Annotated in this window: 196 protein-coding genes, 1 other RNA gene and 3 pseudogenes (1 of these 200 cut by a window edge); 92 read left to right on the top strand and 108 right to left on the bottom strand. The window is 58.5% G+C overall.

Features of this window, described 5'->3' with window-relative positions:
* The 14 genes from AC07O1_RS09980 to AC07O1_RS09915 all read right to left on the bottom strand — a co-directional run.
* The coding region annotated (locus AC07O1_RS09980) for a DUF4915 domain-containing protein (protein WP_495088662.1) crosses the window boundary (this coding region is incomplete at its 3' end): on the bottom strand, positions 1–760 show 760 of its 1,723 nt. Its footprint begins 963 nt before the window's first position.
* Positions 761–887: 127 nt separating this feature from the next.
* Positions 888–1,499 (bottom strand): adenylyl-sulfate kinase, encoded by a 612-nt coding sequence (cysC, locus tag AC07O1_RS09975; RefSeq protein ID WP_495088661.1) that lies wholly within the window; start codon positions 1,497–1,499, stop codon positions 888–890.
* 69 nt (positions 1,500–1,568) lie between these two features.
* Positions 1,569–2,723, bottom strand: coding sequence for a glycosyltransferase family protein (locus tag AC07O1_RS09970; protein WP_495088660.1), 1,155 nt, complete (start codon positions 2,721–2,723; stop codon positions 1,569–1,571).
* Positions 2,723–3,823, bottom strand: a complete 1,101-nt coding sequence (wecB, locus tag AC07O1_RS09965) for a non-hydrolyzing UDP-N-acetylglucosamine 2-epimerase (RefSeq protein ID WP_495088659.1) — start codon at positions 3,821–3,823, stop codon at positions 2,723–2,725. The genes AC07O1_RS09970 and wecB overlap by 1 nt, the downstream gene beginning before the upstream one ends.
* Before the next feature lie 13 nt (positions 3,824–3,836).
* Positions 3,837–5,444 (bottom strand): FAD-dependent oxidoreductase, encoded by a 1,608-nt coding sequence (locus tag AC07O1_RS09960; RefSeq protein ID WP_495088658.1) that lies wholly within the window; start codon positions 5,442–5,444, stop codon positions 3,837–3,839.
* Positions 5,398–6,681, bottom strand: coding sequence for an NAD-dependent epimerase/dehydratase family protein (locus tag AC07O1_RS09955; RefSeq protein WP_495088657.1), 1,284 nt, complete (start codon positions 6,679–6,681; stop codon positions 5,398–5,400). The genes AC07O1_RS09960 and AC07O1_RS09955 overlap by 47 nt, the downstream gene beginning before the upstream one ends.
* A gap of 2 nt (positions 6,682–6,683) precedes the next feature.
* The gene (locus AC07O1_RS09950; RefSeq protein WP_495088656.1) at positions 6,684–7,091 is read right to left on the bottom strand and encodes a GtrA family protein; all 408 of its coding nucleotides are present in this window, start codon (positions 7,089–7,091) and stop codon (positions 6,684–6,686) included.
* Positions 7,088–7,879 (bottom strand): class I SAM-dependent methyltransferase, encoded by a 792-nt coding sequence (locus AC07O1_RS09945; RefSeq protein WP_495088655.1) that lies wholly within the window; start codon positions 7,877–7,879, stop codon positions 7,088–7,090. Before AC07O1_RS09945 ends, AC07O1_RS09950 begins: the two co-directional genes overlap by 4 nt.
* Positions 7,876–8,889: a glycosyltransferase family 2 protein gene (locus AC07O1_RS09940; protein ID WP_494993642.1), complete on the bottom strand. Its 1,014-nt coding sequence runs from the start codon at positions 8,887–8,889 to the stop codon at positions 7,876–7,878. Before AC07O1_RS09940 ends, AC07O1_RS09945 begins: the two co-directional genes overlap by 4 nt.
* A gap of 12 nt (positions 8,890–8,901) precedes the next feature.
* Positions 8,902–11,319, bottom strand: coding sequence for a phospholipid carrier-dependent glycosyltransferase (locus tag AC07O1_RS09935; protein ID WP_495088654.1), 2,418 nt, complete (start codon positions 11,317–11,319; stop codon positions 8,902–8,904).
* Positions 11,320–11,374: 55 nt separating this feature from the next.
* A complete protein-coding gene (locus AC07O1_RS09930) occupies positions 11,375–13,846 on the bottom strand; it encodes a glycosyltransferase (RefSeq protein ID WP_495088653.1) in 2,472 nt (823 codons plus the stop codon).
* Between the two features lie 101 nt (positions 13,847–13,947).
* Positions 13,948–14,796 (bottom strand): sulfotransferase family protein, encoded by an 849-nt coding sequence (locus AC07O1_RS09925; protein WP_495088652.1) that lies wholly within the window; start codon positions 14,794–14,796, stop codon positions 13,948–13,950.
* On the bottom strand, positions 14,787–16,079 hold the full coding sequence (locus AC07O1_RS09920; RefSeq protein ID WP_494993646.1) for an ABC transporter ATP-binding protein: 1,293 nt from the start codon (positions 16,077–16,079) through the stop codon (positions 14,787–14,789). The genes AC07O1_RS09925 and AC07O1_RS09920 overlap by 10 nt, the downstream gene beginning before the upstream one ends.
* Complete coding sequence (locus AC07O1_RS09915) at positions 16,069–16,638, bottom strand: ABC transporter permease (RefSeq protein WP_495088651.1); 570 nt, start codon at positions 16,636–16,638, stop codon at positions 16,069–16,071. Before AC07O1_RS09915 ends, AC07O1_RS09920 begins: the two co-directional genes overlap by 11 nt.
* A gap of 543 nt (positions 16,639–17,181) precedes the next feature.
* On the opposite strand from AC07O1_RS09915, the gene AC07O1_RS09910 reads away from it, so the two are divergent.
* The 4 genes from AC07O1_RS09910 to AC07O1_RS09895 all read left to right on the top strand — a co-directional run bounded on the left by AC07O1_RS09910 (position 17,182) and on the right by AC07O1_RS09895 (position 22,456).
* The gene (locus AC07O1_RS09910; protein ID WP_495088650.1) at positions 17,182–18,786 is read left to right on the top strand and encodes a response regulator; all 1,605 of its coding nucleotides are present in this window, start codon (positions 17,182–17,184) and stop codon (positions 18,784–18,786) included.
* Positions 18,783–19,475 carry a sensor histidine kinase gene (locus AC07O1_RS09905; RefSeq protein ID WP_495088649.1) on the top strand — a complete coding sequence of 231 codons (693 nt, stop codon included), beginning with the start codon at positions 18,783–18,785 and terminating at the stop codon, positions 19,473–19,475. Before AC07O1_RS09910 ends, AC07O1_RS09905 begins: the two co-directional genes overlap by 4 nt.
* Positions 19,476–19,784: 309 nt before the next feature.
* Positions 19,785–21,026: a glutamine synthetase family protein gene (locus tag AC07O1_RS09900; RefSeq protein ID WP_495088671.1), complete on the top strand. Its 1,242-nt coding sequence runs from the start codon at positions 19,785–19,787 to the stop codon at positions 21,024–21,026.
* Positions 21,027–21,097: 71 nt separating this feature from the next.
* Positions 21,098–22,456, top strand: a complete 1,359-nt coding sequence (locus AC07O1_RS09895; protein WP_494993650.1) for an MFS transporter — start codon at positions 21,098–21,100, stop codon at positions 22,454–22,456.
* A gap of 55 nt (positions 22,457–22,511) precedes the next feature.
* On the opposite strand, the gene AC07O1_RS09890 is transcribed toward AC07O1_RS09895, so the two are convergent.
* From AC07O1_RS09890 to flgA, 4 genes are all read right to left on the bottom strand, one after another.
* Positions 22,512–23,258 (bottom strand): flagellar brake protein, encoded by a 747-nt coding sequence (locus tag AC07O1_RS09890; protein ID WP_494993651.1) that lies wholly within the window; start codon positions 23,256–23,258, stop codon positions 22,512–22,514.
* A gap of 91 nt (positions 23,259–23,349) precedes the next feature.
* Complete coding sequence (locus tag AC07O1_RS09885) at positions 23,350–23,817, bottom strand: flagella synthesis protein FlgN (RefSeq protein WP_495088648.1); 468 nt, start codon at positions 23,815–23,817, stop codon at positions 23,350–23,352.
* A gap of 48 nt (positions 23,818–23,865) precedes the next feature.
* Positions 23,866–24,192, bottom strand: a complete 327-nt coding sequence (flgM, locus tag AC07O1_RS09880; protein WP_495088647.1) for a flagellar biosynthesis anti-sigma factor FlgM — start codon at positions 24,190–24,192, stop codon at positions 23,866–23,868.
* Positions 24,193–24,342: 150 nt separating this feature from the next.
* Positions 24,343–25,104 (bottom strand): flagellar basal body P-ring formation chaperone FlgA, encoded by a 762-nt coding sequence (gene flgA / locus AC07O1_RS09875; protein ID WP_495088646.1) that lies wholly within the window; start codon positions 25,102–25,104, stop codon positions 24,343–24,345.
* A gap of 78 nt (positions 25,105–25,182) precedes the next feature.
* Here flgA and AC07O1_RS09870 point away from each other — a divergent pair, with 78 nt between their 5' ends.
* From AC07O1_RS09870 to flgE, 6 genes are all read left to right on the top strand, one after another.
* Positions 25,183–26,115 (top strand): chemotaxis protein CheV, encoded by a 933-nt coding sequence (locus AC07O1_RS09870; protein WP_495012966.1) that lies wholly within the window; start codon positions 25,183–25,185, stop codon positions 26,113–26,115.
* 44 nt (positions 26,116–26,159) lie between these two features.
* Positions 26,160–26,987 carry a protein-glutamate O-methyltransferase CheR gene (cheR, locus tag AC07O1_RS09865; protein WP_494993656.1) on the top strand — a complete coding sequence of 276 codons (828 nt, stop codon included), beginning with the start codon at positions 26,160–26,162 and terminating at the stop codon, positions 26,985–26,987.
* A 360-nt stretch (positions 26,988–27,347) separates the two neighbouring features.
* Complete coding sequence (flgB, locus tag AC07O1_RS09860; RefSeq protein ID WP_494993658.1) at positions 27,348–27,755, top strand: flagellar basal body rod protein FlgB; 408 nt, start codon at positions 27,348–27,350, stop codon at positions 27,753–27,755.
* A 3-nt stretch (positions 27,756–27,758) separates the two neighbouring features.
* Positions 27,759–28,202: a flagellar basal body rod protein FlgC gene (flgC, locus tag AC07O1_RS09855; protein WP_494993659.1), complete on the top strand. Its 444-nt coding sequence runs from the start codon at positions 27,759–27,761 to the stop codon at positions 28,200–28,202.
* A gap of 15 nt (positions 28,203–28,217) precedes the next feature.
* On the top strand, positions 28,218–28,946 hold the full coding sequence (gene flgD, locus AC07O1_RS09850) for a flagellar hook assembly protein FlgD (RefSeq protein WP_495088645.1): 729 nt from the start codon (positions 28,218–28,220) through the stop codon (positions 28,944–28,946).
* 30 nt (positions 28,947–28,976) lie between these two features.
* Positions 28,977–30,302 carry a flagellar hook protein FlgE gene (gene flgE, locus AC07O1_RS09845; protein WP_495088644.1) on the top strand — a complete coding sequence of 442 codons (1,326 nt, stop codon included), beginning with the start codon at positions 28,977–28,979 and terminating at the stop codon, positions 30,300–30,302.
* A 310-nt stretch (positions 30,303–30,612) separates the two neighbouring features.
* Here the strand turns inward: flgE and queF are convergent, their stop codons facing one another.
* Positions 30,613–31,443 carry an NADPH-dependent 7-cyano-7-deazaguanine reductase QueF gene (gene queF / locus AC07O1_RS09840; protein ID WP_495012607.1) on the bottom strand — a complete coding sequence of 277 codons (831 nt, stop codon included), beginning with the start codon at positions 31,441–31,443 and terminating at the stop codon, positions 30,613–30,615.
* Positions 31,444–31,512: 69 nt separating this feature from the next.
* Positions 31,513–32,094: a copper-resistant cuproprotein CopI gene (copI, locus tag AC07O1_RS09835; RefSeq protein ID WP_495088643.1), complete on the bottom strand. Its 582-nt coding sequence runs from the start codon at positions 32,092–32,094 to the stop codon at positions 31,513–31,515.
* Positions 32,095–32,248: 154 nt separating this feature from the next.
* On the opposite strand from copI, the gene AC07O1_RS09830 reads away from it, so the two are divergent.
* Both AC07O1_RS09830 and AC07O1_RS09825 read left to right on the top strand, forming a co-directional pair.
* Positions 32,249–32,929: a heavy metal response regulator transcription factor gene (locus AC07O1_RS09830; RefSeq protein WP_495088642.1), complete on the top strand. Its 681-nt coding sequence runs from the start codon at positions 32,249–32,251 to the stop codon at positions 32,927–32,929.
* A complete protein-coding gene (locus AC07O1_RS09825) occupies positions 32,929–34,287 on the top strand; it encodes a heavy metal sensor histidine kinase (RefSeq protein ID WP_495088641.1) in 1,359 nt (452 codons plus the stop codon). The genes AC07O1_RS09830 and AC07O1_RS09825 overlap by 1 nt, the downstream gene beginning before the upstream one ends.
* An 84-nt stretch (positions 34,288–34,371) precedes the next feature.
* Here AC07O1_RS09825 and AC07O1_RS09820 read toward each other — a convergent pair whose 3' ends face one another.
* From AC07O1_RS09820 to AC07O1_RS09810, 3 genes are all read right to left on the bottom strand, one after another.
* Positions 34,372–35,616: a lipoprotein-releasing ABC transporter permease subunit gene (locus AC07O1_RS09820; RefSeq protein ID WP_494992288.1), complete on the bottom strand. Its 1,245-nt coding sequence runs from the start codon at positions 35,614–35,616 to the stop codon at positions 34,372–34,374.
* Between the two features lie 66 nt (positions 35,617–35,682).
* Positions 35,683–36,366: a lipoprotein-releasing ABC transporter ATP-binding protein LolD gene (gene lolD / locus AC07O1_RS09815; RefSeq protein WP_495088640.1), complete on the bottom strand. Its 684-nt coding sequence runs from the start codon at positions 36,364–36,366 to the stop codon at positions 35,683–35,685.
* 7 nt (positions 36,367–36,373) lie between these two features.
* Positions 36,374–37,624, bottom strand: a complete 1,251-nt coding sequence (locus AC07O1_RS09810) for a lipoprotein-releasing ABC transporter permease subunit (RefSeq protein ID WP_495088639.1) — start codon at positions 37,622–37,624, stop codon at positions 36,374–36,376.
* A gap of 94 nt (positions 37,625–37,718) precedes the next feature.
* Here AC07O1_RS09810 and AC07O1_RS09805 point away from each other — a divergent pair, with 94 nt between their 5' ends.
* Together AC07O1_RS09805 and AC07O1_RS09800 are read left to right on the top strand one after the other, a co-directional pair.
* Positions 37,719–38,306 carry a PilZ domain-containing protein gene (locus tag AC07O1_RS09805; RefSeq protein WP_494992291.1) on the top strand — a complete coding sequence of 196 codons (588 nt, stop codon included), beginning with the start codon at positions 37,719–37,721 and terminating at the stop codon, positions 38,304–38,306.
* Between the two features lie 9 nt (positions 38,307–38,315).
* Positions 38,316–39,038 carry a glycerophosphodiester phosphodiesterase gene (locus tag AC07O1_RS09800; RefSeq protein WP_494992292.1) on the top strand — a complete coding sequence of 241 codons (723 nt, stop codon included), beginning with the start codon at positions 38,316–38,318 and terminating at the stop codon, positions 39,036–39,038.
* Between the two features lie 42 nt (positions 39,039–39,080).
* On the opposite strand, the gene sthA is transcribed toward AC07O1_RS09800, so the two are convergent.
* Together sthA and AC07O1_RS09790 are read right to left on the bottom strand one after the other, a co-directional pair.
* Positions 39,081–40,475, bottom strand: coding sequence for a Si-specific NAD(P)(+) transhydrogenase (gene sthA / locus AC07O1_RS09795; RefSeq protein ID WP_494992293.1), 1,395 nt, complete (start codon positions 40,473–40,475; stop codon positions 39,081–39,083).
* Positions 40,476–40,685: 210 nt separating this feature from the next.
* On the bottom strand, positions 40,686–41,693 hold the full coding sequence (locus tag AC07O1_RS09790) for an FAD:protein FMN transferase (protein ID WP_495088638.1): 1,008 nt from the start codon (positions 41,691–41,693) through the stop codon (positions 40,686–40,688).
* A 308-nt stretch (positions 41,694–42,001) separates the two neighbouring features.
* On the opposite strand from AC07O1_RS09790, the gene AC07O1_RS09785 reads away from it, so the two are divergent.
* Complete coding sequence (locus AC07O1_RS09785) at positions 42,002–43,300, top strand: MFS transporter (RefSeq protein WP_495088637.1); 1,299 nt, start codon at positions 42,002–42,004, stop codon at positions 43,298–43,300.
* Between the two features lie 160 nt (positions 43,301–43,460).
* On the opposite strand, the gene AC07O1_RS09780 is transcribed toward AC07O1_RS09785, so the two are convergent.
* On the bottom strand, positions 43,461–44,924 hold the full coding sequence (locus tag AC07O1_RS09780) for a glyceraldehyde-3-phosphate dehydrogenase (RefSeq protein ID WP_495088636.1): 1,464 nt from the start codon (positions 44,922–44,924) through the stop codon (positions 43,461–43,463).
* A gap of 169 nt (positions 44,925–45,093) precedes the next feature.
* On the opposite strand from AC07O1_RS09780, the gene mfd reads away from it, so the two are divergent.
* Genes mfd through AC07O1_RS09765 form a run of 3 tightly spaced genes read left to right on the top strand, consistent with a single transcriptional unit; the run spans position 45,094 to position 51,819 of the window.
* On the top strand, positions 45,094–48,543 hold the full coding sequence (mfd, locus tag AC07O1_RS09775; RefSeq protein ID WP_495088635.1) for a transcription-repair coupling factor: 3,450 nt from the start codon (positions 45,094–45,096) through the stop codon (positions 48,541–48,543).
* Positions 48,544–48,553: 10 nt separating this feature from the next.
* Positions 48,554–49,120: a CsiV family protein gene (locus AC07O1_RS09770; RefSeq protein ID WP_495088634.1), complete on the top strand. Its 567-nt coding sequence runs from the start codon at positions 48,554–48,556 to the stop codon at positions 49,118–49,120.
* 11 nt (positions 49,121–49,131) lie between these two features.
* Positions 49,132–51,819, top strand: coding sequence for a DEAD/DEAH box helicase (locus AC07O1_RS09765; RefSeq protein WP_495088633.1), 2,688 nt, complete (start codon positions 49,132–49,134; stop codon positions 51,817–51,819).
* 107 nt (positions 51,820–51,926) lie between these two features.
* Here AC07O1_RS09765 and AC07O1_RS09760 read toward each other — a convergent pair whose 3' ends face one another.
* The 3 genes from AC07O1_RS09760 to AC07O1_RS09750 all read right to left on the bottom strand — a co-directional run bounded on the left by AC07O1_RS09760 (position 51,927) and on the right by AC07O1_RS09750 (position 54,591).
* Positions 51,927–52,664, bottom strand: coding sequence for an S-methyl-5'-thioinosine phosphorylase (locus tag AC07O1_RS09760; RefSeq protein WP_495088632.1), 738 nt, complete (start codon positions 52,662–52,664; stop codon positions 51,927–51,929).
* 11 nt (positions 52,665–52,675) lie between these two features.
* Positions 52,676–53,674 carry a beta-N-acetylhexosaminidase gene (nagZ, locus tag AC07O1_RS09755; RefSeq protein ID WP_495088670.1) on the bottom strand — a complete coding sequence of 333 codons (999 nt, stop codon included), beginning with the start codon at positions 53,672–53,674 and terminating at the stop codon, positions 52,676–52,678.
* Positions 53,675–53,883: 209 nt separating this feature from the next.
* The gene (locus AC07O1_RS09750; protein WP_494992301.1) at positions 53,884–54,591 is read right to left on the bottom strand and encodes a TetR/AcrR family transcriptional regulator; all 708 of its coding nucleotides are present in this window, start codon (positions 54,589–54,591) and stop codon (positions 53,884–53,886) included.
* A gap of 252 nt (positions 54,592–54,843) precedes the next feature.
* Between AC07O1_RS09750 and lexA the strand changes: the two genes are divergently transcribed.
* Entirely contained in the window at positions 54,844–55,455 is a 612-nt protein-coding gene (lexA, locus tag AC07O1_RS09745; RefSeq protein ID WP_494992302.1) for a transcriptional repressor LexA, read from the top strand.
* Between the two features lie 10 nt (positions 55,456–55,465).
* The gene (gene sulA / locus AC07O1_RS09740; protein WP_495088631.1) at positions 55,466–55,939 is read left to right on the top strand and encodes an SOS-induced cell division inhibitor SulA; all 474 of its coding nucleotides are present in this window, start codon (positions 55,466–55,468) and stop codon (positions 55,937–55,939) included.
* A gap of 100 nt (positions 55,940–56,039) precedes the next feature.
* Here sulA and AC07O1_RS09735 read toward each other — a convergent pair whose 3' ends face one another.
* The 7 genes from AC07O1_RS09735 to AC07O1_RS09705 all read right to left on the bottom strand — a co-directional run bounded on the left by AC07O1_RS09735 (position 56,040) and on the right by AC07O1_RS09705 (position 64,469).
* Entirely contained in the window at positions 56,040–56,273 is a 234-nt protein-coding gene (locus AC07O1_RS09735) for a hypothetical protein (RefSeq protein WP_495012621.1), read from the bottom strand.
* Between the two features lie 103 nt (positions 56,274–56,376).
* Positions 56,377–56,898, bottom strand: coding sequence for a DUF6586 family protein (locus AC07O1_RS09730; RefSeq protein ID WP_495088630.1), 522 nt, complete (start codon positions 56,896–56,898; stop codon positions 56,377–56,379).
* A 140-nt stretch (positions 56,899–57,038) separates the two neighbouring features.
* On the bottom strand, positions 57,039–59,666 hold the full coding sequence (gene topA / locus AC07O1_RS09725; RefSeq protein ID WP_495010573.1) for a type I DNA topoisomerase: 2,628 nt from the start codon (positions 59,664–59,666) through the stop codon (positions 57,039–57,041).
* 114 nt (positions 59,667–59,780) lie between these two features.
* On the bottom strand, positions 59,781–60,017 hold the full coding sequence (locus AC07O1_RS09720) for a DUF1653 domain-containing protein (RefSeq protein WP_494992307.1): 237 nt from the start codon (positions 60,015–60,017) through the stop codon (positions 59,781–59,783).
* A gap of 85 nt (positions 60,018–60,102) precedes the next feature.
* Entirely contained in the window at positions 60,103–61,278 is a 1,176-nt protein-coding gene (gene fadA, locus AC07O1_RS09715) for an acetyl-CoA C-acyltransferase FadA (protein WP_495088629.1), read from the bottom strand.
* A 29-nt stretch (positions 61,279–61,307) separates the two neighbouring features.
* A complete protein-coding gene (fadB, locus tag AC07O1_RS09710; protein WP_494992309.1) occupies positions 61,308–63,455 on the bottom strand; it encodes a fatty acid oxidation complex subunit alpha FadB in 2,148 nt (715 codons plus the stop codon).
* A 576-nt stretch (positions 63,456–64,031) separates the two neighbouring features.
* Positions 64,032–64,469, bottom strand: a complete 438-nt coding sequence (locus tag AC07O1_RS09705) for a hypothetical protein (RefSeq protein WP_494992310.1) — start codon at positions 64,467–64,469, stop codon at positions 64,032–64,034.
* A gap of 103 nt (positions 64,470–64,572) precedes the next feature.
* On the opposite strand from AC07O1_RS09705, the gene AC07O1_RS09700 reads away from it, so the two are divergent.
* Entirely contained in the window at positions 64,573–65,010 is a 438-nt protein-coding gene (locus tag AC07O1_RS09700) for a universal stress protein (protein WP_494992311.1), read from the top strand.
* A gap of 93 nt (positions 65,011–65,103) precedes the next feature.
* Here the strand turns inward: AC07O1_RS09700 and AC07O1_RS09695 are convergent, their stop codons facing one another.
* Positions 65,104–67,020, bottom strand: coding sequence for an ATP-binding cassette domain-containing protein (locus AC07O1_RS09695; protein WP_495088628.1), 1,917 nt, complete (start codon positions 67,018–67,020; stop codon positions 65,104–65,106).
* A 212-nt stretch (positions 67,021–67,232) separates the two neighbouring features.
* Here AC07O1_RS09695 and AC07O1_RS09690 point away from each other — a divergent pair, with 212 nt between their 5' ends.
* Positions 67,233–69,161, top strand: a complete 1,929-nt coding sequence (locus AC07O1_RS09690) for a transglycosylase SLT domain-containing protein (RefSeq protein WP_494992313.1) — start codon at positions 67,233–67,235, stop codon at positions 69,159–69,161.
* Positions 69,162–69,205: 44 nt separating this feature from the next.
* Here the strand turns inward: AC07O1_RS09690 and AC07O1_RS09685 are convergent, their stop codons facing one another.
* On the bottom strand, positions 69,206–70,984 hold the full coding sequence (locus AC07O1_RS09685) for an ABC transporter transmembrane domain-containing protein (protein WP_495088627.1): 1,779 nt from the start codon (positions 70,982–70,984) through the stop codon (positions 69,206–69,208).
* A 268-nt stretch (positions 70,985–71,252) separates the two neighbouring features.
* Here AC07O1_RS09685 and AC07O1_RS09680 point away from each other — a divergent pair, with 268 nt between their 5' ends.
* The gene (locus tag AC07O1_RS09680; RefSeq protein ID WP_494992315.1) at positions 71,253–71,432 is read left to right on the top strand and encodes a PA1571 family protein; all 180 of its coding nucleotides are present in this window, start codon (positions 71,253–71,255) and stop codon (positions 71,430–71,432) included.
* A gap of 159 nt (positions 71,433–71,591) precedes the next feature.
* On the opposite strand, the gene pdxB is transcribed toward AC07O1_RS09680, so the two are convergent.
* On the bottom strand, positions 71,592–72,734 hold the full coding sequence (pdxB, locus tag AC07O1_RS09675) for a 4-phosphoerythronate dehydrogenase PdxB (protein WP_495088626.1): 1,143 nt from the start codon (positions 72,732–72,734) through the stop codon (positions 71,592–71,594).
* A gap of 214 nt (positions 72,735–72,948) precedes the next feature.
* On the opposite strand from pdxB, the gene AC07O1_RS09670 reads away from it, so the two are divergent.
* Entirely contained in the window at positions 72,949–74,358 is a 1,410-nt protein-coding gene (locus AC07O1_RS09670) for an MATE family efflux transporter (protein ID WP_495088625.1), read from the top strand.
* Here AC07O1_RS09670 and tusA read toward each other — a convergent pair.
* Positions 74,355–74,594, bottom strand: a complete 240-nt coding sequence (tusA, locus tag AC07O1_RS09665; protein ID WP_495088669.1) for a sulfurtransferase TusA — start codon at positions 74,592–74,594, stop codon at positions 74,355–74,357. The two genes, AC07O1_RS09670 and tusA, sit on opposite strands and share 4 nt — an antisense overlap.
* Positions 74,595–74,813: 219 nt before the next feature.
* Positions 74,814–75,887, bottom strand: coding sequence for a 23S rRNA (cytidine(2498)-2'-O)-methyltransferase RlmM (gene rlmM / locus AC07O1_RS09660; protein ID WP_495088624.1), 1,074 nt, complete (start codon positions 75,885–75,887; stop codon positions 74,814–74,816).
* 218 nt (positions 75,888–76,105) lie between these two features.
* Here rlmM and acnA point away from each other — a divergent pair, with 218 nt between their 5' ends.
* The 3 genes from acnA to AC07O1_RS09645 all read left to right on the top strand — a co-directional run bounded on the left by acnA (position 76,106) and on the right by AC07O1_RS09645 (position 81,609).
* The gene (acnA, locus tag AC07O1_RS09655; protein ID WP_495088623.1) at positions 76,106–78,847 is read left to right on the top strand and encodes an aconitate hydratase AcnA; all 2,742 of its coding nucleotides are present in this window, start codon (positions 76,106–76,108) and stop codon (positions 78,845–78,847) included.
* Between the two features lie 169 nt (positions 78,848–79,016).
* Positions 79,017–79,808 (top strand): CPBP family intramembrane glutamic endopeptidase, encoded by a 792-nt coding sequence (locus tag AC07O1_RS09650; RefSeq protein ID WP_495088622.1) that lies wholly within the window; start codon positions 79,017–79,019, stop codon positions 79,806–79,808.
* A gap of 235 nt (positions 79,809–80,043) precedes the next feature.
* Positions 80,044–81,609 (top strand): methyl-accepting chemotaxis protein, encoded by a 1,566-nt coding sequence (locus AC07O1_RS09645; protein ID WP_494992321.1) that lies wholly within the window; start codon positions 80,044–80,046, stop codon positions 81,607–81,609.
* Positions 81,610–81,739: 130 nt separating this feature from the next.
* Here AC07O1_RS09645 and AC07O1_RS09640 read toward each other — a convergent pair whose 3' ends face one another.
* Complete coding sequence (locus tag AC07O1_RS09640; RefSeq protein WP_495088621.1) at positions 81,740–82,429, bottom strand: alpha/beta family hydrolase; 690 nt, start codon at positions 82,427–82,429, stop codon at positions 81,740–81,742.
* A 100-nt stretch (positions 82,430–82,529) separates the two neighbouring features.
* Between AC07O1_RS09640 and ccoN (AC07O1_RS09635) the strand changes: the two genes are divergently transcribed.
* The 16 genes from ccoN (AC07O1_RS09635) to AC07O1_RS09560 all read left to right on the top strand — a co-directional run bounded on the left by ccoN (AC07O1_RS09635) (position 82,530) and on the right by AC07O1_RS09560 (position 98,407).
* Positions 82,530–83,954: a cytochrome-c oxidase, cbb3-type subunit I gene (gene ccoN, locus AC07O1_RS09635; protein ID WP_494992323.1), complete on the top strand. Its 1,425-nt coding sequence runs from the start codon at positions 82,530–82,532 to the stop codon at positions 83,952–83,954.
* A gap of 10 nt (positions 83,955–83,964) precedes the next feature.
* On the top strand, positions 83,965–84,573 hold the full coding sequence (gene ccoO / locus AC07O1_RS09630) for a cytochrome-c oxidase, cbb3-type subunit II (protein ID WP_494992324.1): 609 nt from the start codon (positions 83,965–83,967) through the stop codon (positions 84,571–84,573).
* A 3-nt stretch (positions 84,574–84,576) separates the two neighbouring features.
* A complete protein-coding gene (locus AC07O1_RS09625; protein ID WP_495088620.1) occupies positions 84,577–84,807 on the top strand; it encodes a cbb3-type cytochrome oxidase subunit 3 in 231 nt (76 codons plus the stop codon).
* The gene (ccoP, locus tag AC07O1_RS09620; RefSeq protein ID WP_495088619.1) at positions 84,804–85,754 is read left to right on the top strand and encodes a cytochrome-c oxidase, cbb3-type subunit III; all 951 of its coding nucleotides are present in this window, start codon (positions 84,804–84,806) and stop codon (positions 85,752–85,754) included. Before AC07O1_RS09625 ends, ccoP (AC07O1_RS09620) begins: the two co-directional genes overlap by 4 nt.
* Before the next feature lie 484 nt (positions 85,755–86,238).
* Positions 86,239–87,681 carry a cytochrome-c oxidase, cbb3-type subunit I gene (gene ccoN / locus AC07O1_RS09615; RefSeq protein ID WP_494992327.1) on the top strand — a complete coding sequence of 481 codons (1,443 nt, stop codon included), beginning with the start codon at positions 86,239–86,241 and terminating at the stop codon, positions 87,679–87,681.
* Entirely contained in the window at positions 87,681–88,289 is a 609-nt protein-coding gene (gene ccoO / locus AC07O1_RS09610) for a cytochrome-c oxidase, cbb3-type subunit II (protein ID WP_494992328.1), read from the top strand. The genes ccoN (AC07O1_RS09615) and ccoO (AC07O1_RS09610) overlap by 1 nt, the downstream gene beginning before the upstream one ends.
* 5 nt (positions 88,290–88,294) lie before the next feature.
* Positions 88,295–88,480: a CcoQ/FixQ family Cbb3-type cytochrome c oxidase assembly chaperone gene (locus tag AC07O1_RS09605; protein WP_003175465.1), complete on the top strand. Its 186-nt coding sequence runs from the start codon at positions 88,295–88,297 to the stop codon at positions 88,478–88,480.
* The gene (ccoP, locus tag AC07O1_RS09600) at positions 88,477–89,454 is read left to right on the top strand and encodes a cytochrome-c oxidase, cbb3-type subunit III (protein ID WP_495010580.1); all 978 of its coding nucleotides are present in this window, start codon (positions 88,477–88,479) and stop codon (positions 89,452–89,454) included. The genes AC07O1_RS09605 and ccoP (AC07O1_RS09600) overlap by 4 nt, the downstream gene beginning before the upstream one ends.
* Before the next feature lie 342 nt (positions 89,455–89,796).
* Positions 89,797–91,212 (top strand): cytochrome c oxidase accessory protein CcoG, encoded by a 1,416-nt coding sequence (gene ccoG / locus AC07O1_RS09595; RefSeq protein WP_495088618.1) that lies wholly within the window; start codon positions 89,797–89,799, stop codon positions 91,210–91,212.
* Between the two features lie 11 nt (positions 91,213–91,223).
* Positions 91,224–91,763 (top strand): FixH family protein, encoded by a 540-nt coding sequence (locus AC07O1_RS09590; protein WP_495088617.1) that lies wholly within the window; start codon positions 91,224–91,226, stop codon positions 91,761–91,763.
* 135 nt (positions 91,764–91,898) lie between these two features.
* The gene (locus tag AC07O1_RS09585; RefSeq protein WP_495088616.1) at positions 91,899–94,349 is read left to right on the top strand and encodes a heavy metal translocating P-type ATPase; all 2,451 of its coding nucleotides are present in this window, start codon (positions 91,899–91,901) and stop codon (positions 94,347–94,349) included.
* Between the two features lie 22 nt (positions 94,350–94,371).
* Entirely contained in the window at positions 94,372–94,605 is a 234-nt protein-coding gene (ccoS, locus tag AC07O1_RS09580) for a cbb3-type cytochrome oxidase assembly protein CcoS (protein WP_495088615.1), read from the top strand.
* Positions 94,598–95,281: a sulfite exporter TauE/SafE family protein gene (locus tag AC07O1_RS09575; RefSeq protein WP_495010583.1), complete on the top strand. Its 684-nt coding sequence runs from the start codon at positions 94,598–94,600 to the stop codon at positions 95,279–95,281. The genes ccoS and AC07O1_RS09575 overlap by 8 nt, the downstream gene beginning before the upstream one ends.
* Positions 95,282–95,515: 234 nt before the next feature.
* Positions 95,516–96,898, top strand: coding sequence for an oxygen-independent coproporphyrinogen III oxidase (hemN, locus tag AC07O1_RS09570; RefSeq protein WP_495088614.1), 1,383 nt, complete (start codon positions 95,516–95,518; stop codon positions 96,896–96,898).
* A 138-nt stretch (positions 96,899–97,036) separates the two neighbouring features.
* The gene (fnr, locus tag AC07O1_RS09565) at positions 97,037–97,771 is read left to right on the top strand and encodes a fumarate/nitrate reduction transcriptional regulator Fnr (RefSeq protein ID WP_495088613.1); all 735 of its coding nucleotides are present in this window, start codon (positions 97,037–97,039) and stop codon (positions 97,769–97,771) included.
* Positions 97,772–97,858: 87 nt separating this feature from the next.
* Positions 97,859–98,407 carry an adenine phosphoribosyltransferase gene (locus AC07O1_RS09560; protein WP_494992337.1) on the top strand — a complete coding sequence of 183 codons (549 nt, stop codon included), beginning with the start codon at positions 97,859–97,861 and terminating at the stop codon, positions 98,405–98,407.
* A 147-nt stretch (positions 98,408–98,554) separates the two neighbouring features.
* Here AC07O1_RS09560 and recR read toward each other — a convergent pair whose 3' ends face one another.
* The 21 genes and pseudogenes from recR to AC07O1_RS09455 form a co-directional block, all read right to left on the bottom strand.
* Positions 98,555–99,157 (bottom strand): recombination mediator RecR, encoded by a 603-nt coding sequence (recR, locus tag AC07O1_RS09555; RefSeq protein ID WP_494992338.1) that lies wholly within the window; start codon positions 99,155–99,157, stop codon positions 98,555–98,557.
* Between the two features lie 91 nt (positions 99,158–99,248).
* On the bottom strand, positions 99,249–100,682 hold the full coding sequence (locus AC07O1_RS09550; protein WP_495088612.1) for a sigma-54-dependent transcriptional regulator: 1,434 nt from the start codon (positions 100,680–100,682) through the stop codon (positions 99,249–99,251).
* Complete coding sequence (locus tag AC07O1_RS09545; RefSeq protein ID WP_495088611.1) at positions 100,657–102,108, bottom strand: ATP-binding protein; 1,452 nt, start codon at positions 102,106–102,108, stop codon at positions 100,657–100,659. The genes AC07O1_RS09550 and AC07O1_RS09545 overlap by 26 nt, the downstream gene beginning before the upstream one ends.
* A gap of 102 nt (positions 102,109–102,210) precedes the next feature.
* The gene (locus AC07O1_RS09540; protein WP_495088668.1) at positions 102,211–103,248 is read right to left on the bottom strand and encodes an SCO family protein; all 1,038 of its coding nucleotides are present in this window, start codon (positions 103,246–103,248) and stop codon (positions 102,211–102,213) included.
* Positions 103,249–103,318: 70 nt separating this feature from the next.
* A pseudogene (locus tag AC07O1_RS09535) lies at positions 103,319–103,690 on the bottom strand (multicopper oxidase domain-containing protein); the annotation flags it as partial.
* 287 nt (positions 103,691–103,977) lie between these two features.
* The gene (locus AC07O1_RS09530) at positions 103,978–105,447 is read right to left on the bottom strand and encodes a sensor histidine kinase (RefSeq protein WP_495088610.1); all 1,470 of its coding nucleotides are present in this window, start codon (positions 105,445–105,447) and stop codon (positions 103,978–103,980) included.
* 192 nt (positions 105,448–105,639) lie between these two features.
* On the bottom strand, positions 105,640–106,236 hold the full coding sequence (locus tag AC07O1_RS09525; RefSeq protein WP_495088609.1) for a type II secretion system protein: 597 nt from the start codon (positions 106,234–106,236) through the stop codon (positions 105,640–105,642).
* Complete coding sequence (locus AC07O1_RS09520; RefSeq protein WP_494992343.1) at positions 106,211–106,585, bottom strand: type II secretion system protein; 375 nt, start codon at positions 106,583–106,585, stop codon at positions 106,211–106,213. Before AC07O1_RS09520 ends, AC07O1_RS09525 begins: the two co-directional genes overlap by 26 nt.
* 4 nt (positions 106,586–106,589) lie before the next feature.
* A complete protein-coding gene (locus tag AC07O1_RS09515; RefSeq protein ID WP_494992344.1) occupies positions 106,590–107,060 on the bottom strand; it encodes a type II secretion system protein in 471 nt (156 codons plus the stop codon).
* Positions 107,061–107,063: 3 nt separating this feature from the next.
* Positions 107,064–108,881 carry a type II secretion system protein GspD gene (locus tag AC07O1_RS09510; protein ID WP_495088667.1) on the bottom strand — a complete coding sequence of 606 codons (1,818 nt, stop codon included), beginning with the start codon at positions 108,879–108,881 and terminating at the stop codon, positions 107,064–107,066.
* Positions 108,882–108,904: 23 nt separating this feature from the next.
* Positions 108,905–109,426, bottom strand: a complete 522-nt coding sequence (locus AC07O1_RS09505; RefSeq protein ID WP_495088608.1) for a hypothetical protein — start codon at positions 109,424–109,426, stop codon at positions 108,905–108,907.
* On the bottom strand, positions 109,423–109,974 hold the full coding sequence (locus AC07O1_RS09500) for a GspMb/PilO family protein (RefSeq protein ID WP_495088607.1): 552 nt from the start codon (positions 109,972–109,974) through the stop codon (positions 109,423–109,425). The genes AC07O1_RS09505 and AC07O1_RS09500 overlap by 4 nt, the downstream gene beginning before the upstream one ends.
* Positions 109,961–110,506 (bottom strand): PilN domain-containing protein, encoded by a 546-nt coding sequence (locus AC07O1_RS09495; RefSeq protein ID WP_495088606.1) that lies wholly within the window; start codon positions 110,504–110,506, stop codon positions 109,961–109,963. The genes AC07O1_RS09500 and AC07O1_RS09495 overlap by 14 nt, the downstream gene beginning before the upstream one ends.
* 1 nt (position 110,507) lies before the next feature.
* Positions 110,508–111,311: a hypothetical protein gene (locus AC07O1_RS09490; RefSeq protein WP_495088605.1), complete on the bottom strand. Its 804-nt coding sequence runs from the start codon at positions 111,309–111,311 to the stop codon at positions 110,508–110,510.
* Positions 111,292–113,004 carry a GspE/PulE family protein gene (locus tag AC07O1_RS09485; protein WP_495088604.1) on the bottom strand — a complete coding sequence of 571 codons (1,713 nt, stop codon included), beginning with the start codon at positions 113,002–113,004 and terminating at the stop codon, positions 111,292–111,294. Before AC07O1_RS09485 ends, AC07O1_RS09490 begins: the two co-directional genes overlap by 20 nt.
* Before the next feature lie 83 nt (positions 113,005–113,087).
* Positions 113,088–113,621 carry a response regulator gene (locus tag AC07O1_RS09480; protein WP_495088603.1) on the bottom strand — a complete coding sequence of 178 codons (534 nt, stop codon included), beginning with the start codon at positions 113,619–113,621 and terminating at the stop codon, positions 113,088–113,090.
* A 257-nt stretch (positions 113,622–113,878) separates the two neighbouring features.
* A complete protein-coding gene (locus AC07O1_RS09475; RefSeq protein ID WP_494992477.1) occupies positions 113,879–114,202 on the bottom strand; it encodes a peptidylprolyl isomerase in 324 nt (107 codons plus the stop codon).
* A gap of 244 nt (positions 114,203–114,446) precedes the next feature.
* Positions 114,447–115,118 (bottom strand): SCO family protein, encoded by a 672-nt coding sequence (locus AC07O1_RS09470; protein ID WP_495088602.1) that lies wholly within the window; start codon positions 115,116–115,118, stop codon positions 114,447–114,449.
* Between the two features lie 11 nt (positions 115,119–115,129).
* On the bottom strand, positions 115,130–116,926 hold the full coding sequence (locus AC07O1_RS09465; protein ID WP_495088601.1) for a YncE family protein: 1,797 nt from the start codon (positions 116,924–116,926) through the stop codon (positions 115,130–115,132).
* 285 nt (positions 116,927–117,211) lie between these two features.
* A pseudogene (locus AC07O1_RS09460) lies at positions 117,212–117,833 on the bottom strand (ISL3 family transposase); the annotation flags it as partial.
* A 137-nt stretch (positions 117,834–117,970) separates the two neighbouring features.
* The gene (locus AC07O1_RS09455; protein WP_495088600.1) at positions 117,971–118,579 is read right to left on the bottom strand and encodes a lytic transglycosylase domain-containing protein; all 609 of its coding nucleotides are present in this window, start codon (positions 118,577–118,579) and stop codon (positions 117,971–117,973) included.
* A 183-nt stretch (positions 118,580–118,762) separates the two neighbouring features.
* On the opposite strand from AC07O1_RS09455, the gene gspG reads away from it, so the two are divergent.
* Together gspG and AC07O1_RS09445 are read left to right on the top strand one after the other, a co-directional pair.
* Positions 118,763–119,197, top strand: a complete 435-nt coding sequence (gspG, locus tag AC07O1_RS09450) for a type II secretion system major pseudopilin GspG (protein ID WP_495088599.1) — start codon at positions 118,763–118,765, stop codon at positions 119,195–119,197.
* Between the two features lie 14 nt (positions 119,198–119,211).
* Positions 119,212–120,399: a type II secretion system F family protein gene (locus AC07O1_RS09445; protein WP_495088598.1), complete on the top strand. Its 1,188-nt coding sequence runs from the start codon at positions 119,212–119,214 to the stop codon at positions 120,397–120,399.
* A gap of 93 nt (positions 120,400–120,492) precedes the next feature.
* On the opposite strand, the gene AC07O1_RS09440 is transcribed toward AC07O1_RS09445, so the two are convergent.
* Together AC07O1_RS09440 and dnaX are read right to left on the bottom strand one after the other, a co-directional pair.
* Positions 120,493–120,831, bottom strand: a complete 339-nt coding sequence (locus tag AC07O1_RS09440; RefSeq protein ID WP_347905073.1) for a YbaB/EbfC family nucleoid-associated protein — start codon at positions 120,829–120,831, stop codon at positions 120,493–120,495.
* A 67-nt stretch (positions 120,832–120,898) separates the two neighbouring features.
* A complete protein-coding gene (gene dnaX / locus AC07O1_RS09435; RefSeq protein WP_495088597.1) occupies positions 120,899–123,004 on the bottom strand; it encodes a DNA polymerase III subunit gamma/tau in 2,106 nt (701 codons plus the stop codon).
* A 144-nt stretch (positions 123,005–123,148) separates the two neighbouring features.
* Between dnaX and AC07O1_RS09430 the strand changes: the two genes are divergently transcribed.
* Positions 123,149–123,970, top strand: a complete 822-nt coding sequence (locus AC07O1_RS09430) for a substrate-binding periplasmic protein (RefSeq protein WP_495088596.1) — start codon at positions 123,149–123,151, stop codon at positions 123,968–123,970.
* On the opposite strand, the gene AC07O1_RS09425 is transcribed toward AC07O1_RS09430, so the two are convergent.
* Positions 123,927–125,627, bottom strand: a complete 1,701-nt coding sequence (locus tag AC07O1_RS09425; RefSeq protein ID WP_495088595.1) for a putative bifunctional diguanylate cyclase/phosphodiesterase — start codon at positions 125,625–125,627, stop codon at positions 123,927–123,929. The two genes, AC07O1_RS09430 and AC07O1_RS09425, sit on opposite strands and share 44 nt — an antisense overlap.
* Before the next feature lie 604 nt (positions 125,628–126,231).
* Between AC07O1_RS09425 and AC07O1_RS09420 the strand changes: the two genes are divergently transcribed.
* Positions 126,232–126,546: a helix-turn-helix domain-containing protein gene (locus AC07O1_RS09420; RefSeq protein WP_494992360.1), complete on the top strand. Its 315-nt coding sequence runs from the start codon at positions 126,232–126,234 to the stop codon at positions 126,544–126,546.
* A gap of 156 nt (positions 126,547–126,702) precedes the next feature.
* A complete protein-coding gene (locus AC07O1_RS09415) occupies positions 126,703–127,074 on the top strand; it encodes a VOC family protein (RefSeq protein WP_495088594.1) in 372 nt (123 codons plus the stop codon).
* A 230-nt stretch (positions 127,075–127,304) separates the two neighbouring features.
* Here the strand turns inward: AC07O1_RS09415 and AC07O1_RS09410 are convergent, their stop codons facing one another.
* The 7 genes from AC07O1_RS09410 to AC07O1_RS09380 form a co-directional block, all read right to left on the bottom strand.
* Entirely contained in the window at positions 127,305–127,925 is a 621-nt protein-coding gene (locus AC07O1_RS09410; RefSeq protein ID WP_495088593.1) for a methyltransferase family protein, read from the bottom strand.
* 748 nt (positions 127,926–128,673) lie between these two features.
* Positions 128,674–128,770, bottom strand: an RNA gene (gene ffs / locus AC07O1_RS09405) — signal recognition particle sRNA small type.
* A 160-nt stretch (positions 128,771–128,930) separates the two neighbouring features.
* Entirely contained in the window at positions 128,931–130,094 is a 1,164-nt protein-coding gene (locus AC07O1_RS09400; protein WP_495088592.1) for a zinc-binding metallopeptidase family protein, read from the bottom strand.
* Between the two features lie 165 nt (positions 130,095–130,259).
* Positions 130,260–132,617 carry an NAD-dependent DNA ligase LigA gene (gene ligA, locus AC07O1_RS09395; RefSeq protein WP_495088591.1) on the bottom strand — a complete coding sequence of 786 codons (2,358 nt, stop codon included), beginning with the start codon at positions 132,615–132,617 and terminating at the stop codon, positions 130,260–130,262.
* A gap of 100 nt (positions 132,618–132,717) precedes the next feature.
* Positions 132,718–133,569 carry a cell division protein ZipA gene (zipA, locus tag AC07O1_RS09390; protein WP_494992365.1) on the bottom strand — a complete coding sequence of 284 codons (852 nt, stop codon included), beginning with the start codon at positions 133,567–133,569 and terminating at the stop codon, positions 132,718–132,720.
* Between the two features lie 258 nt (positions 133,570–133,827).
* Positions 133,828–137,316, bottom strand: a complete 3,489-nt coding sequence (smc, locus tag AC07O1_RS09385) for a chromosome segregation protein SMC (RefSeq protein ID WP_495088590.1) — start codon at positions 137,314–137,316, stop codon at positions 133,828–133,830.
* Between the two features lie 2 nt (positions 137,317–137,318).
* Positions 137,319–137,978, bottom strand: a complete 660-nt coding sequence (locus AC07O1_RS09380; RefSeq protein ID WP_495088589.1) for a GntR family transcriptional regulator — start codon at positions 137,976–137,978, stop codon at positions 137,319–137,321.
* Between the two features lie 282 nt (positions 137,979–138,260).
* Between AC07O1_RS09380 and xdhA the strand changes: the two genes are divergently transcribed.
* The 4 genes from xdhA (at position 138,261) to guaD (ending at position 144,388) form a co-directional block, all read left to right on the top strand.
* Complete coding sequence (gene xdhA, locus AC07O1_RS09375; protein ID WP_494992368.1) at positions 138,261–139,715, top strand: xanthine dehydrogenase small subunit; 1,455 nt, start codon at positions 138,261–138,263, stop codon at positions 139,713–139,715.
* A complete protein-coding gene (gene xdhB, locus AC07O1_RS09370; RefSeq protein ID WP_495088588.1) occupies positions 139,708–142,107 on the top strand; it encodes a xanthine dehydrogenase molybdopterin binding subunit in 2,400 nt (799 codons plus the stop codon). Before xdhA ends, xdhB begins: the two co-directional genes overlap by 8 nt.
* 125 nt (positions 142,108–142,232) lie before the next feature.
* Positions 142,233–143,075 carry a xanthine dehydrogenase accessory protein XdhC gene (gene xdhC / locus AC07O1_RS09365; RefSeq protein WP_495088587.1) on the top strand — a complete coding sequence of 281 codons (843 nt, stop codon included), beginning with the start codon at positions 142,233–142,235 and terminating at the stop codon, positions 143,073–143,075.
* Between the two features lie 8 nt (positions 143,076–143,083).
* Positions 143,084–144,388, top strand: a complete 1,305-nt coding sequence (gene guaD, locus AC07O1_RS09360) for a guanine deaminase (RefSeq protein ID WP_495088586.1) — start codon at positions 143,084–143,086, stop codon at positions 144,386–144,388.
* A gap of 126 nt (positions 144,389–144,514) precedes the next feature.
* On the opposite strand, the gene AC07O1_RS09355 is transcribed toward guaD, so the two are convergent.
* On the bottom strand, positions 144,515–145,279 hold the full coding sequence (locus tag AC07O1_RS09355) for a GntR family transcriptional regulator (protein WP_495088585.1): 765 nt from the start codon (positions 145,277–145,279) through the stop codon (positions 144,515–144,517).
* A 256-nt stretch (positions 145,280–145,535) separates the two neighbouring features.
* Between AC07O1_RS09355 and AC07O1_RS09350 the strand changes: the two genes are divergently transcribed.
* The gene (locus AC07O1_RS09350) at positions 145,536–146,726 is read left to right on the top strand and encodes a benzoate/H(+) symporter BenE family transporter (protein ID WP_495088584.1); all 1,191 of its coding nucleotides are present in this window, start codon (positions 145,536–145,538) and stop codon (positions 146,724–146,726) included.
* Positions 146,727–146,900: 174 nt separating this feature from the next.
* On the opposite strand, the gene AC07O1_RS09345 is transcribed toward AC07O1_RS09350, so the two are convergent.
* Positions 146,901–147,245: a YggL family protein gene (locus AC07O1_RS09345; protein WP_495088583.1), complete on the bottom strand. Its 345-nt coding sequence runs from the start codon at positions 147,243–147,245 to the stop codon at positions 146,901–146,903.
* A gap of 232 nt (positions 147,246–147,477) precedes the next feature.
* On the opposite strand from AC07O1_RS09345, the gene dacB reads away from it, so the two are divergent.
* Entirely contained in the window at positions 147,478–148,938 is a 1,461-nt protein-coding gene (gene dacB, locus AC07O1_RS09340) for a D-alanyl-D-alanine carboxypeptidase/D-alanyl-D-alanine endopeptidase (protein ID WP_495088582.1), read from the top strand.
* Between the two features lie 61 nt (positions 148,939–148,999).
* On the opposite strand, the gene AC07O1_RS09335 is transcribed toward dacB, so the two are convergent.
* Both AC07O1_RS09335 and rlmKL read right to left on the bottom strand, forming a co-directional pair.
* A complete protein-coding gene (locus AC07O1_RS09335) occupies positions 149,000–151,399 on the bottom strand; it encodes a sensor domain-containing diguanylate cyclase (RefSeq protein WP_495088581.1) in 2,400 nt (799 codons plus the stop codon).
* 137 nt (positions 151,400–151,536) lie between these two features.
* Complete coding sequence (gene rlmKL, locus AC07O1_RS09330; RefSeq protein ID WP_495088580.1) at positions 151,537–153,807, bottom strand: bifunctional 23S rRNA (guanine(2069)-N(7))-methyltransferase RlmK/23S rRNA (guanine(2445)-N(2))-methyltransferase RlmL; 2,271 nt, start codon at positions 153,805–153,807, stop codon at positions 151,537–151,539.
* A gap of 546 nt (positions 153,808–154,353) precedes the next feature.
* Here rlmKL and rmf point away from each other — a divergent pair.
* Positions 154,354–154,569, top strand: a complete 216-nt coding sequence (gene rmf / locus AC07O1_RS09325; RefSeq protein WP_003223300.1) for a ribosome modulation factor — start codon at positions 154,354–154,356, stop codon at positions 154,567–154,569.
* A gap of 169 nt (positions 154,570–154,738) precedes the next feature.
* Here rmf and AC07O1_RS09320 read toward each other — a convergent pair whose 3' ends face one another.
* Positions 154,739–155,758 (bottom strand): quinone-dependent dihydroorotate dehydrogenase, encoded by a 1,020-nt coding sequence (locus tag AC07O1_RS09320; protein ID WP_494992378.1) that lies wholly within the window; start codon positions 155,756–155,758, stop codon positions 154,739–154,741.
* Between the two features lie 248 nt (positions 155,759–156,006).
* On the opposite strand from AC07O1_RS09320, the gene AC07O1_RS09315 reads away from it, so the two are divergent.
* The 8 genes from AC07O1_RS09315 to cobA all read left to right on the top strand — a co-directional run bounded on the left by AC07O1_RS09315 (position 156,007) and on the right by cobA (position 167,655).
* Positions 156,007–157,218: a CmpA/NrtA family ABC transporter substrate-binding protein gene (locus AC07O1_RS09315; RefSeq protein ID WP_495088579.1), complete on the top strand. Its 1,212-nt coding sequence runs from the start codon at positions 156,007–156,009 to the stop codon at positions 157,216–157,218.
* Positions 157,219–157,233: 15 nt separating this feature from the next.
* The gene (locus AC07O1_RS09310) at positions 157,234–157,809 is read left to right on the top strand and encodes an ANTAR domain-containing response regulator (protein WP_494992380.1); all 576 of its coding nucleotides are present in this window, start codon (positions 157,234–157,236) and stop codon (positions 157,807–157,809) included.
* 342 nt (positions 157,810–158,151) lie between these two features.
* Positions 158,152–159,363, top strand: a complete 1,212-nt coding sequence (locus tag AC07O1_RS09305; protein WP_495088578.1) for a nitrate/nitrite transporter — start codon at positions 158,152–158,154, stop codon at positions 159,361–159,363.
* Between the two features lie 7 nt (positions 159,364–159,370).
* Positions 159,371–161,041, top strand: coding sequence for a bifunctional protein-serine/threonine kinase/phosphatase (locus tag AC07O1_RS09300; protein WP_495088577.1), 1,671 nt, complete (start codon positions 159,371–159,373; stop codon positions 161,039–161,041).
* Between the two features lie 360 nt (positions 161,042–161,401).
* Positions 161,402–163,855 carry a nitrite reductase large subunit NirB gene (gene nirB, locus AC07O1_RS09295; RefSeq protein ID WP_495088576.1) on the top strand — a complete coding sequence of 818 codons (2,454 nt, stop codon included), beginning with the start codon at positions 161,402–161,404 and terminating at the stop codon, positions 163,853–163,855.
* Positions 163,852–164,169 (top strand): nitrite reductase small subunit NirD, encoded by a 318-nt coding sequence (nirD, locus tag AC07O1_RS09290; RefSeq protein ID WP_494992384.1) that lies wholly within the window; start codon positions 163,852–163,854, stop codon positions 164,167–164,169. The genes nirB and nirD overlap by 4 nt, the downstream gene beginning before the upstream one ends.
* Complete coding sequence (locus AC07O1_RS09285; protein ID WP_495088575.1) at positions 164,169–166,886, top strand: nitrate reductase; 2,718 nt, start codon at positions 164,169–164,171, stop codon at positions 166,884–166,886. Before nirD ends, AC07O1_RS09285 begins: the two co-directional genes overlap by 1 nt.
* A 10-nt stretch (positions 166,887–166,896) precedes the next feature.
* Positions 166,897–167,655: a uroporphyrinogen-III C-methyltransferase gene (gene cobA / locus AC07O1_RS09280; RefSeq protein WP_495088574.1), complete on the top strand. Its 759-nt coding sequence runs from the start codon at positions 166,897–166,899 to the stop codon at positions 167,653–167,655.
* A 129-nt stretch (positions 167,656–167,784) separates the two neighbouring features.
* Here cobA and AC07O1_RS09275 read toward each other — a convergent pair whose 3' ends face one another.
* From AC07O1_RS09275 to ppsA, 9 genes are all read right to left on the bottom strand, one after another.
* Entirely contained in the window at positions 167,785–168,759 is a 975-nt protein-coding gene (locus tag AC07O1_RS09275; RefSeq protein ID WP_495088573.1) for an OmpA family protein, read from the bottom strand.
* Positions 168,760–168,866: 107 nt separating this feature from the next.
* A complete protein-coding gene (gene sigX, locus AC07O1_RS09270; RefSeq protein WP_494992388.1) occupies positions 168,867–169,457 on the bottom strand; it encodes an RNA polymerase sigma factor SigX in 591 nt (196 codons plus the stop codon).
* A gap of 90 nt (positions 169,458–169,547) precedes the next feature.
* Entirely contained in the window at positions 169,548–170,372 is an 825-nt protein-coding gene (locus AC07O1_RS09265; protein WP_494992389.1) for a mechanosensitive ion channel family protein, read from the bottom strand.
* Between the two features lie 2 nt (positions 170,373–170,374).
* Positions 170,375–170,620 carry a CrfX protein gene (locus AC07O1_RS09260; protein ID WP_494992390.1) on the bottom strand — a complete coding sequence of 82 codons (246 nt, stop codon included), beginning with the start codon at positions 170,618–170,620 and terminating at the stop codon, positions 170,375–170,377.
* 63 nt (positions 170,621–170,683) lie between these two features.
* The gene (locus tag AC07O1_RS09255) at positions 170,684–171,679 is read right to left on the bottom strand and encodes a zinc transporter ZntB (protein WP_495088572.1); all 996 of its coding nucleotides are present in this window, start codon (positions 171,677–171,679) and stop codon (positions 170,684–170,686) included.
* Positions 171,680–171,705: 26 nt separating this feature from the next.
* Positions 171,706–172,197: a ribonuclease E activity regulator RraA gene (gene rraA / locus AC07O1_RS09250; protein WP_262112211.1), complete on the bottom strand. Its 492-nt coding sequence runs from the start codon at positions 172,195–172,197 to the stop codon at positions 171,706–171,708.
* Positions 172,198–172,296: 99 nt separating this feature from the next.
* Positions 172,297–172,596 (bottom strand): Rieske (2Fe-2S) protein, encoded by a 300-nt coding sequence (locus tag AC07O1_RS09245; RefSeq protein WP_495088571.1) that lies wholly within the window; start codon positions 172,594–172,596, stop codon positions 172,297–172,299.
* A 100-nt stretch (positions 172,597–172,696) separates the two neighbouring features.
* Complete coding sequence (locus AC07O1_RS09240) at positions 172,697–173,713, bottom strand: alpha/beta fold hydrolase (RefSeq protein WP_495088570.1); 1,017 nt, start codon at positions 173,711–173,713, stop codon at positions 172,697–172,699.
* A gap of 201 nt (positions 173,714–173,914) precedes the next feature.
* On the bottom strand, positions 173,915–176,290 hold the full coding sequence (gene ppsA, locus AC07O1_RS09235) for a phosphoenolpyruvate synthase (RefSeq protein WP_495088569.1): 2,376 nt from the start codon (positions 176,288–176,290) through the stop codon (positions 173,915–173,917).
* 176 nt (positions 176,291–176,466) lie between these two features.
* On the opposite strand from ppsA, the gene ppsR reads away from it, so the two are divergent.
* Positions 176,467–177,285, top strand: coding sequence for a posphoenolpyruvate synthetase regulatory kinase/phosphorylase PpsR (gene ppsR, locus AC07O1_RS09230; protein WP_494992395.1), 819 nt, complete (start codon positions 176,467–176,469; stop codon positions 177,283–177,285).
* Between the two features lie 211 nt (positions 177,286–177,496).
* On the opposite strand, the gene prpD is transcribed toward ppsR, so the two are convergent.
* The 6 genes from prpD to AC07O1_RS09200 form a co-directional block, all read right to left on the bottom strand.
* Positions 177,497–178,981 carry a 2-methylcitrate dehydratase gene (gene prpD, locus AC07O1_RS09225; protein WP_495088568.1) on the bottom strand — a complete coding sequence of 495 codons (1,485 nt, stop codon included), beginning with the start codon at positions 178,979–178,981 and terminating at the stop codon, positions 177,497–177,499.
* Between the two features lie 218 nt (positions 178,982–179,199).
* On the bottom strand, positions 179,200–180,390 hold the full coding sequence (gene prpF / locus AC07O1_RS09220) for a 2-methylaconitate cis-trans isomerase PrpF (RefSeq protein ID WP_495088567.1): 1,191 nt from the start codon (positions 180,388–180,390) through the stop codon (positions 179,200–179,202).
* A gap of 54 nt (positions 180,391–180,444) precedes the next feature.
* Positions 180,445–183,039 carry a Fe/S-dependent 2-methylisocitrate dehydratase AcnD gene (gene acnD, locus AC07O1_RS09215; protein WP_495088566.1) on the bottom strand — a complete coding sequence of 865 codons (2,595 nt, stop codon included), beginning with the start codon at positions 183,037–183,039 and terminating at the stop codon, positions 180,445–180,447.
* Positions 183,040–183,248: 209 nt separating this feature from the next.
* Positions 183,249–184,376, bottom strand: coding sequence for a bifunctional 2-methylcitrate synthase/citrate synthase (prpC, locus tag AC07O1_RS09210; RefSeq protein ID WP_495010619.1), 1,128 nt, complete (start codon positions 184,374–184,376; stop codon positions 183,249–183,251).
* A 118-nt stretch (positions 184,377–184,494) separates the two neighbouring features.
* Positions 184,495–185,385: a methylisocitrate lyase gene (gene prpB / locus AC07O1_RS09205; protein ID WP_494992400.1), complete on the bottom strand. Its 891-nt coding sequence runs from the start codon at positions 185,383–185,385 to the stop codon at positions 184,495–184,497.
* The gene (locus AC07O1_RS09200) at positions 185,382–186,104 is read right to left on the bottom strand and encodes a GntR family transcriptional regulator (protein WP_494992401.1); all 723 of its coding nucleotides are present in this window, start codon (positions 186,102–186,104) and stop codon (positions 185,382–185,384) included. The genes prpB and AC07O1_RS09200 overlap by 4 nt, the downstream gene beginning before the upstream one ends.
* Before the next feature lie 278 nt (positions 186,105–186,382).
* Between AC07O1_RS09200 and rloA the strand changes: the two genes are divergently transcribed.
* From rloA to pabB, 4 genes are all read left to right on the top strand, one after another.
* Positions 186,383–186,919, top strand: a complete 537-nt coding sequence (gene rloA / locus AC07O1_RS09195; protein WP_494992402.1) for a retropepsin-like aspartic peptidase RloA — start codon at positions 186,383–186,385, stop codon at positions 186,917–186,919.
* 5 nt (positions 186,920–186,924) lie between these two features.
* Positions 186,925–188,457: an osmotic stress tolerance membrane protein RloB gene (rloB, locus tag AC07O1_RS09190; protein WP_494992403.1), complete on the top strand. Its 1,533-nt coding sequence runs from the start codon at positions 186,925–186,927 to the stop codon at positions 188,455–188,457.
* Positions 188,457–189,485: an alpha-L-glutamate ligase-like protein gene (locus tag AC07O1_RS09185; protein ID WP_495088565.1), complete on the top strand. Its 1,029-nt coding sequence runs from the start codon at positions 188,457–188,459 to the stop codon at positions 189,483–189,485. Before rloB ends, AC07O1_RS09185 begins: the two co-directional genes overlap by 1 nt.
* Before the next feature lie 144 nt (positions 189,486–189,629).
* Positions 189,630–190,973, top strand: a complete 1,344-nt coding sequence (gene pabB, locus AC07O1_RS09180; protein ID WP_495088666.1) for an aminodeoxychorismate synthase component I — start codon at positions 189,630–189,632, stop codon at positions 190,971–190,973.
* Between the two features lie 141 nt (positions 190,974–191,114).
* Here the strand turns inward: pabB and thrH are convergent, their stop codons facing one another.
* On the bottom strand, positions 191,115–191,732 hold the full coding sequence (thrH, locus tag AC07O1_RS09175) for a bifunctional phosphoserine phosphatase/homoserine phosphotransferase ThrH (RefSeq protein ID WP_495088564.1): 618 nt from the start codon (positions 191,730–191,732) through the stop codon (positions 191,115–191,117).
* A 175-nt stretch (positions 191,733–191,907) separates the two neighbouring features.
* On the opposite strand from thrH, the gene AC07O1_RS09170 reads away from it, so the two are divergent.
* The 3 genes from AC07O1_RS09170 to AC07O1_RS09160 all read left to right on the top strand — a co-directional run bounded on the left by AC07O1_RS09170 (position 191,908) and on the right by AC07O1_RS09160 (position 195,540).
* Entirely contained in the window at positions 191,908–192,642 is a 735-nt protein-coding gene (locus tag AC07O1_RS09170) for a phosphoadenylyl-sulfate reductase (protein WP_495088563.1), read from the top strand.
* Between the two features lie 561 nt (positions 192,643–193,203).
* Complete coding sequence (locus AC07O1_RS09165) at positions 193,204–194,754, top strand: NCS1 family nucleobase:cation symporter-1 (RefSeq protein ID WP_495088562.1); 1,551 nt, start codon at positions 193,204–193,206, stop codon at positions 194,752–194,754.
* A 57-nt stretch (positions 194,755–194,811) separates the two neighbouring features.
* Positions 194,812–195,540: an aspartate/glutamate racemase family protein gene (locus tag AC07O1_RS09160; protein ID WP_494992408.1), complete on the top strand. Its 729-nt coding sequence runs from the start codon at positions 194,812–194,814 to the stop codon at positions 195,538–195,540.
* A 147-nt stretch (positions 195,541–195,687) separates the two neighbouring features.
* Here the strand turns inward: AC07O1_RS09160 and AC07O1_RS09155 are convergent, their stop codons facing one another.
* Entirely contained in the window at positions 195,688–196,611 is a 924-nt protein-coding gene (locus AC07O1_RS09155; protein ID WP_495088561.1) for a LysR family transcriptional regulator, read from the bottom strand.
* A gap of 124 nt (positions 196,612–196,735) precedes the next feature.
* On the opposite strand from AC07O1_RS09155, the gene AC07O1_RS09150 reads away from it, so the two are divergent.
* Positions 196,736–197,482 carry a 3-oxoacyl-ACP reductase family protein gene (locus AC07O1_RS09150; RefSeq protein WP_495088560.1) on the top strand — a complete coding sequence of 249 codons (747 nt, stop codon included), beginning with the start codon at positions 196,736–196,738 and terminating at the stop codon, positions 197,480–197,482.
* Positions 197,483–197,594: 112 nt separating this feature from the next.
* Here AC07O1_RS09150 and AC07O1_RS09145 read toward each other — a convergent pair whose 3' ends face one another.
* On the bottom strand, positions 197,595–198,290 hold the full coding sequence (locus tag AC07O1_RS09145; protein WP_494992411.1) for an HAD-IA family hydrolase: 696 nt from the start codon (positions 198,288–198,290) through the stop codon (positions 197,595–197,597).
* A gap of 246 nt (positions 198,291–198,536) precedes the next feature.
* Between AC07O1_RS09145 and AC07O1_RS09140 the strand changes: the two genes are divergently transcribed.
* Positions 198,537–198,791: a type II toxin-antitoxin system RelE family toxin gene (locus AC07O1_RS09140; RefSeq protein WP_494992412.1), complete on the top strand. Its 255-nt coding sequence runs from the start codon at positions 198,537–198,539 to the stop codon at positions 198,789–198,791.
* On the top strand, positions 198,772–199,098 hold the full coding sequence (locus tag AC07O1_RS09135) for a helix-turn-helix domain-containing protein (RefSeq protein ID WP_494992413.1): 327 nt from the start codon (positions 198,772–198,774) through the stop codon (positions 199,096–199,098). Before AC07O1_RS09140 ends, AC07O1_RS09135 begins: the two co-directional genes overlap by 20 nt.
* 69 nt (positions 199,099–199,167) lie before the next feature.
* On the opposite strand, the gene AC07O1_RS09130 is transcribed toward AC07O1_RS09135, so the two are convergent.
* Both AC07O1_RS09130 and AC07O1_RS09125 read right to left on the bottom strand, forming a co-directional pair.
* Entirely contained in the window at positions 199,168–200,493 is a 1,326-nt protein-coding gene (locus AC07O1_RS09130) for an ATP-binding protein (protein ID WP_495010623.1), read from the bottom strand.
* Between the two features lie 2 nt (positions 200,494–200,495).
* Positions 200,496–201,170: a response regulator gene (locus AC07O1_RS09125; RefSeq protein ID WP_494992415.1), complete on the bottom strand. Its 675-nt coding sequence runs from the start codon at positions 201,168–201,170 to the stop codon at positions 200,496–200,498.
* A 175-nt stretch (positions 201,171–201,345) separates the two neighbouring features.
* On the opposite strand from AC07O1_RS09125, the gene dsbD reads away from it, so the two are divergent.
* The 4 genes from dsbD to AC07O1_RS09105 all read left to right on the top strand — a co-directional run bounded on the left by dsbD (position 201,346) and on the right by AC07O1_RS09105 (position 205,627).
* Complete coding sequence (gene dsbD, locus AC07O1_RS09120) at positions 201,346–203,082, top strand: protein-disulfide reductase DsbD (RefSeq protein ID WP_495023147.1); 1,737 nt, start codon at positions 201,346–201,348, stop codon at positions 203,080–203,082.
* Positions 203,082–203,954, top strand: a complete 873-nt coding sequence (locus tag AC07O1_RS09115; protein ID WP_494992417.1) for a TlpA family protein disulfide reductase — start codon at positions 203,082–203,084, stop codon at positions 203,952–203,954. Before dsbD ends, AC07O1_RS09115 begins: the two co-directional genes overlap by 1 nt.
* Positions 203,930–204,697, top strand: coding sequence for a thiol:disulfide interchange protein DsbG (dsbG, locus tag AC07O1_RS09110; protein WP_495088559.1), 768 nt, complete (start codon positions 203,930–203,932; stop codon positions 204,695–204,697). The genes AC07O1_RS09115 and dsbG overlap by 25 nt, the downstream gene beginning before the upstream one ends.
* A gap of 381 nt (positions 204,698–205,078) precedes the next feature.
* The gene (locus tag AC07O1_RS09105; protein WP_495088558.1) at positions 205,079–205,627 is read left to right on the top strand and encodes an RNA polymerase factor sigma-70; all 549 of its coding nucleotides are present in this window, start codon (positions 205,079–205,081) and stop codon (positions 205,625–205,627) included.
* Positions 205,628–205,760: 133 nt separating this feature from the next.
* Here the strand turns inward: AC07O1_RS09105 and AC07O1_RS09100 are convergent, their stop codons facing one another.
* On the bottom strand, positions 205,761–206,561 hold the full coding sequence (locus AC07O1_RS09100; RefSeq protein WP_495088557.1) for a substrate-binding periplasmic protein: 801 nt from the start codon (positions 206,559–206,561) through the stop codon (positions 205,761–205,763).
* A 96-nt stretch (positions 206,562–206,657) separates the two neighbouring features.
* Complete coding sequence (locus AC07O1_RS09095) at positions 206,658–207,290, bottom strand: TetR/AcrR family transcriptional regulator (protein WP_494992421.1); 633 nt, start codon at positions 207,288–207,290, stop codon at positions 206,658–206,660.
* Positions 207,291–207,468: 178 nt separating this feature from the next.
* Between AC07O1_RS09095 and AC07O1_RS09090 the strand changes: the two genes are divergently transcribed.
* The 8 genes from AC07O1_RS09090 (at position 207,469) to ppnP (ending at position 217,000) form a co-directional block, all read left to right on the top strand.
* A complete protein-coding gene (locus AC07O1_RS09090) occupies positions 207,469–209,259 on the top strand; it encodes an acyclic terpene utilization AtuA family protein (RefSeq protein WP_495088556.1) in 1,791 nt (596 codons plus the stop codon).
* 12 nt (positions 209,260–209,271) lie between these two features.
* Positions 209,272–210,141, top strand: coding sequence for an SDR family oxidoreductase (locus tag AC07O1_RS09085; protein WP_495088555.1), 870 nt, complete (start codon positions 209,272–209,274; stop codon positions 210,139–210,141).
* A 3-nt stretch (positions 210,142–210,144) separates the two neighbouring features.
* On the top strand, positions 210,145–211,761 hold the full coding sequence (atuC, locus tag AC07O1_RS09080) for a geranyl-CoA carboxylase subunit beta (RefSeq protein WP_495088554.1): 1,617 nt from the start codon (positions 210,145–210,147) through the stop codon (positions 211,759–211,761).
* 143 nt (positions 211,762–211,904) lie between these two features.
* On the top strand, positions 211,905–213,062 hold the full coding sequence (atuD, locus tag AC07O1_RS09075; protein WP_495088553.1) for a citronellyl-CoA dehydrogenase: 1,158 nt from the start codon (positions 211,905–211,907) through the stop codon (positions 213,060–213,062).
* Positions 213,059–213,856, top strand: a complete 798-nt coding sequence (locus tag AC07O1_RS09070; RefSeq protein WP_495088552.1) for an enoyl-CoA hydratase/isomerase family protein — start codon at positions 213,059–213,061, stop codon at positions 213,854–213,856. Before atuD ends, AC07O1_RS09070 begins: the two co-directional genes overlap by 4 nt.
* A gap of 63 nt (positions 213,857–213,919) precedes the next feature.
* On the top strand, positions 213,920–215,881 hold the full coding sequence (locus AC07O1_RS09065; RefSeq protein WP_495088551.1) for an acetyl/propionyl/methylcrotonyl-CoA carboxylase subunit alpha: 1,962 nt from the start codon (positions 213,920–213,922) through the stop codon (positions 215,879–215,881).
* Between the two features lie 223 nt (positions 215,882–216,104).
* Positions 216,105–216,647 carry a 3'-5' exonuclease gene (locus tag AC07O1_RS09060; RefSeq protein WP_495088550.1) on the top strand — a complete coding sequence of 181 codons (543 nt, stop codon included), beginning with the start codon at positions 216,105–216,107 and terminating at the stop codon, positions 216,645–216,647.
* A 68-nt stretch (positions 216,648–216,715) separates the two neighbouring features.
* Positions 216,716–217,000: a pyrimidine/purine nucleoside phosphorylase gene (ppnP, locus tag AC07O1_RS09055; RefSeq protein ID WP_258699842.1), complete on the top strand. Its 285-nt coding sequence runs from the start codon at positions 216,716–216,718 to the stop codon at positions 216,998–217,000.
* A gap of 87 nt (positions 217,001–217,087) precedes the next feature.
* On the opposite strand, the gene AC07O1_RS09050 is transcribed toward ppnP, so the two are convergent.
* Entirely contained in the window at positions 217,088–217,894 is an 807-nt protein-coding gene (locus tag AC07O1_RS09050) for an MOSC domain-containing protein (RefSeq protein WP_495088549.1), read from the bottom strand.
* Positions 217,895–218,119: 225 nt separating this feature from the next.
* A complete protein-coding gene (locus AC07O1_RS09045) occupies positions 218,120–219,055 on the bottom strand; it encodes a chemotaxis protein CheV (RefSeq protein ID WP_494992430.1) in 936 nt (311 codons plus the stop codon).
* A 546-nt stretch (positions 219,056–219,601) separates the two neighbouring features.
* Here AC07O1_RS09045 and AC07O1_RS09040 point away from each other — a divergent pair.
* A complete protein-coding gene (locus AC07O1_RS09040) occupies positions 219,602–220,072 on the top strand; it encodes a hypothetical protein (protein WP_495088548.1) in 471 nt (156 codons plus the stop codon).
* Between the two features lie 382 nt (positions 220,073–220,454).
* Here the strand turns inward: AC07O1_RS09040 and AC07O1_RS09035 are convergent, their stop codons facing one another.
* Complete coding sequence (locus AC07O1_RS09035; RefSeq protein ID WP_495088547.1) at positions 220,455–222,623, bottom strand: cytochrome-c peroxidase; 2,169 nt, start codon at positions 222,621–222,623, stop codon at positions 220,455–220,457.
* Between the two features lie 652 nt (positions 222,624–223,275).
* On the opposite strand from AC07O1_RS09035, the gene AC07O1_RS09030 reads away from it, so the two are divergent.
* From AC07O1_RS09030 to AC07O1_RS09020, 3 genes and pseudogenes are all read left to right on the top strand, one after another.
* Positions 223,276–224,952 carry a multiheme c-type cytochrome gene (locus AC07O1_RS09030; RefSeq protein WP_495088665.1) on the top strand — a complete coding sequence of 559 codons (1,677 nt, stop codon included), beginning with the start codon at positions 223,276–223,278 and terminating at the stop codon, positions 224,950–224,952.
* Positions 224,953–225,065: 113 nt separating this feature from the next.
* A pseudogene (locus AC07O1_RS09025) lies at positions 225,066–225,185 on the top strand (sensor histidine kinase); the annotation flags it as partial.
* 307 nt (positions 225,186–225,492) lie between these two features.
* A complete protein-coding gene (locus tag AC07O1_RS09020) occupies positions 225,493–225,762 on the top strand; it encodes a hypothetical protein (protein ID WP_495088546.1) in 270 nt (89 codons plus the stop codon).
* Positions 225,763–225,825: 63 nt separating this feature from the next.
* Here the strand turns inward: AC07O1_RS09020 and AC07O1_RS09015 are convergent, their stop codons facing one another.
* Both AC07O1_RS09015 and moaB read right to left on the bottom strand, forming a co-directional pair.
* On the bottom strand, positions 225,826–227,013 hold the full coding sequence (locus AC07O1_RS09015; RefSeq protein WP_495088664.1) for a molybdopterin molybdotransferase MoeA: 1,188 nt from the start codon (positions 227,011–227,013) through the stop codon (positions 225,826–225,828).
* A gap of 22 nt (positions 227,014–227,035) precedes the next feature.
* Positions 227,036–227,575, bottom strand: a complete 540-nt coding sequence (gene moaB / locus AC07O1_RS09010) for a molybdenum cofactor biosynthesis protein B (RefSeq protein WP_489071459.1) — start codon at positions 227,573–227,575, stop codon at positions 227,036–227,038.
* A gap of 79 nt (positions 227,576–227,654) precedes the next feature.
* On the opposite strand from moaB, the gene mobA reads away from it, so the two are divergent.
* Together mobA and AC07O1_RS09000 are read left to right on the top strand one after the other, a co-directional pair.
* Positions 227,655–228,257, top strand: a complete 603-nt coding sequence (gene mobA / locus AC07O1_RS09005) for a molybdenum cofactor guanylyltransferase MobA (protein ID WP_495088545.1) — start codon at positions 227,655–227,657, stop codon at positions 228,255–228,257.
* 75 nt (positions 228,258–228,332) lie between these two features.
* On the top strand, positions 228,333–228,554 hold the full coding sequence (locus AC07O1_RS09000) for a YgdI/YgdR family lipoprotein (protein ID WP_494992438.1): 222 nt from the start codon (positions 228,333–228,335) through the stop codon (positions 228,552–228,554).
* Between the two features lie 116 nt (positions 228,555–228,670).
* On the opposite strand, the gene AC07O1_RS08995 is transcribed toward AC07O1_RS09000, so the two are convergent.
* The 3 genes from AC07O1_RS08995 to AC07O1_RS08985 all read right to left on the bottom strand — a co-directional run bounded on the left by AC07O1_RS08995 (position 228,671) and on the right by AC07O1_RS08985 (position 230,352).
* Positions 228,671–229,561: a pseudouridine synthase gene (locus AC07O1_RS08995; protein ID WP_495088544.1), complete on the bottom strand. Its 891-nt coding sequence runs from the start codon at positions 229,559–229,561 to the stop codon at positions 228,671–228,673.
* 92 nt (positions 229,562–229,653) lie between these two features.
* Entirely contained in the window at positions 229,654–229,974 is a 321-nt protein-coding gene (locus AC07O1_RS08990; RefSeq protein ID WP_494992440.1) for a transcriptional regulator, read from the bottom strand.
* A gap of 141 nt (positions 229,975–230,115) precedes the next feature.
* Positions 230,116–230,352: a glutaredoxin family protein gene (locus AC07O1_RS08985; protein ID WP_494992441.1), complete on the bottom strand. Its 237-nt coding sequence runs from the start codon at positions 230,350–230,352 to the stop codon at positions 230,116–230,118.
* Positions 230,353–230,686 lie beyond the last annotated feature (334 nt).

Here is a 230,686-nt window from a genome sequence, read left to right as displayed (position 1 = left end):
ATACAGGTAATTCTATACGACCTGTTTCCTGCCAACTTTGAGCATCCAGCGCAACCAGGTTTGCGTTCACAATTGCGCTGCTATCGATATTGCGTGAGCGACTCAGGCCGATATACAGAGTGCTGCCCTGAATACAGATACCCCGGGTGTACCCGTCCAGCGTCTTGCTTCTCAATAAGCTCCCGCTGATGTCGTATTCGCGTAGCTCTCTGGTTTCGGAGTTGGCGAGCAGCAGGTTGTCACCAAAGGCGATCAAGCTATGAGGTTGTGACAATCCTTCGATCAGGCGCTCTCCAGTGTGCAAGTCCTGGACGAAGCCGGCTTGAGCCGTTTGACCTTTGTACTGACGGTGGGTTGTGAAATCACCGAAGGCACAAAACACGATGTGCTGATTCCACTGTGTCAGGCAATTGATATGCCGTGCATCGTCTTCACCAGGAAATCGCCAGCTACGAACCTCTGCCGCATTCATGTCCAGCTGCACGATTTCATTGGCTGTTGTGCCTACCGCATAAAGAGCGGGGTCCGCGATCAGTACATCATGGATGTCATGAATCGGCGTTCCCAAGTCTTGTGTGGTGCGGTTGCCCTGGTAAAAAACCAAACCCTCTGGTTGCAATCCCCTCAGAAATTTGCCGTTACTCAGGCTGATACCTGTCGTGTTGATGTCATCCAGACGAAACACCTGGCCATGGTGGATAAATAGCAGCCCACCTCCATTGGGCGAGGAAACCAGCAGATTTTCGAACGCATGGGTCATGCTTGTTTTGTTCCTGGGGAAGGGACGCTTGAGGGGGGCGTTTATGACCGAGTCAACTGAAAGTCGATTGTTGCCTCGGTCAACAGGGTCAACTGGGGCTTTATCGGCAGGTTTCAGGGCTTCTGGATCATTGATTTGAGGTATAGACCGAGTCAATAAGTTTGAGCAGTTGATCCACCGAGTCTTCCAGCGTCGAGATATCGGTGTCGATTCTCAGATCTGGATGCTCAGGGGCTTCATAAGGGGAGGAGATACCGGTGAACTCCGGTAATGTTCCCGCTCTTGCCTTGCTGTACAACCCTTTAGGGTCCCGGGACTCGCAGACGGCCAGTGAGGTACTGACATGCACTTCGCGAAAGCTCTCGGTTCCTATGACTTCGCGTGCCAGGTTGCGGTCATGGTTGAAGGGTGAGATGAACGCAGCGATGACAATTATGCCGGCCGAATTCATCAACTTCGATACTTCTGCAATCCGACGGATGTTTTCGGCACGATCCTCAGGGCTGAATCCCAGGTTGTTATTGAGTCCATGGCGGACGTTGTCGCCATCGAGCACAAAAGACAGCTGTCCCCTGTCCATCAGGCTCCGCTCAAGGGCGAAAGCAAGGGTGGACTTTCCTGAAGCACTTAGTCCCGTGAGCCAGATCGTAATCGGCTTCTGCGTCAGCAACTGCCGACGGTCCTCGGGTGTGACCTGACTGCCATGCCAAACCAGGAGGGGGGGGTGTTTGTCTGCCATGAAATAGCTAAATCCAGTGTGAGTGCTGAAGGAAACGTTTATTGGCCAAGTGATGCTGAGCGCGCGTACTCATATGGCATTCCGTTGCGTACTTGAGCCCGGTACAGTAAGCGCCGCATGTGCTTGTGTCTGTAGTCGGGTTGCCGCAAAACGGGTCGACCAAAGATTATCCTGGCGAAACTGGCGAATGCTCAAGTGATTGCTCTGGTAGTTGAGAGCTTCCAGGCTGATGTTGTGTAAATCGGACTGGTCATCGACAAGCCACACTTCAGGCTCCTTGCCTCGATGCGTCATTTCACCGAAATGGGTGGATATGACCGGAAGGCCGAGGGAGCGGTATTCATAGTATTTGATCGGGTCGACTGAAGCGGTCAGGCGGTTGAGTTTGAATGGAATCAATCCCACCGAAAAAGCGGCCATGGCCGCTATGGCATCGGTATATGAGCACTCGGGCAATAACTCGATATTGGTGGGCAGGGTGCACGGCGCTGGGGTGAATACGGGGCCGATCAACTGGACCCGGTTTTCAGGATTGGCTCGCGCCAGTGCGATGACCAGATCCCAATCGAACCAATGGCCAATGGTACCGACATAACCCAGTATTCGATGCTTGGTGCCCAGATCGAGGCTTTCGACGGGCGCAATTTCTTGCATATCACAAGCATTAAGGGCCAGTTCGACCTTGTCAGTTTTGCCCAGGAGTTTGTCGCGAATGGCGGTGGAAGACGCCAGTACTTTAGACACCCGACTAATGAGTCGATGTTGGCGTCCCTCCATGGCGCGTCGTGAAAGCCCTTGATAGAAGGCCGGAAAATCGTCCATGGCGTCATAGACGGCATAGCTGTCTGGCATGCGCGCCAACAGTTGCAGGGCGAGCTCGGATGGTTTGCCGACACAAATCATGCACGGCCGACCTGCCGAAAACGCTGCGGTCTTCTTGAAGATATCGCGCCAGAGCAGCCTCTGCATGATGCTCGAGCCCGGAATGGGCTCGATCGGCAAGGCCAGGGGTTTACATATCTGCAGCCAGTGCGGAACGGCAACGCTTTGCTGGTCGGCAACAGGTGGCTTGGACCTGAAGTCGTGCAACGACGGCAGGCGTGTCGGATAGGGGTCCACCCACAGCACCGGCTCTCCTGTCTGACTGTTCAGCCAGTTGACGAAGTGATGCGGGCGCTGGCTGTAGCTGGCCCACGGAACTGGCGAGAGGTAGATCATTCGCATTATTGGAAATGCTGCCTTAACACGCTGACTATGCGTTCTGCCGCCTTGCCATCGCCATAGGGGGAAACTCCACGAGCCATGGCCTTGTAAGCCTCGGGATCGTCGAGCAAGCGCTGCGCCTGTTCGACGATGGTGTCGCGATTGGCGCCTACAAGCTTGACCACGCCAAGGTCGACGGCTTCCGGCCGTTCGGTTTCTTCGCGCAGTACCAAAACCGGTTTGCCGAGCGCTGGTGCTTCTTCCTGCACGCCACCGGAGTCGCTGATGATCATATAAGAACGTTTCATCGCGGCTATGAACGGTGCGTAGTCAAGCGGAGTGCAAAGAATGATATTGGGTGTGCGGCCAAGTATCTGGTAGGCAACATCCTTGACGTTTGGGTTGGGGTGCACAGGGTAAAGAATCTGGATATCCGGATTTTGCTCAGCCAGCGTTTTCAGCGCCTGGCAGATATTCTGGAACGGCTCACCGAAATTTTCTCGACGATGGGACGTCACCAGAACCAGACGTTTACTCGAATCCAGCTCGATATCGAGCGGCAGTGTCCGTGCAGCAGTCATCAGCAAAGCATCGATGACGGTATTGCCCGTCATGGTGATATCCGCTGGGGCTACGCCTTCACGCAGTAGATTATCCATGGAACCCTGAGTCGGCGCGAAATGCCAACGGGCCAGTTTACCGGCGATCACGCGGTTGGCTTCTTCGGGGAATGGGTTGTGCATGTCGCCGGTGCGCAGGCCAGCTTCGATGTGACCGAAGGGAATCCGCAAATAGAAACAGGCCAATGCCGCGCTCATCACTGTTGTCGTATCACCTTGAGCCAGCACTACATCCGGTTTCTCGGACTGCAGGACGACATCCAGATCCAGTAGCAACCGTGCGGTCAGCGTCGTCAACGACTGATTGGGACGCATGATGTCCAGATCTATATCGGGAGTAATACCGAAGAACTCGAGCACCTGATCAAGCATGCCGCGATGCTGGGCCGTAGCCAGCACCCGGCAATTGATATTTCCTTCGGCCTGAAGGGCCTTGATCACGGGAGCCATCTTGATGGCTTCAGGGCGAGTACCGATGATGCAGAGTACCTTGTGGGTCATTCCTTTCTACTTCCTATACCTGTGTTGCAAGTGAGCGCCCTATCCGGTCCGCATTGGCCATGATCGTTAGTGTGTGCGACTTTTCTGTAAGGCTTGGCAGGCAAGCCCCATCGACGATGTGTACGCCGGGGAGTCCTGCCACTTCTCCAAAAATATCTGTCTGTCCAAGTCTGGGGGTCGGGTGCATGGGCAGGGTTCCTGCATAGTGGATATCTGCCCCCGGCTTGCCGACGGTGAAACTCATAGGCATCAATACCGCGCCCATTTTCCAGTAGCTTTTACGCAGCAGTACCTCGGCGCTTTTCATGGTCGCGTTCGTCTCGGGTTGCAGACCGCCATTGATTCGCAGCGAACCATCAGCGCCCAATACGGCGGTGTTATTGGACAAGTGGCCTGGAAGGAAGATATTTCCGACCAGGCAAGAACTGAGGAGGTTTTTCAGCAGTTCGACACTGTAGCGCTTGCTCATGGGAACACGGCTGACGAACTCGGACATCGGCAAGCCCGTAGTGCTGAAAGTCGAACCGAAAGCTGTAGTGCCTGAAGCAATATCAAGTGAGAACGACAACTGGCCCAGGCCAAATGTCGAAACTCTTGGGGTCCCCAACATTCTTGGCAGCCACAGCAGGAAGGCCGCTGTCGGCGACGACAGCAGCGGTAGCGGTCGCGTGTAGTCAAGGTGTTTGAGGGCTAGTCTGGTCGACGCCAGAGTGCCTGCAGCCAGTAGAAGTCGCCGGCCGGAAAAACGCCTGGATGAACGTTGATCAGTGATCGTCCATGAGCCGTCCTGCTTAAGGAGGTCGTCCACCGAAAAATCCTGGACGTGCTGGAATCCTGGGTACTGCTTGAGCTTCGGAAGTTCCAGGGAGGCGGAGTACAGCGCCTGATTCTGACAACCCCACAGACAGTTTCCGGAAAGATCACAGGCTTTTCGTTCTTCCAGATTTTGACTCAAGGCTGCCACCCGCGAGCGGCCAAGGCGAAAACCCAGGTCGGGGAACGCCTGTCTGCGCCGGGTATAGTTATCGAGCAACCGTTGGTGCAGTTTATCCAGAGGCAATGGTGGCTGTGACCACTCATCAAGACCAAAATAGCCTGAGAGGTCGTCATCGACCTGGCCACTGATGCCCATACGCCGGGAGACTGTCTCGTAGGACTTCTCCAGCTCTGCGTAATCGATGGAAAGTCCAGGAAAGTCACTGGCGCGAAGGCGTGCGACACCGCAGCCCCATGCATTCGACAAGCCGCCGGTTGCCAGTGATCCTATCCCGATGAAGTTGTTCACCTCTATGTGATTGGCTGCACTGAACCCCTGAAAGACATGGGCATGGGTCGGGGTTTTCAGTTTGGGGGACACGGCATCCAGCTGGGTCAAGGCATGGAAGTTCTCGCCTATCATCCATTTCCACTGATGCTTGTCGTTCGACCGGCTTGTGAGGTACGGAGCGGTCGGCACGGCGGATGAGCCTGACGCGGCTTGGGCATCCACCATGAGCACTTTCAATCCGGCTTTAACGAGCGGATAGGCGGCAGACGTACCAGCCGGGCCGCTACCTACAATAATTACATCGAACTCAGGCTTCACGCTTGATTTCACTTTCAAGAAATAGATGACGAGCAAAGGGTTGGCACAGCAGGGCGAATATCCGCCACGTAAGCTCTTTAGCCGCGGTCAGCCCCAGCGATATCAGGGTCGTGAAGAAGTTGCCTTGTTGCAGGGGGCCTAGAAATACGCTTGCGCCCTGAGGGCTGGCCTCGGCGATGCTGACTGCAACCTGCAGCCGCCAGGATAATTCCCGACCATAAGGCTGGTTCAGGAAGTTGTGATTATCGAGTAGGGCCAGGAGTGCCGGCCATCGCACCATCAAGCGTGAGCTGATTACCTTTTGGGTTCTGCCTGTGCGCTCAAGGGCGTTTGCATAACGACGAACCAGGCTCTGTTCCGGAGGGCTTTTGAGTAAGTAACTCAAGAGCACAATCCCCTCCTGGAGTAATTGCCTGCGATGACCACGACCTGAGCGATGCATGCCACTAGCAAGCGGTCGAAGCTCAATACCCAGTCGTCGCAAGGACATCTCGGTGTCCATGTGCGGGAGGTTGATGAGTGAAAAAATGCGGTCAAGGCCAAGTTTCGTGCACATGGACTGCCCTAATAACAAGCCGAGCAGTTTGATGGGCGCTACCGGGAAGGGCACTGGAAGACGAACTGCATTTATGCGGTTGTCAGCGATCGACATGAGAAAGCGGCCAAAGGAAACCGGTTGCACAGAGCCCAGGTTAAAAGTCTCTGCCCGAATATCTTCCCGCTCGACGATGGTCAGGATCGAGGCCGCAAGGTCATCGACATGCACGGGTTGCACCTGGGGCGCAGGTAGAAGTATCGGAATGACCGGAAAACGACGAACCAGCCCTGATAACATTCCAAAAAGCCCGCTCTCAGGACCGCCATACACTTGTCCCGGTCTGATCACGATCCCGCCAGCGGCTAGCACTTCTTGCTCGATGCGCCACTTTGTTCGGCCATAAGCGCTAGGGGCCTCGCATGCGGCAGTCTGGCTGGATATGAAGATAAACCTGGCCGCGACTTGTGTGGCGCAGCGGATCAACGCTTGTGCCGCCTGTACTTCGTCTTCCGAGGAAATCTGAGCACTTTTCGATGTGTCCGCGGCCAGGTGGACAAAGGCCTGGGTCCCCGCCGGGCATTCAGGTGCTTGTCCATGCAGGTCGTAAGGCAGCCACGTATAAGCCGGGGGGCAGGGCTTTCGTGTAGCGGAGATGATTTCGTACCCTTTATCTATCGCCAAGGATGCCAGCCGCTGACCGATATAACCTGTCGTTCCGGTAATGAGAAGTTTCATGCTCATAAGCTTTCAGGGCCATTGGACAGGGCAGGCCTGGTCGTATCGGGATGAAATACGAACAGTTTGCTTATCCAGTAGGTCAAGAGTACGCAGGCTACGTCCGAGACAAACTTGACAGGTGTGGGGCTATTGACGAAATACAGGCCTGCGGCAAACAAGGCTGATGAAAATGGTAGGTTGATGGCGAGTAAGGAGAAGTAGCGAAGTGCTTGCGCCTTGCTGCTGCCGCTGGTCGACTTGAACGTAAAGTGTCGATGTAAAAAGAACGCAAAGACTCCCGCGATGAGCTTGCTGGCAATATTGGCCAGAATCGGCTCATCCTTGAATAATAAAATCAATAAGAGAAAACATCCCATATCCAAGGCATAAGCCAAGAGCTGGATGGCACCGTACTTGATAAATGTCAAGACTTTTTCCTGATAACGACGATGTGGTGGAGTGCGAGAATACGCCTTAAAGGGTAAAGCAGTTTTTCGACGATTTTTATCAAGGGAATCAATGGGTCAGGTAGCAGTTGGCGAAAGTTTAGCCCGCCAGAGATCAGGTACCTCGGGTAGTTACCGCATATTTCCTGGTGAACGATCTCGAGGGTAGGGTGTTTGAGTTCGAACGCCTTTCTGTCTCGTACGAAGACTATATAACTGAGGGCCTGGTTGGCGCCGTTCATAGGGCCGGTCGCAGGTGTTTCCCACGACTCAAAGTTCATGTCGAACCCTTCGGATTTGAACAGGCGCTTATAGATAAAGGCTGAAAAAGGACCATAAAAAGGTTCGATCAGGATTGCTCCGCCACCCGGTTTTAATGTCCTGTCGATTTCCGCGAAAAAACGGTCGGGATGAGGGAAGTGGTGAAAACAGTTTTGCCCGTAAAATGCTTTGACCGACTGATCATCCAGGTTCATCGACTCGGCATTCAGCTCCAGGTCCAGGTGTTTGGCGAATACAATATCCGAGGCCAATACTTCAGGGTAAGAGTCGCGCATGGGGGCAATGCCGGCGCCAAGCTCTACTTCAAGGCCCTCGACCTTGAAGTAACGGTCTGCCAGACGATTAAATAAATGATGGAACTCAATGAATACTTCACGCAGCATTCGCTTACGCTGAAGAACCTTTTCATGAAGTTCAAGGCGTTCGGCGCCATCGACGTCTAGTGTCTTGAGCGAAGGGTCCGACAAAAAGTCTCTCAGCGTTTTCATTTAGTGTCTTCCCGCATCAGGTTTACGTTACGGCGTTTGGCATGCCTGGGCCTGCTTGGAACGGAGGCGATGTCATAGCCAAGGAATGCCATAATCAACTGCAATCCCATGAGTATGGGAAGCGCACCGAGCATGACCGTGCCAGCGGGGGTCGGGATGCCATTGTTAGCGGATTCAGACCAGTGAAAGCTGCCGAAGATCAGACCAAAACAGAGCATCAAAACTCCAACCGGTAACTCGATCGATGCGAGAGACATATCCCGCAGGTAGTAATTGTAGAAAATTCTCTTGGCAAAATTTCTGCTGTGTTTGAACAGAAATTCGCCGATGATTTTCGAGATTTTAAGATTACTGACTTCTTCGCCATACTTGGCTTCCATTGGTACATCAACAACAACGGCGCGCAAGGTATTCAAGCGGAATAGAATGTCAGTCTCGAAAAAATAGCGTTCACTGATTTTATCGAGAGGCAATAGTTTTGCCACGTCACGATGAATCGCGGTATAGCCATTGGTGGGGTCGAACAGATCCCAGTAGCCTGTTGATAGTTTGGCCATCAGCGACAATACGGCGTTGCCGAAGAGGCGAACGCGCGGCATTGATTGAACTTCCTCCAGATCAAAAAAGCGGTTGCCTTTGGTGTAATCAGCTTCCCCTGCCAGGATGGGCTCAATGAAGAGCGGGATCAGAGCCGGATTCATCTGGCCGTCCCCATCCACTTTGACAATGATGCTTGCGCCGTCGGCAATGGCTGCTCGGTAGCCGGTCATCACCGCTCCGCCCACGCCTTTGTTCAAGTCATGGGGTAGCACCCTGACCCTGGGGTCGGAACAAGAGGTTATTACATGTCCACCGGAGCCATCCGGGCAGGCGTCATCCACGACATAGATACGCCATACTTCGGGGCCTATCGCTTCAATCACACCCGCTATGTGTGCGGTTACTCTATAGCTTGGGATCACTACCGCGACACGCTGTTCTTCAGTGGAAAGCTCTATTTTTAAGTTCATCGATATCGCTGACTATTGTCTGAATGAGAGTGACTTGAACTCCAATGGAGTTTCAGTATGGCCTGAAGCATAAATGACAGCGGAATGAGCATTTGGCGGTGCAACTACCGTCATCTCATGAGTTGTCCATTCTGTTTTGCAGTCAAACGTCTCAATACTGGCCCTTATGAAGGAGCCTTTGGCATCCATCCAGTTGACTTGAATTCGCCCTGGTGCCGGTGCGGTAGAGCAGCGCGCGAGCACGCTGTTTTTAAAGCTTTGTCCTGGCGTCACTTCGACGGCCTGAATTGCGGGTGTACTCACACTAACCGTAAGAGTTTTCCGGGCGCCGTCATAGCTCGATGGAGAAGTCAGCGTCCAGCCATCGAGGTTGGAAAGCTCCGTATTCAACAAGCGCTCCTGGCTGTAGCGATAGGCATCATTGAATTTCCGTAGTTCGATTCCAGTCAATGTTGCGACCGGGGAGGACACTTTGAGTAGTCGGTTAAGTTGAACCTCAGGGAGTTGCGAGGAATCGATGATCAGCCAATCGACCTGGCGACTCAGCAGTAACTGAACGAGTTGGGATTCAGTGGTGGCGGCATCGAACTCGGCCTTCCATTTTACGTTGTACCAGGATGCGTAAAGGGCATCGCTGTTCAATCCCGCCGTCAATGGGGACGCAAAGACTGCAACGCGACGGTGTTCTGTATTGAGTGCGTTGACGATGTCGACTATTTTCCGTATCGGCAAGCGTTCAGACAGGTAGGCATCACGACCTGTGGCACTGAGCAAGGCGGACGGCACTAGCTGACCATAATAGGTGGCCGCTTGGAGGAACCACATATTTGATGTGATCAACAGGATCCCGGCAATAATTCCTGCTGTCTTGGGAAATATTTTGGTGTCGGAGAAGGGCAGGACAAGTACGACTGACAGTAGTGCGAAAGAAGGGAATATATAACGTAGATACGCAGTGGACTGAAACGTCATGATCAATGCTCCTGCGCCGATAAGCAGGATACGTAAAGCGTTTCTGTTGCCACTCAGGACGAGAGCGACTGCGGCGGTGGGGAGCAGTAGCCACTGGAAGCCTGCCGCGCCGATTTTGCCTTCAATGTATCGATTTGAATTGAAGACCATTCGATAGAGCGTATCCCATGAAACCCCGGTGCCAAAAGTCGCCGAGGGATCGAAGTTCTGACTTGGCCAGAATGGAGATTGGAAGATGGCATTGAAAAACGGGAAGACGGGGTTGCCAGTCAAGTACCACGCAGAGACATAAGGGATAGCACCGGCCAGTATCAAACAAACACTGCCCAGGAGGATGGTCCGGATGACTCCCGGTATGGCCCAGGCTTTGTATTGCGATAAGAGAATAACTAGAAGGACAGGAAGAACGCTCAGCGTCACGGCCTTGGCCGCCAGCGAAAAGCCCAGCATGATACCTGCCAGGAGAAGGTGCGACAGCCGCTCCCTGGCGTCAGGGGTCGAACTTGAAACTTTCAGTATTGCTAGTGTTCCTGCCATGACAAAAGCGGTCCACACACCTTCGATGTGCAGGCTGCTGTTTTCGGCAAAGGCTAGTGGTGTCGACAGGAAGATAAGCATCGCCCAGCGGGAACTGGTTGCGGTACCTCCTGCCCAGATCACCATTTCCCTGATTTGCCACGCAACGAGCAAGATGAATGCGGAGTTGATCAGGCGCGACGCAGTCTCGTCGGCCAGCATGTAAACAATGCTATAGATCCAGTCAGCGAGCATGGGCATTACGGCCCATACATAGTTTTGTGCATCGAACCCCCATTTATGCTGCTGGGCCATGTGGGAGGGGACGAATAGGTGCATGGCCAAAGCGTCATGTCCGATCTCTGGCATGAACGCGATCAATACGTACAAACACGCGAAACTGGAGATCAAAATGTCGAGCGTCGTACAGGTAACCGTTCCTGAAGAACGGGCGGTTCGTATTCGAATCAGCAGCTCATGATAAATCGATGCGGTGTGTTTGCTACCCAACAAAAGCGCAAGCAAAAGCATTGCAGAATAAAGCCAGGAGTAGTTGATCGTGTAATACGCTGCCAGGCCTGTGAATGTGCCGAACGTGCCGGCTCCGATCAGGAGGTGGGTTGGCCAACTGGCGGAGATCCTGTGGCCCAGGATACATCTGCCGAGCACTGTTGAGGAAAGACCGAACACTGCCACGACAATTATCGGCCACGCGTGTCCACAGGCAATTGAGACACAGGCGATCAACCCGGCACCGAGGACGATCGGTGAGCGGCGGGTAAAGAAAGTAAGGGCGGCCAAGCATAAAGCCGACAATACTATCGCCAGGATGTTCTTGTCCCGGTGGGGAATTTCGAAAGTCGAAAATCCGTACACACTGACCACAGTAGTTGCCAATAAAACGACAAGTATCACTGCGTATTTTATGCTGTCTCTGTGCAAAATATCGTCTCTGGTGTTCAGCCGTTAATGGTGTACAAATCGTTTGAACAGTTTTTCAAGCGTCTCGATACGTGTGCGGGGTCCAGGCCCCCCACTTGCTCTCATATATCGCTTTGTTCTTTTCGAAGAGCGCTTGTTTTTTCTCTGCTCCCAATTTATTGAACGAGGCAGACAAATGGTGGTGAACAAAAACATCCTCGGCGCAGACCGCACGCATACCGATGTGTTGCACACGGCGGCAATAATCGTCATCCTCGAAAAAGCCCAGTCCGTACTCTTCGCAAAGGCCACCGATCTTTTCGTAGGTCGAACGCGGGAACATGACGCAGAAAAATGCCAATGTATTGATTTCGAACCACTTGCCCATCCGTGCGCGTGTGATTTCGGCAGACTCGACGTGCATGTCTGTTATCTGGGTGTAGCGGGTATTGATTCGTGCTTCATTGCCGATATTGTTGGTGATCGGGCCAACGATTCCGATGTCCTGGTTGTCCAGGAGGTGGCGCATCAAACCCTTGGCCCAGCCAGCGGTGACAACGGTATCGTTGTTCAGGATAACCAGATAATCACCACTGGCCGCTGCAAGACCTAGATTGTTGCCTGCGGCGAAACCCTTGTTGTCGTGATTGAGGATGATGATTCGGTTCGAATGTCCCTCGGCCCAGGCTTTCAGGAACGCTGGGGTATCGTCGCTGGAGTTGTTATCGACGACGATAATCTCAAGGTTGGCATAGTTACTATGAGTCACCAGGCTGTCCAGACAGTTTTTGGTCAACTCCAGATTGTTGTAGGTCAACACCACGACGCTGATTTTGGGCATGGGCAGTGTATCGATCGATTGACGCAGGCTTGCGGCTCGATGCTGCCAGGTCTGACCCTCTGCAAATAATTGACGTGCCTGAAGCGCGGACTCTGGCTCCGGAAGGCTTTTCAGGACCTCATCTATTGCCGTGACAAAATCAGCAGGGTTTTCAGCTGTCTTGACCAGTTTTCCGAATTGGCTGAGCTCCGGCAGTTTCACCGAAACCACGGGTTTGCCTGCACTCAAGTACTCGTAGACCTTCACCGGGTTGGTGGCCAGTGTCAGAGGAATGACTTTGAACGGAAGCAGGCAGACGTCCATGGCATAGAGGTAGTGCGGGAGGGAGGAGTAGGGGACTTCTCCTTCCATGAGGATATTCGGGTAGGCCTTGAGGTATTTCCTGGCGTTTACCGTATCGTTGCCAATCAGCAATATCAGGTGCTGTGGGAAGGATTGGGCGATTTGCTTGAGCAGGTCCAGATCGAACCACTCGGCAATGGCTCCGTAGTAACCGATGATCTTTCTATTCTCGGGATCCTGGTAGATGTTTTCTGGTCGCTGGCTGAAGAAACTGTATTCAGCGGCATTGCGGATTACCGCTACATTGCGGTTTTCACGCTTGCCGTGCTGCTCGATCCAGTCGGACGTTGCCACCAGCAGATCCGCTCTGCGCATCAAGGCTATTTCGAGATCAAGCAGTTCCTGAGCGACGTTGCCAAAGCCTTCATGATGATCCATGCAGTCATAGATCAATGTGGAGTTGGGAATGCGCCTTGCGAGTGGGAACCAGTAGGCATGCTGGACAATACAGTGCACGGCATCGACATTCGCCCACTGCATGAGCAGCGCCAGGCTTTGGCATAGTTGTGAGATCGCTGCGGTTGAGGGTGGCGCATAATAGATAAGTGGTGCGCCGCTGACTTTCAGGCGGACCTGGAACAGTCCGCTCGCCTCATCCAGATTTTCTACTTCGAAGCCCGGGGCATCGTCATCAAGAAAGTTATTTGAGATGTAAAACGTCGTCTGACCTGCTTTCGCCAGCTCTTTGGCCAGGTTTTGCGGGCGTTGAATACGGAAGTGCCAGTCAATGACGCCGAACATCAGCACTACAGGCTGTGCAGCTGAAGACTGAACATTTACTTTTGTTTGAGGCGGTACGCTCGGCAGCGTCGTGATTTTTGACGACGAAGATGACTCGGCGGATGTTGCTGCACTGGTTTTCAACCAGCGCCGAATACTACGTGCCAGTTTGCTCTTTTGAGCGGGTGTGAACGGCAGGAGTGCGTAAATTCTGCGCGACCATTTAAAAAACTGTTTGCGTATGAAGTAACGCAGCGGCGTGCGCTCGATGGTGCTGCCCCAGTCCGAGAGCTTGACCAATTCCGCCTGTTTTGAGGCCAGCTTTGTGCGCAAGTCGACTGCCCAATCGGAAATGGCCACGGCTTCGCTGGTTTTCGCCTGGAGCAATTGTTCGGCATTTTTGAGCTGCTGCTCAGTCGTCTGCAGTTGAGCCTCGATTTGTGCGTGCTGTGCTAGCAGCAATTCGAGTTCGCGGCCTTGAATTGAAAGACGATTGCGAAGCTCTTGTTCATCTGCGCGTAGCTCGCAGAGCAGTCGATCTCTGCTCTCGATCTCTTTGACTAAATGCAGGCCTTCGGCCGATTTGTTTTCTGCTGAAAGAGCCAGTTTTTCGATGCGATCAACAAGGCGGTCGATCTGTTCCATGCGGTTTTCTGTCCCTTTGGCTGTTGCGGTCGGCTTGTAGTTGATAGGTGCTATGGTCACGGGGGCGCGCTTTGAAAATTAAGTTTTGGTGGGCAAGGGTTTTACTTTGCGGAGTCGCTGGACATTGCCGGCGCAAGTTCATAGCCAAACTCTTGCAGCGCCTCCCGGGCTCTTTCTGCCCAAGGGTGGCAGGATGCATCGCCGAGACTTTTCCAGTTGTAACAACGGCCGTTCATTGGTGGCTGGCCAAGGTTCTGATGATGTGGCAGGTGTCGCAGGTCTTTACCTAAACTCTTCCAGTCGAGCATCCGAGAGTCGAATGTCACCTGGAGGAAGTCACACATTTGCTGGAGCATTGTTGCGGGGGCTTCGATGAAGTCCTCGTAACGGAGAAAAAAGTAATTCTCAGGATTTTGTGAGGCAAAGCGTTGCAAGTTGAGGTTGGTCGTGTTCCAGATGCCGGGGAACGTCATCTCAATGTTTTGCGGTGCCCAGGATGTATTTTGCAGAGACAACACGACGTCACGCACATCACGGACGATATGAATCAGTTTGATATTCGATTTGAATAATTGGGTATTACGCAAGATTCCAAGCGAGCCCAGATCATTGGGGGATTTATCGCCAGCGATAATGGCACCGGTCTTCTTAGCGATTGACGCATACAGGCTTTCGAGTATCGCAGGCACCTTATAGTCGGCGTTGTAAATACATGCCTTGACCTCGCTTGGGCTCAGGTGGCAGCCAATGCTGGCAGCGAAGTCCTTGGTCGAAACAATCATTTCTGCAACCAGCTCGCGACCGATTTGAGCGTTAGGTATACGGTCGATCAAGAACGCGAGTGGAACAATGAAGTCGGTTTCGTGTGGAATAACGATTGCCGGATTCTGGTTGAGCGATTCTTTGAGGAATGTCGTGCCCGAGCGTGGGCTGCCAAATATTATGAACATTGCGATGCCCGCTGGACGCTGAATTGGGTATCGAAACAGGTCATTGTGCTGATTTTCTTGTGGCAACTTACGCTGAAGATAATTGAATTGATTATTCGGTCCGCCAGCGTTAGCTGAGACCCACCGTCCTGCTCATAGGAAGCGCCGACGCTTATGGAGTAGTGCCCCGGGTGCAGGAGGGGAATGTGGATGCGCGCTTCGATGGTCATGCGCTCGCCAGAAGAGGTGAATCGCTCTGCCGTCATGCACTCCAGTCGGGTGTTGGTTGCAGCTATTTCTTCGCCTCTGAAGTTTCTGACGATATAGCCGAATATCAGCGAGTTATCCGGGGTCAGGCTGGCATTGGCCACGGTGAATCGAAGGATGACATCTGAGCCGCCTTGCACTTCGTCGGTCGGCGTTCGGTCTTTATCGTAAAGGCGTGCACCGATTATCTGACAGCGTTGGTCTCCCAGACGCCTGTCAATGTTGGCGATATGTTCTTCGTCGCCGTTAGAGGACGAGAAGAGGGCAGGGGCGAGCTCTGTTTCTGGAGTAGCAACGGGCATTTGAAAGAGCCAGGCCAGGTAACTGTCGACGACCTCGTTGGACGCGCCGATGCTTCGAATCCTGCCTTGATCCAGCCATATTGCCCGGTCGCAGAATCGCTTGACCAGCATGCTGTCGTGGGTCACCAGCAGGATGGAGGTGCCACGTTCCTGGAGTTGGTGCAGGCGGTCCATGCAGCGATGAACGAAAAAAGCGTCGCCGACCGCCAAGGCTTCGTCAACAATCAGGATTTCTGGATCAATATTGGCCTGGATTGCAAACGCCAGGCGAACATACATCCCGCTGGAGTAGCTCTTGACGGGCTGGTCAATGTATTCGCCAATTTCGGCGAAAGCCTCGATAGCCGCGTAGCGCTGGTCGATTTCGGCGGAGGTAAGGCCAAGTAATGCGCCATTAAGATATATATTTTCACGGCCCGTGAACTCAGGGTTGAATCCAGACCCCAGTTCCAGCAGTGCAGCAATACGGCCATGGGTAATAATGCGGCCACTGCTTGGATTAAGCGTGCCGCAGATCATCTGGAGCAAAGTCGACTTACCACTGCCGTTACGGCCAATGATGCCAACCGTTTCGCCTTTTCTTATCTCGAAGCTGACATCGTCTAGCACGGGGAAAGCTTTGAAGTACTGCTTGCGCCGTCCCGAGAGCATTTGCAACAGACGGTGTGCGGGCTTTTCATAGACATGATAGAGCTTGCTGAGTTGTTCGACCTGGATAGCAACTTCAGATGACATCGGCAAAGCCTTTTCGTGTTTTCTGGAACCAGGCGAACCCGGCCCAAGCAACCAATAGAGCTACAGCCGTATAACCGGCCAAGCTACCCCAATGTGGAGCCGTACCCCGGAAAAGGGCATTGCGAGCCATTTCTACTGGAAGGGTTAGCGGGTTCATCTGCAGGGCGGCATGATCGTTTTTCGGGAGCGCCGAGAGAGGATAGAAAATTGGCGAGAGGACGAGCATGACCATGGTAATAATGCCGACGAACAGGCCAATGTCACGCAGGTACACGCTTAGTGACGCGAGGAGCCAGGAGACTCCAGGTGTCAGCAGTGCAAGGGGGTGAAGTACTAACGGTAAATGAAATATGGTTACGGGCGGAAACCCGAACAGCACCACGTAGAATGCCAGCCAGGCCAGCAGCATGAAAACGGAGGTGAAGAGCGACCAAAAAATGCCGGGCATCGAACCTTTGTAGCGGCCGACTGTTTCTCTGTGGATCAAGGCGTGGATCAAGTTTCGATTTACACGAAGGCTGTTGATCATTACTGCGGGAGACATGCTAAACGGCTGCATCAGTTGCTCAATCCTTGACGTCATTCAGGTACATATCCTTGAGCGAGATCCTCATGGATTGGCAGATCAAATATAAATTTCCTGACGTTTTTTAACGTCCAAAGGGAGAGTCAGCATGCTCTGCGCTCGCACCAAAATGATATCACCGTCTTGGCAGGCTGGGAATGCGAGTCTTGAATCGTGGGGTTGGTGGGGTTTAGGTAGTGCAGGTGTCGCGTAAGCGGCATTGATCCGCTCCCATTGAGTCGAGTCGCACCACTGTGCCAAGTAAATAGGCGATTACTTGCTCGGTACCTATAAGGGAACGCGGCAAGTGGCCGATAACCCGATGGGCAAGTTCTCCTCGTTAGCTGCCCCAGTGCCAGGGAAACCCGTAGATCTAGCCCAAAGCATGCGGCAGGCAAGCGTAATTGAAGGTTTGTGTAAAATTGCTTGATAGCCCATGGCTACTGGCTATCATCTGCGCGCCGAAATGGGCAGCGAAGCTGAGCTCGTCCTTGCATTTTCCTTTGGGTTCATCTTCTTATTTGCCTGGAATCTTCGATGCTGGCGTACCAACAAAAAAGTTTTTTGATCGTCGATGATTTCTCTGATTTCCGCACTTCAGTCAGGTCGATGTTGCGCGAGCTGGGTGTGAAGGACGTAGACACGGCCGACACGGGTGAGCAGGCGCTGCGCATGTGCGCGCAGAAGCGCTACGACTTCGTCCTGCAGGATTACCATCTTGGGGACGGCAGGAAGAACGGTCAGCAGGTGCTCGAAGACCTGATGGTCGACAAGCTGATCAGCCATGAAAGCGTGTTCGTCATGGTCACTGCCGAGACCAGTCAGGCCATGGTGCTCAGTGCCCTTGAGCATGAGCCGGACGCTTATCTGACCAAACCCTTCAATCGCGCAGGTTTGGCTCAGCGGCTGGAGAAGCTGGTGCAGCGCAAGACGTTGCTCAAGCCGATCCTGCAAGCCCTCGATCGGGGCAAGCCCGCCGAAGTCCTGGCTGCCTGCGCCGCCCTTTGCAAGCAGGATCCGCGGTTTGCTCCGTTGTGCCTGCGGTTCAGGGCTGATGCCCTGCGCGATCTTAATCAGCATGAGGCGTTGGAGCGCTTTCTCAACACCATTCTGGCAGACCGCCCTTTGCCCTGGGCCTATGCGGGATTGGGTCGGTCGCTGTTCAAGCGAGGACAGGTCAGCCAGGCACAGACTCTGTACGAAATGGCGCTGAAGGCTTTCCCGATGATGCCGGCGCTCTACGACGGAATGGCTGATGTGCTGGTCGCCCAAGGAGACTCCAGGCGCGCACAGAGTGTGCTGGAGGAAGCCGTTCGCTTGTCGCCACTGGCTGTGCGCCGACAATCGCTGCTCGGCAAACTGGCGTTGGCTAACGAGGATTTTGAAAGTGCGTCGAAAGCCTACCGCCAGGCTGTAGCCCAGGGACAGCAGTCGCGTTTCAAGGACCCGGAGAGCAATCTCGGTCTGGCCCAGGCGTTGATCAGTAAAGGCAGTGAAAGAGGGCTGGATACGCGGACCCGGCTGGAGATCAATCAGACCCTGAGCGAGGTTGCCAAGGAGAACGTCAACGATCCAGGGCTGCAGGTGCGCGCACGGCTGATGAAAGCCACCAGCCTGCTGCTCAACGATGCCGAAACCGCCGAGAAACTGACCGAGCAGGCGATGACCCGTCTTGAGGGCATGGAGCAATTCATGAGTGCCGACGCGGCGCTGTTGGTTGCCAAACAACTCCAGCAATTAGGTCAGGCGGATGCCGGTGCATCCATGCTGAAAAACTGTGCGGAAATCTATGGTGACGACCCGGCGGTGATGCAGGGTATTGCCAAATTGACCGACGACCCGGCGATCCTCAATTCCGGCAACGCTGCGGCCGATTTGAACCGCCAGGGTGTGCGCAGTTACAAGGCAGGTACTTTGGCCGAAGCCCGGGAGCTTTTCCGTCGCGCGCTGGTGCTGCAACCGAAAAACATCAGTATCGCCCTGAACATGGCGCAATCGCTGTTGCACGGGGCCGATGCCAGTCTCGACACGGCACTGCTGCAAGAGTGCCGGGCCTGCTTGAAAATGGTTGGCATGATGCCCGAGAGCGACGCGCGCTATCCGCGTTACCAGAAGCTGCGAAGCAAGGCCTTTGGCGAATGAATGACGGTGACAAGGGGCTCGACTTTTCCACGGTGATTGCCTCCACCGTACACGACATGAAGAACTCCCTGGCCATGCTCATGCAGGCCCACGCTCAGTGGCTCGCACGGTTGCCTGACTCCCAGCGGCAAACCGGCGAGCAAGGTGTTATCGAGTACGAGTTCGCTCACCTCAATGGCATGCTGGTGCAGTTGCTGGGCCTGTACAAACTGGGCGTCAACCAGCTGCCGTTGAAGCCTGATTACCATGAGCTCGATGACTTCATCGAAGCGCAGCTGGTATGTCACCAGGACGTACTGAGCAGCCGTGGCATTGTCGCGACCTATGAAGTCGATGACTTCAGCCCCCTCGGTTTCTTTGATCGGGAACTGATCGGCTCGGTGGTGGCCAACATTGTCAACAACGTCATCCGTTACGCCCGCCATGCCCTGTTGATCAGCGTCCGTGAGGAGGCTGGGCAGCTGATATTGTGCGTCAATGACGATGGGGCCGGTTACCCGCGGCAGATGATCGAGCGTCAGGCCGATTACGTGCAGGGCATCAATCAGAGCAGTGGCAGCACTGGTCTGGGCCTGTACTTCGCCGCGCGTATTGCCGAGCTGCATCAGCGCAACGGCATGCATGGACGTATCGAGATCAGCAATGGCGGCCCCTTGGGGGGTGCACTATTTAGTCTCTATCTTCCTTGAGCACCTGCGCTGACGACAAAGGGCTGCAATTGTGCACCTGCGTAACCTTTCTCTGAAATCCTGAATTATCGTTTCAGCCTTCACTTCATTGCTGACCTGCGCCTTATATCTCTGCTTTTCGCGTGTGCCTGCTTGAAATCCTGAACGGGTGGTGCGTATTTTGTACGGGTCGCCGTTCGCGGCTTGCACAGTAACAAGGATTGAGTCATGACTACCGATGGCCACAAATCACTCGTGCAGCGATTGACGGGCATTGATGAGATTGAATGTGTCACTCCGGATCTGAACGGTGTGCCACGGGGCAAGGTGATGACCACCGAGGGGTTCCTTGAGGGGCGGCGGTTGCAGATGGCGCGGGGCGTGCTGCTGCAATGCATCATGGGCGGTTATCCGCCGGCGCGTTTTTACGGCAGCGATGACGGCGATCTGGCGCTCAATGCTGATCCAAAACACATCCATCGCCTGCCCTGGAGCAAGCAGCCTCGGGCTTTGGCGATTTGCGATGCAGACGAGTTGACTGGAGAAAGCTCTCGTCTTTCGACTCGCGGTCAGCTTAAGGCGGTTATCGCACGTTACGCGGCTCGAGGTCTGGCGCCGGTGGTGGCGACCGAGCTGGAATTCTTCGTATTTGCACCCAATGCCGACCCGACCCAACCGTTCCTGCCGCCGGTCGGTCTGGACGGGCGTCGTGAGGAAGGTCATTCGGCTTTCAGCGTCAGTTCCAATAATGGCTTGAGGCCGTTCTTCAGTGAAGTGTATGAATGCATGGCGGCGCTGGGTTTGCCGCGCGATACGTTCATGCACGAGATGGGTATCAGCCAGTTCGAGATCAATCTGTTGCACGGCGATCCGTTGCTGCTGGCCGATCAGACATTGCTGTTCAAGCATTTACTCAAGGAAGTCGCACTCAAGCACGGCTTGACGGTGGTCTGCATGGCCAAGCCGTTGGCGCATACGCCGGGAAGCTCGATGCATATTCACCAAAGCATTGTGGAGATGGGTACCGGGCGCAACGTGTTCAACGACGATGCCGGCCAGCCGACCGCGACCTTCCGCCATTTTATCGGTGGTCAGCAAGCGGGCATGGCGGATTTCACCGCGCTTTTTGCACCGAACGTGAACTCTTATCAACGCTTGTGCCATCCTTACGCGTCCCCGAACAATGCCTGTTGGTCACACGACAATCGGGCTGCGGGTTTGCGGATTCCGGCAAGCTCGCCTGTGGCGCGACGGGTCGAGAATCGTTTGCCTGGCGCCGATGCCAACCCGTACCTGGCGATTGCCGCGAGTCTCGCTGCCGGGCTTCACGGCATAGAAAACGAGCTGGAGCCGACCCCGGCTGTCCAGGGGGAGTTTGAAGTGCCGGAAAGTTTGTCGTTACCTTGTACCTTGCATGCAGCACTTGAGCGTCTGAAGCGTAGCCAATTGGCAAAGGAACTGTTCGGCAAGGAGTTCATCGAAGGCTACATTGCTTCGAAGACCATGGAGTTGAGCAGTTTCCATGATGAAATAACGCCCTGGGAGCGGCGTGTTTTAGCGGCCCAGGCATAACCGACCCGTCGCCGTCGGGCTATCGTTTCTGGTAGCCCGATGCACAATTCAAGGAGCCGCTCGGAACGCCGATGCGCCAAATCTGGAAATCCTTTCGAGCGCTTTATTTCGCCTCGCTGATGATGCTGATCGGCTCGGGCTTACTCAGTACTTACCTGGCATTGCGCCTGGCTGCCGACCATGTCGACGGTTTGTGGGTTGGTGCGTTGATGGCCGCCAACTATTCCGGCCTGGTGCTGGGCGGGAAAATTGGTCACCGGCTGATTGCCCGGGTCGGGCATATCCGGGCTTACGCGACCTGCGCCGGCATCGTCGGCGCGGCGGTGCTGGGGCATGGTCTGGTGGATTGGTTGCCAGCCTGGCTGTTCCTGCGGATGATCGTCGGCCTGGGCATGATGTGCCAGTACATGGTCATCGAGAGCTGGCTGAATGAGCAGGCTGAAGCCAGGCAGCGTGGCCTGGTATTCAGTGGCTACATGATTGCTTCCTACCTCGGGTTGGTCCTGGGTCAGCTGATTCTGGTCATGCACCCGGCGCTGGGTCTGGAGTTGTTGATGCTGGTCGCACTGTGTTTTGCCTTGTGCCTGGTGCCCGTCGCCATGACCCGGCGCATTCACCCGGCGCCCCTGCATCCGGCACCGATGGAGCCGCGTTTCTTTATGAAACGCGTGCCGCAATCGTTGAGTACCGTGCTGGGGGCGGGGTTGATCGTTGGTTCGTTCTACGGTCTGGCGCCGCTGTATGCCTCTCAGCAGGGGCTTTCCACGGAGCAGGTCGGCCTGTTCATGGGTAGCTGCATTTTTGCGGGTTTGGTGGTGCAGTGGCCGCTGGGCTGGTTGTCGGATCGCTATGATCGGGCGTTGTTGATCCGTTGCTTTGCGTTTTCTCTGGCGCTGGCCGCGTTGCCTCTGGCGATAATGCCCGAGGTGCCACTTGAAGTGTTGTTTGTCGCCGGCTTCCTTTGCTCATTGGTGCAGTTCTGTCTTTATCCATTGGCGGTGGCGTTTTCCAATGACCATGTCGAAGGCGACCGAAGGGTTTCCCTAACGGCAATGTTGCTGGTGACGTACGGCGTCGGCGCAAGCATCGGGCCGCTGGCTGCGGGTGTGCTGATGAAGCTGTTTGGCAGTCAGATGCTCTATGCGTTCTTCAGCTTTTTCGCGCTGGTGCTGGTGTGGCGCATTCGGCCTAAAGCGGTGACAAACTTGCATCAGGTCGATGATGCGCCTCTGCATCACGTCGCCATGCCAGACAGTATGTCGAGCTCGCCTCTGGTGGCAGCGCTTGACCCGCGGGTTGATGAGCAGGTCGTGCACGAACAGATGCAAAATGCCGTAAACCTGGAGCCTGAGCCGGAGCACGAAGTGGATGTAACGCCCGAGGAGCCAGATCCGGAGCCTGCGCAAAGCTTCACTCAGGTAAGGCCTTAGAAAAAAAACGGGCAGTCACCGAAAGGGACTGCCCGTTTTTTATTGAGGTGTTGACTCAGAAATCGTCTTTATCGAAGCGGCGTGCTTCGCGCTGAAGCTGATAGACGAAACGCTCGACCTGGCGTTGAACCTGGCCGCTCATGTTGTGAAAGCGTACGCCGGCGAAGGTGGTGTCGATCCGCTCTTCGTGATGAAGATAACGCAATTCGACTGGCGCCGTCATTTTGCCGAAGGGCAGGGCGGCGATGAATCGGTCGTAGACCTCGCCCAGTTGCAGGCGGTCGGAGATGTCGCCTTCAAAGCGCAACTTGCAGCCGGTAGCCGAGATATCCAGCAGTTTACCCTTGATCGGGGCTTTAAGCTTTTCGCCGCCGAGTTCGATGTTGACCAGTTGAGCCAGTTTCAACGCTGCACGAAACGCATTGCGACGTTGGTGATAGACCACTTCATCAGGCATTGTGCCGCGATAGCAGCGACTGCCATTGGATTCGTCGATCGTCAGAGTGCCGGTGCTTTCCCAGGCAATCCGCACGCCGTCGTGGAAACCTTCGACGCGAAACGCTTCGCCATTGAGCAGAAAGCGTTCGCCATCGCGAGGAATCATCTCGTCCAGGGCGATCATGGTGCTGTCTCGATCGACTTCGACCAGATAGCTCTGAAAGCGCTGGGTGCGCTCATGAAAAGTGATGATCAGTGGATCATGGCTCTCTTGCAGCAACCGCAGATTGGCGGCAATTTCCAAAGGGGTCGTGAGCGCCTTTGGTGGCTGCGGAGCATCTTCTGCGTTTAAGGCATTGAACACGGTTCATCAATCTCCAGACAAATACGACACACGCAAGAGCCGGCATTTTGCCAGCATGTTTCGCGTCTTGATAGAGCGCTCATCTCTGATTTCAAGCCTGACTGAGTGGGCGGGGCTTCGCCAGCTTGGAGGTTGATCCGCGGGCATCATAAAGCGCAGGAGGTTCGCCACCGGTGAGGATCTTCAGCTGATTGGCGGTGGTGGCTTGCTGGATCTGGATCGAACGACCGTTGAGTTCGTTGGCTGCCTGGCAGTTGGCCAGAAGCTGATTGAGTTCGTCGCTCTGAGACAGCAGTTGATCGCCAATGGACGATTGCTCTGCAAGTCGTTCCAGGCCGCTTCGACTGGCCGGCAGGTTCAGGCTGATGAGGATCTGGCTACGTAAACGCCCATGCTGTTCAAGCAAAATGATCAGCGCCTGTTTCTGCGCGAGAATATCTTCGAGCAGTGGCATGTCGCGACCGTGCAAAGCGAGGGCCTCGGCTTGCAGCAACTCCAGCAACTGTTGAGCTGGAGCAAAATCGTCAGTGATCAGTTGCAGTAAATTTGTGTCGTGCATGGCTGGCCTTGGGTTTTAAGCGTCCAAAAGCCTGGCGCAGGCCTTTGGCTAGCGCTGGGCTTCGAAGTTGAGCAGTTTGCTGGCTACACGGTTGCTGTCGACTTTATAGCTGCCATCGGCAATCGCTTGCTTCAACTCGGCCACGCGGGCTTTGTCGACAGCAGGTTGATCGCGCAGCGTGTCAGTGACCTTCTGCAACTGTTGAGCCTCATTACTGAGGTGAACCGACTCCCCGCTTTGGCTGGTACTGGCCTGTTCGGCCGGGGTAATCACCGGCGCGGATTTGCCGGCGTCGCCGGTTTCCTTGCTGCCGCTGGTACGCGTACTGCTTGTGGGTGAGGGGGAGCTGTTTAAACGGCTGAAATCGATGACCATGATAGAAAACCTCTGGGTATTTGGACGCTTGCCATGTTTTCGGCCATACCCGGTAAAACTTTAGGCTCAATTTTCGATGAGCCGGCGCGAGTCGGCACCTGCCTTGCTTGAGGCACAGTTTAGGGAACGCCTGAGTGCAGCGCCAGTTCCCTACATGGCGACGTCCACCTGGCCCGGCGCGGTCACGCGCGCTTTGATTACCCGTTGAGAGTTCAGATTCTTGACCCTGATCTGTTCGCTCAGACCGCCGTTGGACAACGCTTCGCCGGGCATTCGCACATTGAGCGTACCGCTGCGAACGGATATCACCACTTGATCGCCTTTGCGAACGACCTCCGCCTGTTCCATGTGGACAAGGGTAATGACCTGATCGCTGACCATTGGCCGGACGAGTTTCTGACCGATGGCCTGATCGACCGACGTCAGATAACCCTGATTGATCAGGCTGATGTCGCGCTCGCGCAGGATGACGTCCTCAGGTTCGATGATGCCGGCGCGTTTAAGTGGGCGAGTGGTGGTAACGACCTCTCGAAACAGGCGCACTTGAGCGGGAACGAAGACGGTCCAGGGCGAGGCGCCATCGCAACGCACCTTTACGATTACGCGGCCCAAAGGCTGAGCCGGACTTTCCAGCGTCGCTGTCAATTCCTTGTCGCATAACGGCATGCGCAAGCGAGGGTCGAGTTGATTGACCTGAATTTCGTAGCGTCCTTCGGTGTGGCTGGTTGCCAGATAATCTTCTACGGTGAATTCAAGAAAGCCTTGAGTGACGCCGATAAGCAGATCAGGCAAGGTAACCGAGTCAGCAACGGCAGGGCTGCCAGCGGTGAAAAAGCACAACGCTGACAACGCGCAAAGCAATTTGCGGTACGTTGATGTCAGGTGTCGGAAAAATGTCGTTTTTGCGTTCATGGCAGTTAAAAAGCAAGCCCCGTGCCGTTTAGTGATGAATGTGCATCGGATCTTAAGCGTTGGTGTAGGAGTCTGGGCATGGCTGGTGTAATGGATTCGGTGAACCAGCGCACACAATTGGTAGGGCAGAATCGCCTTGAGCTGTTGTTGTTCCGTCTTGACGGCCAGCAGCTGTATGGGATCAACGTGTTCAAGGTTCGGGAGGTGCTGCAATGCCCCAAACTGACCCTGCTGCCTAAATCCAGTCCTGTCGTGTGCGGTGTCGCAAATATTCGGGGGGCGACCATTCCGATTCTTGATCTGGCAATGGCGACCGGTTCTGGCGGTTTGCAGGATCAAAGCAATCCCTTCGTAATCATTACGGAGTACAACACCAAGACCCAGGGTTTTTTGGTCAGGTCGGTCGAGCGCATCGTCAACATGAACTGGGAGGAGATCCATCCGCCACCCAAGGGCACCGGGCGCGATCATTATTTGACGGCAGTGACCCGGGTCGACAATCAGTTAGTCGAAATCATCGATGTCGAGAAGGTCCTGGCTGAAGTGGCGCCGGCATCGGAATCCATTTCGGCGGGTGTGGTGGACGTTGAAACGCAGCGCAAGGCCGTTTCCCTGCGGGTGCTGACGGTCGACGATTCGTCGGTAGCGCGCAAGCAGGTCACGCGTTGTCTGCAGACCGTCGGGGTCGATGTAGTGGCATTGAACGACGGCCGACAGGCGCTGGATTACCTGCGCAAGCTGGTCGAGGAGGGCAAGAAGCCGGAAGAAGAGTTCTTGATGATGATTTCCGACATCGAGATGCCCGAAATGGACGGCTACACGCTCACGGCCGAGATCCGCAGCGATCCACGCATGCAAAAGCTACATATCATCCTGCATACTTCGTTGTCAGGTGTATTCAATCAGGCAATGGTGAAGAAGGTCGGTGCCGATGACTTCCTTGCCAAATTCCGTCCTGATGACCTGGCATCCCGGGTAATCGACCGGATCAAAGCAGCAGATAACAGCTAGGGCGTTTGCCCTTGGCGGTCAACACGATTTAAGAGGCGGCATCATTGTCTACGGGTAATTTGGATTTCGAACAGTTCCGGGTCTTCCTGGAAAAAGCCTGTGGCATTTTGCTCGGTGAAAACAAGCAGTATCTGGTGTCGAGCCGTCTCAATAAACTCATGGAGCAGCAGGGCATCAAATCGTTGGGTGAGCTGGTTCAGCGCATTCAGACCCAGCCGCGCAGCGGGTTGCGCGAGATGGTGGTGGATGCCATGACTACCAACGAAACCCTGTGGTTTCGTGACACCTATCCGTTTGAAGTATTGAAGAATAAAGTACTGCCCGAGTCGATCAAGGCCAGTCCTGGCCAGCGCCTGCGCATTTGGTCGGCGGCGTGCTCGTCGGGGCAGGAACCGTACTCATTGTCCATGTCGATCGATGAGTTCGAGCGGACCAACATGGGTCAGCTGAAAATGGGTGTGCAGATCGTTGCCACCGATTTGTCCGGCACCATGCTGAACAACTGCAAGACCGGCGAATACGACAGTCTGGCCATTGGCCGCGGTCTCTCCGCGGAGCGGCTGCAACGGTACTTCGATCCGAAAGGGCCGGGGCGTTGGGCGATCAAGGCACCGATCAGGAGTCGGGTGGAGTTTCGTTCGTTCAACCTGCTCGATAGCTATGCAAGTCTTGGCAAGTTCGACATCGTGTTCTGCCGCAACGTGCTGATCTACTTCTCCGCTGAGGTGAAGAAGGACATCCTGCTGCGGATTCACAGTACGTTGAAGCCAGGCGGCTATCTGTTCCTCGGTGCTTCCGAAGCGCTGAATGGCTTGCCGGATCACTACCAGATGGTCCAGTGCAGTCCTGGAATCATCTACCAGGCGAAGTGATTTGCCAGCGTCATAAAAAACGGGAGTCCTCAGGGACTCCCGTGTTTTGTCCGCCGAAATGATCGTTCCCACGCTCTGCGTGGGAATGCCGCCATGGACGCTCTGCGTCCGCTTCGAGATGTGACGCAGAGCGTCACGGGATGCATTCCCACGCAGGAGCGTGGGAACGATCACGGATCTCATGCATCCCGACATCTCGAGCGGCAGAAAAGCGGCAGGCGGCGGAAATCAGTTGCCGCTTTTCTGGCATTGCCACCTTGCCGATGCCCGCAAAGCCCCGGTTTACGGCCTTTCGTGAACTGGCACGACGCTTGCTATGTTCATCGTACGAAAAATCTGGTCACCCGAAGGTTTCCCGGCATGAGCATCAGCTTCGATAAAGCGCTCGGTATCCATGAACAAGCCCTGGGCTTCCGCGCTCAGCGTGCTGAAGTTCTGGCCAACAACATCGCCAACGCTGACACCCCTAATTACAAGGCCCGGGATCTGGACTTCTCTGCCGTGCTTGCTGCGCAGAATGAAAAGACCAAGAGCGGCACTTTCGCGTTGAACATGACCAATAGCCGTCATATCGAAGCCGAAGGTCTGGGTAATGGCGACGAGACGTTGCTATATCGCACGCCAATGCAACCCTCGATTGACCAAAACACCGTGGACGCCCAGCTGGAACAGTCGAACTACGCGGAAAATGCGGTCAACTTCCAGGCCAGCTTCACGCTGCTCAACAGCAAATTCAAAGGGCTGGTGTCAGCCCTGCGCGGAGAGTAATCCATGTCTCTTGCCAGTGTTTTCAATATTGCCGGTAGCGGCATGAGTGCTCAAACCACTCGTTTGAACACCGTCGCCAGTAACATCGCCAACGCCGAGACCGTGTCTTCGAGCATCGACCAGACCTACCGGGCCCGTCACCCGGTGTTCGCCACCATGTTTCAGGGTGGTCAGAGCGGCGGCAGCAGTTCGCTGTTCCAGAGCCAGGATGCCGCCGGCCAGGGCGTACAGGTGCTGGGTGTGGTTGAAGACCAGAGCAACCTGGAGGCGCGCTACGAACCGAACCATCCGTCAGCCGACGCCAAGGGCTATGTCTACTACCCCAATGTCAATGTGGTTGAGGAAATGGCCGACATGATTTCCGCCAGTCGCTCGTTCCAGACCAATGCGGAAATGATGAACACCGCCAAAACCATGATGCAGAAAGTCCTGACCCTCGGTCAGTGATAAGGGGCGACTCAGATGACGAGTGTTACCGATACCACGAGCGGCCTGAATCTCAGCCAGATCCTTGCTAACTCCTCGGTCAAGACCAGTACCACCAGCACCTCGGGTCTTGCGGCGGCAACCAGTAGCACTACGGGCAAGAATGCCTTGGGCAAGGATGCTTTCTTGCAGCTGCTGGTCACCCAGTTGAAGAACCAGAACCCGCTGTCGCCGCAGGACAACAGTGCGTTTGTCGCTCAGCTGGCTCAGTTCAGCAGCCTGGAAGGCATCACCACGCTGAACACTTCGGTCAACTCCATCGCGAGTAACTTCCAGTCGTCGCAGGCCTTGCAGGCTTCTTCCCTGGTGGGTCGCTCGGTGGTTGCTCAAACCGGTACGGCCGTGGTCGACACAACCAAGAGCCTGACGGGCAGCGCAGTGATCCCCTCGTCGGTTGCCGACGCTACCGTGAGCATCACGGATAAAAACGGCAATGCGGTGAAAACCATCGACCTGGGTAGCCAGAGCGCCGGTAACGCCAGCTTTGTCTGGGATGGCACCAACGATGCCGGTGTCAAGGTCGATCCGGGCACTTATACCTTCAAGGCGAATGCCACGATCGATAGCAAGTCGACGGATTTGGTCACTTATCTACCGGCAACGGTCAACAGCGTGACCCTGAGTCAAACAGGTGGCGAGATGATGCTCAACCTCGCCGGTCTGGGCGCTGTTGCCCTGTCGAAAGTACAAACTATTGGTCTATAGAGCCGGCTAACGCGGCGCAAGGAGTGGAATATGTCTTTCAATGTCGGCCTTAGCGGTCTCTATGCAGCCAACAAACAACTGGACGTGACCGGCAACAACATCGCCAACGTCGCGACCACAGGCTTCAAGTCTTCCCGTGCGGAATTCGCCGACGTCTACTCGGCCACCAAATTGGGCTCGGGTAACAAAAGCGTTGGCAATGGCGTGTCTCTGGCCAACGTTTCCCAGCAGTTCACTCAAGGTGATGTGAACAACACTGGCAACGTGTTGGACATGGGCATTCAAGGGCAAGGCTTCTTCGTCTTGAGCAACAACGGCTCGCTGACCTATACCCGTGCCGGTACGTTCAAGACCGACAAGGACGGCTATGTCACCAACACCGATGGTACTGCTCGTCTGCAAGGCTATGGTGTGGATGCCAATGGCAAGATCGTCAACGGTGTGATGACCGACCTGCGGATCGACACGTCCAACCTTGCGCCCAAGGCTACGGGTGCGGTGTCTTCGACCGTCAACCTGAGTTCGACTGCGCCGGTTATCGATCAGGCCGTTCTCCCGTTCGATCCAAATAACGTCAACACCTATACCAAGTCGTTCAGTACGCCTATCTATGACAGTCAGGGCAATCAGCACACCATGGATCAGTACATGGTCAAGACCGCTGCTAACACCTGGAGTACCTACACCCTGGTTGATGGTCGTAACCTCAATGGCAGTACGCCGACGGTGGGTGGTGCGACAGACCCCGTCGCTTCGACCATTACCTTTGACTCGGCAGGCAAACTTGTTTCGGTGGCCACACCACCGAATACGCCGGCTGCACCTAACGCAACCAACAGCCTGCAATTGGCCGGCTGGGTTCCTGGCACAGTGACCAATGGAGTCTGGGCGGCCAACGGTTCGAGTGCGAATGCTGCGGGTGTGGCGATCGACCTGACCAATACCACTCAGTTCAACGCTGACACCGCTCGCTCGCTGCCGACCCAGGACGGTTACGCAACGGGCCAGATCACTAACCTGACCATCGACACTACCGGCACCTTGTTCGCCAACTTCAGCAACAGTCAGAACAAGGCTATTGGCCAAATATCCCTGGCCAGTTTTACTAACGAGCAAGGCCTGCAGGCAGTAGGCGGTACCAGCTGGAAACAGACTTACGCTTCAGGTATTCCGGGCTACGACGCACCGACAACGGGTACCTTGGGTTCGGTGGTTTCCAACTCTTTGGAAGGGTCCAACGTCAACCTGACCAGCGAGCTGGTCGACCTGATCAAGGCGCAAAGTAACTATCAGGCCAACGCCAAGACCATCTCGACGCAAAGCACCATCATGCAGACCATCATTCAGATGGCCTGATGTTGGCTGGCTGACACAGCTTCAAAAAAAGAGCCCCTCATTGCAGGGGCTTTTTTGTACCTGGGTTGATCGTTCCCACGCTCCCGCGTGGGAATGCATCCGGTGACGCTCTGCGTCACCTCTACAGCTGACGCAGAGCGTCCGGGGCGGCATTCCCACGCAGAGCGTGGGAACGATCAAGACCATGAACGTCGCGTAAGGCGAGTTCAGCGTCATCGAGCGTTAGAGTGAAACAGGTGTAAACCTATTTCAGGACTAGACAGCGGTAATGAACGCGGTCTAGCAAACACCGCCAACCCACACCAGATCTTTATTGGCGAACCAGTCTGAGGTTGGGCAGCTCCACCGCCTCAGTGCTGCGGTACGGATTGATATCCAGACCGCCACGGCGCACGTAACGCGCATAGACCGTGAGTGTCTCCGGTTTCAACAGGCGTTGCAGGTCGAGAAAGATCCGCTCCACGCACTGCTCGTGAAAGTCCGCGTGTTGACGGAAACTCACCAGATAAGCCAGCAGGCTCGCGTGATCCAGCGCTGCGCCGCGATAGTGCACGGCAACGCTGCCCCAGTCTGGCTGACCGGTCACCGGGCAATTGGATTTAAGCAGATGGCTGTGCACACTCTCCTCGATCACCTGCGAATCGTCGCAGCGCAGCAGTTCTGGCCGCGGCTGCTCGTAGTCGCGGACGCTGACATCAAGCTCATCGATGCAAACGCCCGGCAACCCGGCCACGCCTTCAGCCTGGACTTCGCTCAGACTGCGAATCCGCACGCCCACCGGCTTGCCGGCCGCAATGGACAAATCTTCCTGCAAGGTTGCTTCAAGGCTTTGGCGATCGGCAAACGGCGTCTGGTTCAGCGAGTTGAGGTACAACTTGAAGGACTTCGACTCGATGATGTTCGGCGAATCTGCCGGAATGCTGAACTCGCCGATCGCCACCACCGGCTTGCCGGACGGCAGCAACCAGGACAACTCAAAGCAATTCCAGAAGTCCACGCCCTTATACGGCAGGGTCTCGGCGCTCAAGCCCAGCTCGGCCCATTTCGCCGCGCGCGGGATCGGAAACAGCAAAGACGGGGTGTAGGTAGAAATGTATTCACTGGACTTGCCCAGCGGCGAGTGTTCGGCTGCGGGATGCATGGCGGAAACCTGACTGAATAAACCCGACAAGTCTACCAGCCTTTGCTCCCGCCTTTGAGTGTGAAGCGCTTACTGGGCGACTCTAATCTTGCCGACCATCCCCGCCTGATAGTGACCGGGGATGTTGCAGGCGAACTCCAGATTGCTCGCTTTGCTGAAGGTCCAGGTCAATTCGGCGGTTTTACCCGGCTCTACCAGTACACTGTTCGGGTCGTCGTGCCTCATGCTCGATCCATGATCCATACCAGCCATCGAACCGTGGCCCATCGCTGCGTGATCCATGGAGCCAGACGACACCGGCGCGCTGTTCATTGCGCTCGGAGTCAGCATGCCGCTCTGCTGCATCTGGAGCATTTCCTGCTGGTGCCTGGCATGCATCGCCGCGTCGCCCAGGTTGAACTCGTGCAGCAGCTGCCCCTTGTTGATCAGCACAAAGCGCACTGTCTCACCGGCCTTGATATCCAGTGACTTGGGGCTGAAAGACATATCTTCCATTACCACTTCGACAGTCCGCGTGGCTTTCGCTGCGGGCGCAGGCGCGCCGAAGGCGTAGGTCTGTGCCGGTGGTGAGGCCCAGACGGGGAAGCTCAATACCAGCAGACAACCTGCCAGCACCAGTCGATTTCGCAAAAACCGTTTTCCCAAAAACATAGTCACACTCCAACAAGATGAGGTTCAGCCTGTGGGAAACTCTAAAGCTGCATCGCTGCCAGCCAGCTGACTGCTAGATTACAACTTTGTCAGGTTACGCCGCATTGCCACCGCCCACGGTATAAAGCTCCCGTCCGTTTGCCATGAGTCGCCCATGAAACTGCTGATCGTCGAAGACCAACCGAAAACCGGGCAGTATCTGCGCCAAGGGCTGAGTGAAGCCGGCTTTAACGCCGAACTGGTGGCCGATGGCACCACCGGTCAGCACCTCGCGCTGACCGGTGATTACGCGCTGCTGATCCTGGATGTGATGCTGCCCGGTCGTGACGGTTGGCAAATTCTACAAGCCGTGCGCAGCGCGGGCCTGGACATGCCGGTGCTGTTTCTGACCGCCCGCGACACTGTGGAAGACCGCGTGCATGGCCTCGAACTCGGCGCCGACGACTACCTGGTCAAACCCTTCGCCTTCTCCGAACTCCTCGCCCGTGTACGAAGCCTGTTGCGCCGAGGCAGTACCACGCCTCAAGAAACCAGCCTGCAACTGGCCGACTTGCGCCTGGACTTGATCCGTCGCCGGGTCGAACGCAGCGGCCAGCGCATTGACCTCACCGCCAAGGAGTTCGCCCTGCTGGAGATGCTGTTGCGGCGCCAGGGCGAAGTGCTGCCCAAATCGCTGATCGCTTCGCAGGTGTGGGACATGAATTTCGACAGCGACACCAATGTGATTGAAGTGGCGATTCGCCGCTTGCGCCTGAAGATCGACGATGACTACACGAACAAATTGATTCATACCGTGCGCGGCATGGGCTACGTCCTTGAAGAGCGTCCTGTCTGATGCGCCGTCTGTCCCTGAGCAGCCGCCTGGCCTTGCTGTTTGCCGCCTGCACCGCAGTGGTTTCGTTACTGGCTGGCGTGCTCTTCAGTCGCGCCAGCGAAGGACACTTCATCGAACTCGATCAGCAATTGCTCGATGGCAAATTGATCGCATTGCGCAGTGCTTTGCAGGGTGCCGATGACCCGGCCCGTTTCGCTGATCGCCAGGCCTCGTTGCAGGATGAACTCAATCATCAACCAGACCTGGCGCTGCGCGTCAGCACTGCAAATGGCAGCGTCTGGTTCGACAGCTCAACCACCCTGCCCTCCGGCTTGCCAACCGAGCCCGGCTTGCACAGCCTGCAAAGCGCTGGCACTGCCTACCGGGCCTACAACGCGGCGCTGGAGCCGGGCAAGCCGGGCTCCCCACAACTGACGCTGATACTCGACATCACTCACCATCAACACTTCCTGCGACGCATGCAGCATTTGATCTGGCTGACCGTTGGCCTGTCGGCACTCGCCACGGCGTTATTGGGTGCCTGGGCCGCACGCAGCGGTTTGCGCCCGCTACGACGCATGAGTGAAGTCGCCGCCAGTGTTTCCGCCAGTTCGCTGACCAAGCGCCTGCCCCACGATCAGATGCCGGCCGAACTCGCCGAACTGGCCCACACGTTTAACGCCATGCTCGGGCGCCTGGACGATTCGTTCCAGCGACTTTCGGCGTTTTCCGCCGACATCGCCCATGAACTGCGCACACCGCTGTCGAATTTGCTGACCCATACTCAGGTCACCCTCACCCGACCACGGCCGCTGGAGGATTATCGCGAGGCGTTGCACAGCAACCTGGAAGAGCTGCAATGGATGGCGCAACTGGTCAACGACATGCTGTATCTGGCCAAAGCCGATCATGGCTTGCTGATCCCGAAACGCGAGCCCCTGGAACTGGGGGATGAGGCGGACCTGTTGCTGGAGTTCTTCGCGCCGCTTGCAGAAGAAACGCAAATCAGTCTGACCCGTGAAGGCAACGCACGCTTTACCGGGGACCACAGCATGCTGCGCCGCGCCCTCTCCAACCTGCTGGACAATGCGCTGCGTTTTACCCCGGCGAACGGAGAGGTGCGGGTACGAGTTGTTGATCGACCCAAGGGCTTGAGCCTGAGCATCGAGAACAGCGGAAGCGCAATTGACCAGGCATTATTGCCGCATTTGTTCGATCGCTTTTACCGGGCCGATCCGGCTCGCCGTGAGGGCAGCAGCGAACATGCGGGATTGGGATTGGCGATCACCCAGTCGATCATCCGCGCCCATGGCGGGCAGATTCATTGCGAGTCGGATAAGGGATGGACCCGGTTTGTGATTGAGTTGCCGAGAATCTGATCGCTCCTACGCTCCGCGTCCGCTTGTGACGCAGAGCGTCACGGGCTGCATGCCCACGCAGAGCGTGGGAACGATCAGATGCCCTTACGAATATCTCAACGCATCCGCCGGCTGGATCTTCGACGCGCGCCAGGCGGGATACACCGTGGCCAGAAAGCTCAGGGCAAAACCGGCTGTGCAGATCAGCGCCACATCCACGCCTTGCAGTTCGGACGGCAGATTGCTGACGAAGTACACATCGGAACTAAAGATATGCTGGCCACTGACCCGCTCCAGCCAACCCACTAGCTCGCTCACATTCAACGCCGCGATCACACCAAGAACGCCGCCGATCAAGGTGCCGACAATCCCGATCACGGTCCCCTGAACCATGAAGATCGCCATGATCTGCCGTGGCGTAGCGCCGATGGTGCGAAGGATCGCGATGTCCGCGCCCTTGTCGTTCACCACCATGATCAAGGTGGCGATGATGTTGAATGCAGCCACGGCGACGATCATCAGCAACAGCAGGCCGATCATGGTCTTTTCCATCTTCATCGCGCTGAACAGGCTACCCTGGGTGTGGGTCCAGTCATCGGCCTTGTAGCTATCGCCCAGGCCGGTGGCGATGTCCGTCGACACTTGTGGCGCGGCATACAGATCCTTCACCGCCAGACGAACGCTTTGTACCTGATTGGGCTCCCAGTGCTGCATTTGCGCGGCGTCGGCGACGTGAATCAACGCCATGGAGCCATCCAGCTCAGCGCCGACCTTGAACACGCCGACCACATTCAGCCGCTGCATGCGCGGTGTGATGCCACCCGGCGCGGTGCTGACTTCCGGCACGATCAGGGTGATCTTGTCGCCGACGTTCAAGCGGAAACGGCGCGCAGTGATTTCACCGACCACCACCCCGAACTCACCGGGCTTCAGGTCGTCCAGACGACCCTGCACGATGTGCTGGGCAACGATGGACACCTTGCCTTCCTGAGCCGGATCGACGCCGCTGATCTGGATCGGTTGCATCGAGCCCTTGTAGGACAGCATGCCTTCCATCTCGGTGAACGGCACCGCAGCCGTCACTTCGGGATTCTTCATGGCGGCAGCCGCCACCGGTTGCCAATCATTGATCGGATTGACGCCGACGATGGTCGCGTGGGGCACCATACCGAGGATGCGCGAGCTCATTTCGCGCTGAAAGCCGTTCATCACCGACAGCACCACGATCATCGCCAAGACACCCAGGGCGAGGCCGATCATCGAGGTCATCGAGATGAAGGAAACAAAGCGATTGCGGCGCTTGGCGCGGGTATAGCGCGTGCCGATAAAGATCGATAACGGTCTGAACATTCGCTGGGGCACCGTATAAAAATAAAAGACCCGACGCGCTTTTCAGGCGTGCCGGGTTTCGGCCAATCAGATGGGCGTCAGGCGACCTTCCTGCAGGTGCAGGACGCGATCCATCTGGCGGGCCAGGTTCATGTCGTGGGTCACCACCAGGAACGCGGTGCGCATCGAGGTGCTGAGTTCCAGCATCAAATCCTGAATGCCCTGGGCGGTGTGGGAGTCGAGGTTGCCGGTCGGCTCATCGAGCATCACCAGCCCCGGCTTGTTCACCAGAGCACGGGCAATGGCCACGCGCTGACGTTCGCCACCGGACAATTCGGCCGGTTTGTGCTCCAGGCGATGGCCCAAACCGACGCGATCCAGCAAGGCCTTGGCCCGCTGACGGGCTTCGGGAATCGCCGTGCGACCGATCAACAGCGGCATGCAGACGTTTTCCAGCGCGGTGAACTCGGGCAGCAAGTGGTGGAACTGGTAAACGAAACCCAGCGACCGGTTACGCAGCAGGCCGCGGGCCTTTTCGTTGAGCGCCGACAGCTCTTCACCGGCCAGCCAGACGCTGCCTTTGGTGGGCGTATCGAGGCCGCCAAGCAGGTTGAGCAAGGTACTCTTGCCGGAACCGGAGGTGCCGACAATTGCCACGCGCTCACCCGGGTGCAGCTCCAGCTGCAAACCGGACAGCACCACCACCGATTCCGGGCCTTCCTCGTAGGACTTACCCAGATCGCGGCAACTCAAGACTGCTTTAGTACTCATACCCAAATCACTCATAACGTAGCGCCTCCGCAGGCTGGGTGCGCGCAGCACGCCAGGCTGGATACAGGGTGGCGAGGAAACTCAGGAGCAACGCCGCGCCGCAGACCATCAACACGTCTTCGGCCATCAGTTGTGATGGCAGGTAGTCGATGAAGTACACGTCAGCATTAAGGAATTTGTGCCCGATCAGGCCTTCGAGGGCGGAAATCGCGGCACTGACATTCAACGCGGCGAACATGCCGACCACGGCACCGATTGCCGTACCAACGACGCCGATCACCGTGCCCTGGACCATGAAGATCGCCATGATCTGTCCCGGTGTGGAGCCGAGGGTGCGCAGAATCGCAATGTCGCCTTTCTTGTCATTCACCACCATCACCAGCGTGGAAATGATGTTGAACGCAGCAACGGCCACGATCAGCAGCAACAGCAGGCCGATCATGGCTTTTTCCATGCGGATGGCCTGATACAGGTTGCCGTGGGTGCGGGTCCAGTCACGAGCGAAGTAATGGTTCTCACCGAGCTTCTGGGCGATGTTCCACGCGGTGCGCGGTGCCTGGAACAGGTCGTCGAACTTCAAGCGCAGACCCTGTACCTGATCCGGCTTCCAGCGATGCAGGCGTGCCAGATCGTCAAGATTGGTCAAACCCAGGTAACCGTCCAGCTCACCGGCGCCGACATGGAAAATGCCGACCACCGTGAAGCGTTTCATGCGCGGGAACATCCCGGCCGGGGTCACGGTGACTTCCGGAGCGACGAAGGTCAGCTTGTCGCCAAGGCCCACGCCGAGTTTGGTCGCGGCCTTGTCGCCGATCACAATGCCGAAGCTGCCCGGCGCCAGGTCGTCGAGTTTGCCCTGCGTCATGAAGTTGTCAATGATCGAGACCTTCCGCTCCTGGGCCGGGTCGACGGCATTGAGCAGGACTTTCTGCACCTGACCGTTGTTGGTCAGCAAACCCTGCATCTGGGTGAACGGCGCAACCGCCTGCACCTGCGGGTTTTGCTTGACCTTGGCAGCCAGGCTTTGCCAGTCGCCGATGGGTTCATCGGATTCGATGGTCGCGTGAGGCACCATGCCCAATACACGGGTGCGCATCTCATGATCGAAGCCATTCATCACCGATAACACGACGATCATCACGACTACGCCGAGGGCGAGTCCGATCATCGAGGTCAGGGAAATAAATGACACAAAATGATTGCGGCGTTTTGCACGGGTATAACGCGTGCCGATAAATACGAAGAGAGGTCTGAACATGTCGGGGCTTGTTCGGAGGAAAGAGGAACGTCCTTGTGGCGGGGGTCGGTAACCAGCTTTACACTCAGACCACCGCCGCTACCATGGGTTCGCCATGTCGACATTAGATGAAGAAGATCGCCGCGAATACTACCGTATCAAGGACACGATCGCACTGGAAATTAGGCCCCTGTCTGCCCACGAAGCCGCAGGCCAGGAAGTGTTGCAGGATGAGTCACCGCTGTTCAATCTGCTCAGTGAACTGCATCTGAGCGAATTCGAGTCGCAACACCTGCTCAGACAGATCAGCGAGCGTGATCGAAACACCGCCAGCTACCTGAAAGTCATGAACAAGCGTATCGACCTGCTCGGCCAGGTTGTTGCGCAGACCGTGCTTGGTAAGTTCGAGGAGCCGCGGCATGTGGTGCTGTCCGAAGGCGGTATCGAGTTCGAGCATCACCTCGCCTACCCGACCGGCAGCCATCTGGCGATCAAGCTATTGCTGATGCCGCAAGCGCTGGGTCTGCTGTTACGGGCCAAGGTCACTCACTGTGAACCGGAAAGCTTCGGCACTTTCCAGATTGGCACCGAGTTCGAATCCCTCACCGATGCGCAACGCCAATTGCTGGCCCGCTATATCTTGCACAAACAGGCTCAAGAACGACGCCTTGCGCGCGAACAGAACGAACCAGGCAATCATTAAGGAACAACCGTGACCCTTATCTACGGCCACCGCGGCGCCAAAGGCGAAGCACCGGAAAACACCCTGACCAGCTTTCAACAATGCCTCAAGCACGGGGTACGACGCTGCGAGCTGGACCTGCATTTGTCCATGGACGGCGAGTTGATGGTGATTCACGACCCGACGCTCAAGCGCACCACCGACCGGCGCGGCAAGGTGGTCGAACATTCGGCCGCCAACCTGGTGACCTATGACGCACGCAAGGGCGGCCCGGGATGGATCAAACCATGCCCGATTCCGCGTTTGGAAGAGCTGTTCGAAAAATGCGACTTCGAGCATTGGCAACTGGAAGTCAAAAGTGCTTCGCGAACCCGCGCAGCAACCACCGTGCTGGCCATTCGAGAGATGGCTCAGCGCTTCGGGCTACTGGACAAAGTCACCATCACGTCGAGTTCAAGGGAAGTACTGAAAGCTGCACTGGATCTGACACCGGATGTGTCACGCGGACTGGTAGCCGAATACGCCTGGCTCGACCCACTGAAGGTCGCGCAGAGCTATGGCTGTGAGATTCTGGCGTTGAACTGGACGCTGTGCACGCCCGAGCGCCTGCAGAAAGCCCAGCGCCAGGGTCTGCATGTTTCTGTGTGGACAGTCAACGAACCCGCGCTGATGCGCAGGCTCGCAGACTTCGGCGTAGATAGCCTGATTACAGACTTTCCCGGTTTGGCCAGCGCCACTCTCGAGAATTGCTGAAATCGGTCTCCCCGGCCGGCTCAGGCCACCGGCCGGAGCCGCTTAAAAAAGCCGGTTGAGGCCGTCGTAAGCCGCGACCCGATAGGCTTCGGCCATGGTCGGGTAGTTGAACGTGGTGTTGACGAAGTACTTGAGGCTGTTGGCCTCACCCTTCTGGTTCATGATCGCCTGACCGATGTGGACGATCTCGGAAGCTTGATAGCCGAAGCAGTGCACCCCGAGGATCTCCAGGGTTTCGCGGTGGAAGAGGATCTTGAGCATGCCCTGGGGCTCACCGGCGATCTGCGCGCGCGCCATGCTCTTGAAGAACGCCTTGCCCACTTCGTAAGGCACTTTGGCCTGGGTCAACTCTTGCTCGTTCTTGCCGATCGAGCTGATCTCCGGAATGGTGTAGATACCGGTCGGCACATCGTTGACGAAGCGCCAGCTGCCATTATCGACAATGCTGCCGGCTGCCGAACGCCCCTGGTCATGGGCGGCACTGGCCAGGCTCGGCCAGCCGATCACGTCGCCAGCACCGTAGATGTTCGCCACACAGGTGCGATAGGTCTGGTCCACTTCGATCTGGCCACGGCTGTTGACCTTGATCCCGATATTTTCCAGGCCCAGCTGATCGGTGTTGCCAGTGCGACCGTTGCACCAGAGCAAGGCGTCGGCCTTGATCTTCTTGCCGGATTTGAGGTGCAGGATCACGCCGTTGTCCACGCCTTCGACCCGATCGTAATCTTCGTTGTGGCGCACAGTGATGTTGTTGTTGCTGAAGTGGTAACTCAGCGCCTGGGAAATCTCGGAATCCAGGAAACTGAGCAGCTGCTCGCGGTTATCCACCAGCTCTACCAGCACACCCAGGCCACTGAAGATCGAGGCGTATTCGCAACCAATTACCCCGGCGCCGTAAACGATGAGTTTGCGCGGCGTGTGACCCAGGCTCAGGATGGTGTCGCTATCGTAGATACGCGGGTGGTGGAAATCGATGTCGGCCGGACGATACGGGCGCGAGCCGGTGGCAATGATGATCTGCTTGGCCACCAGTTTTTCGACCACGCCGTTGGCGCACACCACTTCGACCGTCTGCTCGTCGGCGAAGCTGCCTGTGCCGAAGAACAGGTCAACCCGATTGCGCGCGTAATAGCCGGTACGCGAAGCAACCTGCTTGGAGATGACCTTTTCCGCACTCTTGAGTACGTCAGGGAAAGAGAACCAACGCGGCTCACCAATGGCCCGGAACATCGGGTTGGTGTTGAACTGCATGATCTGCCGTACCGAGTGACGCAAAGCCTTGGACGGGATGGTCCCCAGGTGGGTGCAGTTGCCGCCGACCTGGCGACGACTATCGACCATCGCCACCTTGCGCCCTGCTTTGGCGGCGTTCATTGCCGCACCTTCTCCAGCAGGGCCGGAACCCAGCACCACCACGTCGTAGTTGTAGACAGCCATGCGTACTCCTCAGAACAGGCCGAGACACCACTCTGGCGTCTCCGGCTAAATCATGCCGCGGCCGGCGGCATGAAGGAACAATTTGGGTCGGTTACGAATCCGGACACAGTCTATAGAAGCGTCAACGCCGCGCACATTAACCCTTGGTCGCGTCGTAGGCTACTTTTGCCTGCACTAAATCGCTATCGCGAATCACGGACACCACCGCCATTACTCGGTTTTACCGGCAACCAGACGATCAAAAGCCTGACTGGTACGCGTGACAAAACCTGTATCGGTACGAATCACAAAAAATGAACCGATATCATTTTTTTCTGCGTATTCCCAACCTCGTTGAGGGCCAAGAATCAGCAGCAGTGTCGACAAGCCATCGGCCATCAACGTCGAAGGATGAATCACCGTCACTGACGCCAGAGCGTGATCGATCGGTGCGCCGGTACGGGCGTCGAAGGTGTGGGAATAACGCCGCCCATCCTGCTCGAAGTAATTACGATAGTCGCCAGAGGTGGAAACACCGTAACCATCCACCGCGATCACCCGCTCAGCCACTTGCTGATCGTCCCGAGGCTCTTCCAGAGCGATCCGCCAGGGCGAGCCGTCGAGCTTTTTACCGACAGCCTTGAGTTCGCCTGTGGCTTCAGCCAGGTAGCTGTCGATGCCCATGGCTGTCAGCTTCGCGGCGATCCGGTCCACGGTATAACCGGCGGCAATGCTGTTGAAGTCGACCTCGACCGGCGCATCCTTGCACAGTTGATCACCCTCGATTCGCAAATGAGCATGGCCTACCCGCTGCCGGACCCGAGCCAGCGCTTCGATACTTGGGACTTTCTCCTCGCGGGCTTGCGGACCAAAGCCCCACAGGTTCATCAGCGGCTCCACCGTCAGATCATACGAACCATCGCTTGTAACCGACAGCTGCTCGCCGACACGCACCAACTGCAGGATCGACGCAGGCATTCGCTGACAACTGTTCGCCGGCAAATCGTTGAAGCGCTCGATGTCCGAGTCGCCGCGGTAGGTCGACATCTGCTGATCGACCTCGGCCAGGATCCTCTCGACCTGCGGCTGGACCTCGGCTGGCCCGGGGACGCCCTTGTGGCGCACGTATTTGATTGAATAGGTACTGCCCATGGTCGGACCGCCGAAACTTTCCAGCGAGTCGCCATTGCCACAGCCCGACAACGTGCCGAGTACCACAAAAAGACTGACGACCTGCATTCGGCTCTTGCGCAACAATCCTGCACCTCCCGAGAATTGACTCTCCCTGCAAATACACACCTCTCAGGGCCGGGCATTATGCGACAGATACCCACCTGCGCCAGACGATGCTTAGGCTAAACCCGTTTTAATCAACTCATTTAAGTGGCTTTATCGTTTAAGCAGCAAGCTAACTATTTGTTGCCTCCCTCCATGGATACACATATTGTTACAAACTGTTCGATGGGACGGCGAATGCCCGACTTCGGCAAAAGGAAGCGTCAAGACCAGGGATTCCAAATAAGACAGCCAAAAGTGAGCACCTTAAAATGTCCTCGAATACGGGCAAAGGCAAAGCGATTTTTCGCGTTGTCAGCGGCAACTTTCTCGAGATGTTCGACTTCATGGTCTACGGCTTTTACGCCACGGCCATCGCTAAAACCTTCTTCCCTGCCGATAGCGCTTTTGCGTCATTGATGCTGTCGCTGGCCACCTTCGGGGCCGGCTTCCTGATGCGCCCACTGGGTGCAATTTTCCTCGGCGCCTACATCGACCGCCATGGCCGCCGCAAAGGCTTGATTATCACCCTCGCACTGATGGCCGCGGGCACCGTGCTGATTGCCTGTGTGCCGGGTTACGCCACACTGGGCCTCGCCGCGCCACTGATCGTATTGTTCGGTCGACTGCTGCAAGGCTTCTCGGCCGGCGTGGAACTGGGCGGCGTGTCGGTGTATCTGGCAGAAATCGCTACTGTGGGCCGCAAAGGCTTTTTCGTCAGCTGGCAATCCGCGAGCCAACAAGCCGCGGTGGTATTCGCCGGTCTGCTCGGCGTGGGCCTGAACCACTGGCTGAGCCCGGATCAAATGGGCGATTGGGGCTGGCGCGTGCCGTTCCTGATCGGCTGCATGATCGTGCCGGTCATCTTCGTGATTCGTCGTTCGCTGGAAGAAACTCCGGAGTTCCAGGCACGCCAACATCGCCCGACCCTAAAGGACATTGTTCGCTCGATCAGTCAGAACTTTGGACTGGTGCTAGGTGGCATGGCGCTGGTAGTGATGACCACTGTGTCGTTCTATCTGATTACCGCCTACACCCCGACCTTCGGCAAAGCCGAGCTGAACCTGTCGGACCTGGACGCGCTGCTGGTCACGGTCTGTATCGGTCTATCGAACTTCTTCTGGCTGCCAGTCATGGGGGCGCTTTCCGACAAGATCGGCCGCAAACCGCTACTGTTGGCGGCGACCATCCTGGCTCTGCTGACGGCTTATCCGGCGCTGTCCTGGCTGGTGGCCAACCCGAGCTTCAGCCACTTGCTGATCGTCGAGTTGTGGCTGTCATTCCTTTATGGCTCGTATAACGGCGCCATGGTGGTAGCCCTGACCGAAATCATGCCGGTTGAAGTGCGCACGACCGGCTTCTCCCTGGCCTACAGCCTGGCGACTGCGACCTTCGGCGGATTCACGCCAGCGGCGTGCACCTACCTGATCCATGTTCTGGGCAACAAAGCGGCACCGGGAATCTGGCTCAGTGGTGCAGCGGTTCTTGGGTTGGTCGCAACGCTGGTGTTGTTCCGTGGCAACAAGCATGCGCTGCGCACCGCGCAAGCGTCTGTAGTCGGCGGCGCCTGACAGATCGATCGCGGGCAAGCCTCGCTCCTGCATGGGTTGCGCAAATCCTGTAGGAGCGAGGCTTGCCCGCGAGACGCCAGATCAGACGATCTCAACCCCAAGCAACCCGCACAAACAAAAACGCCCCGACAAGTCGGGGCGTTTTTGTTTGTGCAATCGCTTAGCGCGGGAACGCTGGCGGGTTTACACCGGCCATGTCTTCCATCACGCGGACTACCTGGCAGCTGTAACCGAATTCGTTGTCGTACCAAACGTACAGAACAACGCGGTTATCGTTGCAGATGGTCGCTTCAGCATCCACCACGCCGGCGTGACGCGAGCCAACGAAGTCGGTGGAAACCACTTCCTGCGAGTTGACGAAGTCGATTTGCTTATGCAGATCGGAGTGCAGCGCCATGTAGCGCAGGTACTCGTTCATCTCTTCGCGGGTGCTGGCTTTCTCAAGGTTGAGGTTGAGAATGGCCATCGACACGTTTGGCGTCGGAACGCGGATCGCGTTACCGGTCAACTTGCCAGCCAGCTCAGGCAGTGCCTTGGCAGCGGCGGTGGCAGCACCGGTCTCGGTGATTACCATGTTCAACGCGGCGCTACGACCACGGCGATCGCCTTTGTGGAAGTTGTCGATCAGGTTCTGGTCGTTGGTGTACGAGTGAACCGTTTCAACGTGACCGTTGACGATGCCGAACTTGTCGTTGACGGCCTTGAGCACCGGCACAATGGCGTTGGTGGTGCAGGAAGCGGCGGAAACGATCTTGTCGTCAGCAGTGATTTCGGCATGGTTGATACCGTGCACGATGTTCTTCAGCTTGCCTTTGCCTGGCGCGGTCAGAACAACGCGGTCGATACCCGGGCAGGACAGGTGCTGACCCAGACCCTCGGCGTCACGCCATACGCCGGTGTTGTCCACCAGCAGTGCATTGTTGATGCCGTACTGGGTGTAATCCACTTCAGTAGGGTTCTTCGCGTAGATCACCTGGATCAGGTTGCCGTTGGCGGTGATGGTGTTGTTGGCTTCATCAATAGTGATGGTGCCATCGAACGGACCATGAACCGAGTCACGACGCAGCAGGCTGGCACGCTTGACCAGATCGTTCTCGGCGCCCTTGCGGACAACGATGGCGCGCAGACGCAGGCCGTCGCCACCACCGGTTTTTTCGATCAGGATGCGCGCCAGCAGACGGCCGATACGACCGAAGCCGTACAGCACAACGTCAGTGCCTTTACGCCCGGAACCATTTTGCTTGCCAACCACATCGGCCAATTCGTCACGGACGAACTGCTCGGCAGTACGGCCATTGCCTTCGGTCTTGAACTTGACGGCCAGCTTGCCCAGGTCTACCGAAGCGGCGCCGAGCTTGAGCTCGCTCATCGCTTTGAGCAGCGGGAAAGTTTCGTGGACGGACAATTCGCTGTCGTCGGACTGGCGATGGCGAGCAAAGCGGTGAGCTTTGAGAATCGCGATGACTGAACGATTGATCAGGCTGCGGCCATAGATCGAACTCACCACGTTGTTATTGCGGTAAAGCTGACCGATAAGCGGAATCATCGCCTCAGCGAGCGCTTCACGATCGATCCATTCACCAAGACACTGGTCGGGCTTCTGAGTCACGGGAACCTTCCACATGTAGGGGCAGAAAAAAGGGGCTACATTATGCCGCCGACTCACCGCCGGATCAATGCGCGCCTGTCGTGACGTGGTTTTCGCCCTTCGTTTGGCAGTCTGCAACTGACAGCTGGCACCTTCGCCCGCTACAATTGTCGACTTTGTCGCAACGCTTGGAGCTGAACCTTCCGTGCCCGTTCTGCGTCTACCGCTACTCCCTGCCGCCGCAGGTAAACAGCACTGGGGCAACCTGCCCGGTGCCGCCCTGAGCCTGGCCATTGCCGAGGCTGCCAGCGCTGCCAAGCGCTTCACCCTGTTACTGACCGCCGACAGCCAAAGTGCCGAACGGCTGGAACAGGAGCTGAGTTTCTTCGCGCCTGATTTGCCGGTCCTGCATTTCCCGGACTGGGAAACCCTGCCATACGACCTGTTTTCGCCGCATCAGGACATCATTTCCCAGCGCATCGCCAGCCTGTATCGGTTGCCGGAGCTCAGTCATGGCGTTTTGGTAGTGCCGATCACTACGGCCCTACATCGCCTGGCGCCGACCAAATTCCTGCTCGGCAGCAGCCTGGTACTGGATATCGGCCAGAAGCTCGATGTCGAGCAGATGCGTACACGACTGGAAGCCAGTGGCTACCGCTGCGTCGATACCGTGTACGAGCACGGCGAGTTTGCGGTCCGCGGAGCACTGATCGACTTGTTCCCGATGGGCAGCAAACTGCCCTACCGCATCGACTTGTTCGATGACGAAATCGAGACCCTGCGCACCTTTGACCCGGAAAACCAGCGTTCCATCGACAAGGTCGAATCGGTGCGGCTGCTGCCGGCGCGGGAGTTTCCGCTGCAAAAGGATGCGGTCACGCGCTTCAAGGCGCGCTTCCGGGAGCGTTTCGATGTCGACTTCCGTCGCTGCCCGATCTTTCAGGACCTGAGTAGCGGCATTACTCCGGCCGGTATCGAGTACTACCTGCCGCTGTTCTTCGACGAAACCTCGACCCTGTTCGACTATTTGCCCCAGGACACCCAGGTGTTTTCCCTGCCGGGCATCGAACAGGCCGCCGAGAATTTCTGGAACGATGTGCGCAACCGCTACGAAGAGCGTCGCGTCGATCCGTCGCGCCCATTGCTGCCACCGGCCGAGCTGTTCCTGCCGGTGGAAGACTGCTTTGCGCGCCTGAAAAACTGGCCGCGCGTCGTCGCCAGCCAGCAGGACATAGAAACCGGAGTCGGCCGCGAACGCTTCCAGGCCCAGCCATTGCCCAATCTTGCTATCGAAGCCAAGGCCAATCAGCCATTGGCAGCGCTGGCCGGCTTCCTTGATGAGTTCCCCGGCCGCGTGTTGTTTACCGCCGAATCCGCCGGTCGCCGCGAAGTGTTGCTGGAGCTGCTTGAACGGCTGAAGCTGCGCCCGAAAACCGTCGACAACTGGCCGGACTTTGTCGCCAGTAAACATCGCTTGGCAATCACTATCGCACCGCTGGACGAAGGCTTGGTGCTGGATGATCCTTCACTGGCGCTGATTGCCGAAAGCCCGCTGTTCGGTCAGCGCGTGATGCAGCGTCGCCGCCGGGAAAAACGCGCCGACGGCAACAACGACGCGGTCATCAAGAACCTCACCGAGCTGCGTGACGGTGCGCCGGTCGTGCATATCGATCACGGCGTCGGCCGCTACCTGGGCCTTGCGACGCTGGAAATCGATAATCAGATCGCCGAATTCCTGACCCTCGCCTACGCCGAAGGTGCCAAGCTCTACGTGCCGGTAGCCAACCTGCATTTGATCGCCCGCTACACCGGCAGCGACGACGCCCTGGCCCCGTTGCACCGCTTGGGCTCGGAAACCTGGCAGAAAGCCAAACGCAAAGCCGCCGAGCAAGTACGTGACGTGGCTGCCGAACTGCTCGACATCTATGCCCGTCGCGCGGCGCGCGAGGGTTACGCCTTCGCCGACCCGAAAGCCGATTACGTCACCTTCAGTGCCGGTTTCCCGTTCGAAGAAACCCTGGACCAGCAAACCACCATCGACGCGGTACGCGCCGATATGCTCGCCCCCAAACCCATGGATCGCCTGGTCTGCGGTGACGTGGGCTTCGGCAAGACTGAAGTGGCGATGCGCGCGGCATTCATCGCCGTGCACGGCGGTCGTCAGGTAGCGATCCTGGTGCCGACCACCCTGCTCGCCCAACAGCACTACAACAGCTTCCGCGACCGCTTCGCCGACTGGCCGGTGAGCGTGGAAGTGATGAGCCGGTTCAAGTCGACCAAGGAAGTGAACGCCGCGGTCGCCGACCTCGCCGAAGGCAAGATCGACATCGTCATCGGCACGCACAAGCTGCTGCAAGACGACGTGAAGATCAAAAACCTCGGGCTGGTGATCATCGACGAAGAGCACCGTTTTGGTGTCCGTCAGAAGGAACAGCTCAAGGCCCTGCGCAGTGAGGTCGACATCCTGACCCTGACCGCCACGCCGATTCCGCGAACGCTGAACATGGCCGTGTCGGGCATGCGCGATCTGTCGATCATCGCCACCCCGCCGGCCCGTCGCCTGTCGGTACGTACCTTCGTCATGGAGCAGAACAAGAGCACAGTCAAGGAAGCCCTGCTCCGCGAGCTGCTGCGTGGTGGCCAGGTCTATTACCTGCACAACGACGTGAAGACTATCGAGAAATGCGCCGCCGACCTCGCCGAGCTGGTGCCGGAGGCACGGATCGGCATCGGCCACGGGCAGATGCGTGAACGCGAACTCGAACAAGTGATGAGCGACTTCTATCACAAGCGCTTCAACGTCCTGATCGCCTCGACCATCATCGAGACCGGTATCGACGTGCCAAGCGCCAACACCATCATCATCGAGCGCGCCGACAAATTCGGTCTGGCTCAATTGCATCAGCTGCGCGGCCGGGTCGGTCGCAGTCACCACCAGGCTTACGCCTACTTGCTGACACCACCACGCCAGCAAATCACTCCGGACGCGGAAAAGCGCCTGGAAGCCATCGCCAACACCCAGGATCTCGGCGCAGGCTTCGTGCTTGCCACCAATGACCTGGAAATTCGCGGTGCCGGCGAATTGCTCGGCGACGGTCAGAGCGGCCAGATTCAAGCGGTCGGCTTTACGCTGTATATGGAAATGCTCGAGCGTGCGGTCAAAGCCATTCGCAAGGGTGAACAGCCAAACCTCGATCAACCGCTAGGCGGCGGCCCGGAAATCAACCTGCGCTTGCCTGCGTTGATTCCCGAAGACTATCTGCCCGACGTCCACGCGCGGCTGATTCTCTACAAGCGCATCGCCTCAGCCACCGACGAAGAAGGCCTGAAAGATCTGCAAGTGGAAATGATCGACCGCTTCGGCCTGCTCCCGGAGCCGACCAAGAATCTGGTGCGCCTGACCCTGCTCAAACTGCAGGCCGAACAGCTCGGCATCAAAAAGGTCGACGGCGGCCCGCAAGGCGGTCGTATCGAGTTCGCGGCGCAAACTCCGGTCGACCCACTGGTGCTGATCAAGCTGATCCAGGGCCAACCCAACCGCTACAAATTCGAAGGCGCCACGCTGTTCAAATTCATGGTGCCGATGGAAACTGCGCAAGAGCGTTTCAATACATTGGAGGCGCTGTTCGAGCGCCTCATTCCGAAAACTGCTTGAAGGACGCCGAATGCGCCTGTTTCGCTCACTGACCTTGCTTCTGGCACTGGTCGCACCCATGGCGTTTGCCGACAACCTGTATCTGGTTGAAATGATCCTGATCCGCCAGAACGCAGTGCCGGCGATCGCCAGCCGAGCCGCACCGGAAGACTGGGCAGCTGGCGCCCAGCGCATCGCACCGCAAGACGAACGCTCGCCAAGTCTCAACAGCGAAGCCTCCAAGCTCGCGGCGAACAGCGATTACACGGTGCTGCTGCATAAAACCTGGCAACAAAAACTGGACGATGAGCCAAGCAAAATCGCGGTCAGCGCTGGCAAGGAGCAATACGGCCAATTCCCGATCGAGGGCACGCTTAACCTGAAACTGGGACGTTTCACTGACGTCGACGCGGAGTTCTGGATCAATCAGATCGACAGCAACGGCCTGGTGACCGCCAGCGAACAACTGAAGCAGAACAGCCACACCAAAAATGGCCAACTCAACTTTCTGGACAACGGGCATCTGGGCCTGCTGATCAAGATCACTTCGCTTTCGGCGCCGGCCAAGCCACCAATCCCTCTTGAAATTCCGGACTGATTGAAGTCCCTATGTCTCCGACCCTGACCAAACCTCTGGCACCTTCCTGGGTCAGTCGATTCAAAGAACAAAGCCTGGAGCGTGGACGCCGCTACGCCCTGGAAAAGCGCGCCAGAATCATCCAGGCCGGCGACAGTACGATCACCGCCAGTTGCGAAGGCTCAGGTGGCAACGTTTACCGTCAGACCATTCGCTTGCGCGAGTCAGCCAAAGGCACCTTGCTGATGGTCGATGCCACCTGCACCTGCCCGGTCCGCAGCAACTGCAAGCACTGCGCGGCGGTGTTGCTGCAAGTGCAGGAAACCCTCGCTTACCCGGCCGCCGCACAAGATGCCGAACTGCTGGAAAAGCTTCAGGCCGTTCTGGAAAACCGTAGCCCGGCCGCCTTGCCACAACTGTTAGTGGATAACGTGCAACCGGTTCCGCGGCTGTGGCTGGCGAGCATTGAATTCAGCGCCTTCGAGCCGCGCAACGGCAAAATGCAGCGCTACATCCAGCATCGTGCCGCCCTCTCTTTCAGCTATCTGGATGAATACGTCAGCGGCCAGAAGAATTCTGACATCCTGATTCGCCAGGAGCAGCAAACACTGCGGATCAAACGCCATCCCGAAGTCGAAAACGCCTATCGCGAACAGCTTCGAATCCTGGGTTTCAAGATCGCTACCCGACAAAGCAAGGCACTCCCGGAAAGCGCCGGCGAACTGTTTGAGATGGTCAACGACAGCGCCTGGCTGACCTTCACCCTCAATGAGCTGCCAAAGCTGCGCAGCCAAGGCTGGGAGCTGCAGATCGATGAGGACTTCGGCTTTGATCTGACGGCCGTCGATGACTGGTATGCCACAGTTGAAGAAGCACCTGAGCGGGACTGGTTCGACCTTGAGCTGGGAATTATCGTCAATGGCGAGCGGCTGAGCCTGCTGCCAATCCTGCTCAATCTGATGCGCTCGCACACCGAATTGCTCAACCCGGAACGGCTTGCCAAACGCCGCGACGACGAGCTGATTCTGGTGAACATCCCCAATCGCCCCAACTCCGAGCACGGCCCATTACAGGTAGCCCTGCCGTTCGGCCGTTTGAAGCCGGTGCTGGCGACCCTTGGCGAGTTTTATCTGCAAGAGCCCGGCACAACCACCCTGCGCTTGAGCAGCGCCGATGCAACGCGCCTGAACCCACTGGAGGAATTGCCGCTGCTCTGGGAAGGCGGCGACCACATCCGCACCTTCGCCCAGCGTCTGCGGGACATCAAAGACTACACAACGACCGCACCCGACGGACTGAACGCCACACTACGGCATTATCAGCTGGAAGGTTTGAGCTGGATGCAGTCGCTGCGGCAACTGGAAGTCGGCGGGATCCTCGCGGACGACATGGGGCTGGGCAAGACTCTGCAAACCCTGGCCCATGTGCTGAGCGAGAAGAACGCGGGACGCCTGGACCGGCCATGCATGGTGGTGATGCCCACCAGCCTGATCCCCAACTGGCTTGATGAGGCGGCGCACTTCACCCCGCAACTCAAAATTCTGGCGTTGTACGGTGCCGGGCGCAAAAAGCACTTCGACGAGTTGACGGATTACGACCTGATCCTGACCACTTATGCGCTGCTGCCCAAGGATGTTGAGCGTCTCGCCGCCCTGCCGCTGCATGTTCTGATCCTTGATGAAGCACAATACATCAAGAACCCCAACAGCAAGGCTGCCCATGCCGCGCGCGAGCTCAATGCCCGGCAACGCCTGTGCTTGAGCGGTACACCACTGGAAAATCATTTAGGCGAACTGTGGTCGCTGTTTCACTTCCTGTTGCCCGGTTGGCTCGGCGACGTGAAGACCTTCAATCGCGATTACCGCGTGCCGATCGAAAAGCGTGCCAGTGAAGTACGGCTGCAGCATCTCAATGGCCGGATCAAACCCTTTCTGTTGCGCCGGACCAAAGAACAGGTCGCCACCGAACTGCCGCCGAAAACCGAGATCATCCACTGGGTCGAGCTCAACGAAGCGCAGCGTGACGTCTATGAAACCATGCGCCTGGCCATGGATAAAAAAGTCCGCGACGAGATCACCCGCAAAGGCCTTGCCCGCAGCCAGATCATCATCCTCGAGGCGCTGCTCAAACTGCGTCAGGTCTGCTGTGATTTGCGACTGGTCAATGAGGCCCCACCAGCGCGCGGCAGCTCGTCCGGCAAACTCGACAGCTTGATGGAAATGCTCGAGGAGCTTTTCGAAGAGGGTCGACGCATTTTACTGTTTTCGCAATTCACCTCGATGCTGTCCCTGATCGAAGAGGAACTGAAACGCCGCGGCATCGCCTATGCACTGTTGACCGGACAAACCCGGGATCGACGCACGCCGGTGAAGGCATTTCAGAGTGGCAAGCTGCAAATCTTCCTGATCAGCCTGAAGGCCGGTGGTGTGGGCTTGAACCTGACCGAGGCCGACACCGTCATCCACTATGATCCGTGGTGGAACCCGGCCACCGAAAACCAGGCCACCGACCGCGCCTATCGCATCGGTCAGGAGAAGCCGGTATTCGTCTACAAGATGATTGCTCGCGGAACCGTCGAAGAGAAGATTCAGCATCTACAAAAGGAAAAATCCGACCTGGCGGCGGGAGTGCTGGATGGACGCAAGACCGGGGACTGGAAATTGCAAAGCGAGGATATTGAAGCGTTGTTTGCGCCGCTGCCGCATAAGTCAAAAGGATAGCGGCGCCGGTTATACCGCTATCCTGTAGGAGCACGGCTTGCCGGCGATGGCGTCCTTGAGATCGTCATCGTCGGAACGCCGCCCGGAGCAAGCTCTGCTCCTACAACTCAGCCCGCCAACACCCGCGCCAGGGTCGATTTGACCTTGCCCATACCGTCCTGCAACGCTTGCTCGATCTCGGCCATGGTGATCACCGCGGTGGACTTGCCCGCCGCCGGGTTCACCACCAGCGCCAGACACGCGTAAGCCACATCCAGCTCACGAGCCAGTGCAGCTTCCGGCATGCCGGTCATGCCAACGATATCGCAACCATCGCGCTCCAGTCGGGCGATCTCGGCTACGGTTTCCAGACGCGGCCCCTGGGTGCAGGCATACACGCCATGACTGCTGTAGGCACAACCCTCAGCCGCCAGCGCGGCGATCAGCTTCTCTCGCAGTGGTTCGCTGTAGGGATAGCTGAAGTCGATGTGAGTGACCTGCTCAAGATCATCGGCAAAGTAGGTGTGTTCACGACCGCTGGTGTAGTCAATGAGCTGGTGGGGGACACAAAAATGCCCTGTGCCCATTGCCGCATGAATTCCGCCCACTGCGTTGACCGCCAGAATCGCCTCGGCACCCGCCTGTTTCAAGGCCCAGATATTGGCCCGGTAATTCACCTGATGCGGTGGAAAACGGTGAGGATGGCCGTGACGCGCCAGAAACAGCACTTCACGCCCGGCGTATTCGCCGAACTGGATGTCCGCCGAAGGCGTCCCGTACGGCGTATCCAGCGGCAACGATTGGCGAATGCTCAAGCCTTCGAGCTGAGTGAGTCCAGTGCCACCAATAATCGCGTAAACCGTCATTGCAAAAATCCTTAATCAATCAGTTGGGCATCTTTGAGCGCGCCAAGGGCCGCCAGCCAGCGCGGATCCTGGCGGTATTCGGTAGTCGCGAACGCTTTGCCGCGCATTCGCGCGATACGCGCAGACGGCGTGACCTTCAATCGCTGGGCGGCGCTCAAGGCCAGCTCGGCAGCCGCACGATCGTTACACACCAGCCCCATATCGCAACCGGCCGACAGCGCCGCCTCGATTCGACTCGCCGCATCGCCAACTACGTGAGCACCGGCCATGGACAGGTCATCGCTGAAGATGACGCCATCAAATTGCAATTCACCGCGCAGGATGTCCTGCAACCAACGGCGAGAGAAACCAGCAGGTTGAGAATCGACTTGAGGGTAGATAACGTGGGCCGGCATCACCGCCGCCAACTGTTTGCTCAAACGGGCAAACGGCACCAGGTCATTGGCGCGAATGTCTTCCAGGCTGCGCTCGTCGGTCGGGATGGCCACATGGGAATCAGCCTCCGCCCAGCCGTGACCGGGAAAGTGCTTGCCGGTGGCAGCCATACCGGCGCTGTTCATTCCGCGAATAAAAGCTCCCGCCAGTAAAGCCGCGCGCTCTGGATCCCCTTCAAATGAACGACTGCCCACGACAGCGCTGCGCTGATAGTCCAGGTCCAGTACCGGAGCGAAACTCAAGTCGAGGCCGACCGCCAGCACTTCAGTCGCCATGATCCAGCCACACTGCTCGGCCAGATACTCGGCATTGGGGTTATCGGCAATCGCCCGCATCGCCGGCAAACGCACAAAGCCCTGGCGTAGACGTTGTACCCGACCGCCTTCCTGGTCTACCGCCAACAGCAGGTCCGCACGCACGGCGCGGATCGATGCACTCAGCTCACGCACCTGGCGCGGATGCTCGATATTGCGCGCAAAAATGATCAAGCCACCCACTTCGGGTTGGCGCAACAATTGGCGATCTTCAGCCGTCAGCCAGGTACCGGCGACGTCCACCATCAAGGAGCCTTGCAGGCCAGATGTCATAGAAATTCCTTAATAACGGGATGCGCGCACGGCACATCAACGATGAGCCCGGCCCGATGCAGACGCACGACCGGATCGCCACAGGCAAAGCCCGGCAACAGAGGGCCGGCGCAGAGGATATGGAGCGGATCTAAAACTGGAGTCGGCATGGGCGGCTAGCTTAGCGGATGTAAGCAGTCGCGCCCACCCGTGTGCGGCTAAACCTTGGCGACCGCTGGGGTCGATTTACTGCGCGGTCTTAGCTGTGCGGTGGCCATGCCATCATCGGTGACGCCGGTTTCAGCGCGCATACCGGCCGCCAGAAACGGCACCATCAAACGCATTACCTGCTCAATCGAGGTATTGACCCCAAAATCGGTCTCGGCAATTGCCCGCAGGGCTTTGATACCCGACATGCTGAACGCCGCTGCACCCAGCATGAAATGCACGCGCCAGAACAGTTCGATAGGTGGAATACGCGGCGCGGCCTCGTTGACCAGCATCATGTAGCGGCGGAACACCTTGCCGTACATGTCTTCCAGATAGCGACGCAAGTGCCCCTGGCTCTGACTGAAAGCCAGCCCCAGCAAACGCATGAAAATAGAGAGGTCGTTGCCACTGCGTGGCTGAACCACCAGAGCTTGCTCGACGAGGATTTCCAGCAGTTCTTCCAGGCTCGGCTTGTTGTCCGGCTTGGCCTGACGCCGCTCGAGCTCGCGATCGAGACTGACGCAGAAGGGACCGAGGAAACGCGAAAAAACCGCCTGAATCAGCGCTTTTTTTGAACCGAAATGATAGTTCACCGCCGCCAGGTTAACCCCGGCCTTGCTGGTGATCAGCCGTAATGAGGTTTCGGCAAACCCTTTTTCCGCGAACAACTGCTCGGCAGCATCGAGAATACGTTCAACGGTTTCGGACTGGGCCATGGCTACTCCGCCTGACAAACACTTGTTTGAAACATACGTTTCAGACTTTACCTTGTCAAGCCTGCCTGTCCGTTTTCCGGCCGGTCAGTCACCTATTAAATCACACAAGTCTGACTGTGTAGTCAGTCCTGCAACTCACGGCACGATCAGCTGCAATTCGACCGCCCGGCGGACTGGATAAAAAGGAGGATTGCCAAGAACGATCCACTGTATATAATCCCAGTCACTGTATAAAAAGACAGAGCGATCGAAATGCTAAAACTGACGCCACGCCAAGCTGAGATTCTGGCTTTTATCAAACGCTGCCTCGAAGACAACGGCTACCCGCCGACTCGCGCGGAAATCGCTCAGGAGCTGGGTTTCAAGTCACCCAACGCCGCTGAAGAACACCTCAAGGCACTGGCCCGCAAGGGTGCAATCGAGATGACGCCAGGCGCTTCCCGCGGAATTCGCATCCCAGGCTTCGAAGCCAAGGCAGGCGATGACTCTACCCTGCCGATCATCGGCCGGGTTGCCGCCGGCGCACCGATTCTCGCACAGCAGCACATCGAAGAATCCTGCAACATCAACCCTGCTTTCTTCCATCCTCGCGCCGACTACCTGCTACGCGTACACGGCATGAGCATGAAAGACGTCGGCATTTTCGACGGTGATCTGCTCGCTGTACATACCACTCGCGAAGCGCGCAATGGCCAGATCGTGGTTGCCCGGATCGGCGATGAAGTCACCGTGAAACGCTTCAAGCGTGAAGGCAGCAAAGTCTGGCTGATTGCCGAAAACCCCGAGTTCGCCCCTATCGAAGTGAACCTGAAAGATCAGGACCTGGTGATCGAAGGCTTGAGTGTCGGCGTCATTCGCCGCTAAAGGAGGCTTTATGCAGTTCCCACACACACCACAGCAAGCACAACTGTCACTGTTCGAGGCGTTTATGGCGCAGCCACTCGCCCCGATCCTCAAAGACGTGGTCGAGTCGCCCTGGAGCGCCGAACCCGAAGCTTTCAGTGAACTGTCGTTACGCGGTGCAGCCGGGAACTGCCTGAACCTGCTGGCCCCTATTCTCAGAGAGTTGAGCCAGGACCAGGACGCTCGCTGGCTGACACTGATTGCCCCGCCATCGAGCCTGACCCAGGCCTGGCTACGGGACGCAGGATTGAACCGCGAGCGGATTTTGCTACTGCAACCACGAGGCACACAAAGCGCTCAGCAACTGACTTGCGAGGCGTTGCGCCTGGGCCGCAGCCACACTGTTGTCAGCTGGCTCAACCCACTGGCGCCCAGCGCACGGCAACAGCTGATCAGCGCTGCCCGCACAGGGGACGCGCAAAGCCTGAATATTCGTCTGGGTTGATCAACAGGACTGTAACGAAACTTGAATACCATGGGGCTTCTCAAGAATAGAGAAGCCGATTTGAAGCGACGAATTGCACCAAAAAAACCGACAAACGGACTCAGTGAAGAATCCGTGGCCCGTCTTCTCTCTCAAATTCGCCTTCAACCAGACGTCCAGCCATCTGCACACCAACGCTCAACATGGCCTTCGCCACTTCAACGTGCTGACCTTGCAGAAACGCTTTGGCATCTTCGGAAAAATTCAAAGTAACCAGAGAACCCTCGTCCTCAGCCCTGCGCAGCTCGATACGGCCGTCAGGCAACTCAACAATTTCTAGAAAGGACGTTGGCATAAAGGTCTGTTCTCCACGAAAGGCCGGCATTGTAGCAGCTGGCGAAGCCTGCGTCCTTGTAGCAGCTGGCGAAGCCTGCGTTCGGCAGCTGCTACAGGTCGCCTCAGCACTCGTTAAGCCCATCCCGAAACCGAATCGCCAGCTCTTTCAGGTTCTGACGCCAGCTTTCCAATTCTTCCCGACTCAACTCTGACTCCACTTCCTCATCGAGGTTGACCGCAACGATCAACGGCTGCGTCACATCGCCCTTGGGTTTGTGCGGCGCTCGTGGCGGCTGAAACAGCGCAGCATGCGCCGCCAGCAGCTTCGCCAGCCAGGTTTCAGGGTTTTGCGCCAATTCCACCAATTCAGCCAGCTCGGGAATGGCAATGGTTTCGAGTACTTCGCGAGTCAGTAGCATTTCCGCCCGTGGCGCATTGGCCTGAGGCAGGCGGTAAAAGCCCGCAATCTCATGACACAAACCAAGCAACGCACCGTACAGGTGAAACAACACCGACTCGCGCCACGCCTGAACCAGCGCCTGGGAGTTAATCGCCCGCCCCTCTTCGGCTCTGGCCAGCGCTTCCAATGAAAGACCGGCGAAATAAATTTTCTGATTGGTACGGGTATAGAGCTCGTGGGCCATGACGGCAGCCTCCACAACGAAATAATTGCTTCACGCAGGTCAGACAGTGTCATGGATCACCTCCGCTTCCCGCAAGCACAAAACAAAAGGCCGCATGAAAACCCGAGGGTTGTCATGCGGCCTTTTGTGTACAGCGCCTTTTAAGCCTTGGCTGATGGACGCTTGTCTTCAACCGTCCACTTGCCGCCGTCGTAATATGCCTTCCAGCCAGTCGGTTTACCGTCAACCTCAGTCTGCACGTACTGCTCTTTGGTCTTGCGGCTGTAACGGATCACGGCAGGCAGGCCGTCCGGATCCTTCTTCGGCGCTTCGCAGAGGAAGTGGTACTTCGGATCGATCTCGTCCTTGTGCGGCACAATCTCGATTACCAGCGGAGCACGGGTCTCGCGGTTTTTCGGGAACTGGCTCGCCGCCAGGAACAGACCGGAGGCACCGTCACGCAGAATGTAAGTGTCGTTGACCTTCTCGCACTTGAGTTCCGGCATTTTCACCGGATCCATCTTCGGCGGCGCTGCGTCGCCGCTTTTCAGCAGTTTACGAGTGTTCTTGCAGGTCGCGTTGGTACAACCGAAGAACTTGCCGAAACGGCCAGTCTTGAGCTGCATCTCGCTGCCACACTTGTCGCACTCCAGGCTCGGGCCTTCGTAGCCCTTGATGCGATAATTACCCTCTTCGATCTCGAAACCTACGCAATCCGGATTGTTTCCGCAGATGTGCAGTTTGCGCTTCTCGTCCAGCAGGTAGGCATCCATCGCCGTGCTGCAGATCGGGCAACGGTGCTTGCCGCGCAGTACCAGAGACTCCGACTCGCCCTCGTCATCGGCGGCGATTTCATCGCCCGGAACGAGGTTGACGGTAGCCTTGCAACGCTCCTTTGGCGGCAGACTGTAGCCCGAGCAACCGAGGAAAACGCCAGTCGAGGCGGTGCGGATCTGCATCGCACGACCGCACTGGACGCACGGGATGTCGGTCATGACCGGTTCGTTGGCACGCATGCCGCTTTCCGCGCCTTCAGCCACTTCGAGTTTCTTCTTGAAGTCGCCGTAGAACTCGTCGAGCACGTTTTTCCAGTCGCGTTCGCCCTGGGCGACGTCATCGAGATTCTCTTCCATACCGGCGGTGAAACCGTAATCCATCAGGTTGGAGAAGCTCTCGGACAGTCGCTCGGTAACGATGTCACCCATCTTTTCGGAGTAGAAACGACGGTTATGCAGTGCAACGTAGCCACGGTCCTGGATCGTCGAAATGATCGCCGCGTAGGTCGAAGGACGACCGATACCGCGCTTTTCCATTTCCTTGACCAGGCTCGCTTCGGAATAACGCGCAGGCGGCTTGGTGAAGTGCTGGCTCGGGTCGAGCTTGATCAGCTTCATGACATCGCCCTGGGCCATGTCTGGCAGCACATCGTCGTCGCCCGGCTTGGTCATTTGCGGCATGACGCGGGTGTAGCCGTCGAATTTGAGGATACGACCCTTGGCCCGCAGCTCGAAGGTGCCGGCAGTGACGCTGACGGTGGTCGACAGGTATTGCGCCGGCAGCATCTGGCAAGCGACGAACTGGCGCCAGATCAGCTCGTAGAGGCGCTCAGCGTCACGTTCCATACCCACCAGCTTGCTTGGATGGGTATTCACGTCGGAAGGACGAATTGCTTCGTGGGCCTCTTGCGCGCCTTCCTTGCTGCCGTAGACGTTCGGCGCGGCCGGCAGGTATTTGCTGCCGAACTCGCCTTCAATGTAAGTACGCGCCATTTCCACGGCATCGACCGAGAGATTGGTCGAGTCGGTACGCATATAAGTGATGTAACCCGCTTCGTACAGACGCTGAGCCATCATCATGGTTTTCTTCACACCAAAGCCCAAGCGGTTGCTACCGGCCTGTTGCAGGGTGGAAGTAATGAACGGTGCCGACGGCTTGCTGCTGGTCGGCTTGTCTTCACGCTTGGCAATGGTGTAACTGGAAGCCTTGAGCTTTTCCAGTGCGGCCATGGCATGGGTTTCGTTGAGCGGCTTGAAGGCTTCGCCGTTTTCACGGGCCACTTCAAAACGCACGTTGGCGCCCTTGGTGGTACCGAGGTCCGCATGGACTTCCCAATACTCTTCCGGGTTGAACGCACGAATTTCGCGCTCACGCTCAACGACCAGCTTCACCGCAACCGATTGCACACGACCTGCGGACAAACCACGGGCGATCTTCTGCCACAGCAGCGGCGAGACCATGTAGCCCACCACGCGGTCGAGGAAACGACGCGCTTGCTGGGCATTGACCCGATCGATGTCCAGCTCGCCTGGCTGGGAGAAGGCCTCCTGAATCGCCTTCTTGGTGATTTCGTTGAACACCACGCGCTTATAGCGACTGTCATCACCACCGATGGCTTCGCGCAGGTGCCAGGCAATGGCTTCCCCTTCGCGATCCAAGTCGGTTGCGAGATAGATGGTGTCAGCATCTTTGGCGAGCCGGCGCAGCTCTTCGATGACTTTTTCCTTGCCGGGAAGGATCTCGTACTTGGCTTTCCAGCCATGATCCGGATCGACGCCCATGCGCGAGACCAGCTGCTTGCGCGCCTTCTCTTTCGGAGAGAGCGCGGGCGCTTCACCTGCGGCGGCCTTGCCACGCTTGGCAGCAGGCTCTTTGCTGGCGCTAGCCGAACCGCTGGTGGGCAGGTCTCGGATATGGCCGATACTCGACTTCACCACGTATTGGTTGCCCAGATACTTGTTGATGGTCTTGGCCTTAGCCGGGGATTCCACAATGACCAGCGATTTGCCCATGGATCAGAAAATTCCTGAATTCTAGAAGTGAAAGGCGATTGGCGCCTGACGCGGCACCGCTATATATAGTGGCAACAAGGTGAGGTCAAGCGCAGGGTTCTGCGCGCCCTGCGCTTATGGCCTGGAAAAAAGGCTTGGTTCGGCCTGAACCAAAGCAAAGCGTGGCACCTGCTCGCCGTCAACTTCGACCGACTCCAGGAACATGCTCAGGGGACGCACCCAAAAGCCGTAATCGCCATACAGAGCTTGGTAGAACACCACTTCTTCTTCGGTTTCGGAATGCCGCGCGACTGCGAAAACACGGTATTGCGGCCCCTTGTAATGCTCATAGAGCCCGGGTAGTAAATTCATGTTCTGGCCCTCCTGCACATAAAAAATAAATCTTCAGAAAAACAAAAACCGGGGCACAAGGCCCCGGCTTCCATCGACGAAACGCTTAAACGCGTTCGAAGACGGTGGCAATACCCTGGCCGAGACCAATGCACATGGTGGACACACCGAAGGTGCCGCCATTTTGCTTCATCACATTGAGCAAGGTGCCGGAGATACGCGCACCGGAACAACCGAATGGATGGCCCAAAGCAATCGCGCCGCCGTGCAGGTTAACCTTCTCGTTCATCTTGTCGAGCACTTTCAAATCTTTCAGCACCGGCAGCGCCTGTGCAGCGAACGCTTCGTTGAGTTCGAAGAAGTCGATATCAGCAATACCCAAACCTGCACGCTTCAGTGCTTTCTGTGTTGCCGGTACTGGACCATAGCCCATGATCGCCGGGTCCACACCTGCCACTGCCATCGAGCGAATGACCGCCATTGGCTGGATACCCAGGTCCTGAGCACGCTGCGCCGACATCACGATCATGCACGAAGCACCATCAGTGATCTGCGAGGAAGTACCCGCCGTCACGGTACCACCCTTGGGGTTGAACGCTGGCTTCAATACCGCCAGGCTTTCCAGGGTAGTTTCCGGACGGATGGTTTCGTCGTAGTCGAACAGTTTCAGGAAACCGTTCTCGTCGTAACCCTGCATCGGGATGATTTCGTCTTTGAACTTTCCTTCCACGGTCGCTTTATGGGCGAGCTGGTGGGAACGCACGCCAAAGGCATCCTGCTGCTCACGGGTGATGCCGTGCATCTTGCCGAGCATTTCTGCGGTCAGGCCCATCATGCCCGAGGCTTTTGCCGCGTACAGCGACATGTGCGGGTTCGGATCGACACCGTGCATCATGCTCACATGGCCCATATGCTCGACGCCGCCAACGACGAACACGTCACCATTGCCGGTCATGATCGCTTGCGCAGCGGTGTGCAACGCACTCATCGAGGAGCCACACAGGCGGCTGACCGTCTGGCCGGCAGCGGTGTGAGGGATCTGAGTCATCAGGGACGCCATACGGGCGATGTTCCAGCCCTGCTCCAGGGTCTGGTTGACGCAGCCCCAGATCACGTCTTCGACTTCAGCCGGATCAACCTTGACGTTACGTTCCAGCAGCTTGCTGATCAGGTGCGCCGACATGTCTTCGGCACGGGTGTTGCGGTGCATGCCGCCCTTGGAGCGGCCCATCGGGGTGCGACCGAAGTCGACAATCACGACGTCTCTAGGATTCAAGCTCATATAGTTCACTCTCGCTCTAGTGTGGGCGCTTAACCGAAGAAGCGCTGGCCGTTCTGGGCCATTTCACGCAGCTTCGCGGTCGGGTGGTACAGGGCGCCCAGATCAGCGTACTGGTCAGCCAGGGCAACGAACTCTGCAACACCGATGGAATCGATGTAACGCAGCGCGCCGCCACGGAATGGAGGGAAACCAATACCGTAGACCAGACCCATGTCGGCTTCGGCAGCGGTTTCAACGATGCCGTCTTCCAGGCAACGCACGGTTTCCAGGCAAAGCGGGATCATCATCCAGTTGATGATGTCTTCGTCGGTCACTTCACGCTGCTCGAAGACGATCGGCTTGAGCACTTCCAGCACCGACGGGTCGGCGACCTTCTTCTGCTTGCCGCTCTTGTCGGCCTCATAGGCGTAGAAGCCCTTGCCGTTCTTCTGGCCCAGGCGCTTGGCTTCGTAGAGCACGTCGACGGCCGAGCGGCGATCGTCCTTCATGCGGTCCGGGAAGCCTTCAGCCATCACGTCACGACCGTGGTGACCGGTGTCGATACCGACAACGTCCATCAGGTACGCAGGACCCATCGGCCAGCCGAATTTTTCCATGATCTTGTCGATACGGACGAAGTCCACACCGGCGCTGACCAGCTTGGCGAAACCGCCGAAATACGGGAACAGGACACGGTTGACCAGGAAGCCCGGGCAGTCATTGACGACGATCGGGTTCTTGCCCATTTTCTTGGCGTAGGCAACGGTGGTGGCAACCGCCAGTTCGCTGGACTTCTCACCACGGATCACTTCCACCAACGGCATCATGTGCACCGGGTTGAAGAAGTGCATGCCGACGAAGTTTTCCGGACGCTTGAGGGCCTTGGCCAACAGGCTGATGGAAATAGTCGAGGTGTTCGACGCGAGGATGGTGTCCTCTTTGACCTTGTCTTCGACTTCAGCCAGAACAGCTTGCTTGACCTTGGGGTTCTCGACGACCGCTTCGACCACCAGGTCGACGTGACCGAAATCACCGTAAGACAGCGTAGGACGAATGCCGTTGAGCACTTCAGCCATTTTCGCTGCGGTCATGCGACCTTTATCAACGCGGCTCACCAGCAGCTTGGCGGCTTCCGCCAGGCCCTGCTCGATACCGTGCTCGTTGATGTCCTTCATCAGGATCGGCGTGCCTTTGGAAGCCGACTGGTACGCGATACCGCCGCCCATGATGCCGGCGCCGAGTACGGCAGCCTGCTTCACGTCTTTGGCGACTTCATCGTAGGCCTTGGCCTTTTTCTTCAGCTCCTGATCGTTCAGGAACAGACCGATCAAGCTCTGCGCAGCAGAGGTCTTGGCCAGTTTCACGAAGCCGGCGGCTTCGATTTCCAGTGCCTTGTCGCGACCGAAGTTCGCGGCTTTCTGGATGGTCTTGATCGCTTCGACCGGTGCCGGGTAGTTCGGGCCCGCCTGACCGGCTACGAAACCTTTGGCGGTTTCGAAAGACATCATTTGTTCGATTGCGTTGAGCTTGAGCTTTTCAAGCTTCGGCTGGCGCTTGGCCTTGTGATCGAACTCGCCGGAAATGGCGCGCTTGATCAGTTCCAGTGCGGCTTCCTGCAGCTTCTCTGGAGCAACCACAGCATCGACGGCGCCGACTTTCAGCGCGTCGTCGGCACGATTTTCCTTACCGGCGGCAATCCATTCGATGGCGTTGTCGGCACCGATGATTCGTGGCAAGCGTACAGTACCGCCGAAGCCTGGGTAGATGCCCAGCTTGACTTCCGGCAGGCCGATTTTGGCGGTAGTGGCCATGACGCGGTAATCCGCTGCCAGGCACATTTCCAGACCGCCGCCCAAAGCGATGCCGTTGATCGCGGCGATGGTCGGAACATTCAGGTCTTCGAAATCGCTGAAAATCTTATTCGCTTCGAGGTTGCCTGCAACAAGCTCTGCATCAGGCAGCTTGAAGTTGTCGACGAATTCGGTGATGTCGGCACCGACGATGAACACGTCCTTGCCACTGCTGACGATCACACCCTTGATCGAAGCATCTGCCTTGATAGTGTCTACGGCCTGACGCAATTCGTTCAGGGTTAGACGATTGAACTTGTTGACGGACTCACCCTTGAGGTCGAATTTCAATTCGACGATGCCACTTTCAAGAGCCTTAACCGTGATGGCTTTACCTTCGTAAATCATCAACTGATCTCCACGATATGGAAGCTGAACAGTACACGTCGGACGCTAACTTCTGGCTCGGCATTGACGTTACCGTCGATGCTACGCCAATCCGCCAGGCACACCCGCCAACGCGATAGTCGGGATTCTGTAGGAGCCGTCTGTAATACAAACGCTCATTTCATACGCCCGTTTGATTTGGGTACGCCACCTTCACGGAATTTCAGGCAATTGTCAATCGCCCAAAATGCTGGTTGAAACGCGACTTTGCAGTCATGCCAGCGCTGCAGAGATCATCAACATGCCAATCCATGTTTGATCATTCATAGAGTCAATATTTAGAAAAGTCGCCCTAACCCGCTTCGCTCTTCGTTTATCGAGCTAAGCTGGCAAGCACCACAAAGAAAAACATGAACGCTTTGAGCGAATGCCAAGCGTAAGATCAGCGCCACGGAACCTGTGCCGTTGCGATTTAGCGAATTACCGGCCTGCCTGGCCAACTCCAGCCCGATGATGATGTCGGGCTTTTTATTGCCTGCCAATCAAGCGAAGCACCTGTAGCAGCTGCCGCCAAGCTGCTGCTACAGGGAAATGCTTTCAGGCGAGCGCTTTGAGAACTGCTGCAATATCCTGCAAAACACTAGCCTCGCCCTTCTCCCCCCAATACAACGCAATCATTTGCTTGTCCGCTTCGATCTTGAACACATTGGCCGGCAACGTCTTGAAATGCTCCAGCAACGCATCATCCTGACAAACTTCTCGCCACTGATTGACCCAGACACCTGGCGCTGTCTGCCAATAACTCCAGCACGCCGCTTGAACACTGCGTCGCGGCCGATGGTATTGGCCGCAAGGGCTCGGCGGCTCCGGCTCCAGCCAGTGCGGCCACTCCTGAGGGGCCAGTTGCATGGCCAGACCCATGCGCCGCGCCTCCATGCGCAGAGCCATCCGCCCGCTCTGATGGCGCGAAGGTCGCAACCAGGCCAGCGGACTCAGAACCAACGCAAGGATTGACACCACTATCCAGACCGTCATATGTGTACTCCCGATTCTTGAGGAGCGGATTGCGCCACACTGAAACCAATCCGCTTGAAACCAGCCATACTTACCGTCATCGCAATCCTCCGGAGCGCCGTCCATGTCCTATGAACACATCCTGGTCGCTGTTGACCTCACTGAAGAATGCGACCCTGTCATCAAGCGCGCTCGTGAACTGTCAGTCAGCAGCGGCGCCAAACTCTCACTGGTCCATATAGTCGAGCCCATGGCCATGGCTTTTGGCGGCGATGTTCCGATGGACCTTTCGCAATTGCAGCAACAACAGTTCGATCAGGCCAAAGAGCGTCTTGAGCGATTGATCCTGAAATACCCGGAGGCCACCAAGGCCAACAGCCATTTGACCTACGGTCAGCCACGCCAGGAGATCCATCATCTGGCCAAGGAGCAAGGCTGCGACCTGATTGTCGTCGGCAGCCACGGCAGACATGGGCTGGCGCTGCTGCTCGGGTCCACCGCCAATGATGTCCTGCACGGCGCACCCTGCGATGTGCTTGCTGTGCGACTGGTCAAGAGCTGAACCCGAGCCCCTTCAGGGGAAACCGTGTTTCATACAAAAAGCCCGGCGCTCACATAGGTAAGGCCGGGCTTTTTTATACCGCTAGCAGATCAATCAGGCATCCAGCTCTGCCCAACGCTCGACCAACACTTCGAGCTCAGCCTGCAATTGCTCAAGCTGAGCGATTACCGCAGCAGTCTGTGCGGCAGGACGCTGATAGAAGCCCGCATCCGCCATTTCAGCCTCGACACCCGCAATTTTCTGCTCTTTGGCTTCAATATCGCCTGGCAAGGCTTCCAGTTCGCGCTGCAGTTTGTAGCTGAGCTTTTTCTTGGCCGCTGGTGCTTCTTGAGCAACCACTGGCGCAGGTGCGGCAGTAACGACCGCAGAGTTCAGCTCGGCTTTGCCTGACTTGTTCTCGGTCACGCCCAACAGACGCGGCGAACCGCCCTGACGCAGCCAGTCCTGATAACCACCGACGTATTCACGAACCTTGCCTTCACCTTCGAAGACCAGGGTGCTGGTGACCACGTTATCGAGGAATGCCCGGTCGTGGCTGACCATCAAGACTGTACCCTGGAAGGTCAGCAGGACCTCTTCCAGCAGTTCGAGGGTTTCCACATCCAGGTCGTTGGTCGGTTCGTCGAGTACCAGCAAGTTGGCCGGCTTACTGAACAGCTTGGCCAGCAACAAACGGGCACGCTCACCACCGGACAACGCCTTGACCGGCGTGCGGGCACGCTGCGGGCTGAACAGGAAGTCGCCGAGGTAGCTCAGAACGTGGCGGCTTTGGCCGTCAATGTCGATGAAGTCGCGACCTTCGGCGACGTTATCGATCACGGTCTTTTCCAGATCCAGCTGATGGCGCAGCTGGTCGAAATAGGCCACATCGATTCGCGTGCCCTCCTCAACTTTACCGCTGGTAGGCTGCAAACCACTGAGCATCAGCTTCAGCAATGTGGTTTTGCCAGTACCGTTGGCACCCAGCAGACCGATACGGTCGCCGCGCTGCAGGACCATGGAGAAATCCTTGATCAGGAACGGGCCATCCGGGTGAGCGAAGCTGACATTCTCGAGGACCATCACTTGCTTGCCGGACTTGTCGGCAGTGTCCAGCTGAATGTTGGCCTTGCCGGTACGCTCACGACGCTCGCTACGCTCAACGCGCAGGGCCTTCAGGGCACGAACGCGGCCTTCGTTACGGGTGCGACGGGCTTTGATGCCCTGACGGATCCAGACTTCTTCCTGGGCCAGGCGCTTGTCGAACAAGGCGTTGGCGGTCTCTTCGGCTGCCAGAGTGGCTTCCTTGTGAACCAGGAAGCTGGCGTAGTCGCCGTTCCAGTCGATCAGGCCGCCACGGTCCAGTTCGAGGATCCGGGTCGCCAGGTTTTGCAGGAATGAACGGTCGTGCGTGATGAACAACACGGCGCCCTGGAAATCCTTCAGCGCCTCTTCGAGCCAGGCAATCGCACCAATGTCCAGGTGGTTGGTCGGTTCGTCGAGCAGCAGCAGATCCGGTTCCGACACCAGCGCCTGAGCCAGCAGGACGCGACGACGCCAGCCGCCGGACAATTCGGCGAGGGTCTTGTCGGCCGGCAGTTGCAGACGGCTCAAGGTGCTGTCTACCAATTGCTGCAAGCGCCAGCCGTCACGGGCTTCGAGGTCGTGCTGGACGTGCATCAGCTTGTCCAGATCAGCGTCAGTGACGATGTTCTGGCTGAGGTGGTGATACTGCGCGAGCAGCTCGCCGACGCCGTCCAGGCCCTCGGCAACCACGTCGAACACAGTCCGCTCGTCGGCCAGTGGCAATTCTTGCGGTAATTCGCCGATTTTGAGCCCCGGCGCGCGCCAGACGGAGCCGTCATCGGGCTTCTGGTCACCTTTGACCAGCTTCATCATGCTGGATTTGCCAGTGCCGTTGCGGCCGATGATGCACACCCGCTCACCACGGGCGATCTGCCAGGACACCTTGTCCAACAACGGCATAGCGCCGAAAGCAAGGGACACATCGCTGAATTTGAGCAGGGTCATGAGCTTCTCCAAAAACCGGGCGCGCATTCTACCTGACTTGAGGTTTGATGCGGCCGGCATTTTCATCTTCGCAGCACCCTGAACAACAATTACCCGGAACTTGCACCGGCGGACCGGCAAAGCTTTCGCCGGCTGCTGGCAAAAGGCTAAGCTACAGGCAATCAGTGTTGGCACCGTCGGCACTTGCCACGTTTTCTCTGCCCGGACGTCTCATGCGCAGTCGCCTTTTCAGCTTTTTATCTTGTCTGCTTCTCTCTGCCACTACCGTGCAATCCGCCCAGGCGGTGGACCTGTCGCAACAACGCCAGTATTACGATGAAGCCAAGCGCGCCTTGGCCAAGGGTGATTCGGGCCCGTACTTCCGATACAGCCAAGCGCTCAGCGATTACCCGCTGGAGCCGTACCTGGCCTACGACGAACTGACCGCCCGACTGAAAACCGCCAGCAACGACGAGATCGAGAGATTCCTCGCCGAACACGGTGACCTGCCGCAAGCCAACTGGATGAAACTGCGCTGGCTACGCTGGCTGGCCGAGCGTGGCGACTGGCAACCTTTCGTCAAATACTACGACCCCAAGCTCAATTTCACCGAGCTGGACTGTCTCAATGCTCAATATCAGCTGGGCCACAACCTCAAGGCCGCAGGCTATGCCAACACTGAAAAGCTCTGGCTGACAGGAAAGTCCCAGCCCGCCGCTTGCGACGCACTGTTCGCTCAGTGGGCCGCAGAAGGTCAGCTGACCGAACAGAAACGCTGGCAGCGCGCCAAGCTGGCCGCCGACGCCCGCAACTACCCGCTGGCCAAGAGCCTGGTCAACAGTATGACCACCCTCGCCCCGCAGGGCAGATTGCTGATCGACGTCGCCCAGCGACCGGAACTGCTCAGCCAGCCATCGCGCTTCACGCCCGTCGATGAAGCCATGTCCGACGTGGTCGGTCTGGGCCTGCGCCGCCTGGCACGCCAGGATCCGGACATCGCCATGAGCCTGCTCGACAGCTATGCCAGCAGTATGCACTTCTCACGTGACGAAAAAGTGGCAATCGCCCGGGAAATCGGCCTGACTCTGGCGCGACGATTCGACAGCCGCGCCCTCGACGTGATGACCAAGTACGACCCGGAACTGCGTGACAACACCGTCTCCGAATGGCGCCTGCGCTTGCTGTTGCGCCTGGCGCGCTGGGATGACGCCTATCAGTTGACCCGCAGACTGCCGCAGGACCTGGCCACTACCAACCGCTGGCGTTACTGGCAGGCTCGCAGCCTGGAACTGGCTCAGCCGCAGAATCCGGAAGCGCTGGTCCTTTATAAGAACCTCGCTCATGAGCGTGATTTCTACGGCTTCCTCGCCGCCGATCGCGCGCAGTCGCCGTATTCGCTGATCAACAAACCCCTGGTGCTCAGCCAGGCGATCATCAACAAGGTCCGCAACACCCCGGGCGTGCGTCGCGCCCTGGAATTCCATGCCCGTGGCCAGATCGTCGACGGGCGCCGCGAGTGGTACCACGTCAGCCGTCGCTTCAACCGTGACGAAATGGTCGCTCAGGCCAAACTGGCCTACGACCTGAAATGGTACTTCCCGGCGATCCGCACCATCAGCCAGGCTCAATACTGGGATGATCTGGACATTCGCTTCCCGATGGCCCACCGCGAAACCCTGGTGCGAGAAGCCAGGATCCGCGGCCTGCATTCAAGCTGGGTGTTCGCTATCACTCGCCAGGAAAGCGCGTTCATGGACGACGCTCGCTCCGGTGTCGGCGCCAGCGGCTTGATGCAACTGATGCCCGTCACCGCCAGGGAAACCGCGCGAAAATTCAGCATTCCCCTGGCCTCGTCGCAGCAAATACTGGACCCGGACAAGAACATCCAGCTCGGTGCCGCCTACCTGAGCCAGGTCCACAGCCAGTTCAACGGTAACCGGGTACTCGCCTCCGCCGCCTACAACGCAGGCCCCGCCCGCGTGCGGCAATGGCTCAGAGGCGCCGATCACCTGAGCTTCGATGTCTGGGTTGAAAGCATCCCCTTCGACGAAACCCGCCAGTACGTGCAGAACGTGCTGTCCTACTCGGTGATCTACGGCCAGAAACTCAACGCCCCACAACCACTTGTGGACTGGCATGAGCGGTATTTTGATGATCAATGACCCTGTAGATTGATCGTTCCCACGCTTTGCGCGGGAACGATCATTCACGGTCGGACATCGAGTTCAGGCTTGCCATCATTAAACTGCAACGCCGCCAACTGCGCATACAGCGCATTGCTGGCGATCAGCTCCTGATGGGTGCCGATCGCTACCAGTTTTCCTTGATCCATCACCGCAATACGATCAGCATTTTTGACCGTGGCCAGGCGATGGGCGATGACCAGGGTGGTGCGGTTTTTCATCAGGCTTGGCAGGGCCTGCTGGATCAAGTGTTCGCTTTGGGCGTCGAGGGCACTGGTGGCTTCGTCCAGCAACAGGATCGGCGCATCGACCAGCAGCGCCCGGGCGATTGCCAGGCGCTGGCGCTGTCCGCCGGAGAGACCCAGGCCGCTGTCGCCGAGGTGAGTCTGGTAGCCGTGGGGCATTTTCTCGATGAATTCGTGAGCGTAGGCAATTTTTGCCGCTTCTTGCACCTGGGCCAGGGTCGCCGATGGATTTCCGTAGCGGATGTTCTCTTCGATGCTGCCAAAAAACAGCGCGGGGCTTTGCGAAACCAGCGCAAAACAGCGGCGCAGGTCCATGGGGTCGAGCCGGGGCAGTGGGTGCCCATCAAGCAGGATGCGGCCCTGCGTCGGGTCGTAGAAACGCAGCAGCAGATCGTAAACGGTTGATTTGCCAGCACCCGAAGGCCCGACCAGCGCCAGGGTTTCGCCGGCCTGGATGGTCAGATTGAGTCCGTCGATGGCATAGCTTTCCGGGCGCGACGGATAGGAGAAACGCAGGTCCTGCAAAACCAGATTACCTTCGACACGCTCCGGCAATTGGACTCGCCCGGTGACCGGCGCCTGGATGATGTTTTCCGAACGCAACAATTCAGCAATCCGCTCGGCCGCACCCGCCGCCCGCTGCAACTCGCCGATCACTTCGCTCAAGGTGCCAAAGGCACCGCCGACGATCAGGCTGTAAAAGACAAAGGCCGCCAGTTCACCACTGGAAATGCGCCCGGCGATCACGTCCATGCCACCGACCCAGAGCATCACCCCAACAGCACCGAGCACCAGCATGATCACCAGGGTGATCAACCAGGCCCGCTGCATGATGCGTTTACGCGCAGTGTCGAACGCCTCTTCAACGGTCACCGCGAAGCGTTGCTCATCCTGCACCTGATGGTTGTAGGCCTGCACGGTTTTGATCTGTCCAAGGGTTTCGGATACGTAACTGCCGACATCGGCGATACGGTCCTGGCTCAAACGCGACAGGCTGCGCACCCGGCGGCCGAAGATCAGGATCGGCGCCAACACCAGCGGCAAGGCAACCACTACGATACTGGTGAGTTTGGGATTGGTGATGAACAGCAGCACGATGCCGCCAATGACCATCAAGGCATTACGCAGGAACAGCGACAGCGACGAGCCGATCACCGATTGCAGCAGCGTGGTGTCGGCGGTCAACCGCGACTGGATTTCCGAGCTGCGGTTGTCCTCATAGAAGCCCGGGTGCAGGTAGATCAAATGGTTGAACACCTGCCGGCGAATATCCGCCACGCAACGCTCGCCAATCCAGGACACCAGATAGAAACGCACGAAGGTGCCCACCGCCAACCCCATCACCAGCATCAGAAACAAACCGATGGACTGGTTGAGCAGGTGCGGCGACCGGGTCATGAAGCCTTGATCCACCAGCAGGCGAATGCCCTGCCCCATGGACAAGGTGATGCCGGCGGTAACGATCAGGGCCAGCAAAGCGCCAAACGCCGGCCAGCGGTACGGCGCAATGAAATGAGTAGCCAGGCGGATCGCGCGACGGTGACGGGAAGAGAGCATGAAGATCATCCAATAGCACAACCAGAAAGGATAAACGCCACCAAGCCTACACCGACCAATCCGCCGGTTCTCTGTAAATCACAATGAGTCAGGTTAAATATGACCTCTGACAATAGACCCTAGATGTTATTGGTCTAAAGTCTGTCTGGAAGTTCGAGGACATTTCTGATGGACTGAGGATGCCGCTTGTGAATCCTGTAGGGAGTTGTCACAGCTTGGTCACCTGGCGGTTTTAGAGTAGGCACACAACCTGATGAGGAGACAGGCCATGTCCTTGCAACATAGCAGCGATGACAAAATTCAAGTGATCCGCACCCAGCCAGGTCAATCTCTGGGTTGCTCGATTATCGACGCTAAAGGGCGCGAAGTACCGATCACTGAAGACATGATCCAGAGCGCTTGCCGCGAACTGGAGCAACGATTGGTCAAGCCTGCCAAGCAAGACTGACACATAGCCTCACGTCCTCTTGACCCGGCCTTGATGCCGGGTTTTTTCTGGGCACTTTTCGGGGCCGCTGCGCGCCCCATCGCGGGCAAGCCTCGCTCCTACAAAAACACCGAAATCCTGTAGGAGCCGAGCTTGCTCGCGATGGGGCCAATCCGCTTCCTAGACTGCCACCGCCCCCAGCGCCAATACGATATTGCGCAGGACATGCGACTCCCCCTTGATCCTTACCGTCAGTCCATCAATCTCCCGCCGCTCTGGATAATGCTTGCGCAAGGCATCAAACGCCGCGCGCTGCTCTTGCACGCTGCCCACCAGACTACGACGAAAATCCGCATCGTCACGGCGCGGGTCGTAAACGCCACGGCACAACATAGCCAAAGCCCAGCCCGGATCGCTGCTGGCATTCAGGCTGACTTCAGCCAACCACGGCGCGGGCAATAATTGATCGAGACTGACCTGAGGCGTCTGCCCCTGGTACTCGCAAAACGCCTGATAGATCTGCGCGGTACCGCGTTGTTTGCCGTCGAGGCTGTAGCCGGCGATATGCGGGGTGGCCAGCACGCAAAGATCAGCCAGCGCCACATCGACCTGCGGCTCGCCCTCCCAGACATCCAGCACCGCTTGCAGGTCTTCACGCTGCAGCAGCACTTCGCGCAGGGCAGCGTTGTCCACTACCGGGCCACGGCTGGCATTGATCAGCCAGGTGCCGGATTTGAGTTGGTTCAACCGTGTTTTATCGAACAAGTGCCAGGTTGGCAGATCGCCGTTTTTGCTGAGCGGGGTGTGCAGACTGATGACATCGCACTGCTCGACAATCTGTTCCAGGCTGACGTAATCACCCCCTTCAGCGGCTTGCCGTGGTGGATCGCAAACCAGCACGTTCCAGCCCAGCCCCCGTAGCACCTTGACCAACCGACCACCCACTTCACCGGCGCCGACCACACCATAAGTGCGTCGGGTCAGGTCAGTGCCTTCGATTTCCGCCAACGTCAGCAAACTGCCGAGAACGTAGTCAACTACGCCACGGGCATTACAACCCGGAGCGCTGGACCAGGTGATACCAGCCTGCTGAAAGTAATCAAGATCCAGGTGATCGGTACCGATGGTGCAGGTGCCGACAAAGCGTACGTTGCTGCCTTCGAGCAGCGCACGGTCGACGTTGGTCACCGAGCGCACTAACAGAACATCGGCCTGCTCGATGGCGGCGCGGTCGATGGCGCGCCCCGGCAAGCGACGGATTTCGCCGATACCGGCAAAGAAGGCATCGAGCAGCGGGATATTTTCGTCGGCAACAATCAGCATGGCAGGCTCCTTTCGCGGAGCCGCAGTGTAGGCGTAGTTGAGGGTGAGGGGCCAGTGACGCGAAGAACTCAGTTGCATGCCCTCCCGTAGCAGCTGCATTGAAGCTATGTGTTTTTCCGCACTTACAAATCCGCAACACAGGAGTTTTCCTGACCATTGTGTCAAGGCGTAGAATGCGCCGCCTTGCGCATCAAAACCTCTGGACGCTTCGCTTGTGAATTCCGTGACTGACAGCCCCGCCGCTATTTCCCTCAACCGCCCTGCCCGGGTTCGTCTGGAGCTGCGTAATCTGCTCGGCCTGGCCTTGCCGATCATGATCGCGCAGCTGGCCACTACCGCGATGGGCTTCGTCGATGCGGTGATGGCCGGTCGTGTCGGGCCGCGAGATCTGGCCGCGGTGGCGCTGGGCAACTCGATTTGGGTGCCTGTGTTCCTGCTGATGACTGGTACGCTGCTGGCGACGACGCCGAAAGTCGCGCAACGTTTCGGGGCCGGCACTCACGCCGAGATCGGCCCGATTGTGCGTCAGGCGTTATGGCTGGCGTTGGTGGTCGGCTTGATGGCGACACTGATACTGTTCAATGCCGAGCCGGTTTTGCATGTAATGAAGGTCGATCCCGAATTGATCGGCCCTTGCATGGAATACCTGCGCGGCATTGCCACCGGGTTGCCAGCCGTTGCGCTCTACCATGTGCTGCGCTGCTTCAGCGATGGCATGGGCCGCACCCGCCCGAGCATGGTGCTGGGTCTGTGCGGGCTGGCGCTGAATATTCCGCTCAACTATGTGTTCATTTATGGCCACCTCGGTGTGCCGGCCATGGGCGGTGTCGGTTGCGGCTGGGCCACGGCAATCGTGATGTGGGTGATGATGCTCGGCATGGCGGGCTGGACCCGCTGGGCACCGGCGTATCAGTCGAGCCAGTTGTTCAGTCGTTTCGAGTGGCCACAATGGGCAATGATCAAGCGCCTGCTGAGCATCGGTCTGCCAATCGGTATTGCCGTGTTCGCCGAGTCGAGCATTTTCGCGGTGATCGCCCTGTTGATCGGCAGCCTCGGCGCCACGGTAGTGGCAGGACACCAGATCGCCCTGAACTTCAGCTCGCTGGTGTTCATGATCCCCTACTCCCTCGCAATGGCTGTGACCGTGCGTGTCGGCCAGGCACTGGGGCGTGAAGAGCCCCGTGAGGCGCGCTTTGCCGCCGGTGTCGGCATGGGTACGGCGCTGGCCTATGCCTGCATCTCCGCCAGCATGATGTCGCTGCTGCGTGAGCACATCGCGGCGATCTATACCGCCGACCCGATGGTGATTCAGGTCGCGTCGATGCTGATCATCTATTCGGCGTTGTTCCAGTTCTCGGATGCAATTCAGGTAACTGCGGCCGGCGCCTTGCGCGGTTATCAGGACACTCGGGTGACGATGATCCTGACGCTGTTCGCCTACTGGGGGATTGGCTTGCCGGTGGGTTACGCCCTGGGCCTGACCGACTGGCTCGGTACTGCCAGTGGCCCGAGCGGGCTATGGCAAGGTTTGATCGTCGGTTTGAGTTGCGCGGCACTGATGCTGTCGATCCGCCTGACACGCAGTGCACGCAAGCGGATCCGGATCAGCCGCTCGAGGGGTTAATCGAGCTTCTTGCGAATCCAGTACAGGTAGGTGCCCGCCTCTTCCCGCTGCTCTACCAGTTCGTGGTCGAGAAACACGCAGAACTTGGGGATGTCGCGACGGGTCGACGGATCGGTGGCGATCACCTTGAGCAGGCCGCCGGGCGGCAGGTCGCGGATGTGCTGATGCAGCATCATCACCGGCTCCGGGCAGTTGAGGCCGGTGGCGTCGAGGATCGCGTCGACGGGCGTATCGATGGTTTGGCTCATACTTCACTCCTGAAACTGGCCGGCATTGTCGCGCAAAGCCGGGTGTCGAGTCATCTGTGGCGTTTTACCTAATGTAGGAGCCGAGCTTGCTCGCGATGCAGGCGGCGAGGTGCATCAGGCAAACCGCGTCATCGTTCATCGCGAGCAAGCTCGGCTCCTACAGATCCTGCGCCGACCTTGTGGGAGCCGGGCTTGCCCGCGAAAGGCTCAGCGGGATTTCGGCTTTTTTACATCCAGACGACGCAAATGGCAGGTCACTTCTTCGCGGTCGTGATACAGCTGCTTGCAGCCAATGGCGACGCGGATGCCGCGTTCCTTGAAGCCTTCTTCGATACGTTCGAGCAAGCGCTTTACTTCCGCGTAGCGCTGTTTCATCGGCAGCTTCAGGTTTACCACCGCTTCCCGGCAATGCCCCTCGCCAATCCAGGTTTCCAGGAGCGCCGCATTGCGCGCAGGCTTCTCGACGATATCGCAGACCATCCAGTCCACTGGTTGCTTGGGTTTGAAGGTGAAACCGTCAGCCATCAAATGTTGAACCAGCCCTGTGTCCATCAAGCTCTCAGCCATCGGACCGTTGTCGATGGCGGTCACCAGCATCCCGCGATTGACCAGTTGCCAGGTCCAGCCGCCAGGTGCGGCACCGAGATCGACACCGGTCATATCGCTGTGCAAGCGCTCGTCCCACTGATCGCGGGGGATGAAATGGTGCCAGGCCTCTTCCAGCTTCAGCGTCGAACGGCTTGGCGCTTCGCGGGGGAACTTCAGGCGTGGAATCCCCATCGGCCACATCGCTGAGTTGTTGCTTTCAGCCAGACCGAGAAACACCTCGCGACCGCTTTTAAAGGTCAGCAATAGTCGAGGTTTGCCAGCGTCTTCCACCAGTTTTCCGGCACTGGTCAGCGCCTTGCGCAACGGGCCTTCGAACTTCTTGCAGAAATTCGACAGTTCTTTACCGTCATTGGTATCGACGACTTCCAGCCATAGGCTGCCGCAGACAGGGAACCTTGCCATATGAGCAAGAATCACGCTGATACGGTCGGTTTCCGGCAAGTCGATAAACATGCCGCGGGCCCATTGCCGCACAAAGATCAGCTCGGCGAAACGCTGACCGCGCATCAGTTGCTCGGCGCCATCGTCTTCGGTGCAGACAAACTCGGCGCAGGCGCTGCTGGCCTTGGCCTTGGCATAACCGGCCACATTCAGACGCGCGGCGAGTTCGGATATCTCGGAACAGACTTCGCCTTCGAAGCCGGGCCGGCAATGCATAAAGAGGGTGTTCATTCATACTCCTGGGCAGTTGGCGAACAATTCAGCCACTGCACGATGTCCAGACCCTAAAGCAAAGCCTGTCACGAAAACCGGCGCATGATAGCCGAGTTCGGAACCCTGGACTTGTCCATAGAGTCCGGTTATTAGCCAGATTCCCCAATCAGAGCTAGGTTAAAGGCTCTGCCCGTCCCGCCAGGTCCGTAGCCGTGCGGACTAAAAGGAGTCATTCAATGCCGTCCCTCGATAGCCTGAAAGCCCTTAAAACATTAAAAGTCGACGACAAGACTTATCACTATTTCAGCCTGCCGGAAGCCGCCAAGTCTCTTGGTGATCTCGACAAACTGCCCATGTCGCTGAAAGTCCTGCTGGAAAACCTGCTGCGCTGGGAAGACGAAAAAACCGTTACCGGCGCCGACCTCAAGGCCCTCGCGGCCTGGCTCAAGGAACGCCGCTCCGACCGGGAAATTCAGTACCGTCCGGCGCGGGTGCTGATGCAAGACTTCACTGGCGTACCCGCGGTGGTCGACCTGGCTGCCATGCGCGCCGCCGTGGCCAAGGCCGGCGGCGATCCGCAACGCATCAACCCGCTGTCGCCGGTGGACCTGGTGATCGATCACTCGGTGATGGTCGACAAATTTGCCAGTGCCAGTGCGTTCAAACAGAACGTCGACATCGAAATGCAGCGCAATGGCGAACGTTATGCCTTCCTGCGTTGGGGCCAAAGCGCCTTTGACAACTTCAGCGTGGTGCCACCGGGCACCGGGATCTGTCACCAGGTCAACCTCGAATACCTCGGCCGCACGGTCTGGACCAAGGATGAAGACAGCCGCACCTATGCCTTCCCGGACACACTGGTCGGTACAGATTCCCACACCACCATGATCAATGGCCTCGGCGTACTCGGCTGGGGTGTCGGCGGTATCGAAGCCGAAGCCGCGATGCTCGGCCAACCGGTGTCGATGCTGATTCCGGAAGTGATCGGCTTCAAGCTGACCGGCAAGCTCAAGGAGGGCATCACCGCCACTGACCTGGTGCTGACCGTCACACAGATGCTGCGCAAGAAAGGCGTGGTCGGCAAATTCGTCGAGTTCTATGGCGACGGCCTCGCCGACTTGCCGCTGGCGGACCGCGCAACCATTGCCAATATGGCCCCGGAATACGGCGCTACCTGCGGATTTTTCCCGGTGGATGACGTCACCCTGGACTACCTGCGTTTGTCCGGCCGGTCGACTGAAACCGTAAAACTGGTGGAGGCCTACAGCAAGGTTCAGGGCCTGTGGCGCTTGCCCGGCAAAGAACCGGTATTCACCGATAGCCTGGCGCTGGACATGGGCCGCGTCGAGGCCAGCCTGGCCGGCCCCAAGCGCCCACAGGACCGCGTCTCGCTGCCGAACGTCGGCCAGGCCTTTACCGACTTTCTCGGCCTACAATACAAACCCACCAGCAAAGAAGAGGGTCGCCTGGAAAGCGAAGGCGGCGGTGGCGTCGCGGTGGGCAGCGCTGAACTTGTAGGCGAAGCGGATTATGACTATGAAGGCCAGACCTATCGCTTGAAAAACGGCGCCGTGGTGATTGCCGCGATCACCTCCTGCACCAACACCTCCAACCCCAGCGTCATGATGGCAGCCGGGTTGGTGGCGAAAAAAGCCGTGGAGAAAGGCCTCAAACGCAAACCCTGGGTCAAGAGTTCCCTGGCACCCGGCTCGAAAGTCGTCACCGACTACTACAACGCCGCGGGCCTGACCCAGTATCTCGATGAACTGGGTTTTTCCTTGGTCGGATACGGCTGCACGACCTGCATCGGTAACTCCGGGCCGTTGTCGGAGCCAATCGAAAAGGCCATTCAAAAGGCAGACCTGACCGTCGCCTCGGTATTGTCCGGCAACCGCAACTTCGAGGGTCGCGTACATCCACTGGTGAAAACCAACTGGCTGGCGTCGCCACCGCTGGTGGTAGCCTACGCCCTGGCTGGCAGCGTGCGGATCGATATCAGTAGCGAGCCGCTGGGTATCGGTACCGATGGCCAGCCGGTGTACCTGCGCGACATCTGGCCCAGTGCCAAGGAAATCGCCGACGCGGTGGCCCAGGTCAGTACCAAAATGTTCCACAAGGAATACGCCGAAGTGTTTGCCGGTGACGCACAATGGCAAGCCATCGAAGTCCCGCAAGCGGCGACCTATGTCTGGCAGCAGGACTCCACCTACATCCAGCATCCACCGTTCTTCGATGACATCGCAGGCCCGTTGCCGGTAGTCGCAGACGTCAAGGGCGCGAGGGTTCTGGCGCTGCTCGGCGACTCGGTGACCACCGACCACATCTCCCCTGCCGGTAACATCAAGACCGACAGCCCTGCCGGGAGCTACCTGCGCGGATTGGGTGTGGAGCCGCGCGACTTCAACTCCTATGGCTCACGTCGCGGCAACCATGAAGTGATGATGCGCGGCACCTTCGCCAACATCCGTATCCGCAATGAAATGCTTGGGGGCGAAGAAGGCGGCAACACGATCTACATCCCCACCGGCGAAAAACTGCCGATCTACGATGCAGCCATGCGTTATCAGGCAGCCGGCACTCCACTGGTGGTGATCGCAGGTCAGGAATACGGCACCGGCTCAAGCCGCGATTGGGCAGCCAAGGGCACCAACCTGCTGGGAGTCAAGGCGGTGATCGCCGAGAGTTTCGAGCGTATCCACCGCTCCAACCTGGTGGGCATGGGCGTGCTGCCGTTGCAGTTCAAACTTGATCAGAACCGCAAGAGCCTGAAACTGACGGGCAAGGAAACCCTGGATATTCAGGGCTTGACCGGCGTCGAACTGCAACCGCGCATGAACCTCACACTGGTGATCACCCGTGAAGACGGCAGCAGCGAGAAGATCGAAGTGCTGTGCCGGATCGACACCTTGAATGAAGTTGAGTACTACAAGTCGGGGGGGATTCTGCATTACGTGTTGCGGCAGTTGATCGCGTCGTAATTCCACTTCACCTGAAACACCGCCTTCGGGCGGTGTTTTTGTTTGGCTGATGGGAGTGTTCCTCTGTTTATAATTGCGCCCCCGATAGGTTCGGGCGCATTCGGACGATCCGGGCGACTCAGACCGCTCCAGCGTTTTAAGGTAAGACTCCCGCCTGAAAGGACTTCACATGATCGCTTTGCCATGGCTCTATCTGGCACTCCTCTGCATCGGCTACAGCCTGGCAATGTTTGCCGGACAACTGGAGGTGCAAGCACTGATCGCCGTTGCCTTGCTGCTGTTTGCAGGTTTTGCCGTGCGCCAGCAAAAGAGCCGTTATGGCCGTTATCTCGGACACGGCTTGTTTGTGGTACTGGCCCTCGCGTTGGCTCTGCATTGGTTACCGGGCTTCTACAACGGTAGCGTCATTGGCCCCGAAGTCTTTACCGAAGATGCAGTGCCGTTCTCGATGTACCTCAATCTGGACAAACCGCTGATTGGCTTCTGGCTGTTGCTGGTATGCCCATGGATTGTCGGACGGCGTTCTCTGCGTCTTTCGCTGTACGCGACCGCCCTGGCCTTGCCCCTGAGTGCACTGGCCGCGCTCGGTGGTGCGGTGTTGCTGGGCGTCACTCATTGGGAACCGAAGTGGCCGGATCAAGGTTGGCTTTGGGTACTGAACAACCTGCTGTTGGTGACTCTGGTCGAGGAAGCCCTGTTTCGTGGCTATATTCAGGGCGGTTTGAGCCAGCGCTTCAAACAGCTGCCTTATGGCGAAACCCTTGCACTGATATTCGCGGCGCTGCTCTTTGGCCTGGTGCATCTGGGCGCCGGCTGGCAATGGGTATTGCTGGCGAGTATTGCCGGGGTCGGCTACGGTCTGGCCTATCGTTTTGGCGGACTGAGCGCGGCAATCGCCACGCACTTTGGTTTGAATCTACTGCATTTCGGGCTGTTTACTTATCCGATGCTGGCTGGATAAGACATTACCGGATCAAACAGGTACTGAAGTACCAGATAACATGAGCTTCAGTACCATTGTCTGGTCAGGAAGAACAACTTGGCCGACTCTGCGCAAATTTCTGCAACAGTCCATTCACTATCCATTTCAAGGCGCAAACCGCTCACCTGAGACGCACCACCGATTTTTGAAAAATATTTTCAATAATCCCCAGGCACTGCCGACAACCTGACAAAGCCTTGCGGATTGAAAAACCATGCGTAACAACCAGCCCGTTACACAACGTGAACGTACCTTCCCGGCTCAGCAACGGTTGATTTCCACCACCGATGCCAAAGGCGTGATTACCTACTGCAACGACGCTTTCGTTGAAATAAGTGGTTTTTCTCGAGAGGAACTGATCCGTGCACCGCACAACCTGGTACGTCACCCAGACGTCCCGGCAGCGGTGTTTGCGCACATGTGGGGCACTCTGAAGCAAGGCTTGCCCTGGATGGGCATTGTCAAGAATCGCTGTAAATCCGGTGACCACTACTGGGTCAACGCCTATGTCACACCGGTTTTCGAAGGCAATCAGGTGGTCGGTTACGAGTCGGTACGGGTCAAACCCACCGCCGAACAGATCCACCGCGCCGAAGCGCTCTACCAACGTATCAACCAGGGCAAGTCGGCCATTCCTCAAAGTGATAAATGGTTGCCGGTACTGCAAGACTGGTTGCCGTTCATTCTGGTCAGCCAGCTCAGCTTTCTGATTGGCATCTGGCTCAACTCCCATTGGGGCTTCGCCCTGGCTGCCGGGCTCTCGGTGCCGCTGGGTCTGCTCGGTTTGAGCTGGCAACAACGTGGCCTCAAGCGCTTGCTGCGCCTGGCTGAACAGACCACCTCGGACCCGCTGATCGCACAGATGTACACCGACAGTCGCGGCGCCCAGGCACGCCTGGAGATGTCCATTCTCAGCCAGGAGGCACGCCTGAAAACCTGCCTGACCCGCCTCCAGGACACCGCCGAGCACTTGAACGAGCAAGCCCGTCAATCCGACGCCCTGGCCCACAAGAGCTCCACCGGGCTGGAGCGCCAGCGGGTTGAGACTGAGCAAGTGGCCACTGCCGTCAACCAGATGGCTGCCACCACTCAAGAAGTCGCCAGCCACGTCCAGCGCACCGCCGACGCCACTCAGCAAGCCAATCGCCTGACCAGTCGCGGCCGCGACGTCGCCGGCGAAACCCGCGAAGCCATCCAGCGCCTGTCGCAGGTGGTCGGTGAAACCGGCGCCACGGTAACTCAACTGGCCAAAGACAGCGACGAAATCGGCGGCGTGGTCGATGTGATCAAAGGCATCGCCGACCAGACCAACCTGCTGGCCTTGAACGCCGCCATCGAAGCGGCCCGCGCCGGTGAAATGGGGCGTGGCTTTGCGGTGGTTGCCGATGAAGTACGGCAACTGGCGCAACGTACCAGTGAGTCCACCGGGCAGATCCACAGCCTGATCGCCAAACTGCAACAGACCGCCAGCACCGCCGTACAAACCATGGACGCCGGCCATCGCCAGGCTGAAGAAGGTGTCGCGCGGGTACTCGAGGCCGACAAGGCGTTGGTGGGCATCAGCGAAGCGGTGGCCAACATCACCGACATGACCGCTCAGATTGCAGCTGCGACCGAAGAACAAAGCGCCGTGGCTGAAGAGATCAGCCGCAATATCAGCACCATCGCGCAGCTGGCTGATCAGACCTCGGAACAAGCGCAAAACTCGGCACTGCTCAGTGAAGAGTTGACCCGTACAGCGAATACCCAGTATTCGTTGGTGGAACGCTTTAACCGCTGACAGATGCACCCCTACCGATCGTTCCCACGCTCTGCGTGGGAATGCATCCCGTGACGCTCTGCGTCACATCCAGAAGCGGAACGCGGAGCGTCCCTGGCGGCATTCCCACGCGGAGCGTGGGAATGATCACTTAACGGAGAAATTCGGCGACCTTTTTGGCAGCGGACTCCAAATGGTGCTCATGGGTAAAGCCCGAGGCCTTCAACGGCTTAAGGTCATGATCCCCCGCCACCAGCCACATCACCTCGATGCTCGGCGACAATACGTAACCCTCCACCGCCTGCCGATTACCCAATGCATCCCGCTCACCTTGAACGATCAAAGTCGGGGTTCTCAATTCGGCCAGATGCTCGACTCGAGGTTTTTCCGGTTTACCCACCGCATAAAACGGATACCCCAGACACACCAGCGCATCCGCCTGCAATTCATCCGCCAGCAAACTGGCCATGCGCCCGCCCATGGACTTGCCGCCGATGACCAAACGCCCAGCGACATGGCGTCGCACTTGGGTATACACCTCGCGCCAGCATTCCAGCAGTTTCGGCGCTGGATTAGGCGGGCGTCTACCGCCGTCCAGGCGTCGTTGGGCCATGTAGGGAAACTCAAAGCGCAGCACGTTGATCCCGCGCCCGGCAAGGCGTGCGGCCATGTCACTCATGAAGCTGCTGTCCATCGGCGCACCGGCACCGTGGGCCAGGATCAGCGTCAGCGATTCAGCCGTCGCAGCGGATAGTTGCGCGGCATTCCACAGCCAGCCGTGATCCCGCAGGCACTTGCCCCATTGATCCCCGTCAATACTGGCCTTGTGCTCTTTGTCCATGCTTGCCTCGCTTTTAGTCTGCCTATAACTCCAGAAGTAGTGAGCGCGCCGTTGCCGTGCGCAGGCGCTTTCACTTCAGCTGAACCGTGGATGGGGAACCATGAACACTTCTATCAGTACCGCCTATAACTACAAGGTGGTCCGCCAATTCGCCATTATGACGGTGGTGTGGGGCATCGTCGGCATGGGACTCGGGGTTTTTCTCGCTGCCCAATTGGTCTGGCCCGAACTCAACTTCAACCTGCCGTGGACCAGTTTCGGTCGCCTGCGCCCCTTGCACACCAATGCGGTGATTTTCGCCTTCGGTGGCTGCGCGCTGTTTGCCAGCTCCTTCTATTCAGTACAACGCACCTGCCAAACGCAGCTGTTTGCACCGAAAGTCGCCGCATTCACCTTCTGGGGCTGGCAACTGGTGATCCTGCTGGCGGCCATCAGCCTGCCATTGGGTTACACCAGCTCCAAAGAGTACGCCGAGCTGGAATGGCCGATCGACATCCTGATCACCATCGTCTGGGTCGCCTACGCCTATGTGTTCTTCGGCACGCTGATCAAGCGCAAGACCAGGCACATCTATGTCGGGAACTGGTTCTTCGGTGCGTTCATCATCACCGTGGCGATTCTGCATATCGTCAACAATCTGGAAATTCCGGTCAGCCTGACCAAGTCCTACTCGCTCTACGGCGGGGCGACCGATGCCATGGTTCAGTGGTGGTACGGCCACAACGCCGTGGGCTTCTTCCTCACCGCGGGCTTTCTCGGGATGATGTATTACTTCGTGCCCAAGCAGGCCGAGCGTCCGGTGTACTCCTATCGTTTGTCGATCGTGCACTTCTGGGCACTGATCACCCTGTACATCTGGGCCGGCCCGCACCACCTGCACTACACCGCACTGCCGGACTGGGCACAGTCACTGGGCATGGTGATGTCGTTGATTCTGCTGGCGCCCAGCTGGGGCGGGATGATCAACGGCATGATGACCCTGTCGGGCGCCTGGCATAAGTTGCGCAGCGACCCGGTCCTGCGCTTCCTGGTGGTCTCCCTGGCGTTCTACGGCATGTCGACTTTCGAAGGGCCGATGATGGCCATCAAGACCGTCAACGCCCTCTCCCACTACACCGACTGGACCATCGGCCACGTTCACGCTGGCGCTCTGGGCTGGGTAGCGATGATCTCGATCGGCGCGCTGTACCACATGATCCCGAAAATCTTCGGCCGCCCGGCCATGCACAGCATCGGCCTGATCAACGCGCACTTCTGGCTCGCAACCATTGGCACCGTGCTCTACATCGCCTCGATGTGGGTCAACGGCATCGCCCAGGGCCTGATGTGGCGCGCAGTCAATGAAGACGGCACGCTGACCTACTCCTTCGTCGAAACCCTGGTGGCCAGCCATCCAGGCTTCGTCGTGCGGTTGGTGGGGGGCGCGATCTTCTTCAGCGGCATGTTGCTGATGGCCTACAACACCTGGCGCACCGTGCGCGCTGCCGAGCCTGCCGAAGTCGCCACCGCGGCGCAGATGGCCTGAGGAGTCCGCCATGAAACACGAAACAATCGAGAAAAACGTCGGCCTGTTGCTGCTGTTGATGGTTCTGGCCGTCAGCATCGGTGGTCTGACCCAGATCGTCCCGCTGTTCTTTCAGGACGTGACCAACAAACCGGTCGAGGGCATGAAGCCCTATACCGCCTTGCAACTGGAAGGTCGCGACATTTATATCCGCGAAGGCTGCGTCGGTTGCCACTCGCAGATGATTCGTCCGTTCCGCGCCGAAACCGAGCGCTACGGCCACTATTCGGTGGCCGGGGAAAGCGTGTGGGATCACCCGTTCCTCTGGGGCTCCAAACGCACGGGGCCAGACCTGGCCCGGGTCGGCGGTCGCTACTCCGAAGACTGGCACCGCGCGCACTTGTACAACCCGCGCAACGTGGTGCCGGAATCGAAGATGCCCGCCTACCCCTGGCTGGTGGCCAATCCGCTCGACAGCAGCCACACCGAAACCAAGCTGCGGGTGATGCGCACCCTTGGCGTCCCGTACACCGACGCCGACATCGCCGGCGCCACCGAGACACTCAAGGGCAAGACCGAAATGGACGCACTGGTCGCTTACCTGCAAGTGCTTGGCACTGCGATCAAGAGCAAGAGGTGAGCCATGGGTTTCGAACTCGATAGTGGAATGATCCGCGGCCTTGGCACGCTAGTGGTGATGATCGCCTTCATCGGCCTGTCGCTCTGGGTCTTCAACGCCAGGCGCAATCCTGAGTTCGCTCAGGCGCGCCTGCTGCCGTTTGCCGACGAACCGATGCCCGGTGTGCAAACGCCCGGCCTTCAACCTGATGACGCTCAATCCGAAGAGCACGCGACAAGGAGCATTCGGCCATGACCACCTTCTGGAGTACGTACATCTGCGTACTGACCATTGGCAGCCTGATCGGGCTGACCTGGCTATTGATCGGTACGCGCAAGGGCGAAACCAAAGGCAGTGTCGACCAGACCATGGGCCACAGCTTCGACGGCATCGAGGAGTATGACAACCCGTTACCGCAATGGTGGTTCATGCTCTTCGCCGGCACCCTGGTGTTTGCCGTGGGCTATTTGGTCCTCTACCCCGGCCTGGGCAACTGGAAAGGCGTGCTGCCGGGCTATGAAAACGGCTGGACCGGCGTGCACGAATGGGAAAAGGAAATGGACAAGGCCAACGCCAGGTTCGGTCCGATCTTCGCTAAATTCGCCGCTATGCCCCTGGAAGACGTCGCCAAAGATCCGCAAGCATTGAAGATGGGAGGTCGCCTGTTTGCCTCCAACTGCGCGGTTTGCCACGGCTCGGATGCCAAGGGCGCGTTCGGCTTCCCCAACCTCGCCGACAACATCTGGCGCTGGGGCGGCAACGCCGACACGATCAAAACCACCATCATGGGCGGTCGCATGGCGGCCATGCCGGCCTGGGGTGAAATCCTCGGTGAAACGGGAGTCAAGAACGTGGCGGCCTATGTCCGTCATGAGCTGGCAGGGCTGCCATTGCCTGCCGACAGCGGCGCCGATCTGCAAGCCGGACAGCAAGTATTCAGCACCACCTGTGTAGCCTGTCATGGGGCAAACGGCCAGGGCACTGAAGCCATGGGAGCGCCGAATCTGACGCAACCGGCCGGATTTATCTACGGTACAAGCCTGGCGCAACTGCAACAGACCATTCGTCATGGCCGCCAGGGCCATATGCCGGCGCAGAACGAACTGCTCGGCAACGACAAGGTGCAACTGCTGGCCGCGTATGTTTTCAGCCTGTCGCGCAGTACTGATGATCAGGGGCGTACTGAAAGCAAAAGCGAATAACCGGTGACTGCTTCGCTGCCGCATCCGCTCAGGATGCGGTAGTTCCCTGCCTCTACGCGACCAAGTGTCGCACCCCCCAAATGGTCCGCCTTTCCACTCTCAGGATTCGGGTCTAAGCTTGCCCGTCAGTGGACTGGCACATGTCGGTCACAGGCCAGCTGTAACCGATGGGTTCGACGATTCTGCTCGATGACAGGCCGCAAAGGCTGGTTTATACCGGCTGTCGTGCAAATTACCGCCTGTCACCTGATCTTCTCGTTTCAACACACCTCGTTACAACTAACCTGCACCCCTCGCCTTTTTCATCCACTGCGACATTTTTTCCGAGGGCATTTTTGTCCTTACGCGGCGCATGGAAAGGCCGCAGAATCAGCGTCGGGAAGCATTGACCCAGGTCATGGCGCGTTGCAATGACACCCTGCTTTCTCCATACTTGCGACCGATTTTTACTCCTAATAAAACACCCAAACCGTGGAACCTTAGAATGAGCACAGCAATCAGTCCGACTGCTTATAACTATAAGGTAGTCCGCCAGTTCGCCATCATGACGGTGGTCTGGGGGATCCTTGGCATGGGGCTCGGTGTCTTCATCGCCTCACAGCTCGTATGGCCAGAACTTAACTTTGGCCTGCCGTGGACGACTTTCGGACGCCTACGCCCGTTGCACACCAACCTGGTGATTTTCGCCTTCGGTGGTTGTGCACTGTTTGCCACTTCTTATTACGTCGTGCAGCGAACCTGCCAAACGCGACTGATTTCCGACAGCATGGCCGCCTTCCACTTCTGGGGATGGCAGGCGGTAATCGTCGGCGCGATCGTTACCTTGCCGCTGGGTTACACCACCACCAAGGAATACGCGGAACTGGAATGGCCTCTGGCTATCCTGCTGGCTATCGTCTGGGTCACCTACGCTGTGGTGTTCTTCGGAACCATCGTCAAGCGCAAGACCAAGCACATCTATGTTGGTAACTGGTTCTACGGTGCCTTCATTGTCGTGACGGCCATGCTGCACATCGTCAACCACGCCTCCCTGCCGGTCAGCCTCTTCAAGTCCTACTCGGCCTATGCCGGTGCGACTGACGCGATGATCCAGTGGTGGTACGGCCACAACGCCGTGGGCTTCTTCCTGACCACGGGCTTTCTGGGGATGATGTACTACTTCGTACCCAAGCAGGCCGAGCGTCCGATCTACTCCTATCGCCTGTCGATCGTGCACTTCTGGGCACTGATCACCCTGTACATCTGGGCCGGTCCGCACCACTTGCACTACACCGCTCTGCCGGATTGGGCACAGTCCCTGGGCATGGCGATGTCGATCATCCTGCTGGCGCCAAGCTGGGGCGGCATGATCAACGGCATGATGACCCTGTCGGGCGCCTGGCATAAGCTGCGTACCGACCCGATCCTGCGTTTCCTGGTCGTCTCCCTGGCGTTCTACGGCATGTCGACCTTCGAAGGCCCGATGATGGCCATCAAGACCGTCAACTCGCTGTCCCACTACACTGACTGGACCATCGGCCACGTACACGCCGGTGCTTTGGGCTGGGTTGCGATGATCTCGATCGGCGCCATCTACCACATGATTCCGAAACTGTTCGGTCGTGCACAGATGCACAGCGTCGGCCTGATCAACACCCACTTCTGGCTCGCGACCATCGGTACCGTGCTCTACATCGCTTCGATGTGGGTCAACGGCATCACCCAGGGTCTGATGTGGCGTGCAATCAACGATGACGGCACCCTCACCTACTCCTTCGTCGAAGCGCTGCAAGCCAGCCACCCTGGTTACATCGTTCGTGCCCTGGGCGGTGCGTTCTTTGCCAGCGGCATGCTGTTCATGGCGTACAACGTGTTCCGTACCGTACGCGCCTCGAACCCGGCTGAAGCTGAAGCCGCCGCTCAGATCGCTGTAGTTGGAGCTCACTGATGAATCATGATGTAGTCGAGAAGAATATCGGCCTGCTGGCCTTCTTCATGGTCATCGCCGTCAGCATCGGCGGCCTGACCCAAATCGTTCCGTTGTTTTTCCAGGACGTCACCAACAAACCGGTCGAAGGCATGAAGCCGCGTCCGGCGCTGGAACTTGAAGGCCGTGACATTTTCATCGCCAACGGTTGTGTCGGCTGCCACTCGCAGATGATCCGCCCCTTCCGCGCTGAAACCGAACGCTATGGCCACTACTCGGTTGCCGGTGAAAGCGTCTGGGATCACCCGTTCCTGTGGGGTTCCAAGCGTACCGGTCCGGACCTGGCCCGGGTCGGCGGTCGTTACTCCGATGACTGGCAGCGTGCGCACTTGTACAACCCGCGCAACGTAGTGCCTGAGTCGAAAATGCCGGCTTACCCGTTCCTCGTGGAAAACAAGCTCGACGGCAAAGACACCGCGAAAAAAATGGAAGTCTTGCGCACGCTCGGCGTCCCTTACACCGACGAAGACATCGCCGGCGCCAAGGATGCGGTGAAGGGCAAAACCGAAATGGACGCGCTGGTGGCCTATCTGCAAGGCCTGGGCACCATCATCAAAAGCAAACGGTGATTTAGATGGATATCGGGATGATTCGTGGCCTGGGCACCGTTGTCGTGATGGTGGCCTTTATCGGTCTGGCGCTGTGGGTGTTCAGCCCCAAACGCAAGTCGGAGTTTGAAGACGCGACCTTGCTGCCTTTCGCGGATGATCCCGAAGCCATCAAGCACGTCGAGCAAGCTTCTAGGAGTAACAAAGAATGACTACGTTCTGGAGTCTGTACGTCACAGTCCTCAGTCTGGGTACCATCTTCGCCCTGACCTGGCTGCTGCTGTCCACCCGTAAGGGCCAGCGCAGCGAAGCCACCGAAGAGACTGTTGGCCACTCCTTCGACGGGATCGAGGAGTACGACAACCCGCTGCCGAAATGGTGGTTCATGCTGTTCGTCGGCACCATCATTTTCGCCCTGGGCTACCTGGCGCTGTACCCGGGCCTGGGCAACTGGAAAGGCCTGTTGCCAGGCTACAGCTACCTCGACAACGACAAGCAGACCGCATTCGCCAATGGTCAGTCCGGCTGGACTGGCGTGCACGAATGGGAAAAGGAAATGGCCAGATCGGACGCCAGGTTCGGTCCGATCTTCGCCAGGTACGCTGCCATGCCGATCGAAGAAGTCGCTAAAGACCCACAAGCCTTGAAGATGGGTGGCCGCCTGTTCGCCTCCAACTGCTCGGTCTGCCACGGCTCCGACGCCAAGGGTGCTTATGGCTTCCCTAACCTGACCGACGAAGACTGGCGTTGGGGCGGCGAGCCACAAACCATCAAGACCACCATCATGGGTGGCCGCCACGCGATGATGCCAGCATGGGGCGAAGTGATTGGCGAGCAAGGCGTCAGCGACGTTGCTGCTTACGTGCTGACCAACCTCGATGGCCGCAAACTGCCAGAAGGTACCAAGGCTGATCCGGTCGCTGGCCAGAAGCTCTTCGCCACCAACTGCGTGGCTTGCCATGGTCCGGAAGGTAAAGGCACCCCAGCGATGGGCGCACCTAACCTGACTCACCCGGCGGCGTTCATCTACGGCTCGAGCTTCGCTCAACTGCAGCAGACCATCCGCTACGGCCGTCAGGGCCAGATGCCTGCCCAGGAGCAACTGCAAGGTAACGACAAGGTTCACCTGCTGGCCGCTTACGTTTACAGCCTGTCCCACGGTGACAAGGCGGCTGACGCCAAGTAAGTCAAACGCTTGATCGCAACAACAAGCGGCCCCGCCAGTGAAGATTGGCGGGGCCGTTTTGTTTGGGGCCGATGGTGGCACTCGTTGGCTCGGCAGCTGCTACGAAGGATCGGGGCCTCCAGACAGGCCAAAGCGACGCAACGCGTACGCTAACTTTCGGCCATAATTCATAAGTCAATTGATTCAAGTCACTACACCATCAATTGGTTTCACCCAACGCGACCAAGGGTCGCACCCTTGATCTAGAGCTACAGGCGTATCATTGCGCCACTGCAACACACTTTCTGACCGCGGTCGGCATGTACTGACCGAGGCATTTTTCCACTGCCGTGGGATGCAACGATGAGCAACCAGATTCCGGTACACGACGTTACCCCGCCTGCCAAAAATCCGAATAACAGCGTCGATCTCTATGCCTCTCGGGAAAAAATCTACACGCGCGCCTTCACCGGCTTGTTCCGCAACCTGCGGATGACGGGCGGTGCCGCACTGTTTGTGCTGTATTTCGGTACGGTCTGGCTGAACTGGGGCGCTCATCAGGCCGTCTGGTGGAACCTGCCGGAGCGCAAATTCTTCATCTTCGGCGCGACCTTCTGGCCTCAGGATTTCATTCTGCTCTCTGGCCTGCTGATTATCAGCGCCTTTGGCCTGTTCTTCATCACGGTGTATGCCGGGCGCGTCTGGTGCGGTTATACCTGCCCGCAAAGCGTCTGGACCTGGATCTTCATGTGGTGCGAAAAGGTCACCGAAGGCGACCGCAACCAGCGCATCAAGCTCGACAAGGCGCCGATGAGCGCCAACAAGTTCCTGCGCAAGTTCAGCAAACACAGCCTCTGGCTACTGATCGGCTTTGTCACCGGCATGACCTTTGTCGGTTACTTCTCGCCGATTCGTGAATTGACCATCGACTTCTTCACCGGCCAGGCCGATGGCTGGTCGTATTTCTGGGTCGGTTTCTTTACCCTCGCCACTTACGGCAACGCCGGCTGGCTGCGCGAGCAGGTGTGCATCTACATGTGCCCGTATGCGCGCTTCCAGAGCGTGATGTTCGACAAGGACACGCTGATCGTTTCCTACGATCCGCGTCTCGGTGAAGGTCGCGGCCCGCGCAAGAAAGACGCCGACTACAAGGCAATGGGGCTGGGCACCTGCATCGACTGCACCATGTGCGTTCAGGTCTGCCCGACCGGCATCGATATTCGCGACGGCCTGCAGATCGAATGCATCGGCTGCGCCGCGTGTATCGACGCCTGCGACACCATCATGGACAAGATGAACTACCCTCGCGGGCTGATCAGCTACACCACCGAACACAACCTTTCCGGGCAAAAAACCCATAAACTGCGCCCGCGCCTGATCGGCTATGCACTGGTATTGCTGACGATGATCGGCCTGCTGGTGACGGCGTTCTTCATGCGTTCGCTGGTCGGTTTCGACGTCAGCAAGGACCGCGTGCTCTATCGCGAGAACGCCGAGGGGCGGATCGAAAACGTCTACAGCCTGAAAATCATGAACAAGGACCAGCGCGATCACACTTACCTGCTTGAAGCCTCTGGCCTGCCGGATCTCAAGCTGCAAGGCAAGCGTGAGATCAAGGTCAGCGCCGGCGAGATTTTCAGCATGCCGGTCGAGTTATCGAGCGCGCCGGAACAACTGCCGTCGAGTACCAACGAGGTGAAATTCACTCTCAAGGATGCCGATGACGCGGATGTCCATGTTGAAGCCAAGAGCCGATTCATCGGCCCACAAATTCGTTGAGAGAAGTCACCATGCCCGCAGCAACTACCACAAGCCCTTGGTACAAGCACCTTTGGCCGTGGATCATTATCGGTATTCTGGCCTGCTCGGTCACCCTGACCCTGTCCATGGTGACCATCGCGGTGAACAACCCGGACAACCTGGTCAACGACAACTATTACGAGGCCGGTAAAGGCATCAACCGCTCGCTGGACCGTGAGCTGCTGGCTCAGGCTCTGCTGCTGCGCGCCAGTGTGCATCTGGATGAGGTGACCGGCGAAGTCGACCTGCGCCTGAGCGGCGACAGCCAGCCAAGAACCCTGGAGCTGAACCTGATCTCGCCAACCCAGCCAGAGAAGGATCGCAGGATCACCCTGACTCGCAGCGAAACCGAACAGGGCCGCTATATCGGCCAGTTGAGCGACAAGGTCGAAGGCCGGCGCTTCGTCGAACTGCTTGGTGTGCAGGACGACAAGACCTGGCGCATGTTCGAGGAAGAACAAGTCAACCCCGACAAAGACCTGCTGCTCGGTGATGAACCGCTGCAGGGTGCCGAAGACCTGAAGAAGTAAGCCTTACCCTGATCGTTCCCATGCTCTGCGTGGGAACGCAGCCAGGGACGCTCCGCGTCCCAGCCGAAGCGGATGCGGAGCGTCCGGGGAGGCATTCCCACGCAGAGCGTGGGAACGATCATCGGACAACGCCCCATGACCACGCCAACCCCCTGCTATCATTGCGCCCTGCCGGTTCCTGCCGGCAGCCGGTTTACCGCAGTCGTTCTCGGCGAAACCCGCGAGCTTTGCTGCCCTGGCTGTCAGGCTGTGGCCGAGGCGATTGTCGCCGGTGGTCTGGAAGGCTATTACAGCCACCGCAGTGAGGCCTCAGCCAACCCCGAAGCCTTGCCGGTGCAATTGGTGGACGAGCTGGCGCTGTACGATCGCGCCGATGTGCAGGAACCTTTTGTCCGCCACGAAGGCGAGCTCGCCGAAACCACCCTGTTGATGGAAGGCATCAGTTGCGCCGCTTGCGGCTGGCTGATCGAGAAACACTTGCGCAGCCTCCCGGCGGTGGCCGAAGCGCGGCTGAACCTGTCCAACCATCGGTTGCACGTGCGCTGGGCCGATAGCCAGTTGCCGCTGAGCAAGGTGCTCGGAGAACTGCGGCACATCGGTTATGCCGCGCATCCGTATCAGGCCGACCGTGCTGCCGAACAACTGGCCAGCGAAAACCGCCTGGCCTTGCGACAGTTGGGCGTCGCCGGCCTGCTGTGGTTTCAGGCAATGATGGCGACCATGGCCACCTGGCCGGAATTCAATATCGACCTGAGCCCCGAGCTGCACATCATCTTGCGTTGGGTCGCGCTGTTCCTCACCACCCCGATCGTTTTCTACAGCTGCGTGCCCTTCTTCAAAGGCGCCATACGCGACTTGCGTACCCGCCACCTGACAATGGACGTCTCGGTATCGCTGGCGATTGGCAGCGCGTACATCGCCGGTATCTGGACCTCGATCAGCGGAGCGGGCGAGTTGTATTTCGATGCGGTCGGGATGTTTGCACTGTTCCTGCTGGCCGGTCGTTATCTGGAGCGCCGCGCCCGAGAGCGCACGGCCGCCGCCACCGCGCAGCTGGTCAATTTACTCCCCGCCTCTTGCCTGCGCATGAGCGATGACGGTCAGAGCGAGCGCATTCTGCTCGGCGAATTGCGCCTGGGTGACCGGGTGCTGGTGCATCCCGGGGCCATTCTGCCGGCCGACGGCAGGATCCTCGACGGCCAGTCGAGCATCGATGAGTCGCTGCTGACCGGCGAGTACTTGCCACAGCCGCGCACCGTGAGCGAAGCGGTTACTGCCGGCACCCTGAACGTCGAAGGCGCGTTGACCGTCGAAGTGCTGGCCTTGGGTCAAGACACACGCTTGTCAGCCATTGTCCGCCTGCTGGAGCGTGCCCAGGCCGAAAAACCCCGACTGGCGGAAATCGCCGACCGCGCCGCGCAATGGTTCCTGCTGCTTTCACTGATGGCAGCCGCCGCCATTGGCCTGCTGTGGTGGGAGCTGGATTCATCCCGGGCATTCTGGATCGTCCTGGCGATGCTGGTCGCCACTTGCCCTTGCGCCTTGTCCCTGGCCACGCCGACCGCCCTGACCGCCGCCACTGGCACGTTGCACAAACTCGGCCTGTTGCTGACTCGCGGTCATGTGCTGGAAGGCCTGAACCAGATCGACACGGTCATTTTCGACAAGACCGGCACCCTCACCGAAGGTCGTCTGGCGCTGCGTTCGATCCGAACACTGGGCGCACTGAACAGTGACCAGTGCCTGGGCCTTGCCGCTGCCCTGGAAAACCGCTCAGAACATCCGATCGCCCGCGCCTTTGGCCGCGCGCCCCTGGCCGCCGAAGAAGTCCTCAGCACGCCGGGGCTGGGCCTTGAAGGCCTGGTAGGTGAGCAGCGACTGCGGATCGGCCAAGCGGTGTTTGTTTGTGAGCTCAGCGGCTGCTCGATACCGGCGATGCCCGATGAGCCAGGCCAATGGCTGCTGCTCGGCGATAGCCTGGGCGCATTGGCCTGGTTCGTCCTTGACGACCGCTTGCGGGCCGACGCTCCCACCCTGCTCGCCGCCTGCAAGGCCCGTGGCTGGCGCACGCTGCTGCTGTCCGGCGACAGCTCACCGATGGTCGCCAGCGTCGCCTTTGAGCTGGGCATCGACGAGGCCCGTGGCGGTCTGCGTCCCGATGACAAGCTGCAAGTGCTGCAACAGCTGCATAAAGAAGGTCGCAAGGTGTTGATGCTTGGCGATGGGGTGAACGACGTACCGGTGCTGGCCGCCGCGGATATCAGCGTGGCCATGGGTTCGGCCACCGATCTGGCGAAAACCAGCGCCGATGCGGTGCTGCTGTCCAATCGCCTCGACGCGCTGGTGCAAGCGTTCAGCCTAGCTCGACGCACGCGCCGGGTAATCATCGAGAACCTGCTGTGGGCCGGGCTGTACAATGGCCTCATGTTGCCGTTCGCCGCCCTCGGCTGGATCACGCCGGTCTGGGCGGCGATCGGCATGTCGCTCAGTTCGTTGACCGTGGTGTTGAATGCGCTGCGTCTGACTCGCATGCCGAGAACGCCAGCCGCCAACACCACCCCAGCAACCCGCCCGCTGCCGGCCTGAGCCGCGCGGGCATGGAGTTCACATGCCAGCTCTCTACGTGATGATCCCGGCCGCGCTGCTGATCGTCGCCATCGCTATCTACATCTTCTTCTGGGCGGTCGACAGCGGTCAGTACGACGACCTCGATGGCCCGGCCCACAGCATTCTGTTCGACGACCAGGATCCGAACCATCAGGCCGCCGTTGACGAGGCCGGTGGCCACCCGCCTGCCGCCACTGCGTCCCAATCAAAAGACAAGGCCCCGCCCCATGCTTGAGCTGGCTCCGCTTCTGGTTTCCGCAGTGATCCTCGGCCTGCTGGGTGGCGGTCATTGTCTGGGGATGTGTGGCGGCCTGATGGGCGCGCTGACCCTGGCAATTCCCAAGGAGCAACGCAGCCGACGCTTTCGCCTGCTGCTGGCGTACAACCTGGGACGAATTCTCAGCTATGCAACGGCCGGCCTGCTGATCGGACTTGCGGGTTGGGCGGTCGCCAGCAGCCCGGCGGCGATGCTCATGCGAGTTCTTGCCGGACTGCTGCTGATCGCCATGGGCCTGTACCTGGCTGGCTGGTGGAGCGGCCTGACCCGTATCGAAAGCCTCGGACGCGGCCTCTGGAAGCATATCCAGCCGATCGCCAACCGCTTGCTGCCGGTGTCGAGCCTGCCCCGTGCCTTGTTGCTGGGCGCGCTTTGGGGCTGGCTGCCATGCGGTTTGGTCTACAGCACACTGCTCTGGTCCGCCAGCCAGGGCAATGCCCTGGACAGCGCGCTGCTGATGCTCGCCTTCGGACTCGGGACCTGGCCGGTGCTGCTTGCCACTGGCCTGGCCGCCGAGCGGGTTACGGCACTCTTGCGCAAAAAAAGTGTGCGCATGAGCGGCGGATTGTTGGTGATGCTGTTTGGCATCTGGACGCTGCCGGGGCCGCATCAGCATTGGCTCATGGGGCATTAAATCGGCGGCGCGCCCATCGCGAGCAAGCTCGCTCCTACAGTTGATCTCCGGTGTACACAAATTTTGTGCACGACATCGAGCAAATGTAGGAGCGAGCTTGCTCGCGATGGCGTCATCCCTGGCGAACACAATCTCAGCGCAGAGGCCCAACCACCGTTGATGCAAATCAACATGCCGCTCCTGTGAACCCCCTAGACTCGCGAACACTGCCAGCCTATCCGGGGGAATGCCCGCATGCTCGACGCCATTCGTTGGGACACAGATCTGATCCGCCGCTATGACCTGGCGGGACCGCGCTACACCTCGTACCCGACTGCGGTGCAATTCAACAGTCAGGTCGGCACCTTCGACCTGCTCCACGCTCTGCGCGAAAGCCGCAAGGCACTGCGACCATTATCGCTGTATGTGCATGTGCCGTTCTGCGCGAACATTTGCTACTACTGCGCCTGTAACAAGGTCATCACCAAGGACCGTGGTCGTGCCTTGCCCTATTTGCAGCGCCTGGAGCAAGAGATCCAGCTGATTGCCTGCCACCTCGACCCGAACCAGAAGGTCGAGCAACTGCACTTTGGCGGCGGCACTCCGACCTTTCTCAGCCATGACGAGCTGCGCCAACTGATGGCCCGGTTGCGCAAGCACTTCAATCTGCTGGACGATGACTCCGGCGACTACGGCATCGAAATCGATCCTCGGGAAGCCGACTGGTCGACCATGGGCCTGCTCCGCGAACTGGGTTTGAACCGCGTCAGCATCGGCGTGCAGGACCTCGACCCGGTGGTCCAGCGGGCAGTCAATCGCCTGCAAAGCCTGGAAGAAACCCGTGCGGTGATCGACGCCGCCCGTACCTTGCAGTTTCGTTCGATCAACATCGACCTGATCTACGGCCTGCCCAAGCAAACACCGGACAACTTCGCCCGCACCGTGGAGGAAGTCATCAACCTGCAACCGGACCGGCTCTCAGTGTTCAACTACGCGCATTTGCCTGAGCGCTTCATGCCGCAACGGCGGATCAACGGCAACGACCTTCCGGCCCCCGCCGAAAAGCTGGAAATGCTGCAACGCACGATCGAGCAACTGACCACGGCGGGTTACCGATACATCGGCATGGATCACTTCGCCCTGCCTGACGACGAGCTCGCCATTGCTCAGGAAGAGTCGACCTTGCAACGCAACTTCCAGGGCTATACCACCCATGGTCATTGCGATTTGATTGGCCTCGGCGTATCGGCCATCAGCCAGATCGGTGACCTGTACTGCCAGAACAGCAGCGATCTGAACCACTACCAGAACGCCTTGGGCGGCACGCAACTGGCCACCAGCCGCGGTCTGATATGCAATCGGGACGATCGCCTGCGTCGGGAGGTGATTCAGCAATTGATTTGTCATTTCAGCCTGGAATTCGCGGTGATCGAACAGGCCTTCAATATCGATTTTCGCGGTTACTTCGCCGATCTCTGGCCGCAGTTACAAGCCATGGCCGGGGATGGCCTGATCGAACTCGACAATGAGCGGATCAGCGTGTTGCCAGCCGGGCGGCTGCTGGTACGTTCGGTGTGCATGGTCTTTGATGCGTACCTGGAACAGCAGAATCGCCAACGCTTCTCACGAGTGATTTAGGACTTCATCACCCAGGTGGCCATCAGCCGATCACCCGATGCCCTATGACAATATGCCATCATGGCGCAGGCTGGCCTCAACGTCCCCCCGTGGGTTACCCTTACGTCTTATGTGTGTTTTCTCACAAGGATTTAAGAAATGTCCGAGCCAGTTAAGCTGCGCGCTCACAACCAGGCCCATTGCAAGGATTGCAGCCTGGCCCCCCTCTGCCTGCCACTTTCTCTGAATCTGGAAGACATGGATGCGCTGGACGAAATCGTTAAACGTGGTCGCCCGCTGAAAAAAGGCGAATTCCTTTTTCGCCAGGGCGATGAGTTCGATTCCGTCTATACAGTACGCTCCGGGGCCTTGAAAACCTTCAGCCTGAGCGACAGCGGCGAGGAGCAGATCACCGGTTTCCACCTGCCCAGCGAACTGGTCGGCCTGTCGGGCATGGACACCGAAAAACACCCGGTGTCGGCACAAGTGCTGGAAACCACTTCGGTCTGTGAAATCCCCTTCGAACGCCTCGACGAACTGGCACTGCTACTGCCGCAACTGCGCCGCCAGTTGATGCGCGTGATGAGCCGCGAGATTCGTGACGACCAGCAAATGATGCTGCTGCTCTCGAAAAAAACCGCCGACGAGCGCATCGCCACTTTCCTGGTCAACCTGTCGGCGCGTTTCCGCGCTCGCGGGTTTTCGGCCAATCAGTTCCGTCTGAGCATGTCGCGCAACGAAATCGGGAACTACCTGGGTCTGGCGGTGGAAACCGTGTCCCGGGTGTTCACCCGTTTCCAGCAGAACGAGCTGATCGCTGCCGAAGGCAAGGAAGTGCACATTCTCGATCCGATCCAGCTCTGCGCCCTGGCCGGTGGCTCACTGGAAGGCTGATCCAGCCACCTTGCGGCCGAGCGAACAGGCTCGGCCGGGTTTATACTGTCGAGCCGCCCTTCTCCAGCCCGCCAGGACACTTCGACGATGGTCTTCGACTCCTTCGACATCAAATCCCTGATCCGCCCGGTGATCGACTTCCCCAAGCCTGGGGTGATCTTTCGCGACATCACGCCACTGTTCCAGTCGCCAAAAGCCTTGCGTCTGGTGGCGGACAGCTTTGCCCATCGTTATGTCGAAGCCGACTTCACGCACATCGGCGCGATGGATGCCCGTGGTTTCCTGATCGGCTCGATCCTCGCTTATCAGTTGAACAAACCGCTGATTCTGTTCCGCAAGCAAGGCAAATTGCCCGCCGAAGTACTTAGCGAGGGCTATCAGACTGAATACGGCGAAGCCTTCCTTGAAGTCCACGCCGACAGCCTGTGTGAAGGCGACTCGGTGCTGATGTGCGATGATTTGATCGCCACCGGCGGCACCCTGATTGCCGCAGCCAACCTGGTTCGCCGCATGGGCGCACGGATCTTCGAAGCCGCAGCGATTATCGATCTGCCTGAACTGGGCGGCTCTCAGCGCCTGGAAGACATGGGCATACCGACCTTCTGCCTGACGCAGTTTGCGTTGGCCGATAAGTAAGGCGTCGTCTGTACTGACGCCATCGCGAGCAAGCTCGCTCCTACTGGATCACCTGCGGACACATATTTTGTGTACACCAGTGATTGAATGTAGGAGCGAGCTTGCCCGCGATGGCGATGGGTCTGACACCATCACCTTGACCAATGACTACAGTGCGATCGGCTTACGCCCGGCAAACGAATGCGCCAGAGTGCCGCCATCCACCAGCTCCAGTTCGCCACCCAACGGCACGCCATGGGCGATGCGCGAGGTGATCAGGCCTTTGTTGGTCAGCAACTGCGCGATGTAATGGGCCGTGGCTTCGCCTTCAACCGTCGGGTTGGTGGCGAGAATGATTTCGGTGAAGCTGCCCTGCTCTTCGATCCGCGCCATCAATTGCGGAATGCCGATGGCCTCTGGGCCGAGCCCGTCGAGCGGCGACAAATGGCCCTTGAGCACAAAGTAGCGTCCGCGAAAACCGGTCTGCTCCACCGCATACACGTCCATCGGCCCTTCGACCACACACAATATCGTGTCATCGCGGCGCGGATCGGCGCATTGCGGGCAAAGATCATCTTCAGTGAGCGTGCGGCACAAACGACAATGCCCGACTCCTTCCATGGCCTGGCTCAAGGCCTGAGCCAGCCGCGAACCACCGCTGCGATCACGCTCAAGCAGTTGCAGCGCCATACGCTGGGCAGTTTTCTGACCCACTCCCGGCAAAATGCGCAGAGCATCGATCAGTTGGCGAATCAGGGGGCTGAAGCTCATGGGCAAAGGTCCGACAAAACAACGAGACGCGGTTTATACCCGCGCCTCAGTTCACCGTCAAATACACACGGCGTCCGTTCGCCCGAAGGCGTCACCATTGCCGCTTGTCCGGCCGGGCGAGACCCAGTTTTTCAATCCGGTAGCGTAGCATGTCACGGCTCAAGCCCAGCAAGCGTGCCGACTTGGTGACATTCCAGTCGGTCCTGTCGAGCACTTTCCTGACCATGTCCCGCTCGACTTCCGGCAGGTTCATGGACATCATGTCTTCACCGTGGTTGTACGCCTCAGATTGAGGTTGAGGCTGTACCGACAGGCTCAGTGGCTCGTCGACCAGGCTCAGGCAGACGTTCAACTGGCTCGGCCCGACCATCTCATGGGCAGCCAACAGTACCGTCTGCTCAAGCATGTTGCGCAGTTCACGTACATTGCCGGGCCAGCTGTAACCGCGCAACACAGCCTCCGCCTGCGGGCTGAAATACAGGTTGGGTTTGCCATAGCGCTTGCCATGATGAGCGAGAAAATGCGTGGCCAGTTTCAACACGTCTTCGCCGCGAGCACTCAGGCGCGGAACCTTGATGGAAATGATGCGTAAACGGAAAAACAAATCCCGGCGAAACTTGCCCTGCTGCACCATCTGTTCGAGGTTGCAGTTGGTCGCGCTGATGATCCGCAAGTCGACCTTGCGCTCCTTGACCGCGCCGATCCGGCGAATGGTGCGGTCTTCCAGCAACTTGAGCAGCTTGGCCTGCAGCAGCAGATCCATTTCACCGATTTCATCGAGAAACAACGTACCGCCATCGGCGGCTTCGACGAGGCCGATCCGACGATCCCTGGCGTCGGTGAATGCACCTTTTTCGTGGCCGAACAATTCGGCTTCCAGAAGGTTGGAGGGAATAGAGGCACAGTTGAACTCGATGAACGGGCCCTTGCTGCGTGGTCCGTCAAAATGCAGCGCGCGGGCCACCAGCTCTTTGCCCGTGCCGGTGTCACCTTCTACCAGCACCGGCGGCAAGTCGCCGCTGGCCATGCGCCGTTCGGCATCGAGCAACTGGCCGATGGTGTTTTTCATCGCCAGCATTACCGGGGAATCGCCGATCAGCGCCTGCACCCCCGACTTCTGCGCCTCGCGCTCCTGATAGAATGTCAGCGTGCGCTCCAGACGGTCAGCGGCCAGCGCCTTGTCCAGCAACAGCTTGAGTTCTGCCAGCGCCACCGGCTTGGTCAGGTAGTGAAAAGCGCCTTCTTTCATCGCCGTCACGGCATCTTCGACATTGCCATAGCCGGTCATCATGATCACTTTCAGGTCCGGCGCGCTGACCCGCAGACGCTGAATCAATTCGTGCCCACTCATACCAGGCAGCGAGTTATCGGTCAGCACCGCATCCGGCTGACAGGTCTGCAGGCATTCAAGCGCATCTTCAGCCGAATGGCAGATAGTGACCTCGAAGTCCTTGCGTTCCAGAAACGTCTGAATATTTTCGGCGAGGAGCTGATCATCCTCAACCAACAGAATACTGTGTTCCACGGTCTCCTCCCGTCACCTTGAAAATCAGGCTTATTCGGGTTCCTTCCTGTTCCCGGCTGGTCAGGCTGACCGAGCCATTGAATCGCTCCATGACACGTTTGACCAGCATCAGGCCAACGCCGAGGCCCCCCTGCTTGGTGGTGAAAAACGGTTTGAACGCCATGCGTTCTTGCTGCCGGGTCATGCCTTTGCCGGTATCGGTCACGGTCATTCGCACGTGCCCATCCGCCGCCGGCTCGACCTCGATCATCAGTAATCCCCCGTCCGCCATGGCTTCCAGGGCATTGGCGAACAGACTATTGAGTATCTGGACCAGGTGCATGTGCTGACTGACGACCGAGGGCAGCGGCGGTATCGACAGATGGACCCGGACATTGGCGCTCTTGATTTGCTGGTCGAAGGCCTGCACGACTTCCTCGATGGCCAGGCCCAGGTCGACTGCCTCGCTATCGGAGTTCAACGGTTGCAGCGAGACCAACAACTCGCGTACCCAGCGAGACATGCGATCGACCTGGTTGATGATGTCGGAAATGTTCTTTTGCGCAGGCTGACTGGAGATTTCCTGGGCCAGTTCGGCACTGGATCGAATGGTCGCCAGCGGATTGCGCAGGCTATGGGCGACGGCCGAGGACATTTCACCCAGCGCGACAAAGGTTTCGCTGGTGATCAGTTGCTTCTGTTGCGACTGCAGCATCCGCGCGGCCCGCCGCACGATCCAGAACAGCCCGAAATAGATCAGGCAGCCTCCGAGGATCGTCGCCACCCAGATCAGCTTGAAACCGCGCTGGATACGTAAAACCAGATCCTGAGGTTCCTTGTAGATCTCGACCGTGGCCAGGACCTTGTCACCGGCGGCGTCGAACATTGGAATATAGTGTTCGATAAACAGGTACTTGGGTTGGCGAAGGAACTTCTGCTCCTGACGACTCTCATCGGTCTTATGGTATTCGGATGAAACCTGCACTTTCGATTCGAACGACTCGTCCAGACCCTTGTCGCCCTTGATCCGTACGCCGATCAACGCCGGGTTGGTCGACCAGATGATCGTTCGATCCCGGGCATAGACATTGGCCATCAGAATGTCCGGCAAGTGTTGGATATGGTCGAGGAACTCCCCCCGGGCCGCGATAATGCGATCGCGATCAAGTTCGGTCCGGGCGCTCAAATCGCGGATATCGAGTAGATTGCCGATGGTCTGGCTTGGCGGAATACCGACGTGTCGGACTTCCGCTGCGCCTATGGTATGGATGAACTGTGCCGTCAGCAGTCCGTCGCGTTGGACACTCTCACTGACCACCAGACGTGTGGAGGTATATCCGAGCCCCACGGCGACGGCGGCGATGATGAACAGGCTGGCCAGGGAGAACCAGTGCAAAAGGTTGAACGGTCCCTGGGCGAATATTTTATTGTGCTTGAGCACCTGCATAAGGTACGTCCTGGATGCTTGCCTGGAGCCTTATCGTCGACACCCCGTCAGCAGTCGAAAATCATTACCTATAACAGGGCTCGCCTTAATAGTAGTCAGCCGCTACTGGATCATAGGCTGGATTCTCGGCTCGTGGCCGGAATGATCCATGTGATCCATGTGATCCATGTGATCCATGTGATCCATTTGGTGCACATGCGCCTCGACTGCCTGAACCGTTGGCGGGTGCTGGCGGTCGGTCTCTTCCTGCAAGTACGTCAGCAGCGCTGCGGCGGCGGTCTCGTCAAGGCGCAGATTGGGCATGGCCACCCGGCTGTAACGCTCGAACAACTCCAGCGCCAGCGGATCCTTCTCGGCCAGCAGCCGGTCGGGTTCCCTGATCCAGCGACTGAGCCAAAGCGGGTCGCGTTGACGGGTCACGTCCAACAGATCGGGACCTATCGAACGCAGACCAACGCCCTGCCCGTCCAGCACTCCCAGCGTATGGCAGGAAGCGCAGCGAGTGCGAAACAGCTCCTCACCCATGCTCGGCGGGCGAATTTGCGGCGCATCGGCATAGTTGCCCTCTTGGCTTGCGACCTTCCAGTTCTGCAGGCTGTTGCCGAGCTGGTCAGCCAGAATCCACGGATTTTCAAACGGTGAGGCTTTCATCCAGCGGCCGGTGGCCTGGTTGCCGACGATCAGGCTGAGGTTGTGATCCTTGCTGCGGCCGTTGTCGACGCCATCGATAAACAGGCCGAGTTTTTTCCGTAGCTGAGTAATCTCTTCATTGTCGCCGGTCAGGAACAACCAGCCCGGCGCAACCTTGAACTTCTGCGCATAGTTTTTGAGGACTGGCGGTGTATCGGTCTGCGGGTCGATGCTGATGGAGTAGAAAAACACATCGCGCCCTACCCGCTCGCCCAACAACTGTTGGACCTGGCGCAAGCGGGCGGTCTCCAGCGGACACGAGTCGGTGCACGAGGTGAAGATGAAGTTGATCACCACCACCTTGTCCTTGATCAGATCGTCGAAAAAGCGCAGCTGTCGGCCATCCTGATCAGTCAGCAACGTATTGGGGAAATAGCCCGCCCCCCAGGGCGTGGCCGATGGCACGTTATCGGCCAGCGCCAGGCTGCTCAGGGTACAGGTCAGGAGCATCAGGGCTCGCTGCGTCCAGACTGTCCAGCCATGCTGACGATTGAACTGCATGACATCGCCTCCTCGGTGGCTAGTTGCTGACCTTGACTTGCGGGCCCCGGCCATCACCGTTGCGGCAGGTCGGCAGCGCAGCGGAATTCACGTACCTGACGCCATCCCGGGACGGCAACGGCGTGGGCATCGACTGGAACTGTCCCGGGTGTTCGATATTCCGGCGCAGTAGCATCGAGTTGTCCTCATGCCGGGTGTTATGACAGTGCTCCAAGTAGGTGGCGGCAAACTCGCGGAAATTGATCACGAACTCGACGTTATCCTTGCCATCGTCTTCGCTGCCGATGCGATAGACGTCCTTGCGTGCCCACTTTTCCCACTCCGACGGGGCCTTGCCACCGCGGCTGAGAATGATCCCTTCCTCGAAGTGCACGTGCACCGGGTGCCTCCATCAATGGGACTGGCATAGAGATCCAGGCACCCCATCAGCATCAACATCACACCCGAAAGGCGCGATACAGTGGCTCGAAAAAAGCTTGAACACGGTTGCCTGTCCATCCTCGTCACCCTGAAATCGTGCAGGGGATAAATGCAACTGAGCAAATACCTCGCCAGAGTCGTGACAAAATACGTACAGATAAAAAAATCAATACAAAACAAATGATTAGAAATAATCCAGACTAAACAACAGGGGAAAAAACTGGGGAATGGGCCCCATAGGCGGGGAAACACTTACACCTAAGTTGAGCAACCGGTTTCTGCTGCCACCTTGAATCGCAGGCTCACGCAAGTGCCCTGCTGTTCACGACTGTTCAAGGTGACCGAACCGCCGAAGCGCTCCATGATGCGTTTGACCAGCATCAAACCGACCCCCAATCCGCCCTGCTTGGTGGTATAGAACGGCTTGAACACCATGCGTTTCTGTTGCGCACTCATGCCATTGCCCGTATCGGCGAGGGTCAGCAACAGACCCCCGGCGTTTTGCTGGATCCCGATGCTCAGCACCCCGCCCGCGCTCATGGCCTCCAGCGCGTTGGCGATGACGCTGTTGAGTATCTGACTGAGCAATACCTCCTGGCTGAGCACCAAAGGCACCTGCCCGGGTTCGAAGTTCACCTGAACCCCGGCTCGGGCGATCTGTTGTTCGAATGCCTGAAGGCTGTCACGCACGGTGGCCACCAGATCTACCGCGTCGGCCTCTTCATTGAGCGGGCGTAGCGACTGTAGGAGCTCGCGAACCCATTTCGACATGCGGTCTACCTGGTTGACGATGTCGGTGATGTTCTTGTGCGCCGGACCGGTTTCAATGCCTTGTACCAACTCGGCACTCGAGCGAATGGACGCCAATGGATTGCGCAGGCTATGGGCGACCGCCGAGGACATCTCGCCGAGGGCGACGAAGGTTTCATTGGTGATCAGTTGCTTCTGCTGTGCGGCCAGCAAATCCGCGGCGCGGCGCATGAGCCAATACAGACCGAAATAGATCAGTGCGCCACTCAGTAGCGTCGCCAGCCAGACCAGGATCAGCCCGCGCATCATTTGGATAATCAGATCCTTGGGTTCCTTGTAGACCTCGACCATGACCATGACCTTGTTCTCGTCGACATCGAAGAGCGGAATGTAGTTCTCGATGAAAAACGAATCCGGGACAACCGGAAATTTCCGCTGCGCCCGAGCGTTGTCGCCGTCATGGTAGCTGATGAAAACATTGGCCTTGAGACGAAAGGCCTCCTCGAGATCATCGTCATCGATGATCCGCTGGCCAATCAACTGCGCATTGGTCGACCAGATGATTGTCCTGTCGGGCGCGTAAACGTTGGCCAGCAACACATCCGGCAAATGCTCGACATGGTCGAAAAACTGCCAACGCGAGTTCATCCGCTTTTGCACGACGATGTCGGGGTAGTCCTTGTCCTGACGCGGGTCGAGCAACTCACCCATGGTCCGCACGTCCGGTATCGAGGTGTACCGCACCTCCGTCGAAGCGATGGCCTGGATGAACTGGGCGGTCAGCAACGCATCACGCTGGACACATTCAACCACCACAAAGCGGGTGGAGAGCCCCCCCAGCACCACTACCACCGAGCCAACGACGACCAGGCTTACCCAGGAAAACCAGCGCAGCAGGATGAAGCGCTGTTGCGCTTCAGCGGGTTGCTCTTTGGTCGCTTCCGGATCGAGCGAGGCAGCGTACTCGTGTGTCTGCATGATGGATGTCCGGGGGCATTTGCATTGGTTATAGCTCAATGCGCAGCGCTGCGTCGGCTTGGTCCGCCCCCGCTTGTCCCCCAACCCGGCGATACTCCGCCGCGCTCCTACAGTGCCGCGAAGGATTGAGTACAAGGGTTTGCGGTTAACCCCGCGCATTTGTATGAAGCTGCCGACTCCCCCTGTCAGGACTCAGGGGCTCTGCGGACTCAATGGACTGGACGGACTCAATGGACTCAGCGGACTCAGCGGACTCAGCGGACTCAGCGGACTGGACGAGCCTGTCGCCGCGCCACCCGCGTTGTCGAGGAAGTCTTTTTGTGCGATGAACTGCCAGTCTGAGTAATGGCTCATGCCGTTGAAATCGACCCATTCGGCGGGAAAGCCAGCCTGCTTCAGCGGCTGCTCCTGGGACTGGCTGTAGACACCGGTGATGCGGTTGTCGAAACCACGCAACAACCCCCATTCACCGGTGCTGCCGATCGGGTCCGGATAGAGCCGGCGCAAGTGCCGTTTGGGGGACGGAAAGCGGTGATCTTCGAGCAGTTCTTCCAGTTTTTCAGGGTACTGCGCCAGGCCCGGCGAACTGCGGTAATAACTGAGCAGCGCCTGGGCGTACTGAGTGCCGACCCAGAGCAGTTCACGCTCGTGGTCGCGGCGGGCGACGTTCGACCAGACCTGGCCGGTGCTGGCCAATGCCGCGCCCATCAAGACGATCAAAAACAGCATGCCCAGGTAAGTGAACCCCTGTTGACGTTGCCCACTACCACTGCGAATAGAGGCTGCCATCACGCGCCCTCCCGGTGGCTCCGCTCTTGACGTCGGCGACCCCGCCGGCAACACCGGCCGGTGGTGACACCAGTACCCAGAGATCCTTGCGTTGAGTGATCGGGTCCAGCGGCTGGCTGCGCAAGTAGCGCTGCTCCACCAACTGGTCGATGGAATCGGGATAACGCCCGGTGTCGCCGTAGTAGTGATCCAGCGCCTCGCGCATCACCGCCAGGCTCTGGCGCAACGTGGTTTCCCGGGAGTTTTCCAGGCTGGTGAAGTAGCGCGGCACGGCAATCGTCATCAGCGTGGCGATGATGGCCATGACCACCATCAACTCGATCAGGGTAAAACCTTTGCTCTGGCGCATACGTTCACCACTCTTTGTAGGCGATGTCGTTGAGGCCCTTGCCATGGGCCAGCGAATACACGTCGAATACGTCTTCGCCTTCGTGCGGGCTCTGGGCGGAACTGCCATAGGAGCGCAGTCCCCAGCCGTCCTTGTCGTTGTGCTTCGCCGTGACGAAGGGATCGCGCGGCAGACGTCGCAGGAAATAGAACTTGGCGCCCTTGGCGCTGCGCACGTCACGCACGCCCTCCACCAGCACCTGCAGGCTGGGCGGATAGCCGTTGCTGCTGACAGACTTTTCGATGTACCCGGCATCGGACGCACGCTTGTAGGCATCGATGGCATCGCGAATCTGATACAGCGCGGTCTTCAGTTCCTGCTCCTTGCCCCGCCGCACCACGGTTTCGGTCAGGGGCGCAGCGATACCCGCGAGTAGCCCGATCAGCGCCAGCGTGACCACCACTTCGATCAGCGTGAACCCTTGGCTGCGTTTCATGATTCAAGGTCTCGCAGTGGTACGCATTGCTGACAGCGGTGCGGCGTCAGTGGCCGGTCCAGTCGACTCGGACGGCTCCTTCGAACGGTCCAGGTTCTGGGTATGCATGCTGGTCTCGGTGCCGGTCGGGAACTCCATGTCCGAAGGGCTTTGGTAAGGCAGGTTGCGCACAATCCGTGGCGTGATGGACAGCACCAGTTCGGATTTGCCCACCGAATCCTTGTTGCTGCCGAACAGCCGGCCAAGTCCAGGAATGTCACCTAGCCCTGGAATCTTGTTGCCGGTGGCGCCATGGTCATTGCGCACCAGGCCGGCCAGCACCTGGGTTTCGCCATCATGCAGACGCAGGGTGGTCTGGGCGTTGCGGGTATCGATCTGGACCGGGATCGTGCCCTGACGGGTCGGTTCCAGCGGCGTGGCGTTGCTGACCTCGAGGGCGATCTTGATCGCCACTTCGTTGTTCAGGTGGACGATGGGGGTTACTTCCAGCTTGAGACCGACATCCAGGTAGGTGACGCTCTCGGTGATCACCGGCCCCTGGGTCGACGGCATCGACGTGGCGCTGATGACCGGCACCCGCTGACCGATGTGGATACGGGCCTGCTCGCGATTGCTGACGCGAATCACGGGACTTGCCAGGGTATTGATGTCGTTGTCCTGGGCATTGATCTTCAATTGCGGTGACGGCGACATGGAGATCCGGCCGGAATTTATGCCATGCAGTTGGTTGAGAATGCTCACCCCGGTGCCGTCGCCGTTGACCACGCCGAAGGTGTTGGGCCATTGCATGCCAAGGTCGAGAATGCGTTGCCGGGACACTTCCAGGACCTCGACTTCCAGCACCACTTCGGGGTTGGACTGATCCTGGGACTGGAGGAGTTTTTCGGCCATGCGCACCGCATCGGGGGTGTCGCGCATGCTCAGGGTATTGAGGCGCTCATCGACGAATACATCGCGAGTCTTGAGCATGGTCTTGACCATGTTCAGCGCCGTGTTGGCGTCGATGCTGGTCAGGTAAAAGGTGCGCATGACCAGCTCTTGATAGTCTTTGATCTTCTGCGGTGAGTCGGGGTAGATCAGCAGCGTGTTCTCGTTGACCACCTTTTGATGCAGTTGATTCTGTTGCAGCAGCAGCGCCACTGCGTCTTCGATGCGCACATCGCGCACGAAAATGGTGGCTTTCATGTCCGGGCGCATGTCCTTGTCGAAGATAAAGTTCAGGCCTGCGACCTGGGACAGCACCTCGAAAATGGTCTTCAGGTTGGCGTCACGAAACTCCAGAGTGACCGGGCGATCCATGCGCATGCGCAGTTGCGGATAAGAGACAACGTTGCGGCTTTGTATCTGTTCGATGCTGCGGCGCAGTTCCAGCGCGCTTTCGTTTTTCGGATCGAGGGCAAGAATGTCGTGAGCCTGACGCTGGGCACCGATCACGTCGCCACGGCGCAAGGCGGCTTGCCCCTGACGCAGATAGTCATCCACATTGCGCAACTGATCGAGCTGGTGCAGTGAATCGAGGGCACGAACATTATTGGGCTCGATGGTCAGCACTCGGCCGTAGCTCTGTCGTGCAGAGGCGAAGTCACGCTTGGCACGATCCTGATCGGCCTCGGCCAGCAGCGCCTTGACCGAACGGGCATGGCCCGCGCTCAACGCAATGTTCAGTTCGGTATCGCGAGGGTACTTTTTCAACCCTTCCTCAAAACGGGCCAGTCCAGCCTCGTACTGACCATCTTCAATCAGGGCCATGCCCTGTTTTCTGGCGGAGGTGGCACCGCATCCGGCCAGGCTCACGCAAACCGCGAGAACCAGGCAAGGCATGGGCGAGACCCAACGGAGAGACTTCATTGTGCACTCCCTACAGACAGAGTCTGGGACAGATGCAAGGGCAGGTAGACCAGGCTCAGCTCCGTGGCGGAGATGTGCTCGATCCGATAGGTATCGTCGATAACGTCGCCTAGCCGCACGACGTAGAGTTTTTCGCCGCTCTGCAGGAACACCTGCAGGTCGCTGCGATCGTCCATCCGACCGATGAATTGAAAAGGCAGTGGCGGTGCGCTCGGTTTGACTGTCGCTTGCAGTGCTGCAGCCGCTTGTTCATCGGTCAGCGTTGCCAGGGTTGGCGCTGGCTTCCAGCTCTTGACTGCAAACAGGTCGCGGGTCATGTTCAGGGGTTTTGCCGAAACGGCTGCTGCCTTGTCCGCCGCTGCGTCGGAGTGAACCTTGCCGGCGCTGGCCGGTGCAGCTGCGATTTTGGTCGCCTCGGGCGGATTTTCCCCGTCGTTGAAAAACATCTCCGGCCCCCAGGCGAGCGCACCGGTGATCGCCAGGAAAGCAGCCCAGCCAAAGGCGCGTTTTCTGTTCATTTGGACCTCGACAGATACAGAGTCATGCGGATACGCCCGGTCAGTTCACTGTCGTCGATCCGCTTGCGTTGAAAGTCGACATCCTCGAGCACCATCGCCGGCAACTGACCCAGCAATTCGTGAAGGAAGCGACGCAGTTGCGGGTAGCTGCCGCGTACCGGCAGGAGAACCTGATAACGCGCCAGATGCGTCTTCGGATCGATCCCCAGGGCGTACTCGCCGCGAGACAGGGTGATGTTCTGTTCGGCTGCCAGCGCATAGATCCGGTCGATGGCCACCGTGGCTTCGGGCTGCGCCGGCAACTGCCGGTGAAACTCGTCCAGTTGACGCTGGGGCACCACGGGCGCGCTAGCGCTGCCCTGTTCGATACGCACCAGATAGTCACCGGCTTCAAGACTGCGTTGACGAACGTTTTCCAGGGCCTGCCAGCCAGGCAACAAGCCCAGCGCCCCGAAGGCCATGGCAAACACCATCAGCGACGCTCCCGCAAGCCCGGGCCAGCCGAGGCTCTGCACATGCTCGTGGACGATCAATCTAGGGATTGCCATCGCTGATCTCCCAAGTGGCCGACAGGTTGAACTGCACTGCGTGATCGGGCGATTGCGCGAGGATTTCGTGATTGAGCAACGACACGTCGCTCAGTTGCGCGCTGCTCTCCAGACGCCGGTGAAAATCCAGCATGGCCTCCAGATTGCGCGCCTCGGCACTGATACTGATCTGGCCCTTGTGCGCATCGGGAGTCAGCGAGAGCAACGCGACATCCTCCTGCGGCAGCGACTCGAGCATGGTGAATAACCGCTCCCAAGGCCTGCGCATTTGCTGTGAGACCTGGCGCATCTGCGCCAGATTCTGTTCCTGTTCACGGCTTTCGGCAGGCGTCAGGCCGGCCTTGCCGGGAACATCGCCGCCCAATTGGTGCTGGGCCTGTTGCAGCTGTTGCTGCTGGAGTTGTTCCTGTTCGCTGAGGTACCGATACAGTGCGGCGCAAGCCAGCACCAGCAAGACACCGGCGAGCAGCAGGCTGAAGCCGAGAACCGGAGTGTGCCGACGAGGCTGGAAGTCGAGCAGTAAGGGGCGCATGTCAAGCCACCGCCCGGGACATAGTGAACAACACATCACGCATCAGCATCGGACTCCGGGGCTCGACACACAGTTGCACGGCGGCCAGAGCCGGCAAATCGTTCAGACGTCCCGGTGCGTGCAGGTAAACACTCAAGGTCGGTGCGTCAGGGTTGTCTTGCAGTTCGCACTGACGAGCGATAAGCGCCGTCAGGGCCTCGTCGCTGTCGGCGCACCCCATCGAATGCACTGCGTGCCACTGACCGGCACGCTTGAGCAGCAACACACTGCGCAGCGGTTCAGCGACCACAAAAAGCAAGTCGCCCCGCCCCAATTGGCGCTGGAACCGGTTGAAGGCTGTCATCAGATAGGGTTGGACTGAACACAGACGAAGACCGCGTTGAGTGGCCAGCTCCCGCAACCTCAGCAGAAGCTCCTGCGGCAGCGCCGCGGCGACCCGGCTTGAGCCCGCATCTTCGGGAGATAGCGTAACGCTCCAGCGCTGCGCCGACACACCGTAGATGTCGTCGAAGCAGGCCTGGGCATAAACGAGTAATTCCTTTGGACTGCTGATCTGTGCGCTCCAGGGGATCAGGCAGTAGCGTTGGTAATGCGCCGACAGCACCACACACAGTTCAGCGCCCGGAAGGGCATGTTCGCCGAGCAGGCGCTCCAGAGTATCCACGGCCAGTGACCAGTCCACGTAGCGCTCGCCGATCAGGCCAACGCTGCCCAGCCAATGGTTTTCATGGCCATGCCGGTGGCACAGACCAATACCGTTGGCACCCAGCACGGCGATATAAAGATCACGCGATAAAAGTGACACGATTGATCTCCTCCAGTGTCGTGCGCCCTTCGCGCACCAGTTCCAGCGCCGAGCTGCGCAGCAGACGCAAGCCTCGGCTGCAGGCCACAGCCTTGATTTTCGACAGGGGTTGGCGCTCGACAATGAGCTGACGGATTTCGTCGTCCAGGTGCAGCAGTTCGGCGATGGCGGTGCGCCCGCGATAGCCGGTGCCCCGGCAATGACTGCAGCCGACGCCGTGGACAAAGCGGTAATCGGCCACGGCCTGCGGGTCGAGCCCGCAGGCCAGCAGCTCCTCGTTGCCCGGCGTACGCGGGACCGCACACGCCGGGCACACCAGACGAATCAAACGCTGGGCCAGCACGGCATTGAGCGCGGAAACGAAGCTGTAGGGGTCGACCTGCATCTGACTGAAGCGGCCGATGACGTCGAACACGTTGTTGGCGTGAATCGTGGTGAACACCAGGTGCCCGGTGAGAGCCGACTGCACGGCAATCTGCGCGGTATCGGGGTCGCGGATTTCGCCCACCATGATCTTGTCCGGGTCATGACGCAGGATCGAGCGCAGGCCGCGAGCAAACGTCAGGCCTTTCTTTTCGTTGACCGGGATCTGCAAGACACCCGGCAGCTGGTATTCCACCGGATCTTCGATGGTGATGATCTTGTCTACGCCGTGGTTGATCTCGGTGATCATCGCGTAGAGCGTGGTGGTCTTGCCGCTACCGGTGGGCCCGGTGACGAGGATCATTCCATAGGGTTCGGCAGCCAGTCGGCGCAGGCTGCGCAGAGTCTCATCGGCGAAACCCAGGGCCTGCAGCTGTACACCGCTGACCCGGTCGGCCAGGTCCTGTTTATCGAGGACCCGCAGCACCGCATCCTCACCGAAGATGCTCGGCATGATAGACACCCGAAAGTCAATCTGCCGGCCGCTGATGCCGATCTTGAAGCGCCCGTCCTGAGGCACGCGCTTCTCGCCGATGTCCAGTTCGGCCATGACCTTGATCCGCGAGATGACCTGGTCAGCGAACTCGCTGCCTTGAACCTTGCTGATGTTGTTGAGAACGCCGTCGACCCGGTATTTGATCACCAGCCCGTTACCGGTCATGCCCAGATGGATGTCGCTGGCATGTATTTTCAGCGCATCGTAGAGCGTGGAGTTGACCAGTTTGACGACGGCGCTGGCGTCTTCGCTGATGCTGGTCAGCGACAGGCTGTGCAGGTTGTCTTTGTTGTGATCGTTGCTGCCGTCAGCCTGGGCATCCAGCGCATCAACGGCGTGAAAGCTTTCTTCATGCCGGGCCAGGCAAGTCTTGAGGTCAGCAGCATGGACCAGATAGAGGGGCGCACCTTGCAGGTAATCATCGATCCTGGCAAGGCGCGCCGGGTCGAACGGGTCGGCAAACACGCCAAGCAATTGATCGCCATGCTGCAACAGAATGAACTCATGCTTGAGCGCCTGGGCCAGGCTGACCCGATCGAACAGTGGCGTGGCCTTGAACAGGCTTGCGCTGTCGAGTATCGGGTAATGCAGGGTTGTGCCCAAACACCGGACAAAGGCTGCCGGGTCCAGTTCACTAAGGGATTCCAGCGTGTGAAGGGCTCGCTCGCCAGAGCTGGCGGCAAGGGTTCTGGCCTGAGCCAGTTGCTCACTGGTGAAACGCGACGGCGCACGAACGGCCGATGCCGGCTCGGCAGCCAAAGACAGAAACTCCATGACCTGCACTCCAACGTCCCGGGGGCTATTGCCCATTCGGCGCGGCAGGTCATCGGCGGGGGCCTTGAACGCTTATCGCGCCACTATTCCCCGGTAAGCAGTGGCTCGTCGTTGACTGGTGGCGAGAGCGACGACATTCGTCTGCGATCCGCCAGTAACCAGCTACCGTCGTACAACTGCAGGGGGAAATTCTCATTCCTGCTCTGACGTCGTTCGACAAACCCTTCCGACATATTTGCCCCTGCTCGAGGCTCGCGGCGTATACCCACCAGGTCACAGACTGCACGGGCCAGTTCCGCCAACGGGAACGGTTTGAACAGGATATGGCTGACACCCAGCTGCACGGCGCGCTCACAGACCTCATTGGTCGGATGCGCAGTAATCAGCACGAAGTGGCAGTCCCTGTGTTGGCGGACAGCGTCGAGCACCTGAAAACCGTCCATATCGGGCAAACGGAAATCGAGCACTACAACATCGGGTGAAAAGCCCTGAACCATTGCTACGGCCTTTCCACCGTCATAGGCGACTCGGACTTCCAGGCCTTGAGCCTCGAGATACGCTCCAAGGTTCTGCGCCAGGATCTGTTCGTCTTCGACTACCAGTACTTTGTTTAACAAGGCAGACTCCTTGAAACTGTTCAGGTCCGATGTCGAACCTGGGAGTGCGTGCCTTACTTAGGCTTACGCACGCTTCATGCCAGGCTTGACGCTGGATTTATGCTCTTGATTTCATAAGAAATTTTTTTCCGCTGTAGCCTGCTTCCCCCAGAGCTGGGGAAGCATGCGGGCCTGTCCAGAACCTTTCCCCAATGTTGGGGGACGCCTGAGTGATCGTCTATCCGTTTGAGAGCAGGCCTCAGCGATCGTCAATCTGTTCAACATGACTCACCGATCGCAAACGCGCCAGAGCATTCTTTTGCGCCTGGGTCAGGGCCTGCCCGGCCAGCCAGATAGATCCTGGCCATGGCAAGCCTCTGCTGCCGTTCGACATCCTGTCGGGGTTGATTGTTCTCCATGATAATCAACTGCCAGCCAAACTTTGTTTGCGCCGGATCACTAATCTCTCCCGCTGACAGGGAAAAGACCATGGCCTCGAACTCGGGCCCCCTGGTTGAGCGCGAAAAATAGCCAAAATCCCCACCTTTATCATGATCCGGCCTTGCCCCAGGGGCGTCGTGTCGAGCGGGACATGGGGCCACCCAATAGAACTGCAGTAGCTCCAGATCGACGGTGACAATACGCGCTCACCTGCATCACCGCATGGTGCTCGGCAGCAAAGTACCGAGCCGAGGCGTCAGTTCGCCCCCCGCGGCCGACATGCTCAGGCAAATCAGCAGAATCATGCACCGGCGGGCCGTGAGCCACATGGCGTTCACCTGTTCTCAGCGCCCGGCTACAGGCAGGGTAAGCAATTGCTCGAAGCAAACCACCAGGCTGATCCAGTCAAAAAGTCTCATGGCTGGACTCCTGGGCGATGGCGGTTGGCCTGGCATGCAAGCGTTTCTGGCTGAGCCGGTCGATCTCTTTGAGCAGCACTGCCGGATCCGTGAAACCGTAAAAACGAGTCCAGTGGGTGCTGGTGCCGTCCCCCACGAGAATCAGCGGTGCATGATTTTCGAAGTTCCCATCGCCACTGCCCAGCCCCTCGAGGGTCGCAGCGATGGCCCCAGGCGCACCCGTCAGCCAGCTCCAGCCCGGCCCGTCCTGAAACTTGCGGGAATAGTCGAGCAACCGCTGCGGACTATCGTGCTGCGGATCGATGCTGATAGACACCAGTTGCACCTCACCTCCGGCCCGCCTGCCCAGTTGTTTTTGCACCTTGCCCATGATTGAGGACACCAGCGGGCAGACCGTGGTGCAGCGGGTGTAGATGAATCCCATGATCACGATGCGGTCGCCCACCAGGTCTCGTTGCAGGCTCACCGACCGACCGTGTTGATCGGTCAGCGGCACGTCGACGATTTTCACCACCGCCTCTTGGGGTGAGACCACCGGTGTACCGTGGCTGGCGTACTCGCTATGGTCCTCGGCTGAATGGGCCAGGGCCAGGCTGGTCGAGAGAGCCAGTGTCAGCGTGCAGAAGGTGAGCAAGAGCCGTGAGGTCACTCGTTTCATGATGACGCTCCTTAATAGGTAGACCGGCAGGTTGTCGCGGGCAACACCCGCAGGCTGGTGTAAGTGTTGGTGCCAAAGTCCACCCCCAACGAAGCCGAGCGCTCATGCAGGTACCACGCACCGGCCTTGTCCAGCCCCTCGCGGGACTGGAACCGATTACCCAGCGACACGGTGAAAGGCCCAACCTTTGGCATAGCCAGGCACTGCTGTTGCGCTGGGTTGGGCTCGACCTGTGCCGTGAAGCAGTGAATGATCTGCGGCTGGTTGATCAGAAAAGCCACGTCGAAGCGCCCTGCTGCCGGCAAGCGCACCCGCGTGCTGTAAACCCCGGGTTCGACTTCGTGCAGACTGCGGTCGATCACCATCGCCGCCCGGGCGGTATGACCGCGGTTGGAGTAACCGGACATCGGCGCGTTCATACCTTCGGCGTGGAAATAGGTGGTGTTATCCACCGGGTTGACGACGAAGACCGAGTTGTCATCGCGACCCGGCGCCAGGCTCTGGGCCAGCGGCAGGTCACCCGCCTGATGCGGTGCCGCCGGCCCCGCCTCGAAGTCTTGGCTGATGGGCTCGCGGTCCTGCCCCAACGAGCCCAGACTGACCATCGTGACCTTGGGTGAAGACAGCCCGCGGATATAGGCGTACGCCGCGGTAAACGTCACTTGATAGGGTTCGGCGCCCACCTCCAGGCGATGGATCAATGTGTCGCTGGCCGCGTCGATGACCAATGCGCGGTCTTCCAGGCTATTGAGCACAAAAGCAAAACGACCGTCGCGGGTGAAACGCATCGGGCCTAGCCCCTGGCTGTCCTGAATGACTTTGCGCAGCGCCAGACTGTGGGCATCGATCACGCTAATGCTGCCATCCTTGCCGTCGGCCACGTAGACCGCTTCGGACAACGCTGAATAGGCCACGGACAACGGATGCGGTCCGGTGTTGATCTGCCGAAGCAGCTTCAGCGTCGCAATATCGATAACGCTCAGAGTGCCGCTGTCGCCGTTGCTGACGAAGGCGTAGCGCGAATCCTTGCTGAAGGCGATCTCATGGTGACCCACACCGGTTGCCAGTTGCGCGAGGGGGTTGAGTGAATAATTGTCGATCACCGTCACGCCGCTACTGCCGGCATCGTGCGTGTCATTGCCAACCCAGAGCAGGCGTTCGTCCGGTTGCAAGGCGACCCGCAGCGGCTCGACCCCGGCAGCCACGTTGCCGGTCACCTGGAATTGCTCTGCGTCGATCACTGCGATCTGGCCCGCCGCTGGCATGGAAACAAACACACGCTTGTTGTCGCCGCTGCTGATCCAGTCCATCGGTGGCTGCTTGAGCTCGATTTGCATCGGGGTGCTGGTGGTGTCCACCGAATCCGACGGATCGATCACCGTCAGGCTCGCGTCTTTGTTCAGCACCAACAGGAAGTAACGGGTGAGGTCAAGCAACGGTCGCGCACCGACGCTGCCTTTGAGAAACTTCTCGACCCGTGATTTGCAGCTGTTTTTTGGTTCGGTGTGGCTCAGTCCCAGCAAACCCGGATCGAGCCAGGCGCCGGGCGCAACGCCCGACAGCGGCTGACCCGAGTTACTGTCGGTGACCCTGAAGCGCACGTCGGCGAAGTCACCTTCGATCAGCGTGTCGTCGCCATCAATCGGGCGTATCTGGAACTCGATGGCCACGCCATCGCGAACCAGACGCTGCCCCTCAGGGTCGGCTTGCGCCGACGCTGCGTTGTGCCGACTCAACAGCCATCCACCCAGGCCGACCACCAACAACGCACTGCACGCAGCGATACATAGTGGGGTTGTTTTATTCACGTCCTGCTCCTTGAAACGCTGGTTCCGAGTGGCTGTATTCGCCTCGGGAAACAGCGGCATTGGTACCGGCCCGGCAGGGAGCCGCTCAGCAGGATGAGCAGATTGAGCCGTTCGGTTGGGTGGGTCCCTTTCATGGTGGAGGGCCTCGCGTCGCGTTCATTGGTGAAATGGACGGAGCAATCACCATGCCAATTAATTTTTTATTAAAATTCAACAACTTAAATAAAAAAAAAAAAAAATAAACGTTGACTGGGTGAACCTGCCCCCCAAAAAAATGGTTCTCCACGGATTATCGGGAAAGACGCTCTTGATCTTCATGAAAAAGAACTCGCTATCCCGGTAACCGTACGCCATCCGCTTGATGACCTTTATTCGATTGTTTATTCCTTCCAACTGCCCCGTGTGCATCGGCCAGCGAACCCGACTTACGATGCCCCGCCAGTAATTCTTTAGCCGTTTGGCGAACTGGACCAGCGCAGGTATCGCGCTTTCATGGGCGTGGCGCAGCCATTGCTTCCAGGCCGATCTCCAGCCCCAGGCAGTACTCGGCGTCCACAGCGTTTTAAGTTCGGCTTTCATCAGACAGGTCGTCATCAACGCCTGATTAGCCGCCAACAAATCCTGCAAGCGGACCTGCTGTTCCGGCTTTTTCAGGTTCTCCGGGTTGCGCAGCAGCCATCGCGCTTGCTTGATGACCTTACGGCATGGCACGACCGAGAATGGGCAAATCACGAACGATTCGTTCGCAATACTCATGATTAGTTGAACAAGGTTTTTGGCACCCGCCACAGGAAGGGAATCGGGTGGCGTGGGGAATCAGATCGATCTGTAGCGCGTCGCCATCAGGCTTGATCGTGACGACAGAAAAGCCCTCCCAAAACGGAAGGAAACTATTAATATCGCGCATAAGAACGCCGATTTGTTAGATGTGTTTGCTCGCACGAACATCATCAATCAAATCGGCGTTCTTGTTTCTGTGTTTCCCGGGATTCCGTGAAGAACCAAAAAAAACCGGTTTTCAGGAGTCCCCACATGTGGGGAATGCTACAGCGGCGAGTCGACCGCCAACCCCTGCAAGCGCCGGTACTGACGAAGCACGCTGGGCACGTAACGCTGGGTTTCGGCGAACGGTGGAATGATCCGACCGCGGCTGAGCACAGCATCGGGGCCAGCGTTGTAGGCGGCCACGGCGAGTGAAATATTGTTGTCGAACATCACCATCAGACGCTTGAGGTAGCGCGCCCCGCCCTGGATATTGGCAGCGGGATCGAGCGCATCGGTTACCCCCATTTCCCTGGCAGTCCGGGGCATCAATTGCATGAGCCCCACTGCACCTTTGACCGAGCGCGCATCCGCGTTGTAGTGCGACTCGGTCTGAATGACCGCATGTAACAGGGCCGGCGGCAAATCGTTGGCTGTAGCGGCAGCGGCGACCATCTCGGCATAGGGCATCTGCGCGATCATTTGCGGCTTCGAAGAAGGCGCTACAATCGCCACCTTCGGCTCGCTGATGACCTTTTCATAGTGGTGTCCCGGTCGATAGACATTCGACAGCTTATAAGCACCGTCGGCTGAACGTGAGACATAAATGTCCGCCTGGGCAGCGCAGGTGGTGGCTAGCCAGACCAGTAAACCCGTTGTCAGTACTCGCATGCTCGACTCTCCCTCGATAATCCCCGTTTTTTGGGGCTGTTGCCCCACTCACCAGGATTCTCAAGGGGTCACGCAAGCTCTGTGCCGCACTGGCGAACCCAGCAAATACGCGGTCTGCAGAGCAACACAGGACCGCGAGCACAGCAATTGCATAAGCAGACCTACCCACTCAAGGAGGTCAACATGTCCGGTCATCATCGAAATACCCGACGGCAGCAAAGCGGCTTCACCTTGCTTGAATTGCTGGTGGTACTGGTGGTCCTCGGCCTGCTGGCCGGGATCGTTGCGCCTAAATATTTCAGTCAGCTGGGCCGCTCCGAAGCCAAGGTGGCCAAGGCGCAGATCGAAGGCCTGGGAAAAGCGCTGGATCTGTACCGGCTCGAACTGGGGCACTACCCCAGTAGCGAACAAGGGTTGGCTGCCCTGAATACCGCACCTAGTGACGAACCGCGCTGGGCCGGGCCTTACTTGCAGAAAAAAATCCCGCTGGACCCGTGGGGGCGCAATTACATCTATCGCTGCCCCGGCGAGAACGGCGAATACGATCTGCTGTCGTTGGGCAAGGATGGCCAGCCCGGTGGCGAAGGCGAAAACGCCGAAATCACCAGTTGGCAATGAGTGAGGGCACCGTCATGCGTTTTCATCTGAAGGTCATGGGCAAAGGTGGCATCAGCGCGCTGGTGGTCGATGCGCAAGGCCCCGTCGAAGCCCGACACATGGCCGAGGAACAGGGGCTGCGTTTGATCAGCCTGCGTGCCGAACAGCGTTGGAGGTTTAGCGCCTGGCGGCGTCATGAGGCATTTCCCCTGCTGCTGTTCAGTCAGGAATTGACCACTCTGCTCAACGCGGGCCTGGCGCTGATCGACGCCCTGGAAAGCCTGGCGGAAAAAGAAACCGCACCCCAGGCACGCAAGACCCTCAGCGAACTGGTACGACTGTTATACGAAGGCAAATCCTTTTCCCAGGCCCTGAGCCAGTTGTCGGAAGTGTTCCCACCGCTGTACATCGCGCTGGTGCAGTCCAGCGAGAAAACCGGCAACGTCAGCGAAGCCCTTGGCCGCTATGTGGTCTACCAACAGCGTATGAATGAGGTTCGGCAAAAGATCGTCAGCGCGTCTATCTATCCGGTGTTGCTGCTGATTGTCGGCGGCGGTGTGGTGCTGTTTCTGATGGGTTACGTCGTGCCGCGGTTCAGCCTGGTCTTTGAAGGACTGGGCTCCAACCTTCCCTGGATGTCGCAGGTGCTGATGTCCAGCGGCATGTTCCTGCACAACCATCAGACCGAGTTCTTCGCCAGCCTGTTCGCAACTATCGTGGCGTTGGGGCTGCTGATGCGTCAGCCGCGCTTTCGCCGCGGCGTCGACCGCGTACTGGAACGTGTACCGGCGATCCATCGGCGGATCGTCATGTACGAATTGGCACGTTTCTACCGCTCACTTGGGATATTGCTGCAAGGCGGTATCCCCATTCTCACCGCCATGGGCATGGTGCGCGGGCTGCTCAATGTCGGCTCCAGAACCCGGCTGGATTCGGCCAGCGAGCGTATCCGCGAGGGACACGCGCTGTCCGCCGCGCTGGAGCACAACGTGCTGACCACACCGGTTTCGCTGCGTCTGCTGCGGGCCGGTGAGCAATCAGGCAATCTGGGCTACATGATGGAGCGCAGCGCCGACTTCTATGACGAGGAAATCAGCCGCTGGCTCGAATGGTTCGTGCGCCTGTTCGAGCCGCTGCTGATGGCCTTTATCGGCCTGCTGATCGGTGTGATCGTGATTCTCATGTACATGCCGATCTTCGAGTTGGCGTCGAGCATTCACTGAGCCCACCTGCCTTTCTCGAAGCAACCGCCATAAACAAGAATGCCAGGCTCATTGCCTGGCATTCTTGTTGTGCATCCAACTCGCCAAGGCGACTTAGAACGGCAGCTTCATGCCCGGTGGCAATTGCATGCCAGCGGTCATGCCGGACATTTTGTCCTGGCTGTTGGCTTCGATCTTGCGCACGGCGTCGTTGACGGCGGCAGCGAACAAGGCCTCCAGCATTTCCTTGTCATCTTCGCTCAGGCCTTCAACCAGGCTCGGATCCACAGTGACGCGCTTGACGTCATGACGACCGGTCATCACCACCGTCACCATATCGCCACCAGCTTTGCCGGTCACTTCGGCATTGGCCAGTTCTTCCTGCATCTTGGCCATTTTTTCCTGCATCTGCTGCGCCTGCTTCATCAGGCCGGCCATGCCACCTTTCATCATGGGAATCACCTCAAAGTACTTGGATAAAAACTGCGCCCGGCCGATCAGGCCGGACGCCATTGAGTTATTAGCCCTGACTGACCAGAGCCTCGACAGGTTCAATAGTATCGTTACGGATCACCGCACCGAACTGTTCCATCATTTGCTGGATGAACGGATCACCGTGGATCGACTCTTCGGCCTCGCGCTGACGCTCGCCACGGCGCCGGGACGCTGCCTGGGCCGGGGTTTCCTGCTCGGGCTTGATCAGCTCGATGCTCACGGTCAGCGTGCGCTGGTGATACTGATTCAGCGCATCGTTAAGGCGGCGCTGCTGGGTCGCGTTGAATAGCGCGCTATGCGCCGGGTCCAGGTGCAGCAACCAGTGATCGCCATCGACTGCAATCAAGGTGCAGTTGGCGGCAATACTGCCAGTCATGCCGGAAATCGGCAGTTTCGGGAACAATTCCAGCCACTCCAGAGCCAGACCGGTCGCCGGTAGCAACGCTGGTGCGGGCTCGGGTTCCGGGGTCGGCTCGGCAGCGTGTTCGCTGGCAAGGTCATCGAGATAGCTGTACGCCGAATCCATGTCCGGCTCGATGTAGTCCTCATCCAGCGGCGGTTCGTCATCCAGATCCATTCCTGGTGTGGCCGCATCGACCTGGGCAACGGAAGGCTCAGGGACAGGTGCTGCCACCCACTCGGGCACATCCGGCACCGCGCTGTCAGGCGTCGGCACAGGCATCGGGGTCAAATCAGGCTGCTCGGCGACGGTCTCAAGCATCGGCTCTACCGCCGGCTGTTGCTCGATCACCGGCTCTACCGGGTCGTTCCAGGGCAGATCCACCACTTCAGCGGCGACAACCGCAGGTTCCACAACCGGCGGCATAAACACCGGTGCAGGCTCCGGCGCCACGACAGGGGCAACCGGCTCTGGAGCTGGCGCCGCAACCGCAGCGACAGGCTCGACCGGTGCAGCGATAACAGGCGCAGCAGGGGCAACAGCCACCGGCGTAACGACAGGCGCGGCAGCCACGGAGTTTGCGGAATCAACTGTGGCCTGGCTGATCCCCACTGGCTTTAGCGGCTGCTTCGGCGCGTCCAGTGTGTCTGCCGGGCGGAAGGCCAGCATGCGCAGCAGGACCATTTCAAAACCACCGCGCGGGTCCGGCGCCAGCGGCAAATCACGGCGGCCGATCAGCCCCATCTGGTAATAGAACTGCACATCTTCGGCCGGCAAGGCCTGGGCCAGCGCCAGTACCCGGTCGCGGTCGCCATAGCCGTTGTCGACGCCTTCAGGCAATGCCTGGGCAATAGCGACGCGGTGCAGCACGTTGAGGATTTCCGAAAGCACGCCATTCCAGTCCGGACCGTGCTCGGCCAGACGGCGAACGGCTTCAAGCAGCGCCTTGGCATCGCCGTCGAGCAACGAGTGTAGTACGTCGTAGACCTGGCCGTGATCAAGCGTACCGAGCATCGCCCGCACATCGGCGGCCATGACCTTGCCTTCACCGAAAGCGATCGCCTGGTCGGTCAGACTCATGGCGTCGCGCATCGAACCATCGGCAGCGCGGCCCAGCAGCCACAGCGCATCCTCTTCGAACGGTACGTTCTCGACGCCCAGTACGTGGGTCAAATGCTCGACCACACGCTCCGGTGTCATGTTTTTCAGGGAGAACTGCAGGCAACGCGACAGTATTGTCGCAGGAAGTTTCTGCGGATCAGTGGTCGCCAGGATGAATTTGACGTACGGCGGCGGCTCTTCGAGGGTTTTCAACAGCGCATTGAACGAATGGCTGGAAAGCATGTGCACTTCGTCGATCAGGTAGACCTTGAAGCGCCCGCGGCTTGGCGCGTACTGCACATTGTCCAGCAGCTCACGGGTGTCCTCGACCTTGGTCCGGCTCGCGGCGTCGATCTCGATCAGGTCGACAAAACGCCCTTCATCAATTTCCCGGCATACCGAGCAGGTGCCGCACGGCGTCGACGTGATACCTGTTTCACAGTTCAGGCATTTGGCAATGATCCGCGCAATGGTGGTCTTGCCCACCCCGCGCGTGCCGGTAAAAAGATAGGCGTGGTGCAGCCGCTGGCTGTCCAAGGCATTGATCAGAGCCTTGAGCACATGGGTCTGGCCGACCATTTCGCGGAACGAGCGCGGACGCCATTTACGTGCAAGAACCTGATAACTCATCGAAAACCGTCGCAACTGGGAAGCGGAAGCCGGTAATGCTAGCGGAGCAAGGGCGAAATTGCATCCGGTGCGCTCGTCTAATCTGGCTAAGCTGCTCTAGAGTAGGCTTTTTTCGACCCTTGCCGGGGTCTTGCCGGAGAGTTTATGCATTTAGCCTGGGGAGCTTTGCTGCTGATTACCGCAAGCGGCTTTGCCGCAGAAGCGCCATTGCGTTTCGCGGTTACCGACAGCTGGGCCATGCCCATGGTGCAAATCGAAGACGGCCAGCCGACCCAGGGTATTTTACATGACATGATGCTGAGCCTGGCGACCCAGGTCGGCCACCCTGCCGAGTTTCACGTGCTGGCCCGTGCCCGGGTGCAAAGCGCCATGGAGCATGGCGACATCGATGTTCGTTGCTATGCCGCGCAATCCTGGCTGCCCAACCCCTCAGGCGACTATCTGTGGAGCATTCCACTGCTGTTTCAGCGCGATCTGCTGGTCAGTACGCAAAACCTGCCAGCGTTCGTGTTACCTGCGAACCTGCCCTTGCAGAATATCGGCACGGTGCTCGGCTACAGCTACCCAAGCCTGCAGCCGCTGTTCGACAACGGCCAACTGCAGCGCGACGATGCACGCAATCAAGAACAGGTATTGGAAAAACTCCTGGCCGGTCGCTATCAGTATGCGGTGAGCAACCAATGGACGCTGGACTGGTTCAATCACAAGCTGATGCCTGACAAACAACTGCATGGCGTCGCGGTGTTACAGGAGCAAAATGTCGGCTGTTATGTACGCAACGACCCGAAATTGCCGGTACAACGCATTCTGCGCACACTGGTGAAGATGAAGATGTCCGGGGAAATCGATGGCATCATCAAACTCTACACCGGCATTAACGAACCGCCGGACGCTGCGCAAAACCGCTCGCAGGCAGTGACGGTCAGACCGCTCGCTCCAGCGCCTGCCATTGCACCGGCGCCTTGAAGGTCGCCACCCAGCCTGGCACTTCGCTGGCGGGCATCGGCCGGGCTATGAAATAGCCTTGAGCCACTTCGCAGCCCAGGCGCAGCAATAACTCACCGTGCTCCAGGGTTTCCAGTCCCTCGGCGATCACCTCCCGACCAAAAGCCCGGGCCAGACCAATGACGGCCGTGGTCAGGGCCAGATCATCCTTGTCGCTGAGGATGTCGCGGACAAATGATTTGTCGATCTTGATGGTTTGCGTGCGCAGACGCTTGAGGTAACTCAGCGAAAAGTGACCGGTGCCAAAATCGCCAAGAGAGAACTGCACTCCCAACGCCTGGCACGCCTCAAGACACGTACTGACATGCTGGATGTTCTCGATGGCGACCGACTCGACTATTTCCAGGTCGAGCAGCTGTGGTGCCACCCGGGCATGACGCTCGAGCACGCCCTTGAGCCGCTCGACAAAGTCCGCCCGCTGAAAATGCCGGGCAGCGATGTTGATGCTGACTGGCCAGCTCTGCCCCACCAATTGCCATTGATACAATTGCGTCATGACTTGATCCATCACCCATTCGCCGATGTCGATGATCAGATCCGTTTCCATCACCAGTGGCAAAAACTCCTTCGGCGGCACCATCCCGCTTTGTGGATGTTCCCAGCGCAACAACGCCTCGAAACCGACGACGGAACCGCGGCGCATATTGACCTTGGGTTGAAAGTGCAAACACAGCTCCCCCCTGGCCAACGCCTGACGCACCCGCTCGACGGTCTGGTGGGTCACCTTGACCTCCCTGTCGCGGGACACGTCGAACAAGTGGAACCGATTTCGCCCCCCCTGCTTGGCCACGTACATGGCCTGATCGGCATGACGCAAGAGGGTTTCTGCATCTTCGTTGTCGGCGGGGAATAGCGTGACGCCGATGCTGGCGAACACCTTGATCTCTTTGTCGAGTATCGAATAAGGCGTGGATATCGCTCCCAGCACTCGATTCAATGCAGCGCGTAATTCAGGGATATCGCGCACGTAGCGCAAAATCAGCACGAACTCGTCACCCGCCAACCGCGCCACCACATCCTCACCGCGAATGATCGTGCGCAATCGCTTCGCCACCTCCACCAACAACAAATCACCGCTGGCGTGGCCGTAACCATCGTTGACGGCCTTGAAGCCGTCGAGGTCGAGCATGCATACCGCCAGCGGAATATTCTCCAGCCGGGAATAAGCCAGCGCCTGATCGAGCAGGTCGGACAGGAAGGCACGATTGGGCAGACCGGTCAGCACATCATGGCCAACCCGCCATTGCAGAGAATGCAGGAGCTGACGTTTCTCGCTGATGTCGAAACGAATCGACACATACCTTTGCACCCGCCCGGTCTCATCGTCGAGTAACGGCACCACGGTGCTGTCGACCCAATACAGCGTACCGTCCTTGGCGCGGTTACAAATCTCGCCTTTCCAGACCTTGCCCAGGGCAATGGTGCGCCACATCGAGGTAAAAAAATCGGCAGGATGCAGTCCCGAACTGAGCATCCGGTGGTTTTCGCCCAGCAACTCCTCTCGGCTGTACCCGGAGATCAGACAAAACTGGTCGTTGACATGGGTGATCCGCCCCGCAAGGTCAGTTTCGGAGAAAATGGCGGCTGCATCCACAGCCCTACGGTATCGCTCATCCATGAGTCAGGCTCGCTGTCGCTAGCGGTTGAACCGCTCGACCAGGGCGAACCCGGAGGAGATGCTTTCAGGCTCAGTGCCAGGGCCATTGCAATCGGTGGCGAAAAAAAGCCGCAGCGGATCCGCAAGAACCTGTTTAACAGAAGGGAATGGCCAATTCAGACGCACGTTAAAACTCCATAGACAACATTCGATATGCCCTGCCCCAGACTTGACTGGCGACCGGATGATTCGCGTCTTTCCCTGACGGCGCAGTACAACCGGGTTGATCGCCCGGTTACCTGCAACACAGCGTTTTATACGGCGTTTCCACTTCGGATCGGTGAAGATCAACCAGGATTAAATCAGGCAAGGCTGGAGCGCGCAGTGTCGGCAACGATTGACGAAGCCCTTTCGCCACTGCCGGGTCCCTGGTTTAAAGGCACAACGCAAATGCAACGAGTTCCTGTTCCATAAACCCGCCTTCTGGAACCAGATCACCAAATACCCGTCTTAAGCGTCAATTCTACGAAATACATCACATTTTGCAAAGCAAGGTGATGAATCATGGCGTTGTACAATGTAAGGATTTATCGTTAAGTTCTTGATTCTAAATGGGAATTGAGCAATGCACATTTCAAGTTTGGGTCCAGCCATCAGGCGCTACCGCAAGGTAGCAGGGCTTACTCAGGCTGAACTAGGCGAGAAAACCGGTTTTGATCCTAAAACCATCAGCCGCTTCGAAACCGGCACCTATACCCCCAGCGTGGAAGCCCTGTTCCTGCTCGCCGATGTGCTGGGGGTAAAGCTGAAAGCCTTTTTCGCGGATTTAGGCGACGAAGACGAACAGCGAGCTTATTTGTTCGGTGTCATTCACAAAGCCACCCCGAAGGATCTGGGAAAGCTGATAGCAGCGGTAGACCTAGCCTTGTCCAAGCCTTGAGAGCCGAGCAACAAAAGCAACAAAAAAGAGGAGGCAGACTTATCGATCCCGATAAATCCGCCTCCTCTTTTGCTAATGACTCCTGACAGGAACTGACAGCGCGCAGCACTAAACTTGAGCGCACTGCATAACCCCAATCAGGACAAGGGAGTCACCATGAACGCCAGTCACTATCTTCTGCTTTACGTCGACAACCCCGCGACCAGCGCCAACTTCTACAGTCGCCTGCTGGACAAGCCACCCATCGAACTGTCACCGACCTTCGCGCTCTTTGCTCTGGATTCAGGCCTGAAGCTCGGACTTTGGTCCCGGCATACGGTGGAGCCGGCAGCCCAGGCTGCGGGCGGTGGCGGTGAACTGGCGTTTTCGGTTGCCGACAACCAGAGCGTCGACACCTTGTATACAGAGTGGGCCATGCAGGGACTGCCCATAATCCAGGCACCGATTGCGCTGGATTTCGGTTACACCTTCGTTGCGCTGGATCCGGACGGACATCGCTTGCGGGTATTTGCGCTTGCGCCCGAGTGACGCGTCACTGATCACGAAAAAGGACAAATCAGACAGCGTCAAACACTGATCCAGAAGGATCGATGAGCGTACAGAGAGGAGAAAATCGGGGGGGCTGCGCAAAGAAGCCTTGCTGAACGAAGGCCTGACGTCAAGGTGGTAACCCCATCAGCCCCCCCGACACACAATCTCATCGTTGCGGCTACTCCTGACCAGGCGGTCTTGCAAGCGTGTTAGCCAACTCTCGGAGACTAAAATACGAATGGAACAAGCCGATAACGAACACCCTGCATATACTCTCGATATAAGGGATCGAGAGAAAGATGCGCTTCCTCTCGAAATATTCGCGCGATCAGAAAACAGATAGTTACTGCATAGATAGTGACATTCGCCGGCGATGTATTGGCCAATATATAGCCCGTGTACATCAGACAGTAACTGGCATAGATTGGATGACGCACCACGCGATACATCCACGCAGTCTTGATAACCCGTTTTGCTGCAACGAGTGCAAAGCTGCGATTTAGAGAAATCAAACCCAGCACCTGAATTGTCATGCCCACAACTATCAGAGCACTTGCCGAAGGGAACACCCCCCAACCCACGGGGCGGAAAAATAACGGGGCAGAAGTCCCAACCACCGCCATCAACCAGTCGACAGGAATGACCGAAACCGTCTTTGGCTCGCTTCGAAAAACGTACAAAACCGCTGTCAGCGTTTCGGAGATACAGAACAAAAGCAGAGTCCACTTATGCGTTTCTTGAAATTGAGTCAAATGAATATAAGCAAAAACACCCCACACCCCCGCGAGGACAACTCCGCTATAAAATCCGACCCGCCTCGACTGCAGTACTGCAGACAATGAACTCATGCCACACACTCCTGCCTGGAAAGCAACCCAAATCCATGTCGAGGCGACCTGACTTACACGCCCCTGACCCACTGGCATTCTCGATGCTGTGATTGCGTCATCACTGATCATCATAGCCGGGACTGGCGATTAAGCTTCAAGCTCCATCCTGCAAACACTCTAAAAGCAAGATCGAAGACCGTCCCTGCCTGACTTTCCGGCAAGACAAAATGCTGACACTCTCACGATTTCTCGCTAAATACACACCTATCTTTGTGCTCTGGCGTTTTCATGCTTTACAACTTGATCGAATCAAACATTTGTCGCTAATAACAAATAGGACCAAATGGCAAACCGCGCAAATATCGAATCTTCATAACAACATGACCAGATATTCGATTTGCCTAAGGTGATTACTCCGGCAAACACAAGAGCAGCAGCAGGAAATTATTCCTGATCGGGCCACCAAGACTCCTGGTCGTGATAAATGGCTACGGTGAATTTGCTATCCCCCTCCACTCTCACGACGCACTCAACGCAAGGCAGTTTGCCAACCCAGGCCAGCAGCGAGAAAGCGTGCAGACATGCCACAGCAAGGAAACTGGAGCGTGCAGAAAATGAGAAGATGCAGTGAGGCTTTGAAGAGTGCGAACGTGAAGCTGACCCGCCTCGTATGGTGCACCACTTCGGTGTACCTGAACGCTGTCACACTTCGAGATTTTTGACTGACAAATCCTTGTAGAATCAAGGATTTAGAGATAGGTGGCAACCCCACCAGCCACACCCCGGCACACAATGTCACCGCTGCGGCTGCTCCCTTCCAGGCCTGACCGGGTTCACGGCTGATCGTTGCGGGGGGACCGATGGGGTCACCATAACGACGCTCGCCAGTGGCGAGCCGCGCCATTGTACCGATCTGACAAGAACTTACAACCGTCGGTTTCAGATAAAAAATATGAGCAAGGTCAAGGACCTGCGTTGCTCTGGAAAAGATCGTCCGAACGCGGCCCGAACCTGCGGCAGCGCCTACACCTGCAACACATCATCCGCCCGGCCACCCTCTTGCTGGATGACCAGATGAATAAAGTGCAATTTGGCGATGACCGGCGGTGGCAGGACAAACGGATAGAAATCCGGCTGCCCCATGCTGCGTGACAGCTCATTGAGCATGCCTGCCAATTCGATCCAGGCGTTGATGAAGGACAGGAATGCCGCGCCACCGGGATGCTGCGGGTCGTAGAGTGTCTCGAGCGGGAATGGCTGGTAGTCGAAATCCATCTCCCGGGCGCTCATGCCGAAGCCCAGAGCGGTGTCGACCGCGTCCATCATGTGCAGGTAGTGAGCCCATGTTTCCGCCCAGTCTTCCCATGGGTGCATGGTGGCGTAGGCGCTGACATAGCCCTGCTGCCAATCGCCCGGCGCGCCCTGCTGGTAATGTCGCTCCAGCGCCTGGACATAGCTGGCGCGCTCGTCGCCGAACAGGTTGCGGAATGGTTCGAGCCAGTGACGGCTGGCGATCAGCCGGTCCCAGTAGTAATGCCCCGTTTCATGACGAAAATGCCCGAGCAAGGTGCGATACGGTTCGTGCATTTGCACACGGACCTGTTCCCGATAGACGTCATCCGCCTCTTTGACATCGAGGGTGATCAGGCCGTTGGCGTGGCCGGTGGTCGGCGGTTTTCCTTCAAGATCCATACCGACGAAATCAAAGGAAATACCTACATCTTCATCCTGGGTTTTCGGGATGACCTGCAAACCCAGGCCAAGCAACTGCGCGACGAGGCGACGCTTGGCAGTTTCCACCTTGCGCCAGCGCTCATGATTCTCGGGGATCGACAGGTCGGGGATGGTGCGATTCAGACTACAGGCAACGCAGTGAACGCCTGCGCTGTGAGCTGGCAGCAGCCAGTTGCAGGCTGCCGGCGTATCGAGATTGGCGCAGCGACGCAACAGCCCCGCTTGCGGTTGCGCATCGAGTTGCCAGGTATCCACTTGCGGGCCAGGTTGCAGCGATGACAAGCGCCCCAGTTCCGGCTGATACCCCAGCGCTGCCAGGCAGGCCAGGCATTGACTGTTGCGAAAGAACAACGACTGTCCGCAGCGACAATGCCAGACCTTACTGTTGCGGCTGCTCTCCCCCATGAAGGGGGCGGTGATGCGTGAGCTCAGCTGTTCGAAGAAGCGGTACATGGCGATCTCTCCCTGGGGCCTGCCAAGACTGGATCATGTTTAGAACCCGATCATTCCCACGCTCTGCGTGGGAATGCCGCCATGGATGCGCAGCAATCGCCTTCGGCTGTGACGCAGAGCGTCACGGGATGCGTTACCACGCGGAGCGTGGGAACGATCACCCATTCAGACATCGATGTTGTGTTTGCCCAGAAACGCGACAAATGCCTCTTCATCCAGCACCTTCAATCCCAGCTCATTGGCCTTGGCCAGTTTGGAGCCGGCACCTGGCCCGGCCACCACGCAATGGGTTTTCGCCGACACCGAACCCGCCACCTTGGCGCCCAGGCTTTCGAGCTTGTCCTTGGCGATGTCGCGACTCATCAGCTCCAGGGAGCCGGTCAGCACCCAGGTCTGGCCGGCCAGCGGCAGGCCTTCGACGACCTTCTTTTCGCTCTGCCAATGCATGCCAAAGGCTCTGAGCTGCGTCTCGATCTGCAGCGCACGCTCAGCGTGCCCAGGATGATCGAAGAATTCACGCACCGCTTTCGCCTGCTTCTCGGCAAGCGCCTGACGCATGTCCAGCCAGTCGGCCTTGATGACACCTTCGAGCGAACCGAACTTGTCGGCCAGTTTCTGCGCTCCGCCCGGGCCGACCGAAGGAATATGCAACTTGTCGATCAAGCCTCCCAGGGTCGTGCTGGCAGCGAACTCTGCACCCAGCTCACCCTGGTCCTGAATATCCAGGCCACGCGCCAGCAACTGCTCGATCACCGTGGTGTTGTGCTTGTCCTCGAAGAAGCTGTGAATCTCGTAGGCCACTTCCAACCCGACATCCGGCAAGTACGTCAGCACTTCCGGCAACGCTTGCTGAACGCGTTCCAGGGACGCCAGCGAGCGAGCGAGCACCTTGGCGGTCTCTTCGCCGACATCGGGAATACCCAGTGCGTAGATGAAGCGAGCGAGGCCCGGTTTTTTACTGTCGGCGATGGCGTCGAGCAGGTTTTTACTGGACAGCTCGGCGAAGCCTTCAAGGTCGACAATCTGTTCGAAGCTCAAGGTGTAAAGATCCGCCGGCGACGTCACCAGCCCCTCATCCACCAGTTGCTCGACACTCTTTTCGCCCAGACCTTCGATGTCCATGGCACGCCGCGAGACGAAATGGATAATTGCCTGCTTGAGCTGTGCTCCACAGGCCAGTCGGCCGACGCAGCGATAGACTGCGCCTTCGCTGACGGTTTCGCGCCCTTTGCTGCGCTTCACTAGCTGCGTGCGCTCGACATGAGAGCCACACACCGGGCAGTGTTCGGGAATCTGCACCGGCCGGGCGTTTTCCGGGCGACGTTCGGTAACCACTTGCACCACTTGCGGGATCACGTCACCTGCGCGACGAATGATCACTGTGTCACCGATCATCAGGCCGAGCCGGGCCACCTCATCCATGTTGTGCAACGTGGCGTTGGAGACAGTGACGCCTGCGACCTTGACCGGCTTCAAGCGCGCTACGGGAGTCACGGCACCGGTGCGCCCCACCTGGAATTCCACGTCAAGCAGCTCGGTGAGCTCTTCCATCGCCGGAAATTTATGGGCAATAGCCCACCGTGGTTCGCGAGCCCGAAAACCGAGTTCGCGCTGCGACGCCAAGCTGTTGACCTTGAACACCACCCCGTCGATTTCATAGGGCAGCGCATTACGGCGCTCACCGATATCGCGGTAGTAGTCCAGGCATTCGTCGATACCCGTGGCCAGTTTCAGTTCGCGACTGACCGGCATGCCCCAGGCTTTCAATTGCAGCAGATTGCCAATATGGGTATCGGCAAACTCGACCGACACCTGTCCAAGGCCGTAGCAACAAAACTCCAATGGACGGCTAGCCGTGATCTTCGAGTCCAGCTGCCGCAGACTGCCGGCAGCGGCGTTGCGTGGATTGGCAAAGGTCTTGCCGCCGACTTCCAGTTGCGTGGCGTTGAGCCGCTCGAAACCGGCCTTTGACATATAGACTTCGCCGCGCACTTCCAGAGTCGCCGGCCAGCCACTGCCTTGCAGCTTCAGCGGGATGTTGCGCACGGTTCGCACGTTGACACTGATGTCTTCGCCGGTGGTGCCGTCGCCACGGGTCGCACCGCGCACCAGCACGCCATCCTGATACAGCAGGCTGACCGCCAGGCCATCGAGCTTCGGCTCGCAGCTATATTCCACCGCCGCGCCACCACCAAACAAATCGCCGGCTGGCAGGTCGAGGCCTTCGTTCACCCGACGATCGAACTCGCGCATGTCGGTTTCTTCGAAGGCATTGCCGAGACTGAGCATCGGCACTTCGTGGCGTACCTGAGTGAATGCCAAAAGCGCCGCACTGCCGACTCGCTGGGTCGGCGAGTCACTGGTAACCAGCTCGGGATTCGCCGCTTCCAGCGCCTTGAGTTCATGGAACAGCCGATCGTACTCGGCGTCCGGAATACTCGGCTCGTCGAGGACGTGGTATCGGTAGTTGTGCTGATCCAGCTCAGCGCGCAGTTCCAGGATGCGGTTTTCGACGGCGGTCATGGGTGTTCTCTCATAAAGCAAAAGAGCAGCCGAGGCTGCTCAATCTTCAAAATACGATAGCGTAAGAAGCAAACCCTGTGGCGAGGGGCCTGCTTGGGCCTTAGCGCTTCTGGGTCAGGGCGCGGCGTTCGAATTCGACGATGCGTTGACGGTAGTGCTCGATGGTCTGGGCGGTCAGTACGCTGCGCTGATCGTCCTTGAGTTCGCCATTGAGTTCCTGGGACAGCTTGCGGGCTGCGGCAACCATCACATCGAAAGCCTGCTTTGGATGACGCGGGCCTGGCAAACCGAGGAAAAAGCTCACGGCTGGTGTGCTGAAGTGATCGATATCGTCCAGATCGAACACGCCCGGCTTGACCGCGTTCGCCATGGAGAACAGGACTTCGCCATTGCCGGCCATGCTTTCGTGACGGTGGAAGATGTCCATCTCACCAAAACGCAGTCCGCTTTCCAAAATGTTCTGCAACAGCGCCGGACCTTTGAAGCCGCCAGCATCACGGCAGATCACGCTGATCACCAGGACTTCTTCCGCTTGTGGCTGATCTTTTTCTTGAGCAGCACTGGAAGAGCGGGTTTCATTCGGGAAGTCATCGTCACGACTGCTGAAGCTCGGGCCGCCATCCAGGTCGAGGTTGAGATTCAAGTCACCCTGATGCGGTTCACCGCCACGCTTGCCACGCTTGGAACCCGATTCACGGGGTTCACGGGCAGGCATGCTCACCGACGGCAAATCGTGCTCGTCGAGCTGCGGTTCTTTATGATTATCCAGCACACGCGGCGGGCCCAGCAATTCGGCAGCAGTGTCTTCGTCGGGCAAATTGGACAGGCTCCGGTCCAGACGAAATTTCAGCTTGCCCTTGCCACCGCGCATGCGGCGCCAGCCATCAAAAAGAATACCGGCAATGACCACAATGCCGATGACTATCAGCCACTCGCGCAGACCGATTTCCATGTAATCCCGTGCCTCTATAAAAAATGCTGATGAATAAAGGGCTTAGCAAGCTGCAAACCCCTTTAAAACGTGGCGCCAACTCTATGTTCTGACAGGCGTTTTACCCACGCATACGAAAAATTGACATTAAACTAGCACGACCAAAGATAACTTTACACCGTCTGTCGCAATGGCTTGAGCCAATATGTCGATTGGCCAGCAAGTCGCGGAAAATAAAACCTCCTACAGCCCGTAGAAAATCATATTCCGCACAACGACTTATGCCTCCACCATTGCCATCGCCTCCTCAACATCAACTGCCACAAGGCGTGAACAACCGGGCTCATGCATCGTCACCCCCATCAACTGATCGGCCATTTCCATGGCGATCTTGTTGTGGGTGATATAGATGAATTGCACCGTCTGCGACATCTCTTTCACCAATCGGGCGTAGCGTCCAACGTTAGCGTCATCCAGCGGGGCGTCAACTTCGTCGAGCATGCAGAATGGCGCCGGATTCAATTTGAAGATCGCAAAAACCAGTGCCAGCGCAGTCAGCGCCTTCTCACCACCGGAGAGCAGATGAATGGTGCTGTTCTTCTTTCCGGGTGGACGCGCCATGATCGTTACCCCTGTATCGAGTAGATCTTCGCCCGTCAGTTCCAAATAAGCGCTGCCGCCACCGAAAACTTTTGGAAATAGTGCCTGTAAACCACCATTGATCTGATCAAAGGTATCTTTAAAGCGATTGCGGGTTTCCTTGTCGATCTTGCGAATCACGTTTTCCAGCGTATCGAGGGCTTCGACCAGATCGGCATCCTGAGCATCCAGATAACGCTTGCGCTCGGACTGCTGCTGGTACTCGTCGATGGCCGCGAGGTTGATCGCGCCCAGTCGCTGAATTCGCGCAGCAATACGTTCAAGTTCTTCTTCGGCTTCTTTTTCGTTGGCTTCTGCCACCAGTGTGGCGAGCACTCCGTGCAAGTCGTAGCCGTCTTCGAGCAATTGATCCTGCAAGGTCTTGCGGCGCACGGTCAGAGCCTGCCATTCCATGCGCTGCTGCTCGAGCTGACCGCGGATCAACTGCGATTGCTGCTCGGCCTGGCTGCGGCGCTTCTCGGCGTCACGCAATTCGCGGTCGGCATCTTCCAGGGCGATCTGCGCGGTCCTCAGCTCTTCGTCGACGCTCAGGCGCTTGTCGAGCAACTCTTCAAGCTTGAGCCGCAACTCTTCCAGCGGCGCTTCGCCCTCCTCCAGATTAAGGCTGAGCTGTTCGCGCTTTTCCGTCAGGCGCTCGGATTGCAATTCCAGCCGTTCCAGCGCCTGACGGGTTGAATCGTGTTGTGCCTTGAGCGAGCCCAGACGCACCGCCAATTGGTGCGCGTGGTCTTTATGCTGGCGGGCTTCCTGGCGCACTCGGTCGAGACGCTCACGCAAGCTGTCGCGTTGAGCCAGCAGCAACTCGCGCTGCTCGGTGTCGACCGCCATGCTGTCCAGAGCGTCCTGCAATTGCAGACGCGCCTCGCCAACCTGTTCATGTTCCAGAGCGCGCTGTTCGCCCAGCTCGCCGAGCTCTTCATCAAGACGAGTGCGGCGTAACGTCAACTGCTCGGCCTTGGCTTTACCGGCGGAAAGCTGAGCTTTCAATTCGCCCTGCTGGCGCGCTTCGTCCTGCAGCAAACGGCGCAGGTGTTCGCGACCGCCCTCTTGCTGACGTTGCTGGGCGCGCAGGTTTTGTAATGTGGTTTCCAGGGTTTGCACGGTGGCTTCGCGCTCTTCGCGTTCAAGCCCCAGACGCTGGATTTCCTGTCCGCGCGCCAACATGCCGCTCTCGGCTTCACTGGCGCGGCGTACCCGCAAAAAGTGCCGCCCAACCCAGTAGCCGTCACGGCTGATCAGGCTTTCGCCGCTCGACAACTGGCCGCGCAGCGTCAACGCCTGTTCGAGGCTATCCACCGGTTTGACCTGCCCCAGCCACGGCGACAGATCGATCAGCGCCTCAACCTTGTCGAGCAGACTACCGGGGATCCGCACACTGTCGCTGGCCGGGCTGAGCAAGCGCAGATCGCCCTGGGCAAACCCGGACAGATCGAAACCGGCAAAATCATCGACCAGTACCGCTTGCAGGTCGGCACCGAGCACGGTTTCCACCGCCAGCTCCCAACCCGCCTCTACTTTCAAGCCTTCGGCCAGACGCGGACGCTCGGCCAGATGTTGTTCGCGCAACCACTCGGCGGCGCCGGTGCCCGGATCAAGCGCTGCTTGCTGCAACGCCTCCAGCGAAGCCAGACGGCCGTTAAGTCGTTGCAAGTCGCCCTGCGCCTGCTGCTGGTTTTGCAGAGCCAGTTGCAGCGCTTGACGCAATTGCTCAAGCCGCTCGACCTGCGCTTCTTCGCTGGCCTGCAACTCTTCGAGCGTTGCCTGGCTGGCGGCGAGCTGTTCGCTGAGGTCGAGTATCGCCGCATCTTCCGGGTCCGCCGACAGCAAGTCACGCTCCTCGGCCAAGCGACGTTGACGATCGGCCAGGCGCTCCATGCTGGTTTCCAGCTGCTGGATCCGCGACTGCTGCACTTCGGCCTGGCGACGCGGCTCGGCGGAGCGCAGGTTGAAACTGTCCCACTGCTCCTGCCAGCCATGCATGGTGGTTTCCGACTCTTCCAACGTAGCGGCGGCTTCTTCAGCGGCGGCACTGGTCACTTCCTGCTCGGGCTCGAGCATCTGCAGCTCTTCGCCCAGGGTCGCCAGCAAGGTGCGGTCGTGGCCCAGATGGGACTCGGTTTCCAGCCGCGAACGCTCGGCTTCGCGCAAGTCGTCCTGCAACTGACGCAAACGTTGTTGGCCATGCTGAATGCTTTGCTCGACCCGTGCGATATCGCCGCCGACCGAATAGAAACGCCCTTGCACCAGATTGAAGCGCTCGGAGAGGTCGTGATGGCCATCGCGCAACCGCTCGATGCTGGCATCGGCGTTGCGCTGTTCGGCAACCAGGGCTTCGAAACTGATTTCCTGGGTGCCGATAATCGATTCGCGCTGCCCCACCTGCTCGTTCAACGCCTGCCAGCGCAACGCTGACAGTTGAGCCTTGAGCTGACGCTCTTCGCCTTTATATTCCTGATACTTCTCGGCGGCCTGAGCCTGACGGTGCAAACGCTCGAGCTGACGTTCCAGCTCATCACGCAGGTCGGTCAGGCGGGCGAGGTTTTCGTGAGTGCGGCGGATGCGGTTTTCGGTTTCGCGCCGGCGCTCCTTGTATTTGGAGATCCCCGCCGCTTCTTCGATGAAATTGCGCAAGTCCTCGGGCTTGGCCTCGATCAGCTTGGAGATCATCCCCTGCTCGATGATCGAGTAGCTGCGCGGACCCAGGCCGGTGCCAAGGAAGATATCGGTGATGTCTCTACGGCGGCATTTGGCGCCGTTGAGGAAGTAGCTGTTCTGGCTGTCACGGGTGACTTTGCGGCGGATGGAAATCTCCGCATACGCCGCGTATTCCCCGACCAGCGTGCTGTCGGAGTTATCGAAGACCAGTTCAATGCTGGCCTGGCTGACGGGCTTACGACTGGTGGAGCCGTTGAAGATGACGTCGGTCATCGACTCGCCACGCAGGTTTTTTGCCGAGCTCTCGCCCATCACCCAGCGCACGGCGTCGATGATGTTCGACTTGCCGCAACCGTTGGGCCCGACCACCGCCGCCATGTTACTGGGGAAGTTCACCGTGGTCGGGTCGACGAAGGATTTGAACCCCGCCAGTTTGATGCACTTGAGCCGCACGTTCAGGCAACCGTCAACGCTGACAGCACCAGATCGCAACTACGCTGGGCATAAGCCGAGAGCACTACGCGAATCTGCGGCAAGTCACGGGCCAGCACGGCAGCCAGCAGTTGCTCGAACAGGTCCAGGAACCCGCTCATCTCAGCCTTGCGTTGTTCCAGTGCGAGGAAATACGCGCGGCTCATGGCCGGCTGCAGATTTTCGACGGTTTCCTGCAAATACGGGTTATTGGCGAAGGGGTACGCAGCACGCATCACATTGAAGCTGTCTTCGACAAACGTGCGGATGTCCTGACGTTCGTAACTGGCGACCAGCCGCTGCTGGATTTGCAGGAACGGCGCCATATCAGCCTGAACCGCCCAACCGTTGGCAACCGAATTGCCAAGCAGGATGTACAGCTCGCTCATTAGCGTGCACAGGCTCTGCACCTTGTGTCCGGTGAGTTCGGTCACGTGGGCGCCGCGACGCGGCAGGATCGCAACCAGGTGGCGGCGCTCGAGGATCAGCAACGCTTCGCGCACCGATCCGCGGCTGACATTGAGGGCCTGCGTAACCTTCTGTTCCTGGATGCGCTCCCCGGGCTTGAGATCCCCGCGAATGATACGTTCGGCGAGGTAGTGGGCGATTTGCTCGGCGAGGCTGTCCGGCGCCTTGAACGTCATGGTTTTCCTTCAAAATCTTCGATCGGTACAAGCGGCGCAGTGTAGCGCAATTGCCAGGTCATGGCGCAGGGCGCTGAATGGTAATGACCAGGGCGCTGAATCTGGCACGAAATAAGCTAAAAGCACCGTACCCCGAGAGGGTCAATAATGATTAGAGGGGTCGTTAATCGGTAAAACAGCATTTCCTGACCTTTAAGTCAGAAAATCATTGACCGAAAAGTCAGACATGACTAAATTCGGTACAAATCGGTTAACAACAATAATGAGTCTGCGAGGCCTTCCGTGATCCAGTTTTTACTAAACCAGGAACTCCGTAGCGAGCACTCCCTGGACCCGAACCTGACCGTGCTCAATTATCTGCGCGAGCACGTGGGCAAACCCGGCACAAAAGAAGGTTGCGCCAGCGGTGATTGTGGCGCCTGCACCGTGGTCGTCGGCGAGTTGCAGACGCAAGACGACGGCCGCGAGCACATTCGCTATCGCAGCCTCAACTCGTGCCTGACCTTCGTATCGTCGCTGCATGGCAAACAGCTGATCAGCGTTGAAGACCTCAAACACCAGGGTCAGCTTCACAGCGTGCAAAAAGCCATGGTCGAGTGCCACGGTTCGCAATGCGGTTTCTGCACGCCCGGCTTTGTCATGTCATTGTTCGCGCTGCAAAAGAACAGTGATCAGCCGGACTCCCATAAAGCCCACGAAGCGTTGGCCGGCAACCTCTGTCGTTGCACCGGCTATCGACCGATTCTCGCCGCTGCCGAACAGGCTTGCTGCGGCAAGCCGAGCGACCAATTCGATGCCCGCGAAGCCGAAACCATTGCACGCCTGAAAGCCATCGCGCCGACCGAAACCGGCGAACTCAACAGCGGCGACAAACGTTGCCTGGTGCCCTTGACCGTCGCTGATCTGGCCGACCTTTACGATGCCTACCCGCAAGCACGCTTGCTGGCCGGTGGTACCGACCTGGCGCTGGAAGTGACACAGTTCCACCGTGCCTTGCCAGTGATGATCTATGTCGGCAACGTCGCCGAAATGAAGCGCGTCGAACGCTTTGACGATCGCCTGGAAATCGGCGCCGCCACCTCGCTGTCCGATTGCTATGAAGCACTCAAGGCCGAGTACCCGGACTTCGGCGAACTGCTGCAACGCTTCGCCTCGCTGCAAATCCGCAACCAGGGCACGCTGGGCGGCAACATCGGCAACGCCTCACCGATCGGTGACTCACCACCGCTGCTGATCGCCCTCGGCGCGCAAATTGTTTTGTGCAAAGGCCAAACCCGCCGCACGCTGATGCTGGAAGACTATTTCATCGATTACCGGGTGACCGCGCGCCAGGAAAGCGAGTTCATCGAAAAGATCATCGTGCCCCGCGCCACAACCCAACAGATGTTCCGCGCCTACAAGGTTTCCAAGCGCCTGGACGACGATATCTCTGCGGTCTGCGCGGCATTCAATCTGCGCATCGAAAATGGCGTGGTCGCTGACGCCCGCGTCGCTTTCGGCGGCATGGCCGCAACGCCAAAACGCGCCAAAAGCTGTGAAGCCGCCCTGCTCGGCTCGCCGTGGAACTCAACTACCGTCGAACGCGCCTGCGTCGCTTTGGGCGAGGACTTCACGCCGCTTTCGGACTTCCGCGCCAGCAAGGAATACCGCCTGCTCAGCGCGCAAAACCTGCTGCGCAAATACTTCATCGAACTGCAAACACCGCACATCGAGACTCGGGTGACCGCTTATGTCTAATCATCACGCCGTAGAAAAGACTCAGGCTGAACTCGCCGAACTGTTTGCCCAGGACCTGACCACCGGCGTCGGCCGCAGCGTCAAGCACGATAGCGCGGACAAACATGTGTCCGGTGAGGCGGTGTACATCGACGACCGCCTGGAGTTCCCGAATCAGCTGCACCTGTACGCGCGGCTGTCCGACCGTGCCCACGCGAAAATCATCAGCATCGACACCGCGCCGTGCTACGCCATTGAAGGCGTGCGCATCGTCATCACCCATGAAGATGTGCCAGGCCTTAAAGACATCGGGCCGCTGCTGCCCGGCGACCCGTTGCTGGCCATCGATGATGTGCAGTTCGTCGGCCAGGTGGTACTGGCAGTAGCGGCCAGAGATCTGGAAACCGCGCGCAAAGCGGCCATGGCCGCGATCATCGAGTATGAAGATCTGGAGCCCGTGCTTGACGTGGTCGAAGCGCTGCGCAAACGCCATTTTGTGCTCGACAGCCATACCCATCAGCGGGGCGATTCGGCAACTGCGCTCTCTACCGCAGAGCATCGCATTCAGGGCACGCTGCACATCGGCGGCCAGGAACACTTCTATCTGGAAACCCAGGTCTCTTCGGTAATGCCCACCGAAGACGGCGGCATGATTGTTTACTGCTCGACCCAGAACCCCACCGAAGTGCAGAAACTGGTGGCGGAAGTGCTGGACGTATCGATGAACAAAATCGTCGTCGACATGCGCCGCATGGGCGGTGGTTTCGGCGGCAAGGAAACCCAGGCGGCGAGCCCGGCATGCCTTTGCGCCGTGGTTGCGCACCTGACCGGCCAGCCGACCAAAATGCGTCTGCCGCGGGTCGAAGACATGCTGATGACCGGCAAGCGTCATCCGTTCTACATCGAGTACGACGTCGGCTTCGACAGCACTGGCCGCTTACATGGCATTCAACTGGAACTGGCGGGTAACTGCGGCTGCTCGCCGGACCTTTCGGCGTCGATCGTCGACCGCGCAATGTTCCACGCCGACAACTCCTACTACCTGGGTGACGCGACCATCAACGGTCACCGCTGCAAGACCAATATCGCGTCGAACACCGCCTATCGGGGCTTTGGCGGCCCGCAAGGCATGGTCGCCATCGAAGAAGTGATGGACGCCATTGCCCGCCATCTGGCCCTCGATCCTCTGGCGGTGCGCAAGGCCAACTACTATGGCAAGACCGAGCGCAACGTCACCCATTACTACCAGACCGTCGAGCACAACATGCTCGAGGAAATGACCGCTGAACTTGAACAAAGCAGTCAGTACGCCGAGCGGCGTGAAGCGATCCGTCGCTACAACGCCAACAGCCCGATTTTGAAAAAAGGTCTGGCGCTGACACCGGTGAAATTCGGTATTTCCTTCACCGCCAGCTTCCTCAACCAGGCAGGCGCGCTGATCCATATCTACACCGACGGCAGCATCCATCTGAACCACGGCGGCACGGAGATGGGCCAGGGTTTGAACATCAAAGTCGCGCAGGTCGTGGCCGAGGTGTTCCAGGTCGAAATTGATCGGGTGCAGATCACCGCAACCAACACCGACAAGGTTCCGAACACCTCGCCGACCGCCGCCTCCAGTGGTGCCGACCTGAACGGCAAGGCCGCACAGAACGCCGCTGAAATCATCAAGCAGCGCTTGGTGGAGTTTGCCGCACGGCAATACAAAGTCAGCGAAGAAGACGTTGAATTCCACAACGGCCATGTACGGGTGCGTGATCACATCCTGACCTTCGAAGCGCTGGTCCAGCAGGCGTATTTCGCTCAAGTGTCATTGTCCAGCACCGGCTTCTACAAGACCCCGAAAATCTATTACGACCGCAGTCAGGCCCGTGGTCGGCCGTTCTACTATTTCGCCTACGGTGCGGCCTGCACCGAAGTGATCGTCGACACCCTGACCGGCGAATACAAGATGCTGCGTACTGACATCCTCCACGACGTCGGTGCCTCGCTGAACCCGGCCATCGATATCGGTCAGGTCGAGGGCGGCTTCATTCAGGGCATGGGCTGGCTGACCATGGAAGAGCTGGTGTGGAATGCCAAGGGCAAACTGATGACCAACGGCCCGGCCAGCTACAAGATCCCGGCAGTCGCGGACATGCCGTTGGACCTGCGAGTGAAACTGGTGGAAAACCGCAAGAACCCGGAAGACACCGTGTTCCATTCCAAGGCCGTCGGCGAACCGCCGTTCATGCTCGGCATCTCCGTCTGGTGCGCGATCAAGGATGCGGTGGCAAGCCTGGGCGATTACCGTCACCAGCCAAAAATCGACGCACCGGCGACCCCGGAGCGGGTGTTATGGGGCTGTGAGCAGATGCGCCAGTTGAAGGCGGCGAAAGCCGTGGAAGCCGAGGCTGAACTGGCTTCTTCCTGATGATCGTTCCCACGCTCTGCGTGGGAATGCAGCCCGTGACGCTCTGCGTCACATTTCAAGAGCGGACGCGGAGCGTCCAGAGATGCATTCCCACGCAGAGCGTGGGAATGATCTGTGAGGTGTGTATGTACAACTGGATCAGCGCACTCGCCGACCTGCAGAACCAGGGCGAACCCTGCGTGTTGGTGACCATCATCGAAGAGCTCGGCTCGACACCGCGTAACGCCGGTTCGAAGATGGTCGTCAGTGCTACGCAGGCTTTCGATACCATCGGCGGCGGGCACCTGGAATACAAGGCAATGCAGGTCGCCCGGGAAATGCTTGCCAGCGGCAAACAGGACACCCACCTGGAGCGCTTCACCCTGGGCGCAAGCCTTGGCCAGTGCTGCGGCGGCGCGACCGTGTTGCTGTTCGAACCGATGGGCCAGGTCCAGGCGCAGATTGCGGTCTTCGGCGCCGGCCATGTCGGTCGGGCGCTGGTACCTCTACTGGCCAGCCTGCCCTGCCGGGTGCGCTGGATCGACTCACGGGAGCAGGAGTTCCCCGAACAGATCCCTCATGGCGTGCTCAAGATCGTCAGCGAAGAGCCGGTGGATGAAATCGACAATCTGCCCGCCGGCAGCTACTGCATCGTCATGACCCATAACCATCAGCTCGATCTGGAATTGACCGCCGCGATCCTCAAGCGCAACGACTTCGCCTACTTCGGCCTGATCGGCTCGAAAACCAAACGGGTCAAGTTCGAACATCGCCTGCGTGACCGCGGTTTCGACAACGCGCTGCTGCAACGCATGCGCTGCCCGATGGGTATCGGCGAAGTCAAAGGCAAGCTGCCTGTGGAAATCGCCATCTCCATCGCCGGCGAAATCATCGCCACCTATAACGCAAATTTCGGCCAGCACACCGCGAAAGCCGAACCCATTGCAAAACTGCTGCCTGCCTCACGCCGCAGCCAAGCCACGAACTGAGAAATCCCATGCCTTTGACTCGCAAAGCCTACCGCGCGGCCATCCTGCACAGTATCGCCGACCCTGCCGTGGTTGGTATCGAAGCCTCTTACGAGTATTTCGAGGACGGCTTGTTGGTGACTGAAAACGGCCAGATCAGCGCCATCGGCCATGCCAGCGAACTACTCGCCAGGCTGCCAGCCGATATCGATGTCACCCATTATCAGGATGCACTGATCACTCCCGGTTTCATCGACACCCACATCCATTTGCCGCAGACCGGCATGGTCGGTGCCTACGGTGAGCAACTGCTGGACTGGCTCAACACCTACACCTTCCCGTGCGAAAGCCAGTTCGCCGATAAAGCCCACGCCGAAGAAGTCGCGGACATATTCATCAAGGAACTGCTGCGCAACGGCACCACCACCGCGCTGGTATTCGGCAGTGTGCACCCGCAATCGGTGACTTCGTTCTTCCAGGCTGCCGAGCAGCTGAACCTGCGGATGATCGCCGGCAAGGTGATGATGGACCGCAACGCGCCGGACTACCTGACCGACACCGCCGAATCCGGCTACCTCGAAAGCAAAGCGCTGATCGAACGCTGGCACGGCAAGGGCCGCCTGCACTACGCAGTGACCCCGCGCTTCGCGCCAACCAGCACCCCGGAGCAACTGACGCTGGCCGGGCAATTGCTCAGCGAATACCCCGACCTGTACATGCAGACGCACATCAGCGAAAACCTGCAGGAAGTGCAATGGGTCAAGGAGTTGTTCCCGCAGCGCAGCGGCTACCTGGACGTGTACGACCACTACAAGCTGCTGGGCGAACGCTCGGTGTTCGCCCACGGCGTGCATCTGTGCGACGACGAATGCGCGCGTCTGGCCGAAGCCGGTTCAGCAATCGCCTTCTGCCCGACTTCGAACTTTTTCCTCGGTAGCGGCCTGTTCAACCTGCCGATGGCCGAGAAGCACAAGTTGAATGTCGGTCTGGGCACCGATGTCGGTGGCGGTACCAGCTTCTCATTGCTGCAAACCCTGAACGAAGCCTACAAGGTCATGCAGCTACAAGGCGCTCGCCTGAGCCCGTTCAAATCGTTGTACCTGGCCACCCTTGGCGGCGCTCGGGCACTGCGTCTGGAAGACAAAATAGGCACGCTGCAACCGGGTACCGACGCCGACTTCCTGGTACTCGACTACAACGCCACGCCGTTGCTCAGCTATCGCCTGAAACAGGCCAGTAACATCGCAGAAACGCTGTTTGTGTTGATGACGCTGGGGGATGACCGGACCGTACTGCAGACCTATGCGGCGGGGAATCTGGTGCATCAACGCTAGATTTTCCGGACATTGATCGTTCCCATGCTCTGCGTGGGAATGCAGCCCGTGACGCTCTGCGTCGCTGGACGCGGAGCGTCCCTAGAGGCGTTCCCACGCGGAGCGTGGGAACGATCAAAGATCTCTTTAGAGTTTCGCTGCGGAACGCCCTGGTTTCTTGATCTGCAACAGATGCGAGAACACTGCGTGCAGGTCGTCCGAGGCGCCTTCTTCGTCGAGGTTGAGCTTGCTGTCGATGTGATCCATGTGATGCATCATCAAGTCCACCGCAAGCGTCGCGTCGCGAGCCTCGATGGCATCGATCAATTGAGTGTGCTCATCGTAGGAGCAGTGCGAGCGGTTGCCGCTTTCGTACTGGGCGATGATCAATGAAGTCTGGGACACCAGGCTGCGCTGGAAGCTGATCAGCGGTGCATTCTTCGCCGCTTCAGCCAGTTTCAAGTGGAACTCGCCGGAAAGCCGGATACCCGCCCCGCGATCGCCACGCGAGAAGCTTTCGCGCTCCTCGTTGACCATCTGCCGCAGCTCGGTCAATTGCTCGGCCGTCGCATGTTGCACCGCCAGCTCGGTAATCGCCCGCTCGACCAAACGTCGTGCAAGGAATACCTGACGGGCTTCCTCGACGCTCGGGCTGGCGACCACCGCACCGCGATTGGGTCGCAGCAACACCACGCCTTCATGGGCCAGACGCGACAAGGCGCGGCGGATGATGGTGCGACTGACCCCGAAAATTTCCCCCAGCGCTTCTTCGCTCAACTTGGTGCCGGGCGCCAGACGCTGTTCGAGGATAGCCTCGAAGATATGTGCGTAGACAATATCGTCCTGGGTTCCGCTGCGGCCGGCCTTGCCTGCGCGCGGTTGTTTCTTGAGGGGTTGCAACTGTTCGTTCATGGGCGCTCGAGTGAGGAAAACTGCGGCGAATCAACCGTGACTGTAATACGACACGGCGGGTCGCGGGCAAGTATCGCGTAAAAAACATGGCACATTGTACACAACCGGCTGTGCTAACACGACTGTACGGCAGTTTACGCCCGCGGCTGTATTGCAATGATCAGATACGTTTGAGTTTAGGCTTGAACATAGAGTCTGCGGCAGCTCCTGCGCTCTGGCCACGGATCATCTTGACCAAAACAAGGAACACCGCTCCATGAACGACGCCACTCAAGCGCAGTTACGCCCGTTGGCCGACACTTCGCCATCTGCCATCGTCGCTGGCTTCATCGCGATGATGACCGGCTACACCAGCTCGCTGGTGCTGATGTTTCAGGCTGGCCAGGCGGCCGGACTGACCAGCGGACAGATCTCGTCCTGGATCTGGGCGATCTCGATCGGCATGGCGGTGTGCAGCATCGGTCTGTCCCTGCGCTATCGCACCCCCATCACCATCGCCTGGTCGACCCCGGGCGCGGCGCTGTTGATCACCAGCCTGGGCGGAGTGACCTACGGCGAAGCCATTGGCGCCTATATAACCTGTGCGGTGCTGGTGACGATCTGCGGGCTGACCGGGAGTTTCGAACGCTTGGTCAAGCGTATTCCCGCCTCGCTGGCCGCGGCGTTGCTGGCCGGGATTCTGTTCAAGATCGGCAGCGAAATTTTCGTCGCCGCGCAACACCGCACGGCACTGGTGCTGGGCATGTTTTTCACCTATCTGGTCATCAAGCGCCTGTCGCCCCGCTATGCGGTGCTTGCCGCGTTACTGATCGGCACTGCGCTCTCCAGCCTGATGGGGCTGCTGGACTTCAGCGGCTTCAGCCTTGAGGTCGCCACGCCAATCTGGACCACGCCGCACTTTTCCCTGGCTGCGACCATCAGCATTGGCATTCCACTGTTCGTAGTGGCGATGACCTCGCAGAACATGCCGGGCATCGCCGTGCTGCGCGCCGACGGTTACAGCGTGCCGGCGTCGCCACTGATCACCACCACCGGCATTGCTTCACTGCTGCTGGCCCCGTTCGGCTCCCACGGCATCAACCTCGCGGCGATCAGCGCCGCCATTTGCACCGGGCCGCATGCCCATGAAGACCGCAACAAGCGCTACACCGCTGCGGTCTGGTGCGGAATTTTCTACGGGATTGCCGGGGTGTTCGGCGCCACACTGGCGGCGCTGTTCGCTGCGTTGCCGAAAGAACTGGTGCTGTCGATTGCCGCCCTGGCCTTGTTCGGCTCGATCATCAACGGCCTGAGCATCGCCATGTATGAAGTGAAAGAACGCGAAGCAGCGCTGATCACCTTCATGGTCACCGCATCGGGACTGACACTGTTTTCGATTGGTTCGGCGTTCTGGGGGATTGTGGCGGGGGTGTTGACGCTGGTGATTCTGAATTGGCGTAAGGCGTAGCAGCTGGCGAAGCCTGCGTTCGGCCGCGCAGCGGTCGCAATATGGATATCGCGGTCATTCTGAATAAATGCGCAAACTGATTTTGCGACCGCTTCGCGACCGAACGCAGCCTGGCGGCAGCTGCTATAGAGCAGTATCGAATCAGCGGCCCGGGCGGGCCGCTGATTGATGACATCAGGCTACCGGATTGATTGGTTTTTCCGGGTACCAGACGTCCAACAGCGGGCTGACTTCAACGCTGGTCAGCTCGGTGCGGGCTTTGAGCCAGGATTCAACCGTGGCGCGCTGCTCTTCGCTGACCGAACCGCGCTTGATCAGGCAAACCAGACCGTAGTCATCGCCGCCAACGTAGCCGAGGCCGTTGGCTTCCATCGCTTCATTCAGGAACGCGTCGAGGAAAGCGTCAATAGCTTCATCAGCCAAATCTTCTTTGAAATCCAGATTCAGCTCGAAACCCAGCTCTTGAAATTCATCGACGCACAGTTTTTTGCGCAGACGCTGGGAACGGTTAGTCGCCATGGAACAATCCTCATAAGTAATAACGGGCGGCACTTTAGCAGTTTAAGTCGCCGATTGCCTGACTCTCTGGGGGCTTGGGCCTACCGCCGGTAAAAAAATAGCGAATTAGGGGGGCAGCCTAAGGCACAAGCCACTCCACCTTGGGGCATAATGCCGACACTTTCATGACCACTGAGGGAATTTATCAACATGCCCTCATCTTTTTCCCCTCGGCTGTAGGGTTTTACTTCACATGATCAAATCTTTGCGTCCATTGCTGCTTGCCAGTCTTCTTTTGCCCCTGGCGCTCCCTGTTTCTGCTGCCCCGATCAATACCGCCCTGTCACCCAACGTTGAAAAGGCCCTCAAGGCCAGCAAGTTGCAGGACAGCGCCTTGTCCCTGGTGATGATCCCGCTCAACGGCCCCGGTACCCCGACCATCTTCAATGCCGACGTCTCGGTCAACCCGGCATCGACCATGAAGCTGGTCACCACCTACGCCGCCCTGGAAATGCTCGGTCCGAACCACCAGTGGAAGACCGAGTTCTACACCGACGGCACCCTCAGTGGCGGCATCCTCAACGGCAACCTGTACCTCAAGGGTGGCGGTGATCCGAAGCTGAACATGGAAAAACTCTGGCTGCTGATGCGTGACCTGCGGGCCAATGGCGTGCAGCAAGTCACCGGCGATCTGGTGCTGGACCGCAATTTCTTCGTGCAACCGCAATTGCCGGAGTTCAATGACGACGGCAATGACGAGAACAAACCGTTTCTCGTCAAACCCGATTCATTGATGGTCAACCTCAAGGCGTTGCGCTTTGTCGCTCGCAATGACTCGGGCAAGGTACTGATTTCCGTCGAGCCGCCAATCGCCAGCATTCAAATCGACAATCAGGTCCAAGCCGTCAACTCCAAGCAGTGCACCGGCAACGTGCGCTACAACCCGGTAACCCGTGCCGACGGCGGCGTGAACGTGACAGTCAACGGCCAGCTGGGCGACGGCTGCAGTTCGCAGACCTACCTGTCTCTGCTCGACCACGCGACCTACACCGCCGGTGCCGTGCGGGCGATTTGGCAGGAACTGGGCGGCAGCATTCAGGGCAAGGATCGTCTGGCCGCCGTGCCTAAAGATGCCAAGGTTCTGGCCCGGGCGTTCTCGCCGGATCTGGCCGAGATCATCCGCGACATCAACAAATACAGTAACAACACCATGGCCCAGCAACTGTTCCTCAGCCTCGGCGCTCAATACCGCAACGATGCCGACGCAGATGACGCCAAAGCCGCCCAACGCGTAGTTCGCCAGTGGCTGGTGAAGAAAGGCATCACTGCGCCGCATCTGGTCATGGAAAACGGTTCCGGCCTGTCTCGCGCCGAACGGGTCAGCGCCCGGGAAATGGGCGCGCTGCTGCAGGCGGCCTGGAGAAGCCCGTACTCGGCCGAGTTCATCAGTTCGATGCCGATTGCCGGCACGGACGGCACCATGCGCAAACGCCTGAAACGCACAGCCATGGCCGGTGAAGCGCATATCAAGACCGGCACCCTGAATACCGTACGCGCCATCGCCGGCTTCAGCCGAGACAGCAACGGCAACACCTGGGCAGTGGTGGCGATCCTCAATGATCCGAAACCATTTGGCGCGTCCTCGGTGCTCGATCAGGTACTGCTGGATCTTTACCGTCAGCCGAAATCGGCGGCGACGGCTTCGGCGCTGTAACCCTCAAAACCATTGCTGATCGTTCCCACGCAGAGCGTGGGAACGATCAGCGCATCAGACCTTAAACCAACTCCGTCTCAACCCGATCCCGCCCCGCCTGCTTGGCCGCATACACACCCGAGTCGGCCCGCAGCAGCAACGCATCAGCTCCCTCACCTGACCGCCAACTGGCAATCCCGAAGCTCGCTGTCACTGAACCTACCCCATCGATCGGCAAACTGCGCAGCCCCTGCCAAAGCTCTACCGCAAGGGTATAAGCCTGCCGCGCATCAGTGTCCGGACACAGCACCATGAACTCCTCGCCGCCTAAACGACAGAACACATCGGTACGCCGCAGCCGCTGGCCGATGCGCTGACAGACGCCTTGCAGCACCCGATCACCCACCGCATGACCGTGCTGATCATTGATACGCTTGAAGTGGTCGATATCGAGCATGATGACCGCCAGTTCTCCGACACCGCGCTCAACCCGGGCCATTTCGGTTTTAAGGCGCTCCTGGAAATAACGCCGATTGTGAATCCCGGTCAGGGAGTCGGTAACCGAAAGCGCGCGCAGTTCCTCCTCAACCCGCTTCATATCAGAAATATCCGAGACATAGCCGTGCCAAAGCACCCCGCCACCGGGTAACTCTTCCGGCGTCGCCTCACCACGCACCCAGCGCAGCCCACGCTGGGGCAGCTGCACACGGTACTCCTCACGCCACGGGCTAAGCTTCTGGGCAGAGGAGCGAATCGAGGCGCGGACTCTGGTCGAGTCTTGCGGATAGATTCGCTCGAAGATTGCCTCCGCGTTTGTTTGCAGCACATCCGGCTCAATCTCGTAAATGTCACGAATGCCGTCACTGACATAGATGACGCTGAACTTGCCGTCAGCCGCCATCTTGAATTGGTAAATCCCGCCCGGCACATGTGCGCTGAGCTTCTTCAGCAGACTATCGCGCGCCGCCAGTGCTTCGTGCACCCGTTTACGCTCAGTAATATCGATGCAAATCGCCAGATGCCCGATCCAGAGACCCAACTCATCGAACACCGGCGCCACCAGCATATTGACCGTCAGTCGGGTGCCATCCTGACGCACCAGCGTCCACTCGCGAGCCTCATGCCCACCCTCTTCGCCACCCTCGACGAGCATTGCCTGGCATATCGGGATCGGTTTGCCATAACGCCGACTCAGTTGCTCCGCTCGCGCCTGCAGCTCAGTGGCCAGGTGCAGGCTTTCCAGTGTCATGTGTTCCAGCACATCGACACTTCGATAACCGAGCATTTGCTCGGCGCCGGCATTGAAGGTGCTGATCAGGCCGCGCAAGTCCGTCGCGATAATCGCCACCTGCGTCGCCGCATTCAACACACTGCGCAGCTGTCCGTGGGCACCGCGCAGTTCCTGCTCGCGCCGGCGCAATTCACGGGTGCGTTGTTCGACCAGCGCCAAGGCCCGTTGTCGCTGGCTGACCAGGACATAAAGCAAGGCGCTGAGCAGGACGCTGAACAAACCGCCGGGCACCACCAGGCTGATGACCGAAAAATGATTGGCCCGCATAAATGCCGCGCTGGGCCGGATATCCACCTGATAATCGTGATCCGCAAAGCGCAGCGAACGAGACGCCAATAACTCACTTTGCACTGGCCGATTATCCGATTCATAGAACGTTTCGTGCTTATTCTCGGTGGACAGATCGAGAATGTGTATCGCCAGGTTGTCATGACTCGCCTCAGGCAAACCGTCAGCCACCAGCTGACGGATGCTGATCACTGCCATGACGTAGCCATAGGGTTCGGGCGTCGGGCTTGCGCTGGATGAGCGCATGCTGACCGGTGCGACTAACAAGACGCCGCGAGCATAGGCCGGCTCGATCCCGACCAGGTCCATCGGTTGCGAGACCGCCAGAGATCCGTGGTTGCGTGCGCGCTCCAGGGTCGAGCGACGCAAAGGCTGGGCCAGCAAGTCATAGCCCAACGGTACACCGAGAACACTTTGCGTCTGGCTGAACAACACCGGCACGTACTCATCGCGCTCGGCAGCCAGTTGCAATTGACCCGCAGCATTCAATTCACGAATGGAAAAGCCCGCCAGCCCCTGCGCTCGCACGTTGCGCTCGAACAACGAGCGTTCGACGCCAATGACTCGCGGCGCCCAAGAGTAGGCTTGAGTTCGGAGTAACAATGGCTTGGCGTAGCCATCAAATTCCTGGCGGGTTACCGAATCGGAGTAGGTAAAAAATCGCCGCAGACTGTCGAGGCGCTGCTCCTGGTCTTCGAAACGCTCCTCAATTCGGCTGTAACGCTCGCTGACCAGCAACTGAAAGCGCTGACGCAATTGTTGCTGATACAGATTGAGCGTCGCCCAGGCCAGCAATCCCGTCAGAATGCCTCCGGCGAGCAATACCAGTATCGCGACCAGCCAGGCCGAAACATCTTCGCTGATGAATCCCAGAATTTTCGGGCGCACGGCATGCAACGACATAAGCAGAACTCAAAACGCCAGCGAGCTTGGGCGTCACATGGGCTTTGACTGAGTTATAGCTATTTGCCACTAATTTGACCAGCGTAAAAAGAGCCAAGAGCCTTTAAAAATCAAGGCTCTATGGATCCAATCACTATTTAGCGGGCGGTAATTTTCCAGGCACGGTGGATTTTTCCGTTACGCGCAAAATCCGGGTCGATAGTTTGCTCGGTGATTTCCTCAACGGCGTAACGCGTTGTGAGGTTTTCCTCAAGCTGGAACTTGCGGAAGTTGTTGGAGAAATACAACACACCGCCTGGGGCAAGACGCGCCATTGCCAGATCGATCAATTGCACCTGATCGCGCTGCACGTCGAAGATCCCTTCCATGCGCTTGGAGTTGGAGAAAGTCGGCGGGTCGATGAAGATCAGATCGAACTCATCGCGGCAGGTATCCAGCCAGGCCATTACGTCGCCCTGCTCCAGACGGTTCTTGTCGGAGAAGCCGTTGAGCGACAGGTTGCGTCGCGCCCAGTCCAGATAGGTTTTCGACAAGTCGACGCTGGTCGTGCTGCGCGCGCCGCCCTTGGCTGCGTGCACGCTGGCCGTCGCGGTGTAGCAATACAGGTTGAGGAAGCGCTTGCCGGCGGCCTCTTTCTGAATCCGCAGGCGCATCGGCCGGTGATCCAGGAACAGCCCGGTGTCGAGGTAGTCGGTCAGGTTGACCAGCAACTTCACGCCGCCTTCGCTGACCTCGGTGAACTTGCCTTGGGCGCTTTGGCGCTCGTACTGCTTGGTGCCGCTCTGGCGCTCGCGACGCTTGACGATCACGCGGCTCTTGTCGATGTTCAGCGCCTGCGGAATGGCCGCCAGGGCATCGAACATACGCGCCGAGGCTTTTTCCGGATCGATCGACTTCGGTGCCGCGTATTCCTGAACATGGACCCAGTCGTGATACAGGTCGATGGCCATCGAGTACTCCGGCATATCGGCATCGTAGACGCGGTAGCAGTCGATACCTTCGCGCTTGACCCACTTGCCCATGGCCTTGAGATTCTTTTGCAGGCGGTTGGCAAACATCTGCCCGCCTTCGCTCAGACGTGCCTGTTCAACTACTGGAGCCGGTGCAGGCGCTGGCTTGATCGGATTGCCGTTCTTATTGTATTGACGCTCTTGCGGCTCGGTCGGCGACTGATCGTAGGCCGCCTGTTCACGTTCGGCCTGACGCTGTTCCGGGGTACGACGCTCACCGGTGACGAACTGATCCGGCAGTACCTTGATCAGCAGCAATTTGCACGGCAAGGCGCCGTTCCAGAACGAATACTGTTTGTGGCTGCGGATGCCCATGCGTTTGCCCAGATCCGGCGCGCCGGTAAACACCGCGGCTTCCCAGTTCAGGCACGCCTGACGCAGACGTTCGCCGAGATTCTGGTAGAGATAGAGCAGGCTCGCCTCATCACCCAGACGCTCGCCATACGGAGGGTTGCAGATCACCAGGCCTTTCTGGTTCTGGTCCGGACGCGGCTCGAAGGTCGCGACTTCACCCTGGTACACCTTGATCCAGTCGCTCAGGCCAGCACGTTCGATGTTGTTGCGGCCCGGCTGAATCAGTCGTGGGTCGGCTTCGTAACCGCGAATCCACAGCGGTGGCTTGGCCAGACCGGCAGCGGCACGTGCCTTGGCTTCTTCATGGAGCTTTTTCCACAGCGCCGGCACATGGCCGAGCCAGGCGGTGAAGCCCCACTGCTCGCGTCGCAGGTTCGGTGCCATGTCCGCGGCGATCATTGCAGCTTCCACCAGGAAGGTGCCCACACCGCACATCGGGTCAGCCAGCGCGCCGCCGTCGGCAGCAATGCGCGGCCAACCGGCACGAATCAGAATCGCTGCCGCGAGGTTTTCCTTCAGCGGTGCCGCACCTTGCTGCAGACGGTAACCGCGCTGGTGGAGGCTGTGGCCAGACAGATCGAGAGACAGAATCGCTTCGCCACGGTCCAGACGCAGGTGAATGCGCAGGTCCGGGTTGATCTTGTCGATGGATGGACGCTCGCCCGACGCAGTGCGCAGCTTGTCGACAATCGCATCCTTGACCTTCAAGGCGCCGAAGTGAGTGTTGTCGATGCCTGAACCGTGACCGCTGAACTCCACCGCCAGGGTGCCATCGTTGAGCATATGGTCCTGCCACTCGACATCCAGCACACCGTGGTAGAGGTCTTCAGCGTCCTTCATCGGGAAGCGCTTGAGGACCAGCAACACCCGGTTGGCCAGACGCGACCACAGACACAGGCGATAAGCCGTCTCCATGCTGGCCATGCCGCGCACGGCGGAGGTGTGCTCGCGCGCTTCCTCAAGGCCAAGCCCGACGGCTTCCTCGATAAGCAGGCCTTCGAGACCTTTAGGGCAAGTGAGGAAGAGTTCGTAACGATCCGACATGGGGAGTTCCAGGGCCTTTAAGCAATGAGTGAACGGGCAACGCATTGCCCGCCCGGTTTTCAATCAAGCGCTTTTCTCGAAGAGCGCTCGCGTGGCACGAAGGTGTGCCATCCCACCCCGACTGCTCAGCCAACCAAGAGGTTAAATGAACTTAGATGCAAGGGCAGATAAAAAATTCGTTGCAACAAAATGTCATATCTCGACCCTTCGTCGAAAAATACCCGACTGCAACAGGCCGACATTTTCGCGAGTGAATTAACCTCCGAATCTGGCAGGAGGCTGATCATAGCGGGCTTTGCTCAAAAAACAGGTCGCGAAACCCGTCCAGCTTATCGCCTTAACATCATTATCGTTACGTCCTTATGACAAAACGATCATTCCCTCGATGTGACGCATTGGTTAGAACTCAATACAGGTTGACGCCGCAATGACGTCAACACCTTGGCTCGCGACGCCGGCAGCGAGCCACCAACGGCAGAGACTTTCTGCCCGGCCTCGATTGAGGCCGACAGGACATTACACAGTCAACATTGAGGGAAACACCCTATGAGAAGACTTAAGCGTGATCCGTTGGAAAGAGCATTTTTACGCGGATATCAATATGGCGTTGGTGGCAAATCCCGTGAGCTTTGCCCATTTACTCTACCGTCAGTACGCCAAGCGTGGATCAATGGCTGGCGAGAAGGACGCGGCGACAACTGGGACGGTATGACCGGCACTGCGGGGATCCACAGACTCAACGAACTTCACGCCGTCGGCTAAACAGGGCACACATTCCGACACCAACACCTGATTACGCAACGACTTAACCACGCACGTCCCATCCGGACGGCGGGCTTCGGCCCAGGGGCTCCTTCACGGAGCCCTTTTTTATGCCTGAAAAATCACCTTTGTGGCCGGGGGACTTGCCCCTCGCCACAATGGACCGCCCTTATCGCAATGCCGCGATCGCATCCACCGACTGGCGAATCAACGCCGGGCCCTTGTAGATAAAGCCCGAATACAACTGCACCAGGCTCGCGCCAGCGGCGATTTTCTCAGCCGCGTGCTGGCCTTCGGTGATACCGCCCACAGCGATGATCGGCAAGCGACCGGCCAATTCGCCGGCCAGCACCTTGACGGTGTGGGTGCTCTTGTCGCGAACCGGCGCGCCCGACAGGCCGCCTGCCTCGTTGCCATGCTCCATGCCTTCGACGCCGACGCGGCTGAGGGTGGTGTTGGTAGCGATCACCGCATCCATCCCCGTCTCGATCAATGCTTGCGCGACCTGTACGGTTTCTTCATCGGTCATGTCCGGGGCTATCTTGATCGCCAGTGGTACACGCTTGCCGTGACGCTGCGTCAGGTCTTCCTGGCGTTGACGCAGCGCTTCGAGCAACTGCTTGAGCGAATCGCCGAATTGCAGGCTGCGCAGGCCTGGAGTGTTCGGTGAGCTGACGTTGACCGTTACATAGCTGGCATGGGCGTACACCTTGTCCAGACAGATCAGGTAATCATCGACCGCACGCTCGACCGGTGTGTCGAAATTCTTGCCGATATTGATACCCAGAATGCCTTTGTACCTGGCCGCTGCCACCCGTGCCAGCAAGTAATCGACGCCGAGGTTGTTGAACCCCATACGGTTGATGATCGCCTCAGCTTGCGGCAAACGGAAAATCCGTGGTTTCGGATTACCCGGTTGTGGACGTGGGGTGATGGTGCCGATCTCGACAAAGCCGAAGCCCAGCTGGGCAAAACCATCAATGGCCGCGCCATTCTTGTCCAGGCCCGCTGCCAGACCGACCGGATTGGGGAAATCCAGCCCCATGACATTCACCGGCAGTTGCAAAGGCGCCTTGCACAGCAAGCCATTGAGACCCAAACGCCCGCCCGCACCGATCAGGTCCAGGGACAGATCGTGGGAGGTTTCCGGGGAGAGTTTGAACAATAGCTGGCGGGCCAGGGTATACATGGGCGGGCTTGACTCGGTTGGCGGCGAAATGAGGCGGCGATTATAGCCGGGCAACGGTGCCGCAAGCGAGGCACGCGATGAAATCAATGGAGAGTGGCATATGCCTTGCACCATCGATTGCATCAGCTCTCATGCCAACGGCGGGATGAGTCCCAAGTTGTTATTGAAAAGGACAACGGCGTCGTCACCCGGCTTTGCTTTGGCAAGGGACCTGGGTACGACGCTTTTTTATGGAAGGTGCACACCTGATGAATGAGTTTCCAGCCAATCCACTGGCCTGGGTCAATGGCAGCGATGCCCCGGAAAAGAGTGCGATCAATCTGGGCTTCATGGCCCTGAGCGATTGCGCCTCGGTGGTGGTCGCCGCCACCCAGGGCTTCGCCCAGCCCTATGGGCTGACCTTGAACCTCAAGCGCCAGTCATCCTGGGCCAACCTGCGGGACAAACTGGTCAGCGGCGAGCTGGATGCCGCTCACAGCCTGTATGGCTTGATCTACGCCGTGCACCTGGGCATCGGCGGCATCGCGGCCAGCGACATGGCGGTGCTCATGGGTCTGAACCAGAACGGTCAAAGCATCAATCTGTCCCACGGCCTGCAAGCCCTTGGCGTGACCAGTCCTGAAGCGCTTCACCTGCACGTGCACCAAAGTCGCGCAAAGCTGACCTTCGCCCAGACGTTCCCCACCGGCACCCACGCCATGTGGCTCTATTACTGGCTCGCCAGCCAAGGCATCCATCCGCTGCAGGATGTCGACAGCGTGGTGGTGCCGCCGCCGCAAATGGTCGCGCATTTGCAGGCCGGGCGCATCGACGGCTTTTGTGTCGGCGAGCCGTGGAGCGCCAGTGCAGTGAAGCAGGATCTGGGGTTCACGATGGCCACCAGCCAAACCATCTGGCCCGATCACCCGGAGAAAGTGCTGGGCTGCACCCGCGCATTTGTCGAACAGTACCCCAACACCGCCCGCGCACTGGTCATGGCGATCCTCGAAGCCAGTCGCTTTATCGAACAGAGCACCGAGAACCGTCAAAGCACCGCGCAACTGTTGAGCGGTCGAGAATATCTGGACACGCCCGTAGACTGCATCCAGCCACGCTTGCTCGGCGACTATGCCGATGGCCTCGGCAATCGCTGGCAAGACCCCCATGCACTGCGCTTCCACGGCGCGGGCGAGGTCAACCTGCCATACCTTACAGATGGCATGTGGTTCATGACCCAATTCCGCCGCTGGGGCTTGTTGCGTGACGACCCGGATTACCTCGGCGTCGCTCGCCAGGTTCAGCAACTGGACCTGTACCGCGAGGCGGCCACCGCTGTAGGCGTGAGCCACTCTGGCGAGGCAATGCGCAGCAGCCAATTGATCGACGGCAAGATCTGGGACGGTTCGGACCCGGCCGGTTATGCCCGCAGCTTCACCCTGCACGCCATGAACGCCCCCTCCGCCCTTCTTGCCAGCCGCTGACAGGAGCCTGCGAAGATGTTGCGTATCCTGCTGATCAACGACACTGCAAAAAAAGTCGGACGGCTCAAAGCCGCCCTGACCGAGGCCGGGTTTGAAGTTATCGATGAATCCGGCCTGACCATCGACCTGCCGGCGCGCGTCGAAACGGTGCGCCCGGATGTGATTTTGATCGATACCGAGTCACCGAGCCGCGATGTGATGGAGCAAGTGGTACTGGTCAGCCGCGACCAGCCACGGCCAATCGTGATGTTTACCGATGAACATGACCCGGACGTGATGCGTCAGGCGATCAAGTCCGGGGTCAGTGCCTACATCGTCGAAGGTATCCTCGCCTCGCGCCTGCAACCGATCCTCGACGTGGCCATGGCCCGCTTTGAAAGCGACCAGGCCTTGCGCGCGCAGCTACTGGCCCGCGACCAGCAACTGGCCGAGCGCAAGCGCATCGAGCTGGCCAAGGGCTTACTGATGAAGATGAAGGACTGCAAGGAAGAAGAGGCCTACACCCTGATGCGCCGCCAGGCCATGAGCCGCCAACAGAAGCTGATTCAGGTGGCTGAACAGATCATCGCCATGAGTGAGTTGCTGGGCTAACAGTATCGCTCCCACGCTCTGCGTGGTAGCGCACGCCCTGGACGCTCCGCGTCCGTATCAGACTGTGACGCGGAGCGTCACGGGATGCATTCCCACGCAGGGCGTGGGAACGATCATCTCGATCCTGGCGCGGCTCTTGCTAGGTAATCCATACAGGTAACCAACGGCGGTTGCCCCACCTACGACAAAGACGTCGCACACCCTACTCGCCCACGCAGCGAATCGGGTTGCGGCGTTTTTTCGTTTTTGGCCCCACAGCCCGGGGCCGGTGGTGCGGCCGTTATGGGCCCCCACCTGAAAGCTCATGACTCCTTTCGAGACTCTTCACAGCTGAGGTGCGCGATGAATTCAAGCTTCTGGAAATCCGGCCATACCCCGACATTGTTCTCGGCCTTCCTCTATTTTGACCTGAGCTTCATGGTCTGGTACCTGCTCGGCCCTTTGGCGGTGCAAATCGCTGCCGACCTGCAACTGACTACCCAGCAACGCGGGCTGGTGGTCGCCACGCCGATTCTGGCCGGTGCGTTTCTGCGCTTTGTGATGGGCTTGCTGGCGGATCGCCTGTCACCGAAAACCGCCGGGCTGATCGGCCAGGTCATCGTGATCTGCGCGCTGTTCGGCGCCTGGAAGCTGGGCATTCACAGCTACGAACAGGCACTGGTGCTTGGCCTGTTTCTCGGTATGGCCGGCGCCTCGTTCGCCGTCGCTCTGCCTCTGGCCTCCCAGTGGTATCCACCGCAGCATCAAGGCAAGGCCATGGGCATTGCCGGTGCGGGCAACTCCGGTACGGTGTTCGCGGCGTTGATCGCCCCGATGCTGGCGGCGGCGTTTGGCTGGAGCAATGTGTTCGGTTTTGCGCTGATCCCCCTGGCCCTGACCCTGATCATCTTTGCCTGGCTGGCGAAAAATGCCCCTGAGCGGCCAAAAGCAAAATCCATGGCTGACTACTTCAAGGCTCTGGGCGACCGCGATAGCTGGTGGTTCATGTTTTTCTACTGCGTGACCTTCGGTGGCTTTATCGGTCTGGCCAGCGCGCTGCCCGGCTACTTCAACGACCAGTACGGCCTGAGTCCGGTCACCGCTGGCTACTACACCGCCGCCTGCGTATTCGGTGGCAGCCTGATGCGCCCGTTGGGTGGCGCCCTGGCGGATCGCTTCGGTGGCATTCGCACCTTGCTCGGCATGTACACCGTGGCGGCAATCTGCATGACTGTGGTGGGTTTCAATCTGCCGAGCTCCTACGCCGCCCTCGCCCTGTTCGTCTGCACCATGCTCGGTCTTGGTGCCGGTAATGGCGCGGTCTTCCAATTGGTACCGCAGCGTTTTCGCCGGGAGATCGGCGTGATGACCGGCCTGATCGGCATGGCTGGCGGCATTGGCGGCTTTGCCCTCGCCGCAGGCATGGGAGCGATCAAGCAGAGCACCGGCAGCTATCAGCTTGCGCTATGGTTATTCGCCAGCCTCGGTGTGTTGGCCTGGTTCGGTCTGCACGGGGTCAAACGCCGTTGGAGAACCACTTGGGGTTCGGCAGCCGTGACCGCGGCAAGGGTCTGAAACATCAATGAGCCTGCAACTGAGCTTCGCCCAAGCCAGCGCCATCGGCCCACGCGATGAAAATCAGGACGCCTTGCGTCTGGTCACACCGACCCCGGCGCTGGCGGCCAGCAAGGGCAATCTGTTCGCCATTGCAGACGGCGTCAGCCAGTGCGCCGACGGTGGCCTCGCCGCTCGTTCGACCTTGCAGGCATTGGCGCTGGACTACTACGCCACACCGGAAACCTGGGGCGTGGCGCAAGCCCTCGATCGGTTGCTACTGGCACAGAATCGCTGGCTGCAAGCCAACGGTGGCGGGCAGCCATTGCTCACCACCGTCAGCGCACTGGTGCTGCGTGGCCGGCGCTTTACCCTGGCCCATGTCGGCGATTGCCGGGTCTATCGCTGGTACGCCGAGGGGTTGCAGCGCATCACGGACGATCATGTCTGGGAACAACCGGGCATGCAGCATGTACTCAAGCGTGCATTGGGTCTGGATCAACATCTGGTGCTGGACTTTCTCGACGGTGAACTGCGTCAGGGCGAGAGCTTCGTGCTGCTCAGCGACGGCATCTGGGCGGTCCTTGGTGACACGGCGATCACCTCGATCCTGCGTGACCAGCCCGACCTCGACAGCGCCGCGCAGACGCTGGTCAACGCCGCGCATCTGGCGGGCAGTCAGGATAATGCCAGCGCGTTACTGGTGCGGGTCGACGCCCTTGGTGAGGCGACCATCGGTGATGCGCTGATCCATTTACAGCAATGGCCGTTACCGCCCCCCTTGAAACCAGGTCAGTCGTTCGAAGGCTGGCAAGTCGAGACACTGCTCGGGCAGAGCCAGCAGTCCCTGCTCTATCGCGTTCGCGACGCCCAGCAGCAACCCTGGCTGCTGAAAACCTTGCCAGCCCACTTGCATGACGATAACCAGGCCGGGCAAGGCCTGCTGTCTGAGGAGTGGTTTCTGCGGCGGGTCGCCGGTCGACACTTCCCCGAAGTGCATGCCGCCAGTCAGCGTCAGCATTTGTATTACGTGATGCGCGAGTACCCAGGCGCGACTCTGGCCGAACTGTTCGCACAAAACGGCCCGCTGCCATTGGCTCAATGGCAGGAACTGGCCGAGCGCCTGCTGCGGGCGGTGGGCATGCTGCATCGGCGGCAGATCCTGCACCGGGATATCAAACCGGAAAACCTGCTGCTGGGTGAAGACGGCGAATTGCGCCTGCTGGATTTTGGTTTGGCCTATTGCCCTGGCCTCTCGGAGGACCAGACACACCTGCTTCCGGGAACGCCAAGTTACATCGCCCCGGAAGCCTTCAATGGCGACGCACCCACGGCGCAACAGGATCTCTATGCGGTGGGCGTGACTCTGTATTTCCTGCTGACGGGCCAATATCCCTATGGGGAAATAGAAGCCTTTCAACGACCGCGCTTCGGGATGCCAGTCAGCGCCAACCGCTATCGGCCGGACCTGCCGGACTGGCTGGAGCAAAGCCTGGAGCGCTCGGTTTCAGTCAATCCTGCTCAACGCTTTGAAACAGCGGAGGAATGGTTGCTGCTATTGGAACAGGGCGAACGCCGCAGCTTGAACGTTCGACCCAGGCCGCTGCTGGAGCGAGAGCCGCTGAAGGTTTGGCGGACCTTGGCGCTGGTGTCGTTGCTGATCAATCTGGTGCTGCTGTATTGGGTGTTTCATGGCTGACGATCTGTTTGCGTAGCAGCTGGCGAAGCCTGCGTTCGGCAGCTGCTACAGGGATTTGCGCTCCACTAGCGTGCGCAGCGCCTTGAATCGGTGCATAAAACTCAAGCCAAACACCAAATCATGGCTCAAAGCCCAATAAAACCACGCTCCGTACAACTTGGCACAACCGCTGCATTAGCTCCTGCAACAGACATAAAGCCCAGCCTTCAACGATGAAGGTTGCGCTTCCCGAGAGAACGGGATCAGGACAAAGGCGTCCTCGCTAGGTAACTAGCGGGACGCCTTTTTTTGTTTGCGCAAAATTTGTCGAGCCAGCCCGACCGCCCTGATGAGGCAGGCCTGAGCTCCCCGGAGATTTTTATGAAAAAACTCAAACTGGTGATGATCGGCAACGGCATGGCCGGGGTTCGCACCCTGGAAGAGCTGCTCAAGCTGAGTAACGAGCTGTACGACATCACGGTCTTCGGCGCCGAACCCCATACCAACTACAACCGCATTCTGCTGTCGCCAGTGCTCGCCGGTGAGCAGACGTTCGAAGAGATCGTGCTCAACGATTTGAGTTGGTACCTGGAAAACAACATCAAGTTGCTGCTCAACCGCAAAGTGGTGCAGATCGACCGGGTCAAACGCCGGGTGATCGCCGAGGACGGCACCGAAGCCGAATACGACCGCCTGCTGATCGCCACTGGCTCGACGCCGTTCATTCTGCCGATTCCTGGCAATACCTTGCAGGGCGTGATCGGCTACCGCGACATCGCCGACACCCAGGCCATGATCGACACCGCCAAGACCCACAAACACGCGGTGGTCATCGGCGGCGGCCTGCTGGGCCTTGAAGCCGCCAACGGCCTGATGCTGCGCGGCATGCACGTGACCGTGGTGCACATCGGCGAATGGCTGCTGGAGCGGCAATTGGACAAAACCAGCGGCGAGCTGCTGCAAAGCGCCCTGGAAAGCCGTGGTCTGAACTTTCGTCTGTGCGAACAGACCCAGGCCTTGCACGACGCCGGCAACGGTCGGGTCGGCTCGGTGCAGTTCAAGAACGGTGACGTGATTCCTGCCGACCTGGTGGTAATGGCCGCCGGTATTCGGCCGAACACCGAACTCGCGGAAAAATCCGGCATTCCCTGCAATCGCGGGATTCTGGTCAACGACACGCTACAAACCTACGACCCGCGTATCTATGCCATCGGCGAATGCGCCAGCCACCGGGGCATTGCCTACGGCCTGGTCGCGCCGTTGTTCGAGCAGGCGAAAGTCTGCGCCAACCACCTCGCGCAACTGGGGTTCGCCCGCTATCAAGGTTCGGTCACCTCGACCAAGTTGAAAGTCACCGGCATCGACCTGTTCTCCGCCGGTGATTTCATGGGCGGCGAAGGCACCGAAACCATCACCCTTTCCGACCCCATCGGCGGCGTCTACAAGAAGCTGGTGATCAAGGATGACGTGCTGGTCGGTGCCTGCCTGTATGGCGACACCGCCGACGGCGGCTGGTATTTCCGGCAGATCCGCGAGAACCATGGCATCAGCGAAATCCGCGACCACCTGATGTTCGGCGAAAACGCCCTCGGCGACGTCGGCCACCAGGGTCAGGACAAAGCCATGAGCATGGCTGACACCGCGGAAGTCTGCGGTTGCAACGGCGTGTGCAAAGGCACCATCGTCAAAGCGATTCAGGAACACGGCCTGTTCAGCGTCGATGAGGTCAAGAAGCACACCAAGGCTGCCAGCTCCTGCGGTTCCTGCGCCGGGTTGGTAGAGCAGATCCTGATCAATACCGTCGGTGGCGCGGCCGACGTCAAACCGAAAAGCGAAAAAGCCATCTGCGGCTGTAGCGACCTCAACCACGGACAGATCCGTCAGGCCATCCGCGAACAGCACTTGCTGACTATCGCTGGCACCATGAGCTACCTGAACTGGCGCACCCCGAACGGCTGCGCCACCTGCCGTCCGGCGCTGAACTACTACCTGATTTCCACCTGGCCGGGGGAAGCCAGGGACGATCCGCAGTCGCGCCTGATCAACGAGCGGGCCCACGCCAACATCCAGAAAGACGGCACCTATTCAGTGGTGCCACGGATGTGGGGCGGCGTGACCAACCCTTCCGAGTTGCGGCGCATCGCGGATGTGGCGGACAAGTACAACGTACCAATGGTCAAGGTCACTGGCGGGCAGCGCATCGACTTGCTGGGGATCAAGAAGCAAGACTTGCCGGGCGTCTGGAAAGACCTCGATATGCCATCCGGCCACGCCTACGGCAAATCCATCCGCACCGTGAAGACCTGTGTCGGCAGCGAGTTCTGCCGCTTCGGCACGCAAAACTCCACCCAACTGGGCATCGAGCTGGAGCATGACCTGTTCAACATGTGGTCACCGCACAAGGTCAAACTGGCAGTCTCCGGTTGCCCGCGCAACTGCTCGGAAGCCGGGATCAAAGACGTTGGCATCATCGGCGTGGATTCGGGCTGGGAGATGTACATCGGCGGTAACGGCGGGATTAAAACCGAGGTCGCGGAGTTCTTCGTCAAACTGAAAACCGCCGAAGAAGTGCGCGAGTACAACGGCGCTTTCCTGCAGCTTTACCGCGAAGAAGCCTTCTACCTGGAGCGCACCGTGCACTACCTGCAACGGGTCGGCATGGAGCACATCAAGAAGGCTGTGCTGGAAGACCCGCAACGGCGCAAGGCACTCAATGATCGCCTGCAATTCTCCCTGTCGTTCGAGCAGGACCCCTGGAAGGAGCGTCTGGAGCAACCGCTGCTGAAGAAGGAGTTCGACACCATCGCCGTGAAACAACTGGAGGTGCCGGCATGAACTGGCTGGATATCTGCGCACTGGAAGAAATCAACGCCTTGGGTTCACGCATCATCAACGGCCCAAAAGGCGATATCGCGATCTTTCGTACCAGTGACGATGAAGTCTTCGCCCTCGACGACCGCTGCCCACACAAGGGTGGTCCTCTCTCTCAAGGGTTGATCTATGGCAAACGGGTCGCCTGCCCGCTGCACAACTGGCAGATCGACCTCGAAACCGGCGAAGCCCAGGCCCCGGACATTGGCTGCGCGCACCACCATCTGGCGCGCGTGGAGAATGGCCGGGTCATGCTGGCACTACGGGATGCGAGCTGATGAACCGCCAGACGACCGCCTCGACCTGCTGTTATTGCGGGGTCGGTTGCGGTGTGCTGATCGAGCATGACGGCGAGCACATTCTCAGCGTCAGCGGCGACCCGACACACCCGGCCAACTTCGGCAAACTGTGCAGCAAAGGAGCCAGTCTGCACCTGACTGGCGACCTCGCGGCACGGGCGCTGTACCCGGAACTGCGGCTGGGCAAAAGCCTGGCCCGCAGCCGCACCGATTGGGATACCGCGCTGGATCACGCGGCCAATGTGTTTGCCGACATCATCACCGAACACGGCCCGGACAGCGTTGCGTTTTACATCTCCGGGCAACTGCTGACCGAGGACTACTACGCCTTCAACAAGCTGGCACGAGCACTGGTCGGCACCAACAATATCGACAGCAATTCACGGCTGTGCATGTCCTCGGCGGTGGTCGGCTACAAACGCAGCCTCGGTGCCGACGCTCCACCGTGCAGCTATGAAGACCTTGAGCTGAGCGACTGCGTGATGATCGTCGGCAGTAACATGGCCTACGCCCACCCGGTACTGTTTCGTCGACTGGAAGAAGCCAAAAGCCGCCGACCTCAGATGAAAGTCATCGTCATCGACCCTCGGCGCACCGATACCTGCGATCTGGCGGACATGCATATGGCGATTCTGCCAGGCACCGATGTCGCGCTGTTTCATGGGATTTTGCATCTGCTGCTGTGGGAAGACTGGGTCGACCGTGATTTCATCAAAGCCCACACCGAAGGCCTGGCTGAACTGAAAAACCTGGTGCGCGATTACACCCCGCAAATGGTTGCCCAGCTGTGCGGGATCAGTGTCGAGCAACTGCAGCAATGCGCGGAGTGGATCGGCACCTCACCAAGCTTTCTGTCACTGTGGTGCATGGGGCTCAACCAGTCCACGGCCGGCAGCGCAAAAAACAGCGCGCTGATCAACCTGCACCTGGCCACCGGGCAAATCGGCCGGCCGGGTGCCGGACCGTTCTCCCTGACGGGTCAGCCCAACGCCATGGGCGGTCGCGAGACCGGCAGCCTGTCGAACCTGTTGCCGGGCCACCGCGAGGCCATCAACCCGGAACACCGAGCAGAAGTCGCCGCCTATTGGGGTGTCGAGCGCTTGCCCGAAAGTGCCGGGCTGACAGCCATCGAGCTGTTCGAGCACCTCCAGAGCGGCAAGATCAAAGCCCTGTGGATCGCTTGCACCAACCCGGCGCAATCGCTTCCGGATCAGAATGCGGTGCGCGAAGCCTTGAAGGCCTGCCCGTTCGTGGTACTGCAGGAAGCCTTTCGCACCACCGAAACCGCGCCGTTTGCCGACCTGTTGCTGCCCGCCGCCAGTTGGGGAGAGAAGGAAGGCACGGTGACCAATTCGGAGCGGCGTATTTCCCACGTTCGCCGCGCCATTGCCGCCCCGGGAGAAGCACGGGCTGACTGGGCGATCACAGTAGACTTCGCTCAGCGCCTGGAGCAGCGCCTGCGCCCGGCACAGCCAAGCCTGTTCGCCTTCAATGATCCGGCGCAGGTATTCGATGAATACAAAGAGCTGACCCGCGACCGCGACCTCGACCTGTCCGGCATCAGCCATGCCCTGCTCGACGAAATCGGTCCACAACAGTGGCCCTTCCCCCATGGGGCACAAATCGGCACGGCGCGCTTGTACGGCGACGGCATATTCCCGACACCCAGCGGCCGGGCGAACTTCGTTGCTGATCCCTACCGCGCCGCCAAAGAGCAACGTGACGCTCGCTTCCCGTTGACCCTGATCACCGGGCGTCTGCGCGATCAATGGCACGGTATGAGCCGCACCGGCACTGCCGCACAACTGTTCGGGCACGTCAGCGAAGCCGTTTTGAGTCTGCACCCCGATGAACTGCATCGGCATCGGCTGCAATCCGGTGATCTGGTCAGCCTCAAAAGCCGTCGCGGTCACGTGATCGTTGCAGTGGGTAGCGATGACAGCGTGCGCCCGGGCCAGGCCTTCTTGCCGATGCACTGGGGCGATCGTTTCCTCAAGGGTGGCATCAATGCCGTCACGCAACCGGCGTTCGACCCCTTGTCCAAACAACCGGAGCTCAAACACAGCGGCGTACGCATCGAGCCGGTACAGTTGCCCTGGCAGTTGTTTGCCTTGATCGAAGGCGATGTGCAGCAGCATTTCGAGGCCCTGAGACCGCTCTGCGAGGGCTTTGCCTACGTCAGCCTCAGTCTGGCCGGCCGCGAGCGTCCGGCGCTGTTGATTCGTGCCGCCAGCGCTCAGGCGCCGGATCCGCAGCTGCTCAGGGACATTGATCAACTGTTGAGGCTCAACGATGGGCCGGTATTGGCCTATGACGACCCTCGGCGCTCCATCGGTAAACGGGTCCGGATCGAGAACGGGCGAATCACGGCCATACGCCTGGCCGGTGAAACCCTGGCCCGGCATTGGTTACAAAGCCTGTGGCTCGAAGGTCGCGCCGACGAGCAATTGCGTCGCTGGCTGCTGGCGCCATTGAGCGCCCCACCAGGCAACGCCGCAAGCCATACCTCCAGTAGCAAAACCTTATGCAACTGCAAAAACGTCAGCGAAAGCGCGGTCTGCGCCGGCATCAGTCGCGGTCTGGATTTGAAGGGTTTGAAACAAGAACTGGGCTGCGGCACTCAATGCGGCTCCTGCGTACCGGAAATCAGGCGTCTGTTGGCTGTCACTGCCCAACCGATAGCAATCACTTCGTGAGGAATTGAACATGAGAGCAAAAGTCTGGCTGGTAGGCGCAGGTCCTGGCGATCCTGAATTGCTGACCCTCAAAGCGGTACGGGCACTGGGCGAAGCCGATGTGGTGCTGATCGATGATCTGGTGAACGAGGCCGTTCTGGTTCACTGCCCGACAGCTCGCATCATTCCGGTGGGCAAACGCGGGGGCTGTCGCTCCACGCCGCAAGAGTTCATTCATCGCTTGATGCTGCGCTATGCCCGCCAGGGCAAATGCGTGGTGCGGCTCAAGGGCGGCGATCCGTGCATTTTCGGGCGTGGCGGTGAAGAGGCACAGTGGCTCAGAGTCCATGGGATTGAAGTCGAAATGGTCAATGGCATCACAGCAGGTCTTGCCGGTGCGACGCAATGCGATATCCCGTTGACACTGCGTGGCATCAGTCGTGGCGTGACCCTGGTGACCGCCCACACTCAGGACGATAGCAGCCTGAACTGGCAGGCCCTGGCCCAAAGCGGCACGACGCTGGTGATTTACATGGGCGTCGCCAAGCTGAGCGAAATTCGCGATCAATTGCTGGCCGGCGGCCTTGCCGCTGACACGCCAGTGGCGATGATCGAAAACGCTTCGCTACCCCAGCAAAGGGAATGCCGGAGCGATCTGACAGCCATGCAGGAAGATGCCCTCGTCTTCCAGCTGAAAAGCCCGGCCATTCTGGTGATTGGCGCGGTCGCAGCACGTGAACAATCGTCAAAAGATTGCAGCCTGCGGCCGCGCCTACAGGAACGCGCTTGAGCGCATTCTCGCGCAGGAGTTGCTCAAGCCGCCGATATCTTCAATGTCATTGCAAATCTTCGCTCGACACCAAATCCAGGACAAAGAAAAGCCCGGCCTAAGCCGGGCTTTTCGAAACTACAAAGCTAATTACTTAGCGGTAGCTTCAACCTGCGCTTCTACGCGACGGTTCATAGCACGACCAGCTTCAGTTGCGTTGTCAGCAATTGGGCGGGACTTGCCATAACCAACCGAGTGAACGCGGTTAGTGTCAACACCATCCTTGACCAGGACTTGTTTAACAGCGTCGGCACGACGCTGGGACAGTTTCTGGTTGTAAGCGTCAGGACCGACGTTGTCAGTGTGACCTTCAACAACGGTGGTGGTGTTCGGGTACTGCTTCATGAAGTCAGCCAGGTTCTTCACGTCGCCGTAGCTGTTTGGCTTGACAACAGCCTTGTTGAAGTCGAACTTCACGTCCAGCTGAACACGAACTACTTCAGCAACCGGAGCTTCTGGAGCTGGCTCAGCTACTGGAGCTGCAACTGGAACTGGTGCCGGGGCAGGCTTGGAGCCGCCACCGAAGTTAACACCCAGACCGATCACAGGAGCGTAGTCCCAACGACCGTTGTCCAGCTTGTAGTCGGCTTCAACGCCGGCACGAGCGTACAGGTTGTCGGTGATGTACCACTTGGCGCCAGCGCCAGTGGTCAGGAAGGTGGACTTGTCACGACCAGTGTGGCCATCAGCAGCGACGTTGGTCATGCTGCCGTGGGAAACACCGCCTTCAACGTAAGGGCGCACTGGGCTGCCAACTGGCAGGAAGTGGTACTGGGCCTTCAGACCGAAGTGATCGCCTTTGATCTTCTGGCCGCCAGTGTTGTTGTTCGAACGAGTGTAATCGTCTTTCTCGTAAGTAGCGTTGACCGAAACGTCGTCGGTCAGGAAGTAACCGATCGAAACGCCTGGACGGCGACCGTCTTCAACGTCGTTGATGCTGTCGTTGTACTGCTTCTTGTAGAAAGCCTCACCCTCGACCGCGCCTTGGCCTTGTGCCAGAGCGCCGAACGAAGTAGCGGCAATAAGAGAACCAATGGCCAAGCCCAAGGTGTTTTTCAGTTTCATCCGTTAAATCCCCATCTGGTGATTGTAAAGCAGTCCCGCAAACCGGGGGACAACTCGGCGGCAAGTCTAACAGAACTTGCCTGCACGTAAGAGATATTTGCGCCGAACTAAGTTTCAGCAATGCCTGCAAATTTCTCACGCAATTTATCAAGAGCGCGCTTGTACCGCATTTTTGTTGCGCTCAAACCCATGTGCATTATGTCTGCGATCTCCTGAAACTCCAGCTCTGCGACAAATCGTAGCACCAGAATTTCCCGATCGATCGGGTTCACGTACACCAACCAGCGATCAAGTCCACCTTTATCCTCAGGTTTCGGCATCTTCTCTTCAGATGCTTCCTCAAGGGGGTCGAGACTCAAGGCATCCATCAAGCGACGCTTTCGCCGCTCCTTGCGATACTGCGTGATGCACTCGTTGTATGTGATGCTGTACAACCATGTCTTGAACTTCGATTTGCCCTCGAAGTTCTTCAAACCGTACAACACCTTCAACATCACTTCCTGACAGACATCATCTGCATCACGATCGTTCCCTAAATAACGTGCACAAACGTTAAATAGGGTTCTCTGATAGCGCCGCATCAATTCTTCATAGGCGCGCGTTACGTGAAACAGCTCCCCGTGCGAACGCTCAACCAACTCCTCATCGGAGAGCTCTCGGGGGTCGTAGCGCATGGTTAGCGATTGGGTTTTATTCAAAACGAGTCGTGCCGACAGTCAGGTCAATGTCCGCCGCAACCCGTGTGAGCGGGCATTTTGCGGCGGCATACATTAGCAGGGTTTGCCGGGTTAGCGGCTACTAACATGCTGTTCCAGCAGTATCCGATTGGAGAGAGAGACTAGCTCACCCTCATCGGTCAGCAATGTAGTTTTAACCGTGCCGATCTCTTCGATCTGGCCTTCGACCTCACCAACACGTACTTGTTGCCCAACCTCATACAACTCACGCACATAAATTCCCGCAAGAATTTGCCCGGCAATTTCCCGGCTTCCCAACCCCATGGCCAAGGCAACCGCCAGACCAACGGTTATCAGTACAATCACGATCACATGGTTGAGCAGGTCTGTTTTGACCTCCAACTGGCTGATCGCGACCGAAATACTGATGATGATCACCAGGCCCTGAGCAATACGCCCAAGACCGGCGGCGTAATCCAGGCCTACGCCTTCTGCCGCGCCACGTACCAGCCCATTGGCCAGCTGCGCCAGCAACACCCCTACCAGCAACACCAGCGCCGCACCGAATACTTTCGGCACATACAGCGCCAGCATGTCGAGCGTAGCCGAAACCCGCTCAAGGCCGAGTGATTCTGCAGCAGAAACCAGAAAAATCAGCAAAATGAACCAATAAACGATCTTGCCGATCAAGGTCGAGATCGGAACCTGCAGGCCCGCGCGAGACAGCAACTTGGTCAAACCGGTACCGCCCATCAGGCGATCCAGGCCCAGTTTGGCCAGCAATTTGGAGAGCAAGGTGTCGAGCAGCTTGGCCACGACAAAACCCAACAGCAACACAACCAGTGCGCCGAACAGGTTCGGAATGAAGTTCGCTACCTTGGTCCACAACGCAGTCATCGCAGTGACGAGGCTCTGAGTCCAGAGATCAAGTTCCATATTCAATCAGCCTTATCAGCAGTGCGAGCAATAGGTTTACGACGGGAAACCGGCGAGACGTGGGCCGAGCCGTTATTGAGGGCAATCATCAGCGCCGGCAACCAACGCCCCAGCAAACTGAACAGATCACCCGCCCCCACCTGACGGTTGGCGGTTTTCAGTACACGGCCCAGGCAAGCAGCGTCGTCACGGGTGGACGGCGTCGCTTTAAGCATGTCACGCAGAGACTGTTCGAACGGATCGTGCATACGCACCTCTCGAGATGTCTGTGAAAGACGCGATCAAAATTCCTCGGGTCACATGCCCAAACATCAGACCCAACGTAAACGCCGGAACAACCACCATTGACCCAGAGCCACGGAAACCATCATCAGGCAGGCAATGAGGAAGCCATATGGGTTCCCCGAGAGGGGCAATCCACCGACATTTATCCCCAGCAAACCGGTCAGAAAACTCATCGGCAGAAAGATCCAGGTGATAAATCCGAAGCGGTACATCGTGCGATTCATCCGCACGTTCAAACGTCGCTCATCGGTATCCAGCACAAGCCCCACGCGCTCCCGGGTCAATTCCAGCTCTTCCAGATAGCGCGTCAGGCTGTTGTTCAATTCGTTCCAGTAGTCGCCATCGTCATTGACGAACCACGGCAATTTGATCCGGGTAAGCTGACCGAAAATATCCCGCTGCGGAGCGAGGAAACGTTTCAGCCCGGCAGCCCGCCGACGGATCTGCAAAACGGATCCATGCTCTGGTGAATACCGTTCGTCGGAATCCAGCTTTTCTTCTTCATTGTCGACAATTTCCGAGAGATCGCTGACCAGATCCTGGACCTTGTTCGTCAGGTACTGAGCCAGATAAAGGATCAGTTCCGAGGCGCTTTTCGGCCCCTTGCCTTCGTTGAGCTCCACCAGTAACTCATCGGTGGCTCGCAATGGCCGCAAGCGCAATGAAATGACGCGCTGGGCGGAAGCGAAGATCCGCACTGAAACCATGTCTTCCGGCTCAGCGCCAGGATTGAGGTTAATCCCGCGCAAAAACAGCAGCAGTTCGCTGTCCGGCAGCGCCAGCAGGCGTGGTCGGGTATTTTCTTCAAGCAACAGATCGCAGCTGAACTCACTCAGACCACTGGATTTACGCAGCCAGGTCTGGGTTTGCGGGTGACTGCGATCCCAGTGCAGCCAGAGGCTTTCGTGAGATTGCAGTTGCAGGTCATCCAGTTCAGTCCGGGCTATCGAACGCGCACCGCCTTTACCATCCAGCACCAGGGCATGAACCAGCCCCCACTGCGCGTTTTCTTCCTCGAACATCCTCACCCCTTCTGTGACTCGATATTTTATTCAGGCATCTTCAGCGGACTTGGCGAGATGATCACGCCGTTGTTATCCGCATAGATATATTCGCCCGGACGGAACGTCACGCCGGCAAAGGTCACAGCAACGTTGAGATCGCCAATGCCACGCTTGTCGGTCTTCATCGGGTGACTGGCGAGCGCCTGTACGCCCAGATCGGTTTGCGCGATGACGTCGACATCACGGATACAGCCATAGATGACCAGCCCTTCCCAACCGTTTTTCGCGGCTTTCTCGGCCAGCATGTCGCCCAACAACGCACGGCGCAGTGAACCACCGCCATCGACCACCAGTACCTTGCCATTCCCTTTGAGCTCGACCTGCTCCTTGACCAGCGAGTTGTCTTCGAAGCACTTGATGGTAACGATTTCGCCGCCGAAGGAATCACGACCGCCAAAATTGCTGAACATCGGTTCGAGCACCTGCACCAGTTCCGGGTAGGCGTCGCACAGATCGGGAGTAAGGTAATGGTTCATCGAGAAACTCCTGTAAGAGAAAAAACACGAACGGGTGTCAAAAACTACAGAGATACGCTGTTAAAACGGGCATCAGCGCCGGATGTTCAAGGCATTACCTTATACGTCGATGCCGATACGGTCACCTTCATACGCCAGTTTCAACATGTTCAGGCCAGGGCAGGACGGCTGCAAGGCACGCCCGCCGGGCAACTGGAACTCCATGCCATGCCGCGCGCAACGCAACACATTGCCCACCACCGTGCCGGCAGACAACGGCGCGCCTCGATGCGGACAGCTGTCCTCAATCAGCAACGGCTGATTGTCCAGCACCAAGAGCAACAGGCTACGCCCGCCGACCTGAAAAGTTCGTCGGTAACCTTCATCCAGATTGATCAGACGCTCAAGCGGCACGAACATAAATGCTGACTCAGTAACTGAATGTGACCAAAACAGCCCAACGCGTCATATCTTAGCCGTAAGCCGACCAGAGCGAAATGCCCTTGTCAGAGCGCACCGCTCAGACCGCAGCGGCGAGATTCGACTCCTGGGTCAGCAACGGAGTTTCCTGATCTTTCAACCAGCGCTCCACCAATGGCCAGACCTCAGTCTGGGCATTTTTACTGACCAGCATCTCCACATGGCCAAAATTGTCGCTAAAGCCCTGCTCCCGTCCCAGGCAAACGAACTGCCGCTGCTCGGAGCCAAACTGATCGAAAAGTTTACGGCAGGCCCACGTCGGGTCTTGATGATCACCCGCTGCGCTCACGCCCAACACCGGCACCTGACTCTCAGCCAGCCCTGCCCACCAGTCCTTCTCCGAGTCACCAAAACGACCGAACAGCCCGTACCAGCGCATGCCTTCCAGGGCCAGCCCAATCGGCTCATCCTCGGGTCCGCGCTTGAGCCGGGAACCCGATATCCGGGCAAATCGCTTCAAAATGAATCGCCCGCTCCACTCCACCGGCGGGATTTTCAATGGCCAGTAAGTACGACTGACCTGGGTGCCGAAAAACGCTGCAGACGCAACGGCAGGCGCGCCCAGATACTGGCCGCCCAACGCCGCCGCCAGCGTGATGCCGCCCAGCGAATGTCCCAACCAATGGGGAATCTGGCCACTTTGCTCACGCACGAACGCGGCAATCGCTGGCAGATCGTAGCGGGCATAGTCGGCGACGCGGTTCTTGCTGTAGTCCTGATTGCGCCGGGACAAGCCGTGACCGCGCATCTCCGGAATCCACACATCAAAACCGGCCCGCGCCAGATAAGCGCCCAGCCCAAGACCCTTGGGCGAGTACCAGAATCGCCGGTTGGAAAAACTGCCATGAAGCAGCACCACCGGGACGCCGCGAACCTCAGGCGCATCCGCCATGCCCAAGCGGGTGACCGCCAGCTCAACGGTGCCATCAGGACTATTGCCAGGCTTCAAACGGTAGACGTCTTCGCTCAGATCACCGCGCCGCTCGGCGCTGATCAGGGCGACAGGAAATAGATTGCTGCTGCTTTGCATAATGCCTTGCACAAAAAAGGGCGGCATTCAGATGGATGCCCGCCCTACTTGAATATCTAAAAAGGCCAATCAATGACCGCAATGTCGATCTGTGCAGGAGCAGCCGGTCGACGCTCGATTGCTCGCGATGGACTTCAGAACACCGCGCTTTATCCAGCAAGCACGCGTCATCGTTAGCGTTCATCGCGAGCAATCGAGCGTCGACCGGCTGCTCCTACAACAACACCATCAGGCCGAGGCCTGACCTTCAGCCAGGAAGAACCAGGTTTCCAGTACGGAATCGGGGTTCAACGAGACGCTTTCGATGCCCTGCTCCATCAGCCATTTGGCCAGATCAGGGTGGTCGGAAGGGCCCTGACCGCAAATACCAATGTATTTGCCAGCCTTGTTGCACGCCTGGATGGCATTGGCCAACAGTTTCTTGACCGCTGGATTTCGCTCGTCGAACAGGTGCGCGATGATCCCGGAGTCACGGTCCAGGCCCAGGGTCAGCTGGGTCAGGTCGTTGGAACCGATGGAGAAGCCGTCGAAGTACTCCAGGAACTCTTCCGCCAGGATGGCGTTGGATGGCAGTTCGCACATCATGATGATGCGCAGACCGTTTTCACCCCGTGCCAGACCGTTTTCCGCCAGCAGATCGACAACCTGGCTGGCTTCGCCCAGGGTACGGACGAACGGCACCATGATTTCGACGTTAGTCAGGCCCATCTCGTTGCGAACACGCTTGAGAGCGCGGCATTCGAGCTCGAAGCAGTCACGGAACGATTCGCTGATGTAACGCGATGCGCCACGGAAACCCAGCATCGGGTTCTCTTCTTCCGGTTCGTACAGCTTGCCGCCGATCAGGTTCGCGTATTCATTGGACTTGAAGTCCGACAGACGCACGATGACCTTTTTCGGCCAGAACGCAGCCGCCAGGGTACTGATGCCTTCGACCAGTTTCTCGACGTAGAAGCCGACCGGGTCGTCGTAGCCGGCGATGCGCTTGTCGACGCTTTCCTTGATCTCTTGCGGCAACCCGGCGTAGTTCAGCAGTGCCTTGGGGTGCACACCGATCATGCGGTTGATGATGAACTCCAGACGGGCCAGACCCACACCGGCGTTCGGCAACTGCGCGAAATCGAAGGCACGATCCGGGTTACCGACGTTCATCATGATCTTGAACGGCAGATCAGGCATGGCGTCGACGGAGTTCTTCTTGATATCGAAGCCCAGCTGGCCTTCGAAGATGAAACCGGTGTCGCCTTCAGCGCAGGACACGGTAACGCCCTGGCCGTCTTTCAACAGTTGGGTGGCATTGCCGCAACCCACCACGGCCGGGATGCCCAGCTCGCGAGCGATGATCGCCGCGTGGCAAGTACGCCCGCCACGGTTGGTGACGATGGCGCTGGCGCGCTTCATGACCGGTTCCCAGTCCGGATCGGTCATGTCGGACACCAGAACGTCGCCCGGCTGAACCTTGTCCATCTCGGAAACGTCTCTGATGATCCGCACCTTGCCGGCGCCGATGCGCTGACCGATGGCGCGACCTTCTACCAGCACGGTGCCGGTTTCCTTCAACAGGTAACGCTCCATGACGTTGGCCTGGGTGCGGCTCTTCACGGTTTCAGGGCGGGCCTGAACGATGTACAGCTTGCCGTCGTCGCCGTCTTTGGCCCATTCGATGTCCATCGGGCACTTGTAGTGCTTCTCGATGATCATCGCCTGCTTGGCCAGTTCGCTGACTTCGGCGTCGGTCAGGCAGAAACGCGCGCGTTCGGCCTTGTCGACATCGACAGTCTTGACCGAACGACCGGCCTTGGCTTCGTCGCCGTAGATCATCTTGATGGCTTTACTGCCCAGGTTGCGGCGCAGGATTGCCGGGCGACCGGCAGCCAGCGTGCCTTTGTGGACGTAGAACTCATCCGGGTTCACCGCGCCTTGTACGACGGTTTCGCCCAGGCCGTAGGCGCCGGTGATGAACACCACGTCACGGAAGCCCGACTCGGTATCCAGGGTGAACATCACGCCGGCGGTGCCGGTTTCCGAGCGCACCATGCGCTGCACGCCAGCCGACAGGGCGACCAGCTTGTGGTCGAAACCCTGGTGTACGCGGTAGGAAATGGCGCGATCGTTGAACAGGGAAGCAAACACTTCCTTGGCGGCGCGGATGACGTTTTCGACGCCACGGATGTTCAGGAAGGTTTCCTGTTGACCGGCGAAGGAAGCGTCCGGCAAGTCTTCGGCGGTCGCCGAGGAACGCACAGCCACCGCCATGTCCGGATTACCGGCCGACAGCGTGGCGAACGCGGTGCGGATTTCGGCGTTGAGCTTCTCCGGAAACTCGGCCTCCATGATCCATTGACGGATTTGCGCGCCGGTTTTGGCCAGGGCATTCACGTCATCGACGTCCAGCGCATCAAGCGCGGCGTGGATCTGGTCGTTCAAACCACTTAATTCGAGAAAATCACGATAAGCCTGAGCCGTCGTGGCAAAGCCACCGGGAACCGATACACCGGCACCCGCAAGGTTACTGATCATCTCGCCCAGGGATGCGTTCTTGCCCCCCACATGCTCTACATCATGGACGCCGAGCTTATCGAGGGAAACTACGTACTCTACCAAGGTGATCTCTCCACTAGCTGTGTTGGAAAAGCTCAGAACACCGGCTGCTCAATGGGAGCGTTTGCCGGCGATATGGCCTGGACCTGGAAAATAAGTGAGAATGCGGGCCATCCGAGGCCGACAAACCGCGCCTATCATATCCAAGAATCGTCACCAGCTTAAGGCCCAAGGCGCAAATGAAACGATCTGCTTTCTTTATCTCCGATGGCACGGGCATTACAGCCGAAACCCTGGGTCAAAGCCTGTTGGCGCAGTTCGAAAACATTACCTTCAGCAAAGCCATACGGCCGTACATCGACAGCGTGGACAAAGCGCGGGCCATGGTACAACAAATCAACAATGCCGCCGAAAAGGACGGATTTCGCCCGATCATCTTCGATACCATCGTCAATCAGGATATTCGTGAGATCCTCGCGACTTCCAATGGTTTCATGATTGACATTTTCTCGACCTTCCTCGCGCCACTGGAGCAGGAGTTGAGCGAGCATTCGTCGTATTCGGTCGGCAAGTCTCATTCCATTGGCCACAACTCCAACTATATGGAACGCATCGAGGCGGTGAACTTCGCCCTCGACAACGACGACGGCGCCCGAACCCACTATTACGACAAGGCCGATCTGATCCTGGTGGGTGTCTCGCGCTGCGGCAAAACCCCGACCTGCCTGTACATGGCCATGCAATTCGGCATCCGCGCGGCCAACTACCCGCTGACCGAAGACGACATGGAGCGTCTGCAACTGCCCGCAGCCCTACGCGCCCATCAGCACAAACTGTTCGGCCTGACCATCGACCCGGACCGCCTCACTGCGATCCGCAACGAGCGCAAGCCTAACAGCCGCTATTCGAGTTATGCCCAGTGCGAATTCGAAGTACGGGAAGTGGAGAATCTGTTCCGCCGCGAGAACATCGCGCATATCAACTCCACACATTTTTCGGTGGAAGAGATTTCGGCGAAGATTCTGGTGGAGAAAGGCGTGGAACGGCGGTTCAAGTAATTGTTATATCGCCTGTCAGACCGCTATCGCGAGCAAGCCCGCTCCCACATTACTAGATCGTGTACTTCCTGTAGGAGCGAGCTTGCTCGCGATGAACGATAACGCGGTGTAATTTCAAGCGCTTAGCCCACTCATTCCCCAGCCCTGAAGCCGTCGCCAGCGCCTTGCTCAAACTGCTGATCAAGATCGTGCGTTCCGGGGCGTGCAGGCGTCAGACCACGAACATATCAACAAAGCGGTTGACCGGGGTCACTTCAAGTGCAGCCTGGTCCTTGCACAGGGCAAAGATTTCAGCGGTGCGTTGCGCGGTGAACCGGGTTGCCAGGTTGGTCTTGAACTTGTCCTCCAGCAATGGAATGCCGTCGGCGCGGCGACGGCGGTGGCCAATCGGGTACTCAACCACGACCTGTCCGGTTTTCGAGCCGTCCTTGAAGAACACTTGCAGGGCGTTGGCGATGGAACGCTTGTCGGCTTCCAGGTATTCGCTGGTGTAACGCGGGTCTTCGACGACGACCATCTTCTCGCGCAGTTCATCGATAATCGGATGGCCGGCGTGAAAATCGTCTTCGTATTGCTCGGCCACCAGGTTACCGAAAGCCAACGGTACGGCAGTCATGTACTGAATGCAGTGGTCGCGGTCAGCGGCGTTGGCCAGCTTGCCGACCTTGGAAATGATGCGGATCGCCGATTCGTGAGTGGTGATGACGATCTTGTCGATGTCGTGCAGGCGATCCTTGACCTGAGCGTGCAGGGTCACGGCAGCTTCACAGGCAGTTTGCGCGTGAAACTCGGCCGGGAAGCTGATTTTGAACAGCACGTTCTCCATCACGTAGGTGCCGAATTTCTGCGAGAAGCAGAAGCAACGCTTGTCTTCAGGTTTGAGCGCCAGATCCTTGTTGGTATGGCTGAACAGCACGTCGTAGAACCCCCACTGTTTTGCTGTCAGCACACCCGGGATGCCCATTTCGCCGCGCATGGCAATGTCCGCCAGACGCACGCCACGGCTCGACGCATCGCCCGCCGCCCAGGATTTACGCGAACCGGCGTTCGGCGCGTGACGGTAGGTGCGCAGCGCCTGACCATCGGCGAACGCGTGGGACAACGCGGACAACAGTTGCTCGCGGTTGGCGCCCATCAGTTTCGCGGTGACAGCGGTCGAGGCCACTTTCACCAGGATTACGTGGTCCAGACCTACGCGATTGAAGGAGTTTTCCAGTGCGATCACGCCCTGTATCTCGTGGGCCATGATCATCGCTTCCAGCACGGCGCGAATGGTCAGGGGCGCGTCGCCATTGGCCACACGCTTCTGCGACAGGTGGTCAGCCACAGCCAGGATGCCGCCGAGGTTGTCGGATGGATGACCCCACTCGGCGGCCAGCCAGGTGTCGTTGTAGTCGAGCCAACGAACGATGCAACCAATGTCCCAGGCCGCCTTGACCGGATCAAGGCGAAAACTGGTGCCTGGTACCCGAGCGCCAAACGGTACGACAGTGCCCTCCACGATCGGCCCCAGGTGCTTGGTGCACTCCGGAAAACGCAGGGCCAGCAGGCCACAGCCGAGGGTGTCCATCAGGCAGTTGCGGGCAGTGTCCAGCGCTTCTTTGGACTTGATCCTGAAGTTCAGGACGTAGTCGGCAATGTCCTGCAGGACGGTGTCGTAGTCGGGGCGATAGTTCAGGTCGACGTTAGCGCTCATCTTTGATTCCCTCGGTTAAGTGCGGGAACAATTGTCTTGGTCTTCTGAGAGAACGGGGCGCCGCCATCGCGAGCAAGCCCGCTCCCACACTGGATCGGTGCCCTGCACACAATTGTGCTCACACCGAAAATCTAATGTGGGAGCGGGCTTGCTCGCGATGCAGGCGCCGCGGTGTGCCAGGCGCACCGCCTTATCATTCACCGGGGAGCAAGCCCGCCTTAGAAAGCATCACCCGGCACGCGCACCCAGCCTTCCATCAGCACACGGGCGCTGCGGCTCATGATGGCCTTGTTCACAGTCCACTCGCCGTTGACCTGGCTGGCCTCCGCGCCTACGCGCAGGGTGCCCGAGGGATGACCGAAGCGCACCGCACTGTGCGCACTGCCGCCGGCAGCGAGGCTCACCAGCGTGCCCGGAATTGCCGCGGCGGTGCCGATGGCCACAGCGGCCGTGCCCATCATGGCGTGGTGCAGCTTGCCCATGGACAGCGCGCGTACGAGCAGGTCCACGTCACCCGCGCAAATCAACTTGCCGCTGGAGGCAAGGTAATCGGCCGGCCTGGCGACGAAGGCGACCTTGGGCGTGTGCTGACGCTTGGCGGCTTCATCAATGTGCTGGATGAGGCCCATGCGCAGTGCGCCGTGTGCACGAATCGTCTCGAACATCGCCAGCGCCTTCGCGTCACCGTTGATGTCGCCCTGCAACTCGGTGCCAGTGTAGCCGATGGCATCCGCGTTGACGAAGATGGTCGGGATCCCGGCATTGATCATCGTCACCTTGAGCGTGCCAAGGCCTGGCACCTGCAGGTCATCGACCAGATTGCCGGTGGGGAACATCGAGCCGCCCGCACCCTCCTCCTCGGCGGCCGGGTCCATGAACTCGAGCTGGACTTCGGCGGCAGGAAAGGTCACGCCGTCGAGCTCGAAATCACCGGTTTCCTGCACCGCGCCGTCAGTGATGGGCACATGGGCGATGATGGTCTTGCCGATATTGGCCTGCCAGATGCGCACCGTGGCCACACCGTTTTGGGGGATGCGGCTGGCGTCCACCAGGCCGCTGCTGATGGCAAATGCGCCGACCGCCGCGGAGAGGTTGCCGCAGTTGCCGCTCCAGTCGACGAAGGGCTTGTCGATGGAGACCTGACCGAACAGGTAATCGACGTCGTGGTCGGGCCTTGTGCTCCTGGACAGGATGACCGTCTTGCTGGTGCTCGAGGTCGCAGCCCCCATGCCATCGATCTGCTTGTCATACGGATCCGGGCTACCAATCACCCGTAGCAACAGTGCATCGCGTGCAGCACCCGGGACCTGGGCAGATTCGGGAAGGTCTTGCAGGCTGAAGAACACGCCTTTGCTGGTGCCGCCTCGCATGTAGGTGGCGGGAATCTTGATTTGCGGTACGTGAGCCATGTTTTTCCTTATAGGCCGGGGCGGGACTTCGACGTCCCGCTCCAGCTCGTCGTATTAGACGGCAACCGCCGACTCGAGGAAGTCCTGGGCGAAACGTTGCAGCACACCACCGGCCTCGTAGATCGAGACTTCTTCGGCGGTATCGAGGCGACAGGTGACCGGCACCTCGAGGCACTCACCGTTCTTGCGGTTAATCAACAGGGTTAGCGTGGCACGGGGGGTACGCTCGCCGATCACGTCGAAGGTTTCGCTGCCGTCGATACCCAGCGTCTTGCGATCTACACCCGGTTTGAATTCCAGCGGCAGCACACCCATGCCGACCAGGTTGGTACGGTGGATGCGCTCGAAACCTTCGGCGGCGATGGCTTCCACGCCGGCCAGACGCACGCCCTTGGCCGCCCAGTCACGGGAAGAACCCTGACCGTAATCGGCGCCGGCGATGATGATCAGCGGCTGCTTGCGCTCCATGTAGGTCTCGATGGCTTCCCACATGCGCATGACCTTGCCTTCCGGTTCGACGCGGGCCAGGGAACCCTGTTTGACCGCTCCGTTTTCCTTGACCATTTCGTTGAACAGTTTCGGATTGGCGAAGGTTGCGCGTTGCGCGGTCAAGTGATCGCCACGGTGGGTGGCGTAGGAGTTGAAGTCCTCCTCCGGCAGGCCCATTTTCGCCAGGTACTCACCGGCGGCGCTGTCGAGCATGATCGCGTTGGACGGCGACAGGTGATCGGTAGTGATGTTATCCGGCAGCACGGCCAATGGACGCATGCCCTTGAGCGGACGCTCACCGGCCAGCGCACCTTCCCAGTACGGCGGACGGCGGATGTAGGTGCTCATCTCGCGCCAGTCGTACAGCGGCTCGACCTTGGGACCTGTGTCTTCGTGAATCGCGAACATCGGGATATACACCTTGCGGAACTGCTCCGGCTTGACCGACGCCTTGACCACCGCATCGATCTCTTCGTCGCTGGGCCAGATATCTTTGAGGCGGATTTCCTTGCCATCGGCGGTCAGGCCCAGCACGTCTTTTTCGATGTCGAAACGGATGGTCCCGGCAATAGCGTAAGCCACCACCAGCGGCGGCGAAGCGAGGAACGCCTGCTTGGCGTATGGGTGAATACGCCCGTCGAAGTTGCGGTTACCCGACAACACGGCGGTGGCGTACAGATCGCGGTCGATGATCTCTTGCTGGATCACCGGGTCCAGCGCGCCAGACATGCCGTTGCAGGTAGTGCAGGCGAACGCCACCACGCCGAATCCCAGTTGCTCCAGCTCTTGAGTCAGGCCGGCTTCGTCCAGGTACAGCGCAACGGTCTTGGAACCCGGGGCCAGGGACGACTTGACCCACGGCTTGCGGGTCAGCCCCAGCTTGTTGGCGTTACGCGCCATCAGGCCGGCGGCGATGACGTTGCGCGGGTTGCTGGTGTTGGTGCAGCTGGTGATGGCGGCAATGATCACCGCGCCATCGGGCATCTGCCCCGGTACATCGTCCCACTGACCGGCAATGCCCTTGGCCGCGAGGTCCGTGGTGGCCACCCGCGCATGGGGATTGCTCGGACCGGCCATATTGCGCACCACCGAAGACAGATCGAACCGCAGACCACGCTCATATTGCGCCTGCTTCAGGCTGTCGGCCCAAAGACCGGTCTGTTTGGCGTAGAGCTCTACCAGTTGCACCTGCTGGTCTTCACGGCCGGTGAGTTTCAGGTAGTCGATGGTCTGCTGGTCGATGTAGAACATCGCCGCGGTGGCACCGTATTCCGGGGCCATGTTGGAAATGGTCGCGCGGTCGCCCAAGGTCAGCGCCGAAGCGCCTTCGCCGAAGAATTCCAGCCATGCGCCGACGACTTTTTGTTTACGCAAGAACTCGGTCAGCGCCAGCACCATGTCGGTGGCGGTGATGCCCGGTTGCAGCTTGCCCGTCAGCTCGACGCCGACACTTTCCGGCAGGCGCATCCACGAGGCGCGGCCGAGCATCACGCTCTCGGCTTCCAGGCCACCGACGCCGATGGCGATCACCCCAAGGGCATCCACGTGCGGGGTGTGGCTGTCGGTGCCGACACAGGTATCCGGGAAGGCCACGCCATCGCGCACCTGAATCACCGGAGACATTTTCTCCAGATTGATCTGGTGCATGATCCCGTTGCCTGGCGGAATCACGTCGACGTTCTTGAACGCCTTCTTGGTCCAGTTGATGAAGTGGAAACGGTCTTCGTTGCGTCGATCTTCGATCGCACGGTTCTTGGTGAACGCGTCCGGGTCGAAGCCGCCGCACTCCACGGCCAGCGAGTGATCGACGATCAGTTGGGTCGGCACCACCGGGTTGACCAAGGCCGGGTCGCCACCTTGCAGGGCGATGGCATCACGCAAGCCGGCGAGGTCGACCAGCGCGGTCTGGCCGAGAATGTCATGACACACCACACGGGCCGGGAACCACGGGAAGTCCAGATCGCGCTTGCGTTCGATGAGCTGCTTCAGGGAGTCGGTGAGGGTCGCAGGATCGCAGCGACGTACCAGGTTCTCGGCCAGCACACGGGAGGTGTAAGGCAGTGTGTCGTAGGCACCGGGCTGGATGCCGTCGACAGCCGCGCGGACGTCGAAGTAATCCAGTTGGGTACCGGGCAGCGATTTGCGGAATTCAGTGTTCATGGGCGTCAGGACTCGATCACGGTAGTTTCAGAGGGAGGCGCCTGGCACCGGGCTTGAAATGAACGCGATCCACTGTAGGAGCGAGCTTGCTCGCGATGACGGACTGACATTCAACATTGATGTCGACAGTTACACCGCTATCGCGAGCAAGCCCGGCTCCTACACAGGGTTCTTCGTTTCATTCAGCAACCGACGCCGATGCCCACCGGTCAGCGTTGCTCGATTGGCACGAACTTGCGCTGTTCAACGCCGACGTACTCGGCACTCGGGCGGATGATGCGGTTGTGGGCGCGCTGCTCGAACACGTGAGCGGCCCAGCCGGTCAGGCGTGAGCAGACAAAAATCGGCGTGAACAGCTTGGTCGGAATGCCCATGAAGTGGTACGTCGAGGCGTGGTAGAAGTCGGCGTTGGGGAACAGTTTCTTTTGCTCCCACATGGTCTTGTCGATGGCTTCAGAGACCGGGAACAACACCTTGTCGCCCACTTCATCGGCGAGCTTTTTCGACCAGCCCTTGATCACTTCATTACGCGGGTCGTTGTCTTTATAGATCGCGTGACCAAAACCCATGATCTTGTCTTTGCGCTCGAGCATGCCGAGGGTGCCTTTGATCGCCTCCTCGGGGGACTTGAAGCGCTCGATCATTTCCATTGCCGCTTCGTTGGCGCCGCCGTGCAGCGGGCCGCGCAAGGAGCCGATGGCCGCGGTGATGCAGGAATACAGGTCGGACAAGGTCGACGCGCAGACTCGAGCGGTAAAGGTCGATGCGTTGAACTCGTGTTCCGCGTAAAGGATCAGCGAAACGTTCATGACCTTGACGTGCAATTCGCTCGGCTTCTTATCGTGCAGCAAGTGCAGGAAATGCCCGCCGATGGATTCTTCATCGGTCACGCAGTTAATGCGTTTGCCGTCGTGGCTGAAGCGATACCAGTAGCACATGATCGCCGGGAACGCGGCCAGCAGCCGGTCGGTGGCATCATGTTGTTCAGAGAAGTCTTTCTCCGGTTCGATGTTGCCCAGGAACGAGCATCCGGTGCGCATCACGTCCATCGGGTGAACGTCCGCCGGAATGCGCTCGAGCACCTCCTTCAGCGCTTGCGGCAGGTCACGCAGCTTGCTCAGTTTGCTGATGTAGGCCGCCAGCTGCGCCTTGGTCGGCAGCTCGCCGTACAGCAGCAGGTAGGCCACTTCTTCGAACTGTGCGTCGGCGGCCAGTTCGCGAACGTCATAGCCGCGATAGGTCAGGCCCGCGCCCTCCAGTCCCACGGTGGACAATGCGGTTTGCCCGGCCACCTGGCCCCGTAGCCCGGCGCCACTCAATACTTTTGCTTCGGCCATTGCTTTCTCCAATCTTGAATTTGTTAGGGAATCGGCAAGTTGTGTTTCATCAGGTTCTTTGGGTGATGCCGAAGGCTGCGATCCTTTCAAAGGCGGACCGAGCCCCCCGATTTACGGTTTATTTCTTCGACGCAAACAACGCATCAAGCTTCTGCTCGAAAACGTGGTAATCGATGGCGTCGTACAGCTCCATACGGGTTTGCATAGTGTCGATGACGTTCTGCTGCGTGCCGTCGCGGCGAATGGCGGTGTAGACGTTTTCTGCAGCCTTGTTCATGGCGCGGAATGCCGACAGCGGGTACAGCACCAGCGAAACATCGGCGGCTTTCAATTGCTCGACGGTGTACAGCGGCGTCGCGCCGAATTCCGTGATATTGGCCAGAATCGGCGCTTTCACGCGGCTGGCAAACAGCTTGTACATTTCCAGTTCGGTAATGGCTTCCGGGAAAACCATATCGGCGCCAGCCTCGATGCAGGCTGCGGCGCGATCGAGCGCCGACTCCAGACCTTCCACCGCCAGCGCATCGGTACGCGCCATGATGACGAAGCTGTCATCGGTGCGCGCATCGACGGCGGCCTTGATGCGGTCGACCATTTCCTGTTGAGAAACGATTTCCTTGTTCGGACGGTGGCCGCAGCGCTTGGCGCCGACCTGGTCTTCGATGTGAATCGCCGCCGCGCCGAACTTGATCATCGACTTGACGGTACGTGCCACGTTGAACGCCGAGGAGCCGAAACCGGTGTCCACGTCCACCAGCAGCGGCAGATCGCAGACGTCAGTGATCCGGCGTACGTCGGTCAACACGTCATCCAGACCGGTAATACCCAGGTCCGGCACACCGAGAGAGCCGGCAGCCACCCCGCCACCGGACAGGTAGATCGCCTTGAAACCGGCGCGCTTGGCCAGCAAGGCGTGGTTGGCGTTGATCGCGCCGACCACTTGCAGCGGCTGTTCACTGGCGACCGCATCGCGGAAACGCTGGCCTGGAGTGCTCTTGTTGGAACTCATGACTCACCTCGTGGAGTGGCTGTCTGGTTGGCGCTGTCCTGGTAATGACGCGCGATATTGCGTTTGGAAGCGCCGATGTGGCGGCGCATCAACAACTCGGCCAGTTCACCGTCGCGATCAGCAATCGCGTCGAGAATCCGGTGATGTTCGGCGAACGCCTGGCGCGGGCGGTTAGGCGTAGCGGAAAACTGTATGCGGTACATGCGAACCAACTGGTACAGCTCACCGCAGAGCATCTGGGTCAGGGTGCGGTTGCCCGCGCCCTGAATGATCCGGTAGTGAAAGTCGAAATCGCCTTCCTGCTGGTAATAACCGACACCGGCCTGGAACGCGGCATCGCGCTCATGGGTCTCGAGAACCCGGCGCAGCTCGTCGATTTCTTCGACGCTCATGCGCTCGGCGGCCAGACGACAAGCCATGCCTTCCAGGGATTCGCGGATTTCATAGAGTTCGATCAACTCGGCATGGCTGAGGGAAACCACCCGCGCGCCGACATGGGGAATGCGCACCAGCAGCCGCTGCCCTTCCAGACGGTGGATCGCCTCACGCAACGGCCCGCGGCTGATGCCATAGGTGCGCGCCAGCTCCGGCTCGGAAATCTTGCTGCCCGGGGCGATATCGCCTTTGACAATGGCTGCCTGGATACGCCGGAAGACATTCTCGGAGAGGGTCTCCGAATCATCCTGCATCAGAACTGGGGGATCGAGTTGATCCAGCATATTGTCGACACCTTTAAATCCAATGCGACAAAAACTAGCTAATTACATACAAACAGTCAAAGGAAAAATAGGTATTGTCGACAATCGTCTAATAACCATCTGCACCATAACGATGCAGAACCCCTGTTTATAGCCAACCTGGAGCGCTGGCGCCATAAAACCAGCATGCTAGAATGCCGCCCGCATTTGCCTGTCATCTTTTTATGGCAGGCGCACGAGGTTGCGCAGCAATGCCAGTCGCCTTGAACCGAAGATCGCATTGCGACGCTCCAGGATTTATGAGACTCAAGCCCTTCCCTACATTGCTTTGCCTACTCTGCCTGCCCGGTGTGAGCGCTGCCGCCGAGAAGACCGTTTATGGCCTGAATGAATACGCAAAGCTTGCCGGGATCGATCTGGAAGTCGCGGCCAAACTCGACACCGGCGCCAAAACCGCCTCCCTCAGTGCTCGCGACATCAAACGTTTCAAACGTAACGGCGAGTCCTGGGTACGCTTCTACCTGGCCATTGACACCGCCCACTCACACCCGATTGAACGTCCACTGGCGCGGGTCAGCAAGATCAAGCGCCGCGCGGGCGACTACGATCCCTATGAAGACAAGACCTACACCGCCCGCCCGGTGATTGCCCTGGATATCTGCATGGGCAGCGCTTTGCGCAGTATTGAAGTTAACCTGACCGACCGAAGTGCATTCCAATACCCGCTTTTGATCGGATCCGAAGCGCTCAAGCGCTTTGATGCGCTGGTCGACCCCAGTCTCAAATACGCTGCTGGCAAACCCGCCTGCGCCGCCGACGCTCATACCGCAGAGTAATTTCAATGCGCGCTCTTACCCTCCATCTGAAAATCCTGATCGCCATCCTGGTGGTGCTGGGTATTTCAGTCACGGCCTACCAGATTTTCGTGCTCGGCATTCCCGTGACCGAAGACGCCACCGACGACTTGTGGAACATCGATGCCAAGGTCCAGTTCGTCGCCAGTGCCAAGGACCCGATCAAGATTCAGATGTTCGTGCCACCACTGAGCCGCGACTACGTCAGCCTCAACGAAAGCTTTATCTCCAACAACTACGGCGTGGCCGTCAACCGCGTCGACGGCAACCGCAAGGTCACCTGGTCCGCCCGTCGCGCCAAGGGCAATCAGACCCTCTACTACCGTCTGGTGCTGACCAAGCGCTACAGCGGTGAAAAATCCAAGATCAAAGGCCCGACTTTCCGCGACAGCATCCCGGTCGAAGGCCCGGAAAAAATCGCTGCTGAAGCCCTGCTCGCCCCGATTCGCCAGCACTCGGCGGACGTCGAAACCTTCATCGGCGAAGCCATCAAACGTGTCAACAACCTCAATGACGACAACGTCAAACTGCTGCTGGGTGGCGATCCGTCGACGCCGCACAAGGCAAAGATCGTCGAGCTTTTGCTGTCTATCGCCCATGTGCCGATGGAAAAGGTCCACACCATTCGCCTGGTGGCGGACCAGCCGCAAACTCCGGAACTGTGGCTGCGCAGCTTCAACGGCACCGACTGGCTGTACTTCAACCCGGATACCGGCGAGCAAGGCCTGCCCACCGACCGCCTGCTGTGGTGGACCGGTGATGACAACCTGATTACCGTCGATGGCGGCAAGAAAGCCACCGTCACCTTCAGCATGAACAACAGCGAAATGAACGCCATACGCCTGGCCAAGCTGACCGACGAAAACTCCGACGCCAACTTCCTCGGATATTCGCTCTACGGTCTGCCGCTGCAAACCCAGCAGACGTTCATGGTCATGGTGATGATCCCGATCGGCGTGCTGGTGATTCTGATCCTGCGCAACCTGATCGGCCTGCAGACCCTGGGCACGTTCACCCCGGTACTGATTGCCCTGGCCTTTCGCGAGACGCAGCTGGGATTCGGTATCGTGCTGTTCACCATCATCACCGCGCTGGGCTTGTCGCTACGCTCGTACCTTGAACACTTGAAACTGCAAATGCTGCCCAGGCTGTCGGTGGTATTGACCTTTGTCGTGGTGCTGATCGCTGCGATCAGCCTCTTCAGCCACAAACTGGGCCTGGAACGCGGCCTGTCGGTAGCGCTGTTCCCGATGGTGATTCTGACCATGACCATCGAACGCCTGTCGATCACCTGGGAAGAACGTGGTGCCGGCCATGCGATGAAAGTCGCCATTGGTACGCTGTTCGCCGCCTCCCTGGCACACCTGATCATGAGCGTGCCGGAGCTGATCTACTTCGTGTTCACCTTCCCGGCGATACTGTTCATTATGGTGGGCTTCATGCTGGCCATGGGGCGCTATCGTGGCTACCGCCTCACCGAACTGGTGCGGTTCAAAGCCTTCCTCAAGGCTGATTCGTAATGTTTGGCCTCTGGAAGACCTGGAAGGCCCTGCAAGCCCGGGGTGTCATGGGGATCAATCGGCGTAACGCAGACTACGTGCTCAAGTACAACAAGCGCAGCCTGTACCCGATTGTCGATGACAAAATCATCACCAAGGAACGTGCGATCAAGGCCGGCATTCAGGTACCGGAAATGTACGGAGTGATCTCCACCGAAAAGGAAATCGACAAGCTCGACGAGATCATCGGCGGGCGCAGCGACTTCGTCATCAAGCCGGCCCAGGGGGCTGGCGGTGACGGCATCCTGGTGATCGCCGACCGCTTCGAGGGCCGCTATCGCACGGTGTCCGGGAAAATCATCACCCATGAGGAAATCGAACATCAGATTTCCAGCATTCTGACTGGCCTGTATTCCCTGGGCGGTCATCGTGATCGGGCATTGATCGAATACCGCGTAATCCCGGACCAGATCTTCAAAAGTATCAGCTACGAAGGCGTGCCCGATATCCGCGTCATCGTACTGATGGGCTATCCGGTGATGGCCATGTTGCGCCTGCCAACCCGTCAGTCGAATGGCAAAGCCAACCTGCACCAGGGCGCCATCGGCGTCGGTGTCGACATGGCCACCGGCCTGACCCTGCGCGGTACCTGGCTGAACAGCATCATCACCAAACACCCGGACACCACCAATGCGGTGGACGGCGTGCAGCTGCCTTATTGGGACGGCTTCATGAAGCTGGCGGCCGGTTGCTATGAACTCTGCGGACTGGGCTATATCGGCGTCGATATGGTGCTGGACCAGGAAAAAGGCCCGTTGATTCTCGAACTCAATGCCCGCCCCGGCCTGAACATCCAGATCGCCAACGATTGCGGCCTGACCCTGCGCACCCATGCCGTGGAAGCGCGCCTGGAAGAGCTCAAGGCCAGAGGCATCAAGGAAACGCCGGAGGAACGTGTGCGTTTTGCTCAACATCTGTTCGGGCATATACCAGCGTTTGAAGAACACAATGAGCACTCCTCACGCAAGGTCAGGGAATACACCCCGTGACCGCAACCCTGTAGGCGCTGCCGAAGGACGCGGCTACAGCATTCTTGCGACGTAAAAAGTGCCATCCCCCGACATCCCCTCTAGGAGCAAATCCTGCAGGGGACTACAATCGCCAGCCGCGCACCGATGACTGATCTGCCCCGCATGTTGACCTGCTCCGTACACCCGCTCCCTTATCGCGCCAACCCCGCCGAGTATTTCGCGGCGATTCGGCATGCCCCCGGCGCCGTGCTGCTCGACAGCGGTCGCCCGAGCGCCGAGCGCGGACACTATGACCTGCTCAGCGCCTGGCCGCTGGAGCAGCTAACAGTATTACCGGACGAAAGCGGTGCCCATTTCCTGCAACGGCTACGTAACAACCTGACCCGACTTGGCAACGCTGCGCTGCCGCAACCGTATCAACTGCCCTTCGTCGGCGGCTTGATCGGCTACCTCAGCTATGACTTTGGCCGCCATCTGGAAACCCTGCCGAACCAGGCCCGTGATGACTTGCGGTTACCCGATGCGCACCTGGGTCTGTACAACTGGGCGTTGATCAGCGATCACTTGTCGGGCACCAGCCAACTGGTGTTTCACCCAAGCCTGGCCGATACCGAACGTCAGCGCCTGATCGAGCTGTTCAGCCAGCCAGCGCACTCGACACCCGAAGCCTTCACGCTAAACGGTCCGATGAGCCCTGACCTCAGTCCCGGCGACTATCAGCAAGCTTTCCTGCGCATCCAGCATTACATTCAGGCCGGCGACTGTTATCAGGTCAACTTTGCCCAACGCTTCCGCGCGCGATGCCAGGGCGACCCGTGGACGGCGTACTGCGCGCTGCGGGCAGCGTGCCCGACGCCCTTCTCCGGTTTCCAGAGCCTGCCCGACGGCGGCGCGGTGCTGAGCCTGTCTCCGGAACGCTTCGTGAAAGTCAGTGACGGCCACGTGGAAACCCGTCCGATCAAAGGCACCCGGCCGCGCGGCAAGGACGCTTTTGAAGACGCGGCCAATGCCACCGAGCTGCTGGCCAGCGCCAAGGATCGTGCGGAAAACCTGATGATCGTCGACCTGCTGCGCAACGATCTGGGCCGCACCTGCCGTATCGGCTCGGTGCGAGTGCCGGAGTTGTTCAGCCTGGAAAGCTACCCGAACGTGCATCACCTGGTCAGCAGCGTCACCGGCGAGTTGGCGGATGATAAAGATGCCCTGGACCTGATCGCCGGCAGTTTCCCCGGCGGCTCGATCACCGGCGCACCGAAAATCCGTGCGATGCAAATCATCGACGAGCTGGAACCGACCCGACGCGGGTTATATTGCGGCTCATTGCTGTATCTGGATGTACGCGGGGAAATGGACAGTTCTATCGCCATCCGCAGCTTGCTGGTCAAGGATGAGCAAGTCTGCTGCTGGGGCGGTGGCGGAATCGTCGCGGACTCGGACTGGCAGGCCGAATATCAGGAGTCCATCACCAAGGTGAAGGTGCTGCTGGAAACCTTGCAGGGATTGTGACAGTCGATCGTTCCCATGCTCTGCGTGGGAATGCAGTCCGTGACGCTCTGCGTCACTGTCGAAGCGGACGCAGAGCGTCCAGTGAGGCATTCCCACGCGGAGCGTGGGAACGATCGACACTCAACCCAACCCGTCATCCGATTACAGGCTCAACTCCCGATTCGAAGCTTTCAAGAACTCCTGCTTGAGCTCGGCAAAGGTGTGCACTGCCGGAAACTGCGGGAACTCGCGAATCACGTTTTCCGGCGCATGAAACAGAATCCCCGCGTCGGCCTCGCCCAGCATCGTGGTGTCGTTGTATGAATCACCGGCCGCGATCACTCGGTAGTACAGGCTCTTGAACGCCAGCACCGACTGGCGCTTGGGGTCTTTCTGGCGCAGTTGATAGCCGATCACCCGATCCGTTTCATCAGTGATCAACCGATGGCAAAGCAGCGTCGGGAAACCCAGTTGACGCATCAGCGGCTGGGAGAACTCATAGAAAGTGTCCGAAAGAATCACCACCTGAAACCGCTCGCGCAGCCAGTTGACGAACTCAATGGCACCGTCCAGCGGCTTGAGGGTCGCGATCACTTCCTGGATATCGGACAGCTTCAAGCCGTGCTCATCAAGAATCCGCAGGCGCTGCTTCATCAGCACGTCGTAATCGGGAATATCCCGAGTGGTTGCCTTGAGGGATTCAATACCGGTTTTTTCGGCAAAGGCGATCCAGATTTCCGGGACCAGCACACCTTCCAGGTCGAGACAGGCAATTTCCACAAGACACTCCCATTTGTATTGATTATTGAGTCGAGGCGAGTAAAAGGACAGCCGAACTCTAGCGACTCGCTCTGACCGACGCAACGCAGAGGAGCGAGCCAGCCACCACAGGTTTTTGTTACCATCGCCAGTATATAGAGCGCTTAGCGCCACCGACCTGTAGGAAACCGCCCTGATGAGCCAATCATTCGACGTCGCTGAACTCGCTGCAACCTATGCCAACAAGTCCGCCCAGGACATTCTTAAACTGGCCTTCGCCCAGTTCGGCGACGACTTGTGGATTTCCTTCAGCGGCGCGGAAGACGTGGTGCTGGTGGACATGGCCTGGAAGCTGAACAAAAACGTCAAGGTCTTCAGCCTGGACACCGGCCGTCTGCATCCGGAAACCTACCGGTTCATCGAGCAGGTTCGCGAGCACTACAAGATCCAGATCGAGCTGGTATCGCCGGATCAAAGCAAGCTTGAACCCTTCGTGAAGGAAAAAGGCCTGTTCAGCTTCTACAAGGATGGTCATGGCGAATGCTGCGGCATCCGCAAGATCGAACCACTGCGCCGCAAACTTTCCACCGTCAGCGCCTGGGCTACCGGCCAACGCCGCGACCAGAGCCCCGGCACCCGCAGCCAGGTTGCCGCGCTGGAAATCGACAGTGCCTTCTCCACTCCTGAACGTACCCTCTACAAATTCAACCCGCTGGCACAAATGACCAGCGAAGAGATCTGGGGTTACATCCGCATGCTTGAGCTGCCTTACAACAGCCTGCACGAACGCGGTTTTATCAGCATCGGCTGCGAGCCGTGCACCCGCCCTGTCCTGCCGAACCAACACGAGCGCGAAGGCCGCTGGTGGTGGGAAGAAGCCACGCAGAAAGAATGCGGGCTGCACGCCGGGAATATCATCAGCAAAGCGTAAAGATCGCAACCTGCGGCAGCTCCTGGTTGATGTACACACATCCAATGCAGGAGCTGGCGAAAGCTCGGGCCGCGTTCGTCGATCTTTTGATATCCAGCCAGTCAAGACCTGTCCCGCGAAAAACGTGTGTACAAGAATGTCACCATAGGTGCCATTTCCGTGTGCACTTTACCTGTCAGCGCCCCAAAAAGTTACATCCTCCCTTCTGAGCTACTGCTCGCCTGCGCAAGCCTGGACACCCTCAAAAAATAAATACCTGTTCAATCGGTCAATTAATATTGATTATATTTCAGTCACTTACCTTCATAATATATAAAAACGAAATTAAACACAGAATTCATAGACAGAAATCTGGCATAGAAGTGGCTTAAGAAGACTTGTGTTTTGTATACAATAATTTCAAAACATACACACACTTTATATCCGCACACCTGCCACGGTTAATTCTCCGTCAGGCTGCAGATGCCCAGAACCCAGTGATTCCCGGAACCGTCGGCGAAGATTGCCGAGCCTTGCGCTCATGCACAGTCACCGTCAACCCGGGATCAGGAGCCTGCCGGAATGCGTACAAGCCTCTCTAATAACATCGCACTGGATTTGCCCTCCTCCACCCACAACCACTCTCAATCCAACACCAGTCAAACACTTGGAGCGACGCCACCGCTGAGCCTAAGCCCACGACTGCACAACAAGGACCTGGCACCCACCAAAATCGAAGGCCGACGCTGGGGTCGTTACAGCATCTTTGCGTTGTGGACCAATGACGTGCACAACATCGCCAACTACTCCTTCGCCATCGGCCTGTACGCCCTGGGCCTGGGCGGTTGGCAAATTCTGCTGTCGCTGGGGATTGGCGCGGCGCTGGTGTACTTCTTCATGAACCTGTCCGGCTACATGGGCCAGAAGACCGGCGTGCCATTCCCGGTCATCAGCCGGATCAGTTTCGGTATCCATGGCGCACAAATTCCGGCGCTGATCCGCGCCGTCATCGCCATTGCCTGGTTCGGTATCCAGACGTACCTCGCCTCCGTGGTGTTTCGCGTGCTGCTGACCGCAGTCCACCCAGCCTTTGCCGAGTACGATCACAACTCGATCCTCGGGTTGTCGAGCCTGGGCTGGGTATGTTTCGTGGCGATCTGGTTCGTGCAACTGGCGATTCTCGCCTACGGCATGGAGATGGTTCGGCGCTATGAAGCGTTTGCCGGGCCGGTGATTCTGCTGACCGTCGCCGCCCTGGCGGCGTGGATGTACACCCAGGCCAACGCGACCATCGCCTGGTCGATCCGCGAACCACTGACCGGGGCCCAGATGTGGCGCAACATTTTCGCCGGCGGCGCCTTGTGGCTGTCGATCTACGGCACGCTGATCCTCAACTTCTGCGATTTCGCCCGATCTTCACCGTGCCGCAAGACCATCAAGGTCGGCAATTTCTGGGGCCTTCCGGTGAATATTCTGGTGTTCGCCAGCATCACCGTGCTGCTTTGCGGTGCGCAGTTCCAGATCAACGGACGGATCATCGAAAGCCCGACCGAAATCATCGCCTCGATTCCCAATACGTTTTTTCTGGTACTCGGCTGCCTGGCATTCCTGATCGTCACCGTGGCGGTGAACATCATGGCCAACTTCGTCGCCCCCGCCTTCGTCCTCAGCAACCTGGCGCCCAAGTACCTGAACTTTCGCCGCGCCGGGTTGATCAGCGCGACCATTGCGGTGCTGATCCTGCCGTGGAATCTCTATAACAGCCCGCTGGTGATCGTGTACTTCCTGTCCGGGCTCGGCGCGCTGTTGGGACCGTTGTACGGGGTGATCATGGTCGACTACTGGCTGGTGCGCAAAGGCCAGGTCAATGTGCCCGAGCTCTACAGCGAAGATCCAAAGGGCGCTTATTACTACAGCGCCGGTGTGAATTTGCGGGCCGTTGCAGCCTTTGTTCCCGCGGCGCTGATTGCCATCACCCTGGCACTGGTTCCGGGCTTTGCCAGCGTATCGCCGTTCTCCTGGCTGTTTGGCGCCGGTATCGCAGGTCTTCTTTATCTGATCATCGCCAAGCGGCAACCGCACTACGCGGATGTCAGCGGTGAAGCCATTGCGGTTGATAACGTCAGCCACTAACTCCAGTGCGGCCCGTTCAACCCGGGCCGTCAAATGACTCCGCTATAAGGACAACCCATGCGAATTCTTGTGGTCAACGTCAACACCACCGAGTCCATCACCCAGGCCATCGCCAGACAGGCGCAAGCTGTGGCCTCGCCCGGCACAGAGATCATCGGTCTGACGCCCTTTTTCGGCGCAGAGTCCATCGAAGGCAATTTCGAAAGCTATCTGGCCGCGATCGCCGTCATGGACCGCGTGCTGTCATACGACCAACCCTATGACGCGGTGATCCAGGCTGGCTACGGGGAGCATGGCCGTGAAGGTCTGCAGGAATTGCTCAACGTGCCAGTGGTGGACATCACCGATGCAGGCGCGAGCACCGCAATGTTTCTTGGCCACGCCTATTCGGTGGTCACCACACTGGACCGCACCGTGCCGCTGATCGAGGACCGCCTCAAGCTTTCCGGCCTTTATGAACGCTGCGCGTCGGTTCGAGCCAGTGGCCTGGCGGTGCTGGAACTGGAAGAAGACCCAGAGCGCGCTATGGAGGCCATCGTCCGCCAGGCGGAGTTGGCGGTGAGTGAGGACAAGGCTGAAGTGATCTGTCTGGGTTGTGGCGGTATGGCCGGGCTGGATGAACACATTCGTCGGCGTACCGGCGTACCAGTGGTGGATGGGGTGAGCGCGGCGGTGACCATTGCTGAATCGCTGGTGCGATTGGGGCTTTCCACGTCCAAGGTGCGGACCTATGCCACGCCTCGGCCGAAGACCATTATTGGTTGGCCAGGGCGGTTTGGGCGCTGAGCCATGCTCTGAGACCGAGTCGCAGCCATCGCGAGCAAGCCCGCTCCCACACTTGATCTGCGTCAGACTACAAAAGTGTGACCGATGGAGATCTAATGTGGGAGCGGGCTTGCTCGCGATGAACGATGACTCGGTCCATAGTCGAACCTAGATGGCACTAAACCGTTGCGCCAGTTGCTGCTCGGCAAACTGCTCGATGATGAAGTCGACAAACGCCCGGGTCTTGCCCGGCAACAACTTATGCTCGGCGTAATAGATCGAAATATTGCCGTCGTCGACATACCAATCTGGCAACACCCGCTGCAAGGTACCCGCGCTCAAGTAGTTCACGGCGAACGGCAGGCTGACCAAGGCGATACCCAAACCCTGCGTGGCACTGACGCAGGCGGCTTCTGAATCGCTCATGGTCATCCGCGCCGCAAGCGCCAATGGGCTGTGTTGCCGGGTGCGACTGGTCAGTTGCCAGGAGCGCACACGCCCGGTTTGCGGTGAGCGAATCAGAATTCCGTCACAATGGCGCAAGTCGTCTGGTTCGACAATCGCCTCGCGCCGCTTCAGATAATCCTCGGAGGCCACCAGCACCCTATGGGCCGGCGTCAGTTTGCGCGCTACCACCCCTTGCGGCAGTTCAAAGCCACCGCCAATCGCAGCATCGAAACCTTGGCCGATCAGGTCGACCTGGCGGTTATCAAAATGCCAGTCCGGGTTGATCGCCGGAAAGCGCCGTAGAAACTCCCCCAGCAACGGCACAATGTACAACCGCCCGAACGCCGTGCCCATGCTGACTTTCAGTGTCCCCGCCGGACGTCCTTGCGCGCTGGCCAGATTAGCCACGGCGTTTTGAATGGTGTGAAGACTGGTACTGACCTCACCGAGAAACAGCTGGCCGGCCTCGGTCAGGGTCAGGTTGCGGGTACTGCGCTGAAACAATCGCACACCGAGCCGGGCCTCAAGCTTGGCGACACTTTTACCCACCGCAGCCGGGGTCAGACTCAAGCGCCGCGCAGCCTCGGCAAAGCTGCCGACCTCTGCGCTACGGACGAAGCATTCGATACTGCTGAAGGTTTCCATGGTCACCACTATAAACTTTTGGTTTACACAGACTATAGCAATCACCCTCTACTCAGCCGGTAATCCGAGGTCGATACTCGACTCCAACAGCAAGGCAGCCCGCCTTGAACTTTTGGAGAACGACATGACCACTCAAAACCTCAGCGGTAAAGTAGCCCTGATCCAGGGCGGCTCTCGCGGCATCGGTGCCGCCATCGTCAAACGCCTGGCGGCTCAAGGCGCAGCCGTTGCCTTCACCTATGTCAGCTCGGCTGCCAAGGCTGAAGAATTACAGAACAGCATCACCTCCACCGGTGGCAAAGCCCTGGCCATCAAGGCTGACAGCGCCGACGCCGTCGCCATCCGCAACGCCGTCAACAGTACCGTCGAAACCTTCGGCAGGCTGGACATCCTGGTCAACAATGCCGGCGTGCTGGCTATCGCGCCGCTGGAAGACTTCAAACTGGAAGACTTCGATCAAACCCTGGCCGTCAATGTGCGCAGCGTGTTCATCGCCACTCAGGAAGCCGCCAGACACATGACCGAAGGCGGTCGCATCATCAACATTGGCAGCACCAACGCTGATCGTATGCCCTTCGCCGGTGGTGGCCCGTATGCGATGAGCAAAGCCGCGCTGGTCGGACTGACCAAAGGCCTGGCCCGCGACCTTGGCCCACGGGGTATCACCATCAACAACGTGCAGCCCGGCCCGGTCGACACCGACATGAACCCGGCTCACGGTGATTTCGCCGATAGCCTGATCCCGCTGATGGCGGTAGGTCGTTACGGCAAGGTCGAGGAAATCGCCAGCTTCGTTGCCTACCTGGCAAGTCCGGAAGCCGGCTACATCACCGGTGCCAGCCTGACCATCGACGGCGGCTTCGGCGCCTGATTCGAGGCCATAAAAAACGCCGGGCAACGGTAGTAACGTTGCCCGGCGTTTTGCCATGTAGATGTTACCGGCTTTTCGGTAGCCGCTGTCGCAGGCTGCGGCTACCGAGAACTCATGCCCATTCGAGCACCGGCAACCCACACGCCCCTGGCTGAAACGCCTTCAAGGTTCGAATAATCCCATCTGCATGGGCAAACTTTGCGTCCGCCATCGCCGCATCAGGTACCGCAATCGCCGTCATGCCAGCAGCTTTTGCTGCCGTGACACCAAACGGCGAATCTTCGAACACCAGGCAATCCTTCGGTGCAACCCCCAACCGTTGCGCAGCCGTCAGGAAGATGTCCGGTGCCGGCTTGGCGGCGCCCACTTGCGGATCGTCCGCCGTGACGATGGTGTCGAACAGCGCGAACCAGTCGCCGTGCAACGTGGTTTTCTGTCCAAAAGATTGCCGCGAAGAGCTGGTCCCCACCGCAATCGGGACGTTATTGGCTTTCAAATGTCGGACCAGCTCCTGCGCGCCCGGCATCGCCAATGCACGCGGAAAACGCTCACGCATCAGCGGCTCGCGCACCCGCAAAAACTCCTCGGCGGTGATCGGCAAGTCCAGCGCCTCGACAACATACCGCGCCAGATCACCTGCCCCACGGCCGATGATGTTCTGCTTGATGCTCCAGTCGAAGGTCCGGCCATAACGGTCGGCAATGATCTGCGTGACCTCGGTGTAGATCCCCTCGGTGTCCAGCAACAAACCGTCCATATCGAAAATCACGGCCTTGATCGGGCCGAACTCATCCAACTGTGCATTCATCGCATCTGATCCGTTAGCAAAATACATCCCAGGGGCGGCTCAGGTACGGCCGGTGTGTTGATCGATTAACGGGCTCAGCAGGATAGCGAGCCCGGTCCACATGCAGCAACAGTTTGAGACGACCGAGTTTCGGGAGTCGCCCAGGGTTTGTCATGAGCGCAGCGAAAGCCAAGTGTTTTCGTCCCGATCACTTATAGAAAAAATAAAAACCCATTGCAAACCTTATAAAAGACTTATTACCATCCCATGAATCAAATCAACTGGACCAGAAAAGCCGTGAAGCAGTTGCTGAGGTTGCATACCCAGCACCAGGTTCACATCCGCGATGCTGTCACCGAGCTAAAACGCATGCCCGACGTGACCAACGTCAAGGCGCTAGCGAATCACGCTCGTGGATACCGTCAGCGAGTGGGCAATTACAGAGTCCTTTTCGACTGGGACGGCATGATCCAGGTCGTCAGCATTCAAGAGGTAAAAAAACGTGACGAACGCACCTACTGACGTACAAATCATCAACGGCCCGGACGGTAAACCGGCCTTTGTCGTCATTCCCTATGAGCAATACAAGGCTCAACAAGTCGAAGCCGATCTGATCCCGCACGAAGTGGTCAGCCGCATTGTCGATGGCGCCACCCCGATCCGCGCCTGGCGTGAACACTTGAACCTCACCCAGGAGGAAGTGGCAAAACGCATGGGGATTTCACAGCCGGCGTTTGCGCAACAGGAAGCAGTGAACAAACCACGCCGGGCCACGCGGGAGAAAATTGCCCAGGCATTCGGGATCAAGGCAGATCAGCTGGAGCTGTAATCCGGGTAGGCAATCCCTGTACTGCACAGATCAATGACTAACAGAAACAACCACACAGGCCACTATCGCTTAAACAGGCTGCAATGGCATGGTCAGTTCGACCCGCAGGCCGTCGGGTCGGCTGTCGAAATGCAGGACGCAGCCGCAGCGCTGAACAATCGCCTGAACAATCGCAAGGCCGAGACCGCAACCGGTGCTCTTGCTATTGCGCCAGAACCTTTGGGTCAGGTGTTGCAGGTCTTCTTGCGCAATGCCCGGGCCATGATCGCGCACCTGGAAACGCACGCGATTGCCGATGGTTTCCAGCGTCAGCTCGACCGAAGTATCGCCCGGAGTGTGCCGCAGAGCGTTGTCCAACAGGTTGCGCAAAGCGGCAATCGACAGCACGGACGGCATTTGGACCGGTGCCGAAGAAAAATCATCCGGCAAACGCAACTGGATGCGCTGGCGATCGCCACTGGCCGCATCCTGAATGGCCAGACGCGCCACCTGCTCGGCGTTGCACTGCACCCCGTCATCGAACGACAGGCGGCCTTCGACCCGAGCCAGCAGCAACAGTTGCTCAAGGGTTCGATGCAGACGGTCAGCACCTTCTTCGGCCCGCACCAAAGACTGCTCCCGTGCTGCGCCTTCGGTCATTCTCGCCACTTGCAGGTGGGTCTTGATCGCCGTCAGCGGGCTGCGCAGTTCGTGGGCAGCATCGCCGGTCAGGCGACGCTCGCGTTCGATGGTTTTGCCGATCCGCTTCAACAGCTGATTCTGGGTGTCAAGCAAGGGTTGCAGCTCGCTGGGCAACGGCTGGATCTGCAAGGGTTCGAGGGAGTCGGCACTGCGCCGCATCAAGGCATCGCGCATGCGGTTCAGCGGTGCCAGGCCCTGACCGATGCCCAGCCAGAGCAGGCACAGGCAGCCCATCAACGCCACGCCCACTGGCACCGACGCCGCCAGCAGCACCGAGAGGTTCAGTGCCTCTCGCTCGACCTGGCGGTCCGCGGTGGTGATACGCAAATCGCCTCTGGCCAGGGTGAAACTGCGCCAGCGTGCGCCGTCGATCATCTGGTCATGGAAACCCATCTTCTCGGCTTCCAGCTTTTGGTCCGGGGTACTGTGGCTGCGGGCGAGAATTTCGCCGCGCAAAGAACTGACCTGGCAGGCCATGCCCCCAGGGATATTAAGTTGTTCGGCACTGAAATGCGTGCCCTCGCCTTTGCTCGGCAACGCCGGCAGTTGTTCCAGCAGCCCGGCGACCATACGTGCCGAGGCCACCAGACGCTGATCGAGGGAAAACATCATCTGATTGCGCAGATCACTGAGCATCCAGGCGGCAGCCAGAGCCCAGATCAGGGCGAAGGCTACCCCGAGGGTCAGGCTCAAGCGCAAACGCAAACTCATCACGGCTATTGCTCCTCGCCGTCCGCCGGCCCAAGGCGATAGCCCAGACCGCGTACGGTTTCGACGATACCATTGCCGAGTTTGCGCCGCAGGTGGTGGATATGCACGTTAAGGGCGTTGCTTTCCAATTCATCGTTGAAGCCGTAGACGCTGTCTTTCAACTGCTCGCTGGACAGTACCCGACCACGATTGTGCAATAACGCCTGCAACAGCGATTGTTCACGCCGCGACAGGTCCACCGGCTGGCCGGCCAGAAAGGTCTCCCGGCTGCTGGGATTGTAAGTCAGGCGCCCATGCTCGATCAGATTGACGCTGCGCCCGGCCACCCGACGCAGCAGAGTGTGCAGGCGAGCGGCCAGCTCACGCAGGTCGAACGGTTTGAGCAGGTAGTCATCGGCGCCAGCCTGTAAACCGTCGACGCGGTCAGTCACCGAGTCGCGTGCGGTCAGGATCAGCACCGGCAGCTCCAGCCCTTGATGGCGCAACTGCTGCAACAGCCTCAGGCCGTCCTCGTCCGGCAAGCCGAGGTCAAGCACCATGACGTCGAACTCGGCTACCTTCAGCATTGCCCGGGCAGCTGACGCCGTGGCGACGTGTTCTACCGTCAGGCCCTGGGCCGTGAGACCGGCGACAATACCGCTGGCGATCAGTTCATCATCTTCACAGACAAGTACGTGCATGGTGAGACCTGTAGAAAAGCGCTGATTAAGACGGTACCGGATTAAGCGGACATTATGCCCTGAGCTCGGCAAGCATCAGGAACAGTCCTACAGCCCGACGATAGACGGGTTAATCACCGGTTAATCGCCAACACCCATTGTGCTCATCAACTGCACCGATCCAAGGCTTTATTTCATGCGTCGATTGTTTGTTTTCTTTTTTATGCTTATCTCGGGCCTGGCTCAAGCAGGACCGAATCCGTTCGAGACCAAACCCGATTTTCTGCCCGTTGGAAAAGCCTTCGTATTCACCTCTGAAAAACTTGCTTCGGGTGAAACCCAACTCTTTTGGCAAATTGCCGACGGCTATTACCTGTACCGGCAACGCATGAAGTTCGATGGTCTGCCCGACGCGCAAAAGCCGCCGATGCCTGAGGGCGAAGCCCACAGCGATGAGTTCTTCGGCGAACAACAGGTCTATCGCCAGGGCCTGGAACTGCGGATCCCGGCCGGAGCCAGTGGCCAGATCAAGGTCGGTTTTCAGGGCTGCGCCGATGCCGGCTTGTGTTATCCGCCGCAAACCGGGATCGTCGATCTGGGTAACAGCACGACGCTGGCAAACACTACGCAAGCAGCGGATCAAGCGCTTGCCAGCGGCCTGCAACAACGGGCGCTGGGCTGGAGTTTGCTGGTGTTCTTCGGCCTGGGCCTGCTGCTGGCGTTCACCCCGTGTTCTCTGCCAATGTTGCCGATTCTCGCCGGTTTGATTGTCGGCAGTGGCGCCAGTCCCAAACGCGGTTTTGCCCTTGCCGGCAGTTACGTGGTCAGCATGGCGCTGGTGTACGCCGCGATGGGTGTTCTCGCAGCGATGCTTGGCGCAAACCTGCCGGCGCTGTTGCAGCAACCGTGGTTGCTGGGCGGTTTCGCCGCGGTGTTCGTGCTGCTGTCCTTGCCGATGTTCGGTTTCTTTGAACTGCAATTGCCTGTTGCGGTGCGTGATCGTCTGGAGAACGTCGGGCGCACGCGCCGCGGTGGCAGCCTGGTCGGTGCCGGGGTGCTGGGTGCCTTGTCCGGGCTGCTGGTGGGGCCGTGCATGACCGCGCCACTGGCCGGTGCCTTGCTGTACATCGCCCAGAGCGGCAATGCGCTGCATGGCGGGTTGATCCTGTTCGCCATGGGCATGGGCATCGGTGTGCCGCTGTTGCTGCTGGTCACCGTCGGCAATCGCTTCCTGCCCAAGCCCGGAACCTGGATGAACCTGCTCAAGGGCATCTTCGGCTTCCTGTTTCTTGGCACCGCCATCCTGATGATTCGCCCGGTGCTCGATGAGTCGCTGTGGATCGGTTTGTGGGGCGCGTTGTTGCTGGTCATGGCCTATGCCGGCTGGCGGCAAACCGGCGGCTACGGCCGCGCAGCCCATGTGTTTGGCGCAAGTTCGGTGCTGTTTGGGCTGTGGGGCAGCGTATTGTTGATCGGTGCCGCTGGCGGCAGCGAAGACCTGTGGAAACCGTTGCAGGTCTATAGCCCTTCGCGTTCTGTCAGTGTCGCCGGTCTGACGCCACATGAGGCCTTTATCACCGTCAAAAATCCCGCAGCCCTGCAAGACGAACTGAACACCGCCAAGGCGCAAGGCCAATGGGTGTTGCTCGATTACTACGCGGACTGGTGTGTGTCGTGCAAAATCATGGAAAAACAGGTATTTGCCAAGACTCATGTGTTGCAAGCGCTGAAAGATGTCCGTCTACTGCGCCTGGACGTCACCGCCGACAACGCCGCCAGCCGCGAACTGCTCAGCCGTTATAAAGTGCCGGGGCCACCGAGCCTGTTATGGATCGGCCCGGATGGCGAAGAACGCCGCAGCCAGCGCATTACTGGCGAAGTCGATGCCGCTGGCTTTGTGCAACGCTGGAATATCACCCGGGATACCCGTTGATGCTGACTTTTACTATCGGCACTTTTGCTATCGCGCTCAATCACCTGCTGCTGATCAGTGCCCTGGCACTGGCCATGCTGGTCGGTTGGCGAGTCGCCAGGCGTGGTGGTGAAAATCCCGAGTCAGTGCTGTTCAGCCTGTTTCTGTTGGGGATGTTGGCGGCCCGGGTGGGGTTCGTTCTCGTCTACTGGACCCACTACCGCGATGACCCGTGGCAGATCATCGATCTTCGCGACGGTGGTTTCCTGGCCTGGCCTGGCGTTATCGTCCTGCTGCTCAGCGCAGTGGCTTGGTGCTGGCGACGGCCAGCACTTCGGCGTCCACTGGGCGCAAGTGTCGGCACCGGCCTGCTGTTCTGGCTGCTGGCAAGCCTGTCCCTGAGCCTCTACGAGCAAGGCACCCGGTTGCCCGACGTCGCCCTGCGCAATGCCGCTGGGGCAACCGTGCAACTCACCGACTATCACGGTGGGCCATTGGTGATCAACCTTTGGGCCACCTGGTGCCCGCCCTGCCGGCGGGAAATGCCGGTGCTGGAGCGCGCACAGCAGCAACGCCCGGACCTGACCTTTCTGTTCGTCAACCAGGCGGAAAGCATACAAAGCGTCAGCACCTTCCTGGCGACCCAAGGCCTGAGCCTGACTAACGTACTGTTCGATGGCGGCGGCCGACTAGGCCAGGCCGTTGGCTCCATGGCGTTGCCGACGACGCTGTTCTACAGCGCCGACGGTCGCCTGCTCGCCAGCCATTTGGGCGAGTTGTCGGAAGCCAGCCTGGCTCGCGCGCTGGAAAGTTTCGATACCCCGAATTTGACCTCGGCCACGCAGGCCACCCCCTCAAGGAAACTGCCATGCCCCGCATCCGCAACCTGCTGACCCTGACGCTGGGCGCAGCCCTGCTGCAAATCCCGCTGCTTCAGGCCGAGGAGCTGCCGGCAGCAATCCGCAAGATCGAAGAAAAAGGCGCAAAGATCATCGGCAGCTTCGACGCCCCCGATGGCTTGCGTGGCTATGCCGCGCAATACCAGAACCGTGGCATGGCGTTGTACCTGACCCCGGATGGCAAGCATGTGGTGGTCGGCAATCTGTACGACGCCGACGGCAAAGACTTGAGCCAGGCGCCGCTGCAAAAGCTGGTCTACGCGCCGATGGCCAAAGAAGTCTGGGCCAGGATGGAAGCCAGCAACTGGATCGCCGACGGCAGCAAGGATGCACCGCGCATCGTCTACCTGTTCAGCGACCCGAACTGCCCTTACTGCAATATGTTCTGGGAACAGGCCAGGCCTTGGGTGAAAGCCGGCAAGGTCCAGCTGCGACACATCATGGTTGGCATCATCCGCGAAGACAGCCCGGGAAAATCCGCCGCCCTGTTGGCCAGTAAAGACCCGCGCAAAGCCCTGGAAGACCACGAGAAAGCCGGCAAAGAGAGTGCGCTGAAACCGCTGACCACCGTCCCTGCTGCAATCCAGGCCAAGCTCGCCGCCAACATGCAATTGATGGAAGATCTTGAGCTGTCTGCAACGCCGGCGATTTTTTACATGGACGAAAAGGGCGAATTGCAACAGCAACAAGGAGCGCCGTCGCCGGACAAGCTGCTGAAGATTCTTGGGCCTAAATGAAATACAGATCAAAATAGTCATCGCCTGAGCGGGCGCTATCGTGAGCAAGCGAACGTCGCCCCGCCCCTCCCACACGCCTGATCAACAGTACCCCCATACAGGTGATGAGCGCGACTTCCGCGCTCTTGCCTCGTTCACGAAGCGCGTCATAGCGTGCCTTGAAGTCAGCCTGAATCCAGCTGGCAATAATTAGTCCTCATCCCCCGACAAAAGCCTCGGGCCAATGCCCGTCAGCAAGCCCCGCCCCCACTCTGCACAGGCGGTTATTAATTCTATCTATCATTTGACAATCATTATCATTCAACCTAGTTTGTCGCTCGATGTGTAGGGCAGCTCTGACCCCTGGCCGCCCATTAACTTCTTTGCAGCAAGGTGATTTCCATGACGGAAAAAGTATCCACAGGCAAGTGCGATTCACCGTTACTTCAGGCATTCGTCGATAACCGTCTGATCCTGGTCAAGATCGCGGCCCGTATAACCGGCTGCCGGTCGCGCGCTGAAGACGTAGTGCAGGACGCGTTTTTCCGACTGCAGTCGGCACCGCAGATCACATCGTCATTCAAGGCCCGGCTCAGCTATCTGTTCCAGATCGTGCGCAACCTGGCGATTGATCACTACCGCAAGCAGGCTCTGGAGCAGAGGTACTCGGGTACAGAAGAGGAAGGCTTGAATGTGGTCATTCACGGCGCTTCACCAGAAACATCGCACATCAATTTTTCAACGCTGGAAAACATCGCTGTCGCGCTGACCGAACTCCCTGACCGCACCCGCTATGCCTTTGAAATGTATCGCCTGCACGGCGTGCCGCAAAAGGACATCGCCAAGGATCTTGGCGTCTCGCCAACCCTGGTGAACTTCATGATTCGCGATGCCCTGGTGCATTGCCGCAAGGTTTCGGGCAGCCGTAGCGATACGTTTACCCGACATTGATTGCCGAGAGGTTACCTGTGGCGAAGAGGCTTGCCCTCGCCACAGAACGCCTTCACTTCAACACTTCTCGCCCCCCTGATCCTTATTCGGGACGGGACAGATGCAAGCCAAAAAGCGGGTTTGAGACTCTATTTCAGGTTTTCGGTACTGGCAGGACGGCGATCTTGTACGGATCGAAAATCTTCAGCATCTCGCCGTTTTCCCGCAGACGCTGAAGCAGCTTGCCGAACGCCTCACCGGAAATCGGCGCCGTCGGACGAATCAGCGCGTAGTGGTGATAAACCTGATCAATTCGCTCGGAGACCAGCAACTGATCCGCCACCTTTTTATTGCGCAGCAGGTAGTCGCTCAAATATGAACGAGTCACCAGCGCAATGTCCGCCCTGCCGCGAAGCACCATCAGCAGATTGCTGTCATGGGAATAGGTCAGCGTGGCGTTGTAGTTGTCGGCGAGGAACTTGGGATCGGCATTGAAGTTGGCAAAGGAGTAGTGATAAGCGCTGAACAGTGCCAGGCGTTTGCCCTTCAAATCGGTGAAATAGTTCTGCTGACGATCGGGTTCGCGTTGTGCGACAAAAACCTCGGCGTCTTCCAGGCCCATGTCGACGCTGGTATGAGCGATATCCTTCCAGCCCCAGTCCGGGTTCTCGAAAATCGCCATATCGGTCCGGCCTTCTTTGAAGTCAGCGAAACGTCGAGGAACCGAAGTGGGCACCAGAGAGAATCGATAGTCACTTTGCAGTTTGTTCAGGGCCTCCACCAATTGCGGCAGCAAGCCTGTATCGTCGCCCTTCTCCGGGCGGACGGTGTACGGTGGAAAATGCGCGGCACCCACCTTGACCTCGACCGGGTCCGCAGCCCAGGTCGGCAGAACGAAAAGCGCACCGAGCGCCACCAGTAACATCCGCGAAGCCTTCCGCATTGGCGAGGACATCAAGGCAACACACCTCTGCAAATACAATTAATACAACCAAGCTAGGCGGTTTCGCCCACTTAGACAATGTTGTGCAGCGTAATTAAATTAGTTGCGTTATAGCCGCTGATGGTCTTCAAGCACCAGAATCAACGCCTCATCCGCCAATTGATCGAGGCTCATGGTGCCCTCGGCGCGAAACCAGGTGGTGGTCCAGGACAAAGCTCCGGTCAAGAAGCGCCGGGTGATAAAGACATCGCCCCTGATATAGCCGGCATCCTTGGCCTCACCCAACACTTGCAGCCAGATCTGCTCATAGATATCGCGCAGCGCCAGCACCTGAGCCTGGCCTTCTTCGGACAACGAGCGCCACTCATACACCAGCACCGCCATGGCCTCGCCGCTGCCGCCCATGATCGATTGCAGTTCACAACGGATCAGCGCCAGCACCCGCTCGCGCACGCCGGACGCCTCAGCCAGCGCCGCGCTCATCAACGCGGTGTTGTAGCGGATGGTTTCCTCCATGACCGCGCGCAGAATCTCATCCTTGCTCTTGAAGTGATGAAAAATACTTCCGGACTGAATGCCCACGGCACTGGCCAGATCACGCACGGTGGTGCGCTCATAGCCCTTGTTGCGAAACAGGTGAGCGGCCATTTGCAGCAGTTTGCCGCGGGCACTGTCCGGGTCGGTCAGTTGACCGCTGTCGACCAGCTCGCGCATTACCAGCAGGGCTTTTTGCTCGTCCACGCGTTCTCTCCTGAATTCGCTTTAATCAAGTGTGCTGCCAAACCGGTAAATCGGAGGTTGCGCGGGCAATTTAAGCTGGCGAGGAACACCAAGCAAGCGCTTGGGGAGAAGATAGTCTCGGCATTTACAAACCAAGCGCTTGCTTGGTAGTCTCGATTCACTTCTGTCGGAGGCTGCCATGAGTAAAACGGTTCGCATCGGTTGCGCCAGCGCGTTCTGGGGCGACACTTCTAGCGCCGCCGGGCAGTTGGTGGAAGGTGGCCGCCTGGACTATCTGGTGTTCGACTATTTAGCTGAAATCACCATGTCGCTATTGGCCGCAGCGCGAATGAAAGATCCCCAGGCCGGTTACGCCACCGATTTCGTCGAAGTCCTCAGCCCGTTACTGGCAGACATTTCCCGGCAAAATATCCGCGTCATCAGTAATGCCGGCGGGATCAATCCGTGCGCCTGCGCCGCAGCCTTGCAAACGGCCTGCGATAAAGCCGGAGTCCAACTGAAGATTGCCGTACTGCTCGGTGACGACCTGCAACCGCAGTTCAAACAGCTGAGCAGTCGCGGTATTCATGAAATGTTCAACGGTGCACCATTGCCTTCGATGTGCGTCTCGACCAATGCCTATCTCGGCGCTCCGGGTATTGTCGAAGCGTTACGTCTGGGGGCGGATATCGTCATCACCGGGCGGGTGGTCGACAGCGCCGTGGTCAGCGCTGCGCTGGTGCATGAGTTCGGCTGGTCCTGGCTGGACTACGACAAGTTGGCCCAAGCCGCACTGGCCGGGCATATCATCGAATGCGGCGCCCACTGCACCGGCGGCAACTTCACCGACTGGCGCGATGTACCGGACTACGAGCACATCGGCTTCCCTATCGTCGAAGTCAGCGCCAACAGCCAGTTCATCGTCAGCAAACCCGAAGGCTCCGGCGGGCTGGTCACGCCGCTGACTGTAGGCGAACAATTGCTCTACGAAATCGGTGACCCGCGAGCCTATCTGTTGCCCGATGTAGTCTGCGATTTCACCCAGGTCAAACTCCAGCAACAAGGCAAAAACGTCGTGCAGGTTCACGGCGCAAAAGGCTTGCCGCCCACCGACCAGTACAAAGTCAGCGCCACGTATCCGGATGGCTTTCGCTGCACCGCCAGTTGCCTGATTGCCGGGATCGATGCGGTCGCCAAGGCGCGGCGGGTCAGCCAGGCGATCATCGACAAAACCTCGGAAATGTTCAGCCAGCGCGGGTGGGCACCTTACAGTGAAGTAAATATCGAACTGCTAGGCAGCGAGGCAACCTACGGTCCTCATGGCCAACGCCAGGACAGTCGCGAAGTGGTGATCAAACTGGCGGTGCGTCATCCGAGTCAACAGGCACTGATCCTGTTCTCGCGAGAGATCGCCCAGGCCGCCACCGGCATGGCGCCGGGGTTGACCGGGATAGTCGGCGGGCGGCCAACGGTGTATCCGCTGATCCGGCTGTTCTCGTTCCTGATCGACAAATCCGCCTGCGAGCTCAAAATCAAGGTATCCGGGCAACATCATGTCGGCGCCCTGCCTGAGCTCGCCCACCTCGACTTTGCCGACCTCCCCGTCCCCTTCGAGCCCCCCAAAGCCGAGGGTCGCGCCGACGCCAGCGTGGCGCTGGTCAAGCTGGCGGTCGCACGCTCCGGCGACAAGGGCAATCACAGCAATATCGGGGTTATGGCGCGCAAGCAGGAATACCTGCCCTGGATCGCCGAAGCGCTGACCCCGGAAGTGATCGTCGACTGGATGAGTCACGTCCTCGACCCGGTACACGGACGTGTCGAGCGCTGGTATTTACCAGGGACTCACAGCCTGAATTTTTTACTGGAAAACGCCCTCGGCGGCGGCGGTGTCGCCAGCTTGCGGATCGATCCGCAAGGCAAGGCCTTCGCCCAGCAACTGCTGGAAATCCAGATTCCGGTGCCGCAGAACATCGCGGACCTTGTCAACTAGAGGACTGTCGCCATGGCCTATGACTCCATTTTCAAAGCCGATTTGTTCGCCGGACAAACCATCATTGTCACCGGCGGCGGCAGCGGTATCGGCCGTTGCACCGCCCACGAACTGGCAGCCCTTGGCGCTCATGTACTGTTGGTCGGACGCAAGGCAGACAAGCTGAAAACCGTCGCGGCGGAAATTCTCGAAGACGGCGGTAATGCCAGTTACCAGACCTGCGATATCCGTGACGAAGACGCGGTCACCATTCTGATCAGGCAACTTATCAGCAAGCACGGACCGATTCACGGGCTGGTCAACAATGCCGGCGGCCAGTACCCGTCACCGCTGGCATCGATCAATCAGAAGGGCTTCGAAACCATACTGCGGACCAATCTGGTGGGCGGTTTTCTGATGGCCCGGGAAGTGTTCAATCAGTCCATGAGCCAACACGGAGGCGCCATCGTCAATATGATCGCCGACATGTGGGGCGGCATGCCCGGCATGGGCCACTCCGGGGCCGCGCGTTCTGGCATGGACAACCTGACCAAGACCGCCGCCTTCGAGTGGGGTTATGCCGGGGTACGGGTCAATGCCGTGGCACCGGGCTGGGTCGCCTCAAGCAGTATGGACACCTATGAAGGCGCATACAGAGCAGTGATTCCGACCTTGCGCGAACACGTGCCGCTCAAGCGCATCGGCACAGAGTCGGAGGTCAGCGCGGCGATTGTCTTCCTGCTCAGTCCGGCGGCGGCCTTCATCAGCGGCAGCACATTACGCATCGACGGTGCGGCCAGCCTCGGCGGACGTGCATGGCCAATACACAAGGCGAAAAACAGTGAATCCTTCAATGGATTTCACCGTTCTCATTTGCCGGAAGTGCTCAAGGATAAGGAATAACCCATGCCGGTGATTCAATCTCGGCTCGACCCGCACAGCGCACAGTTCGCGCAGAACCGCGAGGCGATGCTGGTCGGTGTCGCCCAGGTTCGCCAGCTGGAGCAAAACCTGTTGGCCAAGGCAGCCGAGGCCAAACCGAAGTTCGACAAACGCGGGCAGCTGTTACCCCGCGAACGTCTGAACCTGCTGCTTGACCCCGGCGCGCCGTTTCTCGAACTGGCGAGCCTGGCCGGTTACAAGTTGCACGACGACAAGGACGGCAGCCAGGCCGGTGGCGGACTGATCGCCGGGATTGGTTATGTAGCCAGGGTGCGGGTGTTGGTGGTCGCCAACAACAGCGCGATCAAGGGCGGGACCATCTCCCCCAGCGGTCTGAAAAAGTCCCTGCGTCTGCAGCAGGTTGCGATGGAAAACAAACTGCCGATCGTGACGCTGGCGGAAAGCGGCGGTGCCAACCTTAATTACGCAGCGGAGATTTTCGTCGAGGGCGCCCGCAGCTTTGCCAACCAGGCGCGGATGTCGGCCATGGGCCTGCCACAGATCACGGTGGTGCACGGCTCGGCGACAGCTGGCGGCGCTTATCAACCGGGGCTGTCGGACTACGTGGTGGTGGTGCGCGGCAAGGCCAAGCTGTTTCTCGCAGGCCCCCCGCTGCTCAAGGCGGCCACCGGCGAAGTGGCCACCGACGAAGAACTGGGTGGCGCCCAGATGCACGCGCAAATCGCCGGCACCGCCGAGTACCTGGCCGAGAGCGATGCCGACGGTCTGCGCATCGCCCGTGAGATTGTCAGCCTGCTGGCGTGGAATGCGCAGTTGCCTGGGCAGTCGGCCAGGACCTGGGCCGAGCCGCTGTACCCGATCGATGAGTTACTCGGCTTGATCCCCGACGATCCGAAAAAACCCTACGACGTTCGGGAGATCATCGCCCGGGTGGCGGACGGTTCGAGCTTTCTGGAGTTCAAGGGTGAATTCGATCACCAAACCATTTGCGGACACGTGCAGATCCAGGGCCGACCCTGCGGTTTTATCGGCAACAACGGCCCAATCACGCCTAAAGGTGCGAGCAAGGCCGCGCAGTTTATTCAACTTTGCGATCAGAGCCAGACGCCGCTGCTGTTCTTCCACAACACCACAGGATTCATGGTCGGCACCGAGTCAGAACAACACGGCGTGATCAAACACGGCGCGAAGATGATCCAGGCAGTGGCCAATGCCCGCGTAGCTAAACTGACCATCGTCGTCGGCGGCTCCTACGGCGCCGGCAATTACGCGATGTGCGGCCGCGGCCTGGACCCGCGCTTCATCTTTGCCTGGCCTAACAGCCGTACCGCAGTGATGGGCGGCGCCCAGGCCGGCAAGGTGCTGCGCATCGTCACCGAAGCCAGGCAGGTCAAGGATGGCTCGATCACCGACCCGAAGATGCTCGACATGCTCGAACAGGCCGCCGCGCAGAAACTCGACAGCCAGTCCACCGCGCTGTACGGCAGCGCCAACTTGTGGGACGACGGCCTTATCGATCCACGGGATACACGAATTTTGTTGGGTTACTTGTTGGATATTTGCCACGAGGCGCAAGTGCGTCATCTACAACCCAATAGTTTTGGGGTCGCGCGCTTTTGATTGATCGTTCCCACGCTCCGCGTGGGAATGCAGCCCGTGACGCTCTGCGTCACATTCAAGAGCGGATGCAAAGCGTCCGGTGAGGCGTTACCACGCGGAGCGTGGGAACGATCAGACGATCAGGTCACAGGAGAACAATAAAAATGATCTTCACCCGGGAACACGAAGAACTGCGTCGCACGATACGTAATTTTGTCGATCGCCAGATCAATCCTCACGTCGAAGAATGGGAAAAGGCCGGGCGCTTTCCCATTCATGAGATTTTCCGCAAGGCCGGCGAGTTGGGGCTGTTAGGTATTTCCAAGCCGGAAAAATTTGGCGGCATGGGGCTGGACTACAGCTACTCGATCGTCGCCGCCGAAGAGTTCGGCACCATTCATTGCGGCGGTATACCGATGTCCATCGGTGTGCAGACCGACATGTGCACGCCCGCGCTGGCGCGCTTCGGCTCTGATGAACTGCGCGAAGAATTTCTGCGTCCTGCCATCAGCGGCGAATACGTTGGCTGCATCGGCGTCTCCGAAGTCGGCGCCGGCTCCGACGTCGCCGGGCTGAAAACCACCGCCCGCAAAGACGGCGACGACTATGTGATCAACGGCAGCAAGATGTGGATCACCAACTCGCCAAGCGCCGATTTCATCTGCCTGCTGGCCAACACCTCGGACGACAAACCCCACGTCAACAAATCGCTGATCATCGTGCCGATGAACAGCCCCGGCGTCAGCCTCGGCCCGCATCTGGACAAGCTCGGCATGCGCAGTTCGGAAACCGCCCAGGTGTTTTTCGACAACGTGCGCGTGCCGAAGCGTTACCGTATCGGCCATGAAGGCGCAGGGTTCATGATGCAGATGCTGCAGTTTCAGGAAGAACGCCTGTTTGGTGCGGCGAACATGCTCAAGGGCCTGGAATACTGCGTCGACAGCACCATCGAGTATTGCCGCGAGCGCAAGACATTCGGCAACGCACTGATCGACAACCAGGTGATTCATTTCCGTCTGGCCGAGTTGCAAACCGAAATCGAATGCCTGCGCGCGCTGGTCTATCAGGCCACCGAGCAATACATCAAAGGTCAGGACGTCACGCGCCTAGCCTCCATGGCCAAGCTCAAGGCCGGGCGTCTGGGCCGGGAAGTCAGCGACAGCTGCCTGCAATATTGGGGCGGCATGGGCTTCATGTGGGACAACCCGGTAGCCCGTGCCTATCGCGATGTACGGCTGGTCTCGATTGGCGCAGGCGCCGACGAAATCATGCTGGGCATCATCTGCAAACTGATGGGCATCCTGCCCGGGAAAAAACCATGAGCCCGCTACCCGCCTGCGAAACGCTGCTGCTGGAGCCCCACAGCGGCGTGTTGCATATCACCTTGAACCGACCTGAAAGCCGCAACGCCATGAGTTTACAAATGGTCGCGGAGCTGCGCGCAGTGCTGGCGGCGGTGCATGATGACCGGCAGATTCGTGCGCTGGTCATTGGCGGCGCCGACGGCCACTTCTCGGCCGGTGGTGATTTGAAAGACATGGCCAACGCCCGCGCCCAAGGGCCGACGGCTTATCGTGAGCTGAACCGCGCCTTCGGCGCCCTGCTGGAAGAGACTGAACAAGCGCCGCAAGTGGTGATCACCTTGTTGCAAGGCGCGGTTCTGGGCGGTGGTTTCGGTCTGGCCTGTGTCAGCGATATCGCGATAGCCGATCATCAAGCGCAATTCGGCATGCCGGAAACCAGCCTCGGTTTGCTACCGGCGCAAATCGCGCCGTTCGTGGTCAAGCGCATCGGTTTGACCCAGGCTCGCCGGCTGGCCCTTACCGCGGCGCGCTTTGACGGCAACGAAGCTGAGCGTCTGGGTCTGGTGCATTTTGTCGAAAACGATCCGCAAGCCCTGGCCGAACGCCTCGACGAGGTGCTCGCGCATGTCTTGTGTTGCGCACCGGGTGCCAATGCCGCAACCAAAGCCCTGCTGCTGGCCTGTGCCGAACAACCTCAGGGGGCATTGCTGGATCAGGCCGCCGATTGGTTCAGCGCTGCCGTGACCGGGCCGGAAGGTATCGAGGGGACCACCGCTTTCCTACAGAAACGCCCACCGGTCTGGGCGCCCTGAAACGGCCTTGTAGGAGCAGCGATGGCGGCAGCACAAACAACACAGATCCCAAGGAACCACCCCATGCCAGCCTTGCGCAAAATCCTGATCGCCAATCGCGGTGAAATCGCCTGTCGCATCCAGAGCACGGCCCAGGCGCTGGGTTACCGCACAGTCGCGGTATTCAGTGACGCCGATGCCGACGCACGCCATGTTCGCCTGGCCGACGAAGCGGTGAACATTGGCCCGCCACCCGTGCAGCAGTCCTACCTGAACATCGCCGCCATCATCGACGCGGCACAGCGCAGCGGCGCCGATGCGATCCATCCCGGTTACGGTTTTTTATCGGAAAACGCCGCATTTGCCACGGCCTGCAAACGTGCCGGGATCACCTTTATCGGTCCCGGCCCCGAAGCCATTGAGCTGATGGGCAGCAAACGGCTGTCCAAAGTCGCCATGCTCGCCGCGGGCGTGCCGTGCATCGGCGGTTATCAAGGCAAGGAACAGGACGATGCCACCCTGAGTCGCGAAGCCGAACGCATCGGTTATCCATTGATGATCAAGGCCAGTGCCGGTGGTGGCGGGCGCGGCATGCGCCTGGTGCATGAGGCCTGCGAATTGCTGGAGCAAATCCGCACCGCGCGCTCCGAAGCCCTGCACGCATTTGGCAGCGACGAGCTGATTCTGGAACACGCACTGATCGAACCGCGACACGTGGAAATCCAACTGTTCGGCGACCAGCACGGCAACCTGATCTACCTTGGCGAGCGCGATTGCTCGATCCAGCGCCGTCATCAGAAAATCATCGAAGAAGCGCCCTGCCCGGTGATGACCGCCGAGTTGCGCCAGGCCATGGGCGAAGCAGCACTCAAGGCCGGTCGCGCGGTGAACTACGTCGGTGCCGGTACGGTGGAGTTTCTGCTGGATCAGCGCGGGCAGTTTTACTTTCTGGAGATGAACACCCGCTTGCAGGTCGAGCATCCGGTGACTGAACTGATTACCGGCCTGGACCTGGTGGCCTGGCAACTGAACGTCGCCGCCGGACTGCCGCTGCCATTGCGTCAGGAGCAGGTCGAACTCAAGGGTCATGCCATTGAAGTGCGCCTGTACGCCGAAGACCCGGCAGAGGATTTTCTGCCACAGGCAGGTCAGGTCGCGCGCTGGGAACCGGCACTGCAGGACCGCGTGCGCATCGACCATGGCCTGCTCGAGGGCCAGACTATCAGCCCGTTCTATGACCCTCTGCTGGGCAAGATCATCGCCCATGGCGCCACTCGGGAAGAGGCGCGACGCAAGTTACTGCGAGCGGTCGAGGACTGCGTGTTACTAGGCCTGCAGAGCAATCAACGCTTGCTGGCCAATCTGCTTGAACACCCGCAGTTCATTGCCGGTGAGTTCAGTACGGCATTCATTGCCCAGCACTTCGCCGACGACCCCAGCTTGCGCCCGCACACACCAACCTTTGAGGAACTGGCCATCGCCGCCACGTTGTTCTATCAGCATTCGGCCAGTCTCCATTCAACCGAGCTGGCGGGTTGGCGCAACAGCGCCAGTGTTGCACAGCATTACCGGATCGGCCTGGATGATGTGCAGTGGTCGCTGGAACTGAGCGCTTTGGCGTCCAGACAGTTTCAGGTTCAGCAAGCAGGGAAAACACTCGAACTGAAGTTGCTCGATGGCGACGACCGCTGGGTCAATCTTGAAATCAATGGCATCCGCCGCCGTTACGCCTATCGGCTCGACGCCGGGCACTTGTGGTTGTTCACCCGTCCCGGCAGCCTGCACTTGCGCGATCAAACCCTGGCGCTGGTCGGCAGTCAGGCCTGCGTCAGCTCCGGCACCCTGAAAGCACCAATGGATGGCGCCATCGTCGACGTCCTGGTCAGAGAAGGCAGCCAGGTCACTAAAGGCCAGCTATTGCTGGTGCTCGAAGCGATGAAGATGGAGCATCCGCTCAAAGCAGGGATCGACGGGGTGATCAAGCGAATACAAGTCAGCCAGGGCGATCAAGTAAAAAACCGACAAATACTGCTCGAGGTCATCTAGTGGCCTGTACGGTTAGTTCGTTAGTTCAAATTCGGATGCCAGAAGTCCCTGGCCAAGGCGCTGTGACGAGTCATAACCCGCTATGGCGAGGAACAGCAACGCAGGATAGGGGCATGTGGCGCCGAAGTTGACTAACAGAACCAACCACACAGGCCACTAGGCGGATCCGTCGGGTTTGGCTACGCTCAAGCCTCATAAGGACGCGGATATCAGGAAGCCTGCGATGCCTCACTGGCTGGTAATAGACCTTGAAGCGACAACAGATGACGGAGGCTGGCCTGTGGCCGAGATGGAAATCATCGAAATCGGCGCCACACTGGTGAACCGCGAAGGCCGGGAGCTGGATAGCTTTCAGCGATTCGTGCGCCCGTTGCGTCGGCCACTGCTGACGCCCTTCTGTCGCGAGTTGACGCATATCACCCAGGCCAATATCGACGCCGCCCAGCCCTTGACCGAGGTCTGGCCGCTATTCGAGCGCTGGCTCGGCCAGCATCAATCGCGTCTCGACGGCTGGGCCAGTTGGGGGGATTACGATCGCAAGCAACTGGAACAGGAATGGCAGCGACTGCAGTTGCACAGTGCGCTCAGCCAGGTGCCCCACATTAACCTCAAGCAGCGCTTTGCCAAGGCCCGTCGACTGGAGCGCCCGCTGGGGCTTAATGGTGCGCTGCAATTGGCCGGGATGCAGTTCAATGGTCAACAGCATCGGGCACTGGAGGATGCACGCAATACCGCACGCTTATTACCGCTGATTCTTCCGGTCTAGAGGGGTGACGAGCTATTTAGGCTTGTGCATACTGGCCAGCCTTTTTAGCCCATTTCGAGGAATCTCCCATGTTTAAAGTCAACGAGTACTTCGACGGCACCGTCAAGTCGATTGCCTTCGGAACCGCCGAAGGTCCGGCAACTATCGGCGTCATGGCACCGGGCGAATACGAATTCGGCACCAGCCAGCGGGAAATCATGCACGTGGTCTCCGGCGCACTGACCGTCAAACTGCCTGAGAGCAGTGACTGGGAAACCTTCGCCGCTGGCAGCCAGTTCAATGTCCCGGCCAACAGCAAGTTCCAACTGAAAGTCGCAGTCGACACTGCTTACCTGTGCGAATACCGCGGCTAAAACCGATCTTAAACCCAGGTTTTTTTGCGGCGAATACAAAAATGCCCGTATCAAGCGATACGGGCATTTTTCATTCAGGACCGTTCATTATTCGACAATCGTCACCGGCATACCGACTTCAAGCCGGCCATTGCCGTCGTTGACCAGGTTCTGGCCGAACATTGCGCCATCTTCTTGCGCCCGGTATTTTTGAAGCGTGGCCAAGGGTTCACGATCGTCACTGCGCGCCCCCGTCTGCGGGTCGATGGTGGTCAGGATGCAGCGCGAGCAAGGCTTGACCACCCGGAACTCGACGTCGCCGATGCGAATCCGCTTCCAGCCATCCTCGGCAAAGGCTTCACTGCCCTCGATCACCAGGTTGGGGCGAAAACGCAGCATTTCCAGCGGGCGGCCGACGCGGCTCGACAAGTCGTCAAGCGAAGCCTGACCAATCAGCAACAGCGGAAAGCCATCGGCAAACGCAACTTGATCGTCGTCTCTACCATAGCCAGCCTGAGTGGTGCGCGCACGCTCGAGCGGCACCTGCACCAGCCGCGTAGGTTTGCCGATGAACTCACTCAGCCAGGCACCCGCCTGATCGCCCGCATCCGGAACCCGCAAGGTGTCGCGCCAGATGGTCACACCGCGCAGTTCAGCGTGATCGTCGGGTAAAGAAACGTCGATGGGGGAACGGCCTGGAGCACTGAGGGTCAGGCCGCCAGCCGCATTCCACAAGGCCGAGAGCTGGCTCATTTGCGGTACCGCACGCTGGGTCAGGAAACGTCCGCTGTCCTCATCCACCAACATCCAGCGTCGATCCCCGTCCAGCCCCAGTTTATCCAGGGTGATCTGTTGCAACGGTTCGCCCTTGCCGGACTTGAGTGGGTAACGATAAAGCGCGCTGAGACGCAGCATGAGCCAGCTCCCTGTTGGGCCAAAACGCCACCCTATACGAGCTTGATCGCTGAATCAAAGGCAGACTGCGCTGTGCCCCTGTAGGAGCAGCCGATCGACGCTCGATTGGTCAGGGCGGCGTTCCGACGATGGACTCAAGGGCGGCGCGTTTATTCAGCAAGCGCGCGTTATCGTTAACGTCCATCGCGAGCAAGCTCGGCTCCTACAGGTCTGTTTTAGAGGTCCTCAGGCGGGGACTTCGTCCAGCATCAAACGCTGACGGACCACGTCGACCAGTTTGTCCGGCTGGAATTTGGACAAGAAGTTGTCGCAACCAACCTTTTTCACCATCGAATCGTTGAAGCTGCCGGATAACGAGGTGTGCAGTACCACATACAAACCGCGCAGGCGCGGGTCGTTACGGATTTCAGTGGTCAGACGGTAGCCATCCATCTCTGGCATTTCCGCATCGGTGAAGATCATCAGCAGCTTGTCAGTCATGACCACACCGGTGTCGGCCCAGGCCTTGAGCATGTTCAGCGCCTTGAGACCGTCGCTGGCGATGTGCATCTTCACCCCAAGCTGGCCCAGGGTATCGCGCAATTGCGACAAGGCCACCTTGGAATCATCGACCAACAACATTTCGCGACCGCGGGCGCGCGCCAGCACTGGGTGATCGAGCTTGTCGCGAGACACCTTGGCGTTGTACGGCACGATTTCGGCCAGTACTTTTTCCACGTCGATGATCTCGACCAGTTGATCGTCGACCTTGCTGATGGCGGTCAGGTAATGCTGGCGACCGGCGCTGGTCGGCGGTGGCAGAATCGCTTCCCAGTTCATGTTGACGATGCGATCGACCCCACCCACCAGGAACGCCTGCACAGAACGGTTGTACTCGGTCACGATGATCGTGCTATCAGGTCCTGGCACCAGAGGTCGCATGCCGATCGCCTGGGACAGATCAATTACCGGCAGTGTCTGGCCGCGCAGATTGACCACGCCGCAAACAAACGGATGGCGCTGAGGCATCAGCGTCAACTTGGGCAACTGCAACACTTCCTGCACCTTGAAGACGTTGATCGCAAAAAGCTGCCGACCGGCCAGACGGAACATGAGAATTTCCAGGCGATTCTCACCCACCAGCTGCGTGCGTTGATCTACCGTGTCGAGAATGCCAGCCATTAATGACTCCTGGGCGTGTTCTGATGAATTCACTAAAGAGAGTTATCGGCGGATTGCGCCGGACCTTGACCCTCAAACAAAATGACATGCAACGACACCGATATCATACTGACATCATGCTCTACTGGCTTCGTCATTCAATCAGCTGCATTTCCCATCGCGTGACCTCGGTGTCTACGCAAGGTCCCCTCATCCAAGGGAATCCCCTACTGACAATCAGGTCCGACCTGATATTCGCAGTATCCAATAGCCATTAATCTGATGTCATTTTCATTGCATAAATGGAGTCAGGCTTTTGTCAGTGATTGCAGGACCGCGGCCAGGCGCCATTTCCCGTTTACTTGCCTGTGCCATTCGGCCCCTACGGCTGGCTATCTCCAGCCAGTTAAAGATTGCCTCTTCGGGCTTATTGAATGATTCGCCGAGAACAAACACACTGCTTATCTCAGACCAGTAACAATCAGAAATAGACTACAGACACCGCTCAAAAGTCTGCATTAGATTATGGTCGTTCGCCCCACCTGACATGATGTTGTGGAGAAAAGCATGCTGAACGGCGGAAAAGAGTGGCCTCAAAGACTTCCCGAGTTTCTCCTCGAAGCTGAATCGCTATTGGCCAAGTCAGAGGAATGCCTGAGTCATCTGCAACTGATCAGCAATGACAAGGACGCCATCGACTGCATGCTGAGTACTCTGCTCAGGCTTGCCAACAAGGCTGATGCACTGGCAATCCAGGCAGTTTCCGAATTCTCGCGGCATATTCATGGTTTGCTAACCCACGCGCGAAACCATATGGACCTGCACGATCAGGCTCTGGATGCCTTGAAAGACTGCTTTACCTTGATGGCCTGGCAACTCGAACTCATCGATCTTAATACCGGCAAGCTCGGCCTGGATGACAGTGAACAAGTTTCTCTGATCAATGCATTTGCCTTCCAGGTGGGGCAGAGTCAGTCTCGCCCGTCATATCATCCCAAGCCGTTTACGCTGGTTTCTCTCGCAGAGCGCCAAGTGTGAGTGCGTAAAAGATCCGGATATTCAGTGTCAAGGGATCGCCCTGCAACTTGAGCATTACCCGGCAATATCGCCATTGAATACTTCATATCCGTGACCGACAAACACAACTGACTGGCTACTCACTTTCTCAGCCGAGTCTTTGGTGAATGCCCGACAAGAACGGCTACCAACGTCCAAAAAATCTTGAATCCCTGACGCTTTGGACCTGTATCCAGAACGCAGCCAACGGTATCTCACGTAGTATTATGCCGCCCCTTGGTCGACTCACGTCCTTAGTTGACTCACTTAATGGCCAAACCCGCTCAAGGTCCACTTGGCGGGTTTTTTGTTGGCTGACATAACTAGCTTTGGGAGTTGCAGTCGTTCGGACCCTGCATCCAAATCAAGGAAGGTCGTTGTTGAACGGCTGCAAAGGTCCCTGACTGAGTGTGCGACCTTCTGCGCCGACGGGTTTAATCACCACTAGCGCATCTGCCGCCCGCTGGGTCGTTGCCGTGAGATCAGCCGCCTGTGCGGTCACGCTGTTTTCGTCACCCACTGCGCCTTGCGGAATGAACAGCTCCGGATGATCGAATGGAGCTCGCTCCCATGCGACCCGCGGATCGGTCAACCCGACCTCCATGAATTTGACCAGTGCGTCAATGTCAGTGGAGGACAGGCTCAGGGGTTTTATATCCGGACTGAGGTTCGAGGCGTTGTGCTGATTTACGCTGGGATGGTCGAATCCGCTGGTGTTGTTCGCATCCTGGCCACGCTGGTCGCCGCCTCGGTTGTAGAACTCCACGACCTGTTGCAGGGTCGCCCGGCTGCCATTGTGGAAATACGGCCCGGTCAAAGCGATGTTGCGCAGCGTCGGTGTCTTGAAGGTCCCATCGACAGAATCGCGGAAGCCGACTTTGGGCGTGAGCGTCGGGTCACAGGGTATCGCCGAGCTCAATGGCACGTCGAATGTGCAAACGTTGACAGTAAAAGGGTCAGGCACTTTTCCGCCTTGCAGCATGGTGTTGTATTCGCGGGTGAAAGACAGCGGGTTACCAAATGGGTCCGTACCGCCGGCCCCCAGGTCCTCCGAAGTCGAGCGCACACCTGTGTTGAAGAAGCCTCTGTCAAGGAGCGTCGTCAGGTTGTCAGCCATCGTAATACGGTTGACGCGCCCACCGGCCAGGAGCCGCAAACTGCTGGCTGCGTTCGTCAATTCCGGTCCAGCATGGCATTTAACGCACTTGCCCTTGCCAGTGAAAATACCCATGCCAGTGACTTGCTGGGCATTCAATGCCTGACGATTACCGTTCAAGTAGTCATCCAGCGGCGCCTGATCAGAGACCAGGGTGGATTCGTACATCTGGATCGCGAGCCCGAAGAAGAGTGGGAAATTGGCCTCTATCTGGCTATACGGCGTGCTGCCCAGCGAAACCTGCTGCGTCGCGTTCCACAGTCGTGGCTGGAAGACCTTCTGGACCATGTCACGGTAGGTGGGTCGGTTTGCGCCGGAGAAAGCGCCCAGTACCGAATCGGTTGGTGCGATCTTCTGTTGGGTAAGCAGCTGCCTGTCGAGCATGCGTCGGCCGATGTCCGCGAAGGTGCGCCCACCGCAGGACATTTCGACTGAGCTGCCGGGAGGTCCCACGGCCTGCGAGGCGGCAGAAGCATCGTTGAGTGCTAGCCGCACCTTGGCCGCAACCCCGCTGGCATCGTTGGTGACGAAGATGCCAGCATCAGGATCGCGATTGCCGAACGGCGAGAAGCCATTGAAGACGTTGTTGGCCCGACCATCCCAGAAATTGCGCACGTTGAAGGCGGCGTTGATCACCGTGGGTGCGTTGCGCCCGGTAGTACGACGGACATTGATGGCACCCACATGGAAGATGCCGTCCGGCAGCTGCGTGCAATTGTCGAAACGCGATTGAGACGCCGTGATGAACTTGGCGTCGAACACACCTTGTGAGCCGGTCACATCGTCGGTCGAGTAGAGGATCGTCGAATTGTGATCGAGCGGATTAGCCAGCACATGGGTCGGGAAGTCGGCTTTCTTGAGCGTGTAGTTCGGGCCGCCCTTGCCACCGGATTTGGTTGTGAATGAGGCCACGTCGCCAGGAATGCTGGACGCTGCGAACGGCTTGTTGAAGAGCGACGCGACGTTCGCATCGGTGTTACTCAGGCCGGGATTGAGCTGGTTGGTGATCCGGTGATCGACCCCGGCGTGAAAGTGGCAAGTCGCGCAAGCGGTGGAGCCATCGCTGCCGACGTTCATGTCCCAGAAAAGGGCCTTGCCCAATTGGATCGCCGCTGCGCGATTTTGCACGTAGTCAGTCATCAGATCGACCTTGCGTCCGCCCTCGGTTCCCGACGGGTCGGGCGGCGTCATGCCGCGTAGCGACTGCAGTTTGTTTGATTGTGATGATTGCGTCTCGGTTGCTGGCTGTGGCGCTGTTGCTGGCGCTGGCCCTTTAGCGGCGAGGGCAATCTTGTAGGGCGGACTGACTGCAACCAGTCCGCCTGCGACCGCGCAGGTCAAGCTGATGGTTCGAAGGATGCTCAAGTGTTTCTTCATGATGACATTACTCGATTCAGTTTGGGGTTGCCGAGTTCGGGGACTTTCCTTTTGCGAGATGAATTCCTGGCCAGAAATATTTCTGTTCGCGCGAGTTATCACGTCGACTCGAAGTTGGCTGGCGTGAAGCGTAGTCAAATTAGGCGAAGCGCTATTTTATATACTGAATTGAAATGCCCTCCTGTCACAGTGTGGCGGCTACCTAGATTCACTCTAGCTGCAATGGAAAATTTTAGTAGTCAATTTTTTTAAAATATTGTGTGTCGAGCGAGTCATTCGTTAGTTTAAAAGCCTGCCGGGCGGAGATGAGCAGCGACGGGCAGAAAGAGCGGTCACACACTCCCCCAACTTCGGTATACCCCCCCCACTAATGGGTGCCATTACCCAGCAGTATTCGCGTTTTGATGAACCCAACACTTCAGGTTCAAGCCAGTGTTTACGGGGCTTTCAGGCTGTCACGCATATTTTGTCACAATGCTGGCAGAGTAATTGCTGAGTGAGTTTGTCCCGTTCATGAAAGGTGGAGAGTCGGGGAGTTGTAAGTGCCCCATTGAGTGATTACATATAACCATCGGCATGAATCATGAAGTACCTCTGTCAACTCAATAGACGTGTTGCGGTCACCCTCTGCAATCGTCTTGGGGAAACTTTCATGAACCACCATAAACACACGTTATTGCAGGTAGCGCTGCACTTGTTATTGGCTTTGATTATTCTATGGATGATGTGCGCCGGCTCTTTCGCGGCCTTATTCAATGTACCGGAGAATGTCAGGCCAAGCATTATCGACTTGAATATTTCGCTGACGGTATTGTTCATGCCGTTTTTCGTGGTGCGTGCAGGTTTGCGCTTTAACCCTATACGCAAACACTCGCCCAGGCACAGACCTTTAGTTCGCCGTTTTTTGTGCTTTCTAGCCGGCCTGCTGACGGTAACGCTGGTTGCGGCCGACGAACCTCAGGGCAATGACAATCAAGGTAATGAAAAGTGGCTGGAGCCGGCACGCTCCAAGCTCATGCATGTGAATGGCGGTATGCCGTTCTTTCCGCATCGGGCCAATACCACTGGCAACCTGGTTTTGAATGTGAAGGACTTCGACAATGCCCAGATATGTGGCGCTTGCCATACGGAGATCTACAAGCAGTGGCGCTCGTCGATGATGTCCCAAGCCTGGGATGAACCCATCTATCGGGCCTTGCTCAAGCGTGCGAGCTCGGCCACCGGGGGCAAGGTCGATAACTTCTGCACCGGCTGCCATACCCCGATCGGTCTCACGACCGGGCAGATCAATTCGGAACTCAACCGCTCCTCGATTGAAGACAGCGCGAAGAATCATCCGATGCCTGGGGTCGATTGCGAGACCTGCCACAACATCAGTGCCCGCACGGGCCTCGATAACGGCGCCTATGTCTTGAGCCCTCGAGCGCACGGTAAACCGACTAAGTTCGGCCCGCGTAAAGACGCCGTTTCGCCCTATCACGACACCGTGTATTCCCCTCTGCACACGCGCTCGGACTTTTGCGCCACCTGCCACAACGTCACGCACCCGTTCAGCAGTGTGGCGGTCGAGCGCACCTATGACGAATGGCAGGAGAGCTCCTACAGCCTTGACGATAAAACCTGCCAGAGCTGCCATATGTCGAGTTTTGCGGGTAAGGCCGCGATCATGGGGCCAGACCGCGAACAGGTCGCCTCGCATTGGTTCAGCGGAGCCAACTCTATGGTGCTCAAGCATCTTGGTCAGGAAGAGGGCGCGCAACACTCGCGCGACATGCTCGCGCGCGCAGGGGAAATAAAGTTCCAGCAACTGCCGGCAGCCATCATTCCCGGGCAATACACCTCGGTAGCTGTCAAAGTTGCCAATGTCGGCGCCGGGCACAAGCTGCCGACCGGCTTTCCGGAGGGACGGGAGATGTGGATCGATTTCCGGGTGCTCGATGCCAGTGGTCGCGAGCTCTATCGGCTGGGCTCGATCAAGGACGGTAAGACCGAGGAGGACACGCGAAACTTCAAAGTGCACATGGGCGACAAGGACGGCAAAGAATTGGACGTCGATGTCTGGAATGCCACGCAAATTCTCTCGGATAACCGCATTCTGCCCAAGGGCTACGATATTCGGGCGTTCTCCTTCATGGTGCCGACCGACGCCGTCGGGCCGCTCACCTTGACTGCCGAACTGAACTACTGGCCGTTTTCGCAGAAGCTGGCCGACGACCTGGTCGGCAAGGATAAGTTGCAGGTGGAAATCACCCAGATGGCCAAAGTCACGCAGAGCGTACCCCTGTCGACAAGCCTGCCAGCCGTCGGGCCAGAAACTGCGCACTTTTAACTGTGCAGTGTCGACGTGGCCCCGATCACCGCGCGTGCTTCGTCTATTTACGCCTTACCGGGGCGCGCGCGGGGCGTTCGACGAAGGTTTGCTGCGCAGCCAGCACCCTTCGACTGGTGGCATTGAATCTGGCCGCATTGACCAGCATCTGGGTCCAGCATCGTCACTCGCTGAAATCGATCAAGTTTCAGCCCCAGGAACTGGCCGACCGTCTGTTGGAAGTTCAGGAAAACTCAGGGCCTGGCACTGTTCATCAGCAACGACGCACGGGGCTTTTCTCCGGCACTGAATCCAGGCCAGGAAGGGCAGCGCGCAATGGCTGGCATGTCGGAGCGGATCGATCATCAGCCTCGATGACTAACCGATTATTGATCATCCCGACAGCTATCGAATCAAGCCGCCCATCCTCCGGTAAATTTTCTGACAGCACACTGCGAATCGGCTTAATTGACCTGAATGAGGTAATCGAAGAACGTTCGTAAGCTTCGTAAGCCATTGTTTTTCGCGCGAACGACGCCTCACACAAGGAAGTGCATGGACATGAACAATGAGAAGCTCTCAAGGGGCTCAAACCCGACTATCGATCAGCTGCAGAGGAGCGCGTTACCCAGCGATGTAAACGCCCGCCGTATGGTTGCTCGCCCGGAATATATGCACGACGGTCTCGATAAATCGCCTGGCAACGCTAAATCCATCAAGGGCATGCTCGCCTGCTCGGCTGTAGCAGCAGCGCTGCTGATGCTGATTACTCTTCTGGCCTGGATTTCCAACAGCCGTTTCGGTCAACTTCTGCAAGCGCTGATCCGCTAGCCCGCTCCAGACTATTACTGCGCCCGGCCCTGTTCAGGCCGGGCCCGGTTGAGCCGCCAAGGCTCACCCCAGCACTTCACTCAACGGAATGAAGTTCACCCAGTCGCCCTCAGCCAGCGTGCGCCCCTCCAGCACTTCAACCAATCCCTCGGCCCAGGCCGCACTGCGTAATACCCCGGAGCTCTGATTTTTATAGATGATTGCTCGCCCATGCTCCAGGCGCCCTCGCAGGTACTCTCGACGGTTGCCCGGTTTGGGCCAGACAAACCCTGCTGGCACCTGGAACTGCAACGGCTGCACCTTCACCACCCCCTGTCGGCGCAACAGATAAGGCCGGGCCAACAACGCAAACGTCACCAGGGTCGACGCAGGATTGCCCGGCAAACCGATCACCGGCACGCCTCTAAAGTGTCCAAAAGTCAGCGGTTTTCCGGGTTTGATAGCCAGTTTCCAAAGCGCCAGCTCACCTTCTTCACGCAGGGCGACGCCGAGGAAATCCGCTTCTCCCACCGATACACCACCCGTGGAAAGGATCAGGTCAACATCTGCCAACTCAGCGAGTCGGTTACGGGTGGTCGGTAGATCATCAGGCAAGATTCCGGCATCAACCACTTCGCAACCCAGGCGCTGCAACCAGCTGCACAGCAGCACGCGATTACTGTTGTAGATCTGCCCTGGCCCAAGCGGTTGTCCTGGCTCGATCAGCTCGTCACCAGTAGACAGCACGGCCACCCGCACCCGGCGAATCACATTCAGCTGCGCACAGCCCAGGGAAGCAGCCAAACCTTGCTCGATCGGTCCCAGGCGAGTGCCCGCCGACAACACCTGTTCACCGACAGTAGTTTCCTGGCCTTGTGGACGAATATTCTGTCCCGCGCGCAGTGTTTCGGTGAAGCGCACACATCCATCGGCCAGCACTTCAGCATTTTCCTGCATCTCGACGCAGTCGGCCCCTGCGGGCACGGGAGCGCCGGTGAAGATCCTCGCACAGGTGCCCGGTGCCAACGGCTCTGGTGCCTGACCTGCGAATATCCGCTGGCTGACCGCCAGCGCGTCTGCGTTCCAGTCGGCAAGGCGCAACGCATAGCCATCCATCGCGCTGTTAGGCCAGGGCGGTAGATCCAGGGTCGAAATCAAATCCTCAGCCAAAACCCGGCCTTGAACCTGTGCCAATGGCAGCTGCTCGCACTCGCGAATCGGCGAGGCTTGAGCCATGGCCAGCAAGCGCGCCAACGCGTCTTCGACCGGCATCAAGGCTCCGGTCTTGCCCGGCTTATCCACGGGATTCACAGGGTGCGGCCTGCTTCAGATGCGGGACAAAGTTGCACGGCCGATGCCGCGAGTCCAGTTGCTCTGCGAGGATCCCGTCCCACCCGGTGCGAACTGCATTGGTCGAGCCTGGCAGGCAACACACCAGCGTGCCATTGGCCAATCCGGCCAAGGCCCGCGATTGCACGGTTGAAGTGCCAATGTCCGCGACCGAAATCTGCCGGAACAACTCGCCGAAACCATCAACCTGTTTATCGAGCAGGCAACTGACCGCTTCCGGCGTGCTATCGCGGCCAGTAAACCCGGTACCGCCGGTAATCAACACCACCTGCACGACGTCTTCGGCTATCCAGGTCGCGACTTGCGCGCGGATTTTGTAGAGATCATCTTTAAGCAGAACCCGCGCGGCCAGGTTATGGCCAGCGGCGCTCAGACGGTCGACGAAGACCTGTCCGGAAGTATCGGTTTCCAGGGTGCGGGTGTCGCTGACAGTCAACACCGCGATGTTCAACGGTGCAAAAGGTACATCAGCCTTGGCTTTCATAGGCTCGATCCAGTTGTAGGAGAAACAGCCCGGTGTTATATCACAGCGTCCTGTTTCGCTGCCCCTGCGGAGACGCTTCATGAATTCGAATACTCAACTGCCGCCCTGCTCCATTCTCCTCCTGGCGGGCGGGCGCGGGCAACGCATGGGCGGTCAGGACAAGGGTTTGCTGGAGTGGCAGGGCCAGCCATTGATTGCTCATCTGCACCGCAAGACGCGCGGGTTGAGTGATGATCTGATCATCTCCTGCAACCGCAACCAGGATAAATACGCGCCCTTTGCCGACCAATTGGTCCAGGACGACAGCGACGAGTTCCCTGGCCCACTGGCCGGTATTCGCGCAGGGCTGGCGGTTGCTCGACATACTCATCTGCTGGTATTGCCCTGCGACGTACCGCAAATTGATGCCAGTCTGCTGAACGCAATGCGCGAAACCGCCAGTCAGCATCCGGACAAACCGCTGATGCTGCGCCATGGGGAGCACTGGGAACCACTGCTGTGCATTATCCCGACGGCGCTCGCGGCTGCTTTCCAAAGCGCTTGGGATGACGGTGAACGCAGTCCGGGCAGACTCATGCGCAGGCTGGGAGCCAACGCCTTGCAGTGCCCCGAAAACGATCAACGTCTGGCCAATTTGAATACCCCTGAGCTGTTACGCCAGCACAACAGCGTGTCGGATTGACGCTAGCCAAGGAGCTTGCGCGCGTTGTATACGTCTCAAATCAGTAATCAAAAATATTCAATTCGGAGACACCAAATGATTCAACGGACACTCGCCACCCTGATGCTTGCACTGGGTCTCGCCACGCTCGCCGGTTGCGCATCGCCCGCTGTGATCACTCTGAATGACGGCCGTGAAATCCAGTCTGTCGACACACCCAGATTCGATAAGGATTCGGGTTTCTACGAGTTCGAACAGCTTGACGGCAAACGCACCCGCATCAACAAAAATCAGGTTCGTACCGTTAAAGACCTGTAAGCCCAACGGCTACAGTCAGATATAGATAAAACCCGCCTTGTGCGGGTTTTATCGTTTTTACGGGGAAAAAAGCCCCGATCAGCGCCTCAATAACCTGACGCAACCGTTACCGGGAATCACCACTGCAAGGTGATTTCGCTTTCAAAATGACGCCCCTGCCCCGTCAGCGGGTCGATAAAGCGCAAACCTTGAGCCAGCAGCTTCAGCGGGTTTGCATAGTCATCTTCGGCATCCATGAGGACATCGGGATAGAACGGGTCATTACAAATACCCGCCCCCAACGCACTCATGTGCACCCGCAACTGGTGTTTTTTACCTGTGACGGGAGACAACGCGTAACGCCAAAGCTCACCGTTTTTTTCACTGACCGCGACAGCCGTTTCGGTGTTGCTGACCCCAGAGCCTTCCTGCATGCGGAAGAAGGGTTCGCCATCGACCAATCGGCTTTTGTGAACCAATGGGAATGACAATTCCGGCAAAGCTCGGGCAATAGCCTCGTAGCGTTTCTCGATTTTGCGGGTAGGAAACAACGACTGATAAGCCGAACGGCTCTCGGGATTGGCCGAAAATAACACAAGCCCCGCCGTATGCCGGTCGATTCGATGCAACGGCACCAAATGCGGGTTATCCAGACGACGGATCAGACGTCGCAGCAAGGTCTGTTCAACATACTCACCCGCCGGGGTGACCGGTAGAAAGTGCGGTTTATCCGCAACGACCAGATGCTCATCGGCATAGAGAATCGACTCCAGCACCGGGATCGGTTTTTCGTCAGGCACCTCACGAAAATAATGTATCCGCAGACCTTCCCTGTATGGCAAGCCAACGGTAATCGCTACACCATTGCCGTCCAGAACGCGCCCACGAGCGATCCGGTCCAGCCATTGCTCGCGGCTGATAGCACGAAAGTGTTCACACAGGCACTCGAGCACGGTCGGCCATGAGCCCGGAGGCAGATACAACGTACTCGCTTGATTCTGTGCAGCGTTAAAAGATGGCGTAGACATACAAAGGCTCTGAGCATTAGTGCAGGCAGGCATTATCCAGCAAGGGCGCAAGTGAACCTAGGAGAGTTTCGGGCACAGGCAACTCACGGCCCTCAGGCATGAGTCATCCCGGGCTGCGCCGCGGCTTCGGTAAACTCTTTGAGCCAGCGCAGTACATCAACAGCCTCCCAGCGTCCTGGATCATAAAGCGCATACAACACCCCCTGATAACCCACCACATCCAGCTGCCGGTGGTAACCCGCGCGCTGAAACAAGGCTTCGATTTCAGCGAAGCAAGTATTGAAGTGCAGCTTGTTGAAGGGAGTTTTCCCTTCCGTGACCAGACCATCCAGACGCAATTCGAGCACGGCCTCGCGGACGACGTCAGCGGACATCCGGTTCACGCTGCTCTTCAATTGTTCGACATTGACCATGGGATATCCCTCTGTTTTCTTGATTCGCCAGCTGAGAGACATGGCAGAACACTCGACAGCTGTATAGACATACAGTAACCGAATATTACGTCTCTCGCCAACGGATTACAGAAGGATCGACAAGCGCAGAGCCAGTATTGATCAACGCAAAAAAGCTACGACCTGCTCGGCATCGAAGGGCCAATCCAGTTCGGCACCGGTATCGATACGTCGCAGGACCGGGATACGCAAGCCGTAGTCTTCGACCCATGCTTCGTTTTCGGCAATGTCGACCAGTTCCACCAACAAACCGCGCTCGACCAAGGGCATCACTTCGGCTTCGGCAAGTTCACAGAGATGGCAACCAAGGGTGCCGAATAGCTGGCATTCAGAAGGCATGACAAACAGACCACCAAGAAATAGGCATTCATTCTAGGCCCGACGGGAAAACACGTCGAGCCAAGGGATTTACCTGACCGGACATAACCATCAGCGGCCGACATCGGGCAGCTCCACACAAGAATGACGCAGATCATTGTCCCTCAGAGCCGATTGCGCGATGCTCGCGGCTTCTTTGCCTCTACGCTCTGCTAGTGGCCTGTGTGGCTAGTTCGTTAGCTCAAATTCGGATGCCGGCGGCCCAGAGCCAAGGCGCCGTGACGAGTCATAGCCCGCTATGGCGAGGAACAGCAACGCAGGATATGGGCTGCTGGCGCCGAAGTTGACTAACAGA

Source organism: Pseudomonas sp. GW821-FHT07G10 (genome assembly GCF_059418545.1).
This window is presented reverse-complemented; position numbering and strand designations above follow the sequence as displayed.

Bases quoted from the DNA above. Each gene is read 5' to 3' on its own strand.
- cysC (WP_495088661.1), bottom strand. From the start codon at position 1,499: ATGGCAGACAAACACCCCCCCCTCCTGGTTTGGCATGGCAGTCAGGTC.
- AC07O1_RS09970 (WP_495088660.1), bottom strand. From the start codon at position 2,723: ATGCGAATGATCTACCTCTCGCCAGTTCCGTGGGCCAGCTACAGCCAG.
- wecB (WP_495088659.1), bottom strand. From the start codon at position 3,823: ATGACCCACAAGGTACTCTGCATCATCGGTACTCGCCCTGAAGCCATC.
- AC07O1_RS09955 (WP_495088657.1), bottom strand. From the start codon at position 6,681: ATGAAACTTCTCATTACCGGAACGACAGGTTATATCGGTCAGCGGCTG.
- AC07O1_RS09945 (WP_495088655.1), bottom strand. From the start codon at position 7,879: ATGAAAACGCTGAGAGACTTTTTGTCGGACCCTTCGCTCAAGACACTA.
- AC07O1_RS09940 (WP_494993642.1), bottom strand. From the start codon at position 8,889: ATGAACTTAAAAATAGAGCTTTCCACTGAAGAACAGCGTGTCGCGGTA.
- AC07O1_RS09930 (WP_495088653.1), bottom strand. From the start codon at position 13,846: ATGGAACAGATCGACCGCCTTGTTGATCGCATCGAAAAACTGGCTCTT.
- AC07O1_RS09925 (WP_495088652.1), bottom strand. From the start codon at position 14,796: ATGTTCATAATATTTGGCAGCCCACGCTCGGGCACGACATTCCTCAAA.
- AC07O1_RS09920 (WP_494993646.1), bottom strand. From the start codon at position 16,079: ATGTCATCTGAAGTTGCTATCCAGGTCGAACAACTCAGCAAGCTCTAT.
- AC07O1_RS09915 (WP_495088651.1), bottom strand. From the start codon at position 16,638: ATGCAGCCGTTTAGCATGTCTCCCGCAGTAATGATCAACAGCCTTCGT.
- AC07O1_RS09910 (WP_495088650.1), top strand. From the start codon at position 17,182: ATGCTGGCGTACCAACAAAAAAGTTTTTTGATCGTCGATGATTTCTCT.
- AC07O1_RS09905 (WP_495088649.1), top strand. From the start codon at position 18,783: ATGAATGACGGTGACAAGGGGCTCGACTTTTCCACGGTGATTGCCTCC.
- AC07O1_RS09900 (WP_495088671.1), top strand. From the start codon at position 19,785: ATGACCACCGAGGGGTTCCTTGAGGGGCGGCGGTTGCAGATGGCGCGG.
- AC07O1_RS09895 (WP_494993650.1), top strand. From the start codon at position 21,098: ATGCGCCAAATCTGGAAATCCTTTCGAGCGCTTTATTTCGCCTCGCTG.
- AC07O1_RS09885 (WP_495088648.1), bottom strand. From the start codon at position 23,817: ATGCACGACACAAATTTACTGCAACTGATCACTGACGATTTTGCTCCA.
- flgM (WP_495088647.1), bottom strand. From the start codon at position 24,192: ATGGTCATCGATTTCAGCCGTTTAAACAGCTCCCCCTCACCCACAAGC.
- flgA (WP_495088646.1), bottom strand. From the start codon at position 25,104: ATGAACGCAAAAACGACATTTTTCCGACACCTGACATCAACGTACCGC.
- AC07O1_RS09870 (WP_495012966.1), top strand. From the start codon at position 25,183: ATGGCTGGTGTAATGGATTCGGTGAACCAGCGCACACAATTGGTAGGG.
- flgB (WP_494993658.1), top strand. From the start codon at position 27,348: ATGAGCATCAGCTTCGATAAAGCGCTCGGTATCCATGAACAAGCCCTG.
- flgC (WP_494993659.1), top strand. From the start codon at position 27,759: ATGTCTCTTGCCAGTGTTTTCAATATTGCCGGTAGCGGCATGAGTGCT.
- flgD (WP_495088645.1), top strand. From the start codon at position 28,218: ATGACGAGTGTTACCGATACCACGAGCGGCCTGAATCTCAGCCAGATC.
- flgE (WP_495088644.1), top strand. From the start codon at position 28,977: ATGTCTTTCAATGTCGGCCTTAGCGGTCTCTATGCAGCCAACAAACAA.
- queF (WP_495012607.1), bottom strand. From the start codon at position 31,443: ATGCATCCCGCAGCCGAACACTCGCCGCTGGGCAAGTCCAGTGAATAC.
- copI (WP_495088643.1), bottom strand. From the start codon at position 32,094: ATGTTTTTGGGAAAACGGTTTTTGCGAAATCGACTGGTGCTGGCAGGT.
- AC07O1_RS09830 (WP_495088642.1), top strand. From the start codon at position 32,249: ATGAAACTGCTGATCGTCGAAGACCAACCGAAAACCGGGCAGTATCTG.
- AC07O1_RS09825 (WP_495088641.1), top strand. From the start codon at position 32,929: ATGCGCCGTCTGTCCCTGAGCAGCCGCCTGGCCTTGCTGTTTGCCGCC.
- AC07O1_RS09820 (WP_494992288.1), bottom strand. From the start codon at position 35,616: ATGTTCAGACCGTTATCGATCTTTATCGGCACGCGCTATACCCGCGCC.
- lolD (WP_495088640.1), bottom strand. From the start codon at position 36,366: ATGAGTACTAAAGCAGTCTTGAGTTGCCGCGATCTGGGTAAGTCCTAC.
- AC07O1_RS09810 (WP_495088639.1), bottom strand. From the start codon at position 37,624: ATGTTCAGACCTCTCTTCGTATTTATCGGCACGCGTTATACCCGTGCA.
- AC07O1_RS09805 (WP_494992291.1), top strand. From the start codon at position 37,719: ATGTCGACATTAGATGAAGAAGATCGCCGCGAATACTACCGTATCAAG.
- sthA (WP_494992293.1), bottom strand. From the start codon at position 40,475: ATGGCTGTCTACAACTACGACGTGGTGGTGCTGGGTTCCGGCCCTGCT.
- AC07O1_RS09790 (WP_495088638.1), bottom strand. From the start codon at position 41,693: ATGCAGGTCGTCAGTCTTTTTGTGGTACTCGGCACGTTGTCGGGCTGT.
- AC07O1_RS09785 (WP_495088637.1), top strand. From the start codon at position 42,002: ATGTCCTCGAATACGGGCAAAGGCAAAGCGATTTTTCGCGTTGTCAGC.
- AC07O1_RS09780 (WP_495088636.1), bottom strand. From the start codon at position 44,924: ATGTGGAAGGTTCCCGTGACTCAGAAGCCCGACCAGTGTCTTGGTGAA.
- AC07O1_RS09770 (WP_495088634.1), top strand. From the start codon at position 48,554: ATGCGCCTGTTTCGCTCACTGACCTTGCTTCTGGCACTGGTCGCACCC.
- AC07O1_RS09765 (WP_495088633.1), top strand. From the start codon at position 49,132: ATGTCTCCGACCCTGACCAAACCTCTGGCACCTTCCTGGGTCAGTCGA.
- AC07O1_RS09760 (WP_495088632.1), bottom strand. From the start codon at position 52,664: ATGACGGTTTACGCGATTATTGGTGGCACTGGACTCACTCAGCTCGAA.
- AC07O1_RS09750 (WP_494992301.1), bottom strand. From the start codon at position 54,591: ATGGCCCAGTCCGAAACCGTTGAACGTATTCTCGATGCTGCCGAGCAG.
- lexA (WP_494992302.1), top strand. From the start codon at position 54,844: ATGCTAAAACTGACGCCACGCCAAGCTGAGATTCTGGCTTTTATCAAA.
- sulA (WP_495088631.1), top strand. From the start codon at position 55,466: ATGCAGTTCCCACACACACCACAGCAAGCACAACTGTCACTGTTCGAG.
- AC07O1_RS09735 (WP_495012621.1), bottom strand. From the start codon at position 56,273: ATGCCAACGTCCTTTCTAGAAATTGTTGAGTTGCCTGACGGCCGTATC.
- AC07O1_RS09730 (WP_495088630.1), bottom strand. From the start codon at position 56,898: ATGGCCCACGAGCTCTATACCCGTACCAATCAGAAAATTTATTTCGCC.
- topA (WP_495010573.1), bottom strand. From the start codon at position 59,666: ATGGGCAAATCGCTGGTCATTGTGGAATCCCCGGCTAAGGCCAAGACC.
- AC07O1_RS09720 (WP_494992307.1), bottom strand. From the start codon at position 60,017: ATGAATTTACTACCCGGGCTCTATGAGCATTACAAGGGGCCGCAATAC.
- fadA (WP_495088629.1), bottom strand. From the start codon at position 61,278: ATGAGCTTGAATCCTAGAGACGTCGTGATTGTCGACTTCGGTCGCACC.
- fadB (WP_494992309.1), bottom strand. From the start codon at position 63,455: ATGATTTACGAAGGTAAAGCCATCACGGTTAAGGCTCTTGAAAGTGGC.
- AC07O1_RS09705 (WP_494992310.1), bottom strand. From the start codon at position 64,469: ATGACGGTCTGGATAGTGGTGTCAATCCTTGCGTTGGTTCTGAGTCCG.
- AC07O1_RS09700 (WP_494992311.1), top strand. From the start codon at position 64,573: ATGTCCTATGAACACATCCTGGTCGCTGTTGACCTCACTGAAGAATGC.
- AC07O1_RS09695 (WP_495088628.1), bottom strand. From the start codon at position 67,020: ATGACCCTGCTCAAATTCAGCGATGTGTCCCTTGCTTTCGGCGCTATG.
- AC07O1_RS09690 (WP_494992313.1), top strand. From the start codon at position 67,233: ATGCGCAGTCGCCTTTTCAGCTTTTTATCTTGTCTGCTTCTCTCTGCC.
- AC07O1_RS09685 (WP_495088627.1), bottom strand. From the start codon at position 70,984: ATGCTCTCTTCCCGTCACCGTCGCGCGATCCGCCTGGCTACTCATTTC.
- AC07O1_RS09680 (WP_494992315.1), top strand. From the start codon at position 71,253: ATGTCCTTGCAACATAGCAGCGATGACAAAATTCAAGTGATCCGCACC.
- pdxB (WP_495088626.1), bottom strand. From the start codon at position 72,734: ATGCTGATTGTTGCCGACGAAAATATCCCGCTGCTCGATGCCTTCTTT.
- rlmM (WP_495088624.1), bottom strand. From the start codon at position 75,887: ATGAACACCCTCTTTATGCATTGCCGGCCCGGCTTCGAAGGCGAAGTC.
- acnA (WP_495088623.1), top strand. From the start codon at position 76,106: ATGCCGTCCCTCGATAGCCTGAAAGCCCTTAAAACATTAAAAGTCGAC.
- AC07O1_RS09650 (WP_495088622.1), top strand. From the start codon at position 79,017: ATGATCGCTTTGCCATGGCTCTATCTGGCACTCCTCTGCATCGGCTAC.
- AC07O1_RS09645 (WP_494992321.1), top strand. From the start codon at position 80,044: ATGCGTAACAACCAGCCCGTTACACAACGTGAACGTACCTTCCCGGCT.
- AC07O1_RS09640 (WP_495088621.1), bottom strand. From the start codon at position 82,429: ATGGACAAAGAGCACAAGGCCAGTATTGACGGGGATCAATGGGGCAAG.
- ccoN (WP_494992323.1), top strand. From the start codon at position 82,530: ATGAACACTTCTATCAGTACCGCCTATAACTACAAGGTGGTCCGCCAA.
- ccoO (WP_494992324.1), top strand. From the start codon at position 83,965: ATGAAACACGAAACAATCGAGAAAAACGTCGGCCTGTTGCTGCTGTTG.
- AC07O1_RS09625 (WP_495088620.1), top strand. From the start codon at position 84,577: ATGGGTTTCGAACTCGATAGTGGAATGATCCGCGGCCTTGGCACGCTA.
- ccoP (WP_495088619.1), top strand. From the start codon at position 84,804: ATGACCACCTTCTGGAGTACGTACATCTGCGTACTGACCATTGGCAGC.
- ccoN (WP_494992327.1), top strand. From the start codon at position 86,239: ATGAGCACAGCAATCAGTCCGACTGCTTATAACTATAAGGTAGTCCGC.
- ccoO (WP_494992328.1), top strand. From the start codon at position 87,681: ATGAATCATGATGTAGTCGAGAAGAATATCGGCCTGCTGGCCTTCTTC.
- AC07O1_RS09605 (WP_003175465.1), top strand. From the start codon at position 88,295: ATGGATATCGGGATGATTCGTGGCCTGGGCACCGTTGTCGTGATGGTG.
- ccoP (WP_495010580.1), top strand. From the start codon at position 88,477: ATGACTACGTTCTGGAGTCTGTACGTCACAGTCCTCAGTCTGGGTACC.
- ccoG (WP_495088618.1), top strand. From the start codon at position 89,797: ATGAGCAACCAGATTCCGGTACACGACGTTACCCCGCCTGCCAAAAAT.
- AC07O1_RS09590 (WP_495088617.1), top strand. From the start codon at position 91,224: ATGCCCGCAGCAACTACCACAAGCCCTTGGTACAAGCACCTTTGGCCG.
- AC07O1_RS09585 (WP_495088616.1), top strand. From the start codon at position 91,899: ATGACCACGCCAACCCCCTGCTATCATTGCGCCCTGCCGGTTCCTGCC.
- ccoS (WP_495088615.1), top strand. From the start codon at position 94,372: ATGCCAGCTCTCTACGTGATGATCCCGGCCGCGCTGCTGATCGTCGCC.
- AC07O1_RS09575 (WP_495010583.1), top strand. From the start codon at position 94,598: ATGCTTGAGCTGGCTCCGCTTCTGGTTTCCGCAGTGATCCTCGGCCTG.
- hemN (WP_495088614.1), top strand. From the start codon at position 95,516: ATGCTCGACGCCATTCGTTGGGACACAGATCTGATCCGCCGCTATGAC.
- fnr (WP_495088613.1), top strand. From the start codon at position 97,037: ATGTCCGAGCCAGTTAAGCTGCGCGCTCACAACCAGGCCCATTGCAAG.
- AC07O1_RS09560 (WP_494992337.1), top strand. From the start codon at position 97,859: ATGGTCTTCGACTCCTTCGACATCAAATCCCTGATCCGCCCGGTGATC.
- recR (WP_494992338.1), bottom strand. From the start codon at position 99,157: ATGAGCTTCAGCCCCCTGATTCGCCAACTGATCGATGCTCTGCGCATT.
- AC07O1_RS09545 (WP_495088611.1), bottom strand. From the start codon at position 102,108: ATGCAGGTGCTCAAGCACAATAAAATATTCGCCCAGGGACCGTTCAAC.
- AC07O1_RS09540 (WP_495088668.1), bottom strand. From the start codon at position 103,248: ATGCTCCTGACCTGTACCCTGAGCAGCCTGGCGCTGGCCGATAACGTG.
- AC07O1_RS09530 (WP_495088610.1), bottom strand. From the start codon at position 105,447: ATGCAGACACACGAGTACGCTGCCTCGCTCGATCCGGAAGCGACCAAA.
- AC07O1_RS09525 (WP_495088609.1), bottom strand. From the start codon at position 106,236: ATGGCAGCCTCTATTCGCAGTGGTAGTGGGCAACGTCAACAGGGGTTC.
- AC07O1_RS09520 (WP_494992343.1), bottom strand. From the start codon at position 106,585: ATGCGCCAGAGCAAAGGTTTTACCCTGATCGAGTTGATGGTGGTCATG.
- AC07O1_RS09515 (WP_494992344.1), bottom strand. From the start codon at position 107,060: ATGAAACGCAGCCAAGGGTTCACGCTGATCGAAGTGGTGGTCACGCTG.
- AC07O1_RS09510 (WP_495088667.1), bottom strand. From the start codon at position 108,881: ATGCCTTGCCTGGTTCTCGCGGTTTGCGTGAGCCTGGCCGGATGCGGT.
- AC07O1_RS09505 (WP_495088608.1), bottom strand. From the start codon at position 109,426: ATGAACAGAAAACGCGCCTTTGGCTGGGCTGCTTTCCTGGCGATCACC.
- AC07O1_RS09500 (WP_495088607.1), bottom strand. From the start codon at position 109,974: ATGGCAATCCCTAGATTGATCGTCCACGAGCATGTGCAGAGCCTCGGC.
- AC07O1_RS09495 (WP_495088606.1), bottom strand. From the start codon at position 110,506: ATGCGCCCCTTACTGCTCGACTTCCAGCCTCGTCGGCACACTCCGGTT.
- AC07O1_RS09485 (WP_495088604.1), bottom strand. From the start codon at position 113,004: ATGGAGTTTCTGTCTTTGGCTGCCGAGCCGGCATCGGCCGTTCGTGCG.
- AC07O1_RS09470 (WP_495088602.1), bottom strand. From the start codon at position 115,118: ATGAAACGAGTGACCTCACGGCTCTTGCTCACCTTCTGCACGCTGACA.
- AC07O1_RS09455 (WP_495088600.1), bottom strand. From the start codon at position 118,579: ATGCGAGTACTGACAACGGGTTTACTGGTCTGGCTAGCCACCACCTGC.
- gspG (WP_495088599.1), top strand. From the start codon at position 118,763: ATGTCCGGTCATCATCGAAATACCCGACGGCAGCAAAGCGGCTTCACC.
- AC07O1_RS09445 (WP_495088598.1), top strand. From the start codon at position 119,212: ATGCGTTTTCATCTGAAGGTCATGGGCAAAGGTGGCATCAGCGCGCTG.
- AC07O1_RS09440 (WP_347905073.1), bottom strand. From the start codon at position 120,831: ATGATGAAAGGTGGCATGGCCGGCCTGATGAAGCAGGCGCAGCAGATG.
- dnaX (WP_495088597.1), bottom strand. From the start codon at position 123,004: ATGAGTTATCAGGTTCTTGCACGTAAATGGCGTCCGCGCTCGTTCCGC.
- AC07O1_RS09430 (WP_495088596.1), top strand. From the start codon at position 123,149: ATGCATTTAGCCTGGGGAGCTTTGCTGCTGATTACCGCAAGCGGCTTT.
- AC07O1_RS09425 (WP_495088595.1), bottom strand. From the start codon at position 125,627: ATGGATGAGCGATACCGTAGGGCTGTGGATGCAGCCGCCATTTTCTCC.
- AC07O1_RS09420 (WP_494992360.1), top strand. From the start codon at position 126,232: ATGCACATTTCAAGTTTGGGTCCAGCCATCAGGCGCTACCGCAAGGTA.
- AC07O1_RS09415 (WP_495088594.1), top strand. From the start codon at position 126,703: ATGAACGCCAGTCACTATCTTCTGCTTTACGTCGACAACCCCGCGACC.
- AC07O1_RS09410 (WP_495088593.1), bottom strand. From the start codon at position 127,925: ATGAGTTCATTGTCTGCAGTACTGCAGTCGAGGCGGGTCGGATTTTAT.
- AC07O1_RS09400 (WP_495088592.1), bottom strand. From the start codon at position 130,094: ATGTACCGCTTCTTCGAACAGCTGAGCTCACGCATCACCGCCCCCTTC.
- ligA (WP_495088591.1), bottom strand. From the start codon at position 132,617: ATGACCGCCGTCGAAAACCGCATCCTGGAACTGCGCGCTGAGCTGGAT.
- zipA (WP_494992365.1), bottom strand. From the start codon at position 133,569: ATGGAAATCGGTCTGCGCGAGTGGCTGATAGTCATCGGCATTGTGGTC.
- AC07O1_RS09380 (WP_495088589.1), bottom strand. From the start codon at position 137,978: ATGACGTTCAAGGCGCCGGACAGCCTCGCCGAGCAAATCGCCCACTAC.
- xdhB (WP_495088588.1), top strand. From the start codon at position 139,708: ATGTCTAATCATCACGCCGTAGAAAAGACTCAGGCTGAACTCGCCGAA.
- xdhC (WP_495088587.1), top strand. From the start codon at position 142,233: ATGTACAACTGGATCAGCGCACTCGCCGACCTGCAGAACCAGGGCGAA.
- guaD (WP_495088586.1), top strand. From the start codon at position 143,084: ATGCCTTTGACTCGCAAAGCCTACCGCGCGGCCATCCTGCACAGTATC.
- AC07O1_RS09355 (WP_495088585.1), bottom strand. From the start codon at position 145,279: ATGAACGAACAGTTGCAACCCCTCAAGAAACAACCGCGCGCAGGCAAG.
- AC07O1_RS09350 (WP_495088584.1), top strand. From the start codon at position 145,536: ATGAACGACGCCACTCAAGCGCAGTTACGCCCGTTGGCCGACACTTCG.
- AC07O1_RS09345 (WP_495088583.1), bottom strand. From the start codon at position 147,245: ATGGCGACTAACCGTTCCCAGCGTCTGCGCAAAAAACTGTGCGTCGAT.
- dacB (WP_495088582.1), top strand. From the start codon at position 147,478: ATGATCAAATCTTTGCGTCCATTGCTGCTTGCCAGTCTTCTTTTGCCC.
- AC07O1_RS09335 (WP_495088581.1), bottom strand. From the start codon at position 151,399: ATGTCGTTGCATGCCGTGCGCCCGAAAATTCTGGGATTCATCAGCGAA.
- rlmKL (WP_495088580.1), bottom strand. From the start codon at position 153,807: ATGTCGGATCGTTACGAACTCTTCCTCACTTGCCCTAAAGGTCTCGAA.
- rmf (WP_003223300.1), top strand. From the start codon at position 154,354: ATGAGAAGACTTAAGCGTGATCCGTTGGAAAGAGCATTTTTACGCGGA.
- AC07O1_RS09320 (WP_494992378.1), bottom strand. From the start codon at position 155,758: ATGTATACCCTGGCCCGCCAGCTATTGTTCAAACTCTCCCCGGAAACC.
- AC07O1_RS09315 (WP_495088579.1), top strand. From the start codon at position 156,007: ATGAATGAGTTTCCAGCCAATCCACTGGCCTGGGTCAATGGCAGCGAT.
- AC07O1_RS09310 (WP_494992380.1), top strand. From the start codon at position 157,234: ATGTTGCGTATCCTGCTGATCAACGACACTGCAAAAAAAGTCGGACGG.
- AC07O1_RS09305 (WP_495088578.1), top strand. From the start codon at position 158,152: ATGAATTCAAGCTTCTGGAAATCCGGCCATACCCCGACATTGTTCTCG.
- AC07O1_RS09300 (WP_495088577.1), top strand. From the start codon at position 159,371: ATGAGCCTGCAACTGAGCTTCGCCCAAGCCAGCGCCATCGGCCCACGC.
- nirB (WP_495088576.1), top strand. From the start codon at position 161,402: ATGAAAAAACTCAAACTGGTGATGATCGGCAACGGCATGGCCGGGGTT.
- nirD (WP_494992384.1), top strand. From the start codon at position 163,852: ATGAACTGGCTGGATATCTGCGCACTGGAAGAAATCAACGCCTTGGGT.
- AC07O1_RS09285 (WP_495088575.1), top strand. From the start codon at position 164,169: ATGAACCGCCAGACGACCGCCTCGACCTGCTGTTATTGCGGGGTCGGT.
- cobA (WP_495088574.1), top strand. From the start codon at position 166,897: ATGAGAGCAAAAGTCTGGCTGGTAGGCGCAGGTCCTGGCGATCCTGAA.
- AC07O1_RS09275 (WP_495088573.1), bottom strand. From the start codon at position 168,759: ATGAAACTGAAAAACACCTTGGGCTTGGCCATTGGTTCTCTTATTGCC.
- AC07O1_RS09265 (WP_494992389.1), bottom strand. From the start codon at position 170,372: ATGGAACTTGATCTCTGGACTCAGAGCCTCGTCACTGCGATGACTGCG.
- AC07O1_RS09260 (WP_494992390.1), bottom strand. From the start codon at position 170,620: ATGCACGATCCGTTCGAACAGTCTCTGCGTGACATGCTTAAAGCGACG.
- AC07O1_RS09255 (WP_495088572.1), bottom strand. From the start codon at position 171,679: ATGTTCGAGGAAGAAAACGCGCAGTGGGGGCTGGTTCATGCCCTGGTG.
- rraA (WP_262112211.1), bottom strand. From the start codon at position 172,197: ATGAACCATTACCTTACTCCCGATCTGTGCGACGCCTACCCGGAACTG.
- AC07O1_RS09245 (WP_495088571.1), bottom strand. From the start codon at position 172,596: ATGTTCGTGCCGCTTGAGCGTCTGATCAATCTGGATGAAGGTTACCGA.
- AC07O1_RS09240 (WP_495088570.1), bottom strand. From the start codon at position 173,713: ATGCCGCCCTTTTTTGTGCAAGGCATTATGCAAAGCAGCAGCAATCTA.
- ppsR (WP_494992395.1), top strand. From the start codon at position 176,467: ATGAAACGATCTGCTTTCTTTATCTCCGATGGCACGGGCATTACAGCC.
- prpD (WP_495088568.1), bottom strand. From the start codon at position 178,981: ATGAGCGCTAACGTCGACCTGAACTATCGCCCCGACTACGACACCGTC.
- prpF (WP_495088567.1), bottom strand. From the start codon at position 180,390: ATGGCTCACGTACCGCAAATCAAGATTCCCGCCACCTACATGCGAGGC.
- acnD (WP_495088566.1), bottom strand. From the start codon at position 183,039: ATGAACACTGAATTCCGCAAATCGCTGCCCGGTACCCAACTGGATTAC.
- prpC (WP_495010619.1), bottom strand. From the start codon at position 184,376: ATGGCCGAAGCAAAAGTATTGAGTGGCGCCGGGCTACGGGGCCAGGTG.
- prpB (WP_494992400.1), bottom strand. From the start codon at position 185,385: ATGAGTTCCAACAAGAGCACTCCAGGCCAGCGTTTCCGCGATGCGGTC.
- AC07O1_RS09200 (WP_494992401.1), bottom strand. From the start codon at position 186,104: ATGCTGGATCAACTCGATCCCCCAGTTCTGATGCAGGATGATTCGGAG.
- rloA (WP_494992402.1), top strand. From the start codon at position 186,383: ATGAGACTCAAGCCCTTCCCTACATTGCTTTGCCTACTCTGCCTGCCC.
- rloB (WP_494992403.1), top strand. From the start codon at position 186,925: ATGCGCGCTCTTACCCTCCATCTGAAAATCCTGATCGCCATCCTGGTG.
- AC07O1_RS09185 (WP_495088565.1), top strand. From the start codon at position 188,457: ATGTTTGGCCTCTGGAAGACCTGGAAGGCCCTGCAAGCCCGGGGTGTC.
- pabB (WP_495088666.1), top strand. From the start codon at position 189,630: ATGTTGACCTGCTCCGTACACCCGCTCCCTTATCGCGCCAACCCCGCC.
- AC07O1_RS09170 (WP_495088563.1), top strand. From the start codon at position 191,908: ATGAGCCAATCATTCGACGTCGCTGAACTCGCTGCAACCTATGCCAAC.
- AC07O1_RS09165 (WP_495088562.1), top strand. From the start codon at position 193,204: ATGCGTACAAGCCTCTCTAATAACATCGCACTGGATTTGCCCTCCTCC.
- AC07O1_RS09160 (WP_494992408.1), top strand. From the start codon at position 194,812: ATGCGAATTCTTGTGGTCAACGTCAACACCACCGAGTCCATCACCCAG.
- AC07O1_RS09155 (WP_495088561.1), bottom strand. From the start codon at position 196,611: ATGGAAACCTTCAGCAGTATCGAATGCTTCGTCCGTAGCGCAGAGGTC.
- AC07O1_RS09150 (WP_495088560.1), top strand. From the start codon at position 196,736: ATGACCACTCAAAACCTCAGCGGTAAAGTAGCCCTGATCCAGGGCGGC.
- AC07O1_RS09145 (WP_494992411.1), bottom strand. From the start codon at position 198,290: ATGAATGCACAGTTGGATGAGTTCGGCCCGATCAAGGCCGTGATTTTC.
- AC07O1_RS09140 (WP_494992412.1), top strand. From the start codon at position 198,537: ATGAATCAAATCAACTGGACCAGAAAAGCCGTGAAGCAGTTGCTGAGG.
- AC07O1_RS09125 (WP_494992415.1), bottom strand. From the start codon at position 201,170: ATGCACGTACTTGTCTGTGAAGATGATGAACTGATCGCCAGCGGTATT.
- dsbD (WP_495023147.1), top strand. From the start codon at position 201,346: ATGCGTCGATTGTTTGTTTTCTTTTTTATGCTTATCTCGGGCCTGGCT.
- AC07O1_RS09115 (WP_494992417.1), top strand. From the start codon at position 203,082: ATGCTGACTTTTACTATCGGCACTTTTGCTATCGCGCTCAATCACCTG.
- dsbG (WP_495088559.1), top strand. From the start codon at position 203,930: ATGCCCCGCATCCGCAACCTGCTGACCCTGACGCTGGGCGCAGCCCTG.
- AC07O1_RS09105 (WP_495088558.1), top strand. From the start codon at position 205,079: ATGACGGAAAAAGTATCCACAGGCAAGTGCGATTCACCGTTACTTCAG.
- AC07O1_RS09100 (WP_495088557.1), bottom strand. From the start codon at position 206,561: ATGTCCTCGCCAATGCGGAAGGCTTCGCGGATGTTACTGGTGGCGCTC.
- AC07O1_RS09090 (WP_495088556.1), top strand. From the start codon at position 207,469: ATGAGTAAAACGGTTCGCATCGGTTGCGCCAGCGCGTTCTGGGGCGAC.
- AC07O1_RS09085 (WP_495088555.1), top strand. From the start codon at position 209,272: ATGGCCTATGACTCCATTTTCAAAGCCGATTTGTTCGCCGGACAAACC.
- atuC (WP_495088554.1), top strand. From the start codon at position 210,145: ATGCCGGTGATTCAATCTCGGCTCGACCCGCACAGCGCACAGTTCGCG.
- atuD (WP_495088553.1), top strand. From the start codon at position 211,905: ATGATCTTCACCCGGGAACACGAAGAACTGCGTCGCACGATACGTAAT.
- AC07O1_RS09070 (WP_495088552.1), top strand. From the start codon at position 213,059: ATGAGCCCGCTACCCGCCTGCGAAACGCTGCTGCTGGAGCCCCACAGC.
- AC07O1_RS09065 (WP_495088551.1), top strand. From the start codon at position 213,920: ATGCCAGCCTTGCGCAAAATCCTGATCGCCAATCGCGGTGAAATCGCC.
- AC07O1_RS09060 (WP_495088550.1), top strand. From the start codon at position 216,105: ATGCCTCACTGGCTGGTAATAGACCTTGAAGCGACAACAGATGACGGA.
- ppnP (WP_258699842.1), top strand. From the start codon at position 216,716: ATGTTTAAAGTCAACGAGTACTTCGACGGCACCGTCAAGTCGATTGCC.
- AC07O1_RS09050 (WP_495088549.1), bottom strand. From the start codon at position 217,894: ATGCTGCGTCTCAGCGCGCTTTATCGTTACCCACTCAAGTCCGGCAAG.
- AC07O1_RS09045 (WP_494992430.1), bottom strand. From the start codon at position 219,055: ATGGCTGGCATTCTCGACACGGTAGATCAACGCACGCAGCTGGTGGGT.
- AC07O1_RS09040 (WP_495088548.1), top strand. From the start codon at position 219,602: ATGCTGAACGGCGGAAAAGAGTGGCCTCAAAGACTTCCCGAGTTTCTC.
- AC07O1_RS09035 (WP_495088547.1), bottom strand. From the start codon at position 222,623: ATGAAGAAACACTTGAGCATCCTTCGAACCATCAGCTTGACCTGCGCG.
- AC07O1_RS09030 (WP_495088665.1), top strand. From the start codon at position 223,276: ATGAACCACCATAAACACACGTTATTGCAGGTAGCGCTGCACTTGTTA.
- AC07O1_RS09020 (WP_495088546.1), top strand. From the start codon at position 225,493: ATGAACAATGAGAAGCTCTCAAGGGGCTCAAACCCGACTATCGATCAG.
- AC07O1_RS09015 (WP_495088664.1), bottom strand. From the start codon at position 227,013: ATGCCGGTCGAAGACGCGTTGGCGCGCTTGCTGGCCATGGCTCAAGCC.
- moaB (WP_489071459.1), bottom strand. From the start codon at position 227,575: ATGAAAGCCAAGGCTGATGTACCTTTTGCACCGTTGAACATCGCGGTG.
- mobA (WP_495088545.1), top strand. From the start codon at position 227,655: ATGAATTCGAATACTCAACTGCCGCCCTGCTCCATTCTCCTCCTGGCG.
- AC07O1_RS09000 (WP_494992438.1), top strand. From the start codon at position 228,333: ATGATTCAACGGACACTCGCCACCCTGATGCTTGCACTGGGTCTCGCC.
- AC07O1_RS08995 (WP_495088544.1), bottom strand. From the start codon at position 229,561: ATGTCTACGCCATCTTTTAACGCTGCACAGAATCAAGCGAGTACGTTG.
- AC07O1_RS08990 (WP_494992440.1), bottom strand. From the start codon at position 229,974: ATGGTCAATGTCGAACAATTGAAGAGCAGCGTGAACCGGATGTCCGCT.
- AC07O1_RS08985 (WP_494992441.1), bottom strand. From the start codon at position 230,352: ATGCCTTCTGAATGCCAGCTATTCGGCACCCTTGGTTGCCATCTCTGT.